A 230,686-nucleotide genomic window follows, 5' to 3' on the forward strand; every position below is an offset into this window, starting at 1 on the left:
TTTTCTAATGCTAGCACTTCCACATACCAATGTGCGTTACGCAGTTGAATAATCAGATTTTCAATACCAATATCAATTTTTTGCCACGTTACTGTAACCACTAAAATCCTTTTATTTTTCACAACTTGCGGATAATGATATTGATAAGCCTGAATAAAACGCGCAACACCTGCGCCATAATTAATATCACTTGCACAGGCTTGAAAAATATTTTTAATTTGCCTATGTTGCGACTTTCCTAAATCACTATGAGTAGCAAGATGAATATACGGAATTCCCTTGCTTGCAATCCATTCGTGTAAATCAGGGGAATAGCAAGCATAGCTTGCCGAAATCGCATCCACTTCTTTATCAAACAATGTTTGGTAAGCTTGTTGGATACTTTTGGGATCATCAACACGAAATCCGACAGTTTCTAACCGCACTTGTCGCCCATGAATTCCCCCTTGTTGGTTGATCATTTCGACCGCTAACTGTGAACCGTTGCATAATTCCTGCGTATCCCATTGCCCAATACCTTGCTCCACATAAGGCACGCCAATGGTGATAGGACGAGAAATGGCGGAATGAATAAAGTGCGGTGTTTTTTTCGACAGTTTTTTACCCTTAGCGAGTTCTTCAATTTCATAGGTTGCTAAAAGAGATTGGGGCAAATCCCCCGGGGTTGGCAAACAACACAGATTTTCTGTGATAGCAAACACCGCTAAACTCGTCCGATTGTCAATCTGCGTTTTTTGAAAAAGATGTTCAACGTGTTTGGCAACAGTACGCTCACTAATAAAAAGCTGTTGAGAAATTTCCGCATTGCTTAGCCCACTACTGAGCAAGGTTAAAATTTCAAGTTCTCGTTTACTCAGCTCAAAAGGCAACGGCATTTGTTGCGCAGTAAGTAAGGTAAACCTTTGCTTATAACGTTGTAAACTGACATTAAGCCATTGCTGATCAGCTTGATAATAGAAATGCACGTTATCGCGTTTGGAAGCCAGCAACGCCTGTGCATAATCAATAAGTTGGGGGTAATTTTCAAGATATGCCTTTCCTTGGTGATTTTCCCATTCAATTAATTCTTTCTGTTCATTGACTAAACAAGACCATACTACTGTCATTTGCTTCCCTGTTATTGACGAATAAACGTGTCTATCATAAAGAAATTTCGCGCCATATTTAATGATATAAATCAACAGATTGCCGAACAAAGTAAAGTGCGGTAAAAAATATTATCATTTTTTAAATGAGCTAAACCTTAGTATAATGCCAGCTTAATTTTTTAAATGTACAACTAGGAATAAATGAAATGAAAGTAATGTCTTTTAATATCAATGGGCTACGTGCAAGACCACACCAATTAGAAGCCATCATAGCACAGTATCAACCTGATATTTTAGGCCTGCAGGAAATTAAAGTGGCGGATGAGGATTTCCCTTATGCCTTAGTCGAACACCTTGGTTATCACGTTTACCATCACGGACAAAAAGGACATTATGGTGTGGCTTTTTTATTAAAACAAGCACCGAAAGCCATTCACAAAGGCTTCCCTACTGATGAAGCAGATGCCCAAAAACGCATTATTATGGCGGAGATGGAAACAAAATTTGGCTTGCTCACCGTGATCAATGGCTATTTTCCACAAGGAGAAAGCCGTAATCACGAAACAAAATTCCCCGCGAAAGAAAAATTCTATGCGGATTTACAACGTTATTTAGAACAAGATCATAATAAAGAAAATCCAATTATTATTATGGGAGATATGAATATCAGCCCAAGTGATTTAGATATTGGTATTGGTGAAGAAAACCGCAAACGCTGGTTACGCACAGGAAAATGTTCATTCTTACCAGAAGAAAGAGAATGGTATAACCGTTTATATGCCTATGGCTTAACAGACACTTTCCGCCACCTAAACCCAACGACAAATGATAAATTCTCGTGGTTTGATTATCGTTCCAAAGGCTTTGATGATAACCGTGGCTTACGTATTGATCATATTTTAGCAAGTAATAATTTGATCGACAGCTGTACCGATACAGGCATCGCTTTAGATATTCGTGCAATGGAAAAACCGTCTGATCACGCACCGATTTGGGCAGTGTTTGAGTAAAATAAAAAGTGCGGTATAAATTTTCGGAAAATTTTAAATTTTTGTACCGCACTTAATAAACCAATATCTTCTCTCATATTTCTATCTATTCAATATCGCTTTATATAAATCTTAAGTTTTATCTAACAAATACCATTCAAATTTTTATATATTGATTATCTTTATCGCGTTATTCATAATTCACACCTCTCATCAATAAAAAGGAAATCATTATGAAGATATTATCTGATGAAATCGCTACGAATTTATGCACATTATGTATTTACAGCAATGATAAAGATGATAATAAAGAATATATTGTCTGTTCAATAAACGATTGGATTATAATTTTTACAATAATTCTTAATATTGTGGTAATGCGATATTTCTCATTCTACTTTAACATAGAACAACTCACCCGTTTTTTTAACCCAATAACTGGAATACTGTCGTTAAGCATTATTAATGTGCTAGCGGCACTGTGGATTATACAACAAAATAAAAATATCACTTTATTTATTAGTGAATATCAGTTTAAATATCAGCTTATGACTTCTATGAGTACCGCTCTATTGGCTACGGCATTTTATATAATAAAACCCATATTAATGTCCCCATATGATTCTAAAATAGATAAAGCAATATCAGATTTAACACTTAATTCAATACAGCAATACCCAATATTCCGTGAATTATTTTACTCAATAACGATAGAGGCACTCTCTTTCATCTATGCCACCACTATTGCCTTTATGATTTTCTTCCTTCCAATCGCTATCGCTATCATTGTAATTGACATTAAATTATCTAATAAAGAAAACTCTAATGATATAATATTAAATATAGTTTATACATTATTTCTTCTATTTCCCATACTCTATGCTTCTGTTTCACACCGATATTATTTAGAAAAAATACTAAAAGAAAAAATATTACCAGATAAAAATGTTAACTATTTGCTTGTTAAATATGAGTACGACGAACTCAGTAAAAGATGCAATAACCCCAAATTAATCAAACTAAATCAAACAAATCAATATCGGTTTAAGTTTATTTCTCATAATAAAGTAATTTATGTTGAGGGAATGTCGGATAAGGATATAAACAAGGAAGAACGGACACTTGAGAATATTACTGAATATAACTTCTATCCTGATGAGGAAGAATGTATCAAATTTGAATGATTTTTTCGCTATCTTTATAAAAGATCTTATTTAAATATATGCATATAAAAAAAACCGCACTTCATAAAGTGCGGTTTAATTTTATATTATTTTATTGAAACCAGAATTAAATAATATTAATTCCTGATTCAATCAATACTTGTTCAGGGCTAGTTTCGCCAGTAGAAGAACGATAGGTATAAACATCATATTGATGCCCATCGACATTTTCTACACCAGTTCTTTCCCAGAAGTTCCAGTTCTGCTGGATTAACCCACCACTGTCTTTATAGCGAACATTATTGTTACCAGCATCATACTTCGTATCATTATTATCGCCAAAGTCAATAGTAACATTCTCATTACCACCTTTAATATAGACTTTGGTAATGTTATCTGAAGTCAGATCAGATAGTGATAATGTTAGCTTATGATTTGTTGCGCCACTAAAATCTAATATTTCTACATTCGCAAATGCAGACATATCATCTGTTTGATTTGAGCTGTTAATTTTCACAATATCATTGCCTTCACCACCATCGATCTTGGCGTTACTAGCAATATCTCCACCAATGGTTGCAATATCATCACCAGACCCTAGATTTAGAGTTGGGGAATTTAATCCAAAACCAAAGGCTTTTTCAACATCAACGGTATCATTGCCTTCACCCATATCAAGAATGGTGCTTCCTTTAACCTCACCAACGCGGAGAGTGTCATCACCTGCCCCCATTATAATATGAGTACCATTGATGTCCTTGTTGGCAACTAAACCATCATTACCTTCACCAAGGTTAATTTCTCCACTTGTATCAATATAGGTATTTGCATACACAATATCATCACCAGCTCCAAGATTGATTGATGTTTTACCACCAATATAATCATTAGTGAAAATCATATCTTCACCTTCACCCGCAGTGATTGATGTTGTTCCTCTAATATACCCTTTTGTATAAACAGAGTTATTACCATCACCGAGGAAAATGGTTGCCGTTCCATCAATGTTAGAACCAACTTCAATACGATCATTACCATTTCCTGATGAAATGTTTGTTGTACCTGTGATATACCCGCCCACATTTAAGGTGTTATCACCATTTCCGAAAGATATTGTGGTGTTACCATCTAAGTTAGATCCTGTCGTCATTACATCATTACCATCACCAAAAGTGGTAACTAATGTTGACGCTGCAACCTGATATCCGCCAATAGAAACAATATTATGCCCATTACCCATATCAATGGTGTAATCTCCAGCTAGGATATTTTTATCTACTGAGAATTTATCATTGCCTTCACCCATAGTGAACTGCTTGTTATAAAAACTTTGCGTATCACCACGCACTTGGATATGGTCATCACCAGCACCAGTATCTACTTTAAGGTCTGTTTTATCTCCTAAAATAGCAGGTGCGTATCCAATTGAACCGTTAGTAACCCCAAATCCACCAAATTGTTCTAAACCAATCACTAATGTATCATTACCCTCACTTGCAGTAAGCCCGCCATCAGCGTGTGTGGCAACGTTTTTAGTTTGTTCATTCCAATTAAGGTTTGCGGTCATGACCCAATCATCAAATGAGCTGTGATTATCCGTATCCGGACCTAACTCAGTACTAAATTCCGTAAATAAGTTACGAATTACCATTACCCTCTGCGTATTAACGTTACCAGCTGCATCAACGACTGTTAATTTAACACCATCATTGGTATAACGATTCCAGTTTGGCATATCAAAGGTATATGTTCCATCTTGTTCATTATAAATGGCTGTTCCCGTTGCTTTTGCGCCTGTACCCGTTACATATTCAAAAGTAATAGTCGCCGCTTTTTCGGAATTACCTGCTGCTTTTAATACCATTTGAGTTGTATCACTATTAAATTTCTCTACAACCATAGATTCCACAAGGGTATCTAAGCGGAAATTAAACGCTTTGTTAGCTACATTAGTTTGTACTCCATCAATAGTCTCAAGCACATCAACTTTATAACGGTAATCTTGACCATAGGTTTCCGCTAAATTATCAGTAAAGGTATAAGTTTGACCATCCGTGGTTTTCAATTCAGAGAATGGGATCTCTGTTTCATCGTATTCTTGTCCACCTGATAGCTCACTACCCACTTTATAGCGTTTCACCACGATAGTTTGATTGCTATCCAACGGATGATCTAACGTAAAGGTCAATGTTGGTGTAGCATCATTAGTTAAACCTGTTGCTTTGCTTAACGCCGCATTACCTGAACCAGAAGATACATCACCCTCGTACGGCATTGCATCTCGATTTGGATAAAAGTCTGCAACATTACTTGCCTCTTGTTGTGGATTATGTGGATTTGTTTCATTACCAAAGTCATCAGTAAAGTCATCCACTAAGCCAACTTGTTGCACTGCTGTTGCACTTTGTCCTTGGATCGTAACCGTTACAACTTGTTGATCGCCACCTGCAGTTGTGACAGTGAAAGTATCTGTCAAGGTTTCACCTTGTTTTAATTGATTTACTTTTGCATTGCTTTGATCTGCGGTATATGACCAGTTGCCTTGTGCATCAATCGTAAATGAGCCATAACCATTAGCACCATTACCATTTTCTGCATTCCACGTATCCGCATTATCCACATCAGTAACAGTAAGTTTACCTGTTGCTGGTATTGCTTCAATGGTATTGCTCGCCCCTGAGCCATCTTTAGCGACGCCTGTCGTATCACCACTGATAACCGCTTTATCATCTGCACCTTGAACATTCACAACAATGTCATAAGAGCCACCTTTTACTGTTGTTACAGTGAGTTTGTCTTGAACAGTATCATTCGTATTCAGCGCCTGTGTTGCTGGACGATTATTATCTAAGGTATAACTCCAAGTACCATCCGCATTTAATGTGAACGTACCGTAAGTACCAGTTACAGAAGATTGTGGAACAAAATTCACACTCTCAGAACCTTGAGTTGCAACTAATTTGCCACCTGCATTTGGATCGCCTGGGATATTGTTATTCACGCCACTTGCTTCTGTCACCTCATTATCGTTGGTTGCAGATTGACCTGGTTCAATAACCACTGATGCATCTTCAACAGTATAAGATTGTGTTGCACTGAAATCACCAGAATTGCCCGCTTTATCTGTTGCGTGAACAGAAACAGTGAGCGACTTAGTATTATTCGCAGCCAATCCATCTCCCGGTACGGTTACACTGAAATCACCATCAGTATTGATAATTTTTCCTGTGTAACTTAAACCACCAAAGGATACCGTAACAACATCATCTACTGAAAATTCTCCAGTTACTTTACCTGTTACCGTAACGCTAATAGCTGCCTCAGTTAATGACACATTATTATCTTCCGCAACATTAATATTCGTAATGGAAGCATTAATATTGTTATCAACAATAGTCTTAGGTAAAGAACCTTTATCAGAGACATTACCTGCAGCATCGGTTTGACGCACTTGAACAGCTCCCGCTTCATAAGTTCCCGCCGGAAGTGTGAAATGCGGATCTGTAATTGTCGTCCAAGACTGACCATTATCCGAGCTGTACTCTAACTTAGCACCTGGCTCAACCTCTCCAATATTTACAACGCCATCACTAGTAATGTAATCACTAGAAGATGATCCTGTATCTTGTTCAAGAGTTAATTTCGGAGTTGCTGGTGCTGTACTATCTACCGTTGTTGCCGATAATTTGCCTACCTCAGAAACATTACCCGCTGCATCAGTTTGGCGTACTTGCACTTTTCCAGCCTCATACGAGCCTTCCGGTAAAACAAATTTACCCTCTGTTACATCATTCCAAGTCTTACCACCATCTGTGCTGTATTCTACTTTCGTATCTGATTCAACACCTGAAACGATCACGGTTCCATCTTTTGTGATGTTGTCTGCCGTATCACTACCTGTATCATTCGCTAACGCTAGCGTTGGTGCTTTAGGTACAGTTGTATCTACCGTCGTCGCTGGCAATTTCGCAACCGCTGATTCATTACCTGCTCCATCCACTTGTTTCACTTGAACTTGATCTTCAGTATAAACACCTTCTGGTAAGTCAAACTGACCATTTGTTACATCTTTCCAAGTCTTACCACCATCGGTGCTGTATTTCACCGTCGCACCAGCCTCAATACCACTTACTACAACCGTTCCATCGCTGGTGATGTTATCTGTAGCGTTCGTTCCTGTGTCATTCTCAAGCGCAACAGTTGGTGCATTTGGTGCTTGGTTATCCACTTTTTGTGAACCACTCGCAACCAAGGTTTCCGCACCTGTCGCTACACTGGTCGCAGCGCCCGCTTTAACCGTTAAGGTGACATCACCTGGATTCAAGCCTGCCGATGGTTTCACCACAACACTGTAAGTGCCATCTTGGTTATCTTTTAATGACCCTACAATCTCACCATTCGTCACACTTAGGTCATCATTAGCCAAGCCTGTTACCGCTTCACTTGGTGTTAAGGTAAAGGTGATATTGCCCTCTTGACCATTAATGACTTCTGCCGCTTTATCATCGGTAATCGCAATCGTTGGGTTCGATACAGCTAACACGCTGTAAGATTGTGAAGCACTTACTTCACCTTGATTATCCGCTGCATCTGTTGCTGTTACTGTTACATCAACTTGTTTGTCCGCATCCGCTTTAATTTCTGATGATGGCACTTTAACACTAAAGTGACCGTCAGCATCGCTAATTTTTCCTTCGTGCGTTTTTCCATCAACAGTAATAACCACTTTGTCACCAACTTTAAACTCGCCGGTTACTTGACCTGATACTGTCACCGTCGCTTGATGTGCTTCTGTACCATCAACTTCATTATCACCTGCTACAGTAATATTCGTAATTTGAGTTGTAGTATCATTTGGTGCTGTTGTATCTAAGTCAAAGGATGCTGGCGCACTCGCTGGTCCTTCGTTACCCGCTTTATCTGTCACTTTCGCATCAACGGTGTAAGTGCCATCTTTCGGTAGATCATCTTTCTCAATCGTTACCGTTACTTTATCCTTGGCATTCACATCATTCGGTAACGTATAAGTAACCGTCTGCGGATTATTCTCGGCATCTTTCACCGTTAAGGTAATCACATCACCTGCTTTCGCGCCATCTGGTAAAGTCACTTCAACCTGTACACCATCTGCCGCTTCTTTTGCATTTACACCGCCATCTGCATTCTCTGGAATCGCAATGCTTGGTGCCTGTGGCTTCACATCATCTATCGTGATCGCTTTATCTGGATTTACCGTTGTAACATCCGATACGTTACCTGCTTTATCTGTTTGACGGACTTGAATATCCCCTTTTGGATAAGTGCGGTTGTTTTCTAACGAGAATTCTGTGCCTGTGCCTTGTGTCCAGTTTTGACCGCCGTCAACACTGTATTCCCAGCTCGCATCTGGCTCAATGCCACTCACCGCAACGGTGTTGTCGCTCGTAATGCCATCTGTCGCATCTGCGCCTGTGTCATCTAAAGTTGCTGTCGGTGCTACTGGTTTCACGTTATCCACTTCTTGTGTACGCTCAGCCGATGCACTGTCTGCGTGTGTTGCTACACTTTGTGCCGCACCCGCCGGTAAGGACACTTTCACATCTCTAGAGTTCAACCCTTCATTCGGTTTCACTACTAAGGTGTAATCCGTGCCACTGCCGCTAAAGCTTACGATAGTGCCGTTTTCAACCGCAAAGTCACTCTCTTCTAAGCCCTCAACTGCTTCACTCGCCTTCACCGTGAAAGTGATGTTACCATCTTCAATGTTCGCCACATCTGGGGTCTTCGTAATGCTGTCCGTAATCGTAAAGGTTGGGCTATCACTAAAGTTACCTAACGTGCTGTCTGAACCTTCTGCTGACTTATTACCCGCCGCATCTGTCACCTGTGCTTTCACTACATTCTCTACACTTGGTTGTGGCTTAAAGGTCACCTCTACACCATTCACAATATTATCTGACGTTAAGGTTATGCTTTCTTTAGAGCCATCCGGCTTCGTCACCACTAATGTATCACCCTCTTGGTAACCCGCATCCGCTGGGAAGGTAATCTTCGCTTTGGCATTGCCGTTATCTAGGTCTTCCTTGTTGATTTCATTCGCGTTACCCGCTTCATCTTGGATAGCAACCACCGGCGCACCCGCGTTCTCATCGTTCACATCCGCTGTGCCATCTTTATTGCTATCGCCCGGTACTGTCGCATCTAACTTGAACGATACATCATTACTTGGTTCACTGCTGTTACCCGCTACATCTGTTACTTTCGCATTAACACTGTAATCACCATCTGTCGGTAACTTCTCTTTTGGAATAGTTACCGTTACTTTATCATTGGCATTCACATCATTCGGTAACGTATAAGTAACCGTCTGCGGATTATTCTCGGCATCTTTCACCGTTAAGGTAATCACATCACCCGCTTTCGCGCCATCTGGTAAGGTCACTTCAACCTGTACGCCATCTGCCGCTTCTTGGGCATTCACGCCATCTGTTGCTTCTGGAATGGTGATGCTTGGTGCCTGTGGCTTCACATCATCTATCGTGATCGCTTTATCTGGATTTACTGTTGTAACATCCGATACATTACCTGCTTTATCTGTTTGACGGACTTGAATGGCCCCTGCTGGATAAGTGCGGTCGTTTTCTAACGAGAATTCTGTGCCTGTGCCTTCTGTCCAGTTTTGACCGCCGTCAACACTGTATTCCCAGCTCGCATTCGGCTCAATACCACTCACTGCAACCGTATTGTCGCTAGTAATGCCGTCTTTCGCATTTGCTCCAGTATCATCTAAAGTTGCTGTCGGTGCATTTGGTGCTTTATTATCCACCGATTGGGTATGGCTTGCCACTGCAGTTGCCGCATTGGTTGCTACACTCGTCGCTGCACCCGCATCAATGCTTAATACGACATCCGCTGGGTTTAAGTTATCATTCGGTGTCACAACCACGGTATAGGTGTTATCAGCTCCAGCCACAAAAGACTTCACTGTACCATTTGTTACTTTTACATCTGACTGCTCAAAACCATCCACAGCTTCACTTGCTTTAATTGTGAACGTGATATCCCCATCTTTTGCATTCGCTACATCTGGAGATTTCGTGATGCTATCTGTAATCGTAAATGTCGGTGCATCGCTAAAGTTACCTAACGCGCTGTCTGAACCTTCCGCTGACTTATTACCCGCCGCATCTGTCACCTGTGCTTTCACTACATTCTCTACACCTGGTTGTGGCTTAAAGGTCACCTCTACACCATTCACAATATTATCTGACGTTAAGGTTATGCTTTCTTTAGAGCCATCCGGCTTCGTCACCACTAATGTATCACCCTCTTGGTAACCCGCATCCGCTGGGAAGGTAATCTTCGCTTTGGCGTTGCCGTTATCTAGGTCTTCCTTGTTGATCTCATCTGGCTTACCCGCCCCATCTTGGATAGTTACCACTGGTGCACCTGCATTCGTGTCTTTATCATCGGCTACACCATCTTTATTGCTATCGCCCGGTACTGTCGTATCTACGGTGATCGCTTTATCTGGATTTACTGTTGTAATATCCGATACGTTACCTGCTTTATCTGTTTGACGGACTTGAATATCCCCTTTTGGATAAGTGCGGTCGTTTTCTAACGAGAATTCTGTGCCTGTGCCTTCTGTCCAGTTTTTACCACCGTCAACACTGTATTCCCAGCTCGCATCTGGCTCAATGCCACTCACTGCAACGGTGTTGTCGCTCGTAATGCCATCTGTCGCATTTGCTCCGGTATCATCTAAAGTTGCTGTCGGTGCATTTGGTGCTTTATTATCCACCGATTGGGTATGGCTTGCCGCTGCAGTTGCCGCATTGGTTGCTACACTCGTCGCTGCACCCGCATCAATGCTTAATACGACATCCGCTGGGTCTAAGTTATCATTCGGTGTCACAACCACGGTATAGGTGTTATCAGCTCCAGCCACAAAAGACTTCACTGTACCATTTGTTACTTTTACATCTGACTGCTCAAAATCATTCACGGCTTCACTTGCTTTAATTGTGAACGTGATATCCCCATCTTTTGCATTCGCTACATCTGGAGATTTCGTGATGCTATCTGTAATCGTAAATGTCGGTGCATCGCTAAAGTTACCTAACGCGCTGTCTGAACCTTCCGCTGACTTATTACCCGCCGCATCTGTCACCTGTGCTTTCACTACATTCTCTACACCTGGTTGTGGCTTAAAGGTCACCTCTACACCATTCACAAGGTTTTCTTCTGTAAGGTCTATACGCTCTACGGTGCCATCTGGCTTGGTCACGATTAGTATATCACCCTCGTCATAACCCGCATCCGCTGGGAAGGTAATCTTCGCTTTGGCGTTACCGTTATCTAGGTCTTCCTTGTTGATCTCATCTGGGTTACCCGCCCCATCTTGGATAGTTACCACTGGTGCGCCTGCATTCGTGTCTTTATCATCGGCTACACCATCTTTATTGCTATCGCCCGGTACTGTCGTATCTACGGTGATCGCTTTATCTGGATTTACTGTTGTAATATCCGATACGTTACCTGCTTTATCTGTTTGACGGACTTGAATATCCCCTTTTGGATAAGTGCGGTCGTTTTCTAACGAGAATTCTGTGCCTGTGCCTTCTGTCCAGTTTTTACCACCGTCAACACTGTATTCCCAGCTTGCATTCGGCTCAATGCCACTCACTGCAACGGTATTATCACTAGTAATGCCGTCTTTCGCATTTGCTCCAGTATCATCTAAAGTTGCTGTCGGTGCATTTGGTGCTTTATTATCCACCGATTGGGTATGGCTTGCCGCTGCAGTTGCCGCATTGGTTGCTACACTCGTCGCTGCACCCGCATCAATGCTTAATACGACATCCGCTGGGTTTAAGTTATCATTCGGTGTCACAACCACGGTATAGGTGTTATCAGCTCCAGCCACAAAAGACTTCACTGTACCATTTGTTACTTTTACATCTGACTGCTCAAAACCATCCACGGCTTCACTTGCTTTAATTGTGAATGTGATATCCCCATCTTTTGCATTCGCTACATCTGGAGATTTCGTGATGCTATCTGTAATCGTAAATGTCGGTGCATCGCTAAAGTTACCTAACGCGCTGTCTGAACCTTCCGCTGACTTATTACCCGCCGCGTCTGTCACCTGTGCTTTCACTACATTCTCTACACCCGGTTGTGGCTTAAAGGTTACCTCTACACCATTCACAAGGTTTTCTTCTGTAAGGTCTATACGCTCTACGGTGCCATCTGGCTTGGTCACGATTAGTATATCACCCTCGTCATAACCCGCATCCGCTGGGAAGGTAATCTTCGCTTTGGCGTTACCGTTATCTAGGTCTTCCTTGTTGATCTCATCTGGGTTACCCGCCCCATCTTGGATAGTTACCACTGGTGCGCCTGCATTCGTATCTTTATCATCGGCTACACCATCTTTATTGCTATCTCCCGGTACTGTTGCATCTAAATTAAACGTCTCAACATTACTCAATGGGCTTTCATTACCCGCCGCATCAATGACTTGTGCTTTAACCGTGTAACTACCGTCTTTCGATAACTTCTCTTTATCTATTGTTACCGTTACTGATTCACCCGCTTTCACTGCTGTTTCAACAGGATATAATACCTCTGAGGAACTACCATCCAGATGTGCTACCTTTAATACAATCACATCACCCGCTTTCGCTCCCTCTGGTAAGGTTACTTCAACCTGTACACCATCTGCCACTTCTTGGGCATTCACGCCATCTGTTGCTTCTGGAATGGTGATGCTTGGTGCTGCTGGTGCTTGGTTATCCACCGATTGGGTATGGCTTGCCGCTGCAGTTGCCGCATTGGTTGCTACACTCGTCGCTGCACCCGCATCAATGCTTAATACGACATCCGCTGGGTTTAAGTTATCATTCGGTGTCACAACCACGGTATAGGTGTTATCAGCTCCAGCCACAAAAGACTTCACTGTACCATTTGTTACTTTTACATCTGACTGCTCAAAATCATTCACGGCTTCACTTGCTTTAATTGTGAACGTGATATCCCCATCTTTTGCATTCGCTACATCTGGAGATTTCGTGATGCTATCTGTAATCGTAAATGTCGGTGCATCGCTAAAGTTACCTAACGCACTATCTGAACCTTCCGCTGACTTATTACCCGCCGCATCTGTCACCTGTGCTTTCACTACATTCTCTACACCCGGTTGTGGCGTAAAGCTGATGTCCACACCATTTGCAATGTTATCTGACGTTAAGGTTATGTCTTCTGTAGAGCCATCCGGCTTCGTCACCACTAATGTATCACCTTTTTGGTAACCCGCATCCGCTGGGAAGGTAATCTTCGCTTTGGCGTTGCCGTTATCTAGGTCTTCCTTGTTGATCTCATCTGGGTTACCCGCTTCATCTTGGATAGTTACCACTGGTGCGCCTGCATTCGTATCTTTATCATCGGCTACACCATCTTTATTGCTATCGCCCGGTACTGTCGTATCTACGGTGATCGCTTTATCCGGATTTACTGTTGTAACATCCGATACGTTACCTGCTTTATCTGTTTGACGGACTTGAATATCCCCTTTTGGATAAGTGCGGTCGTTTTCTAACGAGAATTCTGTGCCTGTGCCTTCTGTCCAGTTTTGACCGCCGTCAACACTGTATTCCCAGCTTGCATCTGGCTCAATGCCACTCACCGCGACGGTGTTGTCGCTCGTAATGCCATCTGTCGTATTTGCTCCGGTATCATCTAAAGTTGCTGTCGGTGCATTTGGTGCTTTATTATCCACCGATTGGGTATGGCTTGCCGCTGCAGTTGCCGCATTGGTTGCTACACTCGTCGCTGCACCCGCATCAATGCTTAATACGACATCCGCTGGGTTTAAGTTATCATTCGGTGTCACAACCACGGTATAGGTGTTATCAGCTCCAGCCACAAAAGACTTCACTGTACCATTTGTTACTTTTACATCTGACTGCTCAAAACCATCCACAGCTTCACTTGCTTTAATTGTGAAGGTGATATCCCCATCTTTTGCATTCGCTACATCTGGAGATTTCGTGATGCTATCTGTAATCGTAAATGTCGGTGCATCGCTAAAGTTACCTAACGCGCTGTCTGAACCTTCCGCTGACTTATTACCCGCCGCATCTGTCACCTGTGCTTTCACTACATTCTCTACACCTGGTTGTGGCTTAAAGGTCACCTCTACACCATTCACAAGGTTTTCTTCTGTAAGGTCTATACGCTCTACGGTGCCATCTGGCTTGGTCACGATTAGTACATCACCCTCGTCATAACCCGCATCCGCTGGGAAGGTAATCTTCGCTTTGGCGTTACCGTTATCTAGGTCTTCCTTGTTGATCTCATCTGGGTTACCCGCTCCATCTTGGATAGCTACCATTGGTGCACCTGCATTCGTATCTTTATCATCGGCTACACCATCTTTATTGCTATCTCCCGGTACTGTTGCATCTAAATTAAACGTCTCAACATTACTCAATGGGCTTTCATTACCCGCCGCATCAATGACTTGTGCTTTAACCGTGTAACTACCGTCTTTCGATAACTTCTCTTTATCTATTGTTACCGTTACTGATTCACCCGCTTTCACTGCTGTTTCAACAGGATATAATACCTCTGAGGAACTACCATCCAGATGTGCTACCTTTAATACAATCACATCACCCGCTTTCGCTCCCTCTGGTAAGGTTACTTCAACCTGTACACCATCTGCCACTTCTTGGGCATTCACGCCATCTGTTGCTTCTGGAATGGTGATGCTTGGTGCCTGTGGCTTCACATCATCTATCGTGATCGCTTTATCTGGATTTACTGTTGTAACATCCGATACGTTACCTGCTTTATCTGTTTGACGGACTTGAATATCCCCTTTTGGATAAGTGCGGTCGTTTTCTAACGAGAATTCTGTGCCTGTGCCTTCTGTCCAGTTTTTACCACCGTCAACACTGTATTCCCAGCTCGCATTCGGCTCAATGCCACTCACTGCAACGGTGTTGTCGCTCGTAATGCCATCTGTCGCATTTGCTCCAGTATCATCTAAAGTTGCTGTCGGTGCATTTGGTGCTTTATTATCCACCGATTGGGTATGGCTTGCTGCTGCAGTTGCCGCATTGGTTGCTACACTCGTCGCTGCACCCGCATCAATGCTTAATACGACATCCGCTGGGTTTAAGTTATCATTCGGTGTCACAACCACGGTATAGGTGTTATCAGCTCCAGCCACAAAAGACTTCACTGTACCATTTGTTACTTTTACATCTGACTGCTCAAAACCATCCACAGCTTCACTTGCTTTAATTGTGAACGTGATATCCCCATCTTTTGCATTCGCTACATCTGGAGATTTCGTGATGCTATCTGTAATCGTAAATGTCGGTGCATCGCTAAAGTTACCTAACGCGCTGTCTGAACCTTCCGCTGACTTATTACCCGCCGCATCTGTCACCTGTGCTTTCACTACATTCTCTACACCTGGTTGTGGCTTAAAGGTCACCTCTACACCATTCACAATATTATCTGACGTTAAGGTTATGCTTTCTTTAGAGCCATCCGGCTTCGTCACCACTAATGTATCACCCTCTTGGTAACCCGCATCCGCTGGGAAGGTAATCTTCGCTTTGGCGTTGCCGTTATCTAGGTCTTCCTTATTGATCTCATCTGGGTTACCCGCTCCATCTTGGATAGCTACCATTGGTGCGCCTGCATTCGTATCTTTATCATCGGCTACACCATCTTTATTGCTATCGCCTGGTACTGTCGTATCTACGGTGATCGCTTTATCTGGATTTACTTCTGTAACATCCGATACATTACCTGCTTTATCTGTTTGACGGACTTGAATATCCCCTTTTGGATAAGTGCGGTCGTTTTCTAACGAGAATTCTGTGCCTGTGCCTTCTATCCAGTTTTGACCGCCGTCAACACTGTATTCCCAGCTCGCATTCGGCTCAATGCCACTCACTGCAACCGTATTGTCGCTAGTAATGCCGTCTTTCGCATTTGCTCCAGTATCATCTAAAGTTGCTTTCGGTGCTGCTGGTACAGTTGTATCTACCGTCGTCGCTGGTAATTTCGCAACCGCTGATTCATTACCTGCTCCGTCCACTTGTTTCACTTGAACTTGACCTTCAGTATAGACACCTTCTGGTAAATCAAACTGACCATTTGTTACATCTTTCCAAGTCTTACCACCATCGGTGCTGTATTTCACTACCGCACCATCTTCAACATTACTTACAACGACTGTTCCATCATTCGTAATGTTGTCTGAGTTACTCGCTCCGCTGTCTTTTTCAAGGGATAACGTCGGTGCTGCTGGTGCAGTACTATCCACCGTTGTTGCCGATAATTTGCCTACCTCAGAGACATTACCCGCCGCATCAGTTTGGCGTACTTGCACTTTTCCAGCCTCATACGAGCCTTCCGGTAAAACAAATTTACCCTCTGTTACATCATTCCAAGTCTTACCACCATCTGTGCTGTATTCTACTTTCGTATCTGATTCAACACCTGAAACGATCACGGTTCCATCTTTTGTGATGTTGTCTGCCGTATCACTACCTGTATCATTCGCTAACGCTAGCGTTGGTGCTTTAGGTACAGTTGTATCTACCGTCGTCGCTGGTAATTTCGCAACCGCTGATTCATTACCTGCTCCGTCCACTTGTTTCACTTGGACTTGACCTTCAGTATAAACACCTTCTGGTAACTCAAACTGACCATTTGTTACATCTTTCCAAGTCTTACCACCATCGGTGCTGTATTTCACTACCGCACCATCTTCAACATTACTTACAACGACTGTTCCATCATTCGTAATGTTGTCTGAGTTACTCGCTCCGCTGTCTTTTTCAAGGGATAACGTCGGTGCTGCTGGTGCAGTACTATCCACCGTTGTTGCCGATAATTTGCCTACCTCAGAGACATTACCCGCCGCATCAGTTTGGCGTACTTGCACTTTTCCAGCCTCATACGAGCCTTCCGGTAAAACAAATTTACCCTCTGTTACATCATTCCAAGTCTTACCACCATCTGTGCTGTATTCTACTTTCGTATCTGATTCAACACCTGAAACGATCACGGTTCCATCTTTTGTGATGTTGTCTGCCGTATCACTACCTGTATCATTCGCTAACGCTAGCGTTGGTGCTTTAGGTACAGTTGTATCTACCGTCGTCGCTGGTAATTTCGCAACCGCTGATTCATTACCTGCTCCGTCCACTTGTTTCACTTGGACTTGACCTTCAGTATAAACACCTTCTGGTAACTCAAACTGACCATTTGTTACATCTTTCCAAGTCTTACCACCATCGGTGCTGTATTTCACTACCGCACCATCTTCAACATTACTTACAATGACTGTTCCATCATTCGTAATGTTGTCTGAGTTACTCGCTCCGCTGTCTTTTTCAAGGGATAATGCCGGCGCTGCTGGTGCAGTACTATCCACTGTTGTTGCCGATAATTTGCCTACCTCAGAGACGTTACCCGCTGCATCAGTTTGGCGTACTTGCACTTTTCCAGACTCATACGAGCCTTCCGGTAAAACAAATTTACCCTCTGTAACTTCATTCCAAGTCTTACCACCATCTGTGCTGTATTCTACTTTCGCATCTGATTCAACACCTGAAACGATCACGGTTCCATCTTTTGTGATGTTGTCTGCCGTATCACTACCTGTATCATTCGCTAACGCTAGCGTTGGTGCTTTAGGTACAGTTGTATCTACCGTCGTCGCTGGCAATTTCGCAACCGCTGATTCATTACCTGCTCCGTCCACTTGTTTCACTTGGACTTGACCTTCAGTATAAACACCTTCTGGTAACTCAAACTGACCATTTGTTACATCTTTCCAAGTCTTACCACCATCGGTGCTGTATTTCACTACCGCACCATCTTCAACATTACTTACAATGACTGTTCCATCATTCGTAATGTTGTCTGAGTTACTCGCTCCGCTGTCTTTTTCAAGAGATAACGTCGGTGCTGCTGGTGCAGTTGTATCAAGATCAAAGTGTGTCGGCTCACTCGCTGGGCTTTCATTCCCCGCTTTGTCTGTCACTTTCACTGCCACATCATAACCGCCATCTGTTGGAAGGCTGGTTTTAGGAATGGTGACAGGAATCTCTGTTTGCCCCACTTCTTCTGGGGTAACTTTGTGTGTGATGTCTTCTGTTGTGCCATCTGGTTTGGTCACTGTCACAGTGATTTCATCACCTTCTTTAGCGCCCTCTGGAAGGGTTACTTTTACTTCAACACCGTCTTGGGCTTCATTGGCATTCACACCATCTGTCGCTTCCGGCACGCTTACCGTTGGTTGGCTTGGTGCGGTGGTGTCTAAATCAAAGTGTGTCGGCTCACTCGCTGGGCTTTCATTCCCCGCTTTGTCTGTCACTTTCACTGCCACATCATAACCGCCATCTGTTGGGAGGCTAGCTTTTGGAATGGTGACAGGAATCTCTGTTTGTCCCACTTCTTCTGGGGTAACTTTGTGTGTGATGTCTTCTGTTGTGCCATCTGGCTTAGTCACTGTCACAGTGATTTCATCACCTTCTTTAGCCCCCTCTGGAAGGGTTACTTTTACTTCAACACCGTCTTGGGCTTCATTGGCATTCACGCCATCTGTCGCTTCTGGCACGCTTACCGTTGGTTGGCTTGGTGCGGTGGTGTCTAAATCAAAGTGTGTCGGCTCACTCGCTGGGCTTTCATTCCCCGCTTTGTCTGTCACTTTCACTGCCACATCATAACCGCCATCTGTTGGGAGGCTAGCTTTTGGAATGGTGACAGGAATCTCTGTTTGTCCCACTTCTTCTGGGGTAACTTTGTGTGTGATGTCTTCTGTTGTGCCATCTGGTTTGGTTACTGTCACAGTGATTTCATCACCTTCTTTAGCGCCCTCTGGAAGGGTTACTTTTACTTCAACACCGTCTTGGGCTTCATCGGCATTCACGCCATCTGTCGCTTCTGGCACGCTTACCGTTGGTTGGCTTGGTGCGGTGGTATCTAAATCAAAGTGTGTCGGCTCACTCGCTGGGCTTTCATTCCCCGCTTTGTCTGTCACTTTCACTGCCACATCATAACCGCCATCTGTTGGGAGGCTAGCTTTTGGAATGGTGACAGGAATCTCTGTTTGTCCCACTTCTTCTGGGGTAACTTTGTGTGTGATGTCTTCTGTTGTGCCATCTGGCTTAGTCACTGTCACAGTGATTTCATCACCTTCTTTAGCCCCCTCTGGAAGGGTTACTTTTACTTCAACACCGTCTTGGGCTTCATCGGCATTCACGCCATCTGTCGCTTCTGGCACGCTTACCGTTGGTTGGCTTGGTGCGGTGGTGTCTAAATCAAAGTGTGTCGGCTCACTCGCTGGGCTTTCATTCCCCGCTTTGTCTGTCACTTTCACTGCCACATCATAACCGCCATCTGTTGGAAGGCTAGCTTTTGGAATGGTAACAGGAATCTCTGTTTGTCCCACTTCTTCTGGGGTAACTTTGTGTGTGATGTCTTCTGTTGTGCCATCTGGCTTGGTCACTGTTACAGTGATTTCATCACCTTCTTTAGCGCCCTCTGGAAGGGTTACTTTTACTTCAACACCGTCTTGGGCTTCATCGGCATTCACGCCATCTGTCGCTTCTGGCACGCTTACCGTTGGTTGGCTTGGTGCGGTGGTGTCTAAATCAAAGTGTGTCGGCTCACTCGCTGGGCTTTCATTCCCCGCTTTGTCTGTCACTTTCACTGCCACATCATAACCGCCATCTGTTGGAAGGCTAGCTTTTGGAATGGTAACAGGAATCTCTGTTTGTCCCACTTCTTCTGGGGTAACTTTGTGTGTGATGTCTTCTGTTGTGCCATCTGGCTTGGTCACTGTTACAGTGATTTCATCACCTTCTTTAGCGCCCTCTGGAAGGGTTACTTTTACTTCAACACCGTCTTGGGCTTCATTGGCATTCACGCCATCTGTCGCTTCCGGCACGCTTACCGTTGGTTGGCTTGGTGCGGTGGTATCTAAATCAAAGTGTGTCGGCTCACTCGCTGGGCTTTCATTCCCCGCTTTGTCTGTCACTTTCACTGCCACATCATAACCGCCATCTGTTGGAAGGCTGGTTTTAGGAATGGTGACAGGAATCTCTGTTTGCCCCACTTCTTCTGGGGTAACTTTGTGTGTGATGTCTTCTGTTGTGCCATCTGGTTTGGTCACTGTCACAGTGATTTCATCACCTTCTTTAGCCCCCTCTGGAAGGGTTACTTTTACTTCAACACCGTCTTGGGCTTCATCGGCATTCACACCATCTGTCGCTTCCGGCACGCTTACCGTTGGTTGGCTTGGTGCGGTGGTGTCTAAATCAAAGTGTGTCGGCTCACTCGCTGGGCTTTCATTCCCCGCTTTGTCTGTCACTTTCACTGCCACATCATAACCGCCATCTGTTGGGAGGCTAGCTTTTGGAATGGTGACAGGAATCTCTGTTTGTCCCACTTCTTCTGGGGTAACTTTGTGTGTGATGTCTTCTGTTGTGCCATCTGGCTTAGTCACTGTCACAGTGATTTCATCACCTTCTTTAGCCCCCTCTGGAAGGGTTACTTTTACTTCAACACCGTCTTGGGCTTCATTGGCATTCACACCATCTGTCGCTTCCGGCACGCTTACCGTTGGTTGGCTTGGTGCGGTGGTGTCTAAATCAAAGTGTGTCGGCTCACTCGCTGGGCTTTCATTCCCCGCTTTGTCTGTCACTTTCACTGCCACATCATAACCGCCATCTGTTGGGAGGCTAGCTTTTGGAATGGTGACAGGAATCTCTGTTTGTCCCACTTCTTCTGGGGTAACTTTGTGTGTGATGTCTTCTGTTGTGCCATCTGGCTTAGTCACTGTCACAGTGATTTCATCACCTTCTTTAGCCCCCTCTGGAAGGGTTACTTTTACTTCAACACCGTCTTGGGCTTCATTGGCATTCACGCCATCTGTCGCTTCTGGCACGCTTACCGTTGGTTGGCTTGGTGCGGTGGTGTCTAAATCAAAGTGTGTCGGCTCACTCGCTGGGCTTTCATTCCCCGCTTTGTCTGTCACTTTCACTGCCACATCATAACCGCCATCTGTTGGGAGGCTAGCTTTTGGAATGGTGACAGGAATCTCTGTTTGTCCCACTTCTTCTGGGGTAACTTTGTGTGTGATGTCTTCTGTTGTGCCATCTGGTTTGGTTACTGTCACAGTGATTTCATCACCTTCTTTAGCGCCCTCTGGAAGGGTTACTTTTACTTCAACACCGTCTTGGGCTTCATCGGCATTCACGCCATCTGTCGCTTCTGGCACGCTTACCGTTGGTTGGCTTGGTGCGGTGGTATCTAAATCAAAGTGTGTCGGCTCACTCGCTGGGCTTTCATTCCCCGCTTTGTCTGTCACTTTCACTGCCACATCATAACCGCCATCTGTTGGGAGGCTAGCTTTTGGAATGGTGACAGGAATCTCTGTTTGTCCCACTTCTTCTGGGGTAACTTTGTGTGTGATGTCTTCTGTTGTGCCATCTGGCTTAGTCACTGTCACAGTGATTTCATCACCTTCTTTAGCGCCCTCTGGAAGGGTTACTTTTACTTCAACACCATCTTCGGCTTCATTGGCATTCACGCCATCTGTCGCTTCCGGCACGCTTACCGTTGGTTGGCTTGGTGCGGTGGTATCTAAATCAAAGTGTGTCGGCTCACTCGCTGGGCTTTCATTCCCCGCTTTGTCTGTCACTTTCACTGCCACGTCATAACCGCCATCTGTTGGGAGGCTAGCTTTTGGAATGGTGACAGGAATCTCTGTTTGTCCCACTTCTTCTGGGGTAACTTTGTGTGTGATGTCTTCTGTTGTGCCATCTGGTTTAGTCACTGTCACAGTGATTTCATCACCTTCTTTAGCGCCCTCTGGAAGGGTTACTTTTACTTCAACACCGTCTTCGGCTTCATCGGCATTCACGCCATCTGTCGCTTCTGGCACGCTTACCGCTGGTTGGCTTGGTGCGGTGGTATCTAAATCAAAGTGTGTCGGCTCACTCGCTGGGCTTTCGTTCCCCGCTTTGTCTGTCACTTTCACTGCCACATCATAACCGCCATCTGTTGGAAGGCTGGTTTTAGGAATGGTGACAGGAATCTCTGTTTGTCCCACTTCTTCTGGGGTAACTTTGTGTGTGATGTCTTCTGTTGTGCCATCTGGTTTGGTCACTGTCACAGTGATTTCATCACCTTCTTTAGCCCCCTCTGGAAGGGTTACTTTTACTTCAACACCGTCTTGGGCTTCATTGGCATTCACGCCATCTGTCGCTTCTGGCACGCTTACCGTTGGTTGGCTTGGTGCGGTGGTGTCTGTTGAAGAAGAACTTCCACTACCATCGTGATTTCCCGCAGCAATAGCAATACCAGCTAAAGGCACAAGCGCTAACAACCACCAAGGGTTAAACGCCCAATAAGGGCTGATCTCTTCTCCACCAAGTGCTTGTGGCGCGGCCTCATTATCTACAAGAAGGCTGACCGCATCATTTTTCTCACCTGACTCAGGCACATAAGCGTAAATTAGACCATTTTCCGCTTTACCCACAATTAAGTTAGTTACCTGTTCAGGATCTTTAGCGCCATAATAGTTTTCAATCACAATATCAGAAGATGTATCACCATCATCTAATAGAATCTCTAATTTACTACCAACACGCTTAGCGATAATATTCTGTGGTGCAAAACCTGTGGCATCATCAATAAGCTGATAATTTACTTTATCTTTTCCTTGAAGAATGATTTTACTACCTTGCTCTAACTTATAACTATTAAGAACTTTTTTGGCATTTAATACTTTCACTGTAATCGACATATAAATCTCTCCTAATTAATCTTTACTCTTGCCTAGAACTGAAATCTCAACACGACGATTCGGTTGGTTGCAACGAATTCTTTCTGATGTTGAAGAAGTTGTAGCACGACAATTGGCAACTTTTAGCTCTTTTTCTCCATATCCAATAGCTTCAATAGGTAGAGCTATGCCCTCTTTTAATAAGAGCTGGCGAACAGTATTTGCTCGTTTTTGAGATAACTTGAGGTTATAGCTATCTGAACCATCTGGATCAGTATGACCTTCTACGACAATTTTTGTAATTTGATTAGAATCAAAGGATTTGGTTTTTTGAGCAAAATCCTTAATATCATTTTTACCTTTAGGTTGAATATCTTTATACCCTGATTTATTAATAGGGAATAATGCACTCGCTTTAATTTGCATATTATCTACAATAAACTCATTACAATTTGCTACTGAAACAACGCGAGAAATCGTATTTGTAGACAATGAAAGATTTTTTAGTTCCTCTTTAGCAACTTCTGCGGGAACTTCTCGAAGAATTGGAAGTTGGTTTTTAGATATACCGATTTTGAGATAGGTTACAGAATGAGATGGCAGGATATAAGTTTCTCCTTTATCTCGATTCCAATATCCATTTGAGTTACTTAATGAAGATGTAAAAGAATGTTTATTTGCACATATCGTTGATGCGGAATAAGTATTGTGAGATAAAGAACTTTGATAATCTCCATCAATAAAAATATTCGCTGCTGAATTAGAAGAATCATTCTCACGATAAAATACTACAACCGCTTGATTTTCTTTTAATGACGGAACTGCAAATGGAATATTTTCTACATTATTCCAATGCTCTAATGAAGATGCTGTATTCGTTTGACCTGAACAGGCAACGATGCCAGAAACCATCCCCAAAACAAAAACTTGTTTTAGCTTCATAAAATTTCCTCTAGATGAAAAGATAACCATTCCATTGATAATTGGATGGAAAAGATACAACAGTTTACCATTTTCTCACGAAAGAGAATGATACGCTACCAAAAAGTAGATAAAACACTCAAAAAATGTATAACTTTTATCACCGCTCTTGTAATGCTTGCTTCATTCTTGTTATCGGCTTTGTCAAATATTCAAACACTGTTTTTTCACCGGTTTTAATATCAACAGTGGCAACCATTCCGGGAAGAACTGGTAATGTATTTCCAGTTTTATCTGTAAGATGGCTACCATCTGTTTCAATCAAAACGCGATAAAATGAAGCATTAGGATTAAGCTTTAACTCATCACCTGCACGTTTATCTTGTAACGTACCGGGACTAAGTAAAGTAACCACGCCATCTAGCCCACCATAAATAGCATAATCATAGGCTGTTAACCGCACTACCGCTTTCATTCCGGGATGTACATAAGCAACATCTTTTGGATTAATATAAGCCTCCACCAGCAATTTTTCTTCGATAGGCACAATTTCCATAATATCTTGACCTGCTGAAATAACTCCCCCGATCGTATTCACTTTGATATTTTTGATGACGCCTTTTAATGGAGCTCGAATAAGCGCACGCTCAACAGGATCCGCTCGCATTGCAAGGTTTTCTTTTGCTTGATCCAATTCACCTTGTACTCTCGCAAGCTCTGCATTAGCATCATTAATATACTTATGCTCGCGTTCTGAAATTTGCAATTTAAGCTCTGATGATGAACGTTTCATTCTCAATAATTCCACTTGAGATACCGCCCCTTTCTTTACCATCGGCTCTGTAATGTTAATTTCAGAATCAAGAAGTCTCTTGCTTTCTTTTAAACTTTTAATTGCGGCAAAAAGCGCTTCTCTTTTCGCTTTATAAACGCCCTCCTCACGTTTGACAATATCGGAAGGAAGCTTTTCAGGAAATGTAGGATTTTTCCCTTCAATTTCTGCTTTTAAGCGAATAGAAATTGCCTCAAGATTATCCACTTTAGCTTGAATTTCACGTAACACGGCGGAACTTCTCGTATCGTCAAGTTTTAGTAAAACTTGTCCTTTTTCCACTTGTTGCCCTTCCTTTACAAGCATTTCACTCAAAATTCCGGGATCTAAACTTTGGATAATTTGCTCGCGGCTACTAGGAATAATACTTCCCTGCCCTCTTGTTACTTCTTCTAATTTACTAAAATACGCCCAAATAAGAAAAACAAGTAGGAAAGCGCCTAGTAACCATAAAATAGCAAAGGTTTTCTGATGCTTTTCTTCCTGCATTGCTGCGTGTAAATCAGTCAATAAATGTAAATCTTTGCTATTTACAATACTTTCTTTGTTATTTTTCATTTACTCTCTCTACTCTCCATTTTTCGTTACTGCTTGAGAATTTTGAGCTTGTGGATTATTTTGCTCACTCAGTTTTTTTAAGACCGCATCTCTAGGACCATCCATCACAATTTTACCGCTTTCAACAACGACAACTCTGTTTACCAAACGTAATGCAGACAAACGGTGCGTAACCACCACTAAAGTACGATTCGCTGCCCATTGTGCGATAGCATTCAAGGCTTGTAATTCATATTGTTGATCGAAGCTGTGTGTTGGTTCATCTAATAAGACAACTTTTGGATCTTTTAACATCATTCGCGCCAAAGCAATAGCTTGACGTTGTCCACCAGATAAGCCCTGTCCATTTTCGCCTAGCGGCATATCTAAACCACGAGGATGACTACGAATAAAATTCATCAAACCTAAACGCTGTAATGCCAATAATAAAGTTTGATCTGAAGGATAACTATCTGTACGAGCAATATCTAAATTATCACGTAATGTCCCCAAAAATAGACGCGGGTTTTGTTCTAGTAATAATACTTGATTACGCAGATAATAAGGATCAAGCTGTTGTAAGTTAATATTATCCAAGGTAATACTTCCTTCAGTTGGACGATATTGGTTTACCGCTAATTTAAGTGCGGTGGATTTTCCACTACCAATTCTTCCTAAAATTGCCACTTTTTCACCTGGTTGAACCCGTAAGTTAAAGTTTTTCAGTACAGGGGCATCTTCATCACTATATTGGAACGCCACATTAGTGAAATTTAATTCTCCCTTAACTTGTTTTAAGCTAACGTAATCACGATCTGAAGATTTTTCAATAGGACGTTGGATAATTGCATCAACCCCCTTCAAGGCAACCCAAGCCTGTTGAAAGCGAATAGCTAAACCTGCAATTTGCCCCAATGGTGCTAAAGCACGTCCCGATAAAATAACCGCTGCAATTAATGCCCCCATTGTAATACGTGAAGACACCTCTTCTGCATGAATGAGATAAGTACCATACAATACCAAAAATACTGTATTTAATTGCTGTAATGCAGTAACAAGATTGACTACGAAGTTACTAATATCTTTTACTTTTATTGAAGAATAAGAGCTTTTCGCAGTAAAGAAATCCCAACGCTTCTGCGCCCATAACATTGCGTTGTTATTTTTCAGCGTTTCAATCCCTTCAATTGCTTCTACTGCCAAACCTTGACGCTGTGAAGATTCACGCATTGACTCATTGATCGCTTTTGACAATGGGAACTGAGCAAGCACCCCTATCAGAATAACAAGTGGAATTAAAATACTTGGAACGATTGCCAATTTCCCACCAATCAAGAAAATAACAGTAATAAATAATAATAAGAAAGGTAAATCAACCAAGGTCAGCAAACTGGCACTGGTTAAAAACTCACGAACAGACTCAAAGTCACGCAAGTTATTTGCATAAGATCCCGAAGAAGCTGGACGATCTTGCATTTTTAGCGACATTACTCGCCTAAATAGCATCGAGCTAATAATAAGATCGGCTTTTTTCCCCGCAATATCTGTTAAATGCCCTCGTAAGGTTTTTGCTAAAAACTCAAAAGAAATCGCTAAAAATACACCAATACTTAGCACCCAAAGAGTTTCATAAGCTTGATTCGGAATAACGCGATCATAAACATTCATTACATAAAGTGAACTGATCAACGCCAAAATATTTATCATAAAGGTAGCAGCAATCACTTGATAGTAATATTTTTTAAACCGCCAGATAATGCGGAAAAACCAAGATTTTGGTAGCTCATACTCTGGCAGCTCAGAACGTGTATCCTGAGCCAATTTTGGTTTGATAAACCAGCAGTAACCTAAATATTTCGCATTCAGATCTTTTTCTGCTAAATCTACAAATAATCCACTTTCTTGAGCTAAACGATAGTATCGTTTTCCGTCCTTATTTTCCTTAATTTCAACTAATACTGCTGCCTCTTCATTTTTCAACAAAATGACGACTGGCATAGCTAATGACGGAATTTCATTTAGCGGTCTTTCTGAAATACTATTATCAAAGCCTTCACTTCTTAAATATTCACAAAGTGCTGAAAAATCCGCACTATTACCGCTTTTGCGAATGGTATGCGCACTTAATGTTGCCACGGATAGTGGCGAACCTAATAATTGAGTTGCCAGCGCTAGATGTTCAATAATATGTTTCATTTAATTATTTTCCATTAACCCATTTTCTCAATGTACCTTGAGAAGAAAGATAATCTAATACAGAATGACGTAATTGGTATTCAGAATTCACTTTGCTTAACTGTGCGGAAAGCAATTCATTTTCTGCATTCAACAATTCGAGCAAAGTTCTTTTAGCAATTAAAAACTGCAACTTATAGAACTCTATGACTTCCTCTTGTGTTTTAATCTGATTATTCAACGTCTTAATATGAGTTTGATATTCTGATAAATTCAATAAAGCTAACGATTTACGCTCTTCAATATCAAGGTTTGCTTGTTCTAAATTACTTTCCGCTAGCAACAAACGCTCTGCTCGCTCTTGCACTTGGTAAGCACTTTCTGGGTTATACACATCCCAAGACATATTCAGATAAACGACTTGATCATCACGCGTTGCCTGACCAATAAGGTCTAATTTTGGCAAACGCTCTGCTTTTCTTGCTTCTAATTCTGCATTAGCATCTTCAATTTCAGAATTGGAAACTTGAATAGTTGGATGAATATTTTTATCTGAGGAATACTTTGCAACAAGTTTTTCCGTGTTTAATCCATTAAAAGGATCGGAAATTTTTTTAATATCAATAGAACGACCTGAATAGCGTTTCAATTTATCCGCCATTGTTTTTAATTCTCTTTCGGTGCTATTAATTTGCTGCTCAATAGCATATTTTCTTGCTTGAGCTTGTACAAATTCCGAACGGCGTCCTTCATCATAATCGGCGATTACATCAATATCATTTAATATATTATCAATACGCACTAAACTTTGTCTTAGCACATTCAATGTTTCTGAGGCACGTAATGCCATTAGGTATAATTCAGTAATGGTATAACCTAACGTTTCTTGGGTTTCATCAATTTTATAACGATAAGTCTGCTCTGCTTTTTCCGTCTGTTTTACACGCTTTTCAACCGCCCCAAAAGAATAAAGATTCAATGAAAGCTGCGCCCCTGGCGTAAATTTAGATGACTTATTTTCCGTATAACGATGGTTTTGATGCATATTTTGCTGAGCAAATACAGACAATCTTGGTTGATGCCCTGCTTGTGCCTGCTTTACTTTAGAATTAGCAATTTTTTGATTGGCTTGTGCTGCTAATACTTTAGGATCTTTTTCAAAGGCTTTGCGAATAACACCTTGTAACTGAGAGGAATCAGCCCACGTACTTCCTGCCACTAACGATAAAAATAAAACTTGAACCTTTTTCAAAGGGAATACCGACTTTTTCATAAACACTCTTCCTAAGCGAATTAAATAATAATTTGGTTTTACCTAAACGCGTAAAATAAATTTGGCGAAATATACCACAGTAACAGTTAAAAAACATTAAATAATGCCAGAAAATAAGGAAAAAGACTCTTAGCGTTAAGAAAAAATTCCCGTAAAATACACCGCACTATTTTTTATAAAAAGGTGAATAAAATGTCTGTGGTACTCAACCAACTTATTGACTTGCTCAAATTGGAGCGATTTGATGATTTTCTCTTTCGTGGACAAAGCCAAGATTTAGGTTTACGTCAAGTATTTGGTGGGCAGGTGGTAGCACAAGCACTTTCTGCGGCAATTCAAGTTGCACCAAAAGATCGTCTATTACATTCTTGCCACGCTTATTTCCTCGCGCCCGGGGATAGCCTCTACCCAATCATTTACGATGTGGAAGTGCTGCGCGAAGGACATCATTTCACGGCAATGCAAGTGAAGGCCGTTCAGCATAATCAAGCGATTTGCCATATTACTGCCTCATTCCAAATGGAGGAAAATGGCTTTGATCATCAAACGACAATGCCAAATGTGGGTGAGCCAGATAGCTTTCTTGCTGAAAATGTGGCGTTGCAAAAACTGGTACAATATATTCCTGAGCCAATTCGTGAGAAATTTACTGCCGACCGGCCTTTTGATATTCGTAGCAAATACATCAATAATCCTTTTCAAGGCAAGGTGTTGCCACCCGAACAATATGTTTGGGTGAAAGCGAACGGTGAAGTCCCACAAGATCGCGCTATTCAGCAATGCTTATTGGCGTATTTCTCTGATTTTCATCCATTGCTCACTGCCCTTCACCCACATCAAAAAGGCTTTTTAGAAGCAGGAATGAAATTGGCAACCATTGATCATTCTATTTGGTTTCATCGTGCCGGTGATCTTAATGATTGGCTACTTTATGCCATTGAAAGCCCTAACGCCTTCGGCGCAAGAGGCTTATCTCGTGGGCAAATTTTCGATCGCCAAGGGCGTTTAATTGCCACCACTCAACAAGAAGGTTTAATTCGATTTAGTGAAAAATAAGGAAAAAAATGACCGCACTTTTAATCACACAACTTTGGGAACAGGTTACACAAGCCTTGCAAGAAAAAGATCCTGCGAAAAAATGTGAACAAGTAAACGCCTTATATAGCGAACTGTTACCTCGCATTGAACAAGCGGAATTGGCGGATTTCCCCGTGGTAAAAAAAGATCAAGAAATGGCTACGTTTCCGGATAAACCCAAATTGGTTGCACCACACGCTGTGCCAAAACGTTCTTTTGCCACACAAGAAGGCTATGCAGCGACATTACACGCTATTGCTCATATTGAATTTAATGCGATTAACTTAGGCTTAGATGCAGCGTGGCGTTTTGCCCGTGAAGCGGAAAAAGAATTAGGCGAAGGGTTGGCTTTTACTCGTGATTGGTTACGCGTTGCTTATGAAGAAAGCACGCATTTTACTTTAGTAAACAATCATTTAAAAACCTTAGGTTATGAATATGGCGATTTTGAAGCACACGCGGGATTATGGGAAATGGCACAGGCTACCGCACACGATATTTGGGAACGAATGGCATTAGTACCGCGTGTTTTGGAAGCAAGAGGCTTAGACGCCACACCAGTGATGCAAGAAAAAATCGCACAACGCAAAGATTTTGATGCGGTGAAAATTCTCGATGTTATTTTGCGTGATGAAATTGGTCACGTTGCTATTGGTAACCATTGGTATCACGCCCTTTCTGCCAAACGAGGACTGGATGCAATGCAATGTTTCAGCGATTTATTGCGTAAATATCGTATTGTGATTTTTAAAGGTGCAATCAACACAGATGCCCGTATTCAAGCAGGTTTCACCCAATTTGAATTAGATTGGATTTATGAAATTGAGCAGACTTTAAAATCGCATATTAAGGCAATGAAAGGATAAAATTTTCCCTTCTTAGAAAAAGAAGGGAAAATACTGACCTTATCCCCCCACTTTCGCCCGAATACGATCGGCAAACATTCCTATACTTACCGCAAAATAATTAGAACGATTCCAGTCAAGCAAGGTGCGGAAATTGTTTGAAACTAAGAAAGTACGTCCATTTTCACCATCTGGTTGCACCAGCCATAAGGTTGTATGAGAAAGTGCGGTGAGATTTTGCGTACTTTCTAAATTGAAGGATTTGAGTTCAACGCCTTGAGCTTGCCAATCTTGTAATGAACGCGCTTTGTGCGTTTCAATGCCTGTTAAATTTGGGCTAATATAGTGATTTAAGCGTACTTCTACGCCCCAAGGTAATTTGTCGTCCCAACCCACCGTATGTAAATAACGGGCGATAGAAGCAAAGACATCATAATGGTTTTTCCAGATGTCTTTTTCACCATCACCATTGCCATCTGCGGCATAGCTAAGGTAAGAACTTGGCATAAATTGTGTTTGTCCCATTGCGCCTGCCCACGAGCCTTTCATTTTATGGCGTTGAATATGATCACGTTCTAACATTTTCATTGCCGCAATAAATTCTTTACTGAATAATGGCTCACGGCGTCCATCAAAAGCAAGGGTTGCTAATACGGAAAGCACATCATAATAGCCTTGATAATAACCGAAACTACTTTCCATTCCCCACAGTGCCATTAAATATTCTTTTTGTACGCCAAATTTTTTACTCGCACTTTCTAATTGTGGTAACTGTTGCCAATAACGTTCTTCCGCAATGTTCACTTTATTTGCCGTTAGCACTCGATTAAGGTAGCGGGTTACACCATTAGGATTAACCACTTTTGGCGCACTAGGATCACGTTTTTTTACTTTCCCCGCTTGTTGTTTATCCAATGCCACTGCTTTAGGAATATATTGAATATTTTGTTGTGCATTTAGCACCGCACTTGAAATTCCTTGCCCTGCGGCTTTGGCTTTTAAAAACTGTACATAATCATCAAAATTATTTAATGTACGAGGCTTATTATATTGCGCATTTTCCCCCACGGGTTTAATGGAATCATTACTTGAGCAGGCTGATAATAAAACGGCTGAAAATAATGAAGTCACTATTAACTTTTTGCTAAACATTGGCTTTCCTTAAAAAATAAAACATTATTTACGTAAAAATTTATATACCAATTTCAATAATGAAACAGGCAATAAACGTGGTAAAACCCGTAATAAAAAAACGACAAATCCCGAAATAAGCGATTGTAATTGAACTTTCCGTTTTAATTTAAATAAATTCCATTCACATTTCGCTTGAGCTAAGCCTCGGCGACGAGACACCATTCCATTCCCTACACGCGCATAAACTAAAATATCAGGCAAGTTAGCGACATTTTGCGGATATTTCGCCACCAAATTAATCCATAAATAATAATCTTCCTGAATATCTTGGTAGCCTCCCGCAGCCAATACCGCTGCTTTTTGGTAGGCCACGGTCATATGGTTAAAGGGGCTACGCATTTTCGTGAAATCAACAATCTCTTTCGCCTCAGTGGGGACATTACGATAGCTTACAATGTCTTGAATATCCGTACCAAATTCAGCAATTTGCCCTCCAAAAATAATGGTTTCAGGATGTTGCTTAATAAAATTGATTTGTTTTTCAAAACGCTGGGGATCACAAATATCATCCGTATCCATACGCAACACCCATTCATTGGTACAATGCCGTAACCCCTCATTTAATGCTTTACCTAACCCTTGATTTACAGGTAATTTAACTAATTTTAACGGTAAAAAATTCACAAATTTTTGCACCGCACTTTCTAGCTCAGGCGTGACTGCGCCATCAAACACTAAAACAATTTCGTCTGCGGGCAAGGTTTGTGCGCGCAAACTTTCTAAGCATTCACGCAAGTATTGTGGGTTTTCCTTTATATATAAGGACATTAAAACTGAAAATTTCATTAGATAAACCTTTTCAAATGAATGGCTAATTTCGGTGAAATAAAAATAATGATTGCAATAATCAATGGTTTGATATTCTTGCTTAATTTAAACATTTTCCAATAATAAATACTCGCCTTGCGTGATAAATTCATAATATAAGGATAAGCAAGCATATAAAGTGAATTTATTGCAAAGCGTTGTTGCTGAATAGGCGTTTTCACATAATTTTTCTGAATAAATGCAATCGCTTGTTCCGTATTGATTAAATTCGTTGAAACGCTCGCACGTTGAGTATGAAATGTACATTCAGTTAAAGCGTGATCGACATAGCACGGTTTTAATTCGGGTGATGAAATCACTTTTAATACAAATTCATAATCTTCCAACGATTTTAATTGGGTTGAAAGCCCATCTAAAGCGAAAAAGAAAGATTTTTTAATCCCTATCATCGGCATTCCACCGATTTTATTGGCTAATAACATATTTTCTAAACTGAGATCTTTTTGCTGTGTCAAAGGATGCGTAACATAGCTAAACTTTTCATTAACCATTACGCATTTTGCAGGATGATAAATAAAATTCATCACTGGATTTTCTGCAATTTTTTTTCCTAAGATTTCACATTTATGCTTTTCAAAACGGTCATCATCATCTAAAAATAATAGCCAATCTTGCGTTGCATTTTTTGCCCCAATATTACGGCTTTCTGCTGCCCCTTGATTTTGCTCATTACGAATAACGGTTACCTTAAAAGGATAATCTTTCTTGATAATCACCTTTTCTTTAGAACAATCATCAACAATAATGACCTCAAAATTATGCACGGTTTGCTGAATTAAATGTTCTAATAAGGCTGGAATTTCCTCTTGCCGATTATAAGATGGCACGATAATACTAAACATTTTGTTTTCCTTCTTTTCTAAATAAGAAGAGATTTTTCCCTTGCTGTCCAAATAAAGATAAGAACATTAGTAGCACTAACATTATTCCCGGGAAAGCATAAGTATCCGCTTTAATATTTAATACGGAAAATATCAATAATGTAGATAAACTAAATAGCCAGCTCCCATTAAACCAATTTAATGCAACTTTACGCACAAAATAGGCGGTAAATAAAAAACAAATGGCTAAATACCCTATTCCACCATAAAGTAATTGGCGTAAAAAACCACTGTCTGTCAGACCATAATATTTTCCATTTGGCATAATATATTGTCCATCACCCCATAGAAATTGGTTTAATTCGGGAATAAATAAATGGCGCTTCATTAATGTATCTGTTGATGAACTAGTCAGCCCTTGATGATTTAGTAAATTAATTAACGGTTCTAATGCGTGAGCGACATAAGGATTTTCAGGGCAATAGAATGCCAACCCTAAACAGAGCAATCCAAATAAGAGTACAGCAGGAAGATATTTCCATTTAAAATAAATGGCAATGCTTACCATTGAAAGCAATAAAAATGTTCTTCCTGAAATAAGCCCAATACATAAAATTAAAAATAAATACACCGCACTTAATTTATTCTGCACTTTGTTGTAAGCCAGTAAGAAATGTAACAAAAATAGATAAAAAGCACTTAATTGGAAGAACGCCGATGAAGTCAGATTATATAAACGATATTCTTGTTCTGAACCATAAAAACGTGGCAGTAGGATATGGCTTGAAATCGCCAACTCTACCATAAACCCAATTCCTATTAATGCTGTAATGCCAACAATCCATTGAATAATAATACCAATTTTTAAATCCCGAATAAGCAAGCCTTTCCCCTGCTTATTAAAATAAAAAACATTATAAATTCCAATAGCAAAAATAAACAAAATAAGGGTTTTGCTGTATTGTAATAAAACAGAATAATCTTTCGTTTGGTGTAGCCACATTGGAATTGCACTTAACGCAATTAACGTAATAATTGCGATTAAACTATCTAAAGGAATAAAAATGCCTTGTGAACGTTGCTTTTTTAACACCTGATAAGCCAAGTAAAAAAGCGTAATGCTGCCAACAAAAAATGCCATTCGGAAAAAATGAAATAGCCAAGGATCATAAAGATAAAATAAATTAGCTAGCGCAGACATTATTTTCCACCTATTAGATTACGCTTAATGGCAAGTAATTTTTTCAATGGATATTTCATTAATTTTTGCCAAAAATAATGTTTGGCACTGCCACGCACCGCTTCTAAATTACTCATTAATGTTGGATTTTCAATGGCTAATAAAGGGCGAATAACTTGTGTATCTAAAAAAAATTTATTTTCAAATAAAATATAATCATCGGCTAACCAATAGGGTTTTTCTTCTGCTAAGAAAGGTTTTACTGCAGATTTTTTAATTAAATAAGCGACCGTACCGGCAAAATAATTACGGTAAGGATATGAATAAGAAAACCCAGTACCAGAAATACGATGACGTAAAAAGGAAAAGGTGGTTGGATAATTAATTTCTAATTCTGAATGATTGAAATGATCAATTTTTGATTGTCCAATAAGTATAATATCTGCCTGAATATTTTCTTTAAGCAATGCCGTTAAATGACATTGAAAATCTTGATTAAACAACGCATCATCTTCACAAATTAAACAATATTCATCTTCTTGAATGCTTGTATCCTTGGCAATTAAAGCATATACCGCCAAGTGGCTTAATGTACAACCAATTTCCCCTTTGGTTACGTTTCTTCCATAGCGTTGTAAAAATTTTTCTTGATCATAAAGTGCGGTGAGATTTTCTGGCGTTTCTTGCATCGTATTAATGGCACTAAACACCGTAAAATCTTGTGTATCAGGCTGAGAAAAAAACAGTTCTCGGCGTTGATGATCTTTATCTAAAGAAATAAGAAATTTTTTCATTTTATCCAACTTAATTAATTACTTTTATTGGGAACTTATAATAGTAAATCAGTGAAATCATCAATCTCACTAAACTCGCGCCAATTAACGCGTAAGCCACTCCATATACCCCTTGCTCTTTGAAAATAAAAAATAAGCCAATTAACACAAGGATAGAAATAATTTGGCGGGTAAATAATAAGACTTGCTTACCTAAAATTAGCATATTTTGTGATAACAGCCAAGAAAGCCCCGCTAATAATGAATTAATAATAAACCATAATAACACAGGCGCAACTTCAACATAGGCATTACCAAAAAATAAATGAATAATTGGCTCTGCTAAAAATGGCACAATAATCACTGCACTAATTCCCATTAATATGATAAGCCCTAACACGGCACGAATACGATTTAGGTTATTAAGTAAACCTGAATAATAATAATCCACCATCATATTGATAATACGAGTTAGCAAAGCATCAAAAGCAATGCAAACAGTATATAAACCTAGGGTATAATTGCCCATTAACGCGACAATTAGAAATCGGTCTAAATTCACTGTTGTCGCACCAAAAACTTGTAGTAAGTTTTGTTTTAACCAATTTTTAAAGAAATTAGTTGGAATAATCTTTTGTATTTCCATTTTTTGCTTAACTTGCTTTTCTATTTTATTTAGGGCATAAAGTGCAAATAAAGCCTGTATTGATGTTAAAATTGTTAAGAGTTGAGCCACTTTTTCTAAATGTTGCTGACCAAAAAGAAAATAATACCCGCCATATAGGCCTACGGCTAAAATAGGCTGTTGCAAAGAAAGTAAGCGATAAAGAGATAAATTAGCATCAATTTTACTTTTTTCTAGGGTAATCGTAAAAATAGCGGTAAAAACAACATTTAAAATAAATAAATAATGAAATGATGTAATATTAAAAAATAAAAGCGCAAGGCTGGATACAAATAGTGAAAATAATAAAAAAGCCGCAAAATAATAACGCCAATGATGATATTGGTTATTACGCATACAAAGTGCAAGAGAAAACCCTACTCCCCCCGTGGCAATCGTAACCACATAGGTAACAGAAGTAATAAAAAGCTGCAATGCACCACGTTCTTCCACTGCAAGCAAACGAGCCAGTAAAAAGGAACTCACCATTGTGAGTCCCGTGGTTAAGAAGGTGGTAATCAGCAGTTTTGTAAAGGATTTATTCTTCATAAACTTTCACAAAATCAATATCTTGCGTCCATTGATGATAATAGCCTAAATTTTTACCATAAGAATTATCACAAACTTCATTAGGGAGTTCTAACAAACAAGAAAAAATATGCCCGTGTAATCGGCTTGTTACCACTAAATCATAGCCTTGAAAAATCTCCTTGCAACGTTCAATTACCGCCAAGCTATGGCGATACCATAAATTATTAACAACATTTTTTAACCAAGGTTGATGATATTTATTGGCTATTTTCGCCAATCCGCTACAAATACGTTCATAATATTTATCTTGAGTGGTAAGAATATCTTCCCAATCTTTTATTTCCGCACTTGTAGGCAATGCGGCTTGGATATTTTTTTCCAAATGGCTTGCTTCAATATCTTTACGCAAAAAATATAAGGTTTTTTCTGCCGATTTTTGCACCGCACTTTGCTTTTGCAACAATGTTGAACCATAAAGTTGATGTGCCATATCAGGCGATAAAAACACCTTATCAGAAAACTGTGCTTTCATTAATTGATAAGTGGCTTGATCACGTGCAAATAAATAACAATCTTTATGCGCAAAAAAAATGGCTGCTGATTTTTCTTTTGCTTGCGGGTGAGAAAAATAGGCGGTTTGTGGCATAACAATAATGCGATTATTCGGAAAGGCTTGCACCAACGCCTCACGCATTGCCTGAATTGCGGGGTAAAGATCACCAAAATTACCACCGCCGTGGCACACTAAGGTCGTCGTCGGCTTGACATATTTTTTTACTTCATCAAGATCGAAGCTTTGTAAACAACGTCTTAATCGAATATGAATTTGATAATCCTGAAAAAACGCCTCTGTTCCCGCATAAATGAGCAAATCCCCCACATTTAGATGGAGCGGATAATCAAAATACAACACATCATTTTTATCCACGATCACATCAAGGATTTGCTTTAAATCTTGTTTCAGAGAAACTAAAATCTCGTTCATTGTTTAACCATCTTTCCTATAAAGCTGCTTATCAGCGTAAAGTGGCTATTTTAAAACAGAATCCGCCAGAGTTCCAAAAGGATTGAGTATCTTTACAAAAGATTACAAGCCCTTTATGCTAAACAGCAAATTGTTCAACTCAACATTATTTATGTATTTACTCACCAAACTTATTACAGCCCTCATTCTTCCGCCATTTAATGTTTTGATTTTATGGATTTTTTCTTTACTTTTTGCGAGAAAACAATACAAAAAACTGAGCCTTATTTGCAGTGTTTTAGGCATTACAATGTTGTATGTGTTCAGTATTCCCTATACCGCACAAAAATTGCAAGATAGCCTAGTTAAAGAACCCCCACTCAGCCTTGCCGATTACAAAACAGCACAAGCAATCGTCGTGCTAGGTGGTGGCTTACGAGATAGTAACGAATTATTTGGTCCGCTTGCTGTGCCTGCCATTCCTCTTGAACGCTTACGTTATGCTGCTTATTTACATCAACAAACCCAATTGCCTATTTTGATTACTGGTGCAAGTCCAAATGGTAATTCGGAGGCTAAAATTATGGCAAAAGAGCTACAAGATTTTTTCCATACCCCAACGCAATGGCTAGAAGAAAAAGCACAAACAACCATTCAAAACGCACAATTTACGCGGACTTTATTAGAAAAAGCGCATATTCAACGTATTATTTTGGTAACAAATCAATGGCATATGCAACGTGCAAAATTCTTATTTGAAAAACAAGGATTTCGTGTTCTTCCTGCAAGCGTAGGCAATGGCATTACCCCTGAAAGTTATGGCTTAACCCTGATGCACTTTATTCCCCAAGCCAGTGCAATGCCTGCGAATATGCAAGCCCTAAAAGAGTGGCTCGGTTATTGGAAAGCAAAATTTTAAACGCGATCACGCCCCAAAAAAAGTGCGGTGATTTTTCACCGCACTTTTTGTATGCTCAAGTCGCCATCACGCCATTAGGTTGCCAATGTATTTTGATAAGGTCATTACACTTAATACTGCCATCAAAATCACCACTAATGCGCCTGCTGCCGTCATCCAAACAGGGTGTTTGTAGTCTCCGACAATTTTATTACGATGTGCTGCGAGTAAAATTAATCCGAGTGAGATTGGCAGAATTAAACCATTTAACGTTCCAACAAAAACAAGCACTTGTGCAGGTTTCCCGATAGTTGCAAGCACGGCGGTAGAAATAACAATAAAGACAATAATCCAGCAATTTCTATGCTTAGCAATAAATGGTGAGAAAGTGGTTAAGAAAGAAACGGAGGTGTAAGCCGCCCCAATGACAGAAGTAATCGACGCTGCCCAAATCACGATACCAAAAATAATTAAACCCAGATTACCTGCCACGTGAGAAAAAGGCGTTGCGGCGGGGTTAGCTGGATCAAGTTTTACACCTTGCGAGACCACGCCTAACACAGCAAGGAATAACACCACGCGCATAATTGATGCGATCAAAATGGCAGAAACAGAACTTTTACTGACTTCTTTTAAGGCGTCTTTCCCCGTTATCCCTGCATCAAGTAAACGATGCGCACCAGCAAAAGTGATATATCCTCCAACCGTTCCCCCAACTAAAGTGACAATTGCAATCACATCAAGTTTTTCTGGCATAAAGGTATGAACCGCAGCCTCAGCAATTGGTGGTTGGGCATTAAGCGCAACATAGATTGTTAGTGCGATCATCACAAAGCCCATCACTTGTGCAAAGCGATCCATTATTTTTCCCGCTTCTTTAAAAAGAAAAATACCAACCGCAATTGCTCCACTGATAATCGCGCCAGTTTCCGCAGGCAAGCCTGTCAGGATATTTAACCCCAAGCCAGCGCCACCGACATTACCAATATTAAATGCTAAGCCACCCATTACAATTAATACTGCTAAGAAATAACCTGCCCCCGGCAAGACCGCATTAGCAATGTCTTGTGCTTTTTTCTCCGAGACGGCAACGATACGCCAAATATTTAATTGCGCCCCAATATCAAGCAGAATAGAGAGTAAAATCACAAATCCGAAGCTCGCGAATAAAGTTTGGGTGAAAGTTGCGGTTTGAGTTAAAAAGCCGGGTCCAATCGCAGAAGTTGCCATCAGAAAAGCGGCACCTAATAATGCACTGCGGTTTTTTATCATAAAATACTCCTGTATATTGTTGTTATTCGTTTGTTTTAGGTTTAATTTGATTTCAGTTGAATGTTGTGTTCTGTTAAAGCCTGACGAATTTTTTCGGCAAAAGAAATGGCGTGTTCACCGTCTCCGTGCAAACAAATACTATCCGCTTTGATTGGCACGGCGACTCCCTCAATGCTAGGCACGGTACCTTGTAGCACCATTTGTAGTACTTGGCTAATCGCCTCATCATCACTTTCTACCATTGCATCTGGGCGAGTACGAGGCACTAATGAACCATCAGCAAGATAATGACGATCGGCAAACACTTCTGAAATAATGCCTAAGCCTTGTTGCGCTGCTACATTCAACATTAAACTTCCCGATAAACCCATTAATTTAAGTTTGGGATCAAAAGCTTTTAAGGTTTGTGCAATCAACGTCGCCAGTGCTTCGTCTTTGGCTGCTTGGTTATACAAGGCACCGTGCGGTTTAACATAAGTCAGTGGCACATCTTCCGCTTCGCAAAGCGCTTTAATTGCGCCAAGCTGATACAGCAAACAGGCTTTCAATACTTCATCAGGCAGCTGCATATTCGTGCGACCGAAATTCTCCCGATCGGGAAAACTTGGGTGTGCGCCGACTTGTACTTGATTTTCTTTCGCCCAACGAATCGCTTTTCGCATTTCGTTAAAATCCCCTGCGTGTAAACCGCAAGCGACATTGGCTGATGTTACAAGCTGTAATAAGCGTTGATCATTACCACAGCCCTCTGCTAAATCCACATTTAAATCAACGTGTTTCATTTACTTTTCTCCTTATTTGGGCTAAATAATCTTGATTTTGTTGATAACGTTCCCGTGCCTCTTGATGAGAAATGACAGAAAAATGCACCGCACTTTCTAATGGTGTTTGCGCTAAACGCCCCAAATCTGCCTCGATTACACAAGCAATTTTAGGATAACCGCCCGTAGTTTGGGTGTCCGCCATTAAAATAATCGGCATTCCGTCTGGCGGTACTTGCACTGTTCCCATTGGTGCGGCGTAAGAAAGCATTTCCAACGGTTGGGTGAGATTGAGTTTTTGCTCACCACGAAATCGGTACCCCATTCGACTGCTATTTTTTTCTAATCGCCAAGGTTGATGTTGCAAATCTTGCTGACTTTGCACCGTGAACGCCGTAAATTCTGATGAAGCAACAAGATGAATGCTATTTGTGAAATCAATCGGTTCAATACTGATGGAAGAAAGGAAAGTATCACGTTTTGCTGTTGCTAAGTGATCTCCCGCACGCAGTAAGCGCCCTTGATAGCCACCAAATCCTGCTTTGAGATCTGTGCTGTAAGCGCCTAGCACTTTTGGCACATTAAAACCACCAGCGACACAAAGATAAAGATAGTTCCCCATTGTGAGCCGTTTGACCGTTAAACGCTGACGTGTTTTTGCGGTGTATCGCCAATAAGAATAAATCGGCTGGTCATCAAGAAAGGCTTCGCACAACGCCCCCGTTAAACAAAAAGGCGTATCGCAATCAAAAGTAAGACTAAAACCACCTAAGGTTACTTCAATGGCGGCACTATTAGGCTCATTTTTCAGTAAAAGATTACCCGCCTGTAATGCCAATGCGTCCATTGCACCTGCGTGTCCAATGCCAAAATTACGAAAACCAAAACGCCCTAGATCTTGGATATGGGCAAATCCATACATCGTTTCAATGTAAATCATAGCGTTATACTCTCCACTACAAATTTTACGTTATCCCCCGCCATTAATAACACGGGCGGATCTTGCCGAATATCAAATAATGGCATTTCTGTTCGCCCAAGTAATTGCCATCCTCCCGGTGAAGTAAAGGGATAAACCCCTGTTTGGCTACCACCAATACCTACTGAACCAGCGGGAACTTTGATTCTAGGTTGATCGCGTCTTGGCGTATGAAGATTTTCAGGCAAGCCACCTAAATAGGGAAATCCCGGTTGAAAGCCCATCATAAAAACCGTATAAGTAGGGGCTGTGTGGCGTCGAATAATGTCTTCTGGTGTGGTGTGATGAAATTTTGCAACATCAAATAAATCTTCGCCAAATTCCCCACCATAATGCACAGGAATTTCAATTAATCGACTTTCTCGGACTTGAATTTGCTGCTCGCTTTGTTGCCAATAGTGCAAAACTTGTTGCTCAAGTGCGGTTGGATTTATGTCAAAATGATAAAACAAGGTGAAGTTATTCATTCCCACCACCACTTCTTGTATATCTGGATGCTGACGCATTTGCTCCGCAACAAGCCAAATACGTTGTTGTTTTTTTAACTCCGCAGGTGGCGGTAAAGAACAAAGAAGAGAACGTTCGCTGGTTAAAGAAAAAGTTAGCATAAAACACCCCTAACTTGTTAATAAGATGTTATTTTTCTAACGTTCTTTCAACATACTGTCAAGGGAAAAATGCAGAATTTTACTTAAGATAGAATTTATTCAAATTTGATAAGTTATTTTTATTGAAAAATAAAAAGCCACTTCATTTCCCAAGTGGCTTTTATCATTAAATTAACGCATATTCATCATTAGTAAGAAGAATGTCATTACAACTTCTTTCTCCGAGAGTTCTTGATGATTAAAAATGAGTTTTTGTTTTTCTTTATCCAAAAAGAGGTTAAACGTGGCGTTATTCTCTTTTATCACTAGCAGATTATGCTGTTCGGCATCAGAAAAATAATGCTGGATAGTATTTTCAATTTCTTGCTCTGGTTCAATATGACCATACACCTCAGATAAGTTTGTAGCCAATTGAACGACACCTTTTTTCTCTAACTTGGCATTAATTTGAAACTTATTAAATGCCTTGAAAAGTTTACTGCTTTCAATTAATGACGGCGCATCTTTATTCAAAGCCATTTCTAGATTTCCGTCTAATGCTTTACCTTTATCATTAAAAAGTTCAAGTTTTGTAATATTCAACACAGGCTGATTTGCCAAAATTTCTGTTTGAACTTGCTCAAAAAGTTGAGTATTAGCACGATTATCTTCATTCAGCTCATTTAACCGATTCAATGCGTCAGCAGAAATATGGTTGATTTCCCCCGCCAGTTTCAATCCTGTAATTGGTTTATTATTTATGGAAATATTTTTAACATCATAATCAAAGTCCATATCTAAGAAATTCTCTTTAACTTTAACATTCCCTTCAGCGTTAATGTTATCAAAAGTGATTTCTTCTTTTTCTGAGGCTTTATTTACAGCAATTTTTTTAATAGTAACTTTGGATTTTCCTTGATAAATATTTTTCCATTGTGTTGGTAAAAAGTCGCCTTCAGTCTCTACATTTTCCGCAATAATGCGTACTCCTTTAGGATCAAGAAAAGAAAACTTACTTGCATTGATTTCAGATTTTCCATATCCTTCCTGATTTAAATTAAATTTACCTGTTATATTCCAACTAATCTCGCCATTCTCTTCCAGCTTATAAACAACATCAGAGTCAATTTTTCCTTTTAATGCTTGGCCATAACTCATTCTTACAACTGTTCTCAATGGATTTTTTCCATTATCTGCAAAATAAGCCTGTGTCTCTGGCGTTTTTTCTACTTCTGTATCCGCAGAAAATAATGCAAAAGAAAAATCATTTAAGGTGATAGGGCCGTGATAAATTTTTCCCACAAAAGGAATGACTTCATTGAAGGTTTCGTCTTTTATTTCTAGCTGATAATGAACATTTGAACTAAAAAAGCCACGATCTAAAACGGCATCTTTAATTTGCACAGAATAGCCTGTGTCAGCAAAAGATTGCTGTAAACGTTGATTACTAAATTGAATATAGTCGATATATTTTTGTTCGGTGATTTTTCCTGTGTACCACGCACCACCGCACCAAGCACCACCAAGAATAGCAAGCAATCCTACGGATAAAACTGATTTTTTCATTACTTTTCCTTTTAAATAAAATTTGCAGAAAAATAACACAATTAGCCATAAATCGCAAAAATCGTATAAAAATAAAGTGCGGTGCTTTTTAAGAGAATTTTATACCATAAAGAAGCAAAAATGAGGTTTCCCCCATTTCTGCTTAATACGTTTACTCTGGACGCACACCAAGGGTATGACAGATAGCGTAAGTAAGTTCACTGCGGTTAAGGGTATAGAAATGGAAATCTTTCACGCCTTCTCGAGATAATACGCGTACCATATCAATCGCTACACTGGCTGCCACTAAGTTTCTTGTTGTAGGATCATTATCTAATCCCTCATACATTTTAGCCAACCAAGCTGGTATTTTCACATTGGTGATCGCTGCCATTTTTTGTAGCTGTTTAAAATTCGTTACTGGCAAGATTCCGGGAACAATTTCGGCATCAATCCCGATAGAAGCACAGCGATCACGGAAACGTAAATAGCTGTCAATATCAAAGAAAAATTGGGTAATAACGTGGTTCGCTCCCGCATCAATTTTACGTTTTAAATTGATTAAATCCGCTTGTGCAGATTTTGCTTCAGGATGCACTTCAGGATAGGCTGCCACAGAAATATCAAAATCTGCCACAGAACGTAATAATTCCACTAAATCAGAGGCATAAAAAGGTTTTTTATCGTATCCTGCCGGTTCATCACCGCGCAATGCGACAATACGGCGAATGCCGTTATCCCAATAATCTTGGGCAATTTGTTTCAATTCTTCTGGGGTGGCATCAATCCCAGTCAGATGCGGTGCGGCTTCTAAGCCCGTTTCTTGTTTAATATGCTTCACGACACTATGAGTACGATCACGTTCGCCTGAATTTGCCCCATAAGTTACCGAAACAAACTTAGGTTTTAAGACTTTCAAACGATGAATAGAATCCCATAAAATTTTTTCCATATTCTCATTTTTTGGCGGAAAAAATTCAAATGATACGTTGATGTTGCCGTTAATGCCTGATAAATGGTTGTTTAATGTATCAATTTCTTTTGCATAGCTCATACATTCTTCCTTTTCATTTTTATACGTTTAGACTGCTTTACGGCTATAAGATAATGGGAAAGCACTGTAGTGTCAATTTTAAAAATTTCATTATTTTATGAAACAAATTCATAGCAAAGCTCTTATCGCTCGCCGATAAATCGGCTATACTTTTAGAAAATCAATCCCTAAAGTTAGGAAAGTCTATGAATAAAAAAGTAAAAATTGTTGGTTCATTATCCTTAATTGCTGCCACATTAGCTTTAGGCGCACAAATTTACACCAATCATAAAATTGATTACATTCTGCAAAAATTCCCTTATTCATTGCAAAATAAATTTCAATTAGACGTGGTTGAAAAAAAGAAAAATTTCTTCAGTCGCGAACTTATTTTCAAACTCTCTGGTGATAGTACCAACACATCAAGTGAAATGATTCAAACAAAACTTACCGCACTGCCTTTTGCTGTGCTTGCTGATTCAGCCCTTGTCCCAAGTTTTGTAAAAGAATTAAATAAAAATTTTAAAGTCACTATTGATAAAAACAATATCACAAGTAAATTTTCCGTGATTGGTGATTATTTCCAATCAAATATTCATACACAATTTCGCGATCTTGCCAATAAATCACAAACACTTGTTATTGATCTGAATTTTGAACCTAAAAGCCATCTAATGGACGTGCAAAGTCATTTGTCTGGCTTTAATTATGATGCTAATTCAAAGATTCACGATCTTATTGCTGATGCAACACTTATTCCTATTGATGATAATCAATATGATATTGAAAATATTTCCATTCAACTTAAAGATGGGGATGTCTATTTATTAAATGGGGACAACACGAATATCAAATTAAAAAAATTAGATTTTAATTTAGATAAATCTGATGCTGGTAGCAATTATAACTTAAGTGCTAAAATAAATGCTGATGGGCTAACTATTACAGATAAAAACCCTAAACATTCTACGATTCAATTCAAAAATGTTGCGCTTAATGCTTCACAAAAAGAGATTCCCAATCAACTTAGCTATGTAAAATTATTGCATTTACTCAACAATAAAAATGAACTCAATACAGTAGAAATTATCGACCAAGCTTTAGATTTACTCTTTCAAAATAAAGAAAGTGAACTTAGTTTTAATTTTGAAAACTTAACCTTTGCACATAAAGAAAAAGATCAGGGCGTTTCTTTTGATAATTTCTCATCTTTCTTAAAAGGGAATTTTTCTGACTTATCTCAAGTACAAAGTAACTATGCACTTGCATTAAAATCTTGTCAAAACAAAGGTGAAAATGAACATTTTCAAATCAAAGGAATACAATTTGAGGGTAACAATAAAAATGTAAATCTTGCCACGCAGCTAGCATTGTTAAAATCAACTATTCAACTATTTTCCAAAGCCAAATCACCAGAAACGAAACAAGAAGCTAAGCAAGTAGAAAAAGAGAAAAACACCTTTATTTCTGCCTTAAAAACCTTAGCACAAGATTACAACCAATCACAACAAGCGTTATTTAAAATAGATGAATTTACTTTAGATGATAATATCGAACTTAAAGAAATAACGATCGGAGCAAGCGGTGCTATATCTGAAGAAAAACAAGATAATGAAAATATTGAACTCACACTAGGAAGCTACATTAATAAAAAAGAGCAATTTCAATTAAAAAATGGAAAATTTAGCCTTCCATTTAGCGTAACAAATGTTGGAACACTGATTCCGCTTAATATTTGTAGCAATCTTATTTATCAAGCTGCCTGTGATAAATATCTTAATACCGATGAGGATACGGACTTACTCGTTTATCAACCAATTAAAAATATTGCTATTAATATTGAAAACGCAACATTAAGTGGAGAAATAGATACTTATCCTTCCACCTCACTTACCCCTTTTGAAGGAAAACTCAATCTAAAATCTGGCATTTTAGAAGAGCAACAAGATAAAACCACCTCAACCTTATTATTAGAAAAATGGCAGAAAACAGAGTTTGATCTTTATTTTTCTATCGCGAATAAATTATTTAAAGGTAATTTATTGAAAGATAAACAATCTATTTCTTGGTCATTAATTAATGATTGGCTCTATCCTGAAGGAGAACTTAATCCTTATTTAAAAGAAAACGGCGATAATTACACCATTCAAATTAAAAAAGAGGGAGATAAGACTTGGCTGAATGATGAAATATTACCGCCAATCCTAGAAGAAACCTTAACGCCAGAACAACAATAATCTCCTCTGTAAGTGCGGTGAAAAAATTGATAAATTTTCCACCGCACTTGACTTTACAAATCACAAAATCCCCCTACAATAACCGCCTTTACGCATTTGCCTTGAGTGAATGCCTGACTTGTAATCAGACACAAAGAGAAATTTATGACAACCACATTCAAACCCGAACTGCTTTCCCCCGCAGGTTCATTAAAAAATATGCGCTATGCTTTTGCTTATGGTGCAGATGCTGTTTATGCAGGACAACCACGTTATAGCTTGCGTGTTCGCAACAATGAATTTAACCACGCCAATTTAAAAATTGGGATTGATGAGGCACACGCTTTAGGTAAGAAATTCTATGTGGTGGTCAATATTGCCCCACACAATTCCAAATTAAAAACCTTTATTAAAGATCTTCAGCCTGTGGTGGAAATGAAGCCAGATGCCTTAATTATGTCTGACCCCGGTTTGATTATGCTTGTGCGTGAACATTTTCCTGATATTGACATTCATCTTTCTGTGCAAGCCAATGCCGTGAACTGGGCAACGGTCAAATTCTGGAAACAAATGGGCTTAACTCGTGTGATTTTATCGCGTGAACTTTCCATTGATGAAATTGCCGAAATCCGCCAACAAGTGCCAGATATGGAAATTGAAATTTTCGTACACGGTGCGTTGTGTATGGCGTATTCTGGGCGTTGTCTGCTTTCAGGTTATATTAATAAGCGAGATCCAAATCAAGGCACTTGTACCAATGCGTGCCGTTGGGAATATTCGGTAGAAGAAGGTAAAGAAGATGAAGTGGGTAATATTGTTGGTAATGAAATTCCCATTAAGAATGTTGCCCCAACCTTAGGTGAAGGACAAACCACAGATAAAGTCTTCTTACTTGCCGAAAGCCAACGACCAGAAGAAAAAATGTCTGCCTTTGAAGATGAACACGGCACCTATATTATGAATTCCAAAGACTTACGCGCCGTGCAACACGTTGAAAAACTCACTCAAATTGGTGTGCATTCATTAAAAATTGAAGGGCGTACGAAGTCTTTCTATTATTGTGCGAGAACAGCTCAGGTTTACCGTAAAGCCATTGATGATGCGGCTGCGGGCAAACCTTTTGATGAAAGCTTAATGGATACGCTTGAAAGCCTTGCTCATCGCGGTTATACAGAAGGCTTTTTACGCCGCCATACGCACGATGAATACCAAAATTATGATTATGGTTATAGCATTTCTGAGCGTCAGCAATTTGTTGGTGAATTCACCGGTGTACGTAAAGACGGTTTGGCCGAAGTGGCAGTAAAAAATAAATTCTTACTTAGTGATGAGGTTGAATTAATGACCCCAAAAGGCAATATCGTATTCAAAATTAATCGTATGCTTAATCGCAAAGGTGAAGAAGTCGAAGCCGCCTTAGGCGATGGGCATTTTGTTTTCCTCGATGTACCAGAGGATTTGGATTTGAATTATGCCTTACTAATGCGAAATTTGGTGAACACCAACACGCGTAACCCTCACGCTGAGAGCAAATAATCACTTCCATTGGCGAGCAAATTAGCTCGCCTTTTTCTTAGCTCGACTTAAATTTTAAAATTTTATTACAAATTTGTTAATAAAATGTTGCAAATAACATTTTTATTCGTATAATCCTCTGCATACCCTAAAAAGTATGACTCCAAATATTTTCAGCCCTTTCCTAGAAAGGGCTTTTTTTTCACCTTATCTCCATAAAAATGCCACAAAAAATCACCGCACTTTCATTTTGTCATCTTTTTCTACGAATAAGCCTCCAACTTTAAAGACTATTTTTTGACCTCTATCACATTTTTCAACATTTCATATTCCTTCTTTTTAAAATTTGATTACAATCTTTAACATTCCATTAACAAATAAAGCCAAATTTTATATGGAGCATCTTATGAGCTATCACTACTCTCCTCTACCCAGTGTAGAACCCAAACTTCGTAAAATAATCAGTGCGCATTATAGCTGTACAGAACAGTCTGCAGTAAGCCAACTAGTCCAAACCTTAGATTTCACACCACAACAAGAATCATCCATTGAAAAACTCGCCCGAGAATTAATCAGCAAAATCCGTAGTAAAAAGCAAAAACATTATGGCGTTGATGCATTAATGCACGAATTTTCCTTAGGCTGTGATGAAGGGATTGCCTTGATGTGCTTAGCAGAAGCCCTCTTACGCATCCCCGATGGGCAAACGCGTTATGAGTTAATCAACGATAAACTTCAACTTGGTAACTGGCAATCTCATTTAAAAAAATCAGGCTCGCTCTTTACCAATGCAGCGAGCTTAGGTTTGATGCTTGGCAATAAAATCAGTGCTAATTTAGATGAAACAGCACTTTCTTCTGCTTTGATGAAAAGTTTCTCCCGCCTTTCTGCGCCCGTAATGAAAAAAGCCATTGAAAAAGCGATGGGCATTTTAGGTGAACAATTTGTTACCGGCGAAACGATAGAAAAAGCCCTGAAAAATATTAGTACAAGAGAAAAAATGGGCTATTGTTTTTCTTTTGATATGCTTGGTGAAGCAGCAATGACTATGGAAGATGCAGATAAATACTTACAAGATTATGTGGATGCCATTCACGCTGTGGGTAAACAGGCTGAGGGGCGTAGCGTATATGACGCAAATGGCGTATCGGTAAAATTATCGGCAATTCACCCGCGTTATTCTCGTTCGCAACAAGATCGTTTGATGAATGAAATCTACCCGCGTTTAAAACAGCTTTTTGTTCTGGCAAAACAATACAATATCGGTTTGAATATTGATGCGGAAGAAATGGCACGCCTTGAAATTTCGTTAGATCTGCTCGAAAAATTATTGCAAGATCCTGATCTTGAAGGGTTTAACGGCATAGGATTTGTCGTACAAGCATATTCTAAACGTTGTCCTTATGTCTTAGATTATATCATTGCATTAAACCGCCGTTTCCAACGCAAAATGATGATACGCTTGGTAAAAGGTGCCTATTGGGATAGCGAAATCAAATGGGCGCAAACAGAAGGTGTGCAAGATTTCCCTGTTTATACGCGTAAAGTGCATACGGACATCTCTTATATTAGCTGTGCAAAAAAATTATTAGACGCGCAAGATGTCATTTATCCCCAATTTGCCACTCATAATATCCAAACCTTAGCCACTATTGCTGAATTAGGTAAAGGTAAAGAATTTGAGTTTCAATGTCTGCACGGAATGGGGGAAACGCTTTACGATAACGTTGTCGGTGAGCATCAATTTAACCGCCGTGTTCGTGTGTATGCCCCAGTGGGAACCTATGAAACCCTATTAGCCTACCTTGTACGACGATTACTTGAAAATGGTGCTAATTCATCTTTTGTTCACCAACTTGTTGATCGTGACATTTCTATTGATGAACTTGTTCAAGCCCCTTGGAAAAAATTTTCCCGTTTTAATGGTGAGCCAAATAAAGCAATTAAATTACCTGCGGATCTTTTCCCGCATCGCCGTAATTCACAAGGCTTTAATTTAAGCGATGAAATTCAGCTTCGCACGCTACAAGATCAATTAAATCAAGCAGAGTATACCGATGTGCAATCGCTTTGCGCCGTCCCCGTGCAAGCCGCGCAACACTATCAAGGCAGAAAACCGGCGGATACCGCACAAATGTTGCCAACCTCCACATTTATGTCGCCAAATGATGTGCCAGCCGTTTTTACGGCGATGCAATCTCGCATTTGGCAAGAAAAAAGCGTAGAAGAACGCGCAACAATTTTAGAAAGAGCGGCGGATTTTTATCAAGAAAATACCGGCTTGTTACTGCGCCTTGCCATTGAAGAAGCAGGAAAAACGTTACCAAATGCCATTGGTGAACTGCGCGAAGCAGTGGATTTCTTACGCTATTATGCAGAACAAATCCGTTTGTTAGATAGCAAAAATGCTCTCGCCCCACCGCTCGGCAATGTACTGTGTATTTCCCCTTGGAATTTCCCGCTCGCCATTTTTACTGGGCAAATTGCTGCGGCCTTGGCAGCTGGCAATAATGTGATTGCCAAACCTGCGGAACAAACTTCGCTGATTGCTTATTATGCCGTGAAATTATTACATCAAGCTGGCGTGCCAAAAGAAACCTTACAACTAACCTTAGGTGCTGGCGATTTAGGGGCGGCATTGGTGGCTCAACCATTTAATGCCGTGATGTTCACCGGTTCAACAGAAGTGGCACATTTGATCAATAAACAGCTTATACAACGGCAAGATCACCCTGTGCTAATTGCTGAAACAGGCGGTTTAAATACAATGGTGGTAGATTCTTCCGCCTTATTGGAACAAGTCATTACTGATGTATTAAGCTCTGCCTTTGATTCTGCAGGGCAACGCTGCTCAGCTTTACGCATTTTATTGGTGCAAGAAGATATTGCTGATCGCTTATATCAAATGCTTACTGAGGCAATGAAAGAATTGGTTATCGGCAATCCAGAGCAGCTTAATACGGATATTGGCCCTGTTATAGACGAAGAAGCGAAAGCAAATTTGGTCAATTATCAAACTCAAGTGCGGTCATTTTCTCGCCGTTATTTTGAGTTATCATCATCCACTTTCGGGCATTTCGTTGCGCCTGCTATTTATGAAATAGATAATTTAGCGCAAATTAATCGAGAAGTATTCGGACCAATTCTTCACTTTGTTCGTTATAAAAAAACAGAATTAGGCGATTATTTACAAAAAATCAATGCAAAAGGCTATGCTTTAACCGGTGGTTGTCATAGCCGTATTACCAAAAATATTGAATTTGTACAACAGCATTTAGCCTGTGGTAATTTCTACATTAACCGTAATATTGTGGGTGCAGTGGTCGGCGTTCAACCTTTTGGGGGACACGGTTTATCTGGAACAGGCCCAAAAGCTGGTGGAGAACTTTATGTTCAACGTTTAACCAAAACATCACAATATTATTCATCAGTACTTGCAAAAAACAATGTATTGCCTAGTATTACAGGGGAATTAAATAGCATTGATTATAAAACCACCTCTGTTTTATTACTCGGTCAAAACCACGCTCGTTTAACTGCGGCTTATCAGCGGTTACAACAAGCAGGATTTAATGTTGTTGTAGAAAAAGATAATCCACTGTTGAGCTATCAATTACCTCATCTACATATCCTAAAAGAAGGGCAGCATTTGCAAAAAGCTGTGTTCGTATCCCCGATTGATACTCAAACACGTCAGCGGTTTGCACAACATAATCCTGCGATTTTCTGTTTATATGATTGGACAGTCAATCAGGATCTGACCTTGCTATATAACGAATTTTCACGCAGTGAGAATATTTCTGCCGCAGGGGGCAACGCTACCCTAATGGCAATTGAAGAACAATAATTTTATAGGGAGAAAGTATGCAGAATTATCAAATCTACACAGCTTTTGGATTGTATCTTGTTATTATTTTAGGGATTGGAATTTACGCCTATATTTCCACCAAAAATTTTAACGATTACATTTTAGGTGGACGTAAAATGGGGAGCTTTGTTACCGCAATGTCGGCTGGTGCCTCAGATATGTCTGGTTGGTTGCTACTTGGCTTACCCGGTGCGATTTTCCTTACAGGCTTGTCGGAAGCGTGGATTGCTGTCGGGTTAACTGTCGGCGCTTATCTGAACTACCGCATTGTAGCAGGACGTTTGCGAGTATTCACAGAGCATTACGGTAATGCACTGACCTTACCTGAATATTTTGCAATGCGATTTCCTAAACGAGCCAAATCACTCAAAATTCTTTCTTCTTCGGTAATTTTGTTTTTCTTCACCATCTACTGTGCTTCAGGTGTCGTGGCGGGAGCAAAATTGTTCCAAAGTTTATTAGGTATTGATTACACCACCGCATTGATATTTGGTGCGGTGGCAACCATCGCCTATACCTTTATTGGCGGTTATCTAGCGATCTCTTGGAGCGATACCATTCAAGCTTCACTGATGATTTTCGCCCTATTACTCGCCCCAGTGATTGTGTTACTCAACATTAGCTGGGAAGAAATCACCCTTGCCTTAGCCGCAAAATCACAACAAACGGGCATTCCTTATTCTAATTGGCTTTATAATGTTTCAGGTATTGGTGTGATTTCCGCCCTTTCTTGGGGATTAGGTTACTTCGGACAACCCCATATTTTAGCCCGTTTTATGGCAGCCAATTCCGTAAAAGCCCTTGATAAAGCGCGTACAATCGGGATCACGTGGATGATCCTGTGCTTAGGTGGTGCTTGTGCAGTGGGGTATTTTGGCTTAGCTTATTTTGAAGTCAAAGGTATCGTTTTAGATTCCGCTGAATCTGTCTTCATTGAGATCTCCAAAGCCATTTTTAATCCTTGGATCGTGGGCATTGTGCTATCCGCCATTCTCGCTGCCATTATGAGTACCCTATCGGCACAATTTTTAATGTGTTCCGCCGCTATTACCGAAGATTTCTATCACGGTTTCTTACGCAAAAATGCGTCAAGTACCGAGTTAGTTTGGGTTGGCCGCGTTATGGTATTACTCATTGCCCTTATCGCCATTGTCATTGCACAAGATCCCCATTCAAAAGTGATGGGCTTAGTTTCCTACGCGTGGGCAGGCTTTGGCGCATCATTTGGTCCATTAGTAATCCTTTCCCTCTTTAATCGCAACATCACCTCCAACGCGGCATTATGGGGAATGTTAGCAGGCGCGGTCACTGTTGTGGCGTGGAAACCACTGATGCACGCCTTAAACTGGCAAGACATCGCCAACTTATATGAAATTATTCCCGGCTTTTTAGCTTGCTCTTTCGTTACCCTTACTTCGTCAATTTTCTCCCCGGTCGCTAAAGATGTGGCAGAAAAATTTGATGGAGCGGAAAAAAGCTACAACCGCCAACGATAACGAATGAAAGGGCTGGATCCCCCAGCCCTTCCCCTTTCAATAAATCCCCTCTTTCACAGATTTTCCTTGTGCAATCTACAAAATCCCAATAGACTACGCCCTGTTTTAATCTTTAATAATATGATGAAAAATTATGCGTGTTTCAGATTTTTATTTTGATTTACCTGATGAATTAATCGCCCGTTATCCAAAAGCCGAACGCACTGCCAGTCGTTTATTAACATTAAACGGTGAAAATGGTGAAATTTCTCACCGCACTTTTGCTGATGTGCTGGATTTGATCAACGAAGGGGATTTATTAATTTTTAATAATACTCGCGTGATCCCCGCTCGAATGTATGGGCGTAAAGCCAGTGGGGGGAAAATTGAAGTATTGGTAGAACGCATTTTGTCGGAAGATCGCTTTCTGGCACATATTCGTTCTTCTAAAGCCCCCAAAGAAGGTGCAGAACTGTTTCTCGGCGAAGATAAATTAGGCGAAGGTAAGGGTATTAAAGCAATAATGAAAGCCCGTCACGAGAGTTTATTTGAACTAGAAATAGCAGAAAAACGCACCGCACTTTTAGACGTGTTGCAACAAATTGGACATATGCCACTGCCACCTTATATTGATCGCCCTGATGAAGATGCCGATAAAGAACGCTATCAAACCGTGTATAACAAAGTACCCGGCGCAGTAGCCGCGCCCACTGCGGGTTTGCATTTTGATAATGATCTATTGGAAAAATTAAAAGCGAAAGGGGTAAATTTTGCCTTTGTTACCTTGCACGTTGGTGCAGGGACATTCCAACCTGTACGGGTAGAAAATATTGAAGACCACAGAATGCACGCAGAATATGTAGAAGTGCCGCAGGAAACGGTGGATGCCATTTTAGCCACCAAAGCGAATGGCAAGCGTGTGATTGCGGTGGGGACAACCTCTGTACGCTCTATTGAAAGTGCCGCATTGTTTAGCCAAGAAAATCAGCACGAACAACTGCTTGCGCCGTATTTTTCGGATACCTCAATTTTTCTTTATCCGGGCAAAAAATTCCTCGTGGTGGATGCCTTAATCACCAATTTCCATTTGCCTGAAAGTACGCTAATTATGCTGGTTTCAGCCTTTGCTGGATACACTCATACAATGCGAGCCTATGAAAATGCGGTGCAAAATGGCTATCGTTTTTTCAGCTATGGTGATGCAATGTTTATTAGCAAAAACCCAAATGTAACGGGGTTAGATTAATTTTCTAAATCCCATCTAATCACCCTCGAACTGTTTATTCGAAAAGGAAACATAATGACAATGAAATTTAAACTTCATAAAACCGATGGCACGGCACGCCGTGGCACAATGACGTTTCAACGCCCACAAGGGGAATTTGATGTACAAACCCCTGCCTTTATGCCTGTTGGCACTTACGGCACAGTAAAAGGAATGACGCCCGAAGAAGTGCGCGCCACAGGGGCAGAAATTTTACTCGGCAACACCTTTCACCTTTGGTTACGTCCGGGACAAGACATTATGCGTAAACACGGCGATTTACACGATTTTATGAACTGGCATCGTCCCATTTTAACGGATAGTGGTGGCTTCCAAGTATTCAGTCTAGGCAAATTACGCAAAATTACTGAAGAAGGGGTGAAATTCCAAAATCCAATTAATGGTGAACGTATTTTCCTTTCTCCTGAAAAATCAATGGAAATTCAATACGATCTAGGCTCAGACATCGTGATGATCTTTGATGAATGTACCCCTTACCCAGCCACCTTTGATTATGCTAAAAAATCAATGGAAATGTCACTTCGTTGGGCAAAACGCAGCCGTGATCGCTTTGATGAACTCGGTAATAAAAATGCCTTATTCGGCATTGTGCAAGGGGGCGTTTACGAAGAATTGCGTAAAGTGTCCGTTGAGGGCTTGGTCAATATTGGTTTTGATGGTTATGCCGTGGGTGGGCTTGCGGTTGGTGAACCAAAAGAAGATATGCACCGTATTTTAGAATATGTTTGCCCACAACTTCCTGCGGATAAACCCCGTTATTTAATGGGTGTTGGGAAACCAGAAGATTTAGTAGAAGGCGTTCGTCGTGGTATTGATATGTTTGATTGCGTAATGCCAACACGTAATGCACGTAACGGGCATTTATTCGTTACCGACGGTATTGTGAAAATTCGTAATGCCAAATACCGTGATGACACCAGCCCGCTTGATCCAGAATGTGATTGCTACACCTGTAAAAATTACACCAAAGCCTATCTTTACCATTTAGATAAGTGCGGTGAAATTTTAGGGGCAAGATTAAACACCATTCACAATTTACGTTATTATCAACGCTTAATGGCACAAATCCGTGAAGCGATTGATAAAAACGAATTTGAACAATTTGTGCAAGATTTCTATGCACGCATTGGTAAGCCCGTTCCGCCATTGCAAAGTGAGGTACAACAAAATTCACAACCGAATAACGCACAGGGTGAATAAAATGCTTAACCTCCAACCACAACAATTTGCTAGCTGGAATGAACCGATTGAAATGCTTTACGCCTGCCACGGCAAAGTGAAAATGTTCTGCCGTCAGCTGAATATTTTGCCTAGTTATTTGGAGAAAAATGGCAACATTCAAGCGGTGCAAAAAGATGTACAGCAAATTTTGAATTACTTCAATGTTGCAGCCCCGCTACACCACGATGATGAGGAAAAGGATTTTTTCCCTGCGCTATTAAAATACTGCCCGCAAGCCAAAGCAGATGTGGCACGCTTAGCAAGCCAACACGAAACCTTGCATCAAAACTGGGCAAGCTTGTCTGTGCAATTAGACGCCTTGCTAAAAGGCGAAATTACACAAATTCCCGAACAGCTCATCACCCAATTTATTGCGGGTTACGACAATCATATTGCCATTGAAGAACCGTTATTTGAACTCGGTAAAAGCCATATCCCGCAAGAAGAATTAACGGCAATGGGAAAAGTGATGGCGGAACGCCGAAAAAATTAGCGTGTATCCCATTACATCGTTGGCGTGTCAAAGAGGAATACCACTTCACTTAACGATGAAAATAAAACCTACATTTTGGTAGGTTTTATACATTCTACAAAAATAAAGTGCGGTGCTTTTTGTTCAAATTTTTTGTGCAAAAACCTTGCCATAAATCACCGCACTTTTGTAAAAGCGCTTTGTCAATACAAGGATTTTATGCTATTTTAACGCCCTACATTTTCATTAACTAACAAAAAGGATTAAAGATGGAAGCTCAACAAGGTAGCCCAATGTCAATGTTATTTATTTTCGTTCTGTTCGGATTGATTTTCTATTTTATGATTTATCGTCCACAAGCAAAACGCAATAAAGCACATAAGCAATTAATGGCTGAGTTAGCAAAAGGCACGGAAGTTCTTACTTCAGGTGGTATTATCGGTAAAATCACCAAAATTGGGGCAGAAAGCGATTACGTTGTTCTTGCCTTAAATGACAGCACAGAAATTACCATTAAACGTGATTTTATCGTTGCAGTGTTACCAAAAGGTTCATTAAAAAGCCTTTAATTATTAACTATTTCCGCAAGGGAACTGGAAAGTTATGTTAAATCGTTACCCTTTATGGAAGAATATAATGGTGACCCTCGTGGTCGCCATTGGTGTTTTATACTCTCTTCCAAATCTTTACGGTGAAGATCCTGCCGTTCAAATTTCAGGAACTCGTGGACAAGAAGCCAATACAACAACTCTTAGCAATGTGCAAGCTCTTCTTCGCGAAAATCATCTCACCACAAAATCCATTAAATTAGAAAACGGTTCAATTCTTGCTCGTTTTAATAACACCGATGACCAACTTCTTGCCAAAGATAAAATTAGCGAAAAATTAGGCAATGGTTATTCTGTGGCACTGAATCTTGCCCCAGCGACGCCAAAATGGCTTTCAGATATTGGTGGTTCACCAATGAAATGGGGCTTAGATTTGCGTGGTGGTGTACGCTTTTTAATGGAAGTGGATATGAACACGGCATTGGCAAAACGTCAAGAGCAATTGCAAGACAGTTTATTAGCTGAATTACGTAAAGCAAAATATCCATATACCAGTATTCGTGCTGGGGAAAATCATAGCACTGTGGTTACCCTGAAAAACCCTGATCAACTTTCAGCGGTTCAACGTTCATTGCGTCAAGCACACCCCAATTTAGATATTCGTGAAATTTCAATCAATACGCTTTCTTTAACCTTATCCGATGCGGCATTAAATGAAGCACGCGATCACGCGATTGAGCAAAATTTGAGTATTTTACGTCGCCGTGTGGAAGAATTGGGTGTTTCTGAACCCGTCATTCAACGCCAAGGCGCAGAGCGTATCGTAGTGGAATTACCCGGCGTTCAAGATACGGCACGCGCAAAAGAAATTTTAGGTGCCACCGCAACCTTAGAATTCCGTTTAGTCAATCAAAATGCCAACCTTGATGCGGCGATGCGTGGAATGGTGCCTTCAGATTCTGAAGTGAAATTTGATCGTAATGGTCGCCCAGTGGTGCTATACAAACGTGCAGTATTAGGGGGTGAGCATATTGTCAATGCGTCATCAGGCGTTGATCAAAATTCCGCGACACCACAAGTCAGCGTTACCTTAGATAGTGAGGGTGGCGATATTATGTCGCAAACCACCAAAATGAATCTGAAAAAACCAATGGCAACTTTATATGTAGAATATAAAGACAGCGGTAAAAAAGATGAAAATGGCAAAACCGTTCTCACTAAACACGAAGAAGTGATTAATGTAGCAACAATCCAAGGGCGTTTTGGTAGCCAATTCCAAATTACGGGCATTGATAGCCCAAATGAAGCGCTCAATCTTTCCGTGTTATTACGTTCTGGCGCATTAACTGCCCCGATCCAAATTGTAGAAGAGCGTACGGTCGGACCATCACTTGGCGCACAAAATGTGGAACAAGGCTTACAAGCGGGGCTTTGGGGCTTAGCCATTACTGTCGTGTTTATGCTGATTTACTATAAAGTTTTCGGTTTATTTGCAAGTATGGCACTGCTTGCCAATATGGTCTTACTCGTTGGTTTAATGTCTTTAATTCCCGGCGCAACGCTCACAATGCCGGGAATTGCAGGGATCATTCTTTCTGTGGGAATGTCTGTGGATGCTAACGTATTGATTTTTGAGCGAATAAAAGAAGAAATACGTAATGGACGTAGCGTTCAACAGGCAATCAATGAAGGCTACAGCGGCGCATTTAGCAGTATTTTTGATGCTAACTTAACCACAATTTTAACATCTATCGTGCTTTATGCGGTGGGAACTGGGCCAATTAAAGGCTTTGCAATCACCCTTTCCTTAGGGGTTGCGATCTCAATGTTTACTGCGATTACAGGAACTCGAATGCTGGTAAATTTACTTTACGGCGGCAAACGCGTTGAGAAATTATCTATTTAAGGTGGTGATAATGAGCTTATTTGCAAAAGATAAAAAAGTGAATGAATATAAAGGGGTCATCTTACCATTCAAGCTTATCCCATTTATGCGATACCGCCTTGTAGGCTATGTTTTCTCATTAATTATTACCGCACTTTGTATTACAAGCATTGTCACCAAAGGCTTTAACTGGGGACTGGATTTTACTGGCGGTACGGTTGTGGATACGCATTTTTCCCAACCTGCTGATTTAGAAAAAATCCGTGCAACGTTAAAAGAAAATGGTATCGACAGCCCATTAGTACAAACCACTGGTGGCGTGCGTGATGTGATGATCCGTCTTTCCGCTTCTGCTGGTGGTGCAGATATTGGGACACAAATTAAAGAAATGCTAAGCAAATTGGATAATGATATCCAAATTCGTAGCGTGGAATTTGTTGGTCCAAATGTCGGCGAAGAACTCACCCAAGGCGCAATTTATGCCACCTTGATCACCTTATTAATGTTGCTTGCCTATATTGCGTTTCGCTTTGAATGGCGTTTAGCAGCAGGGGGAATCGTTGCCCTTGCACACGATGTGATTGTAACGCTTGGGATCTTTTCTTATTTCCAAATTGAAATGGATCTCACCTTTGTGGCAGCCATTTTATCGGTGGTGGGATACTCCTTGAACGATAGTATCGTGGTATTTGACCGTGTGCGTGAAAATTTCCGTAAAATTCGCCGTATTGATACGGTAGAGATTATTGATATTTCACTCACTCAAACCTTATCAAGAACCCTAATGACCTCTATCACAACCCTGTTTGTGGTGATTGCCTTGTTTGTATTTGGCGGTCCTACGATCCATAGTTTCTCATTAGCGCTCTTAATCGGTATTGGTTTTGGGACTTACTCAACCATTTATATTGCTATCAGTATCGCCTATGATCTCGGCTTAAGACGCGAACATATGATTATTCAAAAAGTGAATAAAGACGATATTGATGAATTGCCGTAAAAAACGTTAAAAATGTCACCGCACTTTTTTAGCCAAGTACGGTCTAACATTAAACAAGATTTCAAGCCCGATTTATTCGGGCTTTTATTTATAAATGTGCTGATGAAAAGAGGAAGCATCGCAAAACTCAAGTGCGGTGTTTTTTTACCCAATTTTGATTCTATTCAAGGAATACTATGAAATTTACTCAAACTTTGCTAGCCTTAAGTTTATCTTCACTTTCTCTTTTTGTATGGGGGAATGCTGAGCAATCTCCCCTTTCAGAACATTCAGTCGCACAACACACGCAGCCAAAAGCACAAGAAACCCCTGATGCACAAAAGATAAATCAAGGCAATGCACACGATGAAGATAGAGATCTCGCAAAAACCCTGTTATTAAACCAACAGAAACGGGCAGATGAACGAGAAATCTATCGTAAACTTCAACAATATTTAGCCCTTTCACAAAGCGAAACGACATTAGGCATTGCAAAGGCATTATTGGCTCAATTGCAAGATTACCCACTCTTGCCTTATGCAGAATATCAGTTTTTAATCGCGAAGAAAGCAGCCTTATCGTTTGATGAAATTCTTGATTTTACGAAAAAATATCCTGATTTTCCGTTGAACAATTTGCCTCATTATTGGTTGCAACAGCAATACGATGCTCAAAATTGGCAGGCGATTTTATCTAATACCGCAATGCTGCCCAAAGAGAGCAAGTCATCTTGCATTGTGCTAACCGCACAAGAAAAAATGCCTTCAACACAAACAGAAGCGCTGACTACACCTGAAAAAACTGCACAAAAAAACACCGCACTTGCAACAAGGATAAAAAATTTATGGCTCACAGGAAACAACTCGCCCAGCCAATGTCAAACGCTTTTTATGCAAGCCTATCAACAGGGCATTATTAATGACGATTTGATCAAACAGCGCGCCTTATTAGCCGTAGAAAAAACAAATCGTGTCTTAATCAACGAATTGGCAGCATTTACGCAAAATGCTGAATTAAAAATTTGGCTTGAAAATTTAGCTAGCTTGTTGAAATCACCGCGCTTATTGCTTTCTTCGTCTAACGCATTTTATGTGGAAAATTTGCCCGTTAATGATGAAAATAAACAAATTCTACTTGCATTAATGCCTCGTTTTATTAAAAGCATTACGGAAAATCAGCTGAATGCCAGCGCACCTTTTGCCCAATTAGAACAATGGGCAACGCGTTTTAATTTATCCCCAGAACAAAGACAATACTGGCAATCCATTTTGCTTAGTCAGCTTTTTGATAGTGAAAATCCCGCCATTCAGCAATGGCGAGATGAAACCGTACAAGCCTTAAAAGAAGATAAACAAACCGAGCGTCGTATCCGTGTTGCATTGCGTAAAAAAACAGCGATTCAACCTTGGTTGAATTTGCTTTCCGAACAAGGCAAGCAGAAAGATGAATGGCGTTATTGGCAAGGTGAGGCCTTATTTCAGCAAGGCAAAACCACACAAGCCATACAGATTTGGCAAGAGATGCAGCAAAATGCACGTGGCTTTTATCCAATGCTTGCCGCACAGCGATTGGGTATTGCTTATCAACCTGCAATGAAAACATTCTCGTCAAATGAGCAAAACTTATCAAACTACACCCAGCAATTTAGTCGTATTAATGAGTTGCAGCAGCTAAATGATCACGCCAATATTCAGCGCGAATGGCGTGCATTATTAGATAACACAGATTTTGCTGGCAAGCTCGCCTTAGCACAATATGCCGAACAAAATCAATGGGTTGATTTGCAAGTAGACGCCACAATTCAAGCAAAAGCGTGGGATTATATTGCCTTACGTTTACCTAATGCTTATCAAAATTGGTTTGATTTATTCATTAATCATCAAAATTCCCCAAAAATCCACCGCACTTTTGCAATGGCAATTGCACGGCAGGAAAGTGCTTGGCGTGCCAATGTAACCTCTTCGGCTAATGCGCGCGGGTTGATGCAACTCTTACCCAGCACAGCGAAACTCACCGCCGAGCAAGCTCAGCTACCGTATAAAAAAGAAAGCCAACTGTTTGATCCCATTGATAATATTATGCTTGGCACAACTCACCTTAACCAACTTGCCGAGAAATATGGCAATAATCGCATTTTAATTGCAGCGGCTTATAACGCTGGCGCAAAACGTGTAGATGAGTGGCTCGCTCGTGCAAATGGAAAAATGACAATGGCAGAATTTATCGCCACCATTCCATTTTATGAAACCCGTGGTTATGTGCAGAATGTCTTAGCGTACGATTATTATTACCAGTTACTACAAGGTGAAAAGACAGAAAAATTTACCCAAGCGGAGCAGAATAGATTATACTAGTGAAGTAGTTTAATAGCACAGTGAAACGTTTTAATCCTAGGAGAACGCTATGTATGTGAGCAAAAATATGGATCAATGGCAGGCATTTATCGAGATTTTACGCACCGCGTTTGCACAGAATAAAGAACAAGAATTACTCACCCTATTACTCACGGCTGATGAACGTGATGCAGTAGGACTTCGATTACAAATTGTGGCACAATTGTTAGATAAACGTTGCTCACAACGAGAAATTCAACAAAACTTAAATACCAGCGCGGCAACAATTACAAGAGGATCAAATATGATCAAAACAATGCCACCTGAATTTATGCAATGGGTAAAAGAACAGCTTGATGGGCAGAAAGAATAATAATAAAAAATGGTTGCAACACATAAAACAAAGGATATTGCGCTATTCGCTTTATGTGTTTGCTGCTTTTTTAGGGATTACCTTATTGTTTCGCATTGTGCCTGTGCCATTCTCTTCCTATATGGCACAGCAGAAAGTCAGCCATCTTTTAAATGGGGAAAGTTACCCTATTAAATATCAATGGATGAGTTTGGATAACATTTCGTGGCAAATGCAGTTGGCCGTGATTGCGGCAGAAGATCAAAAATTTGCGCAACATCACGGTATTGATTGGAATGCGATTAATAACGCATTGAAATATAATAAAAAATCTACAAAAGTACGAGGTGGTTCAACCATTTCACAGCAGACTGTGAAAAATTTATATTTATGGCACGGGCAAAGCTGGCTACGCAAAGCCATTGAATTGCCAACGACCTTAATGCTAGAACAATTATGGTCGAAAAAACGGATTCTAGAAGTCTATTTAAACATTGCCGAATTTGGCTATGGTATTTTTGGCGTAGAAGCGGCAAGCCAAGCCTATTTCAAAAAATCGGCAAAACAACTTAATCAACAAGAAGCTGCCCTATTAGCGGCAGTCTTACCTAATCCAATCTTATTTAAGGCAAATAAACCCAGTGCTTTTGTACAAAAAAGACAACGTTGGATTATGCGACAAATGAATGCCTTAGGTAAGGGATATTTAACACAACTGAACTAAATAGGGGGATAATATGGCAGTATTAATTACAGGCGCATCTGCAGGCTTTGGTAAAGCAATGTGCGAAGTATTCATTAAATCAGGCTATCACGTTATTGGTGCAGCTCGCCGTTTAGAAAAACTGCAAAAACTACACGCAGAATTAGGCGAAAATTTCTTTCCATTACAAATGGATATGAATAATTTAGAACAAATTAATACCGCACTTTCTAATTTACCTGAAGCCTTTCGTTGCATTGATCTCTTAGTAAATAATGCGGGGCTAGCACTGGGTTTAGAGCCAGCCCATCAAGCAAATTTTGACGATTGGCTAACAATGATTAATACCAATATCATCGGTTTAACCTATCTCACCCGAAAAGTGTTACCTCAAATGGTGGAACGCCAGCAAGGGCATATTATCAACCTAGGTTCAATCGCAGGGACATATCCTTACCCGGGCGGTAATGTTTACGGTGCAACTAAGGCTTTTGTCGAACAATTTAGCTTAAATCTGCGTGCTGATTTAGCAGGTACCAATGTGCGCGTCACCAATATTGAACCCGGCCTATGCGGTGGTACAGAATTTTCAAATGTCCGTTTTAAAGGCGATAACCAGAAAGCAGCAAGCGTCTATCAAAATGTGCAAGCCATTGAACCTATAGATATTGCTAATACAGTATTATGGATCTATCAACAACCTGCTCACGTTAATATTAACCGTATTGAAATAATGCCTGTAGCACAAAGCTTCTCCGCATTGAATGTGGTGAGAAAGTAAATTTAAGAAATAAAAGATAGGCACTATTGCCTATCTTTTTTATTTTGCTGTATTTGAAAAGGTCTTTGGTACAAGGAAAATTGCAGGCAGAACAAAAATTGCCATTAAGGCAAAGCTCATCTGCGCAGAAACAGGATAAACTAATCCAGAAATGAACGTAAAAAGCGCCATCATAATACAGCTAGAACTTGCAAAATAGATGCCTTGCAATTTCGGAATTCTCTCACTTGGCTGAGAGGTAATATAACGAATCATCGCAAAATGCCCCATTGCATAAGTAAATGCGTGCAATATTTGGGCGAAAATCAGCAAAGTAAAATTTGTCGTATACGCAAGGGTTGTCCAGCGAATAACCGCTGCTAATGCTGAAAATAAAGTCAAATAATGAATCTTCCAAGTCCTAAAAAAACGTTTAGAAAAGAAGAAAAAGACCACTTCAGCGATTACCCCCAAGCTCCACAGCCAGCTAATTTGCGAAGTGCTAATGCCATTTGCAGACCAATAAATTGTGCCATAGGCATAACAAGCCGCGTGTGAACCCTGAATAAGCGCTGTGGCAATAATCATTCTGACCGTTGTTGGATTTCGCAATAATTCTCGATAGCTTGCGCTTACTGTCGTGTTTTGTTTTTCCTGCTGATTAAATCTTTGCGTAGGATTTAAACTAATCCCCAGCCCCCAAAAAACGAGATAGCCAATAATAATACCGATGATGGCACTTTTACCTAGCCAACCGAGCAAATAGCCTGCAGTAATTGAACCAATAATAAAAGCAAGCGAACCAAATAAACGACTTTTACCATAATCCATTCCTAACTGTTGATGCCAACTCGTTGCAATGGTATCGCAAACCGGCATAATTCCCCCATTCAACATATGAAATAACGCAAGAATGGGAACTAACCACCAAATAGACTGCACTGCCCAAGCGACAGCGATGAGAACCAATACACTAAGCCAAGTAAGAAGACGACTTAATGGAATAAGCTGATCGAGATGATGAACACTTTTAGTAAAAAAGATTGCGCCAGCAAAACGGCAAAGATAACCAAGGGAAATCAATGTGCCAATTAATTCCACATCATAGCCATACTGCGCTAACCAGATTGGTAAAAATGGAACAATTACACCATAAGCGCAATAAAAACCAAAAAAGTTAAATGATGACCATTGAAAGGGAGTGAGTTTCAACATAGGGAAAGCCCCAACTTTGATTTTCAGATACAAAAAAAGCCGCTCTTGGCGACTAGCTTATTGATTTATTTTGGTTTTTAAATGGTGCCCGAGGGCGGACTTGAACCGCCACGACTCGAAAGTCGAGGGATTTTAAATCCCTTGTGTAGCCCATTAACCTAAAATAGTTCTTTATGTGGAAGATCCAGCCAATACTACCACAAGATCTATCATTCAATAGATGTTCTGATCTTACACAAATTCTAAAGTTTGTAAAGGCTGGATATTAATTTTTTATAGTATTGCTGAATTTACGGCATCCCTAATCATTTCTACATCATCTTCTATATAAGTTAATGTTACTTTAATATCTCTATGACCTAATAGCTGCTTAGCTACATACAGATTACTAGGGTTCCTCATCAGATTTGTAGCAACAGTATGCCGAAATCGATGAGGAGATACATTAAATCCAATAGTGCGTGATATTACTTTAAATATATAGCTTATTTGATGTTCACTTGTTTTTTTATGCCTATCCCTCACAACAGGACAAAATAAATTCAAATTAAATAACTGACTATCATTTGTTTGATTTACTCGTTTCAACTCAAAAATAAGTTTCTGAATATAGGGAAATAACTTGTCTGAAATAGGAATAGAGTGAGAATGATGATTCTTATTTATTTCTGGTGATACATAAATAATTCGATTAGGTAAATCTACATCACTGACCTTCAGTTTTATTAGTTGGGCTCGTCGAATTGCTGTATATCTAAATGTTTTTATTAATGTTTCGATAAACCATATAGGGGTCAATATTTCGGGCAAATTATATTCACTTTTTAAAAGAAAGTCCAATTTCAAGAGCTCTGTGTTAGACAAAACCTTCCGCTTAGCTCTCCCCTCTCTTAAGAATAAATTATTACATGGATTTTCCTGGTAACTTAGTAAATTATTATCAATACCAAATTTATAAACACACTTTAAATGCCGTAAATAACTATTCCAAGTGATTGGTTTAATCCCTTCTCCTACAACGGTATTACGCCAATTAAGCAAATGAGTACGAGTGATTTCATTCGGATAAAGCACATCACAATGCCTACATAATTGACGAATTGCTTTTTCATAGCTTTTCTTCGTATCTAAACGTAAATGCTTGTGAAAAAAAATTGTTGTAATAATAGCTCAAATGTTGTGCTGGTATTTTGCATAGCTTTACTCCTCTAGTAATAGATGTCTATTATTGATTAAAATCTTATCACCAAAAAATAAGCGGGTATTTGGAACAAGATAGCCCACTAAGAAGGATTCTTTTTTCGGACCTATCACTTTACAGCGCCAAAAGTTTACGGTGTCATCTTTGATGATTCGCTTTCTATGCAAGCCGAGTGCTTGAAATTCATATTGTAAATTATTTACATTTTCTTCATTATAAGGCTCCCCTCTCTCTTGTAAATAGAGTTCAAAGGAACTTGGGCTGACAATAAACAAACAATCCTTAACGATATGGACTTTTGCTGTGCGATCATTAAAAGTAAGTTGATTTTTAATAAGTTTTTCTTTTAACCAATCCACAAATTTCTGCCCTTCGGATTTGAAATGCGAGTCGTTATTTGTAGGAGGTATTGGAGGCTTTGGAATAGCATTTGCTTCAATGTCGATATGCGTATTCAGATTCTCTGGCTCAGATTTTAATATCATTGTTGTTCCAACTTCAGCGTCAGCAGAGGGGATATTCACCACTTGTTGCTCATTGTTATCGCTGAACATATTTAGTAAAAAATCAACACTGTTATTATCACGATGTTCTACAACTGCTTCAGAATTTTGAGATGAATTCAGCGATTGAAGTGCGGTATTTTCTTCTTGTAAATTTGAAGTAAGTTCTCTATTTTCTTTTTTATTTATTGGTGTAGCATCCAGTACTTCATTTATTGTATCTGATATTTTTTCCTCTGACTCATTTTCTTTTTCTACAACACAAATTGTTCCAGCAAATAATTCTGGGCGATCATCAATGTTATCCCAAATTATCTCAGGCTTAATGCGTAATAAACTAAACTTATCTTTTGGTTTCCAACCTGTGTCTGCACTTAGCTGACAATACCAGATCGCAGTCCCCTCTGATGTACTTTCAATAACCTGATGAGCCTGCATTTCATCGAACAACTTACGATTATCACTCGGTACGCTAATCCCCTGCCCCATCAAATAAGCTCGAATTTGATCAGCGGTGGTTTTACTCATTAGCCACAATCCCTCTTCCGTAAGCCAACCATCTCCCGGACCTTTGGCACTCACTTTGAATTTTTGTGAAACCAAATAACGTAAAGCCAAAATAAGTTGTTTCGCAAGAGAAATAACGGGTTTCTGAACCAATTTAGTAATATCACCACCTAAAGCCAATGCAACACTATTTTGATCTGCTTTTTGTACAATTTCAGCCAATACGCTGGCTTTCTCATAATGTCCTGCCATTGCATACATTAACGCAGAAAATACCTCTGGGTAGCTTGCCAACCAATCGAAAGTTTCTTTTGCAATTAATTGATTTGCAATAAATCCCCCTAATACAGGGTGGAGTTCATAATCTCTCTGCTTAATATATCTAAATTTGTAAGGCAATGTTGGTATGCCATCCCAAGCAAGCCAGCGTTTCCCATCTTGTAGCTGTATTTCAATATCTACAATAGATTTGCCAACATCGTGGACTAAGGCGAAATAAATCACGGCTGCAGTCCAAGCATCTTTCTGTTTCGCTTGCTCTTCTGGTGCAGCATTTAATGGTAAAACATAGTTTTGACGTAACTTAGCCGCAAACGAAATCACTTCTAAACCGTGATCTAGCATACCGCCTAAATGGGCGTGATGATGTGATTCTGAGGCAGGTAATAGCTGGACCATTTCGGCATAACGTTCAATGGGCTTTTGATACAAATGCTCAAACATTTCTCTTGTCATTGAAACTTGTTGCCAGAGTAAACCAAGATAACGCTGCCGTAATTCCGTATTAAGTAAAGTTTGTGCTGAATAAGGCGTAATCCAACCGTCTATATTTGGGGATATTATCGAATCTTCTTTCGTAACGTTGAGTATATTTGATTTCGATTTAAATCGTTGTATCAATGAATTAAACATTAAAATGAAATAGCCTAGTAATAAAATGCAAATAGATATGTAACCGAAACAAAGGCATATCGCAATATGAAACTCTCCCAAATTCCAAGATGAAAAAGTCGTGCTTTTGACCATTGAGTTTCACTCTTGAACGATTGCTACACTATATTCAAGAAAAATTTTGATCGACATAGAAATCCTAAGCGTAAATGCTTGAATCACTATAGATAACCATTCTCGAATAAACTAACCATATCGTTTCTGACTTTATCAACTCACTTCACTTTTTATTCCTTTTCGAATAAACTATTTAAGATTAAAATACAATTTATTCTTGATTTTTACGGTTTCTTTATTTTTGCAGGGCTAGCTATGAAAAAAACAGCGATATTGATTTGGTTTTGTAGTTTCTCATCATTATTATCTGCGGTAGAACAACCGTCTCCAGAATTAAATCATATTGATGCCCAACAGCAACAACGCCAAAAGGAGCAAATCCAACAACAAAGCAAACGCCTTCATTCTGATGCGGATGTGAGAATGGAAATTTCTTCAGAAAAACCTACCGCACTTCCCTTTAATGAATCCCCTTGTTATCCCATTCAACAGCTTTCCCTAGTCGATTACTCTTCCGATAACATCGTAAAACCGAGCCAATTTCAATGGGTATTAAATAAAGCCATTGCACAATTAAATCTCAAATTACCGCATTGTTTCGGGTCTCAAGGATTAGGGATTTTGATGAAGCAAGTGCAAAATAATCTGATTGAGCGAGGCTATATCACGACCAGAGTGGTGGCAAGCGAACAAGATTTAACGCAAGGCATATTTTCTTTAACCGTTATTCCTGGGCAAGTTCGCCATACCATTATTGCGGATGCAAGCAGAATTCCTTGGTTTAGTAAACTGACAGCGAAAACCGCATTGGCATTTAAGCAGGGAGATTTAATTAATCTCCGCGATATTGAGCAATCATTAGAAAATCTCAAGCGTGTGCCAACGGCTGATGCAAATATCGAAATTCTTCCCACCGATAATAACGCTCAAATTGGTGAAAGCGATATTAAAATCACCTATCAACAGCAGTTTCCATTCCGATTGAGCCTCAATTTAGATGATTCTGGTTCAAAATCCACGGGGAAATGGCAAGGCTCTGCTACCCTTTCGTGGGATAATCTTTTTTCTGCTAATGATTTATTTTATACCACTTTCACACATAGCTTAAAACGTCATAGTGATGATCCCGGTCGCCGAGCAACAAGAAACTATGGCTTCTATTATTCTGTTCCTTTTGGTTATTGGATGCTCTCTGCCTCACTGTATAAAACGGATTACCATCAAGATGTTTTTGGGGCGTTTGATAATACTTACCTCTATGCGGGGCGTAGCGAAACAACTAATTTGAATCTAGCCTATCGGCTTTATCGTGATGCCGTGCGTAAAACCACTCTTTCTGGTGGCTTTTGGTCTCGCCACTCGAAAAACTACATTGATGGGGCTGAAATTGGGGTTCAACGTCGTCGAATGGCGGGTTGGCAAATCAATCTTAGCCATATTGAATATATTAAAGCGGCAACACTGAAACTGTCTGCAGGATTTAAATGGGGAACAGGTGTACGCCACGCAATGGCAGCCCCTGAAGAATATTGGGGAAACGGTACTTCTCGCCCTAAAATTATTACCGCCTCAGTGGACATTAATTATCCTTTCTATATCGGAAAGCAACTCCTAGCATTTAATACAAACTGGTCTGCACAATGGAATAAAACCCCGCTTATTCAACAAGATAGATTCAGTATTGGGGGACGTTATACAGTACGTGGATTTGATGGCGAGCTTACCTTATCAGGAGAACGCGGTTGGCTATGGCGTAATGAACTAAGTTGGAATGTGGCAAATAAAGGGCATTGGCTATATCTAGCGCTTGATGGCGGCCGAGTGATGGGGCGTGATGAAGAAATGCGTCTTGGTCATCATTTAATGGGGACGGCCCTTGGACTACGCGGAGGTTGGACGCACTTTTATTATGATGTGTTTATTGGACGCCCATTAAGCAAACCAAGTGGCTTTAAAACATCGCATAGCGTAACAGGCTTTAATATTGGCTTAACCTTTTAATTTAGTGCATTAGGCTTAAACGAGGATTTTCTTATGAATAAACATCACTTCCGTGTCATTTTTAGCAAAACGCTGCAACGTCTTATCGTGGTTTCAGAACTAGCAAAAACCGAAGGTAAAGCAAAAAGTGAAATGCCTCAAAAACAAAGTGCGGTACGTTTTTTGCCGATTTTTGCCACATTAAAACCGCTCACCTTTTGTTTATTCTGTGCATTGGGTTTTGTCTTTTCCCCTTCGGCATTTGCAGAAACCTTAATTATCAAAGCCGATCCTAATGCCCCTAAAAATCAGCAACCCATTGTGTTGCAAACTGCGAATGGATTGCCACAAGTCAATATTCAAACCCCAAATAGCAAAGGGCTTTCCCATAATAAATACCAAGATTTTAACGTGGATAAAAAAGGGGCGATTCTTAATAACAGCCACAAGGTCACACAAACTCAACAAGCTGGGTTAATACAAGGCAACCCCTACCTTGCTCGTGGTGAAGCCAAAGTCATTCTCAATGAAGTCACCTCCACAAATCCAAGCGAACTGAAGGGTTATCTTGAAGTGGCAGGGAAAAAAGCAGAAGTAATTATCGCCAACCCAAATGGGCTACACTGCGATGGTTGTGGTACGATTAACGCCACCCGTTCCACAATGACCACCGGCAAACCGATAATTGAAGAGGGACGTGTAACAGGTTTTCAGGTCGAAAAAGGCAAAATGAAAGTCAGTGGTCGAGGCTTAGATAACAGCCGTGTAGATTATACAGATATCCTTGCTCAAGAAGCAGAAATCAATGCGGGCATTTGGGCAGGCAAAAAGCTCAACGTGGTAACAGGAAAAAACACCATCAAACAAACGGAGATTGCCAATGCCGATAGTGAACTACAAATTACCCGCATAGATAGCCAAAATCTCAGTGAAAACGCACCGCACTTTGCCTTAGATGTGAGTGAACTTGGTGGGATGTATGCAGGAAAAATTCATCTTGTCGGCACAGAACAAGGGCTAGGCGTTCGTAATGCAGGGCATATTGGGGCGAGCGCGGAGAATTTAGTGATTGACTCACAAGGGAAAATTGTCAATAAAGGGATACTCAGCGCCGCTCAACAACTCAGTGCCAAAAGTCAACTCGACATTGAAAATACAGGGCGTATTGAAACAAAAACGCAACATATTGAATTACATTCAAATACGGGTATCAAACAAGATGGGCAACTTATTGCTCGCCAAGGTGCTATCAAGGCAAAAACAAAAAATACCTTAAGCCAAACGGGGACAACCTTAGCACGAAGAGACATTCATTACCAAGCCGCTAACATTAACGCAACGCCAGAATCAATTATTGCTGCCGGTGTGATCACCACGAATGCAGAGAATAAGGAAACCCACCAATTAGCCTCACAATCTGCACAAGAGGCAACTATTGATATTCAATCGGAAAATATCGCTCAACTGGCTGGGCAACAGGTTGCCTCTGGTAAACTTAATGTATCGGCTCAAGCAATTAATTTAGATCACAGCAAAAATAATGCTTATGGGATTTCTCTCCACGCCAATAATGGTGATGTCACAGCCAATCATAGTCAGTTAAGTGCGGTGGAAAAATTGACAATTTTTACGCCACAAACCCTTTCTACTGAACATAGTCAGCTGACTGCACAGCGTATTCAAACAACGCAAAAAGATTTAAATATGCAGAATGCACAATGGCAGCAGTTTGGCACAGAGGATTTTCGCTTAAATGCTAATACGATTTCCCATCAAGGTGGCACCTTAAGTGTAGGAGGAAATTTTACCCTTGACGCTGATAACGTGGATAATACCGCTGGACGTTTTATTTCGGGTAAGCAATTTACGCTTCGTGTTAAAAATCAATTTAATTCTACACAAGGGTTAGTTTTTGCTGGAGATAATCTAAATATAGAAAGCGGAGATTTAACCAATGACAATGGACTAATTCAAAGCATTGGTAATGCCACTATCAATACAAAAAATGGTGAGATATCGAATAAAAATACCCATACTGATGATAATACCAAGGGGCTCATTGCATTAGGTGATTTGTCCATTAATAGCCACCAAATTGATAATACTAATGGCTTTATTGGTACGGATAAAAGACTGAACATAAATACGAATCCGTTAAATAATGCGAAAGGCACAATAATCGGCTCTGAGGCAAACCTCAACACCGGCAAGCTCAATAATGAGAATGGCACAATTTTTACGAATAACACGTTAGCTTTAGTTTCAAACGCCATTAACAACGTTTTAGGTACAGTGGGTAGCAAAGATATATTGATGCTTGATACACAACAAGCATCGCTCAATAACCAGCAAGGACAAATTTTTGCTAAACGTGCTGTGTTAAATACTGGAAAAATCAATAATCAACAAGGGTTATTACGCGGTGATGCACATCTTACAGTTAATACGCATTCTTCGTCATTAGATAACCGTTTTACCCAGCAAGCTAATCAAGGTATTATTGGATTAGGGAAAGTATTACTAGACCAAATCTCTCAATTAAATAATACCGAAGGGCGTATCGCAACAGGGCAAAATTTAACAGTTAATACAAAATCTCTCCTCAATACCAAAGGAAATATCAACGGACAACAAAATACAATAATTCAAGCTCTAGAAGTTGATAATAAAGAAGGCACAATCTGGGGTGGGAATGTCAGTGTAGCTGCAACAGAAGTTGATAATCGAACCTTATCTGCTCAAGGTTCCTTGATTGGTGCGGATAATCAATTAACGGTGAATGCCCAACAATTCCATAATCAACAAACAAAAGCCACACAAACAACACCAACACAGGGGCTGCAAGGAAAACGGCTTCAACTCAATATTTCCCAATTAAATAATCAGAATGGGGGGATTTATGTCATTGAAAATCTTTCCGCACAGGTTGAACAAATGCTCAATAATCAACATGGTGAGATTTTAGGTGGGGACACGGTCTCTATTTTATCCCCACAGCACCAACTGGTTATTGATAATCAAGATGGGCTGATGGAGGCAGGGCGACAGCTCAATATAACGGCGAAAACCTTACTTAATGAAGGAACCATTAAAACAGCTGGGAATGCAGTTATCCAATTAACAGATGATTTTACCTTAAATCACGCATTCCAAATTGGAAATAATCTCACCTTCAGCACAGCGGGGAGCTTTGTCAATAATTCCCCTTTAATTGTTGGAAACCAAGCAATGGTTACAGCCCAAAATCTCCTGAACAATAAAGAGGCTGAGATTTCATCAAAACGGACATTAATTAATACCAATACAGTGACAAACTATGGGCTCATTGATGGTACTGAAAATATAATTAAAACGGGAATATTGAATAATCTAGGTACGGGTAAAATTTATGGTAATCACCTCGCTATTCAAGCCAATCAATTAAATAATTTAAATGAGGGTGATAAATCAGCAACGATAGCCGCTCGAGAAACGCTCGATCTCGGTATCCATACTTTAGTGAATAAAGATCATAGTCTCATATTAAGCCTTGGAAATTTATCTATTGGTAGTGAGCTTGATGAGCATAATCAAGCAACGGGCAAAGCGACTTTAATCGACAATGGCAGTGCAACCATTGAGGCATTGGGTAATGGGGATATTCGTACTGAAAGATTATTTAACCATGATTTACATATCAAAACGGGTATTCAAACAGAGAAAGAATATTTTGAAGAACACGCTTTGGGAAATAGTAGTACTCGCTATCGAGCCAATACAAATGGGAAAATTTATGATGGCGTATATTATGTTAATAATGGAAGCAGTGATCAACATTCCTACTTTCGCCTAAATAACGGCAAAAAAGTGTCGGGTTTTGGTTGGTATTCTTGGTGGTATAACCGTACAACGGAAACAACAACACTAGAACACAGCGATCCAGGTAAAATTCTTATTGGTGGTTCATTGTATCTATCTGGGAAAAATCTTCATAACCAATACAGTCAACTGTTAATCGGTGATCGGTTGTTTCTTGATGATAAAGTGATTACACAAAATCTACGCGATAATCTCTCTTCTGGAACGTCTACTCTGATTAATGAAGATTTAATTGGTGATATCGATCGCCATGATGAGGGGACTTATCGTATTGAATACCGTATCAGAAAGAAAAAAAGAAAAACGCGTTACTATCATTACCATCATAATGGTCTAAAGTATGAAGATGTTCACCCAACGGAGCATTTCAATTTCAACTTGGTATTAAATGATATTGGTTCCCCAGTTAATGGCTCTGGCGTAAACATTGCTTCTCAAGCAGAAAGTACGGACATTGCATTAAAAAATGTATCAACAACGGCACAGAATGAAATTATTTCTGGTCAGGTTGTTGCCCACTACCCAGAACAATTAGGAAATGACCGAATACCAACCATTAAAACCCATTTAGTGGATATTCGTCTTCCACAAGCAAGCCTTTATCAAATCAACCATGATGCCCCGAATGGCTATTTAGTGGAAACCGATCCACGCTTTACTGACCGTAAACAATGGCTCAGCTCTGATTATATGTTTAACGTATTGCGTTACGATCACGAAAATGTACAGAAACGATTAGGTGATGGTTATTATGAACAACGCTTGGTAAACGAACAAATTAATCAACTTACTGGACGACGCTTTTTAGACAATCACCAAACGGATTATGAGCAATACAAAGCCTTAATGGATAGCGGTATTTATTATGCCCAAAAATTTAATCTTATCCCCGGTGTAGGATTAACGGCGGATCAAATGGCAGAGCTAACCTCAGATATGGTATGGTTTGTGAATAAAGAAATCACCCTACCAAGTGGTAAAAAGCTGACTGTTCTCACCCCACAAGTTTACCTTGTTTCCCGTAACCTTGATGTGAGTTCACAAGGGGCGTTAATTTCAGCAAGAGAAATTGTAGGAAGCCTCAATGGCGATATTACCAACACGGGAACCATTGCCGGGCGAAATCTGACTGCACTTTCAGCCAAGAATATCAATAACCAAGGGCTTGTTTTGGGGGATTCCGTTAATTTATTCACAGAACAAAAATTAGTCAATCTGGGCGGTAAAATTGAAGCATTAAGTCGTGCTACATTAGTTGGCAAAACAGGGGTTGAAATCGCAAGTACAACAAGTAGTCGAGCCTATCAAGATAGGTTTGGTAATGAATTTGAGCGCACTAATTTAGATAATCTCGCCAGCATTAATGTCAAAGATAAAACTGGCAAATTGTTTATTTACAGCCCGCAAGGCGTTACCACTAAAGGTGCTGTACTCAATAGTGCAGGTGAAATGCTTGTTCAAGCCAAACAGATTGATATTGGCACCATCACTACAAAAAATAAAACGGATTACAATGCGGATGCGGATAATTACTATCGTCTAAATCAACAACAAGAAGTAGGCTCTCAACTGAATGGAGGAGGCAATATCACCCTTGCAAGTGAACAGGGCACTGTCGTTCACCAAGGAGAAATCCATAGCGAAAACGGTGATGTAAATCTGTCCTCAAACAGCGATATTCGCATTGAAGAAGGACGTAATAAAGAGCAACTTTCTTCAGGCTCAAAAGGGACAACAAGTGGATTCTTAAGCAAAACCACCATTATCCGTAAACACGCACACAATAATGATTTAGCCGAAGGCTCAATCATTGATGGCAAAAATGTTACCTTTAATACAAATAAGGGAAATCTCACGATACAAGGTTCTTCTGTTGTAGCGGAAAATAATCTTATTGCCAAAGCCAAGAATATAAGGATTCAAGAAGCAGAAAACCGTGTTTATTCAGAAGATTTTTATAGTAAACAAAAATCAGGTCTAATAGGCTCAGGCGGTGGTATTGGTTTTACCGTAGGAAGCAAAAAAGACACCACAGAAAATGACCAAACGAAATATTATGCCACAGGCAGTCAAGTGGGAAGCCTGAAAGGAAACACAACTCTACTCGCCCAAGAACATTATCGTCAACAAGGTAGTACGGTCTCTTCCCTTGAGGGTGATGTGAATATCGGTTCGAAAAAAGCCGATATTTTGGCAACCGATGACAAATATGACAGCCATTATAAACATACCATGGAACAAAAAGGCTTCACCATTGCGGTAAATATTCCTGTGGTGCAAGCAGTGCAAAATGTCATTGCTGTAGCGGAACAAGCTAAACAAATAGGTGAAAGCAAAAATAACCGAGTGAATGCGATGGCAACGGCTAATACCGCTTGGAGTGCCTATCGAGCAGGGCAAGGCTTAATGAAAGCGGGGCAAACCTTAAGCCAAATGGCGAATGGCAATCTGGCTCAAGGGGCGATGAATGCCAGCGTATCTATTACCTATGGCGAGCAAAAAAATGTGCAAACCACTGATACCCAAGGCAACAGTACAACGGGCAGTGAAGTCAATGCAGGTGGGAAAGTGACTATCCAAGCCACCGGGGCAGGCAAAGAATCAGACATTAACATTGTAGGGTCCGATGTATCGGGCAAACAAGGTACCTCCTTCCTTGCTGAAGATGAAGTGAATTTTCTCGCAGCCAAACAAACCCACCAAGAACGCAGCAAAAATAAATCCAGTGGGTTTAATGCAGGTGTAGCGGTGAGTTATGGCTCTGATGGTTTTGCCTTTGGGATTACCGCAGGCGGTAATTATGGCAAAGGCTACGGCAATGGCGATGAAACAACGTGGCGAACGAGTCATATTGGCGATAAAAATAGCCAAACGGTCATTCAAAGCGGTGGGAATGCTACCCTTCGTGGCGCTCAAGTGCGAGGCAACGGCATTACGGTTGATGCGGAAAACCTTAACATTGAAAGCCTGCAAGATACGATGCGTTATGAGGGCAAACAGATGAATGTGAGTGGTCAAGTGACTGTTGGTTATGGTTTCTCTGGTTCCGCTAGTTTCAACCAATCTAAAATGAACGCTGATTATGCCAGTGTGCAAGAACAATCGGGGTTATTTGCTGGTGATGAGGGTTATCACATTGATGTACGGAATCATACGGATTTTAAAGGTGGTTTAATCACCTCCACCGCACAGGCGGAAGCAGAGGGTAAAAACCGTTTTGAAACAGGCACACTCTCCTATTCTGATATTCAAAACCATTCAAATTACAGCGGAACTGCTTTTGGTGCAGGTGTTCAAGCCGATATTAACGGGGGTTGGGATGGCCGTCAGGTCAGAGATAAGGATGACAATATTATCCTAAATGAAGATGGTTCGCGGGCAAGTCGAGTCAATCAAGGCATTGGCTTTGGTTATGAAAAAGACAGCCAATCTAGCCTAACAAAAAGTGGCATAAACACCACCAATCTTCATATCCGTGATGAAAAAGCACAGCAATCACTGACAGGCAAATCTGTTGAAGAAACGCTGAAAGATATCAAAACGGGGATTACTACAGAGAATGCCCAAGCGAATGCTGGGGCGATTGAAAATAACTTTGATAAAGAGGCGTTAAGTAAAGAATTAGCCATTCAACAAGACGTAACCAAAAACTTTGCCCCAGTCGCCGCACAAGGTATCGCTTGGGCTTCAGAACAATTAGGTGCGGTACAAAATTATGAAGTTTTATCTGCCCGCAAATCGCAGGTTGAAAAGGCGTTATCTAACAGCACCAATCCTGAAGAACGTGCGAAACTACAAGGTGAACTCACCCAATTAACCGATTATCTTAATGAAAACCAAACCCGCTACAACCTTTGGAAAGAAGGCGGTGTAGGCAGAGCGGCATTACACGCTGCCGCAGGTGGGTTATTAACGGGGAATGTTAGCGGTGCCGCAGCATCTGGCACAACGTCCCTTGCAGCTCCAGTGATTGAAAAACTCGGTGATAAAGCCGAATCTCAATTTGGGAAAGCAGGCAAAGCGGTTGTTAATGCCACAGCAGGCTTAGCCATTGGTGCAGCCGTAGGCAATGGCAATGTGGGTGCGATGAGTGCAGCAGCGAATACGGATTGGAATAACAGACAGCTGCATCCAGATGAAATGAAACGAATTAAGGAATTATCACAAGGTGATAAAGAAAAAGAGCAACGTTTAACGATTGCGGCTTGTGCCTTAGTTCATTGTTCTGCTCAGTTATCAGAAGAAAATCCAATCTATGAACAAGCCAAAAATTTAGAAAAACTCGGTAGTAGTGAGGCTTATGCGGAAGAAAGAGCCTTATTAAAACAGCAAAAAGTTCTCAAAGAAATGGTAGTTGGTTTACCACCGTCAGATGAAACAATGTCTGTACCCCATTCGTTATTTACTTACGGTATGAGTGATAAATTGCTTGATAAAACTTCAAAAACTAATGAAACCTATGGTGTGAGTACACGAATTGGCGGAGCTTTGCAAGCAACTGGTGGTGCGTTAATTAGTGCTAGTTCAACTGCCTCAGCAATTACAGCTTGTGCAGGCAGTTCAGGGCTAGCTTGTGGAGGTGCTGCGGCATTAGGCGCAATCGGTACATCATATGGTGTTGACCAAGCAAATGCTGGAGTAAACAGTCTATTAACAGGGAGAAACTATTCTACCTATGGTTCGAAATTATTAAGCCAGATGACAGGAATCTCTCCTGAGACAGCAGAAGCGGTTTATGGCTTACCATTAATGTGGCATGGCGGGAATGCGTTGAGAACGGGGAGTAATGTGATCTCTCATTCTGCTTCTGGGCTAAAAAATAGTGAAATATTGACAAAGGGTATTAATGGTGCAAGAAGTACATTAAATTCAGTCAGTAAATGGGCAGCTGCACATCCAAATGCCACAGAAGCTATTGTAGGCGGGACAGTATCCACAGGGTTTGATATTTACAATGGTAATGCTACACCTGAAGGAACGGCGATGAATTATATATATTCTGGTGTTTTGGCGGGAAGGAATTTAAGTACTCAATTATCTTTAGGAACAATGTATCAAGGCATTGTATCCGCAAATGATAGTAGTAAAACAGATCAAGAAATAGTTTCTGACATATTAAAAAAAGATGCTGGAACAATAGTAGCTTATAAAGCCGTAAGCATAGGGAATGCTGGGGGAAAAGCAAAACTCCCTATCCTACTAGGAAGTTCACTACTTGGTGGAGTTATAGAGAATACTGATTTATATAAAGAAAACAAGGACAAAAAATAATGTTTAACTTCATAAAGAGCTATATAAAACCATTTTTTTTATTTTACGTCTACTTTTATACTTCATTAATTATTATTTATTTTCTTTTGAAGATAATTGATTATTTATTTAATAATTCATTTTTTTTTGATGTAAATATATTTTATAGAGCAATCCCAAAAGCTATATTTTTGACTTTTGCATATCTAATTCTTGGCAAATTATGGTCTTTTTTGGGGTTAGCAAAGAAAAATAATAAAGAATAATGAGGATAAAAAATAAGATTACAATTGATAATCTTGGCACATCAGTTTATTTACTGAATATTTACGCAGCTATAAATAATGTGACTAAAATAGCTGGAAAAGTATCAACAAAATTTGATATCTACAATAAATGAATGTAAGTGGTCAAGTCACTGTTGGTTATGGCTTCTCTGACTCAGCCAGCTTCAACCGTTCAAAAATGAACGCTGATTATGCCAGTGTACAAGAACAATCAGGGTTATTTGCTGGTGATGAGGGTTATCACATTGATGTACGGAATCATACGGATTTTAAAGGTGGTTTAATCACCTCCACCGCACAGGCGGAAGCAGAGGGTAAAAACCGTTTTGAAACAGGCACACTCTCCTATTCTGATATTCAAAACCATTCAAATTACAGCGGAAGTGCTTTTGGTGGAGGTGTTCAAGCCGATATTAACGGGGGTTGGGATGGTCGTCAGGTCAGAGATAAGGATGACAATATTATCCTAAATGAAGATGGTTCGCGGGCAAGTCGAGTCAATCAAGGCATTGGCTTTGGTTATGAAAAAGACAGCCAATCTAGCCTAACAAAAAGTGGCATAAACACCACCAATCTTCATATCCGTGATGAAAAAGCACAGCAATCACTGACAGGCAAATCTGTTGAAGAAACGCTGAAAGATATCAAAACGGGGATTACTACAGAGAATGCCCAAGCGAATGCTGGGGCGATTGAAAATAACTTTGATAAAGAGGCGTTAAGTAAAGAATTAGCCATTCAACAAGACGTAACCAAAAACTTTGCCCCAGTCGCCGCACAAGGTATTGCTTGGGCTTCAGAACAATTAGGTGCGGTACAAAATTATGAAGTTTTATCTGCCCGCAAATCGCAGGTTGAAAAGGCGTTATCTAACAGCACCAATCCTGAAGAACGTGCGAAACTACAAGGTGAACTCACCCAATTAACCGATTATCTTAATGAAAACCAAACACGCTATAACCTTTGGAAAGAAGGCGGTGTAGGCAGAGCAGCATTACACGCGGCAGCTGGGGGATTACTCACCGGCAATGTCAGTGGTGCAGCTGCGGCTGGCACCACCTCCCTTGCTGCACCAGCTATTGAAAAACTGGGTGAAACTACAGAGGCTAAATTTGGCAAAGCAGGCAAAGCGGTTGTTAATGCCACAGCTGGCTTAGCCATTGGTGCGGCTGTGGGTAATGGCAATGTGAGCTCAATAACTGCAGCAGCAAATACGGATTGGAATAATCGACAATTGCATCCAAGTGAACAACAAAAAATCAAAGAATTAGCTAAACAATTAGCTAGCGAGAAAGGCGGCACAGATACTTATTGGGAAGAAAGATTAACATTGGTTGCTTCAGCAATGGTTGATGATAAGGAAAATAAAATCGCCAAACTGGGAATAAATGCTGTTTTAAAAGATAACGAAATTTATAATCTTGCTGGTTATAAAGAAAGTTTAGGCATTGCTTATAGTGCGTTAAAAGCAGAAGCAGATAAAAATGAAACCATAAAATGGAAAGATGGTACAGATATGGTTTTATATAGCGAAAAAGTCAATATGTTCCAAGCAACAGAAAGACAATATCAAGACAGTAAAATGTTTGGTAGCCTTAACTATAACTATCCAGATGTAAACAACACAAACTCAATAAATAACGTGAATAACATAAGCAATATCGGACGTTTAAATGGCTTAGATAAAACAGCAAGTCAGCGTTATTCAAATGAATTATTAGGCGTGATTGCAGAAGGAAATCGATCACGTCAATATAGCAGTGACATTGTCAATCGAGATTATATTAATTATGTCACTTCACCAAAAGGCATTACTGAACCTGTTATTTGGGAAGATTTATTAGTTGGAGGAGGATTAAAACTTAGCGGAAAAGTCCTTTCAACAACGAATAAAGCTTTAACGGCAACAGGTGAAACATTAGCAAAATCTATGGCTTCAAATGAAGCAATTGCATTGGGTGCATTTACAGAGAGTGAATTAAAAGTGATGTTAGAAAAACTCACAATGAACAGTAAATCTTATCTTGATAAGTCGTTTAAAGCGGCAGCAAATGCTCCAATGAAAACCACAATAGCGAATGGATCTGCAGCAGGATTAGCTTCATTGGGTGGTGAAGTTTATGATTACACAAAAGAGAATAATCCGAAATCACTCATAAAAGAGAATTTATATAAATCTGCTAATAGTGTGATAGGCGATACATCAAAAGGATTGCTATTTGGAAACATGCCAATAGGTGCTATGGTGATTGGTAACAGCCTTGTTGATAAAGCGGTAACTGGAGAAAGTAATTTAGGGAAAAATTCGATTTCAGGTATGGAGGGAAAAGCTCTTGATGAAATGATTCCATCAGTACCAGGTAAGCCATTTATTGTTGAGGGACTTCAAAAAATCATCGATAAAACTCTTGAAGAAAGTCAAAACAAGGAGGAAAATAATGAAAGAAATAATTAAAGATATTCTTAATATATTAAAAATATCCTTGTTTATGTTATTTTTTAGTAGTTTGTATGTTTGTTTTAAACTTGAAAGAATAGATATCTCAATATTGAATTCAATATATAAGGTAACTATAACTTATTTCATTCCATATTATATGCCACTCCTTATATTTTTTTATTTTTTTTATAAATATAATTTGGGAGGAAAAAAGTAGTTTTTACAGAATATAAAATTAAGAAACTTAAAGAAAACAAAACAAGAGAAATAAATGGTTGGGAAATTTGATAATTGAAGTTGTAAAAATTAGATGCCGAAAAATGAAATTGCATCTAATCTTTTAGATGATATAAAAACATTATCGAGATAATTTACGAAAATTAGGAAAATAGTTATAGATGCAAAAAGAGAATTACTCTTGAATATTTTTTCCCCTTTTAAAAAAGGGAAGGTTAGAGAAGCTCAAAAAATGTTTGAAGAAAATGGTATGGATTATCTAGAGGTATCAAATGAAGATAAATGGAATTGGTTACATCAGCTTTTAATGGGGTTCGATCCTGCATATCCCCCCAGAGAAACGATAGAATTTTTTATAAAAAAAGCGTACCAGTAAATGCACAAGATATCTATGGATATGACACCATTACATTACGCAATGAGAGTAAAAAATGCAGAGGCAGCAATCGCATTGTTGGAAGCGGAGGCAGATCCAAATATACCTAATCAGGATAATGTGATCCCGCTGGCAATGACGGGAGGGATCCCCGATAGATTAGACGTACTAAAACTAATGCTAGATAAAGGTGGTAATGTACATTATAAGAACGGAAATAATGAATTGGGTATTGTATATAGCGTAAAAAAACACCTTCGGAAACAAGATAGATACAAACCAATGATAGAGCTAATGGAGAAATATGCTTAGAAAATGCATTTGGGCCATTTAGCCCTTTGGCCTTTTCGGGAAAGACCTTTCCCCTTGGAAAGGTTACCCTTAAATCCCTTAGGGGATTTATCTTATGCCTTTTCCCTTTTGGGGTTTTCGTAATATTGTCTGGTTTAATGATGTTGCCAATACAATAAATGCACAATGAAATTTTCTTTGAGATGATAAGGAAACACCGTCTAGGAAGATAGTGTTTTTTTTACAAAAAGAAACATAAATCAAGAGTCTAATTGACTTGAAATTTATCACTGATAATCCCATATATGGCATAAAGTATGTCATTTTATTTATAGGTGAAATATGAACGATTATGTAAATAACCTTCATCGTGTTTTTGTAGACAGAGAGATTGGTTTTAAGAAAAAAATTAGCCCCACAGAACAGGATTTAAACTTTTTTAATGATGTTAAAAAAGTTGTTAAAAGCCACTTAAAGACCCAAATCAAGGAATTTTTGGAACAACAAGGAATTGCTAATATTGCCCCAAAATTTCGCATTCAAGGGTCATGGGCGTATGGCACTTGTAATTTACCAGCCAAACAAGGTCAAGAAATGGATTTTGATTATGGAGTGTATTTGCCTGTTCGTGCATTTGAAGGGTTTAATCCTGATGATGGTGCAAGCGAACAAGCTAAAAATTACTTTGCGCAAGTAGAATTGATGGTGGAAGATTTATGTCGTCAATATAATGATTGGCAGTTAGATACTTCTGCGCCCTCATCATGTATTCGCATTAAAATCAAAAATAATGCCCATATGGACATTCCACTTTATGCTGTTCCTGATGATATGTTTGATAGTTTAGAAGAACGCAATGAATTACAACTATCGCTGGAAAGTGCGACTGCTATTCATGAGAGTTTAAATCATTCTGAGTGGGTATTTGAAGATTTTAATATCAAATCATTTGCTGAAGAATCTTTAATGGATAAAAATATTCAAATGATCCATATGGCAAGACGAGATGGTACTTGGCAAGAAAGCGACTGCGAACTGATTCGCAAATGGTTTACCGATAAATTAAAGTCTTTTGAAAATAACGGTCAGCAATTACGAGCAATTTGCCGCTATTTAAAAGCATGGCGTGATTGGCAATTTGCAGATAAATCTTTTCAGCCAAGTTCTATTTTATTGATGATTATTGCCTGTAAGTATTATCAATATTATCAATATCGTGATGACTTAGCATTATTATCAGTTTTAGAAAAATTGCCAAATGCTTTGAATGGAGATGTTTATGAAAACATTGAAGAGCACGAAAGTGAAGATTTTAACCGAATGAAAGAACAACAAAGAGTTGAAGCCAGTCAAGATGCTGATAAGCTTTATAAAAATTTTATGGCAGGTTTAAATAATTCTGACAAAACCAAAGTTCTAACTTTCATCACAAATGAGTGGGGTGACAGAATACCACAAGATAAGAATTTGATTGAGACTTCTCGGCCCCCCGTTTTTGATACACAACCATTGGTACAATCAAAAATTACTCCACAAGTTCCATTAAGACAAGGCTGATGGATTATACAGAATGGCAAGCAGTTGATAGTGATTTTATTGTGCGTATAGATAACCATATTATCACTCAATTAACTGCATATCGTCAAAAAACAAGCAGGCAGCCCGAATCTTTGGGGCTGCTTGTTGGACTGGTTTGGGAGAATGCTTTTTGGGTCAAAGCAATTACCACGCCTACACCATTTGATAAAATCAGTCGGTTTTTATGTATTCGTACACAAAAATCAGCTGATTACAATTTCAACTCATTGAAAAAATTAAATAAACAATCCAATCATCAATGGCATTATTTGGGAGAATGGCACACGCACCCAGAAATTTATCCAAAACCATCAAAAACAGATTTGAATAGTTGGAGTGAATTGCCTAAAAATAGCTACTATGATAGAAACATTCACTTGTTTTGGATTTGTAGTAGTGAAGCTCACAGCAACGATTGGCTAAATATTTGTATTAATAATGTATTTTTTAAGTTGGTAGTAAAAAAAGATGAATTATCGCAATAAAATTATTGAAAAATTGTCTTATCACCAATATGAACCAATCTCGGTTTCGGGTTTTAAAAATAGCCAATTAAGCAATGAAAGCATTTGTTATAAAAAAGAAATTGTTGTAAAAAATACAAAATTTGAATATTTTTTAATTTTTCCTAATTCAGCATTGTTGGACTTTCCTAAAATTTACATAACAGAAAATCAACTATTACTCCTACAGAAAGATTTCCCACATATTGTTCAGCCTATACCTCATTTACAAAAAATAAAAATTACTTATTTAAATAATAAGCTGTATTATGTTTGTTATTTCATAGAAAATAGTAAAATTATACCAAGAAATGATCTTGGCAATTTTATTCTTACGATTGAGAAACATTTAACGAGTTGTTTTGTTAAATTATTGGATAAAAATAAATACATTCAAGAGTATTCAGAGGATTTCTTAGGAATGGTTATTGCACTGAGTACCTTAACTAATGATAAAGATTATTTTTGGCACATTGTTAAAAGTAAAGAAAATTATATTTTCTTAAACTCAAAAGGTAAAAATGATATTTTCTATCTGCAAATCAATAACAAAAGCAACCCAAATTTTTCAGGACTATTTAAAAATAATCAAGTTACTACTCAGTCATTTTTAGATTTTATCCAGATATGGGATAATGATGCTTACAAAAAATTAAGAGAATATTTGAAAGGCATCAATAAGAAATACAAGAGAAAACCTATAAACATATTGATTGAATGGCAAAAAAAATTAATGGGAGCATCATTTGAATGGAATGATCATCAAAATAAATTATTAAAACCGTTTTTAGATAATCAATATTTAATTCAAAAAGTGGTCTTTTATACGGTAAATTTAATTGATTTTAAAGCTAGTGTTTTAAGAAATTTACCAGATAAATCACAGAATGGCTTGTTAAATAAAAAGGTCTTTCAAGTTGGGTTGGGAGCAATTGGTGGATATATGGCAGATTCCTTGATTAAAATCGGTGCTGGTATTGATAATGAATTTACTATTATTGATAATGATATTTTAAGAATTGATAACATTGGGCGACATTTATTAGGTGTAGAATATATTGGAAAAAGTAAATCCCAAGCATTTAAAGAATATGCACAAAGGCAAACTTTTAATCAAACACTAAAATTGAACATCAAGACTAATAATATTAGTGATTATAACTTTCAATACTTTATAGATCATCCAGTAAACTTAATTGTGGATGCAACAGGTAGTATTGAAGTACAAGAATATCTCAATGAATTAGTACAACAAATACCATTAGAATATCGTCCCAATTTATTGCACTTGTGGATTTTTGGCAATGGAGAATGTGTACAAGGCTTTTGGTGTGATGCAAAATTGCAAAATCATCAAGGTGGCTGCATTCAATGCTTAGGAACATCTGCTAATGGACTGTTTGAAAACACTTTACCAATTAGAAATTTAAACAAAGAACAACGCTTTGGTGTTTGTTCAGCATTTACACCCTATGCCGTATCTGGTGGAATGATGGCATGCTCATTGGGTATTAATATGATATTGGAGTGGATCGAAACTGGTATAGTCAAAAATAATTACCAAACCCGTTACAACTCTGAATATCAAAATGAGAAAATCAATGATATGTTAATTATGGCAGACGTAAACTGCCCTTGTTGTGGAGAAAAATATGCAAGATCAATCTGATTTTAAAATACTGTCATTATCTGGTGGTGGTTATCGTGGTTTATATACTGCTGAAGTATTAAAAGAGTTGGAAAACCATTTAAAAACTAAAAATCCAAATGATTGTATTGCCAATTATTTTAATTTAATCACAGGTACATCGATTGGTGGTATTATTGCATTGGCATTAGCTTATGAAATTCCTGCTGAAAAAATTTCCAAAATATTTGATGATAAGGGCGAAGAGATTTTTAAGAAACAATCTCGATTAAATTTTGCCGAGATATTTAAAGCCAAATACAATTCGGGTATTTTGAAAAATATTTTGTTGGATTGGTTTGGTGATGCTTTAATCGGAGATTTAAAACATCCAGTAGTTATTCCAGCTGTAGATTATACAACAGGCTTTCCTGTCACATTTAAAACAGCTCATCACGATACGTTTAAGCGAGATTGGAAACAGAAGATTGTTGATGTGGCACTAGCAACTTCGGCAGCACCAATTTATTTTAAACGCCATTGTATTGGAGAAAATGAATATATTGATGGTGGGCTGTTTGCCAATAGCCCAAGTCTGATTGGATTGCACGAAGCCGAAATCTTTTTTAAACACCCTATAAATCAAGTCAAAATCTTGTCTATTGGTACATTATCATCCAAGAAAACCATCAATCCAAAGACCAATAAAAAAGGTGGCTTGACTGACTGGGGGGAAGGAGTTATTACAAAAGCTTCTCGTAACATTATTGATATTACGCTCAGTTCTCAACAATTATTTATGAATCAGTTGGTCAAACACAGAATTAAGGATAATTTTGTTATTATTGATGAAAACTTAACTCACAGCTCCGCCCCCTATGTTGGATTAGATGAGGTCACCGATGAGGCAAAACAAATTCTTAAAGGGAATGCTACTCAGTCATCAAAAGTTGCACTTGGAAAGAGAGAGGTTTTGGCATTTTTTGATGAAATAGCTATTCAACCTATATTTTATGAAGGCAAATATAAAAAGGAGCTGACGGAGATTAAGCCTAAATTCTGCGAAAAATTAAAATAAAATTGACATTCCTTCAAGGATAAAAGCCAATTGCCCTATATTTTGGAGTATCTGCTTTGCTTAACTCCAAATTTTTCAATGCCATTGATATCATTTTATTTCACTGCAAACAGCTTCGAATGCTTAATTCGTTTGTAGTGAAATTTGCTTAACCCCACTTCATAAAATTAGGATTTATTTTTATTCATCAATTTCTGCGTCCACTCCTTCTTCCTCTATAATCACTTCTTCCCATTCATCTTCTGATAAAAACTGCCAATAGTTACAAATCCAACCATCTTCAAATTTTTCCCATACACCCGCATAGTTATACGCTGTCACTTCAGGATCAGCGTGGCAAATTTGGCCCGCTTGAATTTGAGCATTAACCCAACTTGAAAAAAGAAGGGTTATAATGATAATAAAACCTCTCATTGCTATGTAATTTCATTCCTCCTGTTCCAGTATATTTATCCTAAGTGACTTTTCCTCTCCAAAACTCTCTGAAATTTCAAAATAATTAATTCTCCTAAAATCCGCTGATATTTTGCAAAATAGTGACCGTCATTAGGGTATACCTCAATGACACTGGCAAAAAGCCATTAAATACCTCCGTCATTTAGACCGAAAATGGGGTTCAATAACAGGGTCATAAAAAAATGACCTTAATGAAGGTATATTGAGTATTTTATGTTCGCACGAATTTATATGCGGGTTTCAACCGAAGAGCAAGACCTACAACGCCAAGATAAATTGATTGAGGACGCAAAACAAAAAGGATTTTATGTGGTTGCGGTTTATCGTGAAAAAATTTCAGGCACAACGGAATGGGAAAAACGCCCAGAACTTGCAAGATTGATTAGGGATTTACAACAAAATGATGTCGTGATTGCTGAGAGTATCGCTCGTTTAACACGATTAGAGCCGAAAAAAGCCCTTGAGCTGATTGATGCCATACAATCGAAAGGGGCAAAAATTCAGGTTCCTGAGGTCTTTGATATGAATACCCTCTCACAAAGTATTGGGGGACAAGCTAGCGTATTTGATCCTCACTTTTTGATGTCTGATTTATTTTCAGCACTGCAAAATATGTTTTTTAAGCTCGTGGTCAGTGTTGCCTATAACGATTATCAAAAACGTAAAGAGCGACAACATCAAGGTATTGCCCTTGCTCGAAAGCAACGAAAATATCGCGGTCGGCAACCTAACATTGAGCTACATAATGCCATCATCGAACAGAGTAAAAATAGCACGACTATCAAAAAGACCGATGCAATCCTTAATACGAGTGAAAGTATGGTACCATGGGTTTGGACATGGGTTTGGAGAAAATATAAAACTTAATATAATTAAAAACGGTAATGAGGGATATCATTAACTATAACATTTTAAAACTGAATGTGGCATTTACTCAAAATAGTCTTATTAATATTCGTTTTAATAAATATTTAGAAGAACACCTTGATAGTATCACTAGCTCTATATTGGTGATTATTTCTGGAAAAATTGCAACAGGAAAATCAACTCTCTTAAGCAAAATAGCAAAAATCAAAAGCGTAGTTTTGATTAATTCACTACTTGACTTAAATAATAAAGCCCCTAATCTAAATGACAAGGATATTTTAGGTATTGATGTTTCAAACTTTCAAGAATTGAATATCATCATAAAGCAATTAGAAACCTTAAGAAATCCAATTATTATCACTACTATCGACTACATTTACCTTGAGTCACTAACAAACTGGCAAGCATTTATTAATAGCAGAAAAAAACTGACAAAGATGAGAAATGCACCAATTCATTTGCACCTAGCTAGAAACCAGATTTCAGCGAAGGCATTATTCTAAAATAATTAAAGCTACGAAGAGTCAATCATTACGACAAAAATACTTTCATCCTTTCATTTTAGCACTTGAACCCACCGTACAAACACCGTACAATTAACACATAAAAAGAGGATAACATTATGCCAGCAACAGCGAGATTTGAAGCAAGAATTAATACTGAGATACAAGCCTTATTAAAGCGTGCCGCAACCCTTGAAGGACGCAGTTTAAGTGATTTTGTGATTAGTGCAGCACTGTCGGCTGCAAAAAAAACAGTGGAAAAAAATGAACTTATTCACCTTTCCATCGCTGATCAGCAGTGTTTTGCAGAAGCATTGATTTCACCGCCTATGCCAAATAAAAAAATGCAAGAAGCACTTGATTTAAGCACCTCATTATTGGGGGAATAATGCTCTCCAATATCAAAATCACTGCATTTGATAAAGCCTATCTACGCGATCAATTTGATTGTGGCGTTCCACCGTTAAATCAGTATTTACAAAAACAGGTTTCACAAGACATCAAAAGGCGTATCGCCTCTTGCTTTGCTGTCATTGATGAAAACAAACGTATTTTAGGTTACTATACTTTAGCCTCAGCAAGCATTCCTCTTGTTGATCTCCCCGAGAACCTTAATAAAAAACTGCCCCGTTACCCTAGTGTTCCAGCGGTGTTACTTGGTCGCTTAGCCATTGATAAGCAAGCAAAAGGCAATGGTTTAGGAAAAGCCTTACTCGGTAACGCATTAAAACGCATTATTCGTTCGGATATTGCGGCTTACGCATTAATTGTTGATGCCAAAGATCAAAGTGCGGTAGATTTTTATCAACAATTTGGATTCATCCCTTTCTCTAAAGATACCCACAAATTATTTTTTCCATTAGCAAACATCAATCTTCATTTAGAGCGCAAAGCTCAAACCTAACTTTCTACAGTAAAAAAGCACTCAATACTGAGTGCTTTTATCACCATTATTCACGGTCAAATTCAAAATCGTCCTTCGAATAACCAAACTCCATTGCAATATTGAAAAGTTTCTCTACTGAATCAGGATATTCGCAATGACAAGTCTCTGTTTCATCGGAGCTTTGAATACCCGCAAATAGCATTCCTGGTTCAAAATAGACTAATCGAAAACTTGCTTCAGGGAACTGATGGGTAAGCTCAGTAAACCATTCTGAAGGTGGACACCATGCGGTATTAAAGCTCACACAAAAATACGTCTGCCCATCAAGTATATCATCGCAACATTGCGTATCCGCATTCCATTTTACGCCCCAATTTGCATAAGCCCATTCATACCAAGTAGGCGCATTATATTTAAGCTGATTATCAATATATTGCTGCCCTAAGGCTAAATCAAACTGAAAATAATCCTGTTCGTTAGGATAGCACTTAAGCCAATGGATAAAATCACCCACAGTCCAGTGCCGCTCTCGTGATAATAAAGATAGTCGTAACGCTTTCTTGCCATCTTTGATAAATTCATCAATTAGCTCATCGGTCAGTTGCTGTAACCTATCTAACCCCAATAATTGAAATGATGGCCAACCATATCCTCCAGAAACAATATTCACTTCTTCAGGCATTGGGATTAACAAGTTAAAATCAACCACCTGCTGATTTTCTTCTTGATCGAAGCGTAGAACTTTCTCAACAATCGACTTCAGCATAACAGAATCTTGAGCTGAGACTTCAAGTGAATTTTCGCACCAATTTGGCATTGTGTATCTCCTTATTTAAGTTAAATGATAAAAGGGATACACCACCCCAAAGGGATAAATGTATCCCCATTGGGAAAAAGTGCGGTAAAATTTCACCGCACTTTTAAAGGTTGAAAGGAAGAGGTGCATCATTAAATGATGCCACTCCGTATGGTTTACGCTGCTTCAGGATAGTAATGTTCATATTGTTTTTGAACATCAAGCGTCTCAAGCATATATTCACAGGCTTTGCGGGCAAACCCTGAGGCTTTGAGAATGGCACGATTATCCTCTTTCAAAATCTTGAGCCAACTTTGAATATAGGCGGCATTTTGTGGAACTTGGTTAAACCCAAGATGTGCACATAAAAATGCCCCGCCCATTTCAGCAATCAGTTCTTCAAACGCATAGACTTTGTTGCCAAATTTGGCTTTACCTGAGGCAATGCCTTCTCGATTTAAACGCGAGGCGTGCCCTGTGGCATGCGTCATTTCGTGCAAAAGCACACTGTAAAAATCCTGCTCTGAATGGAATTGCTTCATTTCAGGCATCACAATTTTATCGGCACTCGGTCGATAAAAAGCGTTAGGACTTGGTCCGATATTCACTGTCAGCGACATACCATCGATAATTTTGCGAATATCTGCGTAAATCTGGTATTGGGTCAGCTCAGCATCTACTGTACGTTCTTGAACGTGATCAAACATTACTTTCGGCAAACCGTCACATTGTTCGATGTTGAAAACAGGATAACGTTTTAAAATGGCAAACTGCTCCATTTCAGGGTTTCCTTCTTCATCACAAATCGGGTTACCCTCATCGTCGCATTTTTCACGTTCAATCGGACAATAGCTCGCCACAATCGTCGCGTTCTCACCTTTACGCACATAGCCACCTAATTTGTTGGCCGCGCGAGCGGTGATCCATTTACATTGTCGATAGCCATTTTCTGCACCCGCAAGCCATAAAAGTAATATATTTATTCCTTGATAGTATCGTCCTGATACCGCATTACGAGGGATACCTAAATTACCCTCAGGGTTATTCCAAGGTTTTAGCCAAGGAACCGTGCCCGCTTCAAGTGCGCTAATAATGCGATCGGTAATTTCTTGGTAAATATCTGTTTTCTGTGTTGAATTGTTCATTACTGTTCTCCTAAATAGAAAAAGGGAACAGCCCCACAATCGGGAATGTTCCCCGATTGGGTTGAAAAGTCAGTCAATTTATTGAGGCTGACGTAATTGCGTTAAGCCTGCCAACCTTTGTGCAAAGGTTCTTCTTCCAGCAAATGATACCCAAGACGTTCCAACATGGTTGAGGTGTCTTTAATGTATTCGCTTAAATCCACAATAAAGTTGTCCCAGATTTCTCTGAATATGGCTTTATCTTTGTTGCGAATATCTTGAAAGCAAAACGCCTCTTCCGCTAGACAGGCATCAAGACTCATCGTATTAAAATGTGAATAACGATAACCGAAATGATTACGCGTAATGTCAAGTACATTGAAATACTCATTCGCCCCAATATATTCGGCAATAAATGCAAATCGGCGATAGGCTTTCTCTGTTTGCTCAGGATAAATGTGTTGATACAAATTAATCCAATCCTCAGAATAAAGCCGACCATAAAAAGCCACGCCATCGCCTTGGCTATAAGAAAGCGAACTTTCAATGGTTAATTCACTTGGAAAGCCTGCTTCAACCAATTTATTGTCAAAATAAGTGTGTAAAATATTCATCGTGTTTCTCCTAAAAATAGAAAAAGGGGAAACACAGCACCAATAGGGCGGTTTCCCCTATTGGGTTGATAAAAATAATGATTAGTAAACTAACTCATCACATAGTTTGTAAAATCGATCAATTTCCTGAACAGATTGATATTTAAAAAATATCCAACGAGCCTTTAAGTATTTCAACGGTAAACGCTGAAAAAAGGCTGACGAAAATTCCCCTGAATCAAGAAGCGGATTCGGATAATTAATCAGTTTCAACGTTAACGCGTCTTTTCTGGTTTGTGCAATGACCTTCTCAATGGCCTGAACATCGGTAAAAGAAAATTTTCTCTTTTCCAAATAACCACATTCACAGGCAATTTCCTGCATAAGCTCATCAACTTCATAATAAGTCGCATTAACGGTATTGATTAGACGTGTGTAAAAGTGTTTCATTGTGTTTCTCCAAAATAAAAAGGGAAACACGTATCCCCAAGGGAAACAGGTTTCCCTTAAGGTAGAAAATCTTATCATAATACGATTAAGATCAGTGTTGAAAGGTTAATTTGATCTATTTTCAGGATTTTTGTCAACAGGTGCTTCATCTTCTGAAAACTCTGCTTTAATCAAATCCCAATTTGCCCAATATAAAAGCCCAACAAACGTGCCTATAAAGAGCGTAAACAAACCTAATGTAAAAAATAGTGCCCAATTCATTTTTTCTCTCCTTGCATATGTTTTGACTTAACATCTGCATAATAAGCACAAAGGTGACCTATTATCCAAACAACTGCACCAAAAAGAAAGAGAAAAATCCCTTCAAAGACAGAAACGTTGTCAGAGGATAAAATAATCCCTACAAGTCCAAGTCCCATCAGATAAGCCCCTTTGCGTAAATCATCACTTAAGCGTAATAACGTTACTGTCTGTAAATGATGGAATAATGCTTTTAGCTTGGCTTTCATCTTGTTCGCCCTCCTGAGACCAACAAGGTATTTTCATCTTTTTGAGTCACCTCCAAAAAACGAAAATGTGAACCATGTTGTGCTGGCATTTTTTGTAAAAATCGCACCGCACTTTCTTGTGGTTGGCGAGCTGCCCAAACAGCCTTAGCTCGCTGAATAATTTCATCAATCAAGGCTTGCTGGGGTTTCGTATCAAGATGCTGATATTTCGGCATATAATCTCCAACTGCTGAGAATAAAATTTGCACTCTCATTGTGTTTCTCCTTAAAAATAGTGGGGAAACACAACCTCCTTGTGGGAAGCAATATGTTTCCCCAAAGGACGTAGCAAGGTTAACTAAATGTCAGTTTAGTAATACCAAAATAAGATAGCCGCAGACACCGCCCCCATCAGTAAGCCAATTAAGCTCATTGAGAGAACGACTTTTAAATGACGCCGCTTAAGTTTTTCGATTTCTTCACAATACGAAATTTCCTGTTGCTGTTGCAACATTTCGTGAAAGGCTTCTTGCTCAGCCAAACGTCGCTGAACATCGTCTTCAATACTGTGATGAACTGCTTGGCTCACGCCTGATAGTTTGTTGCGTGCAAAAACCACGGCTTTGCCTAAACCCCGACCTAAAACATAGGAAAAAGATTTTTTGGCTTTTTCGGGTTGTTGAGATGATCCAAAGGGATCGAAAGGAAGTGAATTGCTCATAATGCATTCTCCATTGAAGTTAAACATAGGTTCAAGGAGAAACGCCCTGCAGGGACATTTTTCCCTGAACAGGTGAGATAAAAGACACATTCACAGTGTAATCACTGAAACCTCTTTCAGAATGCTGAGGTTATTTCGGCAATGAACACAACTACCACAGCGGGCTAGTCCGTTGCTATTTCAGGTGTTCTGCAACGTTTTAAGGGCTACCAAAGTAGCTGACTTAATGCCCTTATCATACAAAATTCACTCCCATAAAAAAATCCTTTTTTGCTGTTTCTTTGCACAATAATTGTTTCTATTTCAAAGAGAATTAATTATTCAGTTCATTTTGGAAGTTCGCTAAGGTTGGGCTATTTCTCTTTTAGTTGGTAAAAGGTCATGATAAAGCGAACGCTCCTTGTATGTTTAAGTATCAGTATAGCTGCTTGGGCTGAACTTCCACGCGAAGTCAATATCACGGTTTTCAGCACACAAGCCTATCCCATTCAAAATGTCCAATTAGCTCAGCACCTTTACCATCTCGACCGCGTCGAACAATGGGAAGACCAGCTTAGCCAAGGCTTAAGTACCAATCCTACACAAGCGGAATATCAAGCTAAAGCGTTTTTTCAACGTCCTGATAGCCAAACCCAAATCCGCGAATTACAGCAGGCTTATCAAGGCGTGATCATGGGCTGGCAAATGGGCATTCGCAAAGTGCCCGCGGTGTTATTTGACAGCCCACAATTTGGTCAAGGTGTTATTTATGGTGTCACTGATGTTCAGTATGCCATTCAACTTTGGAAACAATGGATAAATCAAAAAGAGGGAAAATAACGTGACAATAAAAATCCCGCAAAAACTGACCGCACTTTGTACCGCACTTGCTTTTACTACAACAGCACAAGGCGAAATCAATACCGCAACCATTATGGCATCGAGCGCCTCAACTAGCTGCTTAGAATACAAGGTGGTTGGTACCTGTTTCTGGCTCTTCTGCACTTATTTTGGTTGCAAAGTTCGCACTTCAACAAAAGTACGCCACTTTTTGCCTGAAATGGTGGTTTCAGCCTATAACCACGATGGACAAAATCCGTGGTCAGAAATGAATGTGATGTCTCAAGGGGTTAAAGGCGGGGAATATCGCTCACCACAAAAAAATTACAGCCAGCTTAATTTTAAAAATGCTACTGCACTTGGCCACCCTCAAGGGGCGATTGGTAATTTGTTAAAAAGTACAGGTTATTATTGCCAAACCCAAACAACACCATTTATGCCGTATTTTTTAAGTAGTCTTGATTACTTTGCTTGGCGACAAAATTTGCCCGAGATGTTTTACCCTGAAGCCCTCACGCCAGGAATGCGTGAAGTGCGTTCAGGGGCGGAGATGTGGGGAAATATTTTTCCTCGCGGTGGTGCGGTAACCCAAGTGGATGATTATAAGGCATCAGCCGTCATTGCACAGCGTGTTGCCGACATTGTTACCCGCACAGGACAACTCCATATTTATCAGCCTGCTGCGAGAACAGGCGGTGCAGGCACTTGGTATCCTAAACCCGTTAAAGAAGGCAATGCCAATAATCATAAATGGCAACAACTCTCCCCTGAGATGCAACAATCTTGCAGTGCATTCCCTGATACCCCGCCAACAATGTTATCTGAAAAAGGCAATTATGCCTGGGCGTTATGGCGTCCTTATAAATGCTGTAAGCGTCGTGGACAAACCTTTTTATACAGTATTGATTGGTATAACGACAACGAATAAAAGGAAACAAAATGAAACGACTCAATAAAGTCAGTGTTGCGGTACTTTTCGCACTCAGTACATCTCCCATTTATGCAGAGAGTTCCCTGTTAGACAACATTCAATTCAATAAATCCGACTCTGTTTTATCCGATCAAATTTACTATCAAATCGGCGGCGGTTCAGGCTATATGACACCACCGACACGAGCAAAATCCCTAAAAGCCATTGAATTTGGGATCGGCTGGAAAGCCAATTTAATGTGCGGTAATTTTGACATTAAAACCACCGTAAAAAACCAATTAAATGGCATCACGGAGGGATTTAAGGATTTAATGGGAAACGTGATGGAGTCGGCAAAAGGGGCGGTAGCCAGTCTTCCTGCGATGGTTATTCAGCGTGCCAATCCGCAGCTTTATGACATTCTGACTAATGGCGTTTATCAAGGACGGCTTGATTTTAATCGTCTAAAAACCAGTTGTGAAGCGATGTCCAAGCAACTTGCTGACTATACCCTAAATGGGCGTTGGGCAAAATCGGCGGATTTGGAAAATTATAAAGACATTGTGGCCACCGAACCCGATGCACAAAAAGCACAGAAAAAATCAGAAGACAATAAAGGGAAAAATGGCAAGGAATGGATTGGAGGCCAAAAACGTGGAGGCGAAAATCAAAAACAAATCAAATTGATTGAAGATGTCTCTAAAGCAGGTTACAACCTCTTACATAACCGCAATGCCTTAGATGAAAGTCCACTTACAGGACAATCTTGTACAGGGGCGACTTGCCAAACCTTTGACTCACCACAAAAACTCTCTGATTTTTTAACCCGAACCATTGGTGAACAATCCATCTCGACCTGTACTGAAGATTGTGGTCCGAAAACCAGCTCAAAAGCGGGTGTTGGGCTGGCGCCTGCGATTGAAGAAGAAAATGTGCAAACCGTAGAGAAACTTGAACAAGTGCTGAATATGGATACACCAAGTAAAGAAATGCTAGCTGAACTGAGTTCCAATACCATTCCTGTTACACGGGGACTCATTGAAGCCTTACGCGAAGATCCCGACGTGGAAGTGCTTAGCCAACGTTTGAGTGCCGAAATCGCGACAGCCAAAGTGATGGAAAAAATGTTGCTAGCACGTCGAGCAATACTCGCAGGAATGCGAGAGCCTTATGTGGCCGCTGATAAGAATGCACAAGAAGAGTTGGAAAAAACCTTAAATAAAATTGACTTAGAAATTTCTCAAGTCAAACTTGAAATGGATATGCAAAAAATGATCACCAGTAACACCGCATCTGTTGTGATCCAAAACAAACTCAACCGCGAAGCCAATGTTGGCAATCATGGAGAGGGCTATGACAACGTGGATAAACGTGTCAATGACTTAGCTTACGGCACGCCAAATGCAGAAGATCATATGGAAGCAGGCGATATTGCCTTACCTCGCCGAAATATTGCCCTAGATGTTCCGATTGTGAACAACGTTGTGCCTTATAGACCGCCTTATAACGCAAGCGGAAACTATTCTGGCAATTATAAACCGATTGCCCCCATCAATGGTTCCTCTCTTGATCAAGCGACAAATCTATTGAGAAAGTTTGAAGGATTTATTGGTACAGCAAAATGGGATATGAATGCACAGCGTTTAGGCTACGGCTCAGATACCATTACCAAAGCGGATGGTACGGTGATCAAAGTACAAGCTGGAATGACCGTAACCAGAGAAGATGCGGAGCGAGATTTAGCCCGAAGAACGAAAGAATTTGCAAATATTGCAAGAAGAAACGTTTCTGCCGAGACTTGGGATAAATTACCCCCAAATGCACAAGCTGTTTTAACCTCAATGGCTTACAATTATGGTTCTCTGAGTAAATTGGAGTCTGTGGTAAAAGCAGCAAACGTCTCAGCTAATACAGGTGATATGACTGCATTAGCCAATGCAATCAGAAGACGACAAGTTGATAATGGCGGAATGAATGCTCGACGTCGGAATCAAGAGGCTGATTATATCCTGAATAAAACAAGCTAAAAAATAGTCGCATTTTTAATCATTCATTGATACATTATTTATGTCTCAAATAACAGGAGCTTCTTATGCGTAAATCTCTTTTTTTAAGCATTATTTTAACCGCACTTTTTTCTACTAATGCCCTTGCTGCAAATAATAGCAGTATTATTTTTTCTTGCACGGCAACAGATGGTAAACCCATTATGGTGAAAAAAGTTGGCAGTGATTATGAATACACTTATGGTCAATTTAGTTTTAAAAATCCAATCAAACAAGTCATCGCCAATGAAAACTCTGAAATTTCAGTAGGTTCAGGGTTTATTACGAATGTAATGGAACTTAAAAATAACGGGATTTCTTACCGTGTTGGCTTTCTTCAAGGTAGAGGAACTAATACAATTGATAACCCTAGCGTTGACATTTACAAGAATGGGCAATATGACGACTCTATCGAATGTAATGTAAAAAAAGCGATTAAACAAAACTTCGCTTCAACACAGATTCGGCGAACTGGTCTTTAAAAGTAGAACTTAGAAAATAACAACACTAAATAATAAAGCACATAATTAATTTTGTCTAAATTATGTGCTTTTTACTTTACAATACATTACATATCGCATAGTATATACAAAAATCATATACAAGCAGGAAATTAGTATGAGTATAGTAACCGCAACTATTTTTATGAACAATAAAAGTCAGGCAATTAGAATCCCTAAAACTGCAGAATTGCCCGAAAAAATAAAAAATGTAAATATTATTGTTCAGGGCAATACTCGTATTATCACTCCAATCAATACAGTTTGGGATAGTTGGTTCAATGATGTGCATACCGTATCAGATGATTTTATGCTTGATAGAGAGCAACCAAAGATGCAAGAAAGGGAATCGTTCTAATGCTAAAATATATGCTAGATACTAATATAGCCATTTTTACGATAAAAAATAAACCTGTGCATATGTTACCTCTATTTAATGAGAATCAGGCTATGATTTGTATGAGTTCAATTGCCCTAATGGAACTCATTTATGGTGCAGAAAAGAGTGCTAAAGTAGCTCATAATTTATCTATTATTGAGTCTTTTTGCTCAAGATTGACTATTCTAAATTATGATGAAAGGGCGGCATACCATAGTGGGCAAATAAGAGCAGAATTAGCTAAGCAAGGGCAACCTATAGGTCCATACGATGCTATGATTGCAGGTCATGCAAGAAGTTTAGGCTTAACTATTGTAACAAATAATATTAAAGAGTTTTCAAAAGTAGAAGGGTTAAAAGTTGTTGATTGGAGTAAAGGAATATAAAAATTACAAATTTTTTGTATACCACAAATAAATTAATATCTAACACTTATAACCTATCAACTCAACCGCTTATTAATCAAGCAAGGAGGAAGAAATGGTTTTCTTGGAAAAAAAATTAGTTTTATTAGTTATCGCAACCTTTTTATTCATACCCCTTTCAACTTTTGCAGCAGTAAAAAAATTTAATTATGACAATATATTGATTGAATCATTGCGTTTAAATAATATCACAGATTTTAAACCGCTTGCTGAAGAGTGGCTGCTATATAGTGATAAACAAACTTACCATAAGTATAAGAATGATGAGTTTGAATTCCAAGATAAAGTGGAAGAAGCTGGGAAAAAACTGAAAACCTTGGTAGAAAAAGCACCGTCCTCCCCTGAGTTTACGATTTTAGTTGATACTCAATTTGGAGAGTATGATTTTGAAAAAAATCAGTTTACTTATCAACCGTTAATGAATGGTCATTTATATATAGATGGGAAGCTAATTACTCACTATACCAAAACCTTACCAAGACGAATCAATCTCTATGTATCTAACCCAGAAGTAATTGACGGTATTCAAATGCCTAAAGCAGAAGCTAAAAAGTTTATACAACACAGAAAAGACCAATTTGGTAATATCAATAGAAACGTAGTATTATCTGTAAACATTCAGTTTAATTCTGCCGATGGGCTAGACAATTTAACAGGAACGGTTCTCAGTTATACTCTTAAAGATAAAGATAATAAAATTATTTATTCAAAAAAATTAATGGATAACGCCCAATAACAGGAGGCAAAAATGAAAATGACAGGTTTTACAAAATTCGTTGATAAGACAGAAAATGCGATTAACAAATTTAAGCATTGGCAGGTGGCGAAATGGGTGAAAGTTATGATTGTACTCGGTATTTTCAGCCTGTTTTTCGGTTTATTTTATATAACCTATCACTTATTTGCATTGATCCTCTGTTTTGCACTCTTAGTTGCATTTCAATATCTTCCAAAAGAAGTAAAAGATATTATTCATAAAATATTATCGGTGAATAATGATGATGACGATAACGGTTATAGAAGCGGTCATTCAGGATATGGATATTACTCAAACGGTAGCCGAATAGACTAAACAAAAATAGCAAAGCCCTAACTTAACAGCTTTGCTATTTTTTTTATTAGTAATTTACTTTAATTTGGAGCCCCCAGGTAATAGTTTTGGTCCATTAGAACCACTTTTTTGGACTTGTTCAGAACCTTTATGAAAACTATCTGCTAACCGTCCTAAATTTACACCTGCCCAAGACATTGCCGCAACCCAAACACCGGGCAAAACCAAGAACATCATTCCCAGCACAAAGCTCATAATCACATCATCACGGCTATTTTGTAGAAACGCCCAACTTATTTCTGATTGATGGCCAGGAGAATTATACAAAATGCTAATCAGAAACGAATCCAACCAACGTGCCAATTCCCACCAAAATGACACGGTCACTAAAGCAAATTGTACAAACATCAACGTTACAATCGCTTTTAAGGAATAGCCACTGAATATGATGACTATCGGCATCAAAATAATCACTGCCATAATCAGCAAGGCTTGGATCATAGGCAACGCATTACGCATTGCATCAAAACCTGGGTAAGCGGCAAGGCTACCCGCAGTAATCCCCAATGCAGACACCACTGAAGAAACGTTATTGGTTAGCGTAGAATCTAAACTACCACCGTACCCTTCATAGGTTTTCCCTCTTGAGATATTAATATTTTCAGGGCGTAATAAAGTGCGAAGTAACGCCTCATCTTGAATATTCGAATCAGTAAACAGCTCGCCTAATTTCACCGATAAATTTTGTCGCATATCCGAAAGTAGCATATCTTTTAGCCCTACTTGGCTATCTGCCCACCATTCATCGCAATGAGGAAAACCGCCCTCACCCGTATTGGGTAATCCCTGATCACGGTTAGGTTCATAAGCCCAACGTTGCATCGGTTGCATCGCTCGATAACGAGGGTAAAGTTCACTATTGTTCACTAAAATTTTCCCCCCAAGCCAGCTTACTTCTCGGGCTTGTGCGGCATTCATTGCCACTTGGCTATCCAACACTTTGCGTCGAGCAGGCAAATAACATTGTTGCACAAATTGACGGACTTCGGTCAGCAGTGCGGGGTTGTTAATTTTTTCGTGTTGCACCTCAAAGCGAATTTGACGTAAGTCAGGTTTACAAGGAATGGTTGAAACCGCCCCATGCAAAATCCCCTTATTAATGGCGTGTACTAATCCCCACAACAAGGGTACTTTGGCTTGTTTATCGGCGAACTCACTCACCATACTGGCATAACCTGTTTTTTCAGGTGCTAACGGCACTTTATAGCCACAATGCTTCGATTGCTCCACATTGTAAGCCATATTATTCAGCGAAATCGGCAACATCGGGGCAAGGGTAATCACAATCACCAACATTGCAGGAAAAAATTGTATGCCTAGCCAATCAATCAGTAATTCGCCTTTGTTCCCTTCATCTGCCCCTTGCTTTTTCACCTCTAACCACGTTTTAATCAGTACGCCAATTAAAGGCGCAATAAATAAGCCTGTACTGGCAAGCAATCCAAATAAACCATTGTTGATTATCCAACCCAATAACGTGAGAAAATATTCAAGATAGCTATCCACATTAAACGTCATCTTATTCTCCCATTTATAATCGATACAGAAAATTCAGCCCTTCAACGGTGAAGAATACCGCTATCACTAATCCCCAAAGTTTAACGGAGAATGGACGAACACGATAAATGCGATACATTAATCCTATCACCACGACATACAAGAAAAATCGCCAAGCTATCCACCCATTGGCGGTTTCCTGCAACCATTGATTTAGATTCAGTCCTGGCATATAGGTAACCAATACCACGCCAAGCAAAAGCACACTAAAAAAGAGCAATACGCCGATTAAAAGTGCGGTCAATATTTTGCGTGTTTTTGAACGGGTTTTCATTGTGCGTCTCCTCCAAATAGTCCAGTCGGAATCGTTGGAGGAACAGCAAGCCTTTCGCTCAAGGCATAGGCAAACCAAAAGGCGTCAACATCATCGGCAATAGTGATAGAGAGACGCGTAGCCGTGTTATCATTGATAAATTGATAATACCCAACAATATTGAGCAACAGATAAGTTACCCCTTTCTCCCCCATAATTTTGATATGCCAAGCACGCCGTTTAAAAACACGATGAGGATACAAAATATACTGGTGTACTTTACCTACTCTGCCAATAATAAGCTCACTGAGCATAGATAAATCATTTAAAATTGGGTCAATATTAAACGATCGAATAATTGGGTCAGCTCGAAATAAGAGGCCCGTATAAGATGGCTTAATGCTTGTATTCGACATTCTCAATTCCTCTTGCTTTATCAATCTGTGTCGCCATAATTAGCGCTGCATCTAGTTCACTGCATTGATGTTCTGCCATAATGGCACGTCGTTGCGCTTTTTCGTGTTTTTCAGTCATTCCTAAAGCGAGATAAATACTCGGTGGCACAACACGGAAAAGGGCTTCCATATTCGTTGCCAGCACCACGCCTTCGGTATATTTTTTATCGGCTTTTTTCGCTGACAATAACATCAGTTTTTGAGCCTCCGACAATCGACGAAAACGGTTTACTTCTTCGATTTCATCATTGGTGAGATTCAGCAACTCCCACCATTCAATCATACTAAGCAATTTCGCGGCCTCTTTCGGAAAATCTTCCATATTTTGTGTGGCCAGCCACAACCAAATGCCTAGTTTTCGCCACATTTTTGACCCTTTTACCAAAAACTTGGCGAGCAAGGGATTAACGGTGATAATATGGGATTCATCGGTAATATTAACGATAGGACGAAAACTGTGTTGGTATTTTTCCCCAAGGCTATTGATATGGTTGATTAAGGAAATGTAAGCTATGGCAAGTTCTGCTTCATAGCCTTCTCGCGCAAACATCGCTAAGTCCACAATCGTAATATCAGCCTCTGGCCAAATCTCCCCTTCACGGTTAAAAAACTTCCCATTGATTCCCGTACAAAACATATCCATTGCCTCAGCCATTTCAGCCAATCTTGCACGGCGTTCTTCTCGGGTATCGGGGTGTTGACTCAACGCCTCTAACGCATCTCTTACATCACCCGCGAGGGTTTGTCTCCCCTCGGCATAGGTTTTTTCTGCGGCCATCATAATGGCGCGACGAATTTGGGCACGGTCGGCACGACTCATTTTGTCATCTTCTTTCATTTCACCGCCCGTGATCATTAAGCGCGTAGTCAATTCCATTTCAGCTAATAAATCACGTTGCTCACTGCCTTCTTCGTCCTCCTCTTCCTCATCAATAACTGCCTCAACATCGACGTTCATTTCGAGGAGTTTATGGGCTTCGGAAAAAAGCGGTAAGGCAATATCACTGCTCGGCTCAAGAGAGATACGGTTGACCGTTAAACCATAACGTTGGGCGTAATCGGCAAATAAGCCAAAGGAGTTTCCTGCTTCAACCACAAAGAGACGTGGTCGATGTACCGCCATCAGTTGTGCCATTTGGGCATTCAATGTGGCTGATTTTCCCGACCCTGTTGGTCCTAACAGCAATTTATGGGCATTTTTGGCTCTGTCTTTCGGATTAATGGGATCAAAATCCAAGGGTGAACCACCGCGATTAAAATAGGTAATGCCAGGGTGTCCAGTGCCTGTTTCACGCCCAAAGACAGGCAACATATTGGAAAGGTGTTGTACAAAATAATACTTGGTATAGTAATGCGTTTTCATATCCAACTGTGGATTGAAATTCATTGGCAACCAACGGAGATAACTGTTCAACGGCGCAATTTCAGCATTTTCTTTGACGGGAACAAGATTGTTACTCAATAAAATGGTTCTAAGCTCACGAGAACGTCGCTTGAGTTCTTTTTCATCTTTACCACGAAGATAAAAAGCCAGACTGGCTTGATAGAGCTTGTGACCATCTTTGAGGTATTCCATCACGGTTTTAACATCTTGTTTCAGGTAAATCGATTCATAATTTTCGCCTACCGCACGGCTGCTAATTCGTTCAAGATGGGCTTCTAATTTGTCTTGCGGATACACCACAATGGTTGTAACCATAATGGTCGATTCAGGCAACAAGTCGAATAAAGCATTAATATTCTTACCACGTCGTACCTCACCGGTAAAATGCCCAATGGCGGGGGTATTTCTTAAATTATCGACAACCACTACCTCATGCGGTAGTCCATCAAAATACCAATAGTCATCTTTACTTTCAGGTTGGTTATAAAAGAGATTTTCAGAAAAATCTTGCCCAACAAACGGCAAGTCATCGCTTGTTGGTTGATGCAGTTTGTCATAACAGCTACCATTATCAAGATCAAAAGCCATCGCAGGATTGGGATTAAACCAACGTAGAAGCCATTGATGGATCTGCTCGCCTGTTTGGCGTGTTAAGTGAAGCCCCGCGGTCGTTAATGCACCAACTACTCGCTCACAGGCATTATTTAAACTTTCTACCGCGCTTTGTTCTTCATTTTTCCCCACATAACGATAGATGACCATTCTGGTACGACGAATGCGTCCAGACCAAATGGTGTTAGTAATACGATCATCAACAAATAAGCCCCCAGGTTTGCTAATATCGTTTAAATGCTTTGCCGTATTTTTCAGCCATTCTTGCGTAAACGCAGTTTGCAAAATATCAGGGGCAATATAGTCTTTCAGACTTTCCACATAAGGACGTAAATCTTGTTCATCTTGACAATAAAACTGCACAACGTACGGGTAATTATCTAATTCATCAAAACTGTCTTGCAGTGCGTCTTTAACAAGGCTTCGTACACGACTTAAATAGTCTTCGCCACGCCCTTCCGTACCAATAGGTTTAACATCAAATACCACGCCAACACTGCGAACATCATCTAATAACATCACGCCTTCTTGTTCTAAAAATTCGCCCCACGGCAGATAATCTACAAAAGAGGGCTGTTTGCTATAGAGTCGCTGATGATGTGCTGCTTGGGTTAATTTTCCACTCCGCCTCACGGTATGAGGCACTGAAAACCCAGATGAATGCTCAGAGGAATGCATTTCCTTCTCAACGTTTTTCTCTACGTCCTCGCTTTTTTCTGTACGAGAAGCCTCCACCTTATCAGGAAAAAAGGAAGCCAATACGTCTGAAAATACGCCCATTATAACCCCCTTGTTCGTTCACCTGGTTGAGCATACTGTACGCGACTATAAAAGGGGATCACCGTGGAATACCCTGGGATCGGCATTGGCTCACCTGATGCCGATAAATGAGGATACACATACATAATTAAATCTGGATTAGGGAGCTTGGGAAAAAGGTTTTTAATTTCATTTTCCGCTGTGCGGGTATAATCCTGTTGTTCTTTAAACCCGATATAATTGACAGGATCAAGCTGACGGTTGTTACTATCACGATAAACCTGTAACTGTGCGCCACTGCCGCCTTTATTCCAAATCGCCTGCATTGTTTCCTCACCTGTTGGCAATAAGGCTTTTTGTGAAGTTGAGCAAGCGGACAATACACAAAACGTGATAAGTGCGGTAAAAATTTGTCTTCTTTTCATAGCAAATTCCTTAATTGAAGTCTTAATCAAGCTGAGAGGAACGAGAAAATTGGGCATATTTCACTTTACGTCCGTTGAGGTCGTAATCAATATCAATGGCTTTATCAATGTGGATAGCAATAGGGTGTCCAGGTGGTACATAAATGGCATCAAAATTCTGCCCATAACGCTCTTTAAACCAATTTGCGGTTTCTTGAATGCCTTGCCCAAGTGCTTGGCCTACCACATATTTGCCTTGCTGTCCCGTTACCGCACCGACAACCGTATTGCCATCAACCACCGTTGTAGTTTGAGCTTGCGAGTAACCTTGTGCGGCTGCGCCCGCGGCAGCCAATAAGAAATGCGTGCCTAAATATTCAGGAGCATTAGTTTTCCGCTCACCAGGAATGCAAGGGATACCGTGCGGGTCGGATAACCAGCCAATTTTTTCATCCCCTTTGCCCTGGTTGCCATGGGTAACAATCCGTCCATCACTAAATACAAAGGTCAAACTTTTGACCTTGCCGCGCACGCAAGATAAGGTCCAATCCCCTGTTGTCGTCCCTGACACAATGGCTTGTTCGATGTCTGGCAGTTCAATGCCATTAGCAATTAAATTATCTCGCCCAATAATGGCTTTAAAAGGGTAAGGATCGTTCACCGCATTACCAATTGGGATACGCCCTAACAAGGCGGTCATTGACGTTGATCCCATCAACGTTGAATTTTCAGGGATCGTGTAAACCGCAATTTTACTTTTTTGTTTCCCACTTGATGAATTTGAAGAGGTTGTGCCACGATCATTCTCATCACTGCCTGAAATAAAAGGTAATCCTTTCTTACCCGATGTGCTATTGAATGCATTAAGGTTTGGGAAGCCAATTTTAGCGGGGTTACGTTCATCTTCGATTTGATCATCAGGATTAACCCATTCCACGCGCTGTCCGTTTTCCTCTGTCCCTGTTCCCACTTGACCATTTCCGATAGGCAACGCCGTATCCTCCTCAACGCCAATCCCATTGGTTGTATTACCTTGATACGTGGTTGACTCATTAGACGACGTGCGACCTTGTACTAACTGCGACATCTCTTCGCGAAGCATCGCGACCATATTTTGTAGCTCTTGCGTTTTGCTTTGTACCGCCTCATCGACTTGTTGCTGGACATCTTGCTCACGTTTACGCAAGGTTTCATTTTCTTTGAGGATTTTTTCATTTTGCGAGATCACTTTCTCATAACGACGGTTACTTTCTTTCGCCGCCCCAATTAACGTGCGAACCGTATCATTTTTGGTATCTCCCTCTAAACCAAGTTGGCGGATTTCTTCAGGCGTGAGATCTTTAAGTGCGGTATCCAACACACTGGGTTTTGTGCTTGAAGGCGATGATGAACCACTAAATAAGAGATAGGACACACCGCCGACCATAAGAAAAATAATCGCACCAATGACAATAAACAGCTTATTGGCTTTCATTTTGTGCCTCCTTCACCGTTGCAGAACGGGTTTGCTCAATCACTTTTTTCACCACAATTTTGGTGCGTTTAACTTTTTTAGGTGGTGCGTATTTTTTTGATTCAGGAATGAGGGCTTGATTTGGTCGCCCTTCCGTGACCAAATAAAGGGTTGTGGTATCTTCTGTTGAACCGCTGCCACCCAACCAATGATGTTGAAAGGTCGCCGCATAAAAACGCCCTTGCAACTCACGTGGGTCGAGGTCAAGACGTGAGGCGCCTTGATTTTGTAGGCGAATGGCGGTGACCACATAATCACCCAGTTGCCAGCTCATCAGTGGCGTGGCTGTAATAGGATAAGCAGGTAACAAGGTCGTGATTTTTGACGGCAGACCGTGTGCAATCTGGCGAATACCTGGAACGGGCTCAACCGTTCGCAATGGGGCATAAAACATCTGTGCGGCATAACGGGTCAGGGCGGCAGGTACAGGTAATTGAAGAGAGGTAGAAGTTTGCTCTTCTGCCTCTTCATCTTGATTTAGACTGCCTGATTGATTCTCTAATTTTCCCTCATAAAGTAAGCGAACGGTTTCTTGAGGATTGGCCACCTTTTCTTTTGCGGTAATATCTAGCAAAATAATTTCGTTGGTCAGCATATCTTTGAGCTGTAACCGTGCGGTAGGAAAAGGTACTAAGGCTTTAAGATAGACCGCCCCACCTGTGGATTGTAAACGGATTTTCCCCTCCAAGGCTTTTGGATAGCCCACTTTGACGTTTTTATCGACCAAAATGACCCGTTCTTTCTCCACCTGCAAATCAATCGGCAAAGGGAGGCGTTGCCACTTCATTAAGATTTCGGCTTGAGCATTCCACGCAATCACAGCACAACAAAGTGCGGTCAAATTTCGTAAGGTTTTTCGCTTCATTTATTTTTTCTCCTCACTCTCGCTTGCCTCTAAACGTAAGGGTATTGAGGCATAACAGTTAAAACCTAACCCCCAAGGATTACGCTGCGAATCAATATCCATTCGCACAATACTGATAGGGAAACGGGTTAAGACACGTTTGACAGGTTCGTCTTTGTAATACTCATCGACACTTAAATCCAAATTCACCGTCCAACTATCTCGGCTGTGGACAATAACACGCTCATCACTAAATCCCCGTCCAGGGATTTCATAGACGCCACGCACACGATCACGCAATTCACTATGACGTTGTCGATCCTCATAATCTTGTTGCAAAAAGGCTTCACAAGAGGGAGTTAAAAAGGGCTTAAGTGCTTCAATGTTTTTTTCGTAATCTTGTGTCCCATCAAGTGTCCAACGATTAAGCTGCTGAAAGGTTTGATAGGCAAAGGCATACACGGTTGATGTAGGCACTTCCCACCAAGGTCGCTGACTGCCTGCCCTTAAATCAGGGGGGAGTAAGATTTTTAAGGTGCTTGGGAAGGTGTAAATAATAAACATTAAGGCAAAACAAATAATGGTGATGCAAACTATCGCAATTTTGGCGACGGTTAATTGGCGATCTTTATGGTTCAGTTCACTTTTCAATCTACTCATTTAGAACATTCCTCTTGAAGAACGACGAGTGGCCCAAAAGCCGACACGTCGAATAAATTTATTGCCGCCTAAAAGCGAATCAATGCGTTCTTCAATCAGACGGTTTAAATAGGCTTCAGGCTTTCCTCGCTTTAAGCGTGCGAACACCACTTTGCCAATCAGTACAAAAATAATGCACATCAACATCGCAAAAGCAGGGGCAAGAATCCAAGACAGCCCAATTGCCCACAGCACAAGCCCCAAAAACAACCCAATCCCAAATCCGATCGCTGCTGCAATACCAAATTCAGGTACCGTCATCCCACCGTACACGGTAGCTTCTCGATTAAGTCGGGTGGGTAAAAATTGAATATCCTCTTGATTTGACATGGTATATCCCTATCCTGTGAGCAAAGGGTAAGCAAAATAAGATTAAAAAAGTCCAACGGCCATCTTCACTAACCAGAGCGAGAAGAAAATCAGAATAAAACCAATAATCAAAGCGGTAATAAAGGGACCCCAACCTTTTTTATCGTTTTCATCTGTTGCTTGCGTATAAGTTTTAATTAAGGCTCTAACGACGGCATAGATACACCAAGCTGAAAATAATACTGCTGCAAGGGTGACTAATGATTTGAGCACAATAAAAACAATTTCCATCGGATCGGTCGTATTACTATCCACGCCAGGAATTTTAAAATCAGGAATTTTGGATGCGTCAGGTCCTGCGGCTAAGGCGTTTTGCACAGCCCCAAAACACAGAACTGAAAAAGCCAAATAACGCTGTGTTCCCCATTGCCAAGAGCGTTTTACTTGTTGAAAAAAAGAATGAAAAAGAGTCATAATTACCTCTCAGAAACGAAAAATATCACGACAACAATTAACACTGCTGCCCCTTTCAGAATCAATTTTAAGTAGTCAAAGATGTCCCCCTTAAACCCACTGAATAACCCGCTGTAACCTTTTTTCATTGCCCATACATAAGCAAATAGCAACAATGCCACGAAAATAATCGCAAAGAAGGCACGAAGCTCAGTAGCATTCAAGCCACTAGCAATTTCAAAAGCCTTAAGCGGGGTATAATCACTTGCCATACTATCCTCCTTAATGTCTTAATTTGGTGTAATCTTCTTGCAAGCGACGAGAGGCGTTGGGATCGCGAGGAATGGCACGTGTTGGATTAATATATTGATTAATGCCACTTTTAATCGCATTAATATCTCGACGTGCAGCCTGATAATCAAAATATTCACGGTTTTTCTCCGAGGTCTGAGCGAGTACCTCGGCACGCGTAAGTGAAAGCTGAGCAGCCTCAAGCTGCTTGATAGCTTGAGCTAACTGTGCAGTTTCAGAAGCCTGCACAGTTAATGTCATCATTGACATTGATACGGCAAATAAAACCTTTTTTCCTAACGGATTCATCGACAACTCCTTAACTTAAATTGATTCGGGTTAAGGTTGCCAAAAACACAATGGGAATTTAATGAGAAATTCTATTCAGAATTGAGAGAGTTTTTAGGGAAAAAATAGATACAGCGTCAAAGGTATTGTTGAGGCTCACGAAAAAGATAAATAATCTGATACTCAGATTAAACGACATAATAATATTGAAGGAAATAATTCCTATTTCCTTCAAATTTCATTCTATGCAGTGCGACGTTATAAATATTTTTTAAAGCTCGCTGCCGTAATACAAATAGATAAACCAAATAAAAATGCGGCAGGAATTAAAATAATATTCGGGTAAACAGAAACAGGAATGGACAAATAAAGTACCCAAGAGCCTATCATCACAGGCTTAATGTAGCGTCTTGCATGGTGATACAAAAAACTTGATTCTCGTCCTGAGCCAAATTTACGCAAATCACGCATCATTAATCCCTCCGTAAAACCTGCAAAGGCGGCTAATAGAAACAACGGACTGGTAAAAATAATCACAATCAACCGCACAACAAAGGTAATCGACACATAAATAATGGACTCTAAATAGGCTCGCGTATAATGGTAAATCAAGTATTCCCAATCACTGTGTTTGTTGGGTGACTGTAACCAAGGCTGAAACCCAGTTTTCACAAATAGCCAATCATGCAAAGTGAGGGTAATAGTATTGGCAAGCTCACTCGGCGAATAACCAAAGAGGCTGCGTGTTGCACTTTCTGAAATCCAGCCTAATTCCTGAATCATCATCGCTTGGCTATGCCGATGACCTTGTTCAGGCCAAATAAAGGCAATCCCTAACCATTCAAAGAGAATGCTTAATAATAGAGAGATAAACAATGCAGCCAATAAGGCTGAAACTGTATGACAAGGCCCCTTTTTCTTGCTTGAACTTGAGGTTTGTTCACTCACTGAAGTGCTTCCTTATGCGATAACTGACAGTGAATAAGGACGTAACCTTGCTCATTTTTCGTTGACACCAAATAAAAGCAGGTTCGTTGTTTTGCAATATCTTCTTCGCGTAAAGGAACATCACTGGCTGTCCACAGTGAGATGCCCTCATCGGCATACTTTGTGGCAAATTGATGCACGGAATCTTGGCTTTCGACCCATTTATTTAAATAGGGCTCGAGATAAAAAAGCAGCGCTTCAGCATTTGGTAGCCCACTTGACACCGCAAAGGCTTCCTCAAAATTAATATATTGATTCGGTAAATCAAGCACATTGGTTTCATTTTCAAACATCATTCTTCTTCTCCTATATCATCATCGGTATCCACTTGACTAATGGCATCACTTTCCTCTTCGGGCATATCTATATCGTTACCCCAATCCACCTCTACCTTGGCAATGCGTTCTTCTGCAATCATCTCTTCAAATGAACTCGCAATATCTTTTGAGGGAGTATATTCCTTAAACGCAGGCTCCCACCAATTTGTCGCCACATGGTAATGCTTTTGCATTTTCTCCAAAAGTTCTTGCATCGAAGCGGGGATCACATCGTCTTTATCAATGGCAGGCAGTGGCATTCGCACTTTATATAACGTACTCCCGTTCATCAGAATAAATGCTTGCCCCTTAGGGAGGTTGGTGACATTCGCCACATCTAATAATGGCACTTCTTTTTGTGAAATCCGCTCTCCTGTATTGGAGGTAAAGGCTTTGTCATCATCAGGATTGCTTGAGTCGGTCACACTAGAGGTAACCATACTCTGTAAAATCGTCACCCGATGCAGTTGATCGGTAAGCAATTTTGCGGTTTCAGGCGATTTAACCCGAAACATAATCAAAGTATTAAAATTACCAATAGTTTGCTCGGCTTTGGCACGATTGCCCAAACGGGCTTCAATATCGGCAATGGTTTGGGTATAGGCGGTCACTTGCATACCTGCCCCACGTCCTTTATTGATAAGGGGGATAAATTCATCGCCCATTAGCTCATTAAACTCATCGCAATGTAAATTGATTTTTACGGGTTTATTTGAACCGCCAAATGTCTCAGGTAATCCTTCATTTACGCCGTGCTTATAAATATGTCCAGCCATTGAAACGAGATCGGCAAACATACTATTACCTACCGCCGCTGCAACCGTGGCATCAGAAAGCGCATCAAGCCCAACATACACAATGCCCCGTTTACGTATCACCTCTTCCCAATCAAAAATTGGTCGTTCATCATTCACATCCGTATAGTCTGGCGATAATAACTCTTCGATTTTCCCCGTGGTCAATTTTTCCAAGAGCGGTAATAATGACGCCACAATCTTATCAAAATAGGTTTTATCATAACGTACAGCCGTCGCCAATCCTTCAAGCACAGGATCGAAGATTTTATTTTCCAAAATATATTGATTGATCACCCAAATCAGTGGGCGGTCTTTCATACCAAAGGATAAATTTTTTACATCAACGCCTGCGGCAATGCTTAATAGCTGTGGCCAAAGTGCAGGATCACGGGCATCAAAATAGGTTTTCGCATAATTAAGAAACAGAGAATCAATATTTTGTACAAAACGAGAAATTTGCGAATAATTTGGGCGTTCCCCCATTTCAACCAAGGCTCTCGCAACAATATTGACAAAACGCCAAGCAAATTCTTTAAAGGCGGCAGAATTACCCGCGCCACTTAACTGCCCTGAAATCCGCCCTGCAACCTCTGAAACACGCCCAAAGCGTCCAATCGGGTTATAGCGTGCTGAACGTTCAGGATAGCCCAAATGGAACATATAAAATTCCTTATCACGCCCAGCCCGTTTCGCTTCGGCATACATCCGTTTTAACATATCGGGATCGCCTTTGGGATCAAAAAAGACAACCACTTCACGCTCGGCTTGCGTTTTTCCTCGATGAATATCTTGCGTAACAAGGACCTCAGCAAAACGGGTTTTCCCTACCCCCGTCGTGCCAAAAACTGCTGTATGCCCACCGCGTGAATTTAACGGCTGCATCACATCAATTTCATTGACTTCAATCCCGTGAATAGCGGGAATTCCCTCAACAGGCGGTAAGGGTCTGACGGGATTAAAAGGAGAATCTGAGGTGGTGAACTTGGTGATCACATTATCGTGATGTTTTTCATATTCTCTAGCACGCAGAAAGAGTTTAGATGGGCGAAGGTATTTTTTTCCCTCTGCTGAAAAGCAATCATATAATCGCTGAGTATGTTCAGGTTGCCATTCAAATCCTCGACCAAGAAATAAAAATTTCTGACTAACAGGAATTTGACGACTAGTTAACGCATAATAAGGTAATCGCTTTAAATTCCTATGGTAACGCACAATACGCCACCCTTGTCGAAAGCGAAAATAACTGATCCCGCCAAAGCCTGCGGCAAGTCCATAGCCAATCATCGGATTTAAGGCAAGAGACCAAGGTGCTACCGCACAAATATAGGCACAAGCGGCGTGAGCCGCAGCGGGATAAAATTCCACAGGGGGACGCAGTAGCCCTTCTAATAAATACTTCGATGCCATTATTGTGATACTCCTGTTTCAGTGATTAGTGCAGGATAATGATTCAGCTTCAAACGGCGGCTTAAATCGTCCGCACTGGTTGGTAATAATGGCAAATTTGGGGCAAGCTCGCGTAGTGCGGTCAATTCCTCAAGGGTTGCTACATTCACCACTAATCCCACTGCTTGATTGGCTAATAATACGTCATAATGTTGTTTAAGCCATTGACGAGATAAGTTATCTACTCCCACTAAAAACAGTGGCGACATTCCTGTCAAGTCAAGGGCTATTGGATTAACTTTGCCAGGGGTTAAACGATGGGAAACCACAGGGAGCATATCGGCCTCACTAATGGTATCGGGAATTGCATTCGGGAAATGGGAGGTATTTTCATCCGCCTCAGGCTGAATTCCTTCATAAAAACGCACCGCACTTTCACCACCTAAATCAGCAATAACGGGCAATTCTGCCGAAACGGTACTTGTGCAGAAAACAAACATCGCACTCAACATGAGCGAACGAAGTCGGTTCATTTATTTTCTCCTTAAAAAACACACATAGATGAAATAACCTATCGCCGCAAAATTCAAACTAATGAGTAGCGTAACCCAATAAATCTGATTAAATAAGGCTTGATAGGCTAAAGGGTAACCTTGCAATCTAGCTAATTGAGCTATCGTTGTCTCAAAATGGTCAGGTGAGAAAAAATAGAGCCATACACAACCATAAACGACGAGAAAACAAACCCCAACGCTGAAAATAAATTTGATAATGGCAGCAATTTTTTTATTCATCATATTTCAAATCTCGTAAATTTCTCTTATCGTTTATTTTGGCTCAATCCAAACAAGCTGTGTACTTTGTGGTTCAACCCAAAAAATCCCTTGATTTTTCACCGCACTTTTAGGGGTAACCCAAGCGTAGTTTTGTTCGTTTAAATGGATTAGATTATTCGCAATTTGTTTATGCAGTCGATAACGCTGACCTTGATACGCAAGAAATTGCGCAACCGACATACCTTTACGCATACCATTACGACGCATATTGCGAATATCTTCGGCATTCGCACGCCCTAACAAGGCTCGATGTAAGCCCTCCAAACCAATGTTATGAGCAAGATAGAGATGTTCATCAGTCGGTTTAATGCCACGTAAGGCAAACTGTTCTAAATGCCAACGGGCTAATAAGGCTGTAGCATAGGTATTTGTGCGGCGATGACGCCGCGGATCGGATTTTGTGCCACGATTGGAGGGCGTAATTAATCGCATTCCAAGCATTTTCCCTCGCGTACTCTGTGCTAACCAATTCCACGTTTTTTGCGTAAACTGTCCAACGCCTAATGCCCCTGTTGGCGAACGTTTTCCATACCAGCCATCTTCCATCTTTACTAAACCTCTTAACATCGCCTCACTCACTTGATAATGTCGTGCCGCATTATGGATATCTTGATCGATGTCTTGACCAAAACTAAACGCCTGTGCCGAAACCGTACAGGTACACAACAGAAAAATACCCACTAATAAACGAGTGATTGCCATTGTCCGTCCTGTTGAATTTGAAATGCGGCGGGCATTTTGCCTTTCGCATACTGCAACCAATACCCCGTATCGTGATTTAGGGTAATTAACCGTTTTTTCACCTTAATCGGATCAATGTGATGTTTCTTCGCCCACGCTTGAATCGCTTTATCATTCCCGCCGACGATATAAATATCGACAGGGGTGCTATTCCCTACATGGGAAAGAATACGGCTCACATCCGCCTCACATTTTGCACAGTTGTCTAAACGGGTAAAATAAATCACCCGTCCAGCCGATTGTGAAATATGCGGTTCAACCTCAAACGGCAATTCATTAGGATAAAGTTTGGCAAAGGCTTTATCATAGGCACGCTGAAATGCAAGCTCCCGTTCAACACGTTCATACATCTTACGGGCTAAGAGTTCAGCATATCGGGTACGTTCTTCCTCGGTTTTTGCTTCAATGCCCAAGGTCGTTAAGGGGTCAAGATTCGGCGACCATATTCCCCGCTCCCCTTTTTGTAATTCAAGGTAACGTTGCCATTCTTCAGTGGTCAATCCCCATTCCTGGGCTTTCTGTTGTAATTCGGATTGGGTGAGGGGATGTGTATCTAGCTGCTTTTCAAGGGGTGTCGTGTGGCTTGATGTTGCTGAAAGTAACGACGAAGAACGCGTTAAGGGATCCGCATTTCCCTGAAACGAAATGCCTATCCCCAATATGGACAATGAAACCCACTGAGCCAATTTATTCATTGATCACCTCAGTTTCTGTCGTGGTTGAAATGATTTCGACACGTTTGGTTTCCACATCAATAGGCTTATCACGCGGTGTAAAACACACCGTACGATTAAACGCATTTAACGTCATTGCGTAGGCAGGACCTGCCAACATTTGGAGGGCTTCACGAAGTTTGATTGGTCCAAATTGACGATGAACTTTAGGGAGCGGTAACGAAAAGAGCGACGCTGTTTGATTAAAATGAGAACCTGCACAAAGACGCAATCCTGTGCCTGACAAGGTGCGTGTTAAACCTTGTTCAACGGTTACCACATTAAGGTTTTTTTTCTTTGGCAACATATTTACCGTCACCATCTGTTCCAGTAAATACTTCTGTCCCTCTTCTGGTGAAGTGTTCACAAGCGTATAACGACCCTGACGGATTATTTGTGTTTTAGATTCATCTAAGCTTTGATAAATATCTGGCACAATAACTTGCTCAAATTTCACTGAAGGCGGAGAGGTATTTTGTCCAATAACCACTTCTGGCTCGGGCAAGCCCTGTGTTTCAGTAGCCGTTGATAAACCTTGTTGAGGGTGTTGAACACAACCGATCATTGTCACACTCACACACCCTATAATTAAAAGTGAAAAATAAGATTTTTTCATTGTTCTTCTCCAAAGCTAAATTGATGAATTATTGCTTTACTATGGAGAAGATAAAATGGAAGTGGAATAATTTTTTATTCTGGCAATAGAAATAAATAAACGCATAGCATTCTTGCTATTAAGTCATACATTTAGAGAATAAATGGCAATAAGAAACCCGTTTATTACACAATAAACGGGTTATGGTTAGTGAGTTAATTTTACTTACATAGAACAGGATTACCTTCAGTATCAACTTTTACCGTTAAAACTTCATTTTTTATCCTTAAGTAAGTAACATCATCAATACAAATTTCTTGTATTGGCGAACGAGAAAAAATAGCCTCTCCAGTCACGTTCTCATATATCAACATAACGATTAGTGAAAGTAAAATAACGGCTGAAATAAAAAATAACCCTATCAATAAATTAGGTAAATATTCCTTTTCATTGTTCATAAGTTCACCTCAATTTTTATTCAAAATTTCAAGGAAAACCTCCCATAGGGAAAGTTTCCCTTATGGGATATAGTACGACGAACATTCGCCATACTTGGACATTAATGTAATGTGGATTTGATTTCTTCCACTTTTGCCATAAACGCATTAAGCGTGTTAATCGCTTCACCATCAATACAAAAATGGCTGTCGAAACCATTTACAAAGGTGAATACCTTAACTCGCTCATCGCCCTCCTCTAAACTAATCTGTTCAAAAAAGAGACTTTCGAGTCGTCCAATAACGAGGCTTTGGTAAATATTGCCAAGATGAGGAATTTCCTCACAACCTCGAGCCACTTCCCAAACCTCGCTATCTTCAATTGTGGCATTAAAGTGATAAAGAATGCCCTCCCAGTCTGCTAAATTTTGGCTAACAGAATGGAGATAGAGTTCAGGCATAATATTATTGCAGTACATATGTGTTTCTCCTAAATAATCAATCAGAGAGAAACACACCCTAAAGGGAAGTATTTCCCTCTAGGGTTAAGATAGTGTAATAATTAGTTTACCTGCACAGATAAAGCCACTTGTCCTTTTTCTTGTTCAATGAGCATTAAGGCATCATTGAGCAAACGATGAACTTGCTTTTTCCATTGCTGTAACAACTCCCACGGATTTTGTGGTACTTCAGCAAAACCACGTTGTTTCACAAGGTCAATAATACACTGGGCTTTATGCATAATACTTTCAAGCTCAATGACTAAACTGTTAACCAAATAGGTTTTACCTGGCGAAATAAAAGAGAAATTACGCATTTGTGCATTGATTTGTTCCATTGCCTCTAACGCCTGCTCTGAAATTAGTTGAAAATCCCAGTGCGTTGGTTTGAGTTCAAATGGACGCCCAAAGGCTAAAAGTGCGTGACTGCCATTTAACAATTGTTGACATTGTTGAATAAAGGCTGGGTTTTGCATTGTTTTTTGAAAACAAGCATGTTCTGGCTCAAACGCCTGAATACACGCAAAATCCATACTCATTGATTCATCACATTCAATCTCACGTTGACATTGTGATAATTGACGATAAAACCCTTTCACTGAGGACAGATGCGTCAACTCACTGACACGATCGCAGAGTTTATAGGTTAAATAGATGAATCGTTGCTGAATATTTTTTACGGTTTCATCGTAAATTTGAGCCGCTTCCAAAACTTGGTTTACCGTTAATGTTGTCATGGTGTTTCTCCTTAATTGATAAAAAAATGAAAGGGAAACACCCCATAAGGGAATGTTTCCCCTATGGGTGAATAAAGTGCGGTCAATTTTCACTGCACTTTTAATGTTAAAGATAAATGCAATTAACCCCAAAGCCGCTGAGCTAGCTCAACTTTTTTCGCCAATTCATTGACTTTTTTCTTGGCGTAAGTGAGGGAATAGCTATGCTCGCGTTTTTCTGGGTTATCCTTCAAATCTTGATGATTTTCCTTGGCTTTTGCCAATTCAACCTGAAAATACGCAAGACTTTCTGGCATAGATAAATCAATGACTTCTGCACGCTCTCGCCAATAAGGGATTTTATCCTCATAACACTCGGCTTTTTGCATTTCTTCGACCGCTTTATCCATACGTTTGGCATTTCGCTCAATTAAGGCACGATGTCGTCTTTCGCTATGATGTCCCACTTTAATGGGTTCACCGAGGCTTAAAAACTCACGTCCTTCATTTGCAGCGTCACAATACTGTTCGCTACGCGTTTGAGCATTGTCTGCCACCGTTTGATAGTGTGCAGCTTTTTTAAGTGCATAGGTCTGACGGTTTAATCCATCACAACGCACGAAAGAATAAAAATAGAAGTCATCTTGTTGTTTCACAAGGTTGTAGATTTCTACTTTCGTTTCTTTCCCATATTTACTGGTTAGCGTGACAATATCCCCTCGTTGATGAGGTTCAGGGCATTTCGCCAAAAAGACATTTGGAACAAATTTTGCATACGTGTTAAGTGACATAAGATATTCTCCTAATAAAACAGGGAATATCTGCCCCACAAGGGAAAATATTCCCCTATGGGTATAAGTCGGAATCGACCTATTCAAAAATAGGTTGATTTAATGTGAAGAGTTAACGGGGTTTGGCTTGTTTATCTGCTTTCACGTTTTTTCCAGAAATCAGATCCCAATTCGCCCAATATACCAAAGCGGTAAAAGTACCTGCTGCCAGGACTAAAACACTTGATACACCTAATAACCACCAGTTCATACAAGCCTCCTTAGCGATGTTGCTTCGTGCGTTTGACTGGTTTATGTGCCTTTTTTAACATTATATCTGCCACATAATTGAGAAGCAAACCTAATAACCAAAAGGTAATACCAACAGTTAAGAGTACAAAAGCCTCTATTTCATCAATATTATCTTTAGCTAAGACAAAACCAATCAATCCAACGCCAGCGATGGTTCCCGCTTTACGAAAATCCTCCGCAATATATTGCAACGTTTTCGCTGGAATTTTGTTAAAAAATTTGTGAATCATATCGTTCACCGCCTTTCATAAAATTAAGGGAACGACACCACAAGGGACATCATTCCCTATGTGGGGTTGAGTGAATGTTAAAACAGGCAATCAACGGTTAATCATCGCGATAAATATCACCTGAAACCGTATTGACCGCTCCCTGTATCCGTTGTGCTTGCACATCACCATTCACGGTTTTAACACTACCAGACACATCGCCGTGTATAGACACATCACCATTGACCGTTTCAATGCGTTCGACATTACCTGTTACCGCAATATCGGTGACATTGCCTGCATCAATATGATTCACATTACCGAAGACTTCAATGTGTAAAACGGGTGCTTTTTCAAGCACAATCACCTGCCCATCAATGGTAAGCTGTGGTGCTTGAATTGACACTTGTCCATTCTCTATTGAGATGGTTTGTGATGAGACAACCATATTTTTCACATTGCCATGAGCAATCTGAGTGAAGACAGGTTTTCCGTTAACATAAATACCTTGTTTCATTGTATTCTCCTGCTAAAAAGAAAAATGAGGATAAAGAAAAAGACTGACAAATGTGCCAGTCTTTCCGTTGAGTATAATGATTAAGCTTGTGGTGCTGATAATTCTACGTTGGCATTTTCAACATGTTCTGTTTTTGCTTCAGTAGAACTAGAATATTTGAGTTCACCATCAATTTTAATCATTTTGATATTAATCAAGCGACCTTTCAATGCCACGCCTGTATCACCTTTCTTGTGATTTTTACCGTCTTTTTGATAGGTAAAAGTATCAAACCAAAGGTCTGACATCACAAAGGCGACCAAGACTTTTTTGTTAGCATTTACAGCATCTTGACAACGTTTAACCAGATTTTCCGTATCTTTTCCAACCACATTACAGTTGAAAAAACGGTATTCAGGCTGAGATGATTCCCCTACTAATGCAGCAATATCGCAAGAGTAGAAAGGCGTTCCTTTTTTCGGCTCCACTAAACGGATATTGTTCAAGTAGCCTAAACCTTGAGTATGAAGGTTGAAGAAATTTTTTTGTGTAGATGAGTTAGACATAATGTTTCTCCTAAAGTAAAAATAAAAAAAGCGGAGAAACATCCTTACCCAACACGGGAAAAATGTTCCCCGCCAGGGTTAAACAGATGAGGCAGCATTCCTGTTTTCACAGCGTCATCTTTCAGAATGCTGATGACATTTCGGCTGGTATTAACACAACTACCACTGCGGGCTAGTCCGTTGCTCTTTCAAGTGTTTGGCAACTTCTAAGGGCTACAACGTAGCGACTTAATGCCCACATTAAACCGCAAAATCGCCTCTCCCGTATAGAAAGAATTAAATATTAATAAAAAAGAATTTTGTTCCATAAGTAAATAAGCCATAAATGAACAATTCACTTATGGCTTATTTACTTTTTAAGATAACAATTTGAAAAAATTGTGTGAATGACAGACCAATATAAATGGATGATTGAAATCTTCCCATCTTCGTTACAATGTTTGATTTCCTATCGCATCTACCTGATTACATTGTGGTCTTTAATCAGTATAACGGAGGCATCTCAATCGATACAAAGGGCACCCAATTTTTCACCAGTGGGCTCTGGCTAGGATAAAGAAGCAACGTATTGCTAAGTCGTAATAACACTTAATAAAATGCGATAACGACTTAGCAATCACGCGATTGTCAATAAAAAGATAAAAATACACACTCCCAATATCACAGAACCCTTTTTCAGAGTGCTAAGGGTATTTCGGCACAACATTGATGACCGACAATGTTAAAACGGCTTACTTTTGCCTGCCATACTACCTTATTTGACGGACTGACGCAAATTTGCAAATTGTTGAGAAAGGTTAATCGGTGCTGCTTTTCTGGCAGAAGATTTTTTCTTTGCGTTTGATTCAATATATTTGCATTGTGGATAGCCCGCACAACCCCAGAAATCCCCATTTTTCCCTTTCATTTTTCTAAGTGGCTTACCGCATTGTGGACATTTTTTAATGTCTATATTGCCCATTTTAACGCCTTGATGTCCACAGGTTTGAATAAGATGGCGAATAAACTGTTCTTGCTTTTGCATAAATCCCTGCAAGCTCATTTGGTTCTCAGCAATTTGGTTTAAGGCTTGTTCCCACAATGCCGTTAAACCAGGATCTTTTAATACCGTCGGTAAATTATCAATCAACATCACACCTGCCTCTGTCGCCACAATGGATTTCCCTTTCTTCTTGATATAACCGCGGTCATAAAGGGTTTTCATAATACTGGCTCGAGTGGCTTCTGTCCCCAGTCCTTCTGTTTCGCGTAACTGTTTCTTTAGCCGTTCATCGGTAACAAAGCAGGCGACATTCACCATTGCCGTGAGCAATGTGCCTTCTGTATAGTGTGCAGGCGGTGTGGTTTTAAGTGATTTTACTTCCGTATTCATCACTTTCAACATTTGCCCACTATTCAGTATTGGTAAACCTTGTTTCTCTCCCTGTGCTTCTTTAGAAGCACGAAACAATGCTTTCCACCCTGCAACCACAATCACTTGACCTTTAGCAATGAATTGATGCTCTCCACAAGATAGCTGAATCTGGGTTTTATCCACTTCAAAGTGCGGTAGAAATTGAGCGAGATAACGACGACGAATTAAGTCATAAACCTTAAACTCATTCTCGTCCATTTTGCTAATATCGACGGGCTGTGTTGTGGGAATAATCCCGTGGTGAGCGGTAATTTTTTTATCATTCCACGCACGGGATTTTTGGCTCAAATTAAGCTGTGTTCGTAAAGGCTGTAACTTAGGATCTGACTGCATTAGGCTACTGATGACCTGAGGCACTTCAAGTAATTGTGCTTCAGGGAGATAACCGCAATCCGTACGCGGATAGGTGGTTGCTTTATGTTTTTCATAAAGGGATTGTGCAATATCAAGCACTTGTTGTGTTCCTAAATCATAGAGGCGATTACACTCTGCCTGCAAATCACTTAATGCAAAAAGTAACGGCGGACTTTCTTTTTCCCGCTTTGTTTCTACATTCTTCACTTGCACTTGACCCGCCTGACGAATCTGTTGCTCTGCCTGCTGAACAACCTTTATCTCTAAACAACGCCCCTCTTCATCACAATATTTTTCAGGAACCAAAAGACTCGCCTCAAAAGACTGCGTATTGGCTCCACAGACTTGCACCATCAAGGCATAATGCGAGGTCGGGACAAAATGAGCAATTTCCTTATCTCGATTCACTACGAGAGCCAATGTAGGACTTTGCACTCGCCCCACCGAAAGCGGCGGACCTTGATAACCTTGTTGCTGTGCCAAAAGGGTAAACATTCGACTAAAATTCATTCCAATTAACCAATCTGCCCGACTACGAGCAAGCCCCGCATAATAAAGTGGCAAGGTTTCTTCATTAGTTTTAAGGTGGCTGAGGGCTTTACGCACACTAATTTCATCAAGTGCGGTGATCCATAGCCGCTGAATATGTCCACGATAGCCCGCAATGTCCAATAACTCACGGGCAATCGTTTCCCCTTCTCGATCAATATCAGTTGAAATCACCACCGTGCGTGCTTTTTTCAGCAATGCCATCACGGTTTTATATTCTTTTTTTGCATCAGGTTTAGGGGAAACTTGCCATTGGGAAGGGATAATTGGGAGGGTATCTAATCGCCACGCTTTAAGTGCAGGATCGTATTGTTCTGGCGAAAATTGTTCGACTAAATGCCCTCTTGCCCAAGTCACAACGATTGTGCCATCAGCGGTTGATAAATACCCTTCCCCTTTTTGTGTTGCACCAAGCACTTTTGCAATATCCCGTCCTTGACTGGGTTTTTCGCATAGAAATAGTTTCATCTAATTACCATTAAATAACATTTTTAATGGTTTCATTTAATCAATAACAATATTAACTCACAATTTTTTATTCTATCTAAATCTAAATAAATAAAACAATCATCAAGATTAGGCAATAATGAGATTTTTGTTCAAATACACTCCAAGGCTCGCTTTTGCAAAATTGTTCTTATCTGATTTAAACTTCTCCTCCTATTTATCTGATTATTAAATTGATTTAATGCCGAACTTTGTTCTATTCCTATGATAAAGTTTGGGCATTATTCAATTCTTATTAACTAGGAGATAGATTAATGAACAAATATCAAAATGACGCATTATCAAATCGAGCTATTCTTAATAATGGTGAATCACCTGAATGCCATCAATGTGACGAGCCTATTATTTTTTCATTACAGGACAATTATCATCATTTTTCCCTTAACTTATCCACCTTACTTGAATGCTTAAAATTTGCTGAAAACGAAAACGTTATTCCACCTATTCCTGAAACTTGGTGGGACGAAATCTCTAAGATAGTAGAAATTCCCTCTCACCATCTCTAAAAAGTAAAACCCTTCTCTTTAGCAACTTCTTTGGCTAGTTTTATAAGTGATTTATTATTTTCCTTTATTTTTTCACTTAATTTAGTTTGATCAAAATGGATAAGGTTTTCAATATATTTCGGCTCCAGTTCTAACTTATCTTCATAAATGAGGTTATTATTTAGCATTACTTGAAATAGCAGTGTTTCAATTAATGTATGTTGATTTAACTTAGTCTCATGAGCAATAAAGCAAAACTCCAAACTCTGATAACCATTTGTGTTATTGCATATCTTACCATTCTCAATTGCAAGCTCTTGACAGCTTTCTAAAGCCTGAGCCAAACGGCTTTTAAGATCAATTTTTCGATAAAACAATGTATTCGCTCGCATAAAATACATTAGCATAAAAGGAATATTTATCAGAGTGGAGCCAGGATAAAGATAAGCTTTACTATCAAAGTAATCATTCAATAAAATGCGTGCAAATGATTTACTTATATATATTCCCGTGTATTTAGAAATGAGATAAATCATACGATCAAAGTTTAGGACAAGCTTTTGGATAATTGAACGAACAAGAGGATTGACTTCAGCTTTTCTAGTTTCTTTATTATATTCTTGCCGTTTAGCACGGTAGGGGCAATAATCATAATCTTCCTGATAATAAGAGGCTAATCCCGACAAGGAATAATTGATATGCTTACCATAAGGTTTATCAGTATTACGCAGTTTTTTGTAAAGTCCAATAACCTGTACGGGTCCATTACAAGCGGGACAAATGGCATACTGATTAATTTCACCAGAAACATTTCGGCGATTAAACAACTTAGATTTATGCGTTTTTTCTTCAAAAAGTTTTTTCTCTATAGGGTAATTCTGAGTATCATTTTGATCAAACTTTATTCTATCCATAGTGCCTCCTATACCTCACTACATTCAATCATAACATTTACGGACTCATGAGCAAATAAAAAAGCCCAATCATCAAGATTGGGCAACACTGAGGTTTTTGAGCAAATAAACCTATTTAACTGCTTTTAAAATATCTGCTTTGATTTGATTAGCAAAGTCTTGAGAACCTTTCACCCTCCAAGAAATAAGGGTATTTCTGCCCTCTTTTTCTAAGATAACTTCAGCATAATATCGACCTTCTTTGCCAAAGGAATCTGCCATTCGATAATAAACGCCTGGCGTTTTTTCATGGACATAGCCGCCTTCGGCAATTGCGCTTTTCTTCCATGCACAGTTCTTATTTGATTCAGGATCGCATTTTAACATTTCTTCCATTGTTTCAAACCCCACATTACGCTTAATGCGTACGTATAGGGTATCAATATCTCGTTTGGAGGTTAAGGTATCCGAGAATTGTTGTTTATCCGCATTGAGCGTACGATTAATTTCTCCCGCCCAATCCCCTACTTTGTGGTTAATTGCAGAAAGTTCAGCACAACCTGAGATAATGCCCAATATAAAAAGTGCAGTTGTAATTTTTAATGTTTTCATTATATCAGCTCCAAATTATTAGCAAACTCAAAACGGAATATCATCGTCTAAAGGCATGTCATTAATATCTGACTGTGGTGCTTGCGTTGATTGTGAAGTGTTTCTTGGAGCTTGATGCACAGGCTGTGTAGGTTGAGCATATTGGTTACTACCTTGACCTCGATCTGTACGGCTATCTAGCATTTGAAGCACATCACCTTGAATTTCTGTGGTGTATCGGTCTTGCCCACTTTGGTCTTGCCATTTACGGGTTCTTAAACGCCCTTCTACATAGACTTTCGAGCCTTTGCGTAAATATTCTCCCACAATCTCAGCTTGACGACGATAAAACACAATCCGATGCCACTCGGTTAATTCACGTTTTTCACTTGTATTCTTATCTATCCAACTTTCACTAGTTGCCACACTTATATTGGAAACCGCTTCGCCATTCGGCATTGTTCTTACTTCAGGATCTGCACCAAGGTTACCCACGATAATCACTTTATTAATCCCTGCCATAATGTTGTCCTCACAAATGATTGATAATTGACGTTATCTGTATTAAACGTGATTTTAGTCAGGAATAAAGGGGGTAATTCAATTTCAATTTTAAATAATTATTGAGCTGCTATGGTTTACTTTAATTGTGAATGAAATTTCTATCTTTGACATAACAACCTCCATTATAAATAACGTGTCAAATTAATTACCTAACTACTCTATTTTTTATCTACCAGATAAAAACCGATATAAGTACCATCTAGTATTTCATCTTTACACTTATCATTGCTTCTATTTAACTTTATTTCAATTGGTAAATTAAATTGCTCAACTAGGGAAAGAAATCTATTCTGGCTTAAATAAAATGCAAAAACCTGTTTTCCATTTGAAAAATCATATATATCTGCACTATCCCCATAGTGGGAACTTAAGTAAGTATAAAGTGCCAAATTACGGCTTTCACCTAACAATAAGTCTTGTTGTATACTTTTTGAATCTTCCCACGATGTAATGCTGTACGTTATATCAATAAAATGATTAAAATCTATTTGATGCTCCATTACTAATACTCCTCTATTAATCAGTGATTGTTATCTATAACCTATCCAAAGGTAATGCCATTTTTCGTTAAGGTAAGGGGCTTGTCCCCTTACCTTTAAAAGGCCTTTTATATCCAGCGAGTACAAACCTTGAAAATCCAATGAGTACAAACTCAAAAATCCAACCATTACAAACTTTTTTAATTAGGCGACATTTCACCTTGAGTGATATCTTCAACTTCGGTTAATTTATCAATGGTTGCGGATAATTGTCGCATCATCGAATTTAATACCGACATTTGCATATTTAACACCAAGCGTTCTTTTTCCATCTGAGCAATACGTTTTTTAATGCCGTCAGATACCGAACTATCTTCAACAAGTCCTTTCCAAATCAACCCGCCTTTTTCAGCGGATTGATTCGCTTGTCCAATCGTGATACGCCAACGTAAAAAATGCCCACCTGAAGAAGAGGCTTTATCTTGCATTAAACGAAACCCTAAGGCTTTTGTAATCTCATTGCTTCTTAATTTTTTGACAATATCTTGATGTTGGCTGATTAAATGCTCTCTCACTTGATAAAGAGAGAGCTGTAATTGCTCACAATCCTCTACACTATTTACTTCGCTAAAAAATTGTTTCATTACTAAATTCAGTGGAGTTTGTACCGCGAGATCCCGATACATATTTTTAGGAATTAATTCATTTTTCATCTTTATCATTACCTAAACCTTGTGCCATTCTTATGATGTTTTTTTATTCTGAGCCATTCTCAACAAACTCATCTTGTTCTGGTTCAGCTTCAGATGACGAGGCATTTTTTATGACTGGAGCAAAATTTGCACGTTTTTCACCAGATAAAATTTCAGGGGATAATTCATATTTCATCCGTTTTATTGCAGCTTTATAACGTGCGTTATTTTCGATTGCATCGCGGCGGGTAATCCCTGAATGGCGATAATTTTCAACTAAGCCAAAACATTGACGTATGAGTTTTGCCCCAGCTTCAATCCAATCTGAAGCCTCGCTACGCGTCATTAAGGCAATATGAGATGCGGCCATTACCGCACAAGCGAGCTCATCAAATTTCAAAAAAAGGAAAATTAATTGATAGCCAAGTTGAGAATTAAAGGTCAGTGCATAACGTGCGGGCTCTACTGATACTGAATTTTCCATATGGAATGCCGCTGGGATTTGTTCACGATAAAGGTAATTTACCTTATCAACCAATTGCTGCATTTCCTGACGATAACCTAACACTTTGGTTTCAAACCGTAGTAGATAGTCATCCGCATAAGGATCATCATTCGTTGCCGCACGTTGAATTTGACTTAATAAACTCAAGCAATTCGGCATACTGATGATCCCTGCACGGGTAATTTTGCCTTGTTCATTCCGCACCGCAGCACGCCCCACCCATAATTTAGAAGCATGATGGGTATTGATAGTAATTTCAGGTGCACTGCGTAATGGTCCTGGTCGTTGATTTTGAAGATCGGTAGTTGTCATATAGATACTCCTTATTCTATGGTTGATTTTTGTACTTTGAAGAACCCTTCTTCACTGGTTGTTTTTTGTACTTTGTCCAGCCCTGGACAGTGATTAATTTTTATACATTGGAAAGTCCCTTTCCAGTGTTTATTTTTTATACTTTGGAAAGTCCCTTTCCAGTGTTCATTTTTTATACTTTGGAAAGCCCCTTTACAGTGATTAATTTTTGTACTTTGCAAAGCCCCTTTACAGTGGCTATTTTTTGTACTTTGTGCAACCCTTGCACAGTGCTTATTTTTTGTACTTTGTGCAACCCTTCTTCACTGGTTGTTTTTTGTACTTTGAAGAACCCTTCTTCACTGGTTGTTTTTTGTACTTTGTCCAGCCCCTGGACAGTGATTAATTTTTATACATTGGAAAGTCCCTTTCCAGTGTTCATTTTTTATACTTTGGAAAGTCCCTTTACAGTGATTAATTTTTGTACTTTGCAAAGCCCCTTTACAGTGGATATTTTTTGTACTTTGTGCAACCCTTGCACAGTGCTTATTTTTTGTACTTTGTGCACCCATTCTTCACTGGTTGTTTTTTGTACTTTGAAGAACCCTTCTTCACTGATTATTTTTTGCACTTAATTCAACAATTGTGCTTTAAATTTCCGTATCATTTCCGCTCTAGCTTGACGTTGTTCAAGTGTTGGCACAGACGATATCGTTTGTTCTTGCTCTGGCACAATCACTTGTGGTTTTGATTGATTCACCACTGGCGTATGACATTGGCTTAAGTGTTGTTCAAGTAAATAGGGATTAAATTGTCCTAAATGGGCTTTTCTCACTAGGCTTAGCAAATACCCTTGTGGTTTCTTAATGGTCCCTTTTGCAAGACGTTCGCCCGCTTCAAACAAAATGGCTTGACACAACCCTAGGTCAAGCCCTTCCATCGCTTTGGCTACAGCCCGTTTTTCAAAGTCGTTTAAGTTGAGTGTCCAGTCAATTTCCTCTGGTGTACCTGTACAGTATTTATTTATAAATACCGTACTGTACTTGTACGTAGCATTTGCTAAGTTCCTTAATGGAACTGAGCATAAAATCAATGACTTAGCCTGTTTTTCTTGGCTGAGTTCCCTATTGGAACTTGGCTCATTTTGACTGAGTTCCTTAATGGAACTCGGTAAATTGATCATTTTTTCACTGAGTTCCTTGCTGTTTTGACTGCGTTCCTTATTGGAACTCAGCAAATTCTGCTGCACAGTATCTAAATTTAAATGAGAAAAATCAGCCTCTTTTTCACTTCCGAGACGAGAACAATAATCTTGATAACGGGCTTGCATCCAATCAATATGTGAAACATAGTGCCATTGGGTTTTATCTGAAAGAATATTATCGACAATATGCGTCGCAACCCCTCTCACTATGACGTCTTTATGTTTTGTGGCTGAATGGAGCAAATGTAAATAATCTTCATTAAGTTGAATCGCATCTAATATGGGAATAGGCTCATCGTGCAGTAAATAGACATTCCCTTTTACTTGCCCTAATTCATTACGCACGGTTTCACAAAGAGTCAACCACCTTGTCAGGCGTAGCAGTAATAAGGTTTGACTGACGGTTTTACGCGATAGGCTCGCATTCAAGTAAGGCTTATCTGAAAGCAGTTTTCCTAACACCTCGTAAGACGGAAATAATCCCCCTTGAAACTCTCTAGCTTTATGCTTGATCAGTTGCCAAGCAAATTTGGCTCGTGGGGTTAAATAAGGATCATAAAGTAGCCGTGTTGGCACGGTTTCGTGCTGATTCCCAAAAAACAGTAATCCCTGCTCTGTTTTAGGCGATGTGGTGATTTGCTCAAAAATTGTCATGTTTAATTCTCCAAAACCTGTATTTAATTATTCCGATTGTTTTGGGTCTATATTTCGTTATAATGCTTCTGCATTTTATACAAGAAGAATGCCAAGGCGATTTTTCGCCAATCCCCAAACGTGCACTCACACATTTGGGGATTTTTTATTTTATTTTTTATTACGATACCAAGGCTCAACCGCACGCCAAATCGCCGTCAAATTAATTTGCGTTTCTTCCGCAAACAACATTAATAATTCCAGACCTTCCATTGACTCTAAACTCTGAATACTGCCTTTATGTTGACACCATAATTCCCATAAAAGCGTCTTTTGCTCATCAGTGGCCGTGGCTTTTCGTCCTGGCTCTTCACGAATACCCAGCAAACTGCGTCTTGCTGAGACTTTCGTCGTACTCAAACCAAAGTAGGCATTCAACATCTGGATAGACGCACCAAGGAGCAAGGCTCTATCAATAATCATTCGTTCCTGCGAATTGACTTGTGCCATTTTGACCATTTTCCAAAAGGCACTGTGATCGATACTAATCGCTGCAATCGGCACTTTAGATTGAGCAATATCGTACATTTCATCAATGCTTAACTGTTGGATTTCACTGAGTTCTGCCGTTGAAAAGCCAAGGTGATGGCAGGTATTCACGTTACCTTCGCGGATATTATTGACAATGTGGTCTAAAATCACTTTATTTAAATTATCAAGCATAACGCCTCCATTAAGCTGAAGCCCGCAAATAGCGAACAAGACGAATGAGTCGAAATAATTTCACCAAGGTGACATCATCAATTTTAGGTTCTCGATCTGCCGAACCTAACAATAATGCCGTATCAAGAAAACAGGCTTCCGAATAGGCTAGATTCTGTGTTTGCAACATACTGAGCAACTCATAAATGGTACGTTGGGTATCATCTTTTAAGGAATCTTCGACGGCTTTCATCTGAAAGCTGTAATCGACAGGCTCATTTACAACGTGTTCAACGAGTTCATCAAGCTCAAACTGCTCGGCAATATCTAAGGCAAGTGAATAGGCTTCCGCTTTATGTTGGCGACTTGGGTACACTTGCCAAATATCCGCAACAGGTTGACGACCAACACAAGCAAACTCTAGCCCATTTGCAATAGCTTGCTGCTCACGTTGAGCCTGAATGCTCATTCCTGGCGTAATGCCATAATTTTGGACAAATTGCTGGGCGAGATCTTGGGTTGGTTCAGAACGAGAAACCTCATAGACTGTTTCGGTATTCACAATGTCATTGACGGCTTCAGTGTCTAAACTATCGTGGCTGGCATCTTCTACAAAAGTGCGGTCATTTTTTTCTGCGTTTTCGGCACGTTCATCAAAGATTGATGTAATGGCACTTGCACTTTCTGATTCGGTCATCTCAACGTCTTGAACAGGTTCAGAAAGGGATTTTTCCAATTGCTGTTGCTGAAATCTCGCCACATCTTCTTCACTATGCTGAATTTGTGCATCAATTTCTTGCTGCTTTTTCGCTAATTTTTGGAATTTACGCTCATCAAGATCCACTTCCACATAGAGCATTTCATAGCTGACTTTACCCTCAAGGGCATCCGTCATCTCATTAATTAAGGCATCTTGAAAGGTCTTCACATTGAATGGGTGATCATCATTACAACGAGAAAGACTATTTTTCCAAATAGCTTCAAACGTGATTTCTGTATCAAATTGATATTGTTGCCAAACCTCAAGAGCGTTATTGCGAATGGCTAGCAACTTATCTATTGGGCTATGACCTAATCCATTAAACAATACATCAGGAATAAAAGGGTACAGATAATTTATACACCGTTCCATCTTTGTTACTAAAACATGCGATATAATGTAACCGTCATTTTCTAAAACATCTGATAATTCTCTAGACGAAAGCTGTTTTCCTAACTTTTTCTCGTAATACTCCTTCGCCTGCTGAATCCCTAACGCTTTCTCTATAAAGGTTAAATCTGCACGGGTATCATTTTCAATTAAATGACCGATCAGCAAATCGAGTTCGGCTTCCACACTGTCCGCTGTCTCCCCTTTCCAAGGTTTATATAGGCATTCAATCGCCCAAAAACGCTGATCTTGGGTTTCACTAAATAGCTCTTTTAAGGCTTGAATCCGCGTATTCCCCCCGTCTGCGATGATATAAAACGGCTCACCTGGACGTTGGGTAATATTAGGCTTATGATCGAGTCCGCGACGTCGAATAGATTCTTTGATCATCTCAAAGTTAGGATTACGGGTTTTGCGTGGATTATGCTCATAAGGGCGTAATTTATCCAAAGTTACTGTAATGTACTGAGAGGTTGTAGGGTAATGCGTCGCAGCCGCCCCTACATAAGAAGGCGAGGTATTCACCATTGGTGCGACATTTAAATTCCGTGCCACAGCATCTGATAATTTTTTGTTTTTAATATTCATTGCGATATCCACCTAAATTCATTTCATTTTCAAATAAACTAAACTCACCATAAAAACGGCATTTCACGCTCCCTAATGGGCCATTACGTTGTTTTCCGATAATGATTTCAGCTAGCCCCCGATCGACACTTTCTGGGTGATAGACTTCATCACGATAGATAAATAGGATCACATCAGCATCTTGCTCTAACGAGCCAGATTCGCGTAAATCTGCATTGACAGGGCGTTTATTGGTACGTTGTTCTAAACTACGATTGAGTTGTGAAAGGGCATAAACAGGACGCCCTAATTCTTTGGCTAAGGCTTTCAATGCCCCTGAAATTTGAGTGATTTCAAGGTGTCGGTTTTCTACTCTGCCTGTACCTCGCATTAATTGGAGATAATCAATGAAAACCGCTGCAGGCAAGCCATATTGTCGGCTATATTGACGTACTTTACTGCGTAATCGAGGGATCGTTAATGCCCCCTCATCATCAATAATTAATCGCTTGTCCCAGTTTTGTTTAATATCGCCCGCAGAATCCGTAATTTTGCTCCAATCTTCTTCCTCAAGCTCGGTTGCTCGACGAATTTTTTGCAAACTCACTCGTGATTTCATTGCCATAAAACGTTGTAATAACTGGTCAGCTGGCATTTCCTGACTGAAATAAAACACGGGCTGATCCGTCAGCTTATCCAGAATACTTGCAGTGGCCGTGAGAGAAAGTGCCGTTTTTCCCATCGCAGGGCGAGCAGCGATGATAATCAGTTCCCCCGCTTGCCCGCCAGTGGTCAATTCATCAATTTGTTGAATACCTAATGGTGTGCCTGTAACAGGATCCGCACTTAAGGTAGATTGCTCCATCTTATCGAACATTTGCGAAAAAATGTCCGCTAATTGCACCGCACTTTTATCTGTTTGATTTAACGAAATTTTCGTATATCGCTGTTCAATCTGCTCGGCAAGTGCTGCCAAATTTTCCGCATTCTTAGGCTCCTTCATTTCACTTAAAATAAACTGCCCCAAGGCTAAAAATTGGCGTTGCCGACTATATTGTTTGACCAGCTCTGCATAAGCTACAATGTTGGCAACGGATGGCGTGTTATTGGCTATTTCAGCTAAATAGGCAATCCCCCCGACATCTTCCAGCCTGCCTTTTTCTTTGCAAGCTTCCGATACTGTGAGTATATCAATGGCTTTATTTTGGTTAACCAGTGACGCAATAGTTTCAAAAATATAGCGATGCTCGACAATATAGAAATCTTCAGGGGTGAGAATGATCGCCACATCATCAAAGCAATCCGCATTAATCAATAACCCGCCAATGACGGAATATTCTGCCTCAAGCGAATAAAGCTCAGCGGGGGATTTTTTCGTTTTACGCATTATGTCCTCCTAAACCTTGCTCAAATTGATGGGCAAATTGAGGCAACAAATGCATACACAGTGCCTGAATTACGGCATACTCTGCTTTGCTATGTCGATAGACGGGCAATGAATAGGTTGCCGCCTCACGGTAAGCGACTTTGTCAGGAATATGAAAATCAAGGAGGGTTTTATCAGCACTTAAGTTTTGCTCAAAAAGCTGTTTTAGCTGACTAAGCACAAATTTCACATCATTGGTATGATCGACACAGTTAGGCACCGCTTTGAGCGGCGGGAGCGAAAACCCAAATGCCTCAAAGGTCTGCAATTCTTGGTACATACCTATCGTGCCGCGAAGAAATTCTTTTGCGGATAAAATATGTGGCAAGATAGGACAAAATAATAAATCTGCGGCAAGTACAGACATATCTACCGTAATATCTCGTGTTCCGCGTGTATCCACAATAATCACATCATAGCCTTTGAGCTTTTTCAGCAAAAAACTAAACCGTATTGCACCATCAGGAGCATTGCGTAGCATTTGGCTGACATTATTTGTGGGATCGTTGGATTGAATTAAATCCAAATTGGGCAGGGTTGTTTTTGAAATAATATGGGCGGGATCAACATCTTGATAGGTCAAAAACTCATGGATACCACCTGGTGCGACATAATCTAAAGCAAAATAAGCACTGAGTGTCGGTTGCGTATCGGTATCAATTAATAAGGTCTTTAACCCGTGATCTGCACAAAATGCACCAATATTCGCCGCATTTGTACTTTTTGCTGAACCGCCTTTGGTTGAGGCTATGGTAATGATGAATGGTTTTTTGGTAAAAAATTGATTAGTGTTCATAATCATACTCACTTATACAAGAAAAATGGATAAGAAAGTATTGACTGAAATTAATTACATAGAAGAGAGTATCTAGAATTGATCAAATCTTACTTTAAACTCTACTTAAGAGTTGATTTCAAATGGTGCCCGAGGGCGGACTTGAACCGCCACGACTCGAAAGTCGAGGGATTTTAAATACTTTTTTAAACCAAATAAAATCAATAAGTTATTGATTAGTCGCCAAATTAAATAAACAATTTTACACAAAGATAAACAATTATAAACAAAAATAGACACCAATAGCCACCAAAAAGAACAAGGGATTTTGAAAAAATTAATCCCTTTTTAGATTAGATAATGGATTGAGTGCTACCGCACTTTCTAAATGCGATGGGGCAAAATGTGCATAGCGCATCGTCATTTCAACGGTGGAATGCCCTAGTATTTCTTTTAACACAAGGATATTGCCCCCGTTCATCATAAAATGACTGGCGAAAGTGTGGCGTAAAACGTGGGTTGATTGCCCTTTTGGCAAGTCAATATTGGCACGCTCTACCGCATTTTCAAAGGCTTCATAAGCATCATCAAATAGACGTCCGCGCTTTTTAGGCAGCATCTCATAAAGTTCTTTGCTTATAGGTATCGTGCGATTTTTCTTTGATTTCGTGTTGATGTAAGTGATTTTGTAAGGCATTATCTGCGATTGAGTAAGCTGTTCTGCTTCGCTCCAACGTGCGCCAGTGGCAAGGCAAATGCGCACAATTAGCCCCAAATCTTTATTGCGAGAATTATCACATTCAATAAGCAACCGTTCTATTTCATCAGTATAAAGAAAAGCAAGTTCCGTTTCAGATTCTTTAAACAAGCGCACGCCCTCTAATGGGTTTGAACCTTTCCATTTGCCAAGATTTCGCAATTCATTAAACACAGCACGCAAATAGGCGTGTTCGCGGTTTACCGTGGCTTCTTTCGGTGGGCGTTTGGGATTTTTGGAAAATTTCCCTGCAAGGCGTGATTTACGATACTCCGCAAAAACATCTTTGGTAAGTTGTTCCGCTTTTAAATCACCTAGATTAGTGGCAAGGTTTAGCAATTTGTTTAGGCGATTTTCACCGTCTGATAGGGTTTGACCGTGCAAATCATACCATTCCGTTATCAGCTCTTTAAGTGTTGGCCCTTCTGCAACAACCAATTCAATATCATCTAATTTATCGTGCTTTTGACTATGCTGATTTTGATAGCGAATAGCTTCACCCTTGGTTAAAAACCATTTGCGAATGCGTTTGCCATTTTGGTAGAAATCAGCAAGCCACTTGCCACCTTTGCTAGGGTCTTTTCGTACTGACATTTTAATAATGAATAAAATACTTACTCTACATTGGGAAATCTAGGCAAATCCTGCATTAATTCTTCATTTTCTTTTAATATTTTCTCCATATTTTCTACAGCCTGTTTTATTTGCTCTTTCTCTTTCTTAGAAAATACTTTAGTTTTGCTCATATTATCCATACTGCAATTTTTCAGATCTTGCGTGCACAATTTTTCCAATAAAGTTGATGGCATAGCTGATTTTATTGTGTAAAGAGCAAATTCCATTTGAGATTTAGGCTTGTAGTTAGATGAAGTTTCTGACTGCAAACGTTCAGAAACAGGGGCTAGCACTTTGTCCAAATACTGATCCGTAAACAAACAATCTTTGAAGTTCAATGAATCAAGAGTAAACTCATCAAATTTACACATTAGATCAACTTTATCATTTTTTGATAAAGCTAAAACACGCTCATCTTTTTCATCAACTTTAAAATAAGCCTGTCCTAATGTGGCTTTTTTTAGTTCTGAAACAATAAAAGCATTGCCAAAAACATCTTCTTTAATTTTACTTACCGTTGTTTTAATTCTAATTGGGTGTTTCTTATATTTTTTATTCGCTGCAAGCTCATTATTTGTATAATCAGCATAAATCTGATCAGCTGAATAAGTATCTCCAACAAAATTACTTTTCTTTGCAGAAAGCGCCCATTGCTTTAAATCATTGATAGAATTTTTGATAAATAATTTTTCATAATTACTTTGATTTGCATAAGCGATTGATGATAATAATGCCAAGCATAGTAAATAGAATTTAATGTTTAATCTCATTCCAAAATCTCCCCAGTTTCAGGATTAACTTTCAAAAATTCAATATAAAAATCATTCATAGAATATTCTTTATCATTAATAAACACAGCGTTTTTGAAACTCTCCTGTTTAAATGTTCGTGTAGTTTTTTTCATATAACAAAAACATTTCCAATAAATACCTTGTTTTTCCGGGTTATAAAGAATATGGTCTAATCGAAGTTTTCTAAAGCCACCTTGGTATGGATAAGAAAAATCAAAAGGCTTACCATCCCAAATAATTTTTTGTTTAGAATCATAATCGTTGAAATTCTTCAATTTTTTATCATATTTTCCATTTTCTAGGTCATTAAGAAATTGTTTTGTAATTATCTCTTCAGGATAAAAATAATCTCCAGACCTTACTTTCACTTTTGAAGTAATGCGACGTGATGCAACAAGATAATAGTCTTTTGTATCAAGATCATCATTTAAAACAAAAGCGGGTTCCCAATCATCATCACTACTGTCAGGAGTTAAATCTGCAATACCCACTAAGTAACTAATTATCCGTTCTCTCGTCCCATCTTCAAGTTCATACCAAAAATCTATCTTGTGGGGGTATTCTAGAACTTTTAATACTTTAGGAGATGTCACCGCATCTTCTCCATTTTCAAAATCACTTTACCCACGATGTCAATATCATTGACATCACACTCAAAAGAAAACTTCCCGCCGTCCACACGGATTTTGCCGGCTGGTAGCACGGTGATATAGCGGATCAAGTGGGAATTTTCCACGATGACGAAGTATTCCCCGTCAGTTAAATTGCCAACATCTTTTGTGGCGAAATACGTCAAATTGTTCTCCACAATGCCAAAAACATTGTCGTAAGCCTCGCGGCTTTCTAAATTCGGTAACAGATTGATAAATAAAGGTGTCGCGCCTTTTATGAAAGATTTTCCATTTTCAAGCAAGATTGTATGAAAATATTTCAAGTCGCTAATTTCATCAAAAATTGGCTCTTCTCCATAAATCAAATATTGCAATCTTGCCCCTGTTTCCATTGCACATTTTGCAACGTAATCACCAGGGAAATAATCTCGCTTAACCCAAGAACTAAAGGTATTTGGCGAAATTCCTAAGTATTCGCCAAAATCTTTTCTTTTAGCAAATCCATAGGCTTTTTGCAGTCTATCAATAACGGCTTTTCCGCCCTTAATTTCCTTAATCATAAAAAAGAACCATAAAAAATAAGTTGCAAGTCAAAATTAACCATTATATTATCTCTATGGTCAATTTTAACCACAAAAGAGAACAAGAGAACTCTTTTTGATGTATTTTGAAATCATATCACAAAGCATAAAGGGGTGCTATATGCAAGAAACGCAATCAGCTACAAGGAGAAAGGTTCAGTTCTATTTAACAGAAGAACAACTTGAGCAACTAAAGGAATTAGCCGCTAAAGAAAATCGGACATTTACCAATATGGGGCTAACGTTAGTGTTAGAGGGAATGAAACGAAGAAAGGGAGAGAATGCCTGATGGGAAGATGTAAAGAAGAATTAGTACTGACACCAGAACTTGAAGCCAATTTAAGGGCGCGGCGCTTTTTAACCATAAAAGAATTTGCTCTGCTTTATCACAGAACCCCGCGCCAAGTGCAATATGCTCTTGAGAATGGCTGGCTCATTCCGCGCGAGCGGGAAAAAGGAAAAATAAAGCCAATGTGGTTTATTGATATGGTTGCCACTCGTCAAATGGGCGGGTTGATATAAACCGCACCAATACAGCAATAGGAATAAATATGGCACGCCAATTTATTGAAACGGAATTAGGTATCGAATTGAAATGTTCTTGTTGTGGTGAGTTTTACCCTGCTGACAAAGAATTTTTCTATCGTTGCAATAAAAGTAAATGGGGTTTCCATTCTTGGTGCAAGGCTTGCTACGAAAGTAACGATAAGCAAATTGCAAAACGTGAAAGATGGAAAAACAAAAACCGCACTCATCAAAGTGCGGTGGGATTTTAAAGAAAATTTTATAGGTGGAGAAAAACAATGACTAATCAACATAACCCTTCAAACGAAGATGTAACAACTTTGAGTGAATATTTTTATCAGCTTCAGTTGCGCCTGCAGGCACTTCAGACAAGAGTTTATCTTGTTGAGAAACTAGCTGTTGACGCTGGGATGGAGTTAGCAGAGATCCATAAAAGTGTAGTGTCCGTGCAAGTCCATTATGCACCTTTTGATACATTGTGGCATAGCCCTTCTGATTGCGAGCAAATACGTCAAATTCAAGCAGCATTTCCAGCGATTCAGGCGTTGCACGGCTACGCTGATCAGCTGTCAATAAATGATAAATTGCTCTACAAAGTTGTTGGCTTATATAAACATCATAGTTCGGATCGTACATATCCTAATTTCCTTGTATTTAGTCCGCAAGAGCTTGAGGCATTTCGACAAGCCTCAATGCGTTTTGATGCGGAGATGATGAAACAAAAAGCTAAGCGTCAGAATGTGGCTCGCCCAGAAGTTCAGCCAAGTAGCGATCAAACACATCAGCCAATTCGGGGGACGTTTGCGCAATTACGTCGCTTGCGTGGGAAAGCTCTTGCTCAAGGGCGTCAAGCACATCAACTTCATCACGCGGCTGCACTCGAGCCAGTGCGCGAATCAGTGCGCGATTTAGCTTTTCAAGAAACAGCACTTTCACTTCAAGCTCATTCAGATGTTGGTGAAGCGTTTGTTCGTTTTTGTTTGAGTGGTAAGACATATGATGACCTCTTTGAATTAAGTTCCGAATTAATGGCGATTTATGCACAAGGATACAGCAAAAGCAAAGGGGATGACAATGCCAAAACAAACCCACCCAACACAAAATAAACCAGCAATTCAACTGATGCCTTTGGGAATGCGGCAGATTGTCGCACTTCCAAAAGGAAAAAGTGCAAAGCTCATCACCGCGAAAATATGGAGCATTGATTATGGCGTTTACCGATTTTCCCGAAATTGAAAAAACGCCCCAAGAGGTAAATCAAAGGGGCATTAATCAATTATTTAAAATGTTGAATATGGCTGATCCGATAACGCGAGCATTCAATGCTCTTTCGGAGCGAGATAAAAAGTTATTAATTGCTATCGGCGGTACATCAGAGAGCGATTTAAGCAACCCTTACCATTCCAACTTTCAGCTAGAAAATTACAGTGATGAAGGGTTTAAAAAAATTGTAAAAGCCATTCGTTACATTCGCCGCTTAGCCGAGAAATTACCTTGCGAAAGCGCATTAGAAACATACACAAGCAGCAAACAATTAAAACAACGGGAGTTACGCAATGAAAAACACCACAGCAATTAATTTAAACCAGCTTAATTTAGACGTTGTCGCCGGTGCGATGTTTTATTGGAAAGATAGCCATAACGCCTATTTAACTTACGCCAAGCGAGAACGAGCAAGAAAGCAGTATTTTCTCAATAAAGCGGCGCAATGCCGTAAAGAAGTCGCTGATTTAGTCAGCCTAATGCGTTTGGCACGCGTCATTCACTAAGGAGCAACTCAATGACCATTCAACACCAACACATTATTGAGCTTTCCAACCGTTATCAAATTGTCTTTAGTGATAATGGTTTTGTGTTTTATCAGCTGATTTTAACCGATGAAGGTACGTGGAAACGCGCAAAAGGACAACTTTGCCGCAACTTTGAAGCAGTGGTTGAAACCTTGCAACACTGCGAATTAAACAATGAAGAAGTCAATAGCCTGAATGATTGCGCTAACACGCTACAAGCTATTTTGGCAGAAATTAAAGAAATCAAAGCGTTAAGCGTAAGTCAATAATCCATTTTCAGGGCGGTTGTGATGTCATTACTTCCTTCTAACAATTCCACAGCGAACAATCGCCCTGAACCTTTTTTTCAGGTGTCGCCACCTATTCCCTATAAGCCACAACGCGATCCCGATGAACAACTTACTGCGGCACAGTTAGAATTATTTGATACCGTGCCAGAAGATTATGAGTTTGTCGAAGCATACTTAAAACAATTTCCCCGTGCGCGTCAGCGTGAAACCTTTCGTAAGCTCTATTTGCGTGAATATCGCAGTGTGAAAGATGATGGTTCTATCGCTTTCGCCTGTGGCAATAAGCAACGCAACCACGCCAACACTTGGCTTAGAGAAACCTTAGGTCGCCGCTTAAAACTCGTTTTTGCTCAATATCGTTGTAATGTGTCTTGGCTGCAAGCCTTTCAGGGCAAAAACCCGAAATGGCTAGACGATTTGATGTTAGACATCAAATTAAGTGCCAAAGATGAAAGCTATCGCACAGAATTTGAAGCCAGTTATGACGGTGAAAAAGCACAACGCAATTATGCTTTTTGGCAGAAAAAAGAAACACAAAAAGCAAGCATTCCATTTTATTTACTCACAGAGACCAAACTAAAAGAAATTGCCAAACAATTAGCCAGAGCCTTTAGCCAATATCAATATGACTATGTGCAACGCATTGCTAAGCGCAATCAAGGTAAAAAGCTAAGTGCGGTGGAAATTGATGAACATTTTTTAGCACTGTATAAACAATGTGGTGAAGCCTGTGAATCAATGGGCTTTGCCCTCAATCATTGGGAAAGCCGTAAAAACGCAAAGAAAATCAAGGGTGATATAGTTGATTCCGCCCTTAGCCGTATAGTGTGTGAAAAACATTGGTTTACGCGTATGCGTACCGTGCAGCGTCAAATGGTGGAACATATCGCCATTGCGTGCGGTAGTGTACGCCGTGGCGTGAGCCTTTATGTGTCTTACGATGGTTTGCGAGAATGGAAAGAGCAAATTAAGAAAAACTACGATTATTTGAAACAAATGATTGTAGAAAATATTGATGATCCTGCCGAACAAGCAGAATTATTTGATATGTATCTGAAAAGCTCAAGTAACCCTGCTTTACGCCGTCAAGAACTGATGAACCGCTTGCGCGGCATTGAAGAATGGGCAGAGCAAAAAGGGCATATTGCGCTTTTCCTGACATTAACCGCACCAAGTAAATATCACGCCCAACACGTTAAAGGCGGTGAGAATAAAAAATATAACGGTGCAAGCCCAAAAGATACGCAGCGCTATTTGAATAACGTATGGAAAAAATACCGTGCGTTACTCAAAAAGCGCCGCATTGCTTTTTATGGTATGCGTGTTGCTGAATCACACCACGATGGCACACCACACTGGCATTTGTTGCTTTATATCCAACCCGAACACAAAGATGAGGTGATCCGCCTATTCCGCCTGAAAGCGCTTGAAGAAGACGGCGATGAACGTGGCGCAGAAGAACACCGCTGCAAAGTGGAAGAATGCGACCCAACCCAAGGCACGCCAACGGGTTATATCGTGAAATATATTTCCAAAAATATTAATGGGTTTGCCCTTGATGATGAATATTCCGATGAAGATCCAGATGTATTGCTAAAAGACCTCGCCGCAAATGCACGTGCCTGGGCGAGCATTTGGCACATTCGTCAATTCCAGTTCTACGGCGATAAATTCGTCACCCTTTGGCGAGAATTACGCCGCCTTGCCAGCCAACAGGCGAAAGAAGAACGTGCGGCACAAAAAGCCCAAGCGAAAGCCCGTGAGCAAGCCAATCAATTCAACCTTGATTTAAGCCAACCACAAGAAACCAAAACCATACAAGCCAAGGCATATCCAAAAGCGTGGCAATTTGACGATCTTACTCTTGCACGCACAATCGCTTGTGCCGATGTGGGGGATTATGCCGCTTTTGTGAGTGCGTTAACGCCAAACGGCTTTTTGAGCGAACGCAAAGATGTGCCATTGAAAATGTACTGCGAAACCAGCGAACCAAACCAATACAACGAAACACGCCAAATTATTAAGGGGGTGAAAAATGTCTTTACCTTAGACGAACCTATTCTTACTCGTACTAAAAAATGGGTTATTAAGAAAGGTGATCCAAATCGCCACACTGAATCCCACGAGCGAAGCGAGGCTAACTTAGGCGGGCTTGCCCGCCCTTGGACTTGTGTCAGTAACTGTAACCTAGAAAAACGCTCAATTTTAGAGCAAAGGATCAAAGAAGTAGTAAGACCGATAGCAAAACCACTCAATGATCGACAAATAAATTGGATATTGAAAGGAAATCGACTTATTTTAAACCGAAAACATTCGATAAAAGTTATCAATGATGAAGTCATTATCACCGAAAGCAAGCAACCTGTTCAGGCTGTTACGTCTGACACGAGTGGCGTTTTACAAAAAATTTGGGATATGTTTTCTTGATATTAATCAAATTCAACCAATAGGAAATAATTATGAATAAATCTAATACAGAGAAACAAGATAAAGACTTGTGGGCGACACCCTGGTGGGTATTTTGGTTTGCAGAAGCCTACTTTGGGATCAAATTTGATCTTGATGTGTGCGCAATGGCACATAACAAGAAAGTGAAAAAATACATCAGCCCAGAACAAAACACTTTGATCACTGAATGGAACGGGCGTTTTTGTTGGTGCAATCCGCCTTATTCAAATCCGTTGCCTTTTGTGATGCGGGCTATCCAACAATCCGTTCTACACAACAAAACCGTAGTAATGTTGCTCAATGTAGATAATTCAACAAAATGGTTTAATCAATGTGTGCGTAATGCCAAAGAGATTGTTTATATCACAGATAAGCGTATCCCTTTTATCAACAACGAAACAGGAAAAGAAACCGATCAAAATAATAAAGGGCAAATGCTGGTTTTATTCGCCCCAAACAACGGCTTAGATTGTTTAAAAACAAGCTATATATCAATGCTAAAAATGCGAGAAATTGGCAACCAATGGGGGCGTGAAAATGGTTTATCAGCCCTTTAGTCATATTCCTGTAAATCGTAATGCACAGCCTTATGACTTACCTGCTATACCTGAAAAGAAAGAAAAGGGGAAAGACAAATGTTGACAACGAAAAAAATGATCGCTATTTTAAAAAAAAGCAGTCGCAATATCGACTGTCGGGAATTGGCGTTCCTGAATATACTACAAGGGCAGTGAGAATATAGTCGCCTAAAGCGACTTTTTAACTGAAAACAGCAAATCAACCTTTTTAAGAAATTTCTTAAAAAGTCCAATGGTGGGCTGTTTAAGGGATCGAAAGATCACCGTTATCTTGTAGGACGGTACGCCAACCTTGAACAGTTCACCACCAACAAATTGGCGTTTGTTTGTGGTGAGTTTTAAAAATTTGCTACAAGGAATAACAAATGACTAATTCAAATTTAGTTGCCGTTTTTAACGGGCAAATCGCTAATCAATCAGTACAACTTTGTAATGCTCGTGATCTACATCAATTTTTAACAGTAAAAACACAATTTGGGAATTGGATCAAAGATCGCATTTCAGACTACGGCTTTATCCAAGATGAAGATTATATTGTTACTACTGAACGCACCGCGGGACGACCACGTAAAGAATATTATATAACGCTTGATATGGGTAAAGAACTCGGAATGGTTGAACGCAACGAGAAAGGACGACAAATCCGCCGTTATTTTATTGAATGTGAGCGCAGAAATAAAAGTGCGGTTATGCCATCTGCACCGATCATTCGCCCCCCATTAAAGTTAAATGCTGTACAGCAAAGCCAACTTACCGCACTTTTAAACTATGTTGATTATTTCACGGGAGAAGTCTATCCCGCATTACAGACATTATTCCCAAAATTAAACGAAGCACACTATGCACAAGTCAGTGATATGCGTATCTTGTATTTGTTGTTGAGTAAATCAACCAAACTCAATCAGTATAGGACATCATTAAAATAAACAAAAAAGTTTATAAAATTGCTTGCAAAAATAAACAAAAATGTTTATTATAATCTCATCTTAAGACACACGGAGGAATAATGAAACAAAGTGAGTTTTTAAGATGGCTGAAAGCGCAAGGCGTTGAAGTTAAAGAAGGTAGCAATCACAGCAAACTTTACTACAACGGCAAACAATCGACAATACCCCGACATCCCTCGAAAGAGATGAAAACGGGAACAGTAAAAGCGATTAAAAAGCAATTAGGTCTAGTATAATTCCAAGCCCTCGCAAGGGGGCTTGTTTTAAGATGAGGTAAGCTATGTTATATCCTGCAAAATTTAAACGTGAAGATGATGGTTATACAGTCACATTTCGTGATATTCCCGAAGCGATAACCTGCGGTGATGACTATGATGATGCGGTAAATATGGCAAAAGATGCACTATTAACGGCAATGGATTTTTATTTTGAAGATCAGCGTGCTGTACCATTACCAAGTAAAGCCAGAAAAGGCGAAGTTCTTATTGATTTGCCACCTAGTGTATTTGCTAAAGTATTATTACTGAATGAGATGTTAGAGCAGAAAATATCTAACGTAGATTTGGCAAAACGAATTAAGGTAAAACCACAGGAAATGCAACGTATTACTAATTTATCGCATAGTACAAAAATTGACACTATCGCAAAGGCATTATCTGCATTGGGTAAAAACTTACGAATAGGTATCGCTTAGAGAAATTTTTTAAAGTATCAAAAAACAAGCAGGACTGTAAGTCCCCTTATTTGAGTAGGAGAAAATATGTTATACCCAATTTGTTTAGAAAAAGTCAGTGATGGCTATGTAGTATCTGTGCCAGATGTGCCGGGCTGTTTTTCTGCGGGCGATACCTTTGCTGAAGCCTTTGAGAATGCAAAAGAAGCCATTGCTTTGCATATCGAAGGAATGCTTGAGGATGGCGAAGATATTCCAAAACCGCAAGACGTTGAAGCACATATCAATAACCCTGAATATAAAGGGTTTATTGTTTCCGCTGTTGATGTTGATCTTTCCCACTTAATGGGTAAAGCGGAAAAAATCAATATTACCGTACCGGCTTTGTTATTGCATAAAATTGACACCTTTATTGCTAGTCATCCAGAATACAAAAGCCGTAGCGGTTTCTTAGCTCAAATCGCCACCGATAAATTATTATCCGCGTAAAAAAAAGCCGCTTTTTAGCGGCTTTTTTCTGCATCTAGCAATATTTTCAAATCTTCCCGATCTTTTTCTGATAGCTGATCAATCAAATATTTTAACAAGCCATCTTTTGTGAGTTGGCTCGTTTTGGTTGTGTGGCTAAATTCTTGGTTCACAACGAACTTATGGCCACATTCTGGGTTACGGCAAGAACAGTACAATTTGCTGAAATTACTGTGTATTCGATCAGTCCTTGTGATTATCGCTTTTGAATTACACACATTACAATAAATATCTGCTGTCCTTGCCATTTTTAAACAACCCCTATCTACCTAAACAATAGTAGCAATATAGCAAATCACTGTTCATTTATACAGATTAAAAATAAAAAATTATTCCACTTTTTTTGTCTCTAAAAACTTGACTTTTAATGCACTTCCAATTTCAGGATCGCTATTAATGGCTTGGCTAATAATGGACTGCATTGGCAGCACTTCGTCTTGTCGGTAAGTATCCCGCAATTTAATTGGATCGCCCAATCCTCCAGCATTACTTGGGATAATCCCCCCCAGCCCAGGTGGGAATCGGTGAGCAGTTAAAATATCTTGGGCAGAGATGTTTTTGATGTTGGCAAATTCATCTTTAGTGCCAGTATCGCCAATCGGAATAATTTTCACGCCATCGGGCGAACCATTGGGAATATTGATAAACATACTTTTAAAATTCCCCACACCGCGGCTTTGCTCGATTTTTTTCGCGAGTTCTTCTTCCATTTCTTCGTTTAAATCGGGATCCGTGGCGTACAAAATAAAGCCCATATGCGCACCGTTGCTAAAATAACGGCGGCGGAAAATCGTAGCATCAGAATTAAGCAAAGCAGATTGAATACCACCCACATAATCCGGTGAGCCGTAAACTTGTTGCATTGGATCATAGAGCTTAATAAAAATGATGTCTTTCGCGTCAAATTGATAAATATTATTTTCGCTATCCTGTAAGGATTTCTTTAAAAGATAGGTATATCCCCCATCTTTACGAACCCTTAAATAAAGTGATGAAAGAACGTGCAAGCGAACCACTTGCCCGAAGCCATTGCGAATTTTTAATAATCCTACATCACCGAATTGAATTAAATTCAAGCATAGTGCGCGCATATCCATTTTTGACAATGCGCCACTGATATAATCACTGCTAATCATATTTGCACGACTATTTAAAATACCGCAGTGTTGGGCGTTTTGGTGTGGTAATTTCGCTAATATTTGGCGATTAATTGGCGGAATATAACATTGATAGGTATTATCAAAACCAAGCCCCATATAATCCAAGGCGGGCGCACCCGTTAGGCTGTTTTTATCTAATTCGTTCCAATTAAAGGTTTTCACTTGTGCGCTTTTCTGTTTTTTAAGTGCGGTCTTTTTTTTCGTCATTTTTTTACATTCTCCAAACGCTTTTACGTTTTTTGTTTTCGTTGAGCGGCTTACGATCAACCGCATTACAAATTGCCCAGAACACATCCGCGTGTTGATTTTGGCTAGTGCGATCAGCAATGTAGGTTGTTTGCCCACCGCTTCGGGTTGTGGTTTGTTTAATCATTAAAAAACTGGCTGGAATGTCGGTTTCTTGCTCCGACCATTCGATCAAGCCGTTATCCACTAAATCATAGACTTTCAGCACCATTGAGGCTTTCACATCAGGGCTATAATTAATGGCAGTGGTTGCACGTGGGGCAAAATCTTTCACCATTTCATAAACGCCCACGCCTACGCCAGTGGCATCAATGCCGATATGGGTAAAGTTGTATTTTTCAGCCAATTTTTTAATCTGCTCTGATTGATACATATAACTTAGCCCGTGCCATTGGTGGCGTTCTAATATGCGGAATTTTTCTTTTGGTAAAATTGGCGGGGCAATCACAACAAAGCTCGCCCCATCAACACTATGCGCTGGATCATAACCGCCCCATACTTCACGGCGACCAATCGGATTAGGATCGTTAAAATCAACGTCTTTCCATTTTCTGATCTCCACTGCACATTTGAGCAGTTTGGAAATAGAGAAAATGGAATCCGCATCATCAACCCACTTGCACATAAAAAGCTGTTCAAAGGCGGCTTTGCTATATTTTTGGCGTAGGGCGTCAATGTCAAATAGCACACCTGCACCGCCTGCAATGGCATCTTCAATGGTAATGACATAACGCCATTGCCCATCAGGACAAACGCAGCCACCTTTGCGCATTGCTTCAACGCTTGGAAATACCACGTCTTTACGCTCGGCAGAACCCTGTTTCCAAAGCTCGCCACTCCAAAATTTATAAGCACCGTGGAATTTTGATGAAGGCGTTGAAAAATAGGTTTCACGCCATTTTTTATGCGTCGCCATTGCCGATGACACGGTGTTAAATTCTTCAAAATTGCGCAGCCAAGCATATTCATCACCGAAAACGTGGCCGTGATAACCTTGTGCGGTAGATTTATTGGTAGATAAAAAATGCAACTCTGCCCCATTGCTTAAAATAATGGGATTGCCTTTTAGCTCCACTTCAAAATATTCCCGTGCCATTTTAATAATGTAGGTTTTAAAAATTTCTGCTTGGCGTTTTGAGGCAGATAAAAAGATTTGGTTATCACCCGTTAAAATCGCATCTTCCAAGGCTTCAAAGGCAAAATAATAAGTCATTCCCACTTGGCGAGATTTCAGGATATTGCGCACCTTATGATGTTTGTTATCTCGGCAAGTCAGTTGATAGGAAAACAAGGTATCCAAAAACGGCTGGAACATTTCGGGAATGATGTGCGAAATGTCATTTTTGGCTTTTTTCTGCTTTTTCTTGCGTTCTGTTGCGTCCGCAAAATTTCCGTCAAATTGCACCGCACTTTGATTTTCAGCCATAAGTTTTTGTTTTTGGCTTGCACGTTGCTTTTTATATTGCAGATCCTTATCAATCAAGGCTTCTAATTCCTTGATTTCTTGCTCTGTTTTACTCTCTCTTTCCGTGAGCGTGATAATCCGCAGGGCAATGAGTTCTTCAATGCCCTGTTCACCAATCATATTGCGCCAGTTGTATTTTTCCGCCCAGTAATAAATCGGGCGCGCAGAATTTAGCCCCAACTCTTTAGCGATTTCCGCCGGCGTCCATTTTTTCAAATATAAATGGCGTGCCGCATAAATCACTTCATCGGAATAACGTTGGGATTTGCGCTTTCTAAGTGTTTTGATCGTATCCATATCCGCTATTTTTCGCCATTTCAACGGAAAAAATAGCGGCAGAATTCGGATATTTTCGGATATAAGACGAAATCGTGCTATATCCGAAAATATCCGAATTTTACACCGTGATTTTTTTTGAAGATTGGGAAAAAATGCCCGAAGTAATGATTGAAAGCTTGCAACACTTTGCAACCAAGGGCATAAAAATGAAGAACGAAAGCAAAATCAAAACAGGTTTTATTTGTGTGGCGACATCGGGGTATTCCGTGGACGGTCGCCAGATTACCGCTGCAGAACTGCACGAAATGGCAGAAAGCTACGATCCTGAATTATATACCGCGAATTTATGGCTAGAACATCGCCGCTTTATGAGTTTCGGGCAAGTGCTAGAACTCAAAGCAGAAGATCAACCGAACGGCGAAACCAAACTTTATGCGGTGATTGCTCCGAATCAATATTTAGTCAATATGAATGCCGAAGGGCAAGGCTTATTTTCTAGCGTAGAGATTATGCCGAATTTCCGAAACACAGGAAAAGCCTATTTATATGGCTTAGGCGTTACAGACTCCCCTGCTTCTGTAGGCACTACCAAATTAGATTTTTTCAATATTAAACCGAATGGCAGCCAATTTAGCGAATTCGTGAAAATGGATTTCGCTATTCAAAAAGAAAATGAAGAAGAGCGAATGAAACGCGGCTTTCTTGGTGCATTGAAAGAATTCTTTTCGCTTTCCGCTCAAACCAATGAGCAAACTCACTCCGATAATAACAATAACAAAGAGGAAATCCTTATGACCGATGAACAACTTGCCAAATTTGGCGCAGTGATCGCTACCGCGGTGGCATCTGCCTTTAGCGCCAAGCAAGAGCCTGAAAAGCCAACAGAACCACAACCACAGGCGGAACAATCAAAAGAAACGCCTGCGGCAGAAAATCAAGGGGTAACAAAAGAAGAATTTAACCAGCTTTTAACTTCTTTCCAAACGCTTGAGAAAAAATTCAATGCGTTAAGCCAAGAAGCAACACAAATCCCAACAGGGGAACCTGTTCAAGAAAAATTTAATGTGGCGGTATAAAAATGAAAGCAGCAACAGAAAAAGTACTTAAGGAATTTCAACAAGCAGTAGCGGAATATTATGCCGCAGATGTGGATCGAGTTATCGCTGGAAAAACTTTTTCCATTGATACACCAAAAGCAATTCATTTATTAGGAAATATTCAGAAGAAATCGGATTTTTTAAGCAAAATTAACTACGTTCAAGTAGATGATATTGCTGGACAATTAATTTTTGGTGCTACAGAAAGTCTGATTACTGGACGCAAAGAAAATGCCCGTAATTATGGACAAGTTAGTCCAACAGGTACCTCTTATCAATGTGTCGAAATGGATTCAGGTGTATTGATTCCTTGGGCTCGCTTAGATCAATGGGGACACCTTGCTCCAAACTTTGCCAAAATGTGGGCAGACTATGTGCAACGCCAAATCGCCTTAGACGAAATTCAAATTGGCTTCTATGGTGAAAGTGTCGCAACAAACACGTCTGATCCACAAGGTAAAGATGTTAATAAGGGTTGGATGCAATTTGCACGAGATAACAAGCCAAGCCAAATTCTGACGGAAGGCAAAACATCAAACGAAATCCACATTTTTGGTGATGAGGGTGATTATAAAAATTTAGATGAACTTGCTTATGATTTACGTCAGGGGTTGCACGAACGTCATCGTGATGCTGGTGATCTTGTGTTCCTTGTTGGAGCGGATTTAGTCGCTAAAGAGGCAAGCACGATTTACCGTGGTAATGGCTTAATCGCAACAGAAAAAGCAGCATTAAATACACAGACATTGATGAAAACCTTTGGTGGTATGCCGTCAATGATGGTTCCTAATCTGCCTGCACGTGCCGCGATTGTTACAAGCCTAGATAACCTTTCTATTTATGTGCAGAAAGGAAGTATTCGTCGTAGTTTCCGCGAAGATCAAGAATCAAAAGCAATCAAAGATAGTTACTACCGTAATGCCGCTTATGTTGTTGAAGATTTAGGCAAATTCGCAGCAATTGAATTTAAAAATGTGAAATTGCTAGATTCGGACGGAACGTACAAGTAACAAGGATTAAAAAATGGGAATGCGTGAATTTCAAAAACGAATGGAAAAACTGACCGCACTTGAGAATCAGCCTGCACAGCAAGCTGTTGTGCTGGTTTCGCATAGTCAGCAAGACGTGCTAGATATTGCACTGAAAAATGACATTGAAAAAATTCGTGCACTCCCAACCTTGGTAGACCGAGCAGAATATAAACGCAATCACTTTTTGCCAAAGTGGTTGCCGTTGGTTGAAGAATATTTTGCCAAAGGAGAGATTTATCAAAATGACGTTATTGCCTATTGCATTATCTATGCTTTTGATGTTGGCGATTTGGGCGGTGCTACACGATTGGCGAGAATGGCTATTGCCCAAAACCAATCAATGCCAGCCAATTTTAGAAGTACCTTGCCGACCTTTGTGGCTGACCAAGTTTTGGCGTGGGCTGAAAGAATGGCTCACCAAGGTCAAAGTGCAGAGCCTTACTTTACTGACACGTTTGAGGCGGTGGCTAAAACGTGGCATTTACACGAAATCGTAACGGCGAAATGGTACAAATTCGCTGCCACCTTGTTTTTACGTAACCAACAAGGCGAAGTTCACGCGGCAAGTGTTGAAGATATTGAAAGCCTAGAATTGGCGTTATTCCTCGCCCAAAAAGCCTTGGAATATAACCATAAAGCAGGCGTGAACTCAATGATTGATCGCATTGTAATGCGACTTAAAAAACTCCACCAAAGTGCGGATCTTAACTTGGATATGCGTCATCTTACAGTTGATCACGTCATTGAAAAGTTACGGTTCCGCACTTCTTTAGCTCACAAGGAGCAAGCCAATGTTTAATGGGGTTTCAGTTGAATATGATGACAGCGTCATCAGCACTAACGGCTTTTGGGGTGAAATCGAAGTAAGCGAATTTCAGAAGCAACGTGCGATCCCTGTTCAGGTTCCTGTGGAAATGATTAAAGCCGTGCTAATCCAAGCAATGCAGGAAGTCAATTTAGAACTGGAAGGCATTGCGGCACAGTATCAAGCACAAGGCATTAAGCAGGTGAGTGAAATTAGCAGTGTGCAAATTGGCGGTGAAAACTTTGCGCAAACCCAATACAAAAAAGCAGTATTTGCACGAGCAAAAGCGGATTTATTGCCCGAATTTCTCACGCTTTCCGCAAGAGAAATTCACGAAGGGCGCACTTTAGTGCAAGAACAAAAAAGCCTGTTGGCTGAATCCTACTTTGCCATTCGCCGATTAAAAGGGAAAAAACGGGGGAATGTATGGCTACTTTAAATAAGTTGCTTTATCAGAAACTTGCGGAATATATCAAAACCAAATTACCGAAAAGCTATCACAGTAAATTTTACGCTTGGTTTAATGGAGTGAGTATTATTGATCAAGGGAAAAACATTACTGATGATGGTATTGAGCTTTATCACCTCAAATACGAGGGGATTTTATGGCTTGATGAAATTGCCTTTGAGCAACTCAATTTGCTTGAACTGATTTTTCATATCAATGATTGGCTAGAACATAATGATCCATTAAGGGAAATTCTTGATATGGGCGAGGTCGATTTTACTACGCAGATCGTTGATGACAAAAGTGCTAATGTGAGTTTTACCATTGACTTCCAAGAACCCATTACAGCGGTTAAATTGGATGATGGCAACATTGTTGTAGATGGAGAAAGATATCAGCTTGCACCAGTACCTATTTATGTGGCAGAGCATTTACAAAGTATTGAGGTTGTTCGTGATGTTTAAATTTTCAGCAAAAGGCGTAAAGGAATTAAAACGAGATTTAAAAATCTTGCTAATGACGAAAGCCGATAGAAAAGAGGTTTTTAAACTCACAGCAAAAAAAATACGTCAAGCGGCGAAAAAAAACATAAATGCACAAAGTGATCCCGATGGCAAAAAATGGACGCCAAGAAAAAAAGCCAAAAAGACCAACGAAGCCGATTTTAAAGGTAAGCAAGGGAAACGCTTAGAACGAGCAAAACAAAAATCACAAAGAATGTTAGCTAACCGTGCATCAGCAAAAAATTTAAGTGTTAAAGAAAATAGTAGCTTTAGTGTCAGCATTACACCGAAAAACCCAAGGCAAGCGCTGATTTCAGCCATTCATCAATACGGATTAACCGTGAAGCGCAAACGTACAAAATATGGCGGAGCAGATGATTTATGAGTTTAGCCAAAGCCACAGAAAAACAGGCGCAAGCGTTATTAGAAGTGGGATTTAATCAGCCTAAAAATCCGTTTAAACCAAAAGCAAAACGCCCAAAGATGAGTAAAAGCCTTGCTCATAAGCTATTAGAAAAGTGGGCAGCAAGAATAAAAAGTGGAACAAATCGCCGTTCTGCGTCATTGAATGAGGTAATGAATACTGTCAATGAAAAACAAGCTGGCGTGTTGCTGAATTTGCTTGATCCGGGTCGCAGAAAACGCAAACAACAAGAAAAGAAAGCGAAAAATGAGCCGGTGAAATATGACCAACGCAGATTTATGGATGAAGATGAGAAGCGCAATGCGCAAAGAGTAGATGAAAGCATTGAACAAATGTATGCGAAAAAAGGTTTAAAAAAATAACCTCGAATGACGGCAATCATTCGAGGTTGTAAACCCCTTACCTAACTTTCAACCAATAAGGAGCTAAGAATATGAGTGATTATATTCTATTTATTCAACTAATCAAGGAGATTTTAACAATGGAAAAATTCTGTCTTTTGGCGATCCTCATTTTACTTATGTTCGTTGGGATAGTTATTTGGCGATTTCCCGAAATTCTCCACGCGTGGATTGAATATAAAAAATACTTAGAAAAATAGAAAAAGTGATTATGGAATACGGTATTTTACAACCCACACTTTGCATTATTGCCATTATTACTGCATATCGGTTACCAAGTATTCTAAAAGAAATCCGATTATTGCTTAAATCTAAAGACGAATATTGATCAGACAATAACAACAATAACAAGAGGTCAATCACTATGTACCCATATGTACGAATTAACGCCCTTAATCAATTAAGTGGGCCAACCAAAGAAATTGAACGCCACGCACTTTTTGTTGGCGTGGGAGAAACCAATAAAGGCAAGCTGATCGCGGTTACCCCTGATAGCGATTTAGATAAGCTACTCGGCACTGCACCCACAGAATTAAAAAAACAGGTGCATACTGCAATGGTCAATGCAAACACAGATTGGTATGCCCACGTTTATGTTGCCGATGAAAGCGGTTACGACTTTGTAGAATGTGTAAAAGCCGCGCAAAGCGTAGCAAGTTTTGAATTTTGCGTGAATACCTACACCACGGGCATTGATAAAAGCAAAATCAACGCCTTGCAAACCTTATACAAAGAGCTACTTAATACCCTTTCACGCCGCACTTTCTTTATTCAAGCGCTGGATGGTATTAACGCTGATGAAAGCGAGGGCGAAACTTGGGATCAGTATGTTGCTAAGCTCGTTACCTTACAACAGGACATCGCAGCCGATCACGTTATGCTTGTGCCTAATTTAATGGGCAATGACGTTGGTGCATTGGCTGGGCGCTTGGCAAATTCTGCGGTGTCTGTAGCTGATAGTCCTGCTCGTGTAAAAACAGGGGCGTTAGTCAATGTTGGGGATAACAAGCCAAAAGATAAGGACGGCAATGTAATCACGGTTGCACACTTAAAAAGCCTTGAACAAGCACGCTTTTCTACGTTTATGTGGTATCCAGACTATGACGGCTATTACTGGTCAGACGGTCGCACATTAGATGTTGAAGGTGGCGATTATCAAGCCATTGAAAATGTACGTGTGATTGATAAAGCTGCGCGCAAAGTGCGCTTGTTGGCCATCGCGAAAATTGCCGATCGTTCGTTCAACTCAACCGCATCTAGCACCGAGTACCATCAAAGCTATTTTGCTACGCCATTGCGCGAAATGAGCAAAGCCACAACGATCGCAGGTATCAATTTCCCGGGTGAATGTATGCCACCGAAAGAAGGCGACATCGTGATCACTTGGATGAATAAAAACGAAGTCAAAATTTATATGAAAGTGCGTACTTATGATTGTCCGAAAGGCATTGAAGTAAACATTTTCTTAGATTTAACCACATTAGGAGATTAAGACAATGAGCGCACGAATTTCTGGAATGAACTTTGATATTTATATGTTAGGTCAGCCGATCCACGTGGAGGCGGCGAGCCTTTCTATCACGGACAATACGAAAGTCGCAACCAGCCGAGGCGTACCAGACAATTATGTTGATGGTGATGTTTCCGCCGAAGGTGAGCTTGAAGTAGATACAAAAAACTTTAACAAAATCAAAATGGTTGCGGCTGCCGTAGGCAGTTATCGGGATTTACCCGAAACTGATCTTGTGTTTTTTGCCAAACGAGGCAGCGAACGCCAAAAAGTGGAAGCCTTCGGCTGTAAATTACTTCTTACAGATTTATTAGATATTGATCCTAAAGGTGGGAGCAAAGCAACCCGTAAAATCAAATATTTTGTAACTAGCCCCGATTTTGTTCGCATTGATGGCGTGCCGTATCTCTCTAGCTACGACACCCGCGATTTAATCGGCTAACCCTATTTGGCGACCGTTTGGCATTAACATAACAATAATAATAAACACAAGAGAAACGAGTTCGCCAATCTTTTTGAGGTGTACCAATGTTTAACGACATTATCAATTTTTTCAAAGCTAATACCGCCCCTGTTTCGGGATCTGTTGCGGTTGCGGTTGGCAGTTTATCACCCAATGAGGCGGCAGCGATTGCCAGTATTGTTTTTGGTTTTTGCACAATCGCAATGAATTTTTACTTTAAGCAACGTGAATTAAAACTACGTCAGCAAGAAATGGAACGGAAATACCACAATGAACAAGCAAACAAGCACTAAAAAATGGGTGATGTGCGGTGTTTTGGCCGTGCTTGCCATTGTGGGAGCAAAATATAGCCAAGATTTACGCACAAGCCCACAAGGTTTGCAACTGATTGCCAATGCGGAAGGTTGTGTGCGTAACCCTTACCAATGCCCAAGTGATGTGCTGACGGTGGGAATTGGCAGCACAAACAGCGTGGAAAAAATCAATCCGAATAAAACCTATTCCCTTGATGAAATCGCCCGACTTTATGCCAAAGGTATTGCGCAAGCAGAACAATGTGTAAACCAACACGCCAACGGGCAAGCAATGCCACAAGGGGCATTTGATGCCTTGGTGAGTATTACTTATAACGTGGGTTGCGGAAAAATGCGAAAAAGCACCCTGTTTAAGCTAGCAAAACAAGGTTATAAGCCTGCAATGTGCGATCAGTTTTCCCGCTGGGTTTATAGCAATGGGAAACCACTCAAAGGGCTTGTTGAACGCAGAAAACAGGAGCGTGATTTATGTTTGGGCGTTTAAGTTTTGCAGATGTTGGCTTGGCTGTGGCGATGTTATTTGGTGTTTTATTGACGGCATTTTTAAGCAGCCAAAACAGCCGCTTAAGACAAGAAAATAGCTTGCTTGCCCAACAAGTGAGCCAATTTAAAAAGCAAGCCATTGTCACAAATCAACGCTTGTTAAAACTGCAAGAAATGGCTGAACTTGCTACCAAAAAAGCGGAAAAAACCACCGCACTTTATAAACAACAAAAAAACGCATTAAAGGTGGCCAATGAAAAACATAAAAACTGGGCTAATGAGCCTGTGCCTGATGATGTTATTCGGGTGTTCGAGCTCAACCATTAACACGGCTCAACCTATTACCTGCCCGATTGTTGCAAGTTGCGTTAAGCCTACGCCTGTGATTAAAACCAATGGCGATTTAGCTCACGCATTAATGGATTATCAGCACAATTTGAGCCAATGCCAAAACGCGCACGAACAACTTAAGCAGTGCATTAGCGACTACAACAAATTTTTACAACAATAAGAAACCAAAAGGAAAACACAATGAAAAACGATGCAACACAGTTACTTGAAACATTCGGTATTAAAAACCAGCTTACTGTTGAATTTAACGGTATTGAGCTCACTTTTAATCGTGATGATGCCGCCTATGATGCCTTTACTAATGAGGTGACAGAAAAAAACAAACTCACGCCAATGAAAGATTTATTGCTTGCCTTGGTGAGCCGTGAAGATAAAGACACTTTACTGCAAATTATCAACGTGCCGGGCATTGCTGGCGCACTTGCGGAAAAAGTCAATGAAGCCTTTGTGGCAGACATTGAAGTTAAAGTAAAAAACTAATTGAGAGGGTGGAACGGCTGGAACAAAACGGCTATGCACAAGCAATCGCGTTGCGGATGCACTATTTACCCCACGCCGACAACCACCCTCAAAATTTAGCCCGTGCCTTATGGTTAGATAAGCGACATTGGGAAAATATGGCAATGACGGTTGCCAATGGGATTAGCAAATGTTTTTAAGGTGAAAGAATGACAATCAAAGGCTTGAATTTTGTTATCAACTTAACCGACAAAATGACTGGCCCGCTCAAAGGTGTTTCAAAAGGTGTTGATAATTTTGTGTCAAAAACAAAATCAGCAATGAGCAATATCGCAATGGGTGGCGCGGGGCTTTTTGCCGTGGGTAAAAGTATGCAAGCCGCCTTAATGCCCGCTATTGAAATGGATAGGGCTTTAGGTGAAGTAGCTTCCCTTGGCGTGGCTGATAGTGCTATTGAAAAACTGCGCAACACTGCCACCGAATTTGCCGTGGACTATGGCAAAGATGCCGTTGAAGTCGTCAAATCCGCCTATGGCATCAAGCAAGCATTCGGTGAGCTTTCCGACATTGAATTAAGTGGTTTAGTCAAAACCACCAATGTGATGGCAGCGGCAATTAAAACCGATGCCAACAGTGCCAAAGATTACCTTTCTCGCATTTACAGTATCTATAAAAATGAGGCAGATAGTGTAGGAAAAGTGCAATGGGCGGAAAAAGTGGCTTCACAAACGGCGATTGCCACTACCCTTTTTAAATCTAGCACATCAGAGATGGCTGCGGGTTTTAAAACCATTGCCAGCACAGCAGAAAAAATGGGCGTATCCCTTGGCGAGCAAATGGCGGTGATTGGTCAGCTTGGGGATAAAGTCGGCACAACCAAGGCAGGGAAACAATTTGAAAGTTTCTTACTTGGTGTCAATTCTGCCGAGAAAAAACTGGGTATGAGTTTCCGCGATAATAACGGAAATTTACTTAGCACGGACAAAATTTTACGCAAATTAAAAACGAGATTTGGTGATGTTACAAAGCATCGGGATATTCTGAAAAAAGCCTTTGGCGGTGATGGTGCCTACAAATTTATTGCCAATATGATCGACGAAAGCGATCGCTTAGGCACAAATATTGACAAACTCGCCAATGTAAAAGGAATGGATGCCGTAAGCGCACAGGCACACAAAATGACGGACGTGTGGGAACGCTTGCAAGCAATGACAAAAGGCATCGCGATTTCTATCGGTGCTTCTTTGCAACCCGTGCTTTATCCAATTTTGAATAAAGTTGCCAATATTGGTAAAGGTTTTCTTGAGTGGCTAAATACTTATCGCAATATTGCGCGCTGGATTGGCTATTTAATTGCTGGGGTAATGGGATTTACCGCGTTTGGACCTGCTGTTTTAATGTTTAAAGGCATTTTTACTTTGCTTGGTTTATCAATCAAAAGCTCTTGGAAAGCCGTTCTCGGTTTAACTCGTGCAATAGGTCTAAATTGGGTTATTAGCAAACTTTGGGCTGCGACATTATGGACTTTAAGTGCTGTATTCAAAGCCGTTAGTATCGGAGCCCGTTTTATGTGGCGTGCTATTACTGGACCTATTGGATTAATTATTCTGGCAATTGTAGCTATTGGCTATGCCATTTATGCCAACTGGGACAAAATCAAAGCCGCTTGTTTAGCGGGTTGGGAATGGTTGACTGCACAATGGAGTGCCTTTACACAATGGCTTTCTGAACTTTGGGGCAGCTTTAGCGGCGTGTTAAGTGAATTGTGGGACGGCATTTCTGCTGTGTTTGATGACTTGTGGACTGGTATTAAAAACGGTTGGGATCAGGTGGTCGCTTTTTTCGGTAATATCAGCCCACTAGAGAGCTTTAAAAAACTCGGTAAAGGGCTGACAGATATTTTCACTAATGCTTATAACAGCCTAAAAAACAGCTTAATTGCAATGGTGAATTGGCTCATTGATAAGCTGAATAAGTTGCCGGGCGTGAATATTGATTTACTGCCAACTGCTAGCACTGAAACGGCAACTAAACCCATATCACAAGCAGAAAAAATGGCGAACTTGAGCAATTCGCTCAATGTGGCCAGCAATGCAACAAGTGCGGTAAGCCTGCCACAGTTACCTGCAGAAGTGAAACCTAAAACTGAATTTAAACAAGGCTTTTTGGCAAGCAAAAACATTTCAAACCAAACCACGCATACTGTGAATTATGGTGGGGTAAATATTTATGCCAATGACACAAAAGCCTTTGAAAAACAAATGCAAGAAAAAGCCTCTCTAGGAACATTTAGCTATGGATAAACATTATTTTGACTTATTCATCACCGATGAGGATTTAACGCTAGATAGCGGCAATGTGCCTACTTTGTGTTACAACCAACAATCTATTGCGCAGGATATTAAGCACGCTATTTTAGAAAGTGGCTTGGCTACGCAGCTGATTGCCGAACGTAGCAAGATTTTACGCCGCGATATTATTTTGCAGATGATTTTTTTGACTGAAGATGATGAGCGCCTTGTACCGGGAACAATCATTATTAATGAAGAAAGCCCTACACGTTTATTTTTAACCGCTGAAACTTACGATTTTGGATCTATTAATTTAGGGATTAATGTAAATGAGTAATGAATTTAAACAGATCCTTGTTGATGCTGGATTGCCAACAGAAGAAAGCGAAATTCGTCAAGAATTTGAACAGCTCACAAAGCAAGAGGGCTTAATCACCAACACTAGCCGAATGTCCCCTTTTTGGCGTTTAATTTCCGCCGTTGCCATTCAGCCGGTGAAATGGCTCACTGAACATTTAATCAGTGAAATCCTTCCCAATTTATTTGTGAAAACCGCAAAAGGAAAATGGCTACAAATTCAGGCTTGGGCTGTGGGGTTGGATTTTAAAGAGGCGACGAAAGCCGAAGGCGTTATCACCTTTTACAAGCAAAGTGAATTAACCCCTATCACAATCCCACAAGGCACAATTATTCAAACAGAACGGATTAATGACGTTATTTTCCGCTTGATTGTTACCGCTGATACGGTGATCCCGCAAGGGTTTATCAGTGGCAAAGTCCCCGTTATTGCGGAATTTGCAGGCAGTGATTACAACCTTGCATCAGGCTACTACCGTATTTTACCCGAACCACTTAGCGGCATTAGCCACATAGTGAATGAAGATGAATGGCTATTAATGCCCGGTGCAGATAAAGAAACAGACGAAGAACTGCGCCAACGCTACCGCACTCAATTTTCAAGTGTTGGCCAACATCATATTGATAGCGTTTATCGCGGAATGATTGCCAAAATAGCGGGTTTATCCGTTGATCGTATTTATTTTAAACACGATGCACCAAGAGGCCCGGGAACTGCCAATGCTTATTTATTGCTAGACACCGGGGTAACCAGTCAGCCCTTTGTTGATCGCGTCAATCAGTATGTGCGTGATGAGGGGTTTCACGGGCACGGCGATGATTTGTTGTGTTTTGCAATGCCAGAAACCCAACATCGTTTAACCTGTAAACTTTATTTCTCGCCAAGCCAAAATGTGAGCGAATTAAAACAAAATGAAATTAAAGTGCAAGTAGAAAATATGATCCGCTGTGCTTTTCGGGAAAATAATAATTATGAGGTAACCAAAACTTATCCCCATAGCCGTTTTTCTTGGTCGCGCCTAGGCGAAGAAATCCACGAGGCACAACCACTAATTTCTTCTATTATTTGGGGGCAGCAAGACATCGTAAGTGATTTAAGCATTCCGCGCATTCAATCTTTAACCGTGAGTATTGAGCAATGATGAAAATAAAATTACCGTTTTGGATGGATAAAGGAGAACTAAACAAAATTGCTCAACTTTTTGAAAAATGGTGGGCTTATAGTTTAAGGATGTTATCTACGCCGTTTTCTATTTTTGACGAAGAAAAATGCAGTGAAACTATTTTAAATTTGATTGCGTATGCGCGTGATATTGAACGTTTCAAAAGCGAACCATTAGATCTTTATCGTAAGCGAGTGAAATATGCCTTTTTAAATGCTAAAGATGCAGGCAGCAAGGCGGGTTTTATTCGTATTTTTGAACGCTTGGGTATTGGTTATGTGGAAATTGAAGAACGCTTTGATTTAGAAAATTGGGATGTAATTAAGATTCGCCTAAATGATTCACAACTCGCAAAAAATCCTAATTTATTAATGCTGATTATTCGTAAATATGGGCGAACTTGTCGGCGATATACCTTTGAAGTGATAACCAATAATAAAGTAACAATTTTCCACGGTGATTTTGATTGTGATTATCGTGCCTATCATTTTAAAGCCAAATAATAAAAATAAGAGGTAACAAAATGGCAAACTTATTAACGCCTGAATTTGAACAATATATTGCACAACAAACCGTAAATAATGGCACGGTTGTTTTTGATGAATTTATTTTCGCCAATATTCCCAATCTCAATGAAAATAACTTGAACAATTATTTAACCTTATCTGCGGTGAATAATCATATTGTTTATCGTCAAACTATATCAAAAGCCGGTGTGGTAAATCAAAATTCGGTGGTTTATTCCGTAACGATTGGCACAGAAATTGGTGATTGGGATTACAATTTTATTGGCTTAATTAACAAAAGCAAAAACTTGCTTGCCTGTGCTATTCAATCCGAACCTATCAAAAAAATCAAAAACAAAGCAGGCATTCAGGGCAACAGCATTACACGCTCCGTCTTGCTTGAGTTTAGCAATGCCAAAACACTGACAAATATCAATGTAAATGCTGATACTTGGCAAATTGATTTTACCCTACGTTTATCAGGGCTTGATGAAAAAATTCGCCTAACGAATCGTGATATTTATGGAAGAGCGGTATTTTTTGATGACGGTTTTTTAGTAACCAGAAAAACAGGCAATATTTACAACATTAATGCAGGTGTCTCCTATATTGAGGGCATACGCACAAGCATTACACAAAAAGTGGAAATTAATGCAACTAACTTACCTTGTTCTATCTATGTTGATGTGGTGCATCATTGCACGGTTACAGGTGCTTATGAAACGGAAATCCAGTTTTTAACGCGTAGCAAAGCGGACTATCGCGATCGTGCCGATCATCAGCACTATGTACAGATTATTGCGGATATTGACAGCCGCGGAAATATTACCGATAGACGTTTATTGAAATCATCTATTACTCAAAGAGTACTTTTAACACTCTCTAATAATGACGGTCAAAAATATATTGGCGAATGTGAGAGCATTGAAAATTTACGAAAAACAGAGCCTACAGAAGATAAACAAGCGATCTGGTTAAAAGGGTATTATGCTAATTCAACAATCGGAAGTGGGAAGTTTTATGCAGATCTCACTGATAACAGCACATCGGATGACGGCGGTGTAGTAATTGTGACAGAAAAAGGCAAACGCTGGAAAAGAGTGATTAACGATAATGTAATCTATATTGAGTATTTTGGCGTACAGCAAACAAATGCCTCCCCTGCAATTAATGCTGCTTTGACCTATGCAAAAGGTAAGCAACATACGCAAATTAAGGCTAGTGGAGATTATTACAATCTCCAGCATAGTCTAATTATCCACGCTAATACGGATGTAGATTTTTCAGGAGCAACACTAAACAAAGATTTTTATCGCTGCCCAATCACTGATGCCCTAGGATTAATCCACATCAAACACGATGATACTGCAAAAAATATCGTAATCAAAAATGCAAAAATCAAAATGAATGGTCATCTTATTAAAGATGACCAAACAAAAGATAGTTCGGGCAATGCAATAACTGTCAACCCAGTTAAGAATTTACTCATTAAAAATGTAGACGTATATGATGTTAAAAATGTACACGGGATAGATTTGAGTAATTTTGAGGATGTGATTATTGAAGATTGTGGATTTTTTGGTGCGTGCTGGCAAGACACTGATAATATGAAAAATCGTTACCCCAGCGAAGCTATACAAATTGAAAATACCTCTCAAAATAGTCGTTACGCGAATAGTAATCTAGTCATTAGAGAATGTCACTTTAGCAACTCAGAAAATTTGGGTTATTGGATGACGGGAATTGGCAATCACGGCTCTGATTATGATAGAGCGCAATGTCCAAATAATGTGTTAATTGAGCAATGCTTGTTTAATGGGATGACTTATGCGGGGATACGTACATTTGGGGCGTGGCGCGAAGTAAAAATTATTAATAATACGTTCGCCGGTTGTTCTGGCGCAGCAATCTTATCAACTAATCGTGATGCTTGGAGTGATTACCGAGGAGGGATTGCTAAATATATAGTCACAGGCAATACAATAATTAATCACAATGGCTATGCAGCTATCTCTATGCTCAAAGCAACTAAAAATGATGAGCGTGTTGATGATAACGCAAGAGCGTCCGAGATTGTTATAGCTAATAACACAATTAAAACAAATGGTAATCTTGGGGTAAGTCTAAGCGGGGTTATAAATGCACTTATCCAGGGCAATATAATGACGGGTGGAGCATTTATAAGCGGTAAAGCACTTAAACAAACCATTATTAGCAATAATATTGCTAATGCAAATGGAGCCGATAACGCAACAGGAATATATATTAGCTATGACAATAACGACGATTTAATTAACTTAGATAACATTGATGTGACAATATCAAACAATAAACTAATCGGTTATCGCAGATTTATTCACGCACAAAAAGTTAGTGGCATAAACATTAAATGTAATGATATGCACGACCGTGTGCTCGGTAGTAGAGATGATCCTAAAAATGTCCCGTGCATAGCTCTTGATAGCAACACAAGTAAAGCTGTTGTAATAAGTAATACTTATCAACAAAATGACGGGATAAGTTATGACAATAGTTATCTTGGATTAGCTATTTATTACGTAGATAAACATACTGTTTGCCACAGTAACAATTTTGCGGGGATGCGCTCTCACATTAGCGGTGAGCTAAACATAGGAGATGTATCTATAAATGGCATAGGGCAACCGGAAGGGATTGTCACTGCACCGCGCAATAGCCGTTATTATGATCTAAATACAGGAGTAGCTTATTGTCGCAACGGTAGCTACGGTAACGGAAAAGGTGGTTGGGTTGCCGTTATGAATGTTATCGACGGATTTAGCGGCAAGCTAGCTCGCAATGGTTGGCAAAAACTACCAAATGGACTAATTGAACAATGGGGAACTTATGTTATTGCTGACAATGCTAACTTTGGCAAATTTCAATTTCCTATTACGTTTAATGAGGTCTTCAATGTTGTTGCGACAGATACTAATAGCACAGGTAATACGATTGTAAAACTTGCAACGACTAATATTACAAACGAAGGCTTTAGCGTAGTAGCAGATGGTAATGTCGGCTTGTTTTCATTTCGAGCGATCGGGCGATGATAAGGTGAGAAAATGGAAGAATTAAAATTAGTTGAAGAGGATGATATCAAATATTACTTTGATAAAAATAAATCTGTTTTTTTGGTTAAAGGGATTAATCAATTTAATTATGACGCAGATCAATATATCGGCGTTGATGACAATACGTACAATCAATTGATCGACGGACGAGCAAAGGGGCAATTAATTTATGTTGATGATGACATTCTCAAATTAACTACTATTCGCCCGAGCAATGAGCATACTTGGGACGGTGAGAAATGGGTGCTTGATGAGGTAAAGCAAGCTGTGCTACTCACCCAACAACGCCAACAAATCAGACTAAAAATTAACATATTGCGAGATAGCAAAAACTGCAAAGGCGTTTATGTTGAAAGTCTAGGAAAGTGGTTTGATAACGATGATATGGCTTATCAAAATTTGCTTGGATTTAAAGCAAGCCTAGATTTAATCGGTGATTATTCTACGGAATGGATTTGTGCTGATAACACAATTATTACTGATTTTGATAAAGCTAAATTAACAGCAGTGATTACTCAAATAATGAGAGATAAAACAGCAAATGTACAAAATGCACTGCAACACAAAATGGCATTAGCGCAGTCAGAAGATCCGCTAAATTATGATTATTCAAGCGGATGGACAAAAACCTACGAGGATTTTTTAAATGAACAAAAATAAATTAAAAAAATATGGCTATCACGTGTTGATTGCCATTGACCAACTTTGCAACGCTTTAACCGGTGGCGCAGCAGATGAAACATTCTCAAGCCGCTGTTATCGTGGTGCAGTTCTTGCCAAAAAACCTAAAAAACGTTGGCGATTTTGGTTTAATGTTGTTAATGGTTTATTTTTTGACAAGCATCACTGCAAAACCGCCTACGAAAGTGAAGTTAAACGTAGGCAATATCCAGAGGATTTTCAGGTTATCAGTTAGGATAAAACAGGTGATTTACAATGTGGAAAAAACAAAAATTACAATTACCCCCACAGGCTAAAGCAACCTTACAAAATGCACAAAAGGGGATTATTTCCCCTTTTTCGCTATCTGTACAGGGGACAAAATTAGGGTTGCACAACTGGACGCACGGGATTAGAGAGGATAGCGGACGGTATTTATCGCCAGAAAATGCGGTGAAAGTGATCCAAGCAAAATTTACCGATTATAGCGATCCAAACCGTCCAAAAGGTGAAGTGCAATGTTTTGCCGTGATGGTTGCATCGGCAAAAATAGAAGATTTTATTACCGCACTTGAAAAAGCATCGGTTTTGTTACCTTATCCCGAATTTAAACAAGCCTTGGATTATGCTAAATCACAGCAAAAGCTCAATGAAACAAAAATGGTAAAAATGCCCACTATGGGCAATCCGTCATTTTTGCCCAGTGCGGACATTACGCCCCAATCTTCCCGCTCTTTGCAAGCGGTTATGCGTAATGCCAATGCAACCGCGGCAGCAAGTCCTGATCCAATGGCAATGCTCGCACAACTGAAAGCGAAGAAAGCGGAGCGGGAACAAAAAAATCTGGAAAAAACCACCGCACTTTTAAATGCAGTAGTTGAAGCCTATTGCTATCAAAAAACAGCAAGCCTTGAGCAAATCGCATTGGAAATTAACCAAAACTTACCCAATGCAAACAATATTTTTACGGCGCTGATTGTTTTTGTTGGCGCTGATTTGTCAAATTTAACAGGAATGATCCAATGAATTTATTCTCATTACAGCGTGCTAGACCATCCATTCAACTCGCCCTTAACGGCAAACCAATTTATTTGCTCAAACCAATGATAAGCGTAAGAGTAAAACGCGAAGAAGCAGATATGAGCGGTCGCCAATCCAGCACGAAGAAAGCAGATAAGGGGGTGAAAGCAAAAGAAATGACTGTTTCAGGCTTGATCCCTTACCGCGAAAAGCAATGGCTTACAGATTTATTCAACTTTGCCGAAGCGACTGAAAAATCAGGCGAGCAAACCAAATACCGTGTTTCTTCCGTTTCTGCCGAAGCGGTGAATATGCGCGAAGTGCAATTTAGCGGCTCAATTTCTGCCACAGAACAAGAAGACGCGATGGCGTGGCAGGTGAGTTTTACGCTAAAAGAAGTTAATAGCGTCAGCGAGAAAAAAGAAAAACGTAAAACTAAACCGAAAAAGAAAGTGCAAACGGAAAAAGCCCCTGAAGCGAAGCCTACACAGCCTAAAATAGAAGAAAAACCAAAAGAGCCAGAAAAAGAAAGCTTAGTAACAAGAATATCTAGGGCGGTTAACAATAAGATTGGGCCAGTAAATAAGGAATAGTATGAAAATAATCAAAGAATGCCTGATTGACGGTAAAGAATATGAACTTAGCCACTGCCATATAGTGTTAGAACTCAATAATGCAGGGCGTGGATTTATTGTGATTGAAAGTGAAGATGATTTAACGGGGAAAACAGTAGAAATCAGCGTGGGTGAATCGGCGCACTTTTACCAATATTTTAACGGCGTGATTGAACACGCCCAAGATGATGCACCCAAGTTTAAAAAGTGCTTTATTCGTGAGAAAGTGGCGATTTTTGAAGGTGTGCATAACTGTTCAATTCGCCACGCCACCTTGAATGACATATGTGCCTTTTTACAACAAAAAACGGGCATCACCTTTAAAATTCCGCCTAAGCCTTACGCGACAACCCCGATCCCGAACTTTACCCATTCGGGATCAGGTTATCAGTTATTAAATAATTTAGGGCGATTATTCAATGTCCCTGATTATTTATGGCAACAAGGGGCTGACGGTTCAGTGTTTGTGGGGAGCTATCAAGATAGCCGTTGGTATGGTAAAAATATTGAGATCGACAGCACCGAAGCCTTAGACACGGGCAACAATCGAATGACGTTGCCAATTTATGCGGCAATTCGCCCGGGGGCGTTAGTCAATCAAAATAAAATCACGCAAACGGAATTGATTGGCGATGTACTCATTTTGCAATGGCAAAGTGTTGATGAGAGCGGCAAACCGAAACAGAAAAGCCCACAACGGCAAATGATGGAGAAAGAATTTCCAGAACTAGCTGGCGGCTATCACTTGCCACGTTATGCCAAAGTAATCGGCGTTGCTGATCCAAGTTCGGGCGGTGATATTGCTGATTCTTTTCGCCCTAAGTATGCCGTAGAATTGCAAGTGCTGAATGAAGATGGTAGCGATGACACAAACACCCCTGCTTATTCAGCCGTGCCTTTGCCTGTAACTAGCACGGGTTCGCAAGGTGGCGATTTTGCTTTTCCCGAAGTAGGAACGATTGTTGAGATTGGCTATGCGTATGGGCGACCTGATATGCCTTTTGTGCGTACCTTATTGGCGCAAGATAAAACTGTGCCATCTGTTGCCGTGGGTGAACAACTTAAACAGCAACGGCCTGAAGTGTTTGAGCGCACCGATGCCGCAGGCAATAAAACTCGCGAAACAGATCAAACCATTACCGATCGTTCATTTGTGCGTGTAATTGAAACAGATACCGAAACGAAGAATATCGGTACATCGCAAAGCAATATTGACGCTGACAAACAAATCAACGTAGGCGGAAATTATAGCTTGAGTGTGGTTGGTAACATTACAACGGTAACAACAGGCAATGCGACTACTGCTATTGACGGTAAATTAAAAGAGCAAATCAGCGGTATTGCAGAACGTTGCTCGGATATTCTGCTTAAACTGAAAGCCCCTACAATTCAGCTATTAGCAAGCCAAATTCACATTGGTTCAGGGAAACAAAACATCTTAAACATTATGGAAGAAACAATTCAAATCGTTGCCGACCTTGCGAATACTGTTGCAAGTCATACCCATAATGGCGGCCCAGCACCAGATCAAAGCAGCACGTTTACTGGCTACAATAGCAGAGCCTTAGGCGAGAAAGGTAAACTCACGCCGATTATTGAGAAGTAGAGATAATATATTTCAATAAACAAAAACTTGCTAAAAATTCAATAAATTCATATTAAAAACAATGAATTACAAAAATAAATGTACATTTTTTGGCAAGTTTTTACCTACATAACAATTCTTCTGTTAATGCCATCCAAATTAAAAAACTTGCCAAAAATTCAGTAAATACATATTAAAAACAATGGATTACAAAAATAAATGTACATTTTTGGCAAGTTTTCACCTGCATAACAATTCTTCTGTTAATGCCATCCAAATTAAAAAACTTGCCAAAAATTCAGTAAATACATATTAAAAACAATGAATTACAAAAATAAATGTACATTTTTGGCAAGTTTTCACCTGCATAACAATTCTTCTGTTAATGCCATCCAAATTAAAAAACTTGCCAAAAATTCAGTAAATACATATTAAAAACAATGAATTACAAAAATAAATGTACATTTTTGGCAAGTTTTCACCTGCATAACAATTCTTCTGTTAATGCCATCCAAATTAAAAAACTTGCCAAAAATTCAGTAAATACATATTAAAAACAATGAATTACAAAAATAAATGTACATTTTTGGCAAGTTTTTACCTGTGCAATAATTTTTCTGTTAATACTTCATTTCAAGCTACGGAAAATTTTTACGCCACGTCAAACGTCACGAAAAATCCACTCTTCCACCCGCGTTTTTTATGCAAAAAATTGCCATTTTTTCAGTTAAATTTCATAGGCAAAAATTATCTAAAGCTAGGGCGAAAAAGGGATCTTAGAAAAAAGTAAATGTGATCTTAACTGAAAAATTTACAGTTAATTTCAGTGATTTTCAGTTAAAAAAGATCAGATTTTATCAAGGTGAAAAGCTATCATATTGAAATATAAAAAGAATTCCTATTTTACGTGGGGAAATTTGCATAAAATGATTTGCAGATAACCGCTCACACATCTGAAATTTGGTGACTATTGGACACCAAAAAGGGAAAAGGTGGGTTATCAGAATTTCTAGGGTAGGCTAAAAATAGTCACCAAATAGACACCAAAAGAAAAAGTGCGGTAAAAATGAGATATAAAAAAAGCCGCTCTTGGCGACTAGCTTATTGATTTATTTTGGTTTTTAAATGGTGCCCGAGGGCGGACTTGAACCGCCACGACTCGAAAGTCGAGGGATTTTAAATCCCTTGTGTCTACCGATTTCACCACTCGGGCGTTGGAGCGGGAAACGAGGCTCGAACTCGCGACCCCGACCTTGGCAAGGTCGTGCTCTACCAACTGAGCTATTCCCGCATTTAGCTAACTTTCTGTTTCGCTAAACAACGAGGTGCATTTTACGGATTTCAATTTATTAGTCAAATAGAAATTTGCTTGATTTAGTTTAATCGACTAAAAAAAGCTCAATCCTTATCTATTCGTTTATTGTTCAAGCAATATGAGAAGATTTAAAGTACAAGATGAAAAATTTAGGGATAAAAAACTATATTCCCTATTTCGCTTTGAAATGGCTATCTCAATAACGCAATAATATTGATCATTATAAAAATACTCTTGGCTATCATTCTTCGATAACTGAATTATTATAAAAAATAAGTAAAAAAATACCGCACTTTATTATTTGATGAAGTGCGGTATAAAATAGTGAAATTTTTTTAACTGTCTAATAAATTATCTTTTGCTGCTTTTAAATATTGTAGCATTGACCAGACGGTTAAAATTGCTGCAATATATAAAAATACGATTCCTGCGATTTCCATTAATACATTATAACGCCATAGCAATCCACCTAAAGCAAGCATTTGGGAAGCGGTTTTTACTTTACCGAGCCAAGATACCGCCACTTTACTGCGGCTACCGATTTCAGCCATCCATTCGCGTAGGGCAGAAACGATAATTTCCCTTGAGATCATCACAATCGCTGGTAAAGTTACCCAAAAACTATGTTGATACTCCACGACTAACACCAATGCGGCCGCAACCATAACTTTATCAGCCACGGGATCTAAAAACGCCCCAAAGGGTGTGCTTTGATTCCATTTTCTGGCTAAATATCCATCAAACCAATCTGTAGTCGCGGCGACAAAAAAAATGGCTGTTGTCAAGAAAGGCGCCCAAGAGAATGGTAAATAAAATGCCATAATAAAAAATGGAATTAAAATGACACGGAATAAGGTTAGAATTGTAGGGAAATTTAATTTCATAGGGCGTAACAGTCACAGAAAATAGATAATCGTCAATTATTTTAAAGCATATTTTTCTAATTAGAAAATACTATTTAAAAAAATATCCCTCTAAAAAGAGGGATATGATGTAATGAATTAAAGTGCCTCAATCGCCTGATATTGCGCTTGAACTTTTGCAATGGCCTCTTGATAGCCTTGCATTTTTTCACGTTCTTTCGCAATGACTTGCTCTGGCGCTTTTGCCACAAAGGCTTCATTGCTCAATTTGTTTTCAATACGAGCAATTTCACCGTTGAGTTTTTCTAGCTCTTTAGTTAAACGTGCTAACTCGGTATCTTTGTCAATAAAGCCCGCCATTGGAATAAGAAGCTCTGTGTTACCAACCAATTTGGTTACCGAGAATGGCGCTTCTCCACCATCCTTTAACAGTTCAACGCTATCTAATTTCGCCATACTTGCTAATAATGTGCTGTTATTGGCAAGAATTTGTTGCTGTTCTGGCGTTAAATGACGTAATAATGCGTCTAAGCCTTTGCTTGGCGCAATATTGCATTCCGCACGGATATTACGCACTGCGACGATGATCTCTTTCAACCAACTCATTTGTAGCTCTGCTTGCTCATCAATTTGGCTTGCTTCATACTGTGGATAAGGTTGTAGCATAATGGTGTCACCACTCACGCCCGCAAAACCTTTCACTTTTTGCCAAATCTCTTCAGTAATAAATGGAATAATTGGATGAGCTAAGCGTAGCAATTTTTCTAATACATTTACCAGTGTACGACTTGCCGCGCGTTTTTGTGCCGCATTACCCTGTGCAAATATTGGTTTTGTGAGTTCTAAATACCAATCACAGAACTGATCCCAAGTAAACTCATAAATGGCATTCGCTGCTAAATCAAAACGATATTGTGCAAATGCAGAACGCACGGCTTCTACTGTGCGGTTAAACTGAGAATTGATCCAGCGATCCGCAAGACTATACTCCAGCTCTCCCTCAGATAAATCTAATTTATCATTGGTCAGCACGAAACGGCTTGCATTCCACAGTTTATTACAGAAATTACGATATCCCTCTAAGCGTTTCATATCCCAGTTAATATCACGCCCATTACTTGCAAGGGCGGCCAAGGTAAAACGCAATGCATCTGTACCGTGTGCAGCAATGCCATTAGCGAACTCTTTACGGGTCGCTTTCGCAATTTTTTCCGCTAATTGCGGTTGCATCATATTGCCCGTACGTTTCTCGAGTAAATCTTCAAGGCTAATACCGTCAATCATATCGATCGGGTCAAGGACATTCCCTTTTGATTTTGACATTTTTTGCCCTTGTTCATCACGAATCAGTCCTGTTACATAGACTGTTTTGAATGGAACTTGCGGTTTACCACTTTCATCTTTGATGAAGTGCATCGTAAACATAATCATACGTGCAACCCAGAAGAAAATGATATCAAACCCCGTGATCAAGACATCTGTTGGGTGGAACATTTTCAGTTCTTTGGTCTGCTGTGGCCAACCAAGGGTAGAGAATGTCCATAAAGCCGAAGAGAACCACGTGTCTAGCACATCTTCATCTTGTTTGAGTACAATATCAGAATTTAGCTGATATTTTGACCGCACTTCTGCTTCACTGCGAGCCACATAAATATTACCTTGTTCATCATACCAAGCAGGAATGCGATGTCCCCACCAAAGTTGGCGAGAAATACACCAATCCTGAATATCACGCATCCACGAGAAATAGAGATTTTCATATTGCTTCGGTACGAATTGGATTTCCCCCTCTTCTACCGCTTTGGTCGCCACTTCTGCCAATGGTTTTACGCTCACATACCATTGATCGGTGAGCATCGGTTCAATTGGTACGCCACCACGATCGCCATAAGGCACTTTTAGATCGTGTGGTTTAATTTCTTCCAATAAGCCTAAGGCATCAAAGTCCGCCACAATTTGCTTACGCGCTGCAAAACGTTCCATTCCACGATATTTTTCTGGAATGTCTGCCACATAATTTACGAGAGGTTTATTATCTATGCCAATAATTTCCGCCTCATCACGAATATCCGCATTTAACGTCATCACATTTACCATTGGTAACTGATGGCGTTTACCTACTTCATAGTCATTAAAATCGTGAGCTGGGGTGATTTTTACCACACCTGTTCCAAATTCACGATCCACATAATCATCAGCAATAATTGGAATTTCACGATCTGCTAAAGGCAAGATCACGGTTTTGCCAATAAGAGATTGATAGCGTTCATCTTCAGGGTGAACTGCCACCGCGGTATCGCCCAACATTGTTTCAGGACGTGTGGTAGCAACTACGAGATAATCTTTGCCATCAGCCGTTTTTTCGCCATTAGCTAATGGGTAGCGGAAATGCCAAAGCGAGCCTTTGCTTTCTTTATTTTCCACTTCAAGATCCGAAATTGCGGTGTGCAATTTTGGATCCCAGTTCACAAGGCGTTTGCCACGATAGATCAACCCTTCCTCGTGCAAGCGTACAAACACTTCTTTCACCGCATCAGAAAGCCCATCGTCCATCGTGAAACGCTCACGATCCCAGTCGATTGAATTCCCCAAACGACGCATTTGCTGGCTGATTGTGCCTCCGGAATAGGCTTTCCAATCCCAGATTTTTTCAATAAAGGCTTCACGACCGTAATCGTGGCGAGTTTTGCCTTCTTCTGCCGCGATTTTACGTTCCACCACCATTTGCGTGGCAATCCCTGCGTGGTCTGTCCCCGCTTGCCAAAGGGTGTTATCCCCTTCCATACGATGAAAACGAATCAGCGTATCCATTAAAGTTTGCTGGAAAGCGTGTCCCATATGCAATGATCCCGTTACATTCGGCGGTGGAATCGCAATGCAATAACTCGGTGCATTCGGGTTTTCATTCGGCTTAAAATAGCCCGCTTCTTCCCAGTGTTTATAAAGTGCTTGTTCTACGGCAGAGGGATTAAAACGATCTGCCATTTCAAATTTTTGTGTCATTGTTTTTTCTCTATTTGTAACTAAACTAAATTAAAATCTAACCGTAATAATTCTGCTAATAAATTTTCACACCAATCAGGTAATACTTGTTCAAACTGCGTAATTATTTTCGCTTTAGAAAGATGAAAAATAAGCATTGGCATTTCCGCCGAATTATCATAAATAAATATTTCATCGCACAGCGGTAAGGCTAAAATTAAATTTTGCCGACTAATTTCGTAGCGTTTACGAATTGTGGCTTCATCAATAAAATGGCCGCCTTTTCGTACTCTAGCCTGCACCCTTTTCACATTAATATCAGGATCATTGACACCGATATAATTTAGCCTTACATAAAAGCCTTTTGATTTAGCTTGCTGCATACGGTGCAAAATAGACTTTCCTGCAAGAGTCGATTCCATTGAAAATGAAACCTGATTTTTTACCGCATACTTAAATAATTCAACGGCTTTTCTTCCTGCTTCAATATCGGCCAATCGTGGATTTTGTGGATTGAGTTCCATTGCAATATGATCGGAATCAATCACCACTTGCACCTGATCTTGATTAAAAGAACGCAAAGTACTTTTACCTGCCCCATTCGTACCACAATAAAAAATGGCTAAATTATTTCGCATATTTAATCACTTCTTCTCGTCCATCAGGATAATGATCGACAATATCACCATTAGGACGCTGGAAGGTGAGAATTTCACGCTTTTTCTTATCTTCCATCCAAGGTTTGAAGCGAATAGCTAATTGCCGTTGCTGTTCGATAATTTCTTCTTTTGTCATTGGTTTCATTATTTATTCTTCTCCAACTTCATATCCAAATGCGGTATGCCGTCTTCTAAATATTCTGCTGAAGTGGGCTGAAAACCCAAAGTGCGGTAGAAATTTTGCAAATAAGTTTGCGCTTGGATTAGCACAGGTTCTGTTTCCCAATGTTGTTGGCAATAAGCCAATGCGTGTTGCACCAATTCTTTGGCTAAGCCTTTGCCCCGTGCGTGCTGCGCCACTAGCACTCTGCCAATATGAATGCCGTCATCTTGTGGAATAATGCGGCAATAAGCACAGATTTTGCCGTTAAATTCTTGCCAAAAATGCACCGCACTTTGATCCCAATGATCCACTTCTTGATAAGCACATTGTTGCTCCACCACAAATACGGCGGTGCGAACTTGGTAAATCGCAAATAATTCTTGTGTGCTGAGTTCAGCAAAGGTTTTTGCATTCCACCTCATCAGGCTTGCTCCGTGCTGAGCTGCCAACCTAATTGACGGTATTGTTTATAACGCTCCCGTGCGATGGCTTTTTGCGTTTCGTCAGCGGGAACAAAATCAATAATCTGATTAAAACTCGCAATAAAATCGGGAATTTGGGCTTGCAAGTTTATTAATAGATCACGGCGTTGTGCGTTGCGTTTTTCCGCCCAGCTAATTTCAATGGGGGGGGCATATTGAGTGATTTCGCCCGATAAATTATGTGGCACAAACTCTTCTGGCTCTCTCGCCCATAGGGCTTCATCAAGGCGAAAAGCCTGTTCTTCACTTTCGCAGCTAATTAACACTTTTTTACCTAATCGCCAAGCCTGCGCAGCCAAATCACAAGCCAAGGTTTCCATTGCAGACAATGGGGATTTTGCTTGTGTTTTGTCTAAAATGTAAAACTGTGCGTGCTTTGCCATAAAAATGCGTCTTTTACCCGTATGAAATCAGATTTTTAAACGCCTAATTTTAACGAAAAATCCGATAAATAGAAAACATTAATTTTTCCGCTGCCAAAAAATTCAAAAAAATCTTACCGCACTTTATGATCTACATCACAAAACCCAACTTTGCCAACTTTCCCCAGATTCCATTCATACTTCTAAAGTGGTAAACTCAAAACGTTTTCTTATTATTAATTCAATCATTTGAGGTAACTAGAATGGAATTTCGTATTGAAAAAGACACGATGGGCGAAGTGAAAGTGCCAGCAGATAAATACTGGGCGGCACAAACAGAACGTTCCCGCAATAACTTCAAAATTGGGCCATCGGCATCAATGCCACAGGAAATTATTGAGGCGTTTGGTTATTTGAAAAAAGCTGCTGCTTACGCAAATAATGAGCTAGGCGTTTTGCCCGTTGAAAAACGTGATTTAATCGCCCAAGCTTGCGATGAAATTTTAGCCCATAAACTTGACGATCAATTCCCATTAGTCATTTGGCAAACCGGTTCAGGTACGCAATCCAATATGAATTTAAATGAAGTGATTGCAAACCGTGCGCACGTTATCAATGGTGGAAAATTAGGTGAAAAATCAATTATTCATCCAAATGATGATGTCAATAAATCACAATCATCGAATGATACTTATCCAACCGCAATGCACATTGCGGCCTATAAAAAAGTGGTGGAAGTCACTATTCCTTGCGTTGAACATTTACAAAAAACCTTTTCTGCAAAAGCAGAAGCCTTTAAAGATGTGGTGAAAATTGGGCGTACTCACTTAATGGATGCAACACCACTGACATTAGGACAAGAATTTTCTGCCTATGCTGCGCAATTAGATTTTGGCTTGCGTGCATTGAGAAATACCTTACCTCATCTTGCCCAGCTTGCTTTAGGCGGTACGGCGGTAGGTACTGGCTTAAACACACCGAAAGGCTATGATGTGAAAGTAGCGGAATATATTGCGAAATTTACTGGCTTACCATTTATCACCGCGGAAAACAAATTTGAAGCCCTTGCCACCCACGATGCCATTGTTGAAACACACGGTGCGTTAAAGCAACTTGCAATGTCTTTATTCAAAATTGCAAACGACATTCGCTTATTGGCTTCAGGCCCGCGTTCTGGTATTGGTGAAATCTTAATTCCAGAAAATGAACCCGGTTCTTCTATTATGCCCGGTAAAGTAAACCCAACGCAGTGTGAAGCCTTAACAATGGTATGCGCACAAGTGTTAGGTAACGATACCACCATTTCTTTTGCAGGTTCACAAGGGCATTTCCAACTTAATGTGTTTAAACCTGTAATGGCGTATAACTTCTTGCAATCTGCTCAGTTATTGGCTGATGCTTGTGTTTCTTTTGATGAACACTGTGCAAGTGGCATTGAACCCAATTACCCACGCATTAAACAGCAACTTGAAAATTCATTAATGTTGGTAACGGCATTAAATACCCATATTGGTTATGAAAATGCGGCTAAAATCGCCAAAACGGCGCATAAAAATGGTACGACATTAAGAGAAGAAGCCATAAATCTAGGCTTAGTCACGCCTGAACAATTTGATGAATGGGTACGCCCTGAAGATATGGTTGGCAGCTTGAAATAATGCCAATTTAGCCTTCATCTTATTTGAAATGTTGGTAAGGAATATTCTTTACCAACATTTCTTGTCTATTTTATAGCGAAAGCGCTCAAATAAGCCAATTAACTAAATTTCCTTCTTGGTGAAAACAGTCCTTGACAAAACCCTTTTGTACTAGTTTAATAGTGCATTATTATTTTATGCAAAAAAGGAATTCCAATGACAATGCCTTTTCTCCACGTATTTTCACAAAATGTGGCTTATCACAGCGATCCAACCGCTGTTTTTGCGACATTATGCCAAGATCAAACCAATACACTCTTACTTGAATCCGCCGAAATCAGCAGTAAAAATAGCTTAAAAAGTCTTTTATTAATTAATTCTGCGTTAAAAATTAGCTGTTTAGGTCAATGCGTAACCTTTAACGCATTAAATGAAAATGGTGTGGCATTATTACCTTTGCTACAAGAAAAATTACAACATATGGCACAACGCCTTTTACAGCAAGACAATCAACTCATCGCAGAATTTGCGCCACTCAATCCAGATCTTGATGAAGACAGTAAATTACAAGCGCCCACAATTTTTGATGGTTTACGTTGCTTAACCGCGCTTTACAAAACAAGCAAAACACCCATTTTTCTTGGTGGTCTATTTGCTTATGATTTAGTGGCAAATTTTATTCCAATGGAAAATATTGTGCTACACAATGATGGTTTAAGCTGTCCTGACTACGTTTTCTATTTGGCAGAAAATTTATTGATTCTCGATCATCAACGCCAACAAGCTCAACTCCAAACCTTCTGTTTTAATCAAAATGCGCTTTCTGCCACAGAACAAAGTGCGGTACAAATTACGCAAAAATTACAGAAAATTGAACCGCACTTACCTCTCCAATCTGCTTCAACGGAAGTGAACGTAAACATTGAAGATGAACCCTTTAAAGAGATTATTCGCCGTTTAAAACACCACATCAACATTGGTGATGTATTTCAAATTGTGCCTTCACGCCGTTTTTCTTTAGCTTGTCCGAACAGTCTTGCTACTTACCGCCAATTGAAAGTGAATAATCCAAGCCCTTATATGTTTTATATGCAAGATGACGATTTCACGCTATTTGGTGCGTCCCCTGAAAGTGCATTAAAATACAGCCAAGATTCTCGCCAATTAGAAATTTACCCTATTGCAGGATCACGCCCAAGAGGATTTGATGCTCAAGGGAATATCGATCCCGAACTGGATGCGCGTTTAGAATTAGAATTACGTTTAGATAAAAAAGAGTTAGCAGAACATTTAATGTTAGTGGATTTAGCACGGAATGATATCGCACGGGTTTGCCAAAGTGGTACACGTCAAGTGAAAGATTTAATGCAAGTAGATCGTTATTCACACATTATGCACTTGGTCTCTCGCGTGGTGGGTAAACTTCGCCCTGAATTAGATGCCTTGCACGCTTATCAAGCCTGTATGAATATGGGAACGCTCACAGGCGCACCAAAAATCAAAGCAATGCAATTAATCTATCAAGTGGAACAACAAAAACGCCATAGCTATGGCGGTGCAGTGGGCTATCTCTCATCAGATGGAAATTTCGATACCTGTATTGTGATCCGCTCTGCTTTCGTGCAAAACGACATTGCTTATATCCAAGCTGGCTGCGGTGAAGTGCTAGATTCTGATCCCCAAATGGAAGCAGATGAAACTCGCCACAAAGCCAGAGCGGTAATTAATGCCATTATGCAAACCAACCAACTTGCACAATAAGGAAACTCTATGGCAAATATTATATTTTTAGATAATTTTGATTCCTTTACTTATAACCTTGTGGATCAATTTAGAACGCTTGGACATCAAGTGCAAATTTATCGTAATGACTGCAATATTGCGCTGGTAGAAAAAATGGCACTAAAGCCAAATAGTATCCTTGCTCTTTCTCCCGGGCCGGGTAACCCGCAAGAAGCGGGCATTTTACTGCCACTTATTAAACGTCTTAAAGGCAACGTGCCAATGATTGGCATTTGTTTAGGTCATCAAGCGTTAATCGAAGCATTTGGCGGTGATGTGGTTCATTCTGGCGAAGTGCTGCACGGCAAAGTTTCCAATATTCAACACGATGGACAAGCAATGTTTGCGGGGTTAAATAACCCAATGCCAGTGGCACGCTATCATTCCCTAATGGGAGAAAATTTGCCCGATGAATTTATTGTAAACGCTGAGTATAACGGCATTGTTATGGCAATCCGTCACAAAACGCTACCCATTTGCGGTTTCCAATTCCACCCAGAAAGCATTCTTACCGTGCAAGGAGGAAAATTGCTAGAAAACGCAATAAATTGGTTGCTTAATCGTCATTAAGGATAACACGATGATTATTGTTTATGGATTAAAAGATCGCCTAAATTCACGCAAGGCACAGCTTGCAGAAATTATTTATGCTTGCTTGAATCTTGAAATGGATATTCCAACGGGTAAACATTTTATTTATTTCCAAGGGACAGAAGCAGAAAATTTGTATCTACCTAGCGGACGTAGTCAAGATTTCACCGCCATTGAAATTAATCTTATGCAAGGCAGAACTGAATTTACTAAAAAACGATTAATTAAAATGCTTTTTTGTGAATTAGAAAATAAACTCAACCTTTCTCCCATAGATGTCGAGATCACCATAAAAGAGCAGCCAGCTCACTGCTGGGGATTTCGTGGAATGACAGGTGATGAAGCAAAAGATCTCAGTTACAGCATTCATCGTTAGCCAAACTTTGTATTTTAGTTATTATGAAATATTAAACAAAGCACCTTCGGGTTCCCTTCAGTCTTGTCCGAATGGAAGCTAAATTTTTAGGCGAAAAAAATTGTAATTTTGTGTAGTGAAACGGAACAAAATCTTTTTTTTCGCCGCCCGAAAAATTTAGTTGGAATGAGGAAAAACAAGACTGCTGGGTGTGCTTTCTTTTGCCTACTTTGCTTTGCACAAGCAAAGAAAAGTAGGTCGCCTTTAGGGCGAAAACCTAAAATAGATATACACGATTAAAATTTAAAAATAAAATTAACAGAATTGAAAGGAATACCCTATGCAAACCGAACAACTTCTTAACCAACTTTTTGATAAACAATCTTTATCCCAAGCGCAAGCAGAACAGCTATTTAATGCCATTTTGCAAGGTGAGTTAAATAACGAACAGCTAGCAGCCGCACTCATTGCGCTAAAATTGCGTGGAGAAAGTGCAGAAGAAATCAGCGGTGCGGTCAATGCCGTCCTCGCTAATGCCAACCATTTCCCAACGCCTGATTATGTGTTTGCCGATATTGTTGGCACTGGTGGCGATGGCGCAAACACTATTAATATCTCCACAGCGTCTGCCATTGCGGGGGCAGCTTGTGGTTTGAAAGTGGCCAAGCACGGCAATCGTAGCGTATCCAGTAAAACTGGGGCAAGTGATGTTCTCAGTGCATTAGGGGTCAATATTAATATTAGTGCGGAACAAGCACGCCAAGCCCTTGATGAAATTGGCATTTGCTTTTTATTCGCACAACAATATCACCCGGGTTTCAAACACGCTGTACCTGTTCGCCAAGCATTAAAAACACGTACTATTTTTAATATTTTAGGCCCATTATGTAACCCTGCTCGCCCAAAACATCAATTATTAGGTGTATATTCCCCTGAATTGATTGCACCTTATGCAGAAACGGCTGTGCGTTTAGGGCATAAACACAGCATTGTAGTACACGGTGCGGGTTTAGATGAAGTCGCCATCCACGGCAAAACAGAAGTGGCAGAAATTCGTGATGGAAAAATTGAACGTTATAGCCTAAGCCCTTACGATTTTGGTTTTGAGCCGCAACCATTAGAAAGCCTGCGTGGCGGTGAGCCAGAAGAAAATGCAAAATTTTTGACCTCACTTTTACAAGGCAAAGGTAAAGTAGAACACGCCCAAGCGGTGGCAATGAATACCGCCTTATTAATGAAATTATTCGGCTATGAAGATTTGAAACAAAATGCTGAAAAAGTGCTTGCTGTGCTTGCCTCAGGAAAAGCGTTTGAAACCTTAATCGCATTGCGTGCAGTAGAATAATCAAGAGAAAACACAATGATCATTAACAACCAAACTCCAACGATTTTACAAAAAATTGTGCAAGATAAAGCGCAATGGGTGGAGGCAAAATCGCAAGCCTTCCCTTTGCAAGCGTTTGAAAAAAAACTTGAAAAATCTGACCGCTCTTTTTATCAAACATTAGCACAAGGTACGCATCAACGTCCGGCTTATATTTTAGAATGCAAAAAGGCCTCACCTTCTAAGGGCTTAATTCGTGCCGACTTTAACCTTGATGAAATTGCTCAAGTATATAAACATTATGCCGCAGCCATTTCCGTGCTTACGGATGAAAAATATTTTCAAGGGGATTTTGCTTATATTCAGCAAGTTCGTCAGCAGGTTACCCAACCTGTGCTGTGCAAAGATTTTATGATTAGCCCATATCAAGTTTACCTTGCACGCTATCACCAAGCTGACGCGATTTTACTGATGCTTTCCGTGTTAGATGATGAAACTTATACACAACTAGCAGAATTAGCCCACGAATTAGGTATGGGGGTGCTAACAGAAACCTCTAATCAGCAAGAATTAGAACGTGCTATTGCATTAGGGGCGAAAGTTATCGGAATAAACAACCGTGATTTACACGATCTTTCTGTCGATCTTGACCGCACGCCGCCTCTTGCTCGCCAGATCCCAGCGGATCGCATCATCATTAGCGAATCAGGCATTTATTCTCATCAACAAGTTCAACAATTAAAACCTTATGTTAATGGCTTTTTAATTGGCAGCAGCCTAATGGGAAGTGATGATTTGAACAATGCGGTAAGGGCGGTGATATTTGGTGAAAATAAAGTCTGTGGTCTAACACGCCCTCAAGATGTTCAAGCCGTGTATCAACAAGGTGGTTTATATGGTGGATTGATTTTTGCTGAAACCTCAAAACGCAAATTGTCTTTACGTCAAGCGCAAGAACTTGTGACGCAAGCCCCATTGCGCTTTGTCGGTGTATTCCAAAATCAACAAATTGATTTTATTGTAAAAATTGCTTCTCAGCTAACGCTTTTTGCCGTCCAGTTACACGGTAGTGAAAAGGCAGAATTTATTGCACAATTACGTCAGCAATTACCTACTGAATGCCAAATTTGGCAAGCCATTTCCATTCCAGTAGAAAAACAAAGTGCAGTACAAATTGAACCCATTTCACATATTGATCGCTATGTCCTCGATAGCCAACTTGCCAAGCAACAAGGTGGTACAGGGCAACCCTTTGATTGGTCGCTCATTCCTACTGAAATAAAAAATAAAGCAATGCTCGCAGGGGGCATTAATCTGGAAAATGTCGCACTTGCCCTATCGCAACATTGCTTAGGTTTAGATATTAATTCAGGCGCTGAAAGCAGTGCGGGTGTGAAAGACGCCCACAAGCTCGCGCAATTATTTCAACAAATTTTAGATTATTAAGCATAAGGAAAAATTATGTCAGAAACCCAGCTTAACCCCTATTTTGGTGAATTTGGCGGAATGTATGTGCCAGAAATTTTAGTCCCTGTGCTAAAACAACTGGAACACGCCTTTGTAACGGCGCAAGCCGATCCTGAATTTCAGGCAGAATTTCAAGATTTACTGAAAAACTATGCCGGTCGTCCTACCGCATTGACCCTGTGTCGTAATCTCACCAAAGGTACTAAAACGAAACTTTACCTAAAACGGGAGGATTTATTGCACGGTGGTGCGCACAAAACTAACCAAGTTTTAGGGCAAATTTTACTTGCTAAACGAATGGGAAAAACACGCATCATTGCTGAAACAGGTGCTGGTCAGCACGGGGTTGCCACGGCCCTTGCTTGTGCAATGCTGGATATGCCTTGCCGTATTTATATGGGGGCAAAAGATGTGGAGCGTCAATCACCAAATGTGTTTCGTATGCGTTTGATGGGGGCGGAAGTTATCCCCGTTGAAAAAGGCTCTTGCTCGTTAAAAGATGCCTGTTGTGAAGCAATGCGCGATTGGTCTGCCAACTATGAAACCACACATTATTTACTTGGTACCGCAGCAGGGCCTCACCCTTTCCCAACTATCGTGCGTGAATTTCAAAAAATGATCGGCGAAGAAACCAAACGCCAAATTTTAGAAAAAGAAGGGCGTTTACCTGATGTGATTATCGCTGCCGTAGGCGGGGGGTCTAACGCCATTGGAATGTTTGCTGATTTCATTGATCAACCACAAGTGCGTTTAATCGGCATTGAACCTGCCGGCAAAGGCATTACCACTGGGCAACACGGCGCGCCACTTCGCCACGGTAAAGTGGGGATTTATTTCGGAATGAAATCGCCAATTATGCAAACCGATGATGGACAAATCGAAGAATCTTACAGCATTTCTGCGGGCTTAGACTTCCCTTCTGTGGGGCCACAACACGCCCATTTACACGCTATCGGACGTGCAGAATATGAAAGTATTACGGACGATGAAGCCCTAGATGCCTTCCAAGCGCTCGCCAAACACGAAGGTATTATCCCAGCGTTGGAAAGCTCGCACGCGTTGGCTTATGCGTTAAAATTAATCCAACAAAATCCAAACAAAGAACAATTAATCGTCGTAAATTTATCAGGGCGTGGGGATAAAGATATTTTCACGGTGGATAAAATCTTAACTGAAAAGGGGAAAATGTAATGAGCCGTTTTGAAACCTTATTCACCCAACTTAATACTAAAAATGAAGGCGCATTCGTGCCGTTTGTCACGCTATGCGATCCCGATTTAGCACGCTCTTTTGAGATTATTTGTACCCTTGTCGATAACGGTGCAGATGCGTTAGAACTGGGTTTTCCTTTTTCTGATCCCTTATTAGACGGCCCCGTCATTCAAGCGGCTAACAATCGTGCCTTAAATGCAGGTTGTAGTACGGCAGAAAGTTTTGAGCTGCTGGCAAAAGTGCGGACGAAATATCCTGAAATTCCGATCAGTTTATTATTATGTGCAAATTTAATTTATGCACAGGGCTTAGATCATTTCTATCAACGTTGTGCCGAAGTGGGCGTGGATGCTGTGCTTGTGGCAGATATTCCTTTACTTGCAGCTGAACCTTATATCCGAGCTGCGAAAAAACACGGCATACAACCTGTGTTTATCTGCCCACCAAATGCGGATGAAGCAACCATTAAAGGCGTAGCACAACATAGCGAAGGCTACACCTATTTAGTTTCTCGCGCTGGCGTAACCAGTGCAGAAAACCAAAGCCATGCAACAAATTTAGATACCCTAGTAGAACAACTTAAAGCTCAGCAAGCCCCATCAATCCTACAAGGTTTCGGCATCGCCCACCCCCAACAGGTTAAAGAAGCCTTGCAACTTGGTGCAGCCGGGGCTATTTCAGGCTCTGCAACAGTCAAAATTATCGAACGCAATCTAGATAATCATCAAAAATGCTTGAGCGAATTGGCTCAGTTTGTGAAAGCGATGAAAGACGCCACGTTGTAAGCTAAATTTCAATTCAAAACATAAAAGTGCGGTGAAATTTTTGTTAATTTTCACCGCACTTTTGCATTTAATTTTCCCAAGAGAATTAAAAATCCAACTGCTCAAGATGAAGATTTAACGCATTGGCAATTTTCTGCTTAGTGCTTTTGCGTAGGCGAGTAGCATTTTCATACTGGCAATAAGCTGATTGCGATACCCCAAGGCGAGCTGCGACCTCTGCTTGAGTAAGATTCAAATATTCTCGCCACGCCCGCACGGCAGAAATATCCTGTTTAAGTGCAAGAGCAGCAACCTCATAGGGGACACCAGTATCAAGAGGATTTTTCAAGCCTGCTTTGCTTTTTAACCATTCTAAGGTTGCAAGTGGCACAACCGCAAAAGCAGGGTTGCCTTGCTCATCGTTAATATATTGGATATTAGTAAGTGCGTTCATCGCGTTTTTTCACCTCTTCAATAGAGACCACGCTTAATGCGTCGCCAATCAACTAGAAAAATACCCGATAACGCCCCACACGGAAGCGATAAGGATATTTATGATTAATTAAGGATTTTACATTGGTGCATAAAGGAAATTGCTTTAATTCCTCACATTTATCAATAATAACAGAACGCTCGGGAATACGACGCAGTTGTTTTAAGGCTTTAGGTTGGATAATTAAAGTTTTCATTTAGACGCAATATCAGTGATTTAAACTTATCTTATAAGCCATTTTATAAGAAATCAAGAAGATTTATAACTATCTATCACAAAGGCAACTTTTATTTAGGCCGCCCTCAAAAAGTGCGGTGAAATTTTTGTTAATTTTTCACCGCACTTTTCCCCTCAGCCCAGCAACTCATACCTGTTGTTTATCTCGTATAGTTTAATTTACCCTTGTCTTATTATTCGTTATACTGTGCATCCATTAATTTTGGAGTATTTCAATGAAAAAAATCGAGCAACTTTTCGCCAATAATTATAGCTGGGCAACACGAATGAAAGAGGAAAATTCCGATTATTTTCGTGAGCTTGCTGATCATCAAAAGCCAAGTTATTTGTGGATTGGTTGTTCTGATAGTCGTGTGCCGGCGGAAAAGCTCACCAACCTTGGACCCGGTGAGCTGTTTGTCCATCGTAATGTGGCAAACCAAGTGATCCATACCGATTTAAACTGCCTTTCAGTGGTGCAATATGCAGTGGACGTGTTGGATATTGAACATATTATCATTTGTGGGCATACCAACTGCGGTGGAATTAAAGCGGCGATGTCAGAACAGGATTTAGGCTTGATAAATAATTGGTTATTACATATTCGTGATATTTGGTTTAAACATAGCCATTTATTGGGTAAACTGCCGCCAGAAAAACGTGCGGATATGCTAACTAAACTCAACGTTGCCGAACAAGTTTACAACCTTGGGCGTTCTTCTATTGTACAATCGGCGTGGAAACGGGGGAAAAAACTTTCCCTACACGGCTGGGTTTATGATGTGAATGACGGCTATTTGATTGATCAAGGCGTAATGGCAACGAGCCGCGAAACACTGGAAATTTCTTATTTAAGTGCGATTTCTCGTCTTTTAAAACAAAATGAAGATGAACAAGAAAACGCTGAAACACCGACTGAACAGATAGAAAAATAAGCAAAAATGCCCCGCACTTTCTATGCGGCATTATTTTTTAACCAACATCATCAAGGATTTTATAATGCAAAAAAGTGCTTTGTACCCTGTTATTTATGTGTTAGGTAATGGGCAACTTGGACGAATGTTGCGCTATGCTGGTGCGCCTTTAGATATTCAGGTTGTGCCATTGACTTTCAATGCCCCCGTGTTTGAACTGGAAGAAGGCTGCTTAATTACCGCAGAAATTGAACGATGGGAAAACACACCTCTGACAGAAACCTTAGCCAATCATCCGCAGTTTATTAATCGTTCCGTTTTTGGCTTACTCGCCGACCGCCTTTCGCAAAAATCGCTTCTTGATGAACTCAATCTTCCTACTTCCCCTTGGACACTCATTCATTCCGCCTCCCAATGGCAAGATATTTGGCAGCAAATTGGCGATAAAGTTGTGGTCAAACGCCGTACTGGGGGATATGACGGACGTGGTCAATGGATCATCACCGAAGAAAATCAGGCGCAAATCACTCAAGATTTATATGGCGAAGTCATTGCGGAAAAATTTATTCCCTTTGATGGTGAAATATCTCTAGTGGGGGCAAGGTTTAAAGACGGCGCAACCCGTTTTTATCCGGTTACACACAATCTGCAACAAAACGGTATTTTACGTTATAGCGTTGCAGATAGCGCTCAGCCACAACAGGCTGTATTACAAAATCAAGCAGAAGCGATGTTAGCAAAAATAATGCACAAGCTAGATTATATCGGCGTGATGGCAATGGAATGTTTTGTCATTGGCGATAAATTACTCATTAATGAACTTGCGCCCCGAGTGCATAACAGTGGGCATTGGACGCAACTAGGTTGTGCAATCAGCCAATTTGAACTTCATTTACGAGCATTACTCAATTTGCCAACACCAGAACTGACTAGCACAATGTCCGCAGTGATGATTAATTTAATTGGCACAACGCATAATCCGCAATGGCTCAATATGCCATTTAGTCAATTGCATTGGTATGGTAAAGAAGTGCGTGAAGGGCGTAAGCTAGGGCATATCAATTTGGCTCATCCAGATCGTCAAGAACTAGTGCATTTACTGGATAAATTTTCGCAAATACTGCCACAAGAATATCAATCTGGTTTAGTTTGGGCAAAAGACAAATTGAAATTATCTAAATAATCATCGCATTTTTTGAAAAAATATTGGCTTTCTTAGACAGAAAGCCAAATTAGTACTAATAAATACTTGCGAATAAGGTGAATTCTCAAGTATAACGTTACACAGGATTTCTTCTCTTAGAGAAATAATATTATTAACCACAAATTCAACACAACATTAGAAGGATAATCACGATGTTTGAACATATTAATGCTGCTCCAGCCGATCCTATTTTAGGTTTAGGTGAAGCCTTTAAAGCCGATGATCGTACTCACAAAATCAACTTAGGGATTGGTGTCTATAAAGATGCTAAAGGCAACACCCCCATTATGAAAGCGGTGAAATCAGCCGAACAACGTTTATTTGAGGCTGAAACCACCAAAAATTATCTTTCGATTGATGGTGTTGCTGATTTTAATGCGCGTACGCAAGGCGTTTTGTTCGGCGAACATTCAGAAATTGTAAAACAAGGACGTGCTAAAACTGTGCAAAGCCTTGGTGGAACTGGAGCATTGCGTATTGCCGCAGAATTTATTAAACGTCAAACAAAAGCTCAAAATGTTTGGATTAGCGCGCCTACTTGGCCAAACCATAATGCGATTTTTAATGCGGTGGGCGTAACCATTCGCGAATATCGTTACTATGATGCAGAACGCAAAGCCCTTGACTGGGAGAATTTAATCGCTGATTTAAGCAATGCAAGTGAAGGCGATGTGGTGTTATTACACGGCTGCTGCCATAACCCAACAGGTATCGATCCAACCCCAGAACAATGGCAACAACTGGCTGAAATGTCTGCTAAAAATGGCTGGTTACCACTATTTGACTTCGCTTATCAAGGACTAGCAAATGGTTTAGAAGAAGATGCCTTTGGTTTACGCACTTTCGCAGCGAACCACAAAGAATTATTAATTGCGAGTTCTTATTCTAAAAACTTCGGCTTATATAATGAGCGTGTTGGTGCGTTTACCTTAGTTGCCGAAACCGCGGAAATCGCCAAAACAGCATTGACTCAAGTGAAATCCATTATCCGCACACTCTACTCTAACCCAGCTTCGCATGGCGCTTCCAGTGTGGCGATCGTACTCGCCGATCCCGCATTAAGAGAAGAATGGACAACCGAGCTAGGAGAAATGCGTCATCGTATTAAAGAAATGCGTCACCAATTCGTCGCATTATTAAAAGAATACGGCGCACAGCAAGACTTCAGCTTTATTGAACAACAAAACGGTATGTTCTCATTTAGTGGTTTAACACCAGAGCAAGTCGATCGTTTAAAAGAAGAATTTGCTATTTATGCTGTGCGTTCAGGGCGAATCAATGTTGCAGGTATTACCGAAGATAACATTCGTTACCTTTGTGAAAGTATTGTAAAAGTGCTTTAATCAAAATTTGAAGAAATATTACCGCACTTTAAAAGTGCGGTATTTTTTTATGGTTTTTTAGGCGCTATTTCGCTGCGACTAATCTCACTTTGCAAGGTGTTGCATCTGTGGTTTGGGTAGATATCAATGTGGTCTCCCCTTTCACCGTTGCCGTTGCACACTGGCTAGCCTGTTTAAGCTGCCATTTACCTTTTACCGTTAAGGTAGAATTTTGCGTCTGAGACGCGCTCTCACGCCATTGACGGGAATAAATACTAACTTCGGCTTGTTTACCCGCTTTAACCTGATCCGCTTCAATCCCTTTATAGAAAGCGAGATCTGGATTCACAATAGATAAATCAAGTGATTGATCTTGCTGTTGTGCCATCACCATAACAGGCTGATCTGCTCCAAGTACAATCCCACCTACATCATTATGCTCTGCTTCAAAATAAGCATAGGCTTCTTGTCCACTATGCTTATCTTTAACTGCGTGCAGTTTATTCGTTTGCGATAATTTTTGATAAGCTGGCATTTGATCATTTTTAGCCGCAACAAGAATGGCATATTCATATTGCCCATTTTTCGGGGCGACACCGTGATCAATAACCGCTGTGGCAAATTTCCCTTTCGTTGGTTTGTCATCACGATCATCAACAGATTCTTGCTCTTGATAAGTAAACACAACATTTTGTCCTTCTGGCACATAATAGCGATTACCGGCAGGATCCGCAAAGGTAACAGCTTGTTTAATATCTTGTTTTGTGCCTAATGTCGAAACAGCATTTCCATTGACTAAAACAGGTTGAAGTTCTGCCACACTATGCTGGAATAAGGTGGTTTCTGTTCTATGTTGTTTATCATCATTCTGAATATCTGTCCCTAATGCAATAATTTGGTTATCAAATAGGAAATAAGATTTTCGTGCAAATAGCGAGTCTTGCTGATATTTACTGTGTCCACGCAGTTTCATTGCATACATACTGTTATTATGCAAATCTGTTCCACCTGCATAGGTTTCTGTGGAAAGTAGCATTTCCTCAAGCCCCGCCGCAGGAAGTTGTAACAACTGTGCTTTTAGCTCTGGATAAGACAGATGAATGGTTGTTGTGCCGGGGAAACGGTTCCAATCCCAACCATCATAACGATAACCACGATCATCAAAATGTTGGGGGATAATTTCTAATGCACCATAGGACATATAACGTCCATAGCGATTGTTTTTCTCGTAAGATTCATTTCCTACTAAATAACGGCTAAATCCTCGTGCAATAGCAAGCCAAGACAAGCTTGGATCATCTTGATGACGGCGTTGTATTACCATTGACGCATAATTCATCGTCCAAGCCCCTACGGGTTCTGCAATGGCTGGAACTTGTTCAAAGGTTGGCTTATGCGATAATGCCGCATAAATTCCTGCAAAAGTGCGGTTAATTTTTTCCCCATTTTTCTCATTACCTGCTAAGGCAAACCATTTAAATGGTGCTGCAGCAACAGAAAATTTTCCCGTTGGGTGGCGCCCACTAATAACAATTGGGATATGCCCATCTTTACTATAAACCCACATTTTATATAACACATCATTTAGACGTTCTCGGGCTGCTTGATTAAGTGCATAAGGTGAATCACTCATAGCATAAACCACAGGGGCTAGCCCACCAAAGGCGTCTTTTCCGTATGCGGTGTAATGTTGTGAATGGTGGAAAATTGAGCCATCCGGCTTAAATCCCCCGGCAACCCCTTTTGATTGTAAAATGGTGGTACTCAACCAATGGGAAAATTGTTTTAACAAGCCTGTTCGTTGCTGTTCATTTGGTAACAGTAAAATACTTTTTATAATCCATTGGAGTTGCGTATTTAAAATATCCACATTTGCTTCAACAATACGTTCATCAGGCTCAAAAATACGCCCTGTTCCACTAAACCACGCCATTGCGCCTTGTGCTTGTTCAAGCAATCCTTGCTTTTCAAGTAAATCATGCATTAAGAACCACGCATCAAAAAGTTCTCGGTTTTGATAGCCCATATGGGTAACAATTTGGATACTGCTACCACGCACAAAACCTTGATCAAATAAATAACGGGTGGCAAGCAAGAATTTGGCTTCCAGCTGTTGGCGTTGTTCCTCTGTCAGTTTGCCTGTACGCAAGGCTTTTGCACTTTCTAGCATCACTTTACCTAGCTCACGCATTGACACAGAACGAAGTAAGAAATCTTGATCTTGCTTGCTAAACACTTGATCATTTTTCATAAACTTCTGTCGCGCTGGGAAATCAAGCATTGGACCTTGAATGACGCCATCTTTTTCACTGATATTAAAAGATTGATATTTTTGTAAAATTTGTGAAAAATCCACCACACTTGGTTTATCCGTAAACACATTTAACACTTGCTCAAAACGTTGGTAAATGCTTTCGCTTTGCGGATCGGAATGCAGACTTCTATTAAAATCAAAGTGCGGGTAATTTTTGCTTAACATTTGATCATACAACAGCAAACCATTCCAGTTTTTATTCACTGCCGTACTTGCAGTAGGATTAACAAAAGAGGCTTGATAATCAGGAATTGGGTAACGATTATCCACAGGAACATTGAATAAAAGTTGATCCAAATATAGTGTTCCAGCTTGATTAGGTGCTTGAATAACTAATTTATCTAAACTTGCAACTTTTTCTCCTTGCATATCGCGAAATGGTACTGCAATACCACGCCAGCCTGTAAAATCTAAATTAATATCAAAAGATTTTTTCACCTTGCCTTGTTGTTCAAAACTAAAGTGAAGAGGCTGTTTAATGGCTTTTTCATTATAAAGCCATAGCATAAACGTTTGCGGTAAAATATCATCATTTTGTGAAAAATCTAAATTTTGTGAAAACACTAAGCGCCCTTTTGGCTCAAACTGCCAATGCAACGCCTGCTTCCCATCTTTGTAATGCAACGCACTCGGTGCAACTTGCCCATTTGTAACGGTTAAATAAGCTGGAGGCTGTGCATTTTCAAAAAAATCCCACGCATAATTCGCCGCATTCACACTGCCCGTGATGACACAAGCAGTTAATAGGCTTAGCTTTGGAAATAAGCTCGCTTTCATAGGCTCTCCCTTAGAATAAGAAACGGAAACCCGTGTAGTATTGATTTACATATTTATTATGCACATTCACGTTACTGATATTACGATCACGTCCAAATTCAATAAAGGTGATTAAGTCTTTGATTGGACGATAATCAAGCCCTAAGGTGTAACCGTGGTTCACATTTTCACCCCGTTTTTCATAACGGAATTGGCTATAACCAGCAAATTTTGGTGTGATGAAATATTTTGCTGCAAGGAAATGTCTTTTTTCTTTTACTGCATTATGATCAAGGTAGTTCGCACGTTGTAGATCTTTTAATTCACCATAGTTATAAGCAACTTCTAAATTACGGTATTTCACTTCCGCCGCCACACGCCACGCAGAACGATTTACATTTTTTTCAATCCAAGATTGATTTATTCCTGCGCTATCTGGTGCAGAGAATTGATAACTATCATAATTATCGCGAGTGTAACCCGCTCTAAAGCGTAATCGCCAGTCGTCATTCAATTTATTGGTATAATATAATGCAAGCCCGTAGCCATTTTTTAAATGCTTCGGTGAGTTATCCACTCCTTTTTCAGCCGAACCAAATAAATAATCCGAACCAAATTGGAACCCAGCTAATTCTACAGAACGGAAATGCAAGCCTTTATTGGCTTCTGCGGTAAGTGGATTACGTCCGCTTCCGCCTAACTGCCAATCACCTAACATAATGGCATCGCCATTGGTTGGTAAACGACCTAAATATAAACGTCCTACAGCTTTATGTTCTATACCAAGATAAAGTTGTGCAGTACGCGGATCACCAAAACCTGAATGATTGCTACCACTGGCATCTTTTCCATTAAAAACAATTCTGGTTTTACCGATTAATCGTATCTCTTCTGTCATATCTTGTGCAAAGATAAACTCCACACGCGAGCCACGATCACGCAAATCTGAACGTTGCCCTTCGGTATGCGCAAGCATTGGTCTAAATTGCCCATTAAGCTGTACGCTAGTGCCATCTTTTTTATAAATTTCTACCGCACTTGCTGTACTTGTTGCGGCAATAAGTGAAAGTGCAAGAAGGGAAAGTGATTTTTTCATATAACAATTATCCTTATTATTTATTGTGAAAAGACACCTCAAATCAAAAACGATTAATCTGAGCCATTACGATGTTCAAGCTGGTTAGATACGACACAAAAATAACTAAAACTGAGCATTCAACCTTATCATAGGCAAATATTTCACAGGGGAAAAGCACCGCACTTTAAAAACAAGATCAAGATCACAAAAATATTAAAACGGAGTTTTGATATTTGTTTTTATGATGCCGATCATAAGGATTATTAATTTGATTATTCATAATAAAGGAAAAATCATAAGGATAGACTATGACCTTTTCTTTGATCATTATTCTTCTTTTATGCGGTATATTAACTAACCTGATGTCAGCGATTTTTGGTATTGGTGGCGGGGTGTTGATGGTACCCATTTTACATACGCTTTTCCCTTATATGCCAATCCAAATGATTTCTGCCACTTCACTGACTATCGTAATGGGATCAGCGTTAATTAATCTGTTTTACTTTTATAAGCTAAATATTGAGATTGATAAGAAAAAATTGCTCCTTTGGTCACTAAGTATGATCATTGGTGTACAACTTGGCTTTCATCTCAGCTTTAATGTTTCAGATAACCTGATAATAGGGGTCTTTGTCATTACGCTGATTGTATTGGCATTAAAAACCTTTTTGCATCCGAACAATAAGAAAAAGCAACAAGCACAGAAAAAAGATCGCTTACGTGGTAGCCTATTCTGCTTTCTAGGTGGGGGAATTGCTGGGATTACAGGGATCGGTGGTGGCTCAATTATGTCGCCACTAATTAGCCAGTTGCCCAGTGTTAGCATTAAAAGTGTGGCGGTTTATACCAATTATATGATGGTGATTGGTGGCATTGGCAATCTTTACGGCTATTTAACCAAGACCCCAGAAGTGATTATCCCCCATTCCTTACAGATTGGCTATGTGAGTTTCTCCATTGTACTCATTGTCGTGCTAAGTGCTTTTTTTATGAGTTTCATCAGTATGAAACTTCGTGGCATTATCAAAGAGGAAACCGCACGTAAATTGCTTAGTATGATCTTACTTTTTATTGCTTGCTATATGCTACTATTGCGAGTAATACAAGGATAAATTATATAGGATATGAAAATGCTTAAAGCGATGAATTTTAAAAATTGTCAATATAATCATTTGGTTGCTGTTGACAAAGGCACTCAGCTTTATCGTCAAGGGGAAACCGCCCACTCGTTTTATTGTGTAAAAAATGGGCTTATTGGCTTATATCATACCCTTGAAAATGGTAAAGAAAGTTTAGTGAGAATTTATAAAGCAGGGGATTATTTTGGATTTCGTACCCTATTTGGTGATAAGAAATACCATTGCACGGCGAAAGTATTAATGGAAGCAGAAATTATCAAAATCACGCCACAACATATTGATTCCTTCTTTTTAGAAAACCCAGAAACCATTCGCTTTTTATTCCAAATTCTTTCAAATGAACTGCGTGATGCAGAAGATCGCCTTGCTAAAAGTGCGTATTTAAAAAGTTTAGATCGTGTAATTGACAGCATTTATTTCTTAACAGAAAACTTTCCTGATTACCATTGGACACACCGAGAAATCGCTGAGTATGCAGGCTGTGAAACCGAAACTGCTATTCGCATTACCCGTGATTTAAGAAAGAAAAATTTATTATCGTAATTTCATTTTCCTCAACGGTTTAGCCTGTACTTAGCGCATTGGATTATCTTGTTAAACTGACATCGCAATAAAAATGGCAGCGTCTATGCTGCCATTGTGTCAATAAATCGTTACATTAATTTTGTTCTTGTTGCAGACGATTTTCTTCTGTTTCTGGTTCAAGATCGAGTTTTGCCATTAGAAGCTGATCGCCATCTTCTTCAGGATTTTCTGTTACTAATAGCTTATCCCCATAGAAAATCGAATTTGCCCCAGCCATAAAACACATTGCTTGCATTTCTTCTGACATTCCTTGACGTCCCGCAGATAAACGGACATAACTTTTTGGCATCACAATTCGTGCAACGGCAATGGTACGCACAAACTCCGTCCAATCTAATTCCGCCGCCTCAGCCAATGGCGTGCCTTCCACTTTCACTAATTGGTTGATTGGCACGGATTCTGGTTGTGGATCGAGATTAGCTAAGCTGGCAATAAATGCGGCACGTTCTTTCCGTGTTTCATCCATACCAACAATTCCCCCACAACATACCTTTAAGCCGGCTTTACGCACTTTCCCAAGGGTATTAATACGATCATCAAATTGGCGTGTGCCAATAATTTTTTCATAATGCTCTGGTGCGGTATCAATATTATGATTGTAGTAATCTAATCCTGCTTTTTTCAAATCTTCCGCCATACCATCTTGCAATAAGCCAAACGTCCCGCAGGTTTCTAGCCCCAGATCTTTTACTGCTTTAATAATCGTGGTGATTTTTTCAATATCTTTTGGTTTTGGCCCACGCCAAGCCGCCCCCATACAAAAACGACTTGCACCACGGGATTTTGCCACTTTCGCTTTCTCTACAATCTCATCAACATTAATTAATTGTTGATTTTGCACCCCTGTTTGATAGCGTGCCGATTGTGGACAATAACCACAATCCTCAGGGCAACCCCCTGTTTTAATCGACATTAAGGTAGAAAGTTGAATCGCCCGTGGATTAAAATTCTCACGATGAACCTGAGCGGCACGATACACCAACTCTAAAAAAGGGGTTTCAAATAACGCTTCCACTTTACACACTGACCAATATTCTAAGGTTGGGTGCGGTGTTAAAGAAGGAATTTGAATGTTTGTGATTGTCATAAATTATCCTTATTACAAAAAGTGCGGTCTATTTTAGACCTAAATTTTTAATTCAGGTAATGATTTATCACTAATCCTACCATTTTCAACACATAAAAGGCGATCAATTTTTCCGACTAATTCATTAGGTTGATGAGTAACAATGAGCAACGTCAATGTTTTCTGCTGAGATAAATTCTCTAATAAATTCAACATTTCTTGACGCAAATGAGGATCAAGTGCTGAAAATGGTTCATCAAGCAATAAAATCGGTTTATCACGAAGCAGACAACGAGCTAAAGCAACACGCTGTTTCTGCCCGCCAGAAAGGGCATTAGGTAAGCGAGATAAAAAATCGCCTAATCCAACCGCACTTGCCGCCTTTTCCACTTGTGCTTTTTCTTCCGCACTCAGCGTTAAACTGGGCTTTAAACCTAAGGCGATATTTTCACCCACCGTTAAATGCGTAAACAAATTATTCTCTTGAAAGAGCATCGAAACAGGACGCTGATGAGGCGCGCTAAAGGTGTGATTTTGCCCATTAAGCCAAATTTCCCCCTTGTCGGCGAGTTCAAATCCAGCAATTAAATTGAGTAACGTGCTTTTCCCCGCGCCACTCGCCCCCACTATGGCAACACGTTGTCCCGCCGAAATATGCAGTTGGAAGTGCATCGCTTGATTGGGGTAATGAAAATAAGTATCCAGTTTAATCATTATCTTGCCTAAATCATTAACGTAATAAGAACCAATATCGAACAAAAACAAAGTGCGGTGCAATTTTTTGCTATTTTCGCTTTGCTCTTGCTTTTCGCTATGCCACATTTTGCGTTTTTTCAATCATCATAAATAACAGACCACATAACCCTAATAAAATTAAGGCGGTTACGCTCGCTTCTTGCATACGATATGAGCCTAATTGCTGATAAAGCAAATAAGGCAAAGAGATGAAATCTTGATTACCAAATAAAGCAATCGCTGTGAAATCGCCCAGCGATAAGGCACAAGCCAATGCGCTAGCATACCGCATCGCTGAACGCAAAGTTTGCCATTCTACCACTCGCCAGCGTTGCCAGCCTTGTACGCCAAGAGATTGGCAAAGTCGCTCATATTGCATTGTTTGATACATTGGGGCAGAAAGCGTGCGAATCACAAAAGGCATTGCCAAAATGCCATTACAAAACGCTACAATAAGGAGAAGATGCCCCGGCTGAAAATCAAGATCTTGCAAACGAATAAACAGCCCTAATGCCACCACTAAAGTTGGGATCGCAAGCACGATCATTCCCATATTACTAATGACATTGGCACAATAACGGTGGCTTTGCCAAGCTAAGCGTCGCACGAGCAAGAGTAATGCCATTGACAATACAATAGCAAATAGCGCAGAACATAGTGCAATACTTAAGGAATAACCCAAAGCACGCCACAACTGGGGATTTTGTGCCACTTTTTGCCACGCATCCCAATCTAATCCTGCCACCACCATATAAAGCAAGGGTAAAAAAAGAAAAATCAGCACACTGCCCACACAAAAAACTTGCCAAATTTGTACCGCACTTGTCTGCTTTTCTCGCCAGAACTGGCGTAAATCGAGCTGGCTAGGATCTTTGCGATGAAAGAAGCTACTCATCATAAGCAATAGGACACAAAAACCGCATTGCAACAACGCTAACATTGCCGCTTTAGGTAAATCAAATTCAAATAAAATGGCTTGGTAAATCGCCACTTCTAAGGTGGTATACGCTGGCCCACCACCAAGTGTGAGTACAATGGCAAAGCTAGTAAAGCAAAGCATAAAAATTAACGCAAAGGCAGGCAAAAATTGTTGGCGTAAATAAGGTAATTCGATCAAACGAATAAATTGCCAACCGCGAATATTAAGCTGTGAACTAAGCTGACGTTGCTGATTAGGAATACTTGATAGTGCTTGCAAAAATAGGCGGCTTGCTAAAGGAATATTAAAAAATAAATGTGCGATTAAAATGCCACTTAAGCCATAAATATTGGGTTTCCAGTCAATCTCAAGGGCGGAAAATAACCTTGCCAACCAACCTGAATGTCCGTAAATCCCTAATAGTCCTAGTACAGCCACCAAAGCAGGTAACACAAAAGTGAGGGAAAATAACTTCAAAATAAGCGATTTACCACGGAAATCTTGGTAAAAAAACGCACGGGCAAATAATAATCCGATACTCACCGATAAGAATGCCGAAAGAAATGCCTGCCCAAAACTAAAGGCGATAACGTGGCGAATGTAGTCATCTTGCCAAAGCGCTGTCCATTGCTGATGATTGCCAAGATTTAACACCGCACTTAAGGTAAAGCCATAAAATGTCGCCAATAGCAATATCACGCCCATTCCCCCAAGCATTGAAGAAAGGGGGAATTTTTGCAAATAACGGCGTATTATTGTGTTAAGCTGGCTTGCCAAGTGTTCGTCCATTGTTTTAATTGTTCTGTATTGACGCCACTTCCCAACGTGGTTTTGCTTTGCTGTGCTTGTTTCAACGCATCAAAGTGCGGTTCAATTTTTTCATCAATAACGGCAAACATAATATTTTTTTGTGAAATTTGGCGTTGCGCTTCTGGAGTAATCAAAAATTGCATAAAGGCATCAGCACAAGCGTTAGGGTGATTTGCCATTCGCGCTGCGGTTTCAATTTGTAGCACTTGCCCTTCAGAAAAATCTGTCGCGGCATAATTGGCATCCTTGTCATTTAACAGATGATAAAGTGGTGAAGTGTTATAACTAAACACCAAATCTGATTCGCCTTTTAAAAATGCGCCGTAAGTTTCTGACCAACCTTTCCCTACGGTAACGGTATGGCGAGCCAATTTCTTCCACGCTGCCTCTACATCATCGCCATAAACTTCATTCATTAAGATCACTAATCCACGCCCTACGCCACTGGTACGCGGATCTTGATAAATGATGCGAAGTTGTTGATTATCAACCAATTCTTTTAGGCTTTTCGGTGGGTTTGGTAATTTTTCTTTATGATACACGAAGGCATAAGCACCAAAATCATAAGGTAAGAACACCTTATCTTCCCACTTCTCAGGTAAAGAAAGTTGCGCCATTGGCACCTGATGTTCTGCAAATAATGAGGTCTTTTTCGCTTCTTCAAGCATTGTTTGATCTAAGCCTAGCACAATATCGGCTTTGCTCTTTTTCCCTTCAAGGCGAATCCGATTAAACATTACCCCTGTGCTATCAAAAGGCACATAATTCACCTGACATTGGGGGTGAGTTTGCTCAAACAGCGCTTTCACTTTTGGACCGGCGCCCCAATCAGCACTAAAACTATCATAAGTATAAACTTGCACCTCTTGCGCGGAGCTTGGTGTCGCCATCAGACTAGTGCTAAAAAGTGCGGTAAGAAAAGTAAGAGAAAAAGATTTTTTGAATTGCATAGTGTTTCCTTCCAATAAAAAACGACCAGCAATATTGACGCGAACAGCAAAAAAATTAGTTTCCTACGTCAGTATTAACTGTATCAGGTTCACGGGTATGATCTCAGCTATCAAGCACCCCGACTAATTTGAGCCTCTAGCTCGCGTTCAGTGTAGTAATTTTCCTTTACCAATGCAATCTATGTATTTAAAAATTCTTAAAATTTCTTTATAGTTAGCAATCAGTTAATGATTGATAAGGATAACCTATGGCATTTTCTGTTCCTCACCTTGACGATACGTTGAAAACACTGGCAGATTGTTTAATTCAGCATTACCCTGAACAGTATAATGAAGGGCTTTACACGCAACTTGCACAGCAGAAAAATGATCCGACTAGCCTAATAGGTAAACTGGCACAAGGCATTGCAATGTCTGATTTTGTGGCAGAAACGTTAAAAAAACAACCGCACTTTTTACACCAATGTTGGCAACAATTCCCCCATTTAGAAAATACAGCCTATTACCAACAAGCCTTGCATTCCTTACTTCAAGAAGTTACTGATGACACCCAACTTTATCGCCAATTACGTCTTTTTCGTCATCGCGAAATGGCTAAGTTAAGTTTATGTCAAAGTTTAAACTTAGCGACGGTCGAAGAAATTTTCATTGCCCTTTCACAATTGGCAGAAACCATTATTATTGCCGCTCGGGATTGGCTTTATCAGCGTGCCTGTGCTGAAATGGGCATACCAATGGATAGCCACGGCAAACCGCAACAACTTTATATTTTAGGAATGGGGAAACTAGGCGGTTTTGAGCTAAACTTTTCCTCAGATATTGATCTCATTTTTACCTACCCTGCTAACGGCGAAACGCAAGGCGCAAGACGTTCTATTGAAAATAGTGTCTTTTTCACTCGCTTAGGACAACGTTTGATTAATGCTTTAGATCAATATACCCCTGATGGTTTTGTGTATCGCACAGATATGCGTCTACGCCCCTTTGGTGAAGCGGGGGCATTAGCCCTAAGTTTTACCGCAATGGAACAATATTACCAAGAACAAGGACGAGATTGGGAACGTTATGCAATGATCAAAGGGCGTATTTTAGGCGCTGATCCGCAAGATCCCAATATCAAAAACTTACAAAATTTACTCCGCCCTTTTGTTTACCGCCGTTATATTGATTTTAGCGTTATCCAATCTTTACGCGAAATGAAACATAAAATTGAACGGGAAGTGCGACGCCGTGGGTTATCGGATAATATCAAACTGGGCGCGGGAGGCATTCGTGAAATTGAATTTATTGTACAGGTTTTCCAACTTATTCGTGGTGGACGTGAAATTAAATTGCAACAACACGGATTGCTTCACATATTACCTGAATTGGAACAACTCGCTTTACTTAGCTCTCAAGAAGTCACTGATTTAAAAAATGCTTACCTTTTTTTACGCCGTGTAGAAAATGTGTTGCAAGCCATTGACGACAAACAAACTCAGCTTTTGCCAGAAAAAGAGCTGGATCGCCAGCGCCTGATTGTTGCTCTGCAACGTTATACCCAATGGAATACGCAAAAACAGCCTGTCCTCGTGGAAAATAGCATAACAAGCTGGGTGGATTTTGATACCTTATTACAATCGCACCAAAATAAAGTGCGGTCGGTTTTTTCGCAATTAATTGGTGCAGAAAATGATCCCTCGCCACAAGAAAATAGCCAATGGAACGATTTTTTAGAAACGGATCTCAATGAAGAAGACCTTCAGCTCATTCTGCAACAAAATGGCATAACATTGGCAGAAAATGCACCGCTCTTACAACGCCTTACTCAGTTTCGCAACGAACTGGCTCGCCGTCCGATTGGAGCCAGAGGGCGTGGCGTATTAAGGCAGTTAATGCCAATGCTACTTGCCCAAGTGTTTCAACATCAAGCCTATGAAAGCTTGCTCCCCCGAATGTTGGATATTGTGGATAAAATTCTCACTCGCACCGCCTATTTGGAATTATTAGTGGAAAATCCGCAAGTACTCAATCAGCTCATTGAGCTATGTTCACACTCACAGCTTATTGCTCAACAAGTGGCGCGACACCCCATTTTGCTTGATGAATTATTAGATCGCAACGCATTATTAAACCCGACCGATTTCAGCGAATATGCCAGCGAATTAAAGCAATATCTGCTCCGTTTACCGCAAGATGACGAAGAACAGTTTATTGATGCCCTGCGTCAATTTAAGCAAAGCACCTTGTTACGTGTGGCAGCCGCAGATATTCTCGGCGCATTGCCCGTAATGAAAGTAAGCGATCATTTGACCTATTTGGCAGAAGCCATTATTGCTGCCGTTGTAGATCTTGCTTGGCAACAAGTTACTGCGCGCTTTGGCATTCCTGAATATCTTCCGCCTAATAAGAAAGGTTTCTTAGTCATTGGTTATGGCAAATTAGGTGGCATTGAACTGGGCTACAAATCTGATTTGGATTTGGTCTTTCTGTTTGACGGTAGCAAAACAGGTCAAACGCAAGGTGGCAGAAAAGTGATCGATAGCAATCAGTTTTATCTCAAACTGACACAAAAAATCATCAGTATTTTTAGTATGAATACGAGTGCGGGAGTGCTTTATGATATCGATATTCGCCTACGCCCGTCTGGTGATGCGGGTTTACTTGGCTGCTCGTTAAGTGCCTTTGAGAATTATCAGCTTAATGACGCTTGGACGTGGGAAAAACAAGCCTTAGTAAGAAGCCGTGCCGTTTATGGCGATGTTGCCTTACGCCAACGCTTTGAACAAATTCGCCGCAAGGTACTTTCTGCGCCACGGGATCTTGTCAAACTTAAGGAAGACGTAAAAGCAATGCGTGAGAAAATGTATCAACATCTTGCCCATACCAATCCTGATGAATTTAATATTAAAACCGATCAAGGCGGCATTACGGATATTGAGTTTATCGCCCAATATTTGGTATTGACTTACGCGCCGCAATACCCTAATTTAACCATTTGGTCAGATAATGTGCGGATTTTTGAGTCAATGGCAGAACTCCAAAATAGCGAAAACAAAAGTGCGGTGCTAAATGTTGATATTTCTGAACATTTGAAAAATGCCTACACTCGCCTACGCAACCGTATTCATCATTTAAACTTACTTGGCTTGCCTGCGGTGGTAAAGCAAGCAGAATATCAATCTGAACGGCAGTTTATTCGCCAAATTTGGCAAATGTTATTTGATTAGCCACAGAGTTTATTGGCTAACTGAGCCATTTTCACAATCACCCTTGTTGCGTCCCACATTCCTTCGAGGGTCGTCAGTTCTTGCTTGCTATGAAAATTGTATCCGCCCGTAAATAACATTGGGCAAGGAATTTGCTTTTCCGCCAATTTTGCACCAAGATAGCCTGAACGAATCGGCGTGAGAATAGGTTCAATACCACATTGCTTCATAGCTAAATCAGCAAGTTGGAGCGATTTTGGCTGTTGTTTAATGATCTCAGCCATATTGCTATATTGATCTTCAATACTTAGCTGTGCTTTCTTTCTTAAACGTTTTTTGCGATTAAAATCCACAATCATCATCGCCAAAAATGCCTTACGTTGCTCAAAACTCACCCTATCAAAATCACAAATTAAATAGCGCATTTCCACTTTTTCAATGTCGCCCGCTAGACTTTCTAAATGAAAAAAACCTTGCTTGCGTTCTGTTTTTTCTGGCACTTCTTGGGCGGGCAAGCCTTTTTGAAATTCACACGCTAATGTCAATGCATTACGCATTTTATCTTTGCCTACGCCAGCTTGAATATTGCGTCCATAAAGCGTTACGGTGGCGGTAGCAACATTCACATTTTCATAGCCCAAACTGCCAACCCCTTCCCCTGCAAGACAATATGCCCAGTCGCAAGTAAATTTATCAAAAGGAAAATGTTTCATTCCTTGCCCTGTTTCTTTGTCTGGTACAAAGGCGAGGCGAATATTGCAATGAGAAAGATGATTTTGTTGCAAAATATAAAGTGCGGTCAGAATTTCTGCAATTCCTGCTTTATTATCTGCCCCTAACAAGGTTTTTCCATCACCCACCACCAAGGTTTTGTTAATCAGTTTTTGCAAAAACGGATGATATACAGGGCTAATAAATTCCTCACCAACGCCAAGAGAAATATCACCTCCGCGATAATTTTCAATCACTTCAGGTAAGGTATGTTTGCTACTACATTGCGGTGACGTATCAAGATGACTAATAAACCCAATTGTTGGCATTTTGGGGCTAATATTGGAAGGCAAAAATGCGGTAAGAATACCTTGTTTACTTAATTCAATTTGTTGCAAGCCCAGTGCGAAAAGCTCTTGTTGCAGAAATTTGGCTAACTTTGCTTGCCCTATGGAGCTGGGAATGGGTTTGGCATTAAACTTTGCTTGTGTATCAAAACTCACATAGTTTAAAAAACGTTCCAGTAATCCTTCTTGATATTGCGTGCTGTTTTCCATAATCATTTTATCGCCTTACAAAAATTGTTGCATTTTATTCTAACGAGGCTGTTGGCTTGAGGTATTGATATATAACAAAATTCAACCTAATTTTTTTAGGCAAAATGTGATTAATTGCTTTTCATTGTAAGGCGTTCGCTATATCATTAGCACTTATTTTTATCTATTGATTGTTCAACCAACTTGTTAGGGAGAAAACCAAAGCTAGTGGAAAATTCAGTTCAAACCAAACCGATTATTGAGCTTCGTTCTTTAACTAAGTCTTATGGCGACAAAACGATTATTGATGGTTTAAATCTTACCATTAACAATGGCGAATTTTTAACGATTTTAGGGCCTTCAGGCTGTGGTAAAACCACTGTTTTACGTTTAATTGCAGGATTAGAAGATCCTAACGGCGGTAAGATTATTCTTGACGGTCAGGATATTACTGACGTGCCGGCAGAACGTCGCTTTGTGAATACCGTATTCCAAAGTTATGCTCTTTTCCCACATATGACGATTTTTGAGAATGTGGCTTTTGGTTTACGTATGCAAAAAGTGCCAAACGCAGAAATTAAGCCACGTGTAATGGAAGCCTTGCGTATGGTTCGTTTAGAAGAAATGGCTGAACGTAAACCCACTCAGCTTTCTGGCGGTCAGCAACAGCGTATTGCCATTGCAAGAGCGGTAGTCAATAAGCCAAAAGTGTTATTACTAGACGAATCTCTTTCTGCATTGGATTATAAATTGCGTAAAGAAATGCAAAATGAACTGAAAGCATTGCAACGTCAATTAGGGATTACCTTTATTTTCGTTACTCACGATCAAGAAGAAGCCTTGACGATGTCTGATCGTATTATCGTAATGAACAAAGGGAATATTGAACAAGACGGTACGCCTCGTGAAATTTACGAAGAGCCGAAGAATTTATTTGTTGCACGCTTTATTGGTGAGATCAACGTTTTTGATGCCAAAGTGATTGAGCGTGTAAGCGAAAAAACCGTAAAAGCCAATGTTGAAGGACGTATTTGCGAAATCTATACGGATTTACCGGTTCAACCAGATCAACACTTGAAAGTGCTGTTACGCCCTGAAGATATTGTGATTGAAGAATTAGATGAAAATGAGCAATCTAAAGCGATTATCGGACACGTTTCTGATCGTAACTATAAAGGAATGACGTTGGAATCCAGCATTATTCTTGATCATAATGATATGAAAGTGTTAGTGAGTGAATTCTTCAATGAAGATGATCCGCATATTGATCACTCAGTAGGACAAAAGGTCGCCCTCACTTGGCACGAAGGTTGGGAGGTTGTGTTAGACGATGAAGACAGCTAATACGGGATTTCAAAAAATTACCATTACAACCATCTTTGCTTGGTTAATTTTGTTTGTATTAGCGCCTAACCTATTGGTGCTAACAGTCAGTTTCTTAACCCGTGATGGCAGTGATTTTTATACATTGCCATTTACATTTGAGAATTACACACGCCTATTTGAACCGCTTTATGCCCAAGTGGTGTGGAATTCACTTTATATGTCGGGTATTGCCACCATTATTTGTTTAATTATTGGTTACCCTTTTGCCTTTATGATTAGCAAAATTAAGGAAAAATATCGTCCAATTTTGCTTTTTTTAGTGGTTTTACCATTTTGGACAAACTCACTCATTCGTATTTATGGAATGAAAATTTTCCTTGGCGTAAAAGGGGTATTAAATAGTACATTACTGACCTTAGGCATAATTAACGAACCAATTCGTATTCTAAATACCGAAGTGGCGGTAATTATTGGTTTAGTCTATTTATTATTACCATTTATGATTTTGCCATTGTATGCCGCTATTGAAAAATTAGATCACCGTTTATTAGAAGCGGCTAAAGACTTAGGAGCAAACAGTTTCCAACGCTTTGTCAAAGTGATTATTCCACTCACGATGCCGGGCATTATCGCAGGTTGCTTATTAGTGTTATTACCTGCTATGGGAATGTTCTATGTGGCTGATTTACTTGGCGGTGCGAAAGTATTGCTGGTGGGTAACGTGATTAAGAGCGAGTTCTTAATTTCACGTAACTGGCCATTTGGTTCAGCAATTAGTATTGGCTTAACCATTTTAATGGCGTTACTCATTTTTGTTTATTACAAAGCAAGTAAATTAATGAATAAGAAAATGGAGTTGGAATAATGAGTCGTTTACTGCGTAATATTTTTATGTTGGTGGTGTACGCTTATTTGTATATCCCAATTATCATTTTGGTCACCAATTCTTTTAATGCTGATCGTTATGGATTGAGTTGGAAAGGGTTTAGCTGGAATTGGTATGAGCGTTTATTTAATAACGATACGCTGATCCAAGCCGCATTGCACTCTGTTACCATTGCCTTTTTTGCGGCAACCCTTGCCACCATTGTGGGGGGATTAACCGCCATAGCCTTATATCGCTATCGTTTCCGCGGTAAACAAGCGGTGAGCGGAATGTTATTTATCGTTATGATGTCGCCTGATATCGTTATGGCCGTATCCTTACTTGCCCTATTTATGATTGTCGGCATTTCATTAGGTTTTTGGTCATTATTACTGGCACATATTACCTTCTGCTTACCTTATGTGGTGGTTACCGTCTTTTCTCGCTTAAAAGGATTTGATGCCAAAATGCTTGAAGCGGCAAAAGATTTAGGTGCGAGTGAAATTACCATTCTGCGAAAAATTATTCTGCCTTTAGCGTTGCCTGCCATTGTCTCAGGCTGGTTACTCAGCTTTACCATTTCACTTGACGATGTTGTGGTTTCCTCTTTCGTAAGTGGTGTCAGCTACGAAATTTTACCGCTGAAAATTTTCTCATTGGTAAAAACAGGGGTAACACCTGAAGTGAATGCACTGGCAACCATAATGATTATTTTCTCGCTAACTTTAGTCATATTAAGTCAGCTTGTGGCGAAAAAAGATAAATAGCCCAAAAGGGAAAATAATACTTCACAAATAAGTATAGACAAAATAGAATACGCCTTGACGTCCTCAAGGCGTTTTTTATTCGTATTTTGTTTAACAAAATATATCTCTAACCCTCTTAACAGGAGAATGATAGAAATGAAAAAATTTGCAGGTCTTTTCACAGCCGGAATGATCGCAGTGACTTTAACAGCTTGTAATGATAAAGAAACAAAGAATGCGGAAACCAAAGCACCCGCTAACGATACCGTATATCTTTATACTTGGACAGAATATGTGCCAGATGGTCTATTAGATGAATTTACTAAAGAAACTGGAATCAAAGTCATTGTTTCAAGTCTAGAATCTAATGAAACAATGTACGCTAAATTAAAAACACAAGGTGAATCCGGTGGTTACGATGTGATTGCCCCATCAAACTACTTTGTGTCAAAAATGGCGCGTGAAGGTATGTTAATGCCATTAGATCACAGCAAATTACCTGTTATTAAAGAGCTAAACCCAGACTGGTTAGATAAACCTTATGATAAAGGTAACAAATATTCTTTACCACAATTATTAGGCGCGCCGGGTATTGCCTATAACACCAATGATTACAAAGGAGCTGATTTCACTTCTTGGGGTGATTTATGGAAACCTGAATTTGCGGGAAAAGTACAATTACTTGATGATGCACGCGAAGTCTTTAACATTGCGTTATTAAAATTAGGTCAAGATCCAAATACCCAAGATCCTGCTATTATCAAACAGGCTTATGAAGAGTTACTCAAATTACGTCCAAACGTACTTTCTTTCAACTCTGACAACCCAGCTAACTCATTCATCTCTGGTGAAGTAACAGTTGGTCAATTATGGAACGGTTCTGTGCGTATTGCGAAAAAAGAACAAGCACCTTTAGATATGGTATTCCCGAAAGAAGGGCCTGTTCTTTGGGTTGATACCCTTGCCATTCCAGCAACCTCTAAAAACCCTGATGGCGCACACAAACTAATTAACTATATGTTAGGTGCTAAAACTGCGGCAAAATTAACGGAAGAAATTGGTTATCCAACATCAAATGTTGAAGCATTAAAATTACTTCCTGATGAAATTACTAAAGACCCAGCAATCTACCCAACCGCTGAAGTATTACAAAACAGCTACTGGCAAGATGATGTTGGTGATGCGGTTCAGTACTATGAAGAATATTACCAAAAATTAAAAGCCGCGAAATAATTTCTCGCGACAAATAAACCTCGCTAAATGCGAGGTTTATTTTTGTCTTCTAGCAAAAAATTTATCAAAATCTTACCGCACTTAATGTACTCAAAATATCGCGAATACAATAATCCTTATGTTGCAAACGTATTCTTAAAAAGTGAGTTTTATAATGAGAAGCGGAGTAAACGGAAAAAAGCATAAAGCACGATAAACCGTGCTTTATGCAAATATGCTATCTAAAAAGAATAACCGACAGAAACATTAACTCGATGATAATGATCTTTAGCCATATCTCCAGATAAAGAAAAACGCCAATTATGATATTGATAGCCCATCCCAATGCCAAATTGTGGTTTCCAATCAGGATAGAGACGATAAGACTGCTCAATATCCACTGTGGTTGTAGCATAGCTTACGCGACCACGATTTTTATTATGTAAGGTTTTTTGTAAAGCTAAGCGACCGAATAAAGTAAGGTTTTTCAGTTTGTATTCTAGCTCTGAAATGATACCAATATTTGTCTGCTCTGTGACTAAGCGATTAATTTTCACATCATCATTTAACATTAAATGTGTTAATTGTTTATGTGTGTAATCAATATTGGCGATATTATGCCATATCCATTGGGCATTAATAGGTTGTGACCAATGAATGCCAAGGGTTGAAGCATAAGATTGAGTATTGCCTTGTGAATGGGTGTTCTGTGTATTAAATTGTTGTTGATATTTTAATTTTCCTACACCGTAGTTAAAACTTGTTAAGAGCGTCCAGTTTGGTATCAATTCATATCCATAACCTAGACGGAATGCAACATCACGTTCATTAAACGATTTTTCAACCTCTTTGTAATGCTCTTCATATTTCTGCCGCTGCTCACTAATGCTGAAACTGAATCGGTGTTTGCCTTCCACAAGAAGACCATTAATTGCCACACTATTAAAGTGATCAGTCGTATTAATATGGCTAACCTCAGGCGAGGCAGAACGATTTTCACCACTAATCCAAAGTGCGGTATGATTTTTTTGTGAAAATGATGCAATCCAATTTAAACGCTGAAAGGCCTCGTGGTTAACCCAGCTTTGCTGCTGATGTATTAATGATTGAATCCCTTGACTGAATAAATATTCAGTAAAATGTGTTCTATCTATATTGAATAAACGGTTTGCCCATTGTTTTTGCTGTGTATTTAATTGCTGTGAAGCATAGCCTTGATCGAGTTTTTCTAAAACGCGATCGAGTAATCTTGCATCTTCCATTGCCCCTAAATAAGCTCTCTGCGCTTTATTCTTTTTATTTATCGAGGATGCTTCCTCTGAATGACCATTTGATTCGGATTCAGTTGCATTGTCGGTTTCAACAGTAGAAGCTGTTTCAGTCGTTGCTGGAACAGTTGTTTCTTCGGTTGTCGATGTTTCCTCTGAATGTCCGTTGGATTCAGATTCAGCTGGATTGTCTGTTTCAACAGTAGAAGCTGTTTCAGTGGTTGCAGGAACGGTTGTTTCTTCGGTTGTCGATGTTTCCTCTGAATGTTCAGTTGATGCCGACTCAGTTGGATTGTCTGTTTCAACAGTAGAAGCTGTTTCAGTGGTTGCTGGAACAGTTGTTTCTTCGGTTGTTGATGTTTCCTCTGAATGTTCAGTTGATTCAGATTCAGTTGCATTGTCCGTTTCAACAGTAGAAGCCGTTTCAGTGGTTGCTGGAACAGTTGTTTCTTCGGTTGTCGATGTTTCCTCTGAATGTTCAGTTGATTCGGATTCAGTTGTATTATCTGTTTCAACAGTAGAAGCTGTTTCAGTGGTTGGTGGAACGGTTGTTTCCTCGGTTGTCGATGTTTCCTCTGAATGTTCAGTTGATACCGACTCAGTTGGATTGTCTGTTTCAACAGTAAAAGCTGTTTCAGTGGTTGCTGGAACAGTTGTTTCTTCGGTTGTCGATGTTTCCTCTGAATGTCCGTTGGATTCAGATTCAGCTGGATTGTCTGTTTCAACAGTAGAAGCCGTTTCAGTCGTTGCTGGAATGCTTGTTTTCTCGGTTGTAGAGGTTTCCTCTGAATGTCCGTTGGATTCAGATTCAGCTGGATTGTCTGTTTCAACAGTAGAAGCCGTTTCAGTGGTTACTGGAACAGTTGTTTCTTCGGTTGTCGATGTTTCCTCTGAATGTTCAGTTGATGCAGATTCAGTTGGATTGCTTGTTTCAACAGTAGAAGCCGTTTCAGTGGTTGCTGGAACAGTTGTTTCTTCGGTTGTCGATGTTTCCTCTGAATGTCCGTTGGATTCAGATTCAGTTGCATTGTCCGTTTGAACAGTAGAAGCTGTTTCAGTGGTTGCTGGAACAGTTGTTTCTTCGGTTGTAGAGGTTTCCTCTGAATGTCCGTTGGATTCAGATTCAGTTGTATTATCTGTTTCAACAGTAGAAGCCGTTTCAGTGGTTGCTGGAACGGTTGTTTCTTCGGTTGTTGATGTTTCCTCTGAATGTTCAGTTGATGCAGATTCAGTTGTATTGTCAGTTTCAACAGTAGAAGCCGTTTCAGTGGTTGGTGGAACGGTTATTTCTTCAGTTGTCGATGTTTCCTCTGAATGACCATTTGATTCGGATTCAGTTGGATTGCCTGTTTCAACGGTAGAAGCTGTTTCTTCCGTTGGAGGCGTGACTTTATCGTTAACTACAGGTGTTTCTGGTGAATGCCCATTTGAGGTATCTTGATCTTCTAAGGCTTGCTGAACGCTTTTACGCTGTAATCCTACATAAATCTCTTTTTTATTCTCATCGAAAACAATTGTGTTTGCCACATCAATTAAAGCAGGATTTAAATTAAGTCGAATACCATTATTAACTAACCCATTGGCGCGCAATAATACTTCGCGTCGGCCGTTTTGTGGCACATAGTATGGAGCAATTTGATCGACATTCATTATGCCTCCAAGGTTTGCTATACCGCTCACATTAATGGTTGAACCAATTGCTTTATTAATTACGCCAGTCGCGTTATTAATTAAATTACCATTGATATTCCAATCTGTTTGATTAAGTGATTCTATTATTCCAAAATTGTTTACACTACCAGATGTTATCGGTTGAGCTTTTTGATCTTTTGATGAAAGCTTAACTAATGTTCCAGATGCGAGTGTTCCTCCTTGTTTTACGATAAAATTGGCTTGATTCGAGCCGTTTAGAGTTAGTTTACCCTGTTCAATGATCCCATCACCCTTAAAGCTATTATTACCATTGAAAACGAGTTCTTTTTCACCTAATTTCGTAAAACCGCCATCACCCTCAATATCATTATTAAAATAATAACGTTCTGCAATACCATTGACAGTAAGTCGGTTATCATTTTGGGAATCAAAGCGCCCATATCCCATTAATGCTTGAGATTTATTAATTACGCCAACACCCCAAGTTTCATCAATACCTGGGGTACCTTTATCAATAGCTGTTGTAAACAGTGTGTTGCGTATATCTTTAGCTTCAAACCAATCATATTTTTGTTTTACTGCAAGGGCTACTCCACTGGCATATGCCGTAGCACTAGAAGTACCACCGGGACGACTAATTTCACGATATCCTTTATCAGGATTAAAATAACTAATTTGCGTATCCACATTAGATGTTATACAGAAGTTTTTAGCTTTTCCACAAGGACGAAATACTTTTTGTCCATTGCTCTTCACACCTGTTACCGCAATAATTGTATCTTTAAGTGAGGTCAGCAAATCTCCAGTATTATTATCAATAAGCGCGATGATTGTACGCCCTGGTTGAGTACCGGCTTCACTGTGATATTCACTGCTTTCGTTACCTGTTGCGAAAAGCTGTAAAGAACCTTGTTCTTTTATATTTTGTACTTGATTGACGTACTCTTGATAATTTTGTATTTCTATAAAATCTTTCCAAATATTTCCAATAACGGGAGCAGCCTTTTGAGTTTGTTGTTGTAAACGTTGGTTTGCAGCATAACTAGCAGATAAGATTGAACGCCAAGAACTATTAGGAGCCCGTACTCCCTGAGTGATATATAATTGACCCGTTCCTGCGGTATTAAGCAAAATACGTCCCATTTTTGAACCATGGAAGCTATGATCATTCACATCTGGCTTAAAGTAATGTTGTACTTCAAAACTCGGGGTTTGATTTGGTTTAGCCGCAACGCTTTCAGGATAAAGTTCCCCTTCTTTGAAGGTACGAGGATCCACTCCTGTATCAACTAACATTGCGATAGCTGGTTTATGAGAGGATGAGGTTGTTGGATAACGATCTGTATCTGTCCAATTCGGAAAATAGTTTTTTTCTGCTTCAGGTAAATCTGCTAAATTTATTACCGCACTTTCTGAATGAGCGGAAACTGTTGTATCCGTTTTTTCTTTATTTGTTATAACTGTATCCGTCGGCGGAGATGGTGGTGTGATCGTATGGGTTAAATCATCAAGTGCCTCGCTAATATTTTTACGTTGTAATCCAACATAGATTTGTTTTTTATTTTGATCAAAGGCAATGGTATCCGCGATATTAACTAATGCAGAATCTAAGTGTAAACGAATGCCATTATCGACCAATTCATTTGCTCGCAACAGCACTTCTCTCCGCCCCGATTGTGGAACATAGCCCTGAGTAATTTGGCTGACTCGCATTACGCCATTTAAAATTGCCTGCCCACTCACATTGATGCTTGAGCCTATTGCAGTATTGATCTCGCCTGTTTCCGTATTGGTAAAATCCCCCTCAATATATAATGGTGAAGGATTGATAACTTCAAGACGCCCGCTGTTATAAAGGCTTCCCGTAGAGATTTTATTTAGGCTTGTTCCCGTTGCGAGTGTTGCACCTTGTTTAATTTCAAATTGCGCAGTATTTGTTCCGTTAATGGTGAGTTTTCCTTGTTCTATTACCCCTTTTCCCTGAAAACGATTATTACCATTAAGAACAAGTTCTTTATTACCGCGTTTTGTGAAGCCACCATCGCCCTCAATATCATTGTCAAAATAATAGCGTTCTGCGATACCATTTACATCAAGCACATTATTATTTTGGGCATCAAAACGTCCATAGCCATTTAACGCCTTTTGTTTATTGATTTCACCCACACCATAAACGACATCTATACCGGTCTCACCTTTATCATTTGCCGTGGTAAAGAGAGTGTTACGAATATCTTTTGCTTTAAACCAATCGTATTTTTGTGCAATAGCAAGCGCAACACCACTCGCATAAGCGGTTGCACTAGAAGTGCCATTAGGAATATCCGCATAAATCCATTGCTTTAGAATCGGATCAAAATAGTTGATTGGTGTATCTGCATTTGCCGCCAAACAAAAATTTTTCGCTTTTCCACAAGGCTGATATTTTTGCTTACCATTCGTAATCGCTGTAATGGCAATGGCACTATCTTTTAAACGTTCATCAAGTTGCTCAGAATTCGGTGCAAGCATTCTTGAGACAGAGGAATAAGGTTCATTAGGAATCGCAGGATCAAGTGGTTCATTGCCATTTGCAAAAAGTAATAAAGAGCCTTGGTTTGCAATATGAGCAATTTTTTCAATATATTCAGATTGTGCATATTGTGAGATACCTTCTACCCAAATATTAGCTACAACAGGAGCCGCTCGCCCTGTTTGTGCAATGCTTCTTTCATTCGCCACCCCCATTGCTAATAATCGGTTTCGCCAATGGGGAACTGGCTCACCTCTTTTTCTTACTAAGCCTTGTACTGGATAAATTGAACCACCGCCAGCAGTGTTTAATAATACACGCGCCATTTTTGTTCCGTGCATTTCTGGACCATCGTCTATCATATCTGGGATAAGTTGAGTACTAATGTGATGACTAACACCATCATAGAAAGAGAAACCGTGAGCAACAATGCTTTCTGGGTAAATTTCGTCTTTTTCAAAGGTATGAAGATCCACTCCCGTATCCACTAACATTGCACGTAAAGTCGTCAGTTTATCCTGATTTATATGATTATGATCTGTATCTTGCCATTGATGTGGTTGAGCCTGTGCTTCGGGTAAATGTGCTAATTTAGCCACGGCGTCTTGGCGGTTTTCTGCATCATTTTGGTTTCCTTGTGCTAAGTAAGGAAAAAGTGCGAGCGTAATCGCCATCGCCAATGGTGAAAGCGAGAAAAGACGAGGTGAGTTCATTATATGGATATCCTTTAATTATTTTTTGATGTAAAAAGAAGATTGATACGTCTTAGAATGAAAGTTTACTCCAAATTGCTCTAATAGTGTATCTCTTTATGTCAGAATTTTAATCGTAATAGAAATAAAGCTAGCTAATTGCATATTCAGTACAAGATAGTATAAGCCTTGCCGTTACACTTGAGAAGCCAGATTACAGCGAATTTACTCACAACTTCGTGCGCTTACTTACTTTTAAGCGTACAACCAAAATAACTTTCATCTGCGTTAATCTCATCATCAAATATTTCTAGCTGTAAACTATTTTAGGTCATCCCAAAATATTTTTATCACGCAATAATTCACCCAAGTTACAATAAATGCGCAAAATAACGAGCATTTACTTTTTCAATACATATGAAAATAATTACATTACTAAAAATAACAAAACAAAATAAACAAAAACCCGAATTATACAAAAACCCTTTCAAAATCAATATATTGCAAAAAAAAAAAAAAAAAAAAAAAAAAAAAAAAAAAAAAAAAAAATAACATTCACTCCACTTGAAATTGTTATTTATGCGTCTATACTCAGTAGCAAATAGCTATTTTACATCTCGACAAATAATCTATTTCATAAATAAGGAGTTAATAATGAGTCATACCCCTGATATTCTAACTAATCCCCTAACCAATAAAGGCACGGCTTTTACGCTTGAAGAACGTAATAAGTTAGGTTTAACCGGGCGATTACCCGCTGCCGTGGAAACCCTTGATGAACAAGCCAAACGTGCTTATGAGCAGCTTTCTCGTTATGAAAAACCAATGGAAAAATACATTTTCCTCGATCAACTACATAATCGTAATGAAGTGCTTTATTATCGTCTTCTTACCGATCATCTCGCCGAAATGTTACCTATTGTTTATGACCCAACCGTAGGTGATGCAATAAAACAATGGAGTCGTGATTATCGCCGTTCTCGTGCTGTTTATTTAAATGTGAACCGTCCAGAAGATATTCGTGCTTCTTTTGAAACATTAGGGCTTGGCGCAGAGGATGTCGATCTCATAGTCTGTTCTGATGCAGAAGAAATCCTTGGTATTGGCGATTGGGGCGTGAACGGAACGGATATTTCTGTTGGTAAACTTGCCGTCTACACTGCCGCTGCGGGCATCGATCCAAGCCGTGTCATTGCGGTGAATTTAGATGTTGGTACCGATAACGAAGCATTGCTAAATGACCCAACTTATCTTGGTAATCGACACGCTCGTGTGCGTGGTGAACGCTATGATCACTTAATTAATGAATATTTAAAAATAGCAAGTGAAATGTTCCCAAATGCCCTCTTGCACTTTGAAGATTTTGGCCCTTCTAACGCACGTCGCATCTTAGTTGAAAATCGTGAAAAATACCGTATTTTCAATGATGATATGCAAGGCACTGGCGCAATTGTTATGGCAGCAGTCATTTCAGGTTTAAAAGTTACGAAACAAACATTCGCTGAACAACGCCTTGTGGTCTATGGGGCGGGAACTGCGGGAACAGGAATGGCAGATCAAATTAGTGCCGCAATGGAACGTAATGGACTTTCTCGCGAAGAAGCCAAAAAACGCGTATGGCTCATTGATATTAATGGCTTAGTCACTGATGATATGCCAAATCTACCGAATTACCAGCAAGAATATGCGCGCTCTGCTGATGAAGTGGCAGATTGGCAACGTTCAGAGGGTAAAATTGGTTTGTTAGAAGTTGTAAAACAAGTCAAACCAACCATTTTAATTGGCACCTCCACAGATCACGGTGCATTCACTGAAGAAGTCATCAAAGCACTTTGTGAAGGCGTAGAACGTCCAATTTTATTACCACTCTCTAACCCAACAGAGCGTATTGAAGTGATGCCACAAGATGCAATCCCTTGGTCAAAAGGTAAAGCCTTAATCGCAACGGGTATTCCAGTATCTCCTGTGCAATATAACGGAACGGCTTTCTATATTGGGCAAGGTAACAATGCGCTGCTTTATCCCGGCTTAGGATTAGGCGTCATTGTATCAGGGGCAAGCCAAGTCACTGACGGAATGTTACTTGCTGCCGCTGAAGCTGTTGCAAGCCAAGTCAATCCACAAGATTTAGGGGCGGCGTTACTTCCCCCAGTAGATAATTTACGCGCTTCGTCAGCAACGGTGGCTGTCGCCGTCGCCAAACAAGCAATAAAAGATGGTGTTGCAACCAAACAGAGTGATAACTGGGTACAAAGCGTGCAAAACGCAATGTGGCAAGCCGTTTATCGCTAAATACGCCTATGCCGTCTGAAAATCAGGCGGCATTTTTATAAAAAAGACGGCGCTTTTATTAATTAATCTCACAAAGCGCTTTCAAAATAATCCTAAAAAAGAAATTATTCCAACAGAGGAAAATATAATGCTTTTTCTCACCGCACTTGAAAGTGTCTTATCTATCGTTCTGATTATTGTATTAGGTTTTTATTTACGCCATAAAGGCTATTTTGCAGACAGCTTTGCTGGCAATATTTCTAAACTCATTATGAATATTGCCCTCCCAGCTTCTATTTTTATTTCTGTGCTAAGTTACCTTACTCGTGAAAAATTATTTTCGCTATCAGATGGATTAATTTATGGTACTGCTGCAATATTCTTAGGTTATATTATTGCGTGGTTAATGACAAAAGCCTTCAATATTCGTGCAGGGCGGAAAGGTGTTTTTATTAATACGATAGTAAACGCTAATACCATATTTATCGGCTTACCCTTAAATATTGCATTATTTGGTGAAAATAGTATGCCTTATTTTTTGGTCTATTATGTACTAAATACCATTTCCACTTGGACTTTCGGCGCTTGGCTGATTGCACGAGATAGTAGCCAATCACAATCATCACCACATCGCTTATTTAACTGGAAAAAACTTTTACCTCCACCGTTACTCGGATTTCTTGTTGCCCTCATTTTTTTACTCATCAATATTCCTGTACCAAATTTTATTCATAGCGCATTAAGCTATATAGGGGCAATGGTTACGCCACTTTCACTCATTTATATTGGCATCACGCTTTATGATGCGGGATTAAAAAGCCTCAAATTTGATAAAGACACCATTACCGCACTCATCGGCAAATTTGCTATCGCCCCAGCGATTATGGTATTTCTCATTTTTATTGGTAAAACCGTGCTACCATTGCCAACGATTGAGGCACAAACGCTGATTCTACAATCCTCCGTTTCTGCTCTTGCCATATTGCCTATTCTTGCCAATGAAGCCAAAGGTGACGTGTCTTTTGCTACCAATATTGTTACCACAAGCACCTTATTATTTATTCCTATTGTGCCACTGATTGATGGTTTACTTGGGCTTTTAAACTAAATTTACGAAAAAAGCACCGCACTTATAAAAATGCTGTTTATCTGATTTAAACAGCATTTTGTATCATTTTATTTTTTCTAGGTTCTTTTGTTACTTAGAGATAATTCTTATAAAATCCTATTAATCTCTCCATAAATCAAAATAATCAAACTCATCCTATTCCACTTTAATTTCCCTCATTATTTTTCTAAATAAAAAAATAATATATCTTGCACTTCCTCAGCTTTCCTTTTACTCTAATTAAGCTATAAATTAGTCTAATAAGGAGTTCCTATGTCACACATTTCAACGATTCATTACACTGGCAATTTGCACAATGATTTAATCCATTTACAAAGTGGAAACAAAATTTCCACTGATGCCCCTGTGGACAATAATGGTAAAGGTGAAGCCTTTTCACCAACAGATTTACTTGCTGCTTCACTTGCCGCCTGTGCAATGACAATTATGGGAATTCGAGCAAGAGATCTTGGCGTGGATTTGCAAGGCACACGCATCGAAGTAGAAAAAGAAATGGCGCTCAACCCACGCCGAGTCGCACGTATTGTATTAGATTTTTATCTTAACAAAGCGCTTGATGAACGCACGCGTGCCACGCTCGAAGCCGCGGCTCACACCTGCCCTGTTGCCAAAAGCCTCAGCGCAGATTTAGTACAAGAGTTTCGTTTTCATTACGAATAGTGGAAAAAAAGCCTTATTTTCATAGAAAATAAGGCTCTCACTTTCAATTATTTAAACCAGTCTTCATAAAACCGCAGTGGAGAAATCTCATTAATATCTTTCTCATAGAATAAAATATTAACTATATTTGACGTTGGTTTCCAATGGTTAAAATTTACTTGATCTTGACTATAAAAACCGATAATCGGTTTATTAAAGCCTGATGCAATATGAATAGTGGATGTATCAGGAGAAATCAGATATGCACAATGCTTAATTAACTCAATTGTATGGAAAATATTTTGTGTATCATAAACAAATACATTACAAAAATCTGAAGCGATATTGAGTAATTTTTTATTCACATCTGGATATCCCAAAATAATAATCTTTCGATCTGTTTTTTGACTTGTCAGATAACATAAGATTTTCGTTATATTTTCATCAGAAAATTTTCTTGAACGCGCAGCACCATAAAAATTAATTGCAACATAATTCTCAATATTATATTTTTGCAAAAATTGAATAACTTCATTTTGCTCTTTTTCTCTCATTGGCATATCATATTTCATTGACTTAACTGGAATAGCAATTTTTTCTAATGCCTGTCGATATATTTCGGAAAAATGAAGATCTGTTTGTGATAAGTTAAGATTAAACAATTTATAATCTTCTTTCTGATAGCCAAGATAATTTTTTGCGCCAATTAAACGTAAAAAAAGAAGATCTCGGTTGCGTAGCATTATCGTAGGATCGATAACTAGATCATAGCATTGCTTGCCTATCTTTAGCCCATTTCTAATATAGTCAATAATATTTTTCTTCTTCACAAAATATAATTGATCAATATAAGGATTTTGTTCAAATAAATAGGCATTTTGTTTAGTACAAACAACCCCAATCTTTATTGAAGCGTCAAAGTTTTTTATCTCTCTAAATACAAAAGAGCTAACAATATAATCACCTATCTTCCCATCCTGCCGAAGAAATAAAATACTCTTGGGTGGAAGTATACTATTATCATCTATTTTTTTATCTAGCAGAAATTTTCCCAAAGCAAGACGCCAACGTCTTAGCAAATCTTTTAATTTAATCATAACGGTTTTCTATTTCATCAATTTCTGAATCATAACTACCAAATACACAGGGAGGTTCTATGCCATAAGCATTAATATGAGTTAATTGCAATAGCCCAGTCAAATAATCCGCAGGCATCCTTATGGGATAGGCTTGTCTTAATAGCTTTTTAGCTCCAGTCAAAGTAATCAAATATGCTGTAGCTCTAATAATACAACGTTTAGAATTTCGAGATGGAGAACGATATTTCGCTAATCGATAACGTTCAGGTAAGTTACGCATAAAAGGCCATACTTTTGCTTTCCCATGATCTAAAAATAAAATTTCTTTAGCCGAAGATATTTTGTCTAAAGCAACTTTTAATACTTCTTCAAAATAGAGAGAAACAATAGCATCATCTTCAAAAATAATTGCTTCAGAAATATTGTTTTTTACAATATGTTCATAAAGCTTAATATGACTCATAGCACAGCCTATTTCACCTAATGTTAGAGGTTTAGGAGAATTATGCTCTTTAGGATAAAAATCAAAATCAACCTTAGATAATTGATCTTTTGATAATTCCTTTCCATAAACCGCGTCAAAAAATTCAAAATCAAGATTTAAACTACGAAGACGTTTTGCAATAACTTCTCGTCTAGATGAATTTTTAAGACTAATGATAAATATAGGAGGAAATTTTATTTTCTTCATAGCTTCACTCAATATAAACTCTAATTTTTTCAAAAATAAAATTTGAATATTTTATACAATTATTTACAATAAGGTAGATGTTTTATCAAAAATCTTATTTCTGATAAAAACATCTATTTTTATTGCTTTAACACATCAAAAAAGTAAAATCCAATTGACATATCCTAAATTGATTAAAAATATGATCTCTTCTTAAATAATTATTTTCTTTTAAGCTAATTACAAAAGTTTCCATTATTTATCCTTTACTAAATTAAAAATAACATTTCGCATATCTGAAATAAATCTAGGAATATTATGATATTCTTTTATATATTGATTTGCTTTTATTGCAAGCTCACTTCTTAATGGCTCATCTAACATCAGTTTTCTAATAGCATCTACATATTTATCCACACAATCAAAGCCATCCCCTAATACTGTTCCAACATAAACACCAAATTGAGAAGTCAAATTTTCTGGGTTCTGATTACTTACAATTAAAGTTCCATAAGAAAGCGCTTCTAAAAAAGATATAGGTAGAGCCTCATGTATAGATGTATTTACTAAGATTTTAGCATTTTTCAAATAGTTATTTTTTTCATCACCATCAACATGTCCCATAAAATGGAGATTAGAAATATTTTTATACTTACTCATAATAGAAGAGTTTCTTTCAAAATCATGGAATGATTGCCCTAACATATAAAAATCATACTCTGGACATTTTTTAGCAATCTCACAAAATAACCATCCTCTTTTTACTGACTCTATCCTACCTAAAAAAATTATATTATTTTTCTTAGGAAATTTTTTCACATCGAACTCATAGTCAATATCTATTGGATTAGGTAAGTATTGAATATCTACATTATTATCAAGAGAGTATAATTCTTTCGCTTTATCATTTAAAAAATATGCTTGGGATATAAATTTAACTCTTTCTTTTTTATATAGATTATGTATATTATCATATAATTTTTGATCATAATAATTTGGCTCAGGAAATAAATTTACTGTTTCAATTTCTTCCCAATCTGATTTAGGTCTAGGGTCTTGTATCCAGAATATTACTTTTTTATTCAAATCTTCTTGAAGTAAAGGATAATCAAAAGTGACTTCTATCGTAAGATAAAGATCATAATTTTGAGATTTTAACCATTTCTTAGCAAAAAAAGGCTTTTTAGGTAACTCATAAACATTTATACCATCTATAATATGCTTTTTTGCAAACATCCCAAAGCATTTAGATGTTGTTTTTAATAATACATCTATCTGTATATCATCGCTTGGTAAATATTTAGTAATTAGCCTTCTTGCTAAAAATCCATACCCTCCATAGCCAGTATTTAATGCGCCAAAATATTCATTAATTAAAAGTGCAACCTTAACTTTCTTCATATTTATTTCCTCAATAAATTTTTTAATAACGTCAAAAAGCGATATTTAATATTTTCCTCTGAGAATAAAGACAAATGTTTTCGAATCTCAATTTTATACTTTTCAAGTGAACTATTACATTGTGATAGTTTAAAACATTCTTCAATGAAACTTTCTTGATTAAAAAACTCTATGAGTTTTCCGCATTTCCCATAATTGAGAATTTCTTTGACTCCTGTCTCACAATTCATAGCAATAACAGGAACGTTTAAAATTAAACTTTCCAAAAGAACCGTAGGTAATCCTTCTCTTTCTGATACATGTAAAAACAATTTAGCATTTTTCATATATGGATATGGATTTTTTATTTCCCCTAATAAAAAACACCTATCTTCCAAATTTAATTTTTTTATTTGATTCATTAAATTAGAATATTCTTCTCCATCACCTATTATATAAAGATTCTCTTCAATTCCTAAATCAACTAACTTTGCATAAATATTAATTAAATCCTTATGTCTTTTTATCTTATCTAATCTTGCAACTTGAATGAAATAAGGTTTTTTAATATCTGGAATAGATCTTAAAGATTTTTCAATTATAGTAGAAAAATCTATTGGATTAAATAAAGTAAATAATTTTTCATCCTCTAACCCTGTATATCTTTTTATTTGCTCAGTCATTTCATTACAAATTGAAACCACTTTAGTATAATTTTTTAAGATATTTTTTTCTTTTTTTAAATTTACATTCCCAATATCTAACGCCAAATGCTGCCATCTAATAATTGGAACAGATATATTTTTAAATTCTAAATAAGGATCAAAGTGATTGCTAAAATTAATAATCACATCGTAATTACCATTCAAAATAACATTTGATAAAGTTCTTTTACAAAAGCTTTTATCTTGAAGCTTTCTTAACTTATAAAATACTCTATGTAATAAATTATTTTTTCTATATTTTTCACTATGTTCTATCTGCAGTGTTTTATCTTTATTAAAAATATAAGAAATATTTATATTATTAGGTATTTCCTCTATAAAAGGAGATTTTTCTTTTTCAAAGGCAATTAGAAGATCTATATCTAAGTTATCTATATCTAAGTTATCTATATCATATAATAACTTAAAATAATTAACTAGTACTCTTTCAATACCACCAACTATAAGCCACTTATGCAAAAATAATATTTTCATAATTTATTCTCCTAGAATTATTCTTCTACCAAAAACCTTTCCCTTAACTGATGCAACTGATCACGTACCGTAGCGGCTTTTTCAAATTCCAAGTTTTGGGCGTGTTTGTACATTTGTTGTTCCAGCTTTTTGATTTGTTGCTGAAGTTCTTTTGTACTGGTTGGTTGATAAAGTGCGGTAGGTTCTGCCACTGATTTTTGTTTTTGCTTGCTTTTTGCTTTGTTATTGGTTGCACTTTGTCCAATATCAAGCAATTCGCCGACTTTTTTATTCAACGCTTGTGGCACAATGCCGTGTTCTTCATTGTATTTCATTTGTTTTTCACGGCGGCGGTTGGTTTCGTTAATGGCTTTGTCCATTGATTTGGTAATACTATCAGCATACAAAATGGCTTTACCATTTAAATTTCGTGCCGCACGTCCAATGGTTTGGATCAATGATCGTTCGGAACGCAAAAAGCCTTCTTTATCTGCATCTAAAATTGCGACTAAAGACACTTCGGGAATGTCTAAGCCCTCACGTAATAAGTTGATTCCGACCAATACATCAAATTCCCCTAAACGTAAATCTCGAATGATTTCTACCCGTTCTACGGTATCAATATCAGAATGCAAATAACGCACGCGCACACCGTGTTCTTCTAAATAATCGGTCAGATCTTCTGCCATTCGTTTAGTGAGTGTAGTAACTAAAACGCGTTCATTTTTATCCGCTCTTTGGCGAGCCTCGGAAAGTAAGTCATCCACTTGAATCGCTACGGGGCGGATTTCAATTTCAGGATCGAGTAACCCCGTTGGGCGTACGACTTGATCGATAATCTCACTACCTGATTTTTCTAATTCGTAAGGGCCGGGCGTCGCTGAAACATAAATGGTTTGCGGAGCAAGGCGTTCAAATTCTTCAAAACGTAATGGGCGATTATCCAACGCGGAAGGCAATCGAAAGCCATATTCCACCAAGGTTTCTTTACGTGAACGGTCGCCACGATACATTCCGCCAATTTGTGGCACAGTAACGTGAGATTCATCAATAATCAATAAGCCATCAGCGGGAATATAGTCAAATAACGTCGGAGGCGGCTCACCTTCTTTACGCCCAGATAAATAGCGAGAATAATTTTCAATGCCTGAGCAATAACCCAATTCGTTCATCATTTCAATATCAAACTGAGTGCGTTGGGTAATACGTTGTTCCTCTAGCAATTTATTTTCTTTGATGAAATACTCTCGGCGCTGCGCCAGCTCCGCTTTGATTTGCTCAATGGCATCTAAAATCCGTTCACGCGGGGTAACATAGTGGGTTTTCGGATAAATGGTGTAACGCGGCACGGCACCGAAATTGGCGCCAGTGAGCGGATCAAATAAACTTAAACGTTCAATTTCATCATCAAATAATTCAATACGAACCGCTTGATCATCAGATTCTGCTGGGAAAATATCAATAATTTCTCCCCGCACTCTGAATGTCCCGCGCTGAAATGCCTGATCATTGCGAGTATATTGCAACTCCGCTAATTTCGCTAAAATTTGTCGCTGGTTAATAATCGCGCCCGTTTGTAAATGTAACATCATCTTCAAATAGCTATCGGGATCACCTAAACCATAAATAGCAGAAACGGAGGCAACCACAATGGTATCACGCCGTTCTAAAAAGGATTTTGTTGCAGACAGACGCATTTGTTCAATTTGGTCATTAATAGACGCATCTTTTTCAATAAACGTATCACTACTTGGGACATAGGCTTCTGGCTGATAATAATCGTAATAAGAAACAAAATACTCCACCGCATTTTCAGGGAAAAACGTCTTCATTTCGGCATAAAGCTGAGCTGCAAGGGTTTTGTTCGGAGCCAACAACATTGCAGGGCGATTAAGTTTGGCAATGACATTGGCAATGGTAAAGGTTTTACCCGATCCCGTTACGCCAAGTAGCGTTTGATGAGCCAAACCATCATTAAGATTTTCGCTCAGCTTTTCTATCGCCTGAGGTTGATCGCCCGAGGGAGAAAAATCGGAATGCAGAATAAACGGTTTGCTGTGAATTTTGTTACTCATAAAAAACGCCCTATTAGAAAAGTGCGGTCAATTTTAGCATAATTTTTTCCTTTCGGCTTGAACAAAACATTAAGTTTTACACAGAGTTATATTTGTCAAGATTGAAATCTCACAAAATCAAAAAAAATTTTAAAAAAATTTCTAGATTTTTATTAACCAATTGATAAATAAGGAAATGTTATTTTGCAATCAATTTTATTGCTAATCAGTAAACACCTAGTTTTTTCAAGGGATCAGCGATTTTTTCAAATAAGAACCCACAGACTTATCCACAGGCACTGTGGATATAAAAAAAGAATATAATTTTTCAACATTTTTTTAATTTCACTGTTGACAAAGGAAAGACAGATCATTATCATCTGCGACCAATTCCTTGTGATACAGAATTATTCCTCCTTAGTTCAGTCGGTAGAACGGCGGACTGTTAATCCGTATGTCGCTGGTTCAAGTCCAGCAGGAGGAGCCAATTTTCTCTTTTGGCAGTTTTTATTTGTCTCCTTTTATAAAAGCTATTTAATTCCAAAAGAGCTTAAAGCCCATATCCTCCTTATGGGCTTTTATTTTTTCTAATTAACCTTTCATAAGAATGATAATATCCGTTACTTTTCATCATTTATAGGACAAGCAAATGTTTTTATCTTTTCTCGCTATACTTATCGGATTAGTGATTTTAGTCTGGAGTGCAGATCGTTTTATTGATGGTGCTGCTTCTCTTGCCAGCTATTTAGGGATGTCGCCCCTATTAATTGGCATTGTTATTATTGGGTTTGGCACCTCTGCGCCTGAAATCATTGTTTCTGCCCTTTCAGCCCTCAACCACAGCCCGGGGATTGCACTGGGCAATGCTTATGGCTCAAACATCACCAATATTGCGTTAATTTTAGGTGTCACCGCCATTATTAAGCCAATTATCGTCAATTCACAAGTGCTAAAAAAAGAATTGCCTGTGTTAATGTTTGTTACCCTACTTTCTGCTTGTTTAATTTATGATGCCACCATTTCTCGTCTTGATGCCGTGATTTTATTGGCAGTTTTCACGCTCTATATGGGCTGGACAATTTGGCAAGGCACAAAACATTCAAGCGATAGCCTTGGGCAAGACATTACCGATGAACTCAAAGAAAAATCACAAATGCCGCTAAAAACCGCCTTATTATGGTTAGTCATTGGATTGGCATTATTAATGGGCAGTTCGCAATTATTAGTATGGGGGGCAGTAAATATCGCCACTTATTTAGGTGTGAGTGATTTAATTATCGGCTTAACCATTGTTGCCATCGGTACGTCATTACCTGAATTAGCAGCTTCTATTATGGCGGCAAGAAAAAATGAATTAGATCTCGCTGTGGGCAATATTATTGGTTCTAACTTGTTTAACACACTTGCGGTAGTAGGGATTGCAGGTGCTATTACCCCAATTCAAGCAACGCCCGAAGTGTTTAGTCGAGATATGCTCGTTATGATCGCCTTGACGGGCTTACTGTTTTTATTTGGTTATGGGTTCAAAGGACGAACAGGGCAGATTAACCGCCTTGAAGGGCTAATGTTATTTCTCGCTTATGTGGCGTATAATTCTTTGCTTATTTACACCGCACTTTGATTTGAATAATAAGACAATCAAAAGAAAAAAGGGGTGATCTTTCACCCCTATTTTTCACCGGAAAGATTATCCTCCAAATAGCACCGCGCCACCACGCATAGGCAAGGTTGTGCCATAAAAAAGTGCCGTAGCAAAGAAAATCACCACGCCGCCTGCGATCAATTTCACGACAATCTCAGCATAAGGCGAATTTTCCGAACTAAAATACCAACGCCCCAACTTCACCGCGGTTTGCCTTGCGTATTGCACAATCAACGCAAATAAAGAGAGCGTCATTCCTGTACCAACCGCCATTGCCATCGCGGCTGCGATTCCCCACTTATAAAGATTGAGCATATAGGAAAGAAAAAGAATAAAAATCGCCCCTGAGCAAGGTCGCATACCAATCGTTAAAATCACAAGCAAGCGGGATTTAAAATTTGTGGCGTGATCTAATTGCTGTGAACTGGGTAAATGTTGATGCCCACAGCTGCAACCTTTTTCGTGATCACAATGGATTTGTGCAACCTGGACAGGTTTCTCCAGTCTATTTTTTGCCGAGGTAGGCTTAATAGAATGAATTTTCCCCAGTGAAGCAGTGCGTTTACTCTGACGAAATTTGTGCAAAAATTTCACCGCACTTTGATAAATCCAATAGATGCCCAATAAGAACATCAAAATAAACGCAGAACGTTCAAGCCAAAGCTGGCTCAATTTGAAATAATGGGAAGACAATTGCAACCCCGCCACGAGAATAGATGTTGCCACCACTGCCACCAAGCCTTGCATTAAAGAAGACAATAAGGTGAGCTGAACACTGGTTTTCAATTGAGATTGATGGGTAGATAAATAACTGGCAATCACAAATTTACCGTGTCCGGGACCAAGGGCGTGTAGCACCCCATACAAAAAACTTATCAGCATTAAGCTTAACCCCGCTTGCACGGGATAGTGATTGATTTGGTGTAAATATCCAGAAATACTTTGGTTAAACGCTTTCTGCCAACTCATCGTTTGACCAAACAAATAAGGTAAGACATAAAACCCCAGTCCCACCAGTAACAGCAATATTGCGAGGTACTTAATCCCTCTTTTTGTGTGCTTGTTTAATTGCATACAATCTCCACTTTTTGGCTAAACACTTCGCCAAGGGAACTGTCCTCATTACGCTGACTGCGATCTAAAGAAGCCGCATATTCGCGCACCTTCTGATCCACATTCGGTTCAACTACTTTGCCCGAACATTGCGCAGGAAGTTGTGAAAAATCCACCGCACTTTGTTTGTTATTAAGTGTTGGATACGTCATTGCCACAAAATAAGTGGGATCGTATGTTGCTAATTCAAACTGATTTCCCTTTAGCAGTTGGGGGTTAGACAACAAAAAATCAAAATAGTACATCACTTGTGTACCATTTGATTTCATTCCATAATGCTGTGCCTGTGCTTTATATTTGATCTTGTTCTTATTTTTATCAAAGAGATAGCTAAAATAATGCTCATTCACAATATTTTTCATTGCCTCATCAATCAACTTTTGCTTATCACTCGGCTGAGTGGATTGCGCTAAATCATAAATAATACTGGCGGAACTTGCTTCATCCAACACCCACTGCATTGAAAAGCCCACTAATCTTCCGTCTTCTACCAATACTTTGTTGTGCATATCAATAAAAGCGTGAGGATGGGCAAAACAAGATAAAGGCAATAACACCAACACACTTAAGCACTTTCTTAACATAACTGACCTTAATAAAAATTATTCTCAAAAAACGAATCCTATCACTAAACCCCATTTGAAACAAAATGCTCTCTGGAAATTCACTTGCTTAAATAGTATAAAAAAACAGTATTTATGTGATTTACATCAAAAAAATGTAAGTTGATCATTTCTTTATACACAATTTCTTTGTAGTATATACACCGTCAAGTGACAGCTTGATATTCATAAAGTTCCTAAATAAAATAATCAAAATAAATAGCTAAACTACTTTCCTACCTCCCATTTGGGAGGTTTTTTTTCGCTTTCAATTCGCCAAAAACAAAAACATCAAGTAAAATAACCGCACTTTTTACAGCTAAGAGAACAATTTATGTCATCACAATTTGTTTATACTATGCATCGTGTCGGTAAGGTTGTGCCGCCGAAACGTCATATTTTAAAAGATATTTCCTTAAGTTTTTTCCCGGGTGCCAAAATTGGTGTGCTAGGGTTAAATGGTGCAGGGAAATCCACCCTGCTTCGCATTATGGCTGGCGTAGATAAAGAATTTGAAGGGGAAGCACGTCCACAACCCGGAATTAAAATTGGTTATCTCCCACAAGAACCTAAGCTAGAACCACAACAAACCGTACGCGAGGCCGTGGAAGAAGCCGTTGCCGATGTAAAAAATGCCTTAACACGTTTAGATGAAGTTTATGCTCTTTATGCCGATCCTGATGCTGACTTCGATAAACTTGCCGCCGAACAAGCACAATTAGAAGCTATTATTCAAGCGCACGATGGACATAATCTAGAAAACCAACTTGAACGTGCCGCTGATGCGTTACGTTTACCGGATTGGGATGCCAAAATCGAGCATCTTTCAGGAGGGGAACGCCGTCGCGTAGCGCTTTGCCGCTTATTGCTTGAAAAACCAGATATGCTGTTATTAGATGAGCCAACCAACCATTTAGATGCAGAATCAGTCGCTTGGTTAGAGCGTTTCTTACACGATTACGAAGGGACTGTGGTTGCCATTACCCACGACCGTTACTTCCTAGACAATGTCGCAGGTTGGATCTTAGAGCTTGACCGCGGTGAAGGCATTCCTTGGGAAGGCAACTATTCTTCGTGGTTAGAGCAAAAAGAAAAACGCCTTGCCCAAGAAGCGGCGGCAGAATCTGCTCGTCAAAAATCCATTGAAAAAGAGTTAGAATGGGTTCGTCAAAATCCAAAAGGCCGCCAAGCAAAAAGCAAAGCTCGTATGGCGCGCTTTGAAGAATTAAACAGCGGTGAATATCAAAAACGCAACGAAACCAACGAATTATTTATTCCACCGGGTCCACGTTTAGGGGATAAAGTCATCGAAGTGAGCAATTTAACTAAAGCTTATGGTGATCGCACATTAATTGATGATTTATCTTTCAGTATTCCAAAAGGTGCGATTGTTGGGATTATCGGGGCGAACGGTGCAGGAAAATCGACCCTTTTCCGTATGCTTTCTGGGCAAGAACAACCTGATAGTGGAAATATTACGCTTGGTGAAACCGTGGTGCTTTCTTCTGTGGATCAATTCCGTGATGAAATGGACGATAGTAAAACAGTATGGGAAGAAGTCTCACACGGACAAGATATTCTGCGTATTGGTAACTTTGAAATCCCAAGTCGTGCTTATGTTGGACGTTTTAATTTTAAAGGCGTCGATCAACAAAAACGTGTTGGTGAACTGTCTGGTGGGGAACGTGGGCGTTTACATTTAGCCAAGTTATTACAAGCTGGGGGGAACGTGCTGTTATTAGACGAACCAACCAATGATCTTGACGTGGAAACTTTACGTGCCTTAGAAAATGCGATCTTAGAATTTCCGGGCTGTGCGATGGTAATTTCCCACGACCGCTGGTTCTTAGACCGTATCGCTACCCACATTCTGGATTACGGCGATGAAGGCAAAGTTACTTTCTATGAGGGCAACTTCTCCGACTATGAAGAATGGAAAAAGAAAACCTTCGGTGCTGATGCACTACAACCACATCGTATTAAATACAAACGTATTGCAAAATAATGGCATTAAAAAAGGCGAAATGATGATTTCGCCTTTTTGTTATAAACGGTATATAAAATCAACGCCCTGAATCAATGGAAAAATTTGAAAATCGTAGATACCACGCCAATTTCCGACTCCAAATATATAGCAACCAGTTTAATACGTCAGTCTGTCTACTTTTCTGTAAAAACTCTACAAGAGACATCCAAATAATTACGCTAATTTACTACAATGCCAGCTTTGAAAAAATATATTTAAATTATCCCTCAAAAGTAGGATCAATACCTACTTTTGAGCTTAAAAACTTGCTACTCCCACTCAATCGTCGCAGGTGGTTTTCCGCTGACGTCATAGACTACGCGGGAAATGCCATCAACTTCATTAATGATACGATTGGAAATTTTTCCGAGTAGGTCGTAAGGCAAATGCGCCCAATGTGCGGTCATAAAATCAATGGTTTCTACGGCACGAAGAGAGACAACCCAGTCGTATTTACGTCCATCGCCCATTACACCGACAGATTTTACCGGTAAGAATACCGTGAACGCTTGGCTAACTTTATAATACCAACCCGA

General features: G+C 39.5%; 204 protein-coding genes, 3 tRNA genes and 1 riboswitch (2 of these 208 only partly in view). Of the genes, 103 read left to right on the forward strand and 104 right to left on the reverse strand.

Annotation, left to right across the window (positions count from 1 at the left end):
- Positions 1-1,106: the 5' portion of a LuxR C-terminal-related transcriptional regulator gene (locus L4F92_RS07015; RefSeq protein WP_250363183.1), read on the reverse strand. 595 nt of this gene lie to the left of the window's left edge; only the first 1,106 of its 1,701 coding nucleotides appear in the window; its start codon is at positions 1,104-1,106; its stop codon lies off the left edge, out of view.
- A gap of 188 nt (positions 1,107-1,294) precedes the next feature.
- On the opposite strand from L4F92_RS07015, the gene xthA reads away from it, so the two are divergent.
- Positions 1,295-2,098: an exodeoxyribonuclease III gene (xthA, locus tag L4F92_RS07020; protein WP_250350514.1), complete on the forward strand. Its 804-nt coding sequence runs from the start codon at positions 1,295-1,297 to the stop codon at positions 2,096-2,098.
- Between the two features lie 212 nt (positions 2,099-2,310).
- Positions 2,311-3,261: a hypothetical protein gene (locus L4F92_RS07025; RefSeq protein ID WP_250363184.1), complete on the forward strand. Its 951-nt coding sequence runs from the start codon at positions 2,311-2,313 to the stop codon at positions 3,259-3,261.
- Positions 3,262-3,367: 106 nt separating this feature from the next.
- Here the strand turns inward: L4F92_RS07025 and L4F92_RS07030 are convergent, their stop codons facing one another.
- From L4F92_RS07030 to L4F92_RS07050, 5 genes are all read right to left on the reverse strand, one after another.
- A complete protein-coding gene (locus L4F92_RS07030) occupies positions 3,368-23,068 on the reverse strand; it encodes an Ig-like domain-containing protein (protein ID WP_250363185.1) in 19,701 nt (6,566 codons plus the stop codon).
- Positions 23,069-23,083: 15 nt separating this feature from the next.
- Positions 23,084-23,989 carry an OmpA family protein gene (locus L4F92_RS07035; protein WP_250363186.1) on the reverse strand — a complete coding sequence of 302 codons (906 nt, stop codon included), beginning with the start codon at positions 23,987-23,989 and terminating at the stop codon, positions 23,084-23,086.
- Between the two features lie 139 nt (positions 23,990-24,128).
- The gene (locus L4F92_RS07040) at positions 24,129-25,358 is read right to left on the reverse strand and encodes an HlyD family type I secretion periplasmic adaptor subunit (RefSeq protein ID WP_250363187.1); all 1,230 of its coding nucleotides are present in this window, start codon (positions 25,356-25,358) and stop codon (positions 24,129-24,131) included.
- A 9-nt stretch (positions 25,359-25,367) separates the two neighbouring features.
- Entirely contained in the window at positions 25,368-27,533 is a 2,166-nt protein-coding gene (locus L4F92_RS07045; RefSeq protein WP_250363188.1) for a type I secretion system permease/ATPase, read from the reverse strand.
- Positions 27,534-27,537: 4 nt separating this feature from the next.
- The gene (locus tag L4F92_RS07050) at positions 27,538-28,785 is read right to left on the reverse strand and encodes a TolC family protein (protein ID WP_250363189.1); all 1,248 of its coding nucleotides are present in this window, start codon (positions 28,783-28,785) and stop codon (positions 27,538-27,540) included.
- Between the two features lie 192 nt (positions 28,786-28,977).
- Here L4F92_RS07050 and tesB point away from each other — a divergent pair, with 192 nt between their 5' ends.
- Both tesB and L4F92_RS07060 read left to right on the forward strand, forming a co-directional pair.
- Positions 28,978-29,841 carry an acyl-CoA thioesterase II gene (tesB, locus tag L4F92_RS07055; protein WP_250363190.1) on the forward strand — a complete coding sequence of 288 codons (864 nt, stop codon included), beginning with the start codon at positions 28,978-28,980 and terminating at the stop codon, positions 29,839-29,841.
- 8 nt (positions 29,842-29,849) lie between these two features.
- Positions 29,850-30,728: a ferritin-like domain-containing protein gene (locus L4F92_RS07060; RefSeq protein ID WP_250363191.1), complete on the forward strand. Its 879-nt coding sequence runs from the start codon at positions 29,850-29,852 to the stop codon at positions 30,726-30,728.
- 39 nt (positions 30,729-30,767) lie between these two features.
- Here L4F92_RS07060 and L4F92_RS07065 read toward each other — a convergent pair whose 3' ends face one another.
- Genes L4F92_RS07065 through L4F92_RS07095 form a run of 7 tightly spaced genes read right to left on the reverse strand, consistent with a single transcriptional unit; the run spans position 30,768 to position 37,683 of the window.
- Positions 30,768-31,859: a lytic murein transglycosylase gene (locus tag L4F92_RS07065; protein ID WP_250363192.1), complete on the reverse strand. Its 1,092-nt coding sequence runs from the start codon at positions 31,857-31,859 to the stop codon at positions 30,768-30,770.
- Positions 31,860-31,883: 24 nt separating this feature from the next.
- Positions 31,884-32,687, reverse strand: a complete 804-nt coding sequence (locus L4F92_RS07070) for a glycosyltransferase family 2 protein (protein WP_250363193.1) — start codon at positions 32,685-32,687, stop codon at positions 31,884-31,886.
- Entirely contained in the window at positions 32,687-33,571 is an 885-nt protein-coding gene (locus L4F92_RS07075; RefSeq protein WP_250363194.1) for a glycosyltransferase family 2 protein, read from the reverse strand. The genes L4F92_RS07070 and L4F92_RS07075 overlap by 1 nt, the downstream gene beginning before the upstream one ends.
- Positions 33,564-34,751, reverse strand: coding sequence for a hypothetical protein (locus L4F92_RS07080; RefSeq protein ID WP_250363195.1), 1,188 nt, complete (start codon positions 34,749-34,751; stop codon positions 33,564-33,566). The genes L4F92_RS07075 and L4F92_RS07080 overlap by 8 nt, the downstream gene beginning before the upstream one ends.
- A complete protein-coding gene (locus tag L4F92_RS07085; protein WP_250363196.1) occupies positions 34,751-35,524 on the reverse strand; it encodes a glycosyltransferase family 25 protein in 774 nt (257 codons plus the stop codon). Before L4F92_RS07085 ends, L4F92_RS07080 begins: the two co-directional genes overlap by 1 nt.
- Before the next feature lie 10 nt (positions 35,525-35,534).
- Positions 35,535-36,716, reverse strand: a complete 1,182-nt coding sequence (locus L4F92_RS07090; RefSeq protein WP_250363197.1) for a lipopolysaccharide biosynthesis protein — start codon at positions 36,714-36,716, stop codon at positions 35,535-35,537.
- Positions 36,706-37,683: a polysaccharide pyruvyl transferase family protein gene (locus tag L4F92_RS07095; RefSeq protein WP_250363198.1), complete on the reverse strand. Its 978-nt coding sequence runs from the start codon at positions 37,681-37,683 to the stop codon at positions 36,706-36,708. Before L4F92_RS07095 ends, L4F92_RS07090 begins: the two co-directional genes overlap by 11 nt.
- A 151-nt stretch (positions 37,684-37,834) precedes the next feature.
- On the opposite strand from L4F92_RS07095, the gene L4F92_RS07100 reads away from it, so the two are divergent.
- Complete coding sequence (locus L4F92_RS07100; RefSeq protein WP_250364576.1) at positions 37,835-38,581, forward strand: YdcF family protein; 747 nt, start codon at positions 37,835-37,837, stop codon at positions 38,579-38,581.
- A 66-nt stretch (positions 38,582-38,647) separates the two neighbouring features.
- Here L4F92_RS07100 and L4F92_RS07105 read toward each other — a convergent pair whose 3' ends face one another.
- From L4F92_RS07105 to metF, 6 genes are all read right to left on the reverse strand, one after another.
- The gene (locus tag L4F92_RS07105; protein WP_250363199.1) at positions 38,648-39,832 is read right to left on the reverse strand and encodes an NRAMP family divalent metal transporter; all 1,185 of its coding nucleotides are present in this window, start codon (positions 39,830-39,832) and stop codon (positions 38,648-38,650) included.
- 41 nt (positions 39,833-39,873) lie between these two features.
- Positions 39,874-40,614, reverse strand: a complete 741-nt coding sequence (pxpA, locus tag L4F92_RS07110) for a 5-oxoprolinase subunit PxpA (RefSeq protein WP_250363200.1) — start codon at positions 40,612-40,614, stop codon at positions 39,874-39,876.
- Positions 40,601-41,533, reverse strand: a complete 933-nt coding sequence (locus L4F92_RS07115) for a biotin-dependent carboxyltransferase family protein (RefSeq protein WP_250363201.1) — start codon at positions 41,531-41,533, stop codon at positions 40,601-40,603. The genes pxpA and L4F92_RS07115 overlap by 14 nt, the downstream gene beginning before the upstream one ends.
- The gene (pxpB, locus tag L4F92_RS07120; RefSeq protein WP_250363202.1) at positions 41,530-42,180 is read right to left on the reverse strand and encodes a 5-oxoprolinase subunit PxpB; all 651 of its coding nucleotides are present in this window, start codon (positions 42,178-42,180) and stop codon (positions 41,530-41,532) included. The genes L4F92_RS07115 and pxpB overlap by 4 nt, the downstream gene beginning before the upstream one ends.
- 171 nt (positions 42,181-42,351) lie before the next feature.
- Positions 42,352-43,725, reverse strand: coding sequence for a YdgA family protein (locus tag L4F92_RS07125; protein ID WP_250363203.1), 1,374 nt, complete (start codon positions 43,723-43,725; stop codon positions 42,352-42,354).
- Between the two features lie 151 nt (positions 43,726-43,876).
- Positions 43,877-44,758: a methylenetetrahydrofolate reductase gene (gene metF, locus L4F92_RS07130; RefSeq protein WP_250363204.1), complete on the reverse strand. Its 882-nt coding sequence runs from the start codon at positions 44,756-44,758 to the stop codon at positions 43,877-43,879.
- Between the two features lie 185 nt (positions 44,759-44,943).
- On the opposite strand from metF, the gene L4F92_RS07135 reads away from it, so the two are divergent.
- From L4F92_RS07135 to L4F92_RS07200, 14 genes are all read left to right on the forward strand, one after another.
- Positions 44,944-46,974: a hypothetical protein gene (locus L4F92_RS07135; RefSeq protein WP_250363205.1), complete on the forward strand. Its 2,031-nt coding sequence runs from the start codon at positions 44,944-44,946 to the stop codon at positions 46,972-46,974.
- 144 nt (positions 46,975-47,118) lie between these two features.
- Positions 47,119-48,489: a prephenate-dependent tRNA uridine(34) hydroxylase TrhP gene (gene trhP / locus L4F92_RS07140; protein ID WP_250363206.1), complete on the forward strand. Its 1,371-nt coding sequence runs from the start codon at positions 47,119-47,121 to the stop codon at positions 48,487-48,489.
- Positions 48,490-48,874: 385 nt separating this feature from the next.
- Positions 48,875-52,315: a bifunctional proline dehydrogenase/L-glutamate gamma-semialdehyde dehydrogenase PutA gene (putA, locus tag L4F92_RS07145; RefSeq protein ID WP_250363207.1), complete on the forward strand. Its 3,441-nt coding sequence runs from the start codon at positions 48,875-48,877 to the stop codon at positions 52,313-52,315.
- 17 nt (positions 52,316-52,332) lie between these two features.
- A complete protein-coding gene (gene putP / locus L4F92_RS07150; protein WP_250363208.1) occupies positions 52,333-53,832 on the forward strand; it encodes a sodium/proline symporter PutP in 1,500 nt (499 codons plus the stop codon).
- A gap of 133 nt (positions 53,833-53,965) precedes the next feature.
- Entirely contained in the window at positions 53,966-55,057 is a 1,092-nt protein-coding gene (queA, locus tag L4F92_RS07155; protein ID WP_250363209.1) for a tRNA preQ1(34) S-adenosylmethionine ribosyltransferase-isomerase QueA, read from the forward strand.
- A gap of 60 nt (positions 55,058-55,117) precedes the next feature.
- Positions 55,118-56,296 carry a tRNA guanosine(34) transglycosylase Tgt gene (tgt, locus tag L4F92_RS07160; RefSeq protein WP_250364577.1) on the forward strand — a complete coding sequence of 393 codons (1,179 nt, stop codon included), beginning with the start codon at positions 55,118-55,120 and terminating at the stop codon, positions 56,294-56,296.
- A gap of 1 nt (position 56,297) precedes the next feature.
- Positions 56,298-56,810 (forward strand): hemerythrin domain-containing protein, encoded by a 513-nt coding sequence (locus tag L4F92_RS07165; protein WP_250363210.1) that lies wholly within the window; start codon positions 56,298-56,300, stop codon positions 56,808-56,810.
- A gap of 248 nt (positions 56,811-57,058) precedes the next feature.
- On the forward strand, positions 57,059-57,358 hold the full coding sequence (gene yajC, locus L4F92_RS07170; RefSeq protein ID WP_017806188.1) for a preprotein translocase subunit YajC: 300 nt from the start codon (positions 57,059-57,061) through the stop codon (positions 57,356-57,358).
- Between the two features lie 34 nt (positions 57,359-57,392).
- Positions 57,393-59,243, forward strand: coding sequence for a protein translocase subunit SecD (gene secD, locus L4F92_RS07175; protein ID WP_250363211.1), 1,851 nt, complete (start codon positions 57,393-57,395; stop codon positions 59,241-59,243).
- 10 nt (positions 59,244-59,253) lie between these two features.
- Positions 59,254-60,222 carry a protein translocase subunit SecF gene (gene secF, locus L4F92_RS07180; protein WP_250350017.1) on the forward strand — a complete coding sequence of 323 codons (969 nt, stop codon included), beginning with the start codon at positions 59,254-59,256 and terminating at the stop codon, positions 60,220-60,222.
- A gap of 176 nt (positions 60,223-60,398) precedes the next feature.
- Entirely contained in the window at positions 60,399-62,555 is a 2,157-nt protein-coding gene (locus tag L4F92_RS07185) for a transglycosylase SLT domain-containing protein (protein WP_250350016.1), read from the forward strand.
- A 49-nt stretch (positions 62,556-62,604) separates the two neighbouring features.
- A complete protein-coding gene (gene trpR, locus L4F92_RS07190; RefSeq protein WP_103852641.1) occupies positions 62,605-62,907 on the forward strand; it encodes a trp operon repressor in 303 nt (100 codons plus the stop codon).
- Positions 62,891-63,610: a monofunctional biosynthetic peptidoglycan transglycosylase gene (gene mtgA, locus L4F92_RS07195; protein WP_250363212.1), complete on the forward strand. Its 720-nt coding sequence runs from the start codon at positions 62,891-62,893 to the stop codon at positions 63,608-63,610. Before trpR ends, mtgA begins: the two co-directional genes overlap by 17 nt.
- A gap of 13 nt (positions 63,611-63,623) precedes the next feature.
- Positions 63,624-64,370: an SDR family oxidoreductase gene (locus L4F92_RS07200; protein ID WP_250363213.1), complete on the forward strand. Its 747-nt coding sequence runs from the start codon at positions 63,624-63,626 to the stop codon at positions 64,368-64,370.
- A 39-nt stretch (positions 64,371-64,409) separates the two neighbouring features.
- Here the strand turns inward: L4F92_RS07200 and L4F92_RS07205 are convergent, their stop codons facing one another.
- The 3 genes from L4F92_RS07205 to mobH all read right to left on the reverse strand — a co-directional run bounded on the left by L4F92_RS07205 (position 64,410) and on the right by mobH (position 68,687).
- The gene (locus L4F92_RS07205; protein WP_250363214.1) at positions 64,410-65,564 is read right to left on the reverse strand and encodes a 3-phenylpropionate MFS transporter; all 1,155 of its coding nucleotides are present in this window, start codon (positions 65,562-65,564) and stop codon (positions 64,410-64,412) included.
- A gap of 273 nt (positions 65,565-65,837) precedes the next feature.
- Positions 65,838-66,638, reverse strand: coding sequence for a tyrosine-type recombinase/integrase (locus L4F92_RS07210; protein ID WP_250363215.1), 801 nt, complete (start codon positions 66,636-66,638; stop codon positions 65,838-65,840).
- A gap of 126 nt (positions 66,639-66,764) precedes the next feature.
- Positions 66,765-68,687: a MobH family relaxase gene (mobH, locus tag L4F92_RS07215; protein WP_250363216.1), complete on the reverse strand. Its 1,923-nt coding sequence runs from the start codon at positions 68,685-68,687 to the stop codon at positions 66,765-66,767.
- Between the two features lie 351 nt (positions 68,688-69,038).
- Between mobH and L4F92_RS07220 the strand changes: the two genes are divergently transcribed.
- The 9 genes from L4F92_RS07220 (at position 69,039) to L4F92_RS07260 (ending at position 88,288) form a co-directional block, all read left to right on the forward strand.
- A complete protein-coding gene (locus tag L4F92_RS07220) occupies positions 69,039-70,784 on the forward strand; it encodes a ShlB/FhaC/HecB family hemolysin secretion/activation protein (protein WP_250363217.1) in 1,746 nt (581 codons plus the stop codon).
- 33 nt (positions 70,785-70,817) lie between these two features.
- Positions 70,818-79,892: a two-partner secretion domain-containing protein gene (locus L4F92_RS07225; RefSeq protein ID WP_250363218.1), complete on the forward strand. Its 9,075-nt coding sequence runs from the start codon at positions 70,818-70,820 to the stop codon at positions 79,890-79,892.
- A gap of 375 nt (positions 79,893-80,267) precedes the next feature.
- Positions 80,268-82,613 (forward strand): hypothetical protein, encoded by a 2,346-nt coding sequence (locus L4F92_RS07230; RefSeq protein ID WP_250363219.1) that lies wholly within the window; start codon positions 80,268-80,270, stop codon positions 82,611-82,613.
- 454 nt (positions 82,614-83,067) lie between these two features.
- Complete coding sequence (locus L4F92_RS07235; RefSeq protein WP_250363220.1) at positions 83,068-83,211, forward strand: hypothetical protein; 144 nt, start codon at positions 83,068-83,070, stop codon at positions 83,209-83,211.
- 15 nt (positions 83,212-83,226) lie between these two features.
- Positions 83,227-83,523 (forward strand): ankyrin repeat domain-containing protein, encoded by a 297-nt coding sequence (locus tag L4F92_RS07240; protein ID WP_250363221.1) that lies wholly within the window; start codon positions 83,227-83,229, stop codon positions 83,521-83,523.
- 321 nt (positions 83,524-83,844) lie between these two features.
- Positions 83,845-85,059: a CBASS cGAMP synthase gene (locus L4F92_RS07245; protein ID WP_250363222.1), complete on the forward strand. Its 1,215-nt coding sequence runs from the start codon at positions 83,845-83,847 to the stop codon at positions 85,057-85,059.
- The gene (locus L4F92_RS07250) at positions 85,059-85,565 is read left to right on the forward strand and encodes a Mov34/MPN/PAD-1 family protein (protein ID WP_250363223.1); all 507 of its coding nucleotides are present in this window, start codon (positions 85,059-85,061) and stop codon (positions 85,563-85,565) included. Before L4F92_RS07245 ends, L4F92_RS07250 begins: the two co-directional genes overlap by 1 nt.
- The gene (locus tag L4F92_RS07255; RefSeq protein WP_250363224.1) at positions 85,549-87,252 is read left to right on the forward strand and encodes a ThiF family adenylyltransferase; all 1,704 of its coding nucleotides are present in this window, start codon (positions 85,549-85,551) and stop codon (positions 87,250-87,252) included. Before L4F92_RS07250 ends, L4F92_RS07255 begins: the two co-directional genes overlap by 17 nt.
- Entirely contained in the window at positions 87,236-88,288 is a 1,053-nt protein-coding gene (locus tag L4F92_RS07260; RefSeq protein WP_250363225.1) for a CBASS cGAMP-activated phospholipase, read from the forward strand. Before L4F92_RS07255 ends, L4F92_RS07260 begins: the two co-directional genes overlap by 17 nt.
- A gap of 180 nt (positions 88,289-88,468) precedes the next feature.
- Here L4F92_RS07260 and L4F92_RS07265 read toward each other — a convergent pair whose 3' ends face one another.
- A complete protein-coding gene (locus L4F92_RS07265; protein ID WP_250363226.1) occupies positions 88,469-88,609 on the reverse strand; it encodes a hypothetical protein in 141 nt (46 codons plus the stop codon).
- A 348-nt stretch (positions 88,610-88,957) separates the two neighbouring features.
- On the opposite strand from L4F92_RS07265, the gene L4F92_RS07270 reads away from it, so the two are divergent.
- The 4 genes from L4F92_RS07270 to L4F92_RS07285 all read left to right on the forward strand — a co-directional run bounded on the left by L4F92_RS07270 (position 88,958) and on the right by L4F92_RS07285 (position 91,018).
- The gene (locus L4F92_RS07270; protein WP_250363227.1) at positions 88,958-89,611 is read left to right on the forward strand and encodes a recombinase family protein; all 654 of its coding nucleotides are present in this window, start codon (positions 88,958-88,960) and stop codon (positions 89,609-89,611) included.
- Positions 89,612-89,628: 17 nt separating this feature from the next.
- Positions 89,629-90,114: a hypothetical protein gene (locus L4F92_RS07275; protein ID WP_250363228.1), complete on the forward strand. Its 486-nt coding sequence runs from the start codon at positions 89,629-89,631 to the stop codon at positions 90,112-90,114.
- Between the two features lie 119 nt (positions 90,115-90,233).
- Positions 90,234-90,503 carry a type II toxin-antitoxin system TacA family antitoxin gene (locus L4F92_RS07280; RefSeq protein ID WP_250363229.1) on the forward strand — a complete coding sequence of 90 codons (270 nt, stop codon included), beginning with the start codon at positions 90,234-90,236 and terminating at the stop codon, positions 90,501-90,503.
- Positions 90,503-91,018, forward strand: coding sequence for a GNAT family N-acetyltransferase (locus L4F92_RS07285; protein WP_250363230.1), 516 nt, complete (start codon positions 90,503-90,505; stop codon positions 91,016-91,018). Before L4F92_RS07280 ends, L4F92_RS07285 begins: the two co-directional genes overlap by 1 nt.
- A gap of 46 nt (positions 91,019-91,064) precedes the next feature.
- Here L4F92_RS07285 and L4F92_RS07290 read toward each other — a convergent pair whose 3' ends face one another.
- The 8 genes from L4F92_RS07290 to L4F92_RS07325 form a co-directional block, all read right to left on the reverse strand.
- A complete protein-coding gene (locus L4F92_RS07290; RefSeq protein WP_250363231.1) occupies positions 91,065-91,817 on the reverse strand; it encodes a hypothetical protein in 753 nt (250 codons plus the stop codon).
- 155 nt (positions 91,818-91,972) lie between these two features.
- Complete coding sequence (locus tag L4F92_RS07295) at positions 91,973-92,941, reverse strand: ArdC family protein (protein WP_250349933.1); 969 nt, start codon at positions 92,939-92,941, stop codon at positions 91,973-91,975.
- Between the two features lie 101 nt (positions 92,942-93,042).
- Entirely contained in the window at positions 93,043-93,534 is a 492-nt protein-coding gene (locus tag L4F92_RS07300; protein ID WP_250363232.1) for a hypothetical protein, read from the reverse strand.
- Positions 93,535-93,615: 81 nt separating this feature from the next.
- Positions 93,616-93,963: a hypothetical protein gene (locus tag L4F92_RS07305; protein ID WP_250363233.1), complete on the reverse strand. Its 348-nt coding sequence runs from the start codon at positions 93,961-93,963 to the stop codon at positions 93,616-93,618.
- A gap of 105 nt (positions 93,964-94,068) precedes the next feature.
- Entirely contained in the window at positions 94,069-94,224 is a 156-nt protein-coding gene (locus tag L4F92_RS07310; RefSeq protein WP_250363234.1) for a hypothetical protein, read from the reverse strand.
- Positions 94,221-94,472 (reverse strand): hypothetical protein, encoded by a 252-nt coding sequence (locus tag L4F92_RS07315; RefSeq protein ID WP_250363235.1) that lies wholly within the window; start codon positions 94,470-94,472, stop codon positions 94,221-94,223. Before L4F92_RS07315 ends, L4F92_RS07310 begins: the two co-directional genes overlap by 4 nt.
- Positions 94,469-94,726, reverse strand: coding sequence for a hypothetical protein (locus L4F92_RS07320; RefSeq protein WP_250349930.1), 258 nt, complete (start codon positions 94,724-94,726; stop codon positions 94,469-94,471). The genes L4F92_RS07315 and L4F92_RS07320 overlap by 4 nt, the downstream gene beginning before the upstream one ends.
- Before the next feature lie 95 nt (positions 94,727-94,821).
- Positions 94,822-95,172: a hypothetical protein gene (locus L4F92_RS07325; RefSeq protein ID WP_035686545.1), complete on the reverse strand. Its 351-nt coding sequence runs from the start codon at positions 95,170-95,172 to the stop codon at positions 94,822-94,824.
- 381 nt (positions 95,173-95,553) lie between these two features.
- On the opposite strand from L4F92_RS07325, the gene L4F92_RS07330 reads away from it, so the two are divergent.
- The 8 genes from L4F92_RS07330 to L4F92_RS07365 all read left to right on the forward strand — a co-directional run bounded on the left by L4F92_RS07330 (position 95,554) and on the right by L4F92_RS07365 (position 101,322).
- Positions 95,554-95,991: a TIGR03757 family integrating conjugative element protein gene (locus L4F92_RS07330; protein ID WP_250363236.1), complete on the forward strand. Its 438-nt coding sequence runs from the start codon at positions 95,554-95,556 to the stop codon at positions 95,989-95,991.
- Between the two features lies 1 nt (position 95,992).
- The gene (locus tag L4F92_RS07335) at positions 95,993-96,919 is read left to right on the forward strand and encodes a TIGR03756 family integrating conjugative element protein (RefSeq protein WP_395895764.1); all 927 of its coding nucleotides are present in this window, start codon (positions 95,993-95,995) and stop codon (positions 96,917-96,919) included.
- Positions 96,920-96,930: 11 nt separating this feature from the next.
- On the forward strand, positions 96,931-98,928 hold the full coding sequence (locus tag L4F92_RS07340) for an integrating conjugative element protein (protein WP_250350098.1): 1,998 nt from the start codon (positions 96,931-96,933) through the stop codon (positions 98,926-98,928).
- Between the two features lie 65 nt (positions 98,929-98,993).
- Positions 98,994-99,428: a hypothetical protein gene (locus L4F92_RS07345; RefSeq protein WP_250350097.1), complete on the forward strand. Its 435-nt coding sequence runs from the start codon at positions 98,994-98,996 to the stop codon at positions 99,426-99,428.
- Positions 99,429-99,564: 136 nt separating this feature from the next.
- Positions 99,565-99,804 carry a type II toxin-antitoxin system VapB family antitoxin gene (gene vapB / locus L4F92_RS07350; protein ID WP_250363237.1) on the forward strand — a complete coding sequence of 80 codons (240 nt, stop codon included), beginning with the start codon at positions 99,565-99,567 and terminating at the stop codon, positions 99,802-99,804.
- Complete coding sequence (gene vapC, locus L4F92_RS07355) at positions 99,804-100,211, forward strand: type II toxin-antitoxin system tRNA(fMet)-specific endonuclease VapC (RefSeq protein ID WP_250350095.1); 408 nt, start codon at positions 99,804-99,806, stop codon at positions 100,209-100,211. Before vapB ends, vapC begins: the two co-directional genes overlap by 1 nt.
- Positions 100,212-100,305: 94 nt before the next feature.
- The gene (locus L4F92_RS07360) at positions 100,306-100,986 is read left to right on the forward strand and encodes a DUF4852 domain-containing protein (RefSeq protein ID WP_250363238.1); all 681 of its coding nucleotides are present in this window, start codon (positions 100,306-100,308) and stop codon (positions 100,984-100,986) included.
- Between the two features lie 12 nt (positions 100,987-100,998).
- On the forward strand, positions 100,999-101,322 hold the full coding sequence (locus L4F92_RS07365; protein ID WP_250363239.1) for a DUF3742 family protein: 324 nt from the start codon (positions 100,999-101,001) through the stop codon (positions 101,320-101,322).
- A 54-nt stretch (positions 101,323-101,376) separates the two neighbouring features.
- On the opposite strand, the gene L4F92_RS07370 is transcribed toward L4F92_RS07365, so the two are convergent.
- The 29 genes from L4F92_RS07370 to L4F92_RS07510 form a co-directional block, all read right to left on the reverse strand.
- On the reverse strand, positions 101,377-102,879 hold the full coding sequence (locus L4F92_RS07370) for a conjugal transfer protein TraG N-terminal domain-containing protein (RefSeq protein ID WP_250363240.1): 1,503 nt from the start codon (positions 102,877-102,879) through the stop codon (positions 101,377-101,379).
- 13 nt (positions 102,880-102,892) lie between these two features.
- Positions 102,893-103,192, reverse strand: coding sequence for a hypothetical protein (locus L4F92_RS07375; RefSeq protein WP_250363241.1), 300 nt, complete (start codon positions 103,190-103,192; stop codon positions 102,893-102,895).
- Entirely contained in the window at positions 103,189-103,587 is a 399-nt protein-coding gene (locus tag L4F92_RS07380) for a hypothetical protein (RefSeq protein WP_250363242.1), read from the reverse strand. Before L4F92_RS07380 ends, L4F92_RS07375 begins: the two co-directional genes overlap by 4 nt.
- Positions 103,568-106,402 carry a conjugative transfer ATPase gene (locus L4F92_RS07385; RefSeq protein ID WP_250363243.1) on the reverse strand — a complete coding sequence of 945 codons (2,835 nt, stop codon included), beginning with the start codon at positions 106,400-106,402 and terminating at the stop codon, positions 103,568-103,570. The genes L4F92_RS07380 and L4F92_RS07385 overlap by 20 nt, the downstream gene beginning before the upstream one ends.
- Positions 106,402-106,806 carry a TIGR03751 family conjugal transfer lipoprotein gene (locus L4F92_RS07390; RefSeq protein ID WP_110478407.1) on the reverse strand — a complete coding sequence of 135 codons (405 nt, stop codon included), beginning with the start codon at positions 106,804-106,806 and terminating at the stop codon, positions 106,402-106,404. The genes L4F92_RS07385 and L4F92_RS07390 overlap by 1 nt, the downstream gene beginning before the upstream one ends.
- 22 nt (positions 106,807-106,828) lie before the next feature.
- Positions 106,829-108,259: a TIGR03752 family integrating conjugative element protein gene (locus tag L4F92_RS07395; protein ID WP_250349918.1), complete on the reverse strand. Its 1,431-nt coding sequence runs from the start codon at positions 108,257-108,259 to the stop codon at positions 106,829-106,831.
- Complete coding sequence (locus tag L4F92_RS07400) at positions 108,246-109,163, reverse strand: TIGR03749 family integrating conjugative element protein (protein ID WP_250363244.1); 918 nt, start codon at positions 109,161-109,163, stop codon at positions 108,246-108,248. Before L4F92_RS07400 ends, L4F92_RS07395 begins: the two co-directional genes overlap by 14 nt.
- Entirely contained in the window at positions 109,164-109,802 is a 639-nt protein-coding gene (locus L4F92_RS07405) for a PFL_4703 family integrating conjugative element protein (protein ID WP_250363245.1), read from the reverse strand.
- Positions 109,803-110,171, reverse strand: coding sequence for a TIGR03750 family conjugal transfer protein (locus tag L4F92_RS07410; protein WP_250363246.1), 369 nt, complete (start codon positions 110,169-110,171; stop codon positions 109,803-109,805).
- A 42-nt stretch (positions 110,172-110,213) separates the two neighbouring features.
- Entirely contained in the window at positions 110,214-110,624 is a 411-nt protein-coding gene (locus L4F92_RS07415) for a DUF2976 domain-containing protein (protein WP_250349914.1), read from the reverse strand.
- A gap of 2 nt (positions 110,625-110,626) precedes the next feature.
- The gene (locus L4F92_RS07420) at positions 110,627-110,875 is read right to left on the reverse strand and encodes a DUF3262 family protein (protein WP_250363247.1); all 249 of its coding nucleotides are present in this window, start codon (positions 110,873-110,875) and stop codon (positions 110,627-110,629) included.
- A gap of 10 nt (positions 110,876-110,885) precedes the next feature.
- A complete protein-coding gene (locus L4F92_RS07425; RefSeq protein WP_442778838.1) occupies positions 110,886-111,164 on the reverse strand; it encodes an integrative conjugative element protein, RAQPRD family in 279 nt (92 codons plus the stop codon).
- 276 nt (positions 111,165-111,440) lie between these two features.
- Positions 111,441-112,130 (reverse strand): TIGR03747 family integrating conjugative element membrane protein, encoded by a 690-nt coding sequence (locus L4F92_RS07430; RefSeq protein WP_250363248.1) that lies wholly within the window; start codon positions 112,128-112,130, stop codon positions 111,441-111,443.
- Complete coding sequence (locus L4F92_RS07435) at positions 112,127-112,465, reverse strand: hemophilus-specific protein (RefSeq protein ID WP_250363249.1); 339 nt, start codon at positions 112,463-112,465, stop codon at positions 112,127-112,129. Before L4F92_RS07435 ends, L4F92_RS07430 begins: the two co-directional genes overlap by 4 nt.
- Entirely contained in the window at positions 112,462-114,690 is a 2,229-nt protein-coding gene (gene traD / locus L4F92_RS07440) for a type IV conjugative transfer system coupling protein TraD (protein WP_035686607.1), read from the reverse strand. Before traD ends, L4F92_RS07435 begins: the two co-directional genes overlap by 4 nt.
- On the reverse strand, positions 114,690-115,202 hold the full coding sequence (locus L4F92_RS07445) for an integrating conjugative element protein (protein WP_035686610.1): 513 nt from the start codon (positions 115,200-115,202) through the stop codon (positions 114,690-114,692). The genes traD and L4F92_RS07445 overlap by 1 nt, the downstream gene beginning before the upstream one ends.
- A complete protein-coding gene (locus L4F92_RS07450; protein WP_250363250.1) occupies positions 115,203-115,466 on the reverse strand; it encodes a hypothetical protein in 264 nt (87 codons plus the stop codon).
- Between the two features lie 30 nt (positions 115,467-115,496).
- Positions 115,497-116,207, reverse strand: coding sequence for a hypothetical protein (locus tag L4F92_RS07455; protein WP_250363251.1), 711 nt, complete (start codon positions 116,205-116,207; stop codon positions 115,497-115,499).
- The gene (locus L4F92_RS07460) at positions 116,186-116,941 is read right to left on the reverse strand and encodes a TIGR03759 family integrating conjugative element protein (RefSeq protein WP_250363252.1); all 756 of its coding nucleotides are present in this window, start codon (positions 116,939-116,941) and stop codon (positions 116,186-116,188) included. Before L4F92_RS07460 ends, L4F92_RS07455 begins: the two co-directional genes overlap by 22 nt.
- Positions 116,934-117,575 (reverse strand): PFGI-1 class ICE element type IV pilus protein PilL2, encoded by a 642-nt coding sequence (gene pilL2, locus L4F92_RS07465; protein ID WP_250363253.1) that lies wholly within the window; start codon positions 117,573-117,575, stop codon positions 116,934-116,936. Before pilL2 ends, L4F92_RS07460 begins: the two co-directional genes overlap by 8 nt.
- Positions 117,576-117,775: 200 nt before the next feature.
- Entirely contained in the window at positions 117,776-118,012 is a 237-nt protein-coding gene (locus L4F92_RS07470) for a hypothetical protein (RefSeq protein WP_250349903.1), read from the reverse strand.
- A 101-nt stretch (positions 118,013-118,113) separates the two neighbouring features.
- Complete coding sequence (locus L4F92_RS07475) at positions 118,114-118,470, reverse strand: hypothetical protein (protein ID WP_250349902.1); 357 nt, start codon at positions 118,468-118,470, stop codon at positions 118,114-118,116.
- Between the two features lie 83 nt (positions 118,471-118,553).
- Positions 118,554-119,228 carry a hypothetical protein gene (locus L4F92_RS07480; protein WP_250349901.1) on the reverse strand — a complete coding sequence of 225 codons (675 nt, stop codon included), beginning with the start codon at positions 119,226-119,228 and terminating at the stop codon, positions 118,554-118,556.
- Positions 119,229-119,350: 122 nt separating this feature from the next.
- Complete coding sequence (locus L4F92_RS07485) at positions 119,351-119,998, reverse strand: DUF3560 domain-containing protein (protein WP_250363254.1); 648 nt, start codon at positions 119,996-119,998, stop codon at positions 119,351-119,353.
- Between the two features lie 112 nt (positions 119,999-120,110).
- Positions 120,111-120,248, reverse strand: coding sequence for a hypothetical protein (locus L4F92_RS07490; protein WP_250349899.1), 138 nt, complete (start codon positions 120,246-120,248; stop codon positions 120,111-120,113).
- A gap of 10 nt (positions 120,249-120,258) precedes the next feature.
- Positions 120,259-120,519 (reverse strand): hypothetical protein, encoded by a 261-nt coding sequence (locus L4F92_RS07495; RefSeq protein WP_250363255.1) that lies wholly within the window; start codon positions 120,517-120,519, stop codon positions 120,259-120,261.
- 97 nt (positions 120,520-120,616) lie between these two features.
- Positions 120,617-121,015, reverse strand: coding sequence for a heme utilization protein (locus L4F92_RS07500; protein ID WP_250363256.1), 399 nt, complete (start codon positions 121,013-121,015; stop codon positions 120,617-120,619).
- An 80-nt stretch (positions 121,016-121,095) separates the two neighbouring features.
- Positions 121,096-121,560, reverse strand: a complete 465-nt coding sequence (locus L4F92_RS07505) for an STY4534 family ICE replication protein (protein WP_250363257.1) — start codon at positions 121,558-121,560, stop codon at positions 121,096-121,098.
- Positions 121,561-122,314: 754 nt separating this feature from the next.
- Entirely contained in the window at positions 122,315-124,345 is a 2,031-nt protein-coding gene (locus L4F92_RS07510) for a DNA topoisomerase III (protein ID WP_250363258.1), read from the reverse strand.
- 293 nt (positions 124,346-124,638) lie between these two features.
- On the opposite strand from L4F92_RS07510, the gene L4F92_RS07515 reads away from it, so the two are divergent.
- The gene (locus L4F92_RS07515) at positions 124,639-124,890 is read left to right on the forward strand and encodes a hypothetical protein (protein ID WP_250363259.1); all 252 of its coding nucleotides are present in this window, start codon (positions 124,639-124,641) and stop codon (positions 124,888-124,890) included.
- Here the strand turns inward: L4F92_RS07515 and L4F92_RS07520 are convergent.
- The 15 genes from L4F92_RS07520 to L4F92_RS07590 all read right to left on the reverse strand — a co-directional run bounded on the left by L4F92_RS07520 (position 124,887) and on the right by L4F92_RS07590 (position 138,675).
- The gene (locus tag L4F92_RS07520; RefSeq protein ID WP_250363260.1) at positions 124,887-125,783 is read right to left on the reverse strand and encodes a hypothetical protein; all 897 of its coding nucleotides are present in this window, start codon (positions 125,781-125,783) and stop codon (positions 124,887-124,889) included. The genes L4F92_RS07515 and L4F92_RS07520 overlap by 4 nt on opposite strands.
- 111 nt (positions 125,784-125,894) lie before the next feature.
- Entirely contained in the window at positions 125,895-126,374 is a 480-nt protein-coding gene (locus tag L4F92_RS07525) for a hypothetical protein (protein ID WP_250363261.1), read from the reverse strand.
- Positions 126,375-126,401: 27 nt separating this feature from the next.
- On the reverse strand, positions 126,402-126,875 hold the full coding sequence (gene ssb / locus L4F92_RS07530; RefSeq protein ID WP_250363262.1) for a single-stranded DNA-binding protein: 474 nt from the start codon (positions 126,873-126,875) through the stop codon (positions 126,402-126,404).
- A 200-nt stretch (positions 126,876-127,075) separates the two neighbouring features.
- On the reverse strand, positions 127,076-127,417 hold the full coding sequence (locus L4F92_RS07535; RefSeq protein ID WP_035689393.1) for a hypothetical protein: 342 nt from the start codon (positions 127,415-127,417) through the stop codon (positions 127,076-127,078).
- A gap of 179 nt (positions 127,418-127,596) precedes the next feature.
- Positions 127,597-128,118: a DUF3158 family protein gene (locus L4F92_RS07540; protein ID WP_250363263.1), complete on the reverse strand. Its 522-nt coding sequence runs from the start codon at positions 128,116-128,118 to the stop codon at positions 127,597-127,599.
- Between the two features lie 34 nt (positions 128,119-128,152).
- Complete coding sequence (locus tag L4F92_RS07545; protein WP_250363264.1) at positions 128,153-128,905, reverse strand: PFL_4669 family integrating conjugative element protein; 753 nt, start codon at positions 128,903-128,905, stop codon at positions 128,153-128,155.
- A gap of 610 nt (positions 128,906-129,515) precedes the next feature.
- The gene (locus L4F92_RS07550; protein ID WP_250363265.1) at positions 129,516-130,742 is read right to left on the reverse strand and encodes an STY4528 family pathogenicity island replication protein; all 1,227 of its coding nucleotides are present in this window, start codon (positions 130,740-130,742) and stop codon (positions 129,516-129,518) included.
- A 150-nt stretch (positions 130,743-130,892) separates the two neighbouring features.
- Entirely contained in the window at positions 130,893-131,444 is a 552-nt protein-coding gene (locus tag L4F92_RS07555; protein ID WP_250363266.1) for a DUF2857 domain-containing protein, read from the reverse strand.
- 10 nt (positions 131,445-131,454) lie between these two features.
- Positions 131,455-133,161, reverse strand: coding sequence for a ParB family protein (locus L4F92_RS07560; protein WP_250363267.1), 1,707 nt, complete (start codon positions 133,159-133,161; stop codon positions 131,455-131,457).
- Positions 133,151-134,527 carry a replicative DNA helicase gene (gene dnaB / locus L4F92_RS07565; RefSeq protein WP_250363268.1) on the reverse strand — a complete coding sequence of 459 codons (1,377 nt, stop codon included), beginning with the start codon at positions 134,525-134,527 and terminating at the stop codon, positions 133,151-133,153. Before dnaB ends, L4F92_RS07560 begins: the two co-directional genes overlap by 11 nt.
- Positions 134,520-135,362, reverse strand: a complete 843-nt coding sequence (locus L4F92_RS07570) for a ParA family protein (protein ID WP_250363269.1) — start codon at positions 135,360-135,362, stop codon at positions 134,520-134,522. Before L4F92_RS07570 ends, dnaB begins: the two co-directional genes overlap by 8 nt.
- Positions 135,363-135,678: 316 nt before the next feature.
- On the reverse strand, positions 135,679-136,692 hold the full coding sequence (locus L4F92_RS07575) for a site-specific integrase (protein ID WP_250363270.1): 1,014 nt from the start codon (positions 136,690-136,692) through the stop codon (positions 135,679-135,681).
- Between the two features lie 20 nt (positions 136,693-136,712).
- Positions 136,713-137,483: an OB-fold putative lipoprotein gene (locus tag L4F92_RS07580; protein ID WP_250363271.1), complete on the reverse strand. Its 771-nt coding sequence runs from the start codon at positions 137,481-137,483 to the stop codon at positions 136,713-136,715.
- A complete protein-coding gene (locus tag L4F92_RS07585) occupies positions 137,480-138,097 on the reverse strand; it encodes a hypothetical protein (RefSeq protein ID WP_250363272.1) in 618 nt (205 codons plus the stop codon). The genes L4F92_RS07580 and L4F92_RS07585 overlap by 4 nt, the downstream gene beginning before the upstream one ends.
- A complete protein-coding gene (locus L4F92_RS07590; protein ID WP_250363273.1) occupies positions 138,094-138,675 on the reverse strand; it encodes a phage repressor protein CI in 582 nt (193 codons plus the stop codon). Before L4F92_RS07590 ends, L4F92_RS07585 begins: the two co-directional genes overlap by 4 nt.
- 142 nt (positions 138,676-138,817) lie before the next feature.
- Here L4F92_RS07590 and L4F92_RS07595 point away from each other — a divergent pair, with 142 nt between their 5' ends.
- The 13 genes from L4F92_RS07595 to L4F92_RS07655 all read left to right on the forward strand — a co-directional run bounded on the left by L4F92_RS07595 (position 138,818) and on the right by L4F92_RS07655 (position 146,436).
- On the forward strand, positions 138,818-138,985 hold the full coding sequence (locus tag L4F92_RS07595; RefSeq protein WP_250363274.1) for a hypothetical protein: 168 nt from the start codon (positions 138,818-138,820) through the stop codon (positions 138,983-138,985).
- Positions 138,985-139,218, forward strand: coding sequence for a hypothetical protein (locus L4F92_RS07600; RefSeq protein ID WP_250363275.1), 234 nt, complete (start codon positions 138,985-138,987; stop codon positions 139,216-139,218). Before L4F92_RS07595 ends, L4F92_RS07600 begins: the two co-directional genes overlap by 1 nt.
- 29 nt (positions 139,219-139,247) lie before the next feature.
- Complete coding sequence (locus L4F92_RS07605; RefSeq protein ID WP_250363276.1) at positions 139,248-139,472, forward strand: hypothetical protein; 225 nt, start codon at positions 139,248-139,250, stop codon at positions 139,470-139,472.
- A gap of 27 nt (positions 139,473-139,499) precedes the next feature.
- Positions 139,500-140,327, forward strand: coding sequence for a hypothetical protein (locus L4F92_RS07610; protein ID WP_250363277.1), 828 nt, complete (start codon positions 139,500-139,502; stop codon positions 140,325-140,327).
- A 62-nt stretch (positions 140,328-140,389) separates the two neighbouring features.
- Positions 140,390-140,800, forward strand: a complete 411-nt coding sequence (locus L4F92_RS07615; RefSeq protein WP_250363278.1) for a hypothetical protein — start codon at positions 140,390-140,392, stop codon at positions 140,798-140,800.
- On the forward strand, positions 140,778-140,990 hold the full coding sequence (locus tag L4F92_RS07620; protein WP_250363279.1) for a hypothetical protein: 213 nt from the start codon (positions 140,778-140,780) through the stop codon (positions 140,988-140,990). Before L4F92_RS07615 ends, L4F92_RS07620 begins: the two co-directional genes overlap by 23 nt.
- An 11-nt stretch (positions 140,991-141,001) precedes the next feature.
- Positions 141,002-141,280 carry a hypothetical protein gene (locus L4F92_RS07625; protein WP_250363280.1) on the forward strand — a complete coding sequence of 93 codons (279 nt, stop codon included), beginning with the start codon at positions 141,002-141,004 and terminating at the stop codon, positions 141,278-141,280.
- A gap of 21 nt (positions 141,281-141,301) precedes the next feature.
- Positions 141,302-143,728: a replication endonuclease gene (locus L4F92_RS07630; protein WP_250363281.1), complete on the forward strand. Its 2,427-nt coding sequence runs from the start codon at positions 141,302-141,304 to the stop codon at positions 143,726-143,728.
- A gap of 32 nt (positions 143,729-143,760) precedes the next feature.
- A complete protein-coding gene (locus tag L4F92_RS07635; RefSeq protein WP_250363282.1) occupies positions 143,761-144,306 on the forward strand; it encodes a phage N-6-adenine-methyltransferase in 546 nt (181 codons plus the stop codon).
- Between the two features lie 386 nt (positions 144,307-144,692).
- Positions 144,693-145,253: an antA/AntB antirepressor family protein gene (locus tag L4F92_RS07640; protein WP_250363283.1), complete on the forward strand. Its 561-nt coding sequence runs from the start codon at positions 144,693-144,695 to the stop codon at positions 145,251-145,253.
- Positions 145,254-145,333: 80 nt separating this feature from the next.
- On the forward strand, positions 145,334-145,510 hold the full coding sequence (locus L4F92_RS07645) for a type II toxin-antitoxin system HicA family toxin (protein ID WP_250363284.1): 177 nt from the start codon (positions 145,334-145,336) through the stop codon (positions 145,508-145,510).
- 44 nt (positions 145,511-145,554) lie between these two features.
- On the forward strand, positions 145,555-145,968 hold the full coding sequence (locus tag L4F92_RS07650) for a type II toxin-antitoxin system HicB family antitoxin (RefSeq protein WP_250363285.1): 414 nt from the start codon (positions 145,555-145,557) through the stop codon (positions 145,966-145,968).
- A gap of 66 nt (positions 145,969-146,034) precedes the next feature.
- Entirely contained in the window at positions 146,035-146,436 is a 402-nt protein-coding gene (locus L4F92_RS07655) for a type II toxin-antitoxin system HicB family antitoxin (RefSeq protein WP_250363286.1), read from the forward strand.
- A 14-nt stretch (positions 146,437-146,450) separates the two neighbouring features.
- Here L4F92_RS07655 and L4F92_RS07660 read toward each other — a convergent pair whose 3' ends face one another.
- From L4F92_RS07660 to L4F92_RS07670, 3 genes are all read right to left on the reverse strand, one after another.
- Complete coding sequence (locus L4F92_RS07660; RefSeq protein WP_250363287.1) at positions 146,451-146,723, reverse strand: ogr/Delta-like zinc finger family protein; 273 nt, start codon at positions 146,721-146,723, stop codon at positions 146,451-146,453.
- An 81-nt stretch (positions 146,724-146,804) separates the two neighbouring features.
- Positions 146,805-147,842 carry a phage portal protein gene (locus tag L4F92_RS07665; RefSeq protein WP_250363288.1) on the reverse strand — a complete coding sequence of 346 codons (1,038 nt, stop codon included), beginning with the start codon at positions 147,840-147,842 and terminating at the stop codon, positions 146,805-146,807.
- Between the two features lie 4 nt (positions 147,843-147,846).
- On the reverse strand, positions 147,847-149,643 hold the full coding sequence (locus tag L4F92_RS07670) for a terminase large subunit domain-containing protein (RefSeq protein ID WP_250363289.1): 1,797 nt from the start codon (positions 149,641-149,643) through the stop codon (positions 147,847-147,849).
- 188 nt (positions 149,644-149,831) lie between these two features.
- On the opposite strand from L4F92_RS07670, the gene L4F92_RS07675 reads away from it, so the two are divergent.
- From L4F92_RS07675 to L4F92_RS07790, 25 genes are all read left to right on the forward strand, one after another.
- Positions 149,832-150,701: a GPO family capsid scaffolding protein gene (locus L4F92_RS07675; RefSeq protein WP_250363290.1), complete on the forward strand. Its 870-nt coding sequence runs from the start codon at positions 149,832-149,834 to the stop codon at positions 150,699-150,701.
- A 2-nt stretch (positions 150,702-150,703) separates the two neighbouring features.
- Positions 150,704-151,732 carry a phage major capsid protein, P2 family gene (locus tag L4F92_RS07680; RefSeq protein WP_250363291.1) on the forward strand — a complete coding sequence of 343 codons (1,029 nt, stop codon included), beginning with the start codon at positions 150,704-150,706 and terminating at the stop codon, positions 151,730-151,732.
- 13 nt (positions 151,733-151,745) lie between these two features.
- Positions 151,746-152,552, forward strand: coding sequence for a phage terminase small subunit (gene gpM / locus L4F92_RS07685; protein ID WP_250363292.1), 807 nt, complete (start codon positions 151,746-151,748; stop codon positions 152,550-152,552).
- On the forward strand, positions 152,545-152,997 hold the full coding sequence (locus L4F92_RS07690; RefSeq protein ID WP_250363293.1) for a head completion/stabilization protein: 453 nt from the start codon (positions 152,545-152,547) through the stop codon (positions 152,995-152,997). Before gpM ends, L4F92_RS07690 begins: the two co-directional genes overlap by 8 nt.
- Entirely contained in the window at positions 152,985-153,470 is a 486-nt protein-coding gene (locus L4F92_RS07695; protein ID WP_250363294.1) for a phage tail protein, read from the forward strand. The genes L4F92_RS07690 and L4F92_RS07695 overlap by 13 nt, the downstream gene beginning before the upstream one ends.
- Entirely contained in the window at positions 153,463-153,894 is a 432-nt protein-coding gene (locus L4F92_RS07700; RefSeq protein WP_250363295.1) for a phage virion morphogenesis protein, read from the forward strand. The genes L4F92_RS07695 and L4F92_RS07700 overlap by 8 nt, the downstream gene beginning before the upstream one ends.
- Complete coding sequence (locus tag L4F92_RS07705; protein ID WP_250363296.1) at positions 153,891-154,295, forward strand: hypothetical protein; 405 nt, start codon at positions 153,891-153,893, stop codon at positions 154,293-154,295. The genes L4F92_RS07700 and L4F92_RS07705 overlap by 4 nt, the downstream gene beginning before the upstream one ends.
- Positions 154,296-154,698: 403 nt before the next feature.
- A complete protein-coding gene (locus L4F92_RS07710) occupies positions 154,699-155,826 on the forward strand; it encodes a DUF2586 domain-containing protein (protein WP_250363297.1) in 1,128 nt (375 codons plus the stop codon).
- Positions 155,827-155,830: 4 nt separating this feature from the next.
- On the forward strand, positions 155,831-156,286 hold the full coding sequence (locus L4F92_RS07715; RefSeq protein WP_250363298.1) for a phage protein: 456 nt from the start codon (positions 155,831-155,833) through the stop codon (positions 156,284-156,286).
- An 86-nt stretch (positions 156,287-156,372) separates the two neighbouring features.
- A complete protein-coding gene (locus L4F92_RS07720; protein ID WP_250363299.1) occupies positions 156,373-156,600 on the forward strand; it encodes a phage holin in 228 nt (75 codons plus the stop codon).
- Positions 156,578-157,105, forward strand: coding sequence for a lysozyme (locus L4F92_RS07725; protein WP_250363300.1), 528 nt, complete (start codon positions 156,578-156,580; stop codon positions 157,103-157,105). Before L4F92_RS07720 ends, L4F92_RS07725 begins: the two co-directional genes overlap by 23 nt.
- Positions 157,090-157,431: a hypothetical protein gene (locus L4F92_RS07730; protein ID WP_250363301.1), complete on the forward strand. Its 342-nt coding sequence runs from the start codon at positions 157,090-157,092 to the stop codon at positions 157,429-157,431. The genes L4F92_RS07725 and L4F92_RS07730 overlap by 16 nt, the downstream gene beginning before the upstream one ends.
- Complete coding sequence (gene lysC / locus L4F92_RS07735) at positions 157,400-157,615, forward strand: Rz1-like lysis system protein LysC (RefSeq protein WP_250364578.1); 216 nt, start codon at positions 157,400-157,402, stop codon at positions 157,613-157,615. The genes L4F92_RS07730 and lysC overlap by 32 nt, the downstream gene beginning before the upstream one ends.
- A gap of 20 nt (positions 157,616-157,635) precedes the next feature.
- Positions 157,636-157,935: a putative phage tail assembly chaperone gene (locus tag L4F92_RS07740; protein ID WP_250363302.1), complete on the forward strand. Its 300-nt coding sequence runs from the start codon at positions 157,636-157,638 to the stop codon at positions 157,933-157,935.
- Between the two features lie 56 nt (positions 157,936-157,991).
- Positions 157,992-158,114 carry a DUF6890 family protein gene (locus L4F92_RS11080; protein ID WP_265748351.1) on the forward strand — a complete coding sequence of 41 codons (123 nt, stop codon included), beginning with the start codon at positions 157,992-157,994 and terminating at the stop codon, positions 158,112-158,114.
- A 9-nt stretch (positions 158,115-158,123) separates the two neighbouring features.
- Positions 158,124-160,217: a phage tail tape measure protein gene (locus tag L4F92_RS07745; RefSeq protein ID WP_250363303.1), complete on the forward strand. Its 2,094-nt coding sequence runs from the start codon at positions 158,124-158,126 to the stop codon at positions 160,215-160,217.
- Positions 160,210-160,542, forward strand: a complete 333-nt coding sequence (locus L4F92_RS07750) for a DUF2590 family protein (protein WP_250363304.1) — start codon at positions 160,210-160,212, stop codon at positions 160,540-160,542. The genes L4F92_RS07745 and L4F92_RS07750 overlap by 8 nt, the downstream gene beginning before the upstream one ends.
- Positions 160,535-161,704 (forward strand): baseplate J/gp47 family protein, encoded by a 1,170-nt coding sequence (locus L4F92_RS07755; RefSeq protein ID WP_250363305.1) that lies wholly within the window; start codon positions 160,535-160,537, stop codon positions 161,702-161,704. The genes L4F92_RS07750 and L4F92_RS07755 overlap by 8 nt, the downstream gene beginning before the upstream one ends.
- Complete coding sequence (locus L4F92_RS07760) at positions 161,704-162,228, forward strand: phage tail protein (RefSeq protein ID WP_250364579.1); 525 nt, start codon at positions 161,704-161,706, stop codon at positions 162,226-162,228. Before L4F92_RS07755 ends, L4F92_RS07760 begins: the two co-directional genes overlap by 1 nt.
- 20 nt (positions 162,229-162,248) lie before the next feature.
- A complete protein-coding gene (locus L4F92_RS07765; protein WP_250363306.1) occupies positions 162,249-165,299 on the forward strand; it encodes a phage tail-collar fiber domain-containing protein in 3,051 nt (1,016 codons plus the stop codon).
- Positions 165,300-165,311: 12 nt separating this feature from the next.
- Complete coding sequence (locus L4F92_RS07770; RefSeq protein ID WP_250363307.1) at positions 165,312-165,980, forward strand: DUF4376 domain-containing protein; 669 nt, start codon at positions 165,312-165,314, stop codon at positions 165,978-165,980.
- Positions 165,967-166,236, forward strand: a complete 270-nt coding sequence (locus tag L4F92_RS07775) for a hypothetical protein (RefSeq protein WP_250363308.1) — start codon at positions 165,967-165,969, stop codon at positions 166,234-166,236. Before L4F92_RS07770 ends, L4F92_RS07775 begins: the two co-directional genes overlap by 14 nt.
- Positions 166,237-166,256: 20 nt before the next feature.
- Positions 166,257-167,006, forward strand: a complete 750-nt coding sequence (locus L4F92_RS07780) for a hypothetical protein (RefSeq protein WP_250363309.1) — start codon at positions 166,257-166,259, stop codon at positions 167,004-167,006.
- The gene (locus L4F92_RS07785) at positions 167,003-167,593 is read left to right on the forward strand and encodes a baseplate complex protein (RefSeq protein ID WP_250363310.1); all 591 of its coding nucleotides are present in this window, start codon (positions 167,003-167,005) and stop codon (positions 167,591-167,593) included. Before L4F92_RS07780 ends, L4F92_RS07785 begins: the two co-directional genes overlap by 4 nt.
- A gap of 1 nt (position 167,594) precedes the next feature.
- Complete coding sequence (locus L4F92_RS07790; RefSeq protein ID WP_250363311.1) at positions 167,595-169,220, forward strand: hypothetical protein; 1,626 nt, start codon at positions 167,595-167,597, stop codon at positions 169,218-169,220.
- Positions 169,221-170,325: 1,105 nt separating this feature from the next.
- Here the strand turns inward: L4F92_RS07790 and L4F92_RS07795 are convergent.
- From L4F92_RS07795 to L4F92_RS07830, 8 genes are all read right to left on the reverse strand, one after another.
- Positions 170,326-170,412, reverse strand: a tRNA-Leu gene (locus L4F92_RS07795).
- A gap of 2 nt (positions 170,413-170,414) precedes the next feature.
- A tRNA-Gly gene (locus L4F92_RS07800) sits at positions 170,415-170,490 on the reverse strand.
- A gap of 359 nt (positions 170,491-170,849) precedes the next feature.
- The gene (gene pgsA, locus L4F92_RS07805; protein ID WP_250363312.1) at positions 170,850-171,398 is read right to left on the reverse strand and encodes a CDP-diacylglycerol--glycerol-3-phosphate 3-phosphatidyltransferase; all 549 of its coding nucleotides are present in this window, start codon (positions 171,396-171,398) and stop codon (positions 170,850-170,852) included.
- 117 nt (positions 171,399-171,515) lie between these two features.
- The gene (locus tag L4F92_RS07810) at positions 171,516-174,380 is read right to left on the reverse strand and encodes a valine--tRNA ligase (RefSeq protein ID WP_250363313.1); all 2,865 of its coding nucleotides are present in this window, start codon (positions 174,378-174,380) and stop codon (positions 171,516-171,518) included.
- Positions 174,381-174,400: 20 nt separating this feature from the next.
- Entirely contained in the window at positions 174,401-174,997 is a 597-nt protein-coding gene (locus tag L4F92_RS07815; RefSeq protein ID WP_250363314.1) for a zeta toxin family protein, read from the reverse strand.
- Positions 174,987-175,154 carry a hypothetical protein gene (locus L4F92_RS07820; protein ID WP_250363315.1) on the reverse strand — a complete coding sequence of 56 codons (168 nt, stop codon included), beginning with the start codon at positions 175,152-175,154 and terminating at the stop codon, positions 174,987-174,989. The genes L4F92_RS07815 and L4F92_RS07820 overlap by 11 nt, the downstream gene beginning before the upstream one ends.
- An 8-nt stretch (positions 175,155-175,162) precedes the next feature.
- On the reverse strand, positions 175,163-175,603 hold the full coding sequence (locus tag L4F92_RS07825) for a GNAT family N-acetyltransferase (protein ID WP_250363316.1): 441 nt from the start codon (positions 175,601-175,603) through the stop codon (positions 175,163-175,165).
- Positions 175,603-176,046 carry a DNA polymerase III subunit chi gene (locus L4F92_RS07830; protein ID WP_250363317.1) on the reverse strand — a complete coding sequence of 148 codons (444 nt, stop codon included), beginning with the start codon at positions 176,044-176,046 and terminating at the stop codon, positions 175,603-175,605. The genes L4F92_RS07825 and L4F92_RS07830 overlap by 1 nt, the downstream gene beginning before the upstream one ends.
- Positions 176,047-176,288: 242 nt before the next feature.
- Here L4F92_RS07830 and fumC point away from each other — a divergent pair, with 242 nt between their 5' ends.
- The 8 genes from fumC to trpA all read left to right on the forward strand — a co-directional run bounded on the left by fumC (position 176,289) and on the right by trpA (position 185,178).
- On the forward strand, positions 176,289-177,683 hold the full coding sequence (fumC, locus tag L4F92_RS07835) for a class II fumarate hydratase (protein ID WP_250363318.1): 1,395 nt from the start codon (positions 176,289-176,291) through the stop codon (positions 177,681-177,683).
- Positions 177,684-177,878: 195 nt separating this feature from the next.
- Positions 177,879-179,423, forward strand: coding sequence for an anthranilate synthase component I (trpE, locus tag L4F92_RS07840; RefSeq protein WP_250363319.1), 1,545 nt, complete (start codon positions 177,879-177,881; stop codon positions 179,421-179,423).
- 9 nt (positions 179,424-179,432) lie between these two features.
- Entirely contained in the window at positions 179,433-180,014 is a 582-nt protein-coding gene (locus L4F92_RS07845) for an aminodeoxychorismate/anthranilate synthase component II (protein ID WP_250349830.1), read from the forward strand.
- A gap of 10 nt (positions 180,015-180,024) precedes the next feature.
- Positions 180,025-180,411, forward strand: coding sequence for a tautomerase family protein (locus L4F92_RS07850; RefSeq protein ID WP_250363320.1), 387 nt, complete (start codon positions 180,025-180,027; stop codon positions 180,409-180,411).
- Between the two features lie 319 nt (positions 180,412-180,730).
- The gene (gene trpD, locus L4F92_RS07855; RefSeq protein ID WP_250363321.1) at positions 180,731-181,735 is read left to right on the forward strand and encodes an anthranilate phosphoribosyltransferase; all 1,005 of its coding nucleotides are present in this window, start codon (positions 180,731-180,733) and stop codon (positions 181,733-181,735) included.
- A 15-nt stretch (positions 181,736-181,750) separates the two neighbouring features.
- Entirely contained in the window at positions 181,751-183,160 is a 1,410-nt protein-coding gene (gene trpCF, locus L4F92_RS07860; RefSeq protein ID WP_250363322.1) for a bifunctional indole-3-glycerol-phosphate synthase TrpC/phosphoribosylanthranilate isomerase TrpF, read from the forward strand.
- Positions 183,161-183,175: 15 nt separating this feature from the next.
- Positions 183,176-184,372 (forward strand): tryptophan synthase subunit beta, encoded by a 1,197-nt coding sequence (trpB, locus tag L4F92_RS07865; protein WP_250363323.1) that lies wholly within the window; start codon positions 183,176-183,178, stop codon positions 184,370-184,372.
- Positions 184,372-185,178, forward strand: a complete 807-nt coding sequence (trpA, locus tag L4F92_RS07870) for a tryptophan synthase subunit alpha (RefSeq protein ID WP_250363324.1) — start codon at positions 184,372-184,374, stop codon at positions 185,176-185,178. The genes trpB and trpA overlap by 1 nt, the downstream gene beginning before the upstream one ends.
- 85 nt (positions 185,179-185,263) lie before the next feature.
- Here the strand turns inward: trpA and L4F92_RS07875 are convergent, their stop codons facing one another.
- Together L4F92_RS07875 and L4F92_RS07880 are read right to left on the reverse strand one after the other, a co-directional pair.
- Entirely contained in the window at positions 185,264-185,611 is a 348-nt protein-coding gene (locus L4F92_RS07875; protein ID WP_250363325.1) for a helix-turn-helix domain-containing protein, read from the reverse strand.
- Between the two features lie 52 nt (positions 185,612-185,663).
- On the reverse strand, positions 185,664-185,846 hold the full coding sequence (locus L4F92_RS07880) for a type II toxin-antitoxin system RelE family toxin (protein ID WP_250363326.1): 183 nt from the start codon (positions 185,844-185,846) through the stop codon (positions 185,664-185,666).
- Positions 185,847-186,102: 256 nt separating this feature from the next.
- Here L4F92_RS07880 and can point away from each other — a divergent pair, with 256 nt between their 5' ends.
- The 3 genes from can to L4F92_RS07895 all read left to right on the forward strand — a co-directional run bounded on the left by can (position 186,103) and on the right by L4F92_RS07895 (position 189,327).
- On the forward strand, positions 186,103-186,801 hold the full coding sequence (gene can, locus L4F92_RS07885; RefSeq protein ID WP_250349824.1) for a carbonate dehydratase: 699 nt from the start codon (positions 186,103-186,105) through the stop codon (positions 186,799-186,801).
- 64 nt (positions 186,802-186,865) lie between these two features.
- Positions 186,866-187,963: a 5-(carboxyamino)imidazole ribonucleotide synthase gene (gene purK / locus L4F92_RS07890; RefSeq protein WP_250363327.1), complete on the forward strand. Its 1,098-nt coding sequence runs from the start codon at positions 186,866-186,868 to the stop codon at positions 187,961-187,963.
- A gap of 173 nt (positions 187,964-188,136) precedes the next feature.
- Entirely contained in the window at positions 188,137-189,327 is a 1,191-nt protein-coding gene (locus tag L4F92_RS07895) for an amino acid aminotransferase (RefSeq protein WP_250363328.1), read from the forward strand.
- A gap of 64 nt (positions 189,328-189,391) precedes the next feature.
- Here L4F92_RS07895 and L4F92_RS07900 read toward each other — a convergent pair whose 3' ends face one another.
- Positions 189,392-192,397, reverse strand: a complete 3,006-nt coding sequence (locus L4F92_RS07900; RefSeq protein ID WP_250363329.1) for a chondroitinase family polysaccharide lyase — start codon at positions 192,395-192,397, stop codon at positions 189,392-189,394.
- Positions 192,398-192,407: 10 nt separating this feature from the next.
- Positions 192,408-193,472: a porin gene (locus L4F92_RS07905; RefSeq protein ID WP_250363330.1), complete on the reverse strand. Its 1,065-nt coding sequence runs from the start codon at positions 193,470-193,472 to the stop codon at positions 192,408-192,410.
- Positions 193,473-193,762: 290 nt separating this feature from the next.
- On the opposite strand from L4F92_RS07905, the gene L4F92_RS07910 reads away from it, so the two are divergent.
- Complete coding sequence (locus L4F92_RS07910; RefSeq protein WP_250363331.1) at positions 193,763-194,566, forward strand: sulfite exporter TauE/SafE family protein; 804 nt, start codon at positions 193,763-193,765, stop codon at positions 194,564-194,566.
- A gap of 12 nt (positions 194,567-194,578) precedes the next feature.
- A complete protein-coding gene (locus L4F92_RS07915) occupies positions 194,579-195,136 on the forward strand; it encodes a Crp/Fnr family transcriptional regulator (RefSeq protein ID WP_442778842.1) in 558 nt (185 codons plus the stop codon).
- A 115-nt stretch (positions 195,137-195,251) separates the two neighbouring features.
- On the opposite strand, the gene bioB is transcribed toward L4F92_RS07915, so the two are convergent.
- The 4 genes from bioB to thiB all read right to left on the reverse strand — a co-directional run bounded on the left by bioB (position 195,252) and on the right by thiB (position 199,658).
- Positions 195,252-196,265 carry a biotin synthase BioB gene (gene bioB / locus L4F92_RS07920; RefSeq protein WP_250349817.1) on the reverse strand — a complete coding sequence of 338 codons (1,014 nt, stop codon included), beginning with the start codon at positions 196,263-196,265 and terminating at the stop codon, positions 195,252-195,254.
- A 39-nt stretch (positions 196,266-196,304) separates the two neighbouring features.
- Positions 196,305-196,958, reverse strand: a complete 654-nt coding sequence (gene thiQ, locus L4F92_RS07925; protein WP_250364580.1) for a thiamine ABC transporter ATP-binding protein — start codon at positions 196,956-196,958, stop codon at positions 196,305-196,307.
- Positions 196,959-197,055: 97 nt separating this feature from the next.
- Positions 197,056-198,615, reverse strand: coding sequence for a thiamine/thiamine pyrophosphate ABC transporter permease ThiP (gene thiP / locus L4F92_RS07930; protein ID WP_250364581.1), 1,560 nt, complete (start codon positions 198,613-198,615; stop codon positions 197,056-197,058).
- Positions 198,616-198,650: 35 nt separating this feature from the next.
- A complete protein-coding gene (gene thiB / locus L4F92_RS07935; RefSeq protein ID WP_250363333.1) occupies positions 198,651-199,658 on the reverse strand; it encodes a thiamine ABC transporter substrate binding subunit in 1,008 nt (335 codons plus the stop codon).
- Between the two features lie 43 nt (positions 199,659-199,701).
- Positions 199,702-199,790: riboswitch (TPP riboswitch) on the reverse strand.
- Positions 199,791-199,906: 116 nt separating this feature from the next.
- Here thiB and glnE point away from each other — a divergent pair.
- Positions 199,907-202,867 (forward strand): bifunctional [glutamate--ammonia ligase]-adenylyl-L-tyrosine phosphorylase/[glutamate--ammonia-ligase] adenylyltransferase, encoded by a 2,961-nt coding sequence (gene glnE / locus L4F92_RS07940; protein ID WP_250363334.1) that lies wholly within the window; start codon positions 199,907-199,909, stop codon positions 202,865-202,867.
- On the opposite strand, the gene pepT is transcribed toward glnE, so the two are convergent.
- The gene (gene pepT / locus L4F92_RS07945; RefSeq protein ID WP_442778777.1) at positions 202,864-204,120 is read right to left on the reverse strand and encodes a peptidase T; all 1,257 of its coding nucleotides are present in this window, start codon (positions 204,118-204,120) and stop codon (positions 202,864-202,866) included. The two genes, glnE and pepT, sit on opposite strands and share 4 nt — an antisense overlap.
- Before the next feature lie 201 nt (positions 204,121-204,321).
- Here pepT and potA point away from each other — a divergent pair, with 201 nt between their 5' ends.
- The 4 genes from potA (at position 204,322) to L4F92_RS07965 (ending at position 208,263) form a co-directional block, all read left to right on the forward strand.
- Complete coding sequence (gene potA / locus L4F92_RS07950) at positions 204,322-205,437, forward strand: spermidine/putrescine ABC transporter ATP-binding protein PotA (RefSeq protein WP_250349814.1); 1,116 nt, start codon at positions 204,322-204,324, stop codon at positions 205,435-205,437.
- Positions 205,424-206,284, forward strand: a complete 861-nt coding sequence (potB, locus tag L4F92_RS07955; protein ID WP_250363335.1) for a spermidine/putrescine ABC transporter permease PotB — start codon at positions 205,424-205,426, stop codon at positions 206,282-206,284. Before potA ends, potB begins: the two co-directional genes overlap by 14 nt.
- Positions 206,284-207,051 (forward strand): spermidine/putrescine ABC transporter permease PotC, encoded by a 768-nt coding sequence (gene potC / locus L4F92_RS07960; protein ID WP_250349812.1) that lies wholly within the window; start codon positions 206,284-206,286, stop codon positions 207,049-207,051. Before potB ends, potC begins: the two co-directional genes overlap by 1 nt.
- Before the next feature lie 135 nt (positions 207,052-207,186).
- The gene (locus L4F92_RS07965; protein WP_250363336.1) at positions 207,187-208,263 is read left to right on the forward strand and encodes an extracellular solute-binding protein; all 1,077 of its coding nucleotides are present in this window, start codon (positions 207,187-207,189) and stop codon (positions 208,261-208,263) included.
- A 221-nt stretch (positions 208,264-208,484) separates the two neighbouring features.
- Here the strand turns inward: L4F92_RS07965 and L4F92_RS07970 are convergent, their stop codons facing one another.
- Positions 208,485-214,388, reverse strand: a complete 5,904-nt coding sequence (locus L4F92_RS07970; RefSeq protein WP_250363337.1) for a S8 family serine peptidase — start codon at positions 214,386-214,388, stop codon at positions 208,485-208,487.
- Between the two features lie 633 nt (positions 214,389-215,021).
- Here L4F92_RS07970 and L4F92_RS07975 point away from each other — a divergent pair.
- The 3 genes from L4F92_RS07975 to L4F92_RS07985 all read left to right on the forward strand — a co-directional run bounded on the left by L4F92_RS07975 (position 215,022) and on the right by L4F92_RS07985 (position 218,427).
- Positions 215,022-216,659, forward strand: coding sequence for an NAD-dependent malic enzyme (locus L4F92_RS07975; RefSeq protein ID WP_250363338.1), 1,638 nt, complete (start codon positions 215,022-215,024; stop codon positions 216,657-216,659).
- A gap of 127 nt (positions 216,660-216,786) precedes the next feature.
- The gene (locus tag L4F92_RS07980) at positions 216,787-217,746 is read left to right on the forward strand and encodes an AEC family transporter (protein WP_250363339.1); all 960 of its coding nucleotides are present in this window, start codon (positions 216,787-216,789) and stop codon (positions 217,744-217,746) included.
- A 273-nt stretch (positions 217,747-218,019) separates the two neighbouring features.
- Positions 218,020-218,427: an OsmC family protein gene (locus tag L4F92_RS07985; RefSeq protein WP_250363340.1), complete on the forward strand. Its 408-nt coding sequence runs from the start codon at positions 218,020-218,022 to the stop codon at positions 218,425-218,427.
- 47 nt (positions 218,428-218,474) lie between these two features.
- Here L4F92_RS07985 and L4F92_RS07990 read toward each other — a convergent pair whose 3' ends face one another.
- The 5 genes from L4F92_RS07990 to uvrB form a co-directional block, all read right to left on the reverse strand.
- Positions 218,475-219,500: a glycosyltransferase family 9 protein gene (locus tag L4F92_RS07990; protein ID WP_250364583.1), complete on the reverse strand. Its 1,026-nt coding sequence runs from the start codon at positions 219,498-219,500 to the stop codon at positions 218,475-218,477.
- The gene (locus L4F92_RS07995; protein ID WP_250363341.1) at positions 219,496-220,176 is read right to left on the reverse strand and encodes a glycosyltransferase family 25 protein; all 681 of its coding nucleotides are present in this window, start codon (positions 220,174-220,176) and stop codon (positions 219,496-219,498) included. The genes L4F92_RS07990 and L4F92_RS07995 overlap by 5 nt, the downstream gene beginning before the upstream one ends.
- Before the next feature lie 234 nt (positions 220,177-220,410).
- Entirely contained in the window at positions 220,411-221,556 is a 1,146-nt protein-coding gene (locus L4F92_RS08000; protein ID WP_250363342.1) for a glycosyltransferase family 4 protein, read from the reverse strand.
- Positions 221,557-221,558: 2 nt separating this feature from the next.
- Positions 221,559-222,734, reverse strand: a complete 1,176-nt coding sequence (locus tag L4F92_RS08005) for a glycosyltransferase (protein ID WP_250363343.1) — start codon at positions 222,732-222,734, stop codon at positions 221,559-221,561.
- 17 nt (positions 222,735-222,751) lie between these two features.
- Positions 222,752-224,788 (reverse strand): excinuclease ABC subunit UvrB, encoded by a 2,037-nt coding sequence (gene uvrB, locus L4F92_RS08010; RefSeq protein ID WP_250363344.1) that lies wholly within the window; start codon positions 224,786-224,788, stop codon positions 222,752-222,754.
- A gap of 390 nt (positions 224,789-225,178) precedes the next feature.
- On the opposite strand from uvrB, the gene L4F92_RS08015 reads away from it, so the two are divergent.
- A tRNA-Asn gene (locus tag L4F92_RS08015) sits at positions 225,179-225,254 on the forward strand.
- Between the two features lie 162 nt (positions 225,255-225,416).
- Complete coding sequence (locus L4F92_RS08020) at positions 225,417-226,388, forward strand: calcium/sodium antiporter (RefSeq protein WP_250363345.1); 972 nt, start codon at positions 225,417-225,419, stop codon at positions 226,386-226,388.
- Between the two features lie 66 nt (positions 226,389-226,454).
- Here the strand turns inward: L4F92_RS08020 and zevB are convergent, their stop codons facing one another.
- Positions 226,455-227,483, reverse strand: a complete 1,029-nt coding sequence (zevB, locus tag L4F92_RS08025) for a zinc transporter permease subunit ZevB (RefSeq protein WP_250363346.1) — start codon at positions 227,481-227,483, stop codon at positions 226,455-226,457.
- Positions 227,474-228,106, reverse strand: a complete 633-nt coding sequence (gene zevA / locus L4F92_RS08030; protein ID WP_250349803.1) for a zinc transporter binding subunit ZevA — start codon at positions 228,104-228,106, stop codon at positions 227,474-227,476. Before zevA ends, zevB begins: the two co-directional genes overlap by 10 nt.
- Positions 228,107-228,458: 352 nt before the next feature.
- Here zevA and ettA point away from each other — a divergent pair, with 352 nt between their 5' ends.
- Positions 228,459-230,129 carry an energy-dependent translational throttle protein EttA gene (ettA, locus tag L4F92_RS08035; protein ID WP_250349802.1) on the forward strand — a complete coding sequence of 557 codons (1,671 nt, stop codon included), beginning with the start codon at positions 228,459-228,461 and terminating at the stop codon, positions 230,127-230,129.
- Between the two features lie 290 nt (positions 230,130-230,419).
- On the opposite strand, the gene guaA is transcribed toward ettA, so the two are convergent.
- On the reverse strand, positions 230,420-230,686 hold the end of the coding sequence (gene guaA / locus L4F92_RS08040; protein WP_250363347.1) for a glutamine-hydrolyzing GMP synthase. Its footprint extends 1,293 nt past the window's final position; only the last 267 of its 1,560 coding nucleotides appear in the window; its start codon lies off the right edge, out of view — the gene reads right to left on this strand; it ends in the stop codon at positions 230,420-230,422.

Source organism: Avibacterium sp. 21-595 (genome assembly GCF_023611905.1).
In the GTDB taxonomy this organism is placed as follows: Bacteria; Pseudomonadota; Gammaproteobacteria; order Enterobacterales; family Pasteurellaceae; genus Avibacterium.

Coding starts and splice junctions, on each gene's coding strand:
- potB (WP_250363335.1), top strand. CDS start 205,424: ATGAAGACAGCTAATACGGGATTTCAAAAAATTACCATTACAACCATC.
- L4F92_RS07825 (WP_250363316.1), bottom strand. CDS start 175,603: ATGAGGTGGAATGCAAAAACCTTTGCTGAACTCAGCACACAAGAATTA.
- L4F92_RS07315 (WP_250363235.1), bottom strand. CDS start 94,472: ATGAAAGCCAAGCTAAAAGCATTATTCCATCATTTACAGACAGTAACG.
- L4F92_RS07845 (WP_250349830.1), top strand. CDS start 179,433: ATGGCAAATATTATATTTTTAGATAATTTTGATTCCTTTACTTATAAC.
- thiQ (WP_250364580.1), bottom strand. CDS start 196,958: ATGATTAAACTGGATACTTATTTTCATTACCCCAATCAAGCGATGCAC.
- L4F92_RS07485 (WP_250363254.1), bottom strand. CDS start 119,998: ATGTCACTTAACACGTATGCAAAATTTGTTCCAAATGTCTTTTTGGCG.
- L4F92_RS07310 (WP_250363234.1), bottom strand. CDS start 94,224: ATGAATTGGGCACTATTTTTTACATTAGGTTTGTTTACGCTCTTTATA.
- L4F92_RS07435 (WP_250363249.1), bottom strand. CDS start 112,465: ATGATGTTTGAAAATGAAACCAATGTGCTTGATTTACCGAATCAATAT.
- L4F92_RS08000 (WP_250363342.1), bottom strand. CDS start 221,556: ATGAAGAAAGTTAAGGTTGCACTTTTAATTAATGAATATTTTGGCGCA.
- L4F92_RS07610 (WP_250363277.1), top strand. CDS start 139,500: ATGACTAATCAACATAACCCTTCAAACGAAGATGTAACAACTTTGAGT.
- L4F92_RS07730 (WP_250363301.1), top strand. CDS start 157,090: ATGTTTGGGCGTTTAAGTTTTGCAGATGTTGGCTTGGCTGTGGCGATG.
- L4F92_RS07090 (WP_250363197.1), bottom strand. CDS start 36,716: ATGAAGAATAAATCCTTTACAAAACTGCTGATTACCACCTTCTTAACC.
- L4F92_RS07420 (WP_250363247.1), bottom strand. CDS start 110,875: ATGGCAAGTGATTATACCCCGCTTAAGGCTTTTGAAATTGCTAGTGGC.
- L4F92_RS07790 (WP_250363311.1), top strand. CDS start 167,595: ATGAAAATAATCAAAGAATGCCTGATTGACGGTAAAGAATATGAACTT.
- L4F92_RS07370 (WP_250363240.1), bottom strand. CDS start 102,879: ATGACGTTTAATGTGGATAGCTATCTTGAATATTTTCTCACGTTATTG.
- L4F92_RS07690 (WP_250363293.1), top strand. CDS start 152,545: ATGTTTAATGGGGTTTCAGTTGAATATGATGACAGCGTCATCAGCACT.
- L4F92_RS07895 (WP_250363328.1), top strand. CDS start 188,137: ATGTTTGAACATATTAATGCTGCTCCAGCCGATCCTATTTTAGGTTTA.
- L4F92_RS07780 (WP_250363309.1), top strand. CDS start 166,257: ATGTGGAAAAAACAAAAATTACAATTACCCCCACAGGCTAAAGCAACC.
- L4F92_RS07695 (WP_250363294.1), top strand. CDS start 152,985: ATGGCTACTTTAAATAAGTTGCTTTATCAGAAACTTGCGGAATATATC.
- L4F92_RS07830 (WP_250363317.1), bottom strand. CDS start 176,046: ATGGCAAAGCACGCACAGTTTTACATTTTAGACAAAACACAAGCAAAA.
- L4F92_RS07605 (WP_250363276.1), top strand. CDS start 139,248: ATGGCACGCCAATTTATTGAAACGGAATTAGGTATCGAATTGAAATGT.
- mobH (WP_250363216.1), bottom strand. CDS start 68,687: ATGTTTAATTCATTGATACAACGATTTAAATCGAAATCAAATATACTC.
- L4F92_RS07560 (WP_250363267.1), bottom strand. CDS start 133,161: ATGAATATTAAAAACAAAAAATTATCAGATGCTGTGGCACGGAATTTA.
- mtgA (WP_250363212.1), top strand. CDS start 62,891: ATGGGCAGAAAGAATAATAATAAAAAATGGTTGCAACACATAAAACAA.
- L4F92_RS07720 (WP_250363299.1), top strand. CDS start 156,373: ATGTTTAACGACATTATCAATTTTTTCAAAGCTAATACCGCCCCTGTT.
- pxpA (WP_250363200.1), bottom strand. CDS start 40,614: ATGAAACACGTTGATTTAAATGTGGATTTAGCAGAGGGCTGTGGTAAT.
- xthA (WP_250350514.1), top strand. CDS start 1,295: ATGAAAGTAATGTCTTTTAATATCAATGGGCTACGTGCAAGACCACAC.
- trpCF (WP_250363322.1), top strand. CDS start 181,751: ATGATCATTAACAACCAAACTCCAACGATTTTACAAAAAATTGTGCAA.
- lysC (WP_250364578.1), top strand. CDS start 157,400: ATGTTATTCGGGTGTTCGAGCTCAACCATTAACACGGCTCAACCTATT.
- L4F92_RS07450 (WP_250363250.1), bottom strand. CDS start 115,466: ATGATGAATAAAAAAATTGCTGCCATTATCAAATTTATTTTCAGCGTT.
- L4F92_RS07650 (WP_250363285.1), top strand. CDS start 145,555: ATGTTATATCCTGCAAAATTTAAACGTGAAGATGATGGTTATACAGTC.
- L4F92_RS07135 (WP_250363205.1), top strand. CDS start 44,944: ATGAATAAAAAAGTAAAAATTGTTGGTTCATTATCCTTAATTGCTGCC.
- L4F92_RS07580 (WP_250363271.1), bottom strand. CDS start 137,483: ATGAGATTAAACATTAAATTCTATTTACTATGCTTGGCATTATTATCA.
- pepT (WP_442778777.1), bottom strand. CDS start 204,120: ATGATTATGGAAAACAGCACGCAATATCAAGAAGGATTACTGGAACGT.
- L4F92_RS11080 (WP_265748351.1), top strand. CDS start 157,992: ATGCACTATTTACCCCACGCCGACAACCACCCTCAAAATTTAGCCCGT.
- L4F92_RS07645 (WP_250363284.1), top strand. CDS start 145,334: ATGAAACAAAGTGAGTTTTTAAGATGGCTGAAAGCGCAAGGCGTTGAA.
- yajC (WP_017806188.1), top strand. CDS start 57,059: ATGGAAGCTCAACAAGGTAGCCCAATGTCAATGTTATTTATTTTCGTT.
- L4F92_RS07390 (WP_110478407.1), bottom strand. CDS start 106,806: ATGAAAAGAAGACAAATTTTTACCGCACTTATCACGTTTTGTGTATTG.
- L4F92_RS07030 (WP_250363185.1), bottom strand. CDS start 23,068: ATGTCGATTACAGTGAAAGTATTAAATGCCAAAAAAGTTCTTAATAGT.
- glnE (WP_250363334.1), top strand. CDS start 199,907: ATGGCATTTTCTGTTCCTCACCTTGACGATACGTTGAAAACACTGGCA.
- L4F92_RS07085 (WP_250363196.1), bottom strand. CDS start 35,524: ATGAAAAAATTTCTTATTTCTTTAGATAAAGATCATCAACGCCGAGAA.
- L4F92_RS07500 (WP_250363256.1), bottom strand. CDS start 121,015: ATGAAACAAGGTATTTATGTTAACGGAAAACCTGTCTTCACTCAGATT.
- L4F92_RS07395 (WP_250349918.1), bottom strand. CDS start 108,259: ATGAAAGCCAATAAGCTGTTTATTGTCATTGGTGCGATTATTTTTCTT.
- L4F92_RS07570 (WP_250363269.1), bottom strand. CDS start 135,362: ATGAACACTAATCAATTTTTTACCAAAAAACCATTCATCATTACCATA.
- L4F92_RS07710 (WP_250363297.1), top strand. CDS start 154,699: ATGTACCCATATGTACGAATTAACGCCCTTAATCAATTAAGTGGGCCA.
- L4F92_RS07515 (WP_250363259.1), top strand. CDS start 124,639: ATGAACAAATATCAAAATGACGCATTATCAAATCGAGCTATTCTTAAT.
- L4F92_RS07375 (WP_250363241.1), bottom strand. CDS start 103,192: ATGAAAACCCGTTCAAAAACACGCAAAATATTGACCGCACTTTTAATC.
- L4F92_RS07490 (WP_250349899.1), bottom strand. CDS start 120,248: ATGAACTGGTGGTTATTAGGTGTATCAAGTGTTTTAGTCCTGGCAGCA.
- L4F92_RS07295 (WP_250349933.1), bottom strand. CDS start 92,941: ATGAACAATTCAACACAGAAAACAGATATTTACCAAGAAATTACCGAT.
- L4F92_RS07365 (WP_250363239.1), top strand. CDS start 100,999: ATGAAAATGACAGGTTTTACAAAATTCGTTGATAAGACAGAAAATGCG.
- L4F92_RS07040 (WP_250363187.1), bottom strand. CDS start 25,358: ATGAAAAATAACAAAGAAAGTATTGTAAATAGCAAAGATTTACATTTA.
- L4F92_RS07285 (WP_250363230.1), top strand. CDS start 90,503: ATGCTCTCCAATATCAAAATCACTGCATTTGATAAAGCCTATCTACGC.
- L4F92_RS07495 (WP_250363255.1), bottom strand. CDS start 120,519: ATGATTCACAAATTTTTTAACAAAATTCCAGCGAAAACGTTGCAATAT.
- L4F92_RS07725 (WP_250363300.1), top strand. CDS start 156,578: ATGAACAAGCAAACAAGCACTAAAAAATGGGTGATGTGCGGTGTTTTG.
- L4F92_RS07470 (WP_250349903.1), bottom strand. CDS start 118,012: ATGAACAATGAAAAGGAATATTTACCTAATTTATTGATAGGGTTATTT.
- putA (WP_250363207.1), top strand. CDS start 48,875: ATGAGCTATCACTACTCTCCTCTACCCAGTGTAGAACCCAAACTTCGT.
- putP (WP_250363208.1), top strand. CDS start 52,333: ATGCAGAATTATCAAATCTACACAGCTTTTGGATTGTATCTTGTTATT.
- L4F92_RS07980 (WP_250363339.1), top strand. CDS start 216,787: ATGCTTTTTCTCACCGCACTTGAAAGTGTCTTATCTATCGTTCTGATT.
- L4F92_RS07760 (WP_250364579.1), top strand. CDS start 161,704: ATGAAAATAAAATTACCGTTTTGGATGGATAAAGGAGAACTAAACAAA.
- L4F92_RS07680 (WP_250363291.1), top strand. CDS start 150,704: ATGAAAGCAGCAACAGAAAAAGTACTTAAGGAATTTCAACAAGCAGTA.
- L4F92_RS07625 (WP_250363280.1), top strand. CDS start 141,002: ATGACCATTCAACACCAACACATTATTGAGCTTTCCAACCGTTATCAA.
- L4F92_RS07905 (WP_250363330.1), bottom strand. CDS start 193,472: ATGAAAAAATCACTTTCCCTTCTTGCACTTTCACTTATTGCCGCAACA.
- L4F92_RS07380 (WP_250363242.1), bottom strand. CDS start 103,587: ATGTCGAATACAAGCATTAAGCCATCTTATACGGGCCTCTTATTTCGA.
- trpE (WP_250363319.1), top strand. CDS start 177,879: ATGACAATGCCTTTTCTCCACGTATTTTCACAAAATGTGGCTTATCAC.
- L4F92_RS07875 (WP_250363325.1), bottom strand. CDS start 185,611: ATGAACGCACTTACTAATATCCAATATATTAACGATGAGCAAGGCAAC.
- L4F92_RS07240 (WP_250363221.1), top strand. CDS start 83,227: ATGGATATGACACCATTACATTACGCAATGAGAGTAAAAAATGCAGAG.
- dnaB (WP_250363268.1), bottom strand. CDS start 134,527: ATGCGTAAAACGAAAAAATCCCCCGCTGAGCTTTATTCGCTTGAGGCA.
- L4F92_RS07770 (WP_250363307.1), top strand. CDS start 165,312: ATGGAAGAATTAAAATTAGTTGAAGAGGATGATATCAAATATTACTTT.
- L4F92_RS07105 (WP_250363199.1), bottom strand. CDS start 39,832: ATGATAAAAAACCGCAGTGCATTATTAGGTGCCGCTTTTCTGATGGCA.
- L4F92_RS07810 (WP_250363313.1), bottom strand. CDS start 174,380: ATGACACAAAAATTTGAAATGGCAGATCGTTTTAATCCCTCTGCCGTA.
- L4F92_RS07505 (WP_250363257.1), bottom strand. CDS start 121,560: ATGTCTAACTCATCTACACAAAAAAATTTCTTCAACCTTCATACTCAA.
- L4F92_RS07445 (WP_035686610.1), bottom strand. CDS start 115,202: ATGAACCGACTTCGTTCGCTCATGTTGAGTGCGATGTTTGTTTTCTGC.
- L4F92_RS07740 (WP_250363302.1), top strand. CDS start 157,636: ATGAAAAACGATGCAACACAGTTACTTGAAACATTCGGTATTAAAAAC.
- L4F92_RS07525 (WP_250363261.1), bottom strand. CDS start 126,374: ATGAAAACATTAAAAATTACAACTGCACTTTTTATATTGGGCATTATC.
- metF (WP_250363204.1), bottom strand. CDS start 44,758: ATGAGCTATGCAAAAGAAATTGATACATTAAACAACCATTTATCAGGC.
- L4F92_RS07640 (WP_250363283.1), top strand. CDS start 144,693: ATGACTAATTCAAATTTAGTTGCCGTTTTTAACGGGCAAATCGCTAAT.
- L4F92_RS07325 (WP_035686545.1), bottom strand. CDS start 95,172: ATGAGCAATTCACTTCCTTTCGATCCCTTTGGATCATCTCAACAACCC.
- L4F92_RS07230 (WP_250363219.1), top strand. CDS start 80,268: ATGAATGTAAGTGGTCAAGTCACTGTTGGTTATGGCTTCTCTGACTCA.
- zevB (WP_250363346.1), bottom strand. CDS start 227,483: ATGCAATTAAACAAGCACACAAAAAGAGGGATTAAGTACCTCGCAATA.
- L4F92_RS07305 (WP_250363233.1), bottom strand. CDS start 93,963: ATGAAACACTTTTACACACGTCTAATCAATACCGTTAATGCGACTTAT.
- L4F92_RS07915 (WP_442778842.1), top strand. CDS start 194,579: ATGAAAATGCTTAAAGCGATGAATTTTAAAAATTGTCAATATAATCAT.
- L4F92_RS07535 (WP_035689393.1), bottom strand. CDS start 127,417: ATGGAGCATCAAATAGATTTTAATCATTTTATTGATATAACGTACAGC.
- L4F92_RS07815 (WP_250363314.1), bottom strand. CDS start 174,997: ATGCGAAATAATTTAGCCATTTTTTATTGTGGTACGAATGGGGCAGGT.
- L4F92_RS07220 (WP_250363217.1), top strand. CDS start 69,039: ATGAAAAAAACAGCGATATTGATTTGGTTTTGTAGTTTCTCATCATTA.
- L4F92_RS07545 (WP_250363264.1), bottom strand. CDS start 128,905: ATGACAACTACCGATCTTCAAAATCAACGACCAGGACCATTACGCAGT.
- L4F92_RS07065 (WP_250363192.1), bottom strand. CDS start 31,859: ATGTTTAGCAAAAAGTTAATAGTGACTTCATTATTTTCAGCCGTTTTA.
- ettA (WP_250349802.1), top strand. CDS start 228,459: ATGTCATCACAATTTGTTTATACTATGCATCGTGTCGGTAAGGTTGTG.
- trhP (WP_250363206.1), top strand. CDS start 47,119: ATGACAACCACATTCAAACCCGAACTGCTTTCCCCCGCAGGTTCATTA.
- L4F92_RS07095 (WP_250363198.1), bottom strand. CDS start 37,683: ATGAACGAGATTTTAGTTTCTCTGAAACAAGATTTAAAGCAAATCCTT.
- L4F92_RS07785 (WP_250363310.1), top strand. CDS start 167,003: ATGAATTTATTCTCATTACAGCGTGCTAGACCATCCATTCAACTCGCC.
- L4F92_RS07245 (WP_250363222.1), top strand. CDS start 83,845: ATGAACGATTATGTAAATAACCTTCATCGTGTTTTTGTAGACAGAGAG.
- L4F92_RS07255 (WP_250363224.1), top strand. CDS start 85,549: ATGAATTATCGCAATAAAATTATTGAAAAATTGTCTTATCACCAATAT.
- gpM (WP_250363292.1), top strand. CDS start 151,746: ATGGGAATGCGTGAATTTCAAAAACGAATGGAAAAACTGACCGCACTT.
- L4F92_RS07070 (WP_250363193.1), bottom strand. CDS start 32,687: ATGAAATTTTCAGTTTTAATGTCCTTATATATAAAGGAAAACCCACAA.
- L4F92_RS07995 (WP_250363341.1), bottom strand. CDS start 220,176: ATGAAGAAAATAAAATTTCCTCCTATATTTATCATTAGTCTTAAAAAT.
- potC (WP_250349812.1), top strand. CDS start 206,284: ATGAGTCGTTTACTGCGTAATATTTTTATGTTGGTGGTGTACGCTTAT.
- L4F92_RS07125 (WP_250363203.1), bottom strand. CDS start 43,725: ATGAAAAAATCAGTTTTATCCGTAGGATTGCTTGCTATTCTTGGTGGT.
- vapB (WP_250363237.1), top strand. CDS start 99,565: ATGAGTATAGTAACCGCAACTATTTTTATGAACAATAAAAGTCAGGCA.
- L4F92_RS07670 (WP_250363289.1), bottom strand. CDS start 149,643: ATGGATACGATCAAAACACTTAGAAAGCGCAAATCCCAACGTTATTCC.
- secF (WP_250350017.1), top strand. CDS start 59,254: ATGAGCTTATTTGCAAAAGATAAAAAAGTGAATGAATATAAAGGGGTC.
- L4F92_RS07455 (WP_250363251.1), bottom strand. CDS start 116,207: ATGGCAATCACTCGTTTATTAGTGGGTATTTTTCTGTTGTGTACCTGT.
- L4F92_RS07600 (WP_250363275.1), top strand. CDS start 138,985: ATGGGAAGATGTAAAGAAGAATTAGTACTGACACCAGAACTTGAAGCC.
- pilL2 (WP_250363253.1), bottom strand. CDS start 117,575: ATGAAAAAATCTTATTTTTCACTTTTAATTATAGGGTGTGTGAGTGTG.
- tesB (WP_250363190.1), top strand. CDS start 28,978: ATGTCTGTGGTACTCAACCAACTTATTGACTTGCTCAAATTGGAGCGA.
- pgsA (WP_250363312.1), bottom strand. CDS start 171,398: ATGAAATTAAATTTCCCTACAATTCTAACCTTATTCCGTGTCATTTTA.
- trpA (WP_250363324.1), top strand. CDS start 184,372: ATGAGCCGTTTTGAAACCTTATTCACCCAACTTAATACTAAAAATGAA.
- L4F92_RS07025 (WP_250363184.1), top strand. CDS start 2,311: ATGAAGATATTATCTGATGAAATCGCTACGAATTTATGCACATTATGT.
- L4F92_RS07630 (WP_250363281.1), top strand. CDS start 141,302: ATGTCATTACTTCCTTCTAACAATTCCACAGCGAACAATCGCCCTGAA.
- thiB (WP_250363333.1), bottom strand. CDS start 199,658: ATGCAATTCAAAAAATCTTTTTCTCTTACTTTTCTTACCGCACTTTTT.
- queA (WP_250363209.1), top strand. CDS start 53,966: ATGCGTGTTTCAGATTTTTATTTTGATTTACCTGATGAATTAATCGCC.
- thiP (WP_250364581.1), bottom strand. CDS start 198,615: ATGCTTGGGGGAATGGGCGTGATATTGCTATTGGCGACATTTTATGGC.
- L4F92_RS07260 (WP_250363225.1), top strand. CDS start 87,236: ATGCAAGATCAATCTGATTTTAAAATACTGTCATTATCTGGTGGTGGT.
- L4F92_RS07480 (WP_250349901.1), bottom strand. CDS start 119,228: ATGACAACATTAACGGTAAACCAAGTTTTGGAAGCGGCTCAAATTTAC.
- L4F92_RS07665 (WP_250363288.1), bottom strand. CDS start 147,842: ATGACGAAAAAAAAGACCGCACTTAAAAAACAGAAAAGCGCACAAGTG.
- L4F92_RS07385 (WP_250363243.1), bottom strand. CDS start 106,402: ATGGGCGTATTTTCAGACGTATTGGCTTCCTTTTTTCCTGATAAGGTG.
- pxpB (WP_250363202.1), bottom strand. CDS start 42,180: ATGCTAACTTTTTCTTTAACCAGCGAACGTTCTCTTCTTTGTTCTTTA.
- L4F92_RS07080 (WP_250363195.1), bottom strand. CDS start 34,751: ATGTCTGCGCTAGCTAATTTATTTTATCTTTATGATCCTTGGCTATTT.
- L4F92_RS07415 (WP_250349914.1), bottom strand. CDS start 110,624: ATGACTCTTTTTCATTCTTTTTTTCAACAAGTAAAACGCTCTTGGCAA.
- L4F92_RS07550 (WP_250363265.1), bottom strand. CDS start 130,742: ATGACAATTTTTGAGCAAATCACCACATCGCCTAAAACAGAGCAGGGA.
- can (WP_250349824.1), top strand. CDS start 186,103: ATGAAAAAAATCGAGCAACTTTTCGCCAATAATTATAGCTGGGCAACA.
- L4F92_RS07360 (WP_250363238.1), top strand. CDS start 100,306: ATGGTTTTCTTGGAAAAAAAATTAGTTTTATTAGTTATCGCAACCTTT.
- L4F92_RS07635 (WP_250363282.1), top strand. CDS start 143,761: ATGAATAAATCTAATACAGAGAAACAAGATAAAGACTTGTGGGCGACA.
- L4F92_RS07745 (WP_250363303.1), top strand. CDS start 158,124: ATGACAATCAAAGGCTTGAATTTTGTTATCAACTTAACCGACAAAATG.
- L4F92_RS07970 (WP_250363337.1), bottom strand. CDS start 214,388: ATGAACTCACCTCGTCTTTTCTCGCTTTCACCATTGGCGATGGCGATT.
- vapC (WP_250350095.1), top strand. CDS start 99,804: ATGCTAAAATATATGCTAGATACTAATATAGCCATTTTTACGATAAAA.
- bioB (WP_250349817.1), bottom strand. CDS start 196,265: ATGACAATCACAAACATTCAAATTCCTTCTTTAACACCGCACCCAACC.
- L4F92_RS07425 (WP_442778838.1), bottom strand. CDS start 111,164: ATGTCAATGATGACATTAACTGTGCAGGCTTCTGAAACTGCACAGTTA.
- L4F92_RS07700 (WP_250363295.1), top strand. CDS start 153,463: ATGTTTAAATTTTCAGCAAAAGGCGTAAAGGAATTAAAACGAGATTTA.
- L4F92_RS07555 (WP_250363266.1), bottom strand. CDS start 131,444: ATGCTTGATAATTTAAATAAAGTGATTTTAGACCACATTGTCAATAAT.
- L4F92_RS08020 (WP_250363345.1), top strand. CDS start 225,417: ATGTTTTTATCTTTTCTCGCTATACTTATCGGATTAGTGATTTTAGTC.
- L4F92_RS07910 (WP_250363331.1), top strand. CDS start 193,763: ATGACCTTTTCTTTGATCATTATTCTTCTTTTATGCGGTATATTAACT.
- L4F92_RS07115 (WP_250363201.1), bottom strand. CDS start 41,533: ATGATTTACATTGAAACGATGTATGGATTTGCCCATATCCAAGATCTA.
- L4F92_RS07250 (WP_250363223.1), top strand. CDS start 85,059: ATGGATTATACAGAATGGCAAGCAGTTGATAGTGATTTTATTGTGCGT.
- fumC (WP_250363318.1), top strand. CDS start 176,289: ATGGAATTTCGTATTGAAAAAGACACGATGGGCGAAGTGAAAGTGCCA.
- L4F92_RS07475 (WP_250349902.1), bottom strand. CDS start 118,470: ATGTACTGCAATAATATTATGCCTGAACTCTATCTCCATTCTGTTAGC.
- L4F92_RS07755 (WP_250363305.1), top strand. CDS start 160,535: ATGAGTAATGAATTTAAACAGATCCTTGTTGATGCTGGATTGCCAACA.
- L4F92_RS07750 (WP_250363304.1), top strand. CDS start 160,210: ATGGATAAACATTATTTTGACTTATTCATCACCGATGAGGATTTAACG.
- L4F92_RS07965 (WP_250363336.1), top strand. CDS start 207,187: ATGAAAAAATTTGCAGGTCTTTTCACAGCCGGAATGATCGCAGTGACT.
- L4F92_RS07300 (WP_250363232.1), bottom strand. CDS start 93,534: ATGAATATTTTACACACTTATTTTGACAATAAATTGGTTGAAGCAGGC.
- L4F92_RS07880 (WP_250363326.1), bottom strand. CDS start 185,846: ATGAAAACTTTAATTATCCAACCTAAAGCCTTAAAACAACTGCGTCGT.
- L4F92_RS07345 (WP_250350097.1), top strand. CDS start 98,994: ATGCGTAAATCTCTTTTTTTAAGCATTATTTTAACCGCACTTTTTTCT.
- L4F92_RS07165 (WP_250363210.1), top strand. CDS start 56,298: ATGCTTAACCTCCAACCACAACAATTTGCTAGCTGGAATGAACCGATT.
- purK (WP_250363327.1), top strand. CDS start 186,866: ATGCAAAAAAGTGCTTTGTACCCTGTTATTTATGTGTTAGGTAATGGG.
- trpB (WP_250363323.1), top strand. CDS start 183,176: ATGTCAGAAACCCAGCTTAACCCCTATTTTGGTGAATTTGGCGGAATG.
- L4F92_RS07075 (WP_250363194.1), bottom strand. CDS start 33,571: ATGTTTAGTATTATCGTGCCATCTTATAATCGGCAAGAGGAAATTCCA.
- L4F92_RS07035 (WP_250363186.1), bottom strand. CDS start 23,989: ATGAAGCTAAAACAAGTTTTTGTTTTGGGGATGGTTTCTGGCATCGTT.
- L4F92_RS07405 (WP_250363245.1), bottom strand. CDS start 109,802: ATGAGTAGATTGAAAAGTGAACTGAACCATAAAGATCGCCAATTAACC.
- L4F92_RS07205 (WP_250363214.1), bottom strand. CDS start 65,564: ATGTTGAAACTCACTCCCTTTCAATGGTCATCATTTAACTTTTTTGGT.
- L4F92_RS07985 (WP_250363340.1), top strand. CDS start 218,020: ATGTCACACATTTCAACGATTCATTACACTGGCAATTTGCACAATGAT.
- L4F92_RS07460 (WP_250363252.1), bottom strand. CDS start 116,941: ATGAATAAATTGGCTCAGTGGGTTTCATTGTCCATATTGGGGATAGGC.
- L4F92_RS07270 (WP_250363227.1), top strand. CDS start 88,958: ATGTTCGCACGAATTTATATGCGGGTTTCAACCGAAGAGCAAGACCTA.
- ssb (WP_250363262.1), bottom strand. CDS start 126,875: ATGGCAGGGATTAATAAAGTGATTATCGTGGGTAACCTTGGTGCAGAT.
- L4F92_RS07705 (WP_250363296.1), top strand. CDS start 153,891: ATGAGTTTAGCCAAAGCCACAGAAAAACAGGCGCAAGCGTTATTAGAA.
- L4F92_RS07675 (WP_250363290.1), top strand. CDS start 149,832: ATGAAGAACGAAAGCAAAATCAAAACAGGTTTTATTTGTGTGGCGACA.
- trpD (WP_250363321.1), top strand. CDS start 180,731: ATGCAAACCGAACAACTTCTTAACCAACTTTTTGATAAACAATCTTTA.
- L4F92_RS07590 (WP_250363273.1), bottom strand. CDS start 138,675: ATGATTAAGGAAATTAAGGGCGGAAAAGCCGTTATTGATAGACTGCAA.
- L4F92_RS07225 (WP_250363218.1), top strand. CDS start 70,818: ATGAATAAACATCACTTCCGTGTCATTTTTAGCAAAACGCTGCAACGT.
- L4F92_RS07235 (WP_250363220.1), top strand. CDS start 83,068: ATGTTTGAAGAAAATGGTATGGATTATCTAGAGGTATCAAATGAAGAT.
- L4F92_RS07290 (WP_250363231.1), bottom strand. CDS start 91,817: ATGCCAAATTGGTGCGAAAATTCACTTGAAGTCTCAGCTCAAGATTCT.
- L4F92_RS07900 (WP_250363329.1), bottom strand. CDS start 192,397: ATGAAAGCGAGCTTATTTCCAAAGCTAAGCCTATTAACTGCTTGTGTC.
- L4F92_RS07200 (WP_250363213.1), top strand. CDS start 63,624: ATGGCAGTATTAATTACAGGCGCATCTGCAGGCTTTGGTAAAGCAATG.
- L4F92_RS07320 (WP_250349930.1), bottom strand. CDS start 94,726: ATGAGAGTGCAAATTTTATTCTCAGCAGTTGGAGATTATATGCCGAAA.
- L4F92_RS08005 (WP_250363343.1), bottom strand. CDS start 222,734: ATGAAAATATTATTTTTGCATAAGTGGCTTATAGTTGGTGGTATTGAA.
- traD (WP_035686607.1), bottom strand. CDS start 114,690: ATGGCATCGAAGTATTTATTAGAAGGGCTACTGCGTCCCCCTGTGGAA.
- L4F92_RS07520 (WP_250363260.1), bottom strand. CDS start 125,783: ATGGATAGAATAAAGTTTGATCAAAATGATACTCAGAATTACCCTATA.
- zevA (WP_250349803.1), bottom strand. CDS start 228,106: ATGTTAAGAAAGTGCTTAAGTGTGTTGGTGTTATTGCCTTTATCTTGT.
- trpR (WP_103852641.1), top strand. CDS start 62,605: ATGTATGTGAGCAAAAATATGGATCAATGGCAGGCATTTATCGAGATT.
- L4F92_RS07660 (WP_250363287.1), bottom strand. CDS start 146,723: ATGGCAAGGACAGCAGATATTTATTGTAATGTGTGTAATTCAAAAGCG.
- L4F92_RS07765 (WP_250363306.1), top strand. CDS start 162,249: ATGGCAAACTTATTAACGCCTGAATTTGAACAATATATTGCACAACAA.
- L4F92_RS07330 (WP_250363236.1), top strand. CDS start 95,554: ATGATAAAGCGAACGCTCCTTGTATGTTTAAGTATCAGTATAGCTGCT.
- L4F92_RS07975 (WP_250363338.1), top strand. CDS start 215,022: ATGAGTCATACCCCTGATATTCTAACTAATCCCCTAACCAATAAAGGC.
- tgt (WP_250364577.1), top strand. CDS start 55,118: ATGAAATTTAAACTTCATAAAACCGATGGCACGGCACGCCGTGGCACA.
- L4F92_RS07850 (WP_250363320.1), top strand. CDS start 180,025: ATGATTATTGTTTATGGATTAAAAGATCGCCTAAATTCACGCAAGGCA.
- L4F92_RS07185 (WP_250350016.1), top strand. CDS start 60,399: ATGAAATTTACTCAAACTTTGCTAGCCTTAAGTTTATCTTCACTTTCT.
- L4F92_RS07275 (WP_250363228.1), top strand. CDS start 89,629: ATGAGGGATATCATTAACTATAACATTTTAAAACTGAATGTGGCATTT.
- L4F92_RS07400 (WP_250363244.1), bottom strand. CDS start 109,163: ATGAAGCGAAAAACCTTACGAAATTTGACCGCACTTTGTTGTGCTGTG.
- L4F92_RS07715 (WP_250363298.1), top strand. CDS start 155,831: ATGAGCGCACGAATTTCTGGAATGAACTTTGATATTTATATGTTAGGT.
- L4F92_RS07280 (WP_250363229.1), top strand. CDS start 90,234: ATGCCAGCAACAGCGAGATTTGAAGCAAGAATTAATACTGAGATACAA.
- L4F92_RS07575 (WP_250363270.1), bottom strand. CDS start 136,692: ATGTCAGTACGAAAAGACCCTAGCAAAGGTGGCAAGTGGCTTGCTGAT.
- L4F92_RS07045 (WP_250363188.1), bottom strand. CDS start 27,533: ATGAAACATATTATTGAACATCTAGCGCTGGCAACTCAATTATTAGGT.
- L4F92_RS07100 (WP_250364576.1), top strand. CDS start 37,835: ATGTATTTACTCACCAAACTTATTACAGCCCTCATTCTTCCGCCATTT.
- secD (WP_250363211.1), top strand. CDS start 57,393: ATGTTAAATCGTTACCCTTTATGGAAGAATATAATGGTGACCCTCGTG.
- L4F92_RS07620 (WP_250363279.1), top strand. CDS start 140,778: ATGAAAAACACCACAGCAATTAATTTAAACCAGCTTAATTTAGACGTT.
- L4F92_RS07655 (WP_250363286.1), top strand. CDS start 146,035: ATGTTATACCCAATTTGTTTAGAAAAAGTCAGTGATGGCTATGTAGTA.
- L4F92_RS07340 (WP_250350098.1), top strand. CDS start 96,931: ATGAAACGACTCAATAAAGTCAGTGTTGCGGTACTTTTCGCACTCAGT.
- L4F92_RS07060 (WP_250363191.1), top strand. CDS start 29,850: ATGACCGCACTTTTAATCACACAACTTTGGGAACAGGTTACACAAGCC.
- L4F92_RS07050 (WP_250363189.1), bottom strand. CDS start 28,785: ATGAAAAAGTCGGTATTCCCTTTGAAAAAGGTTCAAGTTTTATTTTTA.
- uvrB (WP_250363344.1), bottom strand. CDS start 224,788: ATGAGTAACAAAATTCACAGCAAACCGTTTATTCTGCATTCCGATTTT.
- L4F92_RS07540 (WP_250363263.1), bottom strand. CDS start 128,118: ATGATAAAGATGAAAAATGAATTAATTCCTAAAAATATGTATCGGGAT.
- L4F92_RS07510 (WP_250363258.1), bottom strand. CDS start 124,345: ATGAAACTATTTCTATGCGAAAAACCCAGTCAAGGACGGGATATTGCA.
- L4F92_RS07775 (WP_250363308.1), top strand. CDS start 165,967: ATGAACAAAAATAAATTAAAAAAATATGGCTATCACGTGTTGATTGCC.
- L4F92_RS07820 (WP_250363315.1), bottom strand. CDS start 175,154: ATGACAAAAGAAGAAATTATCGAACAGCAACGGCAATTAGCTATTCGC.
- L4F92_RS07410 (WP_250363246.1), bottom strand. CDS start 110,171: ATGTCAAATCAAGAGGATATTCAATTTTTACCCACCCGACTTAATCGA.
- L4F92_RS07595 (WP_250363274.1), top strand. CDS start 138,818: ATGCAAGAAACGCAATCAGCTACAAGGAGAAAGGTTCAGTTCTATTTA.